The sequence below is a fragment of the Blautia sp. An81 genome (assembly GCF_002161285.1).
Lineage (GTDB): Bacteria > Bacillota > Clostridia > Lachnospirales > Lachnospiraceae > Blautia > Blautia ornithocaccae.
This window is the reverse complement of the sequence record NZ_NFHH01000006.1, coordinates 1-174,792: the sequence shown is the minus strand read 5'-3', so window position 1 is coordinate 174,792 and position 174,792 is coordinate 1. Positions and strand designations below refer to the sequence as shown.

Below are 174,792 nucleotides of genomic sequence, written 5' to 3'. Positions count from 1 at the left end.
TACTGCTGTCAGAAGGAGAGATAACCATACCACGGATGTATGAAAGAGTAAATATCAACTGTGCAGGAGTAAACTCTACACCCCATTAAGGGAGTGGAATTTAAAATTTCATTTTAGGTTGAGAGAAAAGAAAAGAGAAAATACTTGCTTAGTATAAAATGCCTATGCTATACTGATTTTACGAAGAACGAAGAAACAGGAGGGCTGTTGTGTAAGACCGGAGGTTTTATGCGGCAGTCCCTTTTCAGGTAACAGGAGAAATGAAATGTTAAAGATCAGAGAGTACGTTAAAGTAAAGGATTTGGAGGAAGCCTATCAGTTAAACCAGAAGCGGTCCGCCTGTGTCCTGGGAGGTATGGTGTGGCTGAAAATGGGCAGCCGGAACGTGGGAACTGCCATAGACCTGTCCGGTCTGGGACTGGATACCATTGAGGAAGATGAGGAGGGATTCCGTATCGGAGCAATGGTAAGCCTGCGGGACCTGGAGACACATAAAGGCCTGGCAGAATATACCCAAGGGGCTATGAAGGAAAGCCTGCGGCATATTGTAGGAGTTCAGTTCCGGAACTGCGCCACAGTGGGAGGAAGTATTTTCGGAAGATTTGGGTTTTCCGACGTTCTTACCATGTTTCTGGCTATGGACTCCTATGTGGAATTATATAAGGGAGGCATCATCCCTCTGGAAGAGTTTGCCCAGATGAAGAGAGACCGGGACATTCTGGTGCGGATCCTGGTAAAGAAAAGACCGGCGGCTATGTCCTATATAAGTCAGAGAAACAGCAGTACAGATTTTCCTGTACTGACCTGCGGGGTTTCTCTTTTTGAAGACGGAGAGGCGAGAGTGGCTTTGGGAGCCTGTCCCTATAAAGCGGTTATTGTAAAAGACGAAAAGGGAATCTTGAAGGACTTCCTGAAGAAAGAGCCTGGAGAACAGAAAGAAGCGGCAGAGGCCTTTGCCGCATACGCCAGAGAGCATGTGCGAACAGGAACGAATATGAGAGCTTCCGCTCAGTACAGAAGCCATCTGGTACAGGTACTGACCAAAAGAGCGCTGATCCAGGCAGGAGGTATGGAAAATGGAAATTAAGTTTTGGCTCAATGGAAAGAAAATCCAGGCAGAAATCCAGGCAGATACCCTTCTTCTGGACCTTCTGCGGGAAAAAGAATGTTACAGTGTTAAGAGAGGCTGTGAGACAGCCAACTGCGGCCTTTGTACAGTCCTCTTGGAGGAAAAGCCTATATTATCCTGCAGTACCCTGGCTGCAAGAGTAGAAGAGAAGCATGTAGTCACCTTAGAGGGGCTTCAGGAAAAGGCGGAAGAATTAGGCAGCTTTCTGGCAGGGGAAGGAGCAGAGCAGTGCGGATTCTGCAACCCTGGATTTATGATGAATATATTTGCTATGGAAAAAGAGCTTACAGACCCTACAGAGGAAGAAATTAATGAGTATCTGGCAGGAAATCTCTGCCGCTGCTCCGGATTCATGGGTCAGACCAGAAGTATCTTAAAATATCTGGAATATAAGAAAACCCAGAGAGAGGGGGAAGGACAATGAAATATGTAAATCAGCCTGTGGTGAAAAAGGATGCTATGGCTCTGGTTACAGGAAAGCCTGTATACACAGATGACATCGCCCCCAAGGACTGCCTTATCGTGAAGGTGCTGAGAAGCCCTTATGCTCATGCTCTTATTGAAGAGATCAAAACAGAGGCGGCCATGAAAGTTCCTGGAATTGAATGTATCCTTACTTATAAAGATGTGCCTCAGCAGCGTTTTACCCTGGCAGGCCAGACCTACCCGGAATTCAGCCCCTATGACCGTCTGATATTGGACCAGAGAGTGCGGTTTGTAGGAGACGGGGCAGCCATTGTAGCGGGAAAGACGGAAGCTGCCGTGGATAAAGCCCTGAAACTTATCAAAGTAAAATATAAGGTTCTTCCTGCAGTATTGGATTTTCATGAGGCAAAGGATAATGAGACGCTGATCCACCCGGAGGATAACTGGGAGGCCAAGATGCCTGTGGGAGCAGATAACAAACGGAATCTCTGCGCTCAGAAGGAAGAAAGTCTGGGAGATGTAGACGCTTTGCTGAAGGAATGTAAATATGTAGTAGACAGGACTTATCATACTAAGGCAAATCAGCAGACCATGATGGAGACTTTCCGGGCCTATACTTATCTGGACTATTTTGGAAGACTGAATGTGGTGGCCTCCACCCAGGTTCCCTTTCATGTCCGGAGAATTTTGGGACGGGCGCTGGGGATCGGAGCATCCAAAGTCCGGGTAATAAAGCCCAGGATCGGCGGAGGATTCGGGGCCAAGCAGACAGCGGTGTGTGAGATGTATCCTGCCATTGTGACTTTAAAGACAGGAAAACCGGCAAAGATCGTTTATTCCAGATATGAGTCTCAGATCTGTTCTTCTCCCCGTCATGAGATGGAGGTACGGGTCCGCCTGGGCGCTGATGAGAAAGGAATCCTGAAAGCCATAGATATCCATACCTTGTCTAATACAGGGGCCTATGGTGAGCATGGACCTACTACCGTAGGGCTTTCCGGACACAAGCCTCTGGGCCTTTACCGGAATACAGAAGCCTACCGGTTCAGCTATGAGGTGGTATATACTAATCAGATGTCTGCAGGAGCTTACCGGGGATATGGAGCCACCCAGGGAATCTTTGCAGTAGAATCTGCAGTAGACGAGCTGGCCCATGAGATGGGCATGGACCCGGTAGCTTTTCGGGAAAGGAACCTGTCAAAAGAAGGGGGACGGTTTATCGGCTACGACGGCAGCCCCTGGGTTACAAGCTGTACTCTGGATAAATGTCTGGCAAGAGCCAAAGAAATGATCGGCTGGGAGGAAAAATACCCCTGCCGTGACATGGGAAACGGCAAAGTCCGGGCAGTAGGATCAGCCATTGCCATGCAGGGATCTTCTATCGCCAAGGTGGATGTAGGAGGAGCTTCCATTAAACTGGGAGAGGATGGCTCCTACACACTGGGCCTGGGAGCTACTGATATGGGAACAGGCTGCGATACCATTTTGGCCCAGATGGCGGCAGACGTTCTGGAAACAGATTTTGACAATATTGTAGTATTTGGAGTGGATACAGATATTTCTCCTTATGACTCCGGCTCTTATGCCTCTGCCACTACTTATGTTACAGGAATGGCTGTGGCAGACGCCTGTGAACAGCTCAGGGAGAAAATTAAGGAACTGGGAGCCGCCATGCTGGAGACAGAGGCAGACCAGGTAGAATTTGACGGAAAATCTGTATATAAGCTGGACGGCCAGGGGGAAGTGTCTCTGGAATCTATTGCCGTAAAAGGAACCAGCGGAAACAACACAAACCTTCAGGCTTCGGCTACCCGTTCTTCCCAGATTTCACCGCCGCCTTTTATGGCAGGAATTGTGGAAATCGAGATTGACAAGGAAACCGGCACCCTGGAAATCCTGGACTATGCAGCAGTGGTGGACTGCGGTACGCCTATAAACCCCAATCTGGCAAGAGTCCAGACAGAGGGTGGTCTGGCCCAGGGAATCGGCATGGCCCTTTATGAAGATATTCAGTATAATGAGAAGGGGCAGATGCGGAATAATTCCTTTATGCAGTATAAGATTCCAACCCGCATGGACTTAAAGAATATCCGGGTAGAATTTATTCCCAGCTATGAAAAGAGCCATCCTTTCGGCGCTAAGTCTATTGGAGAGATGGTGATCAATACCCCTTGTCCGGCCCTGGCAAATGCCGTATATAACGCAGTAGGCGTCCGTATCCGGGAAATGCCTATTACACCGGAAAAGATTGCCATGGCACTGGCCCAAAAGGAAGAGAAAGAGGAGTAACATGAGCCAAGAGACAGCAAGAGAACTGATTGATTTTATAGAGAAAAGCCCTACCAGCTTCCATGCCGTGGCGGCTATGGAAGAGATGCTGGAAGGGGAAGGATTTACAAAGCTGGAAGAGAAAGAACGGTGGCAGCTTGTGCCGGGAGGAAAATACTATACCACCCGGAACGGCTCTGCCCTGATCGCATTTACAGTTCCCAGAAAAGAACTGACTGGATTTCGGATCATTGCCAGCCACAGTGATTCTCCCAGTTTTAAGATCAAAGAGAATCCGGAGATGCTGGTAGAGAACCAGTATGTGAAACTAAATACAGAGGGCTATGGAGGCATGATATGCGCACCCTGGCTGGACCGGCCCCTTTCTGTAGCCGGGCGGATCGCTGTAAAAGACCAGGGAAAGATTGTCACCAGACTGGTAAACATAGACAGGGATCTGGTGATGATCCCTAATCTGGCCATACATATGAACCGGGAAGCCAATAACGGCTATAAATATAATCCCCAGAAGGACCTTCTGCCTCTCTTCGGAGAAGCTTCCGCAAAGGGTAAATTCCAGAAGATCCTGGCAGAGGCTGCCGGGGTGAAGGAAGAAGAAATCCTGGGACACGATCTTTTCCTATATAACAGGCAGAAAGGGACGATCTGGGGAGCAGAAGAAGAGTTTGTTTCCATAGGAAGACTGGACGACCTCCAGTGTGCCTTTGCCTCTCTGAAGGGCTTCCTGGCAGGGGCAAAAGAAAACTACGGAGCGGTTCACTGTGTTATGGACAATGAAGAGGTGGGAAGCGGCACGAAACAGGGGGCAGCCTCAACCTTCCTCTATGATGTGCTGCTCCGGATACAGAAAGGTCTGGGAGGAGACTATGAGGACTACCTCCGGTGCGTAGCCGACAGCTTTATGATCTCTGCAGATAACGCTCACGCAGTCCACCCTAACTATACAGAGAAGGCGGACCCGGTGAACCGCCCTTATCTCAATAAAGGCATTGTGATCAAACACAGCGCAAATCAGAAATACTGTACCGATGGATTTTCCGCCGCTGTGTTTAAAGATATCTGCCGCCAGGCGGGAGTTCCTTTCCAGACTTTTACAAACCGGTCAGATATGCCAGGAGGCTCTACTCTGGGGAACATTTCCATGGCCCAGGTATCTGTGAATGCAGTGGATGTGGGGCTGCCTCAGCTTGCCATGCATTCCCCCTATGAGACTGCAGGGGTAAAGGACACAGATTACTTTATAAAGGCAGCCACTGTATTTTTTGAATAATTGTAAATTATCAGATGCGCTTTCTTCCGTGATAGGGAAGAAGGTGCATTTTTTCGCCTTTTACATGAAAGCCAAAGCCCAGATTGGCGCCGGAGTCTGTGGTGCAGCCGCAGTCTTCTTCTTCCAGAAGAACATATCCAGCCTCTTTCAGTGAAGAGTGGAAATACTCCAGGTCAAAATTTTTACAGTAAGCTTCCGGGTACTGACTGAGAAGCTGTTTCATGGATTTTGGAGCCCGCTCAAAATAGAAATAGGTGCCGATAAGATCAGCCCCTGGTGCCAGGTAAGGGATAAGTTCTTTATATAAGAAAGTATCATGATAAAAATTATGTTCGTTCACAGCAAAGAAATCCAGATGGATATCTATGGATCCAGGTTTCAAAGGAAAACAGGTGCTGCTGTCTGCCAGATACAGGATTTCCAGATCCGGCGTCTGCTTTTCAATCAGTCTTTTATACATAAGAAGAGTTTCCGGATATTTGTCAATGATAATATAACGGCTGTTTTTAGGGAGATATTCCAGATGATTGTGGATGAAAAACCAGGCGTTTATATAAGTCTCACAGATAACTTTTCCCTGGAGACCCGTTTCCTCCATATTTTTCAGCATGTGATTGTAGGAACGCTGAAACAGGCTGATCAGGTCCGGAGGAAGGTCTTTGTACAGTTCTCTGGTAAGGTCCGGGGTGTCCTGGAGATTCTGATTTTTATTGGGAGTCATCAGGATACCGTGGCGGATTTGGGCCTGATAGCCGCAGGAACAGGAGAGATTTCCTTTGGAAATACAGCGGTGGTTCATTTCCACATCTGTCATGGAAAGCTCTTTACCGCAGCAGGGGCAGCACAGCAGAGAGAGCATGGAAAGGGGGACCCCTGTTTTGGCTTCAGGAGAAGCAGCCGGAATTTCCAGTTCCTGTATTTTTTTCTCCAGTTTTTCTATAACCGTTTTTTTATGCTGGATTTCCTGAAGGCAGAGGTGGCGCTTATTAATGTACATCTCTTTCAGCTCCATAAGGTCCTGAGGGTCTGCAAAGCCGGAAACCCGTTTCAGAGACAGGAGAATATGGATTTCACGGAGAGAAAAATCCAGGTCTTTCAATTCCAGTATCCATTCCAGATCTTTACAGGTAGCTTCGTCAAAGACATACTGCCCTTTGGGCCTGGGGGGAACCAGAAGTCCATAATGTATATAATAGTAGAGATTGTCTATAGATATATGATAAAGTTCCGATACTTTGCCGATACGCATGGGACAGCCTTCCTCTCTTTTTCATTTCTGATATGGTACCATAAACACGGAGTATACTCAAGGTTTGAGAGAGAAAAGGGAAAAAAACAAGATTGACACAGACCAGACTTCATATTTTATAATGGCGCCATAGATGAGAAATTCAGGCCATGGAGCCAGGGAGGTTTAGATTATGAAAGTATTAAAAGCAGCCAGAGTGCGTACAGAGGAAGACAAGAAGAAACTTACCCAGACTGTGGGAGATATGATAGAAGATGTGAAGAAAAGAAAGGATGAGGCCCTCAGAGAGTACAGCCAGAGGTTTGACGGCAGCACCAGAAAATCTTTTCTGGTTACCCGGGAAGAAATCCAGGAAGCTTATGAACAGCTTACAGCCCAGGAGATCGAAGATCTGAAAAAAGCTGCAGAACATATCAGGGCCTTTGCTAATGCCCAGAGAGAGACCATAAAGCCTCTGGAAAATTTCAGCCCTGCTCCGGGGATCTTTCTGGGACACCGGATCCTGCCGGTGAAGTCCTGCTGCTGTTATGTTCCGGGAGGAAATTATCCCCTTTATTCTACAGCTCTTATGCTGGTGATCCCAGCGAAAGCAGCAGGAGTGGAACGGGTGACGGCCTGCTCTCCGGTTATGAAAGGAACGGATAAAATAAATCCTAAGACTCTGGCGGCTATGGATATTGCAGGTGCAGATGAAATCTACGCTGTGGGAGGAGCCCAGGCCATTGCTGCTTTTTCCTATGGAACAGAAGAAATTCCGGCGGTGGATATGATCGTAGGCCCTGGAAACCAGTATGTGACCGAGGCAAAAAGACAGTGCTACGGCCAGGTGGGAATTGATTTTGTGGCCGGTCCCAGTGAAGTGCTGGTTATTGCAGATGGCAGCGGCACACCTGAGATCGTGGCGGCGGACCTTCTGGCCCAGTCTGAACATGACCCTAATGCAAAAGGTATGCTGATCACCACAGACGAAAGGTTTGGCCAGGCGGTGATCCAGGCAGTGGAGAAAGAACTTTCCTGGCTGTCTACAGCATCGATTGCACAAAAATCCTGGGAGACCTACGGTGAAGTGGTTCTGACGGAGAATCTGGAAGAAGCAGTAGAAATCACTAACAGCTATGCTCCGGAACACCTGGAGCTAAATGTAAGAGAACCAGAGATCCTGAAAGAAAAGCTTTATAATTATGGCTCTTTGTTTATTGGAGAAAATACTGCAGAGGTCTTTGGAGATTATGCCTCCGGGACCAACCACACTCTTCCAACACTTAGAGCTGCAAGATACACAGGCGGTGTGTGGGTTGGAACTTTTCTGAAAACCTGCACCCACCAGAGCATGACACCGGAGGCAATGAGAGAGCTGGCGCCGCTGGTAGAGAGGATGGCAAAAGGAGAAGGATTAATGGGACATGCCCGGGCTGCAGAAGTGAGAAAAAACGGCAGCTTATCATAAAAATGGAAATGGACCTTGAAAAACCTGGTAAAGTATGTTAGTATATCTTAAAAGTGTAATAAATATTACAAAAATATTACAAAATACTGCTAGAACTTGTTAACAGATTTTACTAGGGAGAGGTATTTAGGACTATGAAGAAAAGATTAATATGCCTGTCACTGATTTTTGCTATGACAGCAACTCAGATTGTTCCTGTTGCAGCTGCCAGAAAGGATGAAGTACAGGCCCAGAAATCAGCAACTCAGAGTAAACTTTCCGATGCACAGGCAAGAGTAAACGAACTCCAGAGCCAGAAGAGCGCCCTGATGAACCAGATCAGCTCTACCCAGCAGGAATTGGTCAGCGTTATGACTCAGGTAAACATGCTGAATGAAAGCATCCAGGAAAAAGAGGCTGACATACAGGCGACACAGGCAGAGCTGGAAACAGCACAGGCAGAACGCGACAAGCAATATGAGGATATGAAAAAACGTATCCAGTACCTCTATGAGAACGGAAATACTTCTTGGGCACAGGCCCTTTTAGAGTCCAACAGCATCGCAGATATGTTGTCTAAGATGGAGACAAGCCAGAAAGTATATGACTATGATAGAGAAGCCCTTCAGAAGCTGAAAGATGCTGTACAGTCTGTACAGGATCTGGAGGAACAGCTGGAGACTGAGAAGGCAGAATTAGAAAGCAGCAAACAGGAACAGGAAGGCATTCAGCAGTCACTGGAATCCCAGATGTCCAGTCTGAAAGCATCTGCTTCTGATTATGATGCACAGATTGCTTCAGCTCAGGCTCAGGCACAGCAGTACCAGCAGCTCATTGAAGAGCAGAATGCTGAGCTCCAGCAGATTCAGGAAGAAGAGGAAGCAGCAGCAAAAGCTGCAGCTCAGGCTTCTGAACAGAAGAAAAATACAGAGAATACAGCCCAGACCTCTAATGGACAGAGCACACAGACAGAAGCTGCTGAAGATACAGAGGAAGAAACTTCTGAGACACAGCAGGAAACAGCAGCAGATACAGACAGCACACAGCAGGAAACATCTGCAGACAACACTCAGCAGGAGACAGCTGCAGATACAGAACAGAAGCAAGAAACAGACACGACAGTGGAAGATGCTACAGAGGAGGATTCTTCAGCAGATGGCGGTACAACTGCTGATAACGGAGCATCTGATAACAGTGCTGCCGATACAGAAGACTCTCAGACAACAGAGACTGTTGAAGAGGATACACAGGAAGAGGCTTCACAGCCTGCAGACACAACGCCTTCCGCTCCGGCAGAAGATAATTCTGCAGCACAGGAAGATCAGTCTCAGGCATCGGCTTCAGAGGATACAACTGAGGATGTATCTTATAACAGCAGTGTAGGAGAGGCTATTGTGGCATATGCCAAACAGTTTATCGGAAATCCATATGTATATGGAGGAAACAGTCTGACAAATGGTATTGACTGTTCTGGATTCACCCAGCAGATTTATGCACACTTTGGTTATTCTCTTCCGAGAACCAGCTACGATCAGGCTTATGTAGGTACTGAGGTATCTTGGTCAGAATCCAAAGCCGGTGATTTGATCGTTTATCCTGGACATGTGGCAATCCTCACAGGAGACGGCGGAATCGTACATGCATCCAACAGCGCTCCTTATCCAAAGGGCGGAATCAAATATACATCTAACGCTCTGTATACTTCTTACATTACGATCAGACGTATTGCAGAGTAAAAAAGTACAGAAAAACTCATAGAAGAATATAAAACGGAGAACCACAGATAAAACCTGATAAAAGGATGTTATCTGTGGTTTTCTGGTTGGAGAAATATTTTGGTAACATATTATAAAAATAGCATTTTTTATTACCTGAAAATTTCATTTTGTAACAGAAATTTAAAAAACACGACTTCAGGACTTGAAATACAGAAGAATATATGGTAGTATATACAGGAAGTGAAAAAAGTATTGCGGAATTATTACAAAAATATAACAAACAGATTTTTTATACATAATGGAGAGGTATTGAGTAATGAAAAAAAGATTATTATGTCTGGCTCTTGTTTTTACTATGGCAGCCACACAGGCGGTACCTGTAGCAGCTTCCAGCAGAAAGCAGGAAATTCAGGCACAGAAATCCGAAACTCAGAGTAAACTTTCAGCGGCTGAGAGTCAGGTAAGCAGCCTTGAAAGCAAAAAGAACGAATTAATGGGACAGATCAATTCCACACAGCAGGAACTGGTTACAATTATGACACAGATTGATATGCTGAAGGAAGAGATTACAGATAAAGAGGCTGACATCAAGGAGACTCAGGAAGACTTAAAAGAAGCTGAGGCAGACCGTGATGAACAGTACGAAAGCATGAAGAAGAGAATTCAGTATCTGTACGAGAACGGCGGAACAGATTCCTGGGCACAGATTCTTCTTGAATCTGAGAGTATTACCGATATGCTCTCCAAGATTGAGAATAACGGTAAGATGTATGATTATGACAGAGAAGCTCTGGAAAAGATGAAAGCCGTTGTTCAGCAGGTACAGGATCTTGAGAACCAGCTGATGACAGAGAAGGCAGAACTGGAAGACAGCAAGAAAGAGCAGGAAGACAAGCAGGATACTCTGGAAACAAAAATGGCAAACCTGAAAGCTTCTGCCAGCGATTACGAGAGCCAGATTGCTACAGTAAAGGCACAGGCTCAGGAATATAAGAACCTGATCGAACAGCAGAATGCAGAACTGCAGCAGATCCAGAAGGAAGAGGAAGCCGCAGCCAAGGCAGCAGAGGAAGCAAGAAAGCAGGCAGCAGCTCAGGCCGCACAGACCAGCAGTTCAAACAATAATTCCAGCAGCTCAGGAAATGCAAGCAGCGGATCTACTACAGGAGCAACTGGAAATACAGGAAATTCTTCTGTAAGCAGCAGCGGAGGAAGCACAGCTTCATCAGGAAGCTCTTCAGAGAGTTCATCAGAGAGCACAGATACAAGTTCTGACAGCAATGTTTCCTATGACAGTGCCACAGGAGCAGCAGTTGTTGCTTATGCAAGCCAGTTTATTGGAAATCCATATGTATATGGAGGAAACAGCCTGACAAACGGTATTGACTGTTCTGGATTTACACAGCAGGTATTTGCACACTTTGGTTATAGCCTGCCTCGTACCAGCGATGCACAGGCATACTCTGGTGTAGGTGTAAGCTGGGAGGATCATCAGGCCGGTGATATCATCGTATATTCCGGACATGTGGCAATCCTGACAGGAGACGGCGGAATTGTACATGCTTCCAATAGTGCTCCATATCCACAGGGCGGAATCAAATATACATCTAACGCTCTGTACAGATCCTATATAGCTATCAGAAGAATTGTTCAGTAGAAGATATATGAATATATAAAGAATCCTGGATTACCAGGATTCTTTTTTATTCTATAGGAAAGTCCTCCGGACTGTCCTATAGAATAAAAAGCCCTCCGGGCGGGATGCGAAATGTCCAGCACCTCAGGCTTGGGAATTCTTGAAATCCTCTGAAATTGGTACTATAATTATTTATATTGATAATTTTATAACAGAGAGAAAGATATATGAAGAAACAAGTTTTTTACAGAACCTTTTTCTATATACTGGGTTTGCTGATCCTGGCTATGGGATTGACTTTGAATACAAAAGCGGGACTGGGAGTTTCTCCTATTATTTCCGTATCTTACAGCATTTCTACAATTTTCCATATTAATTTTGGCAACATAACTATGATACTTTACTGCATTTTTGTTGTAGCAGAGATTATTCTCCACAGTGTCAAAGGAAGAAGACAGATGAAGCGAGGAGAGAAAGCTCTGGCCAATGCAGAAAGAATAGACAGAAAATTGATCTTATTTATGGACATTCTGCAGATTCCTCTCAGCCTTATTTTTACGAGATTTTTGAATATATTCGGCTCCATATTGCCGGAATTTTCCTCGAACGCCGAAAATAGCGGACAAATCGTCATCCGGTTTCTGGTGCTGCTCCTGGCCATTATCTTTACAGGTATTGGAGCTGCCCTGTCACTGGATATGAGGCTGGTTCCAAATCCCGGAGACGGTATTGTTCAGGCTATTGCAGATATAATACATAAGAATGTAGGATATACTAAAAATTGTTTTGATCTCTTTAATATTACAATTACGATTGTTCTGGGACTCAGCCTCCGGGGACAACTGATAGGCGTGGGAATTGGTACGGTTTTGGCAGTTATCGGAGTAGGCAGGATCATTGCTCTGTTCAATCATTTGGCTCAGGAAAAGATGGAAAGACTTTCAGGAATAGAGTATTGAGAGGGCCTTTAAGAAGCTTTGAGGCTATAATGGAGACTTGTACTTGAGCATGAAAGAAAAATGTGATATGTTGATGTCAGAGAGAGTATTTGCTTCAGGAGGTCCTATGAATTTAGAAGAAACTTTATACAGAATCCATCATGAAAAACTGTATTATTGTGACAATGAAGAGCTGATGAAAGAACAGGGAAAGTATCTGGATATGGTATTTGAATACAACCATCTTCCACCCAGCAAAGGAGAAGAAAAGAAAGCTCTTCTGAAAAAAATGTTCGGCAAAATTGGAGAAAGCAGCTATATTGAAACGCCTTTCTACGCCAACTGGGGAGGAAAGAATGTATATATGGGCGACCATGTATACGCCAATTTTAATCTGGTGCTGGTAGATGATGCAGTTATTGAAATCGGCGATCATGTGATGATTGGACCTAATGTGGTTCTCTGTACAGGCACCCATCCCGTATCCCCCAGACTTCGGGCAAAAGAGGCACAGTACAATAAGAGGGTTAAAGTGGGAAGCGGCGTCTGGATCGGGGCAAACACCATGGTCATGCCGGGAGTGACTATAGGAGAGAACAGCATTATCGGAGCCGGAAGCGTGGTGACAAAAGACATTCCCGCCAATGTGATTGCTTTTGGAAATCCCTGTAAAGTCTACCGGGAGATTACGGAAGAAGATGAAAAATATTATGATAAGGATAAGTTGATTGATATAGAGTAAGCAGAAAGGAGAAATGAGGTATGGGTATCTTTACAGTATTGTAATAGCAAGGTGTATCCTTTGTTATTACGCCTTGCTGATCATTTAAGAAGATGAAATGATTAGGAGGGTTATGAATGCCATATTTTTATTATCAGTCAAAAAAGATTTTTTATAAGGAAGCTGGAGGGGGAAAACCCCTTATTATGCTCCATGGAGATACTGCTTCCTCTCTTATGTTTGAGTTTATATTACCGCTGTATCAGGAAAACTATCGAGTTATCCTGCTGGATTTTTTGGGAAACGGGCAATCAGACAGAGTTGACAGGTTTCCGGAAAATCTCTGGACTGCTGAGGCTGAACAGGTAATCGCACTTATTGAATACTTAAAGATTGAGAAAGTAAATCTTTTGGGGACAAGCGGCGGAGCATGGGTTGCCGTAAATACGGCATTGAAGCGCCCCGACCTTATAGATAAGGTCATTGCCGATAGTTTTGATGGAAGAACTTTAAATGAAGATTTTACAGTGAATTTATTAAAAGAACGGGAAACTGCGAAACAAGATATCTATGCAAGGCAGTTTTATGAATGGTGTCAGGGCGAAGATTGGGAAAGGGTTGTAGACCTTAATACACAGGCACTGATAGAATGTGCAGTAAACAGAAGCCCTTTATTCTGTAAACCTTTAGAAACTTTACATATGCCTGTTCTCTTTATGGGAAGCTTAGAGGACGATATGTGCCGTAAAAATCTACCGGAAGAATACGCAGAAATGAGCCGGCAGGTACAGCAGGGGCGAGTACATATTTTTAAGACTGGAGGACACCCGTCAGTTATAACCAATGCAGAACTTTCAGCCAAAGTAATTACGGAATTCATTGGCATTTAAAGGAATTTCAGCAACTTCCTGGAAAAAAGGAGAGCCGGTTTAAACGGAGTACAGCCGTTTAGACCGGCTTTTGGCATATAAAAAGGATGGCGAAATTTTAGTTCGAAATTTTCAAAAAATTATTAGCACTCAAGTCTTGACACTGCTAACAACAGGTGTTATATTAACACTAGAACAAGAAAACCAGGCCTGCACAGCAGGCTATTTCATAAGACAATGGAGGGGATTTGTATGAATATCAGTAAATTCACGCAGAAATCGCTTCAGGCTGTTCAGGATTTGGAGAAGACAGCATATGAGTTTGGCAATCAGGAGGTTGAACAGGAGCATCTGCTCTATAATCTTCTGCATCAGGAGGACAGTCTGACATTAAAGCTTATTGAGAAAATGGAGATTCAGAAGGAACATTTTCTTACAAGAGTAGAACAGGCTCTGAATGCCAGGACAAAGGTTTCAGGAGGACAGCCCTATATCGGCCAGTATTTGAATAAAGCCCTGGTAAGTGCAGAGGATGAGGCAAAAGCTATGGGAGACGAATATGTCTCTGTAGAACATCTGGTTCTGGCTCTGTTGGATAATCCCAGTCCTTCTATGAAGAAACTGTGGCAGGAATACGGGATTACCAAGGAACGGTTTTTACAGGCTTTAAGTACAGTAAGAGGCAATCAGAGAGTGACTACAGATAACCCGGAGGTCACTTATGACACTTTGAATAAATACGGACAGGATCTGGTGGAAAAAGCCAGAGAGCAGAAGCTGGACCCGGTAATCGGACGGGACAGTGAGATCCGGAATGTGATCCGGATCCTTTCCAGAAAGACCAAGAACAACCCGGTGCTCATCGGTGAACCAGGAGTAGGTAAAACTGCAGCCGTTGAGGGTCTGGCTCAGAGGATTGTCCAGGGAGACGTGCCTGAGGGACTGAAAGATAAAAAAATCTTTGCTCTGGATATGGGGGCTCTGGTGGCAGGAGCCAAGTACAGAGGTGAGTTTGAGGAAAGGCTGAAAGCCGTTCTGGAAGAGGTTAAGAAAAGCGAAGGCCAGATTATCCTGTTTATTGATGAGCTCCACCTGATCGTAGGAGCCGGAAAGACTGACGGAGCCATGGATGCGGGAAATATGCTGAAGCCTATGCTGGCAAGAGGAGAGCTTCACTGTATCGGTGCGACTACTCTTGATGAATACCGGAAATATATTGAAAAAGATGCTGCTCTGGAGAGAAGGTTCCAGCCGGTTATGGTTGACGAACCTACAGTGGAGGATACTATTTCCATTCTCCGTGGTCTGAAAGAACGTTATGAGGTCTTCCATGGGGTAAAAATCACAGACAGCGCCCTGGTAGCTGCGGCTACTCTTTCTGACCGGTATATTTCCGACAGGTTCCTGCCGGATAAGGCTATTGACCTGGTAGATGAAGCCTGCGCCCTGATCAAGACAGAACTGGATTCCATGCCTGCAGAGCTGGATGAACTGCGTCGGAAGATCATGCAGATGGAGATCGAAGAGGCGGCTCTTAAGAAAGAAAATGACCGTCTCAGCCAGGACCGGCTGGTAGAGCTCCAGAAGGAAATGGCGGAACTGAAGGACCAGTTTAACAGTCAGAAAGCTCAGTGGGATAATGAGAAAACTACAGTAGAGCATCTTCAGAAACTGCGGGAGCAGATTGAAGATATGAATAACCGGATCCAGAAAGCCCAGAGAGACTATGACCTGAACGAGGCAGCAAGGCTTCAGTACGGAGAACTGCCCAAGCTGCAGAAACAGTTGGAAATAGAGGAAGAAAAAGCAAAGAACCAGGATCTGTCTCTGGTTCACGAAAGCGTGACGGAAGATGAGATTGCCAGGATCATTTCCCGGTGGACGGGAATTCCTGTGGCAAAACTTACTGAGGGAGAGCGTACCAAGATCCTTCATCTGGAAGATGAGCTTCACAAACGTGTAATCGGACAGGACGAGGGCGTTTCTAAGGTGACAGACGCCATTATCCGTTCTAAGGCAGGCATTAAGGATCCTACCAAGCCTATCGGTTCCTTCCTGTTCCTTGGCCCTACTGGCGTTGGTAAGACAGAGCTGGCTAAGACTTTGGCGGCTACTCTTTTTGATGATGAGCAGAATATGGTCCGCATCGACATGAGTGAATATATGGAGAAATATTCTGTGTCCAGACTGATCGGAGCGCCTCCGGGATATGTAGGATACGAAGAGGGAGGACAGCTTACAGAAGCAGTGAGAAGAAAACCTTACTCCGTAGTCCTTTTTGATGAGATCGAGAAGGCCCATCCTGACGTGTTTAATGTGCTTTTACAGGTGCTGGATGATGGACGTATCACAGATTCTCAGGGCAGGACTGTGGACTTTAAGAATACCATCCTTATTATGACCTCTAATATTGGCTCTACCTATCTGCTGGAGGGCATTGAGAAAAATGGTGAGATCAGACAGGAAGCCCGGGATATGGTGGAGAAGGACCTGCGGGCCCATTTCCGTCCGGAATTTTTGAACCGCCTAGATGAGATCATCATGTTTAAGCCTCTTACCAAAGAGAATATCGGCGGTATCGTAGACCTGCTCATGGCAGATCTTAATAAGAGACTGAGAGACCAGGAATTATCTATAGAATTGACAAATGCCGCAAAAGATTATATTATTGAAGGCGGATACGACCCTGTCTACGGCGCCCGCCCTCTGAAACGGTATGTACAGAAGTATGTGGAAACTCTTACTGCAAGACTGATCCTTTCCGGAGACGTAAGAGCAGATGACAGGATCATCATAGATCTGGAGAACGGCCAGCTTACGGCTCACAGGGAATCTGTTCAGGATACTCCTGAGAATTGATGCTTCAGGAGGCTGTTGGCTTTTGGAAGACTGAAACGGCTCCAGTGAATATCCGGGATTAAAGGAGGAAGACCATGATACCCAAGGATCCGGTAATGCTTTTAAGCTATGTAAATACCCAGCTTCGTGATTTCTATGCATCCTTTTCTTCTATGTGTGAGGACAAAGGACTGAATCCAGAAGAGATTAAGACAAAGCTGGCGGGGATTGACTACGAGTATGACAGAGCCAGAAATCAGTTTGTATAAGAGATACAGAAGAATACGGAAAAAATAAGGGCAGGCCTGAAACTGGTGCCGGAGCTTTCCGGAACAGGTTTTAGGCCTGTTTTGTGCGTCTGAGCTCATAGCTGAACAGTTTTTAAAAACACAGGATAATGTATTTTGGGTATTGCGCTATACTATATTTTGTATTAGAATAGGCCTTGGACCAATATATGAAGTATAACCAGGTCATTTCAGATAGATACAGCAAGGAGAAAAAAGATATGAAGATTATTAAGAGAAATGGTTCGGAAGAAGCATTTGACGTAAAGAAAATCGAAGCGGCAGTCAGGAAGGCAGACAGTTCATCAGAGACCAGAAGCCTGACAGACGCCCAGATTGAGGACATTGCAGAATTTGTGGAGTTCAAATGTAATAAGCTGAACCGGGCAGTGGCTGTGGAAGAAATCCAGGATATGGTTGAAAATCAGATTATGGCTACAGGGGCATTTGAGCTGGCCAGACAGTATGTGAGATACCGTTATAAACGTTCTCTGGTACGTAAGGCGAATACCACAGACAACCGGATCCTTTCACTGATCGAATGTAATAATGAGGAGGTCCGGCAGGAAAATTCCAATAAAAATCCTACAGTCAACAGTGTACAGAGGGATTATATGGCAGGAGAAGTCAGCAAGGACCTGACACAGCGAATGCTGCTGCCGGAAGATATTGTAGAGGCAGACCATCAGGGGATCATTCATTTCCACGATTCCGATTATTACGCCCAGCATATGCACAACTGCGACCTGGTCAATCTGGAAGACATGCTCCAGAACGGTACGGTGATCAGCGGCACTATGATCGAGAAGCCCCACAGCTTTTCAACAGCCTGCAACATTGCCACACAGATCATTGCTCAGGTAGCCAGCAACCAGTATGGAGGACAGAGTATTTCTCTCACACATCTGGCGCCTTTTGTCCAGGTATCCAGGGATAAGATCCGGACAGAAGTTCTTCAGGAAATGAAACTCATCGGCGTGGACTACTCAGATGATATTTTAAATCAGATCGTTGAGGGACGGCTGAAAAAGGAGATTACAAAGGGCGTTCAGACCATCGAATACCAGGTGATCACACTGATGACAACAAACGGCCAGGCCCCCTTCCTTACAGTATTCATGTATCTTAACGAAGCAAAGACAGAGGCCGAGAAAAAGGACCTGGCAATGATCATAGAGGAAACTCTGAAACAGAGATACAAAGGTGTAAAGAATGAGGCGGGAGTCTGGGTGACCCCGGCATTTCCGAAACTGATCTATGTTCTGGAAGAAGATAATCTCCAGGAAGGAGATCCTTACTACTATCTTACAGAGCTTGCTGCAAAATGTACGGCAAAACGTCTGGTGCCGGATTATATTTCCGAGAAGAAGATGAAAGAGCTTAAGGAAGGAAACTGCTTCCCGGTAATGGGCTGCAGAAGCGCCCTGAGTCCCTGGAAAGATGAGGAGGGCAACTATAAGTTCTATGGACGCTTTAATCAGGGAGTTGTCACCATTAACCTTGTGGACGTGGCTCTGTCTTCCGGCGGCGATGAAGATAAATTCTGGAAGATTTTTGACGAGAGACTGGACCTCTGCTACCGGGCTTTGATGTGCAGGCATAACCGTCTGAAAGGAACCTTATCAGATGCAGCGCCTATCCTTTGGCAGTATGGCGCCCTGGCCCGGCTGAAAAAAGGGGAGACCATTGATAAGCTGTTATACGGAGGTTACTCTACTATTTCTCTGGGGTATGCAGGGCTGTATGAATGTGTGAAATACATGACAGGAAAATCTCATACAGACCCGGAGGCAACACCTTTTGCCCTTCAGGTCATGAAGCATATGAATGAAGTCTGCGAGAAATGGAAAGAAGAGACCAATATTGGATTCAGCATTTACGGTTCTCCTATTGAGAGTACTACTTATAAATTTGCAAAATGTCTTCAGAAGAGATTCGGCATTGTTCCCGGAGTGACAGATAAGAACTATATTACCAACAGCTACCATGTACATGTCAGCGAGGAAATCGATGCCTTTTCAAAACTGAAATTTGAGGCTCAGTTCCAGGCTCTTTCCACAGGAGGCGCCATCAGCTATGTGGAGGTGCCGAATATGCAGGATAATATTCCGGCAGTGCTCCAGGTGATCCGTTTTATCTACGACAATATCATGTACGCAGAGTTAAATACAAAAAGCGATTACTGTCAGGAATGCGGTTATGACGGAGAAATCCAGATCGTGACCAATGAAGACGGAAAGCTGGAGTGGGAATGCCCCAACTGCGGCAATCGGAATCAGGATACCCTGAATGTGGCAAGACGTACCTGCGGTTATATTGGAACACAGTTCTGGAACCAGGGAAGGACCCAGGAAATCAGAGAAAGGGTGCTGCATTTATAATATGAATTACGGGGAAATAAAGAAATGTGACATTGCAAACGGAGAGGGAGTTCGGGTCTCCCTCTTCGTTTCCGGCTGCAGACATCACTGTCCGGGCTGCTTTAACCAGGCTACATGGGATTTTAGTTATGGAAAAGAATTTACAGAGGAAACAGAGAAACAGCTTCTGGAACTCCTCAGGCCGGATTATATTGATGGCCTTTCCCTCCTTGGAGGAGAGCCTTTTGAGCCGGAAAATCAAGAGGTCCTTACAGAACTTCTCAGAAAGGTGAAGAAACTTTATCCGGAGAAAACTGTCTGGTGTTACAGCGGATATCTTTTTGACAAAGAACTGCTGAATCCCAGCCGGGCAAGGTGCGGCTATACAGATGAAATGCTGTCCAGGATAGATGTGCTGGTAGACGGGCAGTTTGTAGAGACGCTGAAAGATATACGCCTTGTATTCAGAGGATCTTCAAACCAGAGGATCATCGATGTGAAGCAAAGTCTGGAAACAGGGGAAATCCGGCTGTGGACGCCGAAGATCAGGCGAGGAATTTCGCCGGAAACCGAAAAATAGGACACAGCGGCGCAAAAAGCCGCAGAAGCAGAGGTGGGCAGGAATGAAGAAAATTGCTGTGGTGGAGGACGACAGGGTATTGAGGAAAGCTCTGAAAAGCCTTCTGGAAGAAAATGGATATGGGACCTGCTGTTTAGAGGATTTTTCCAATGTTGAGGAAGAAATTTTAAGGGCCGGCCCGGATATGGTGCTGCTGGATATTCTCCTTCCAGGAACCAATGGACAGGAGATTTTGAGAAATCTGCGGCAGAAATCCCAGATTCCGGTGATCATGGTTACCAGCAGAGAGGGAGATATGGATCAGATCCTGGCCATGAGCTACGGAGCAGATGATTATATTACAAAGCCCTATAATCCTACCCTTCTTCTGCTGAAACTGGAGGCAGTATTCCGGAGGATCCAGCCTGAAACGCCTCAGGAGGAAGTGACCTGGGGAGGGATTACACTGAACCTCCTGCGCGGCACCATGACCCATGAAGGGGAAGAACGGGTGCTGTCCAAAAACGAATTTTCTATTTTTTATTACCTGGTAAAAAACCAGGGACGGATCGTGTCCAGAGACGAACTTATGGATTATCTCTGGGACTGCAACGATTTTGTAGACGATAATACCCTGACAGTAAATATCAACCGGCTCAGAAAAAAACTGGAAGAAGCAGGCATCCGGAATGCCATAGAAACCAGAAGAGGACAAGGGTACATCTTACTATGAAAGCCCAGTCTCAAAGCAGAGACCTGCGGTGCAAGGCACGAAGCAATCCGTGGGGCTTTCATAGATGGCACTTCAAAACTGAGCCCCATCAGCGGACAGGGGAGAGTGGAATGAAGAAAAGGGCATATTTGAAAGACAACTGGAGACTGGTCCTTCTGTGGCTGCTTACAGCGGGGCTGACAGAGCTGGTAATGTATTTTTTCCAGGTCCAGGCAGAGCTGATGATCCTGACACTGGGAATCTGGCTGCTGGGACTTGTGGGAACGCTTTCCTGGGATTATATGAGGAAGAACAGGTTCTACCGGGAGCTGGAAGAAAAGATGGGGAACCTGGAAGAAAAATACCTTATCCAGGAAATGATAAAGAAACCGGAATTTCTGGAGGGAAGGATTCTTTATAACACTGTGGAACAGATGGGAAAGGCCATGAGCGATCAGATTTTTGAACAGCAGAGGAGAAACAATGCCTTTAAACAGTATGTGGAGACCTGGATCCATGAAGTGAAGCTGCCCATTGCCAGTATGAGGCTTCTTCTCCACAAGGACAGAGGTGAGACCTCCAGGGTTATGAAAGAACAGGTTTCCAGGATAGACAGTTATGTGGAACAGGTTCTCTACTATCTCAGAAGCCAGGTTCCGGAAAAGGATTATGTGATCCGGGAATATTCTCTGAAGGCGGTAACAGACCAGGCCATTTCCAGAAACCGGGACAGTCTGATCCTGAACCATATCCGGATCATTCAGGAGACAGAAGATATTCCGGTGCTGACAGATGAAAAATGGCTGAGCTTTATTCTGGGCCAGCTTCTGAGCAACAGTGTGAAATACAAAAGAGAAGAGGAGGCCTGTATACGGATCCGCAGCAGCAGGACTTCCAGGGGAACTTTGCTGTCTGTGTGGGACAATGGTATGGGAATCCAAAAGGCAGATCTTCCCCGTATCTTCGAACATTCCTTTACCGGAGAAAATGGAAGAAGGGGACAGAGTTCTACGGGCATGGGACTGTATCTGTGCAAAAAACTCTGCCACAGACTGGGACACCGGATCTGGGCAGAATCTGAAAAAGGAGTTTATACGGAGATATTTATAGAATTTGGACAGGATAAACATACAGAGATGGCTTAGATCTGCAAATGCATATCAAGGCCATCTTTTTTCTGCTATAAGATTTTACCAACCTTACAGAGATGTAAGATTAAGTAATGAAAATCCATGGATGGGGGAAGAGCCTTTTTCTATAATAGAGACAGTACAGGACAGAATAAGAAAGGAGTCGTGGAATCCCTTCTATTCTGTGCAGAAAAGAAAAAAGGAGGAGAATCTGTGGAGAAATTATTGGAAATCCAGCATATGATGAAATATTACGGAAACAAATCCAGCCTTACCAAGGCAGTAGATGATATCAGCTTTTCAGTAGAAAAGGGAGAATTTACGGCAGTTATGGGGGCCAGCGGTTCGGGAAAGACTACTCTTCTGAATTGCATTTCCACCATAGACCGGGTAACAGGCGGTCATATCCTGGTGGAGGGAAAAGATGTGACAAAGCTGAGAGGAAGAGGCCTTTCCAGATTCCGTCGGGAGAAACTGGGCTTTATTTTCCAGGATTTTAACCTGCTGGACACGCTGAACGGTTTTGACAATATCGCTCTGGCCCTTCAGATACAGAATGAGAAGCCGGGCAGGATTCCCGGAAAGGTAGAAGAGATTGCCCGGAAACTGAATATCCAGGAGGTACTGAAAAAATATCCCTACCAGATGTCCGGCGGCCAGAAACAGCGGTGTGCCTGTGCAAGGGCCATTGTAACGAACCCGTCCCTGATCCTGGCGGATGAGCCTACAGGAGCCCTGGATTCTCAAAGCGCAGGAATGCTTCTGGATAATCTGCAGTTCCTGAATCAGGAGCTGGGGGCAACGATTCTTATGGTAACCCATGATCCTCTCTGTGCCAGCTACAGTGGACGGGTACTGTTTCTTAAAGATGGGAAACTTTTCCATGAACTGAGAAAGGGAGAATCCAGCCGGAAGGAATTTTTTGACCAGATCATTCATGTGATCGCATTACTGGGAGGTGACCTGAGCCGTGTTGTTTAGTCTGTCTATTAAAAACTTCAGAAAGAGTATTCGGGATTATTCGATTTATTTTTTTACTATGATCCTGGGAGTAGCGGTTTTCTACATTTTCAATGCCATCGAAACCCAGACAGCTATGATGGAAGTTTCCCAGACAAAGGCAGCTATTATCGATTCTATGAACGGGATCATGTCCGGGGTAAGTATTTTTGTCTCTCTGGTCCTGGGATACCTTATTGTCTATGCCAGCAGGTTTATGCTGAAAAAACGGAAAAGGGAATTCGGCATCTACCTTACTTTGGGAATGGGACGTATCAGGCTGGCTGCTATGCTGTGGCTGGAGACTATCTGGATGGGACTGATCTCCCTGGCTGTGGGTCTGCTGGCTGGAATGGGGATTTCCCAGCTGATGTCTCTGATCGTGTCCAATCTTTTTCAGGCAGATGTATCCAGATATGAATTTGTGATTTCCGGTCAGGCAGTGGGGAAAAGTATCTTGTATTTTCTCCTGATCTATCTGGTGGTGATGATTTTTAATACCCTTTCTGTAAGCCGGGCCAGGCTGGCAGAGTTTATCACTGCAGGAAGGAAAAAGGAGAAAAACTTTCTGAAAAAGCCCCTTCTCAGCGGACTGGTATTTTTACTGGCTGTAGTGATGCTGGGAACTGCCTACTATAATGTGACTGCAAATCAGCAGGCTATGACCACAGAAACAGATGTACTGACCCAGGTGCTCCTGGGGATCTTTGGAACTTTTCTGGTGTTCTGGTCATTGTCCGGTTTTCTTATGACAGCAGCAGGAAAATTCAGAAAGCTGTACTACCGGCGGCTGAATTCTTTTGTAGTGGGAGAGCTTTCCAATAAGCTGAACTCTACGGTAATGGCATGCAGCGTGATCTGCCTGCTGCTCTTTATGACTATTTGTCTTTTGTTTTCCGCCATTGCCAGAAAAGAATATAAGGATCAGGAAGCGGCAAAGCTGGCTCCGGTGTCCATTTCCATGTCTAAAGAAATGACAGATTCTAAATCTATCTTTGATATTATGGAAGTCCGTGGGATTTCTATGGAAGACTTTCAGGACCTGGTCAGCGTTTACACCTATCATCTGGATGAGGTGACTAACTATACTTTGATTGGTGAATCTTATGGTGAAGAGTATGACAATCAGAAGGCAGAGGTGATGAAAGTGGGGGATTATAATAGGGCGGCCAGAGTTTATCATATGCCAGAGTATGAACTGGAGGAAGATGAGTACCTGATCGTAGCAGATCAGGAAGGTGCTGTGTATATACGGAACAGAGGCCTTGCGGATGATCGGGAGATTACCATTAAAGGAAAAAGCTATCATGCAAAAGAAAATACCTGTCAGGACGGCTATCTTCAGATGTCTTACCAGCCTCAAAACTCTGGTATCCTTCTGGTGCCGGACTCTGTAAAACTGGGAGAAGAGGAACAGTATAAGAATTATGTTATGGGAGATTACCGGGATAAGAGCAAAGAATTTGCTCAGGAAATGGACAAGAATTTTGCACAGATACTGAATCCGGAACAGAGCACCTATGGGAAGATACAGGTAACTACCCAGTCTGCTATTTATGATGACAGCATCGGCACCAGCGCTATGTACATCTTTCTGGGCCTGTATCTGGGAATCTGCTTTCTGATCTCCGGCTCTGCAGTGCTGGCTCTGAAAATTCTTTCAGACAGTGCAGACAGCAGAGAGAAGTATCAGATACTGCAGCAGCTGGGCTGTGAAGAAAAAGAAATCCGAAGAGCTTTAAGACGGCAGAATGGCCTTTTATTTCTGCTGCCCCTTCTTCTGTCAGCAGTACATGCCATATTTGGTATACAGGTATGCCGGACAATGCTCTCTATCTATGGTTCCAAGGGCTCCGGGACTGCTCTGGCAGTGACCATGGCCCTTACAGGAGCCATCTATGGAGGATATTTCCTGTTATCCCATAAGTGTTCTGTAAAGATCGTAAAAGAATAAAAGAAAATCGGACTTAGTGTACTGTAGCATTCACTTTCAGCATAATGACGACAAATGAACTTTCCACTCTGCAAGGCGGAGGAATGAGGCGCAGCGGTGGATACGCTGATTGACGACAACGCCGCAGATGGAAGTTCAGGCAAGTCATTATGCGAAATGTGAGTGATACAGTACACTTAGTCTGTTACAAGGAAAGTCACGGTAGCAGGAGCCAGCGTTAGTGTTCCTGCTTCTACAGGAGATCCTTCAAGAGAAGGAAGCTGTGCGGTTCCTGTGAGCTCCAGAGGTTTTCCGTTGAGAAGAATCCTGGGAGAGCGGAGATATTCAGCGGACAGGGTGTAGACAGTACCTCTCCATGGCACTTCCAGGAGGGCAGCCTCTGAAGGGGAGTTATTGACGATCATATAGGCATACCCTTTTTTCCCGTCTTTTCTGGAATGGACATAGCAGTGGAACCCTTCTCGGATTTCCTGGCCCAAGTCATAGACTTTAGATCCCATCAGCCGGTTCCACAGCAGGGCAAGCCAGTAATTGGGCCGGGGCAGATGGGTTTCAAAGTCCAGATATCCATAATCGGAAGCCATAAAGGTGTTGTGGAAGATCACCCCGTCTGTAACTGTGCAGAAACGTCCAAGTTCATCGGCAGAGCGGATCACGTCCAGAAAAGTGGAGGCCCAGGTATTTCCTCCGCAGCCTGCATCGCCGGATTCTGTGACCCACATCTGGGCACCGGGACAATATTGATCCCGCAGCTTCTTGTAATAGCAGGCAGCTTCCCATGGAATCCCCAGGTATTCTTCTGAAAGGGCCTTGTCACCCGGCCAGTGTATGCCCAGGAAAGCCCCTCTTTCAGAAAAGCAGTTGTACATATGGTAGCTGTATACATCTGCCTGCTCTTTGCAGCCTTCCAGGAGATCTTCCGAGGGAATCACGGATAAGTTGTGATAGCCTACATAGGGGCTGAATTTTTCTCCGCTGGAACAGGGACCCACCGTAAGGATATCCGGATAATTTTCTTTAAGAAAACGGAAACAGAGATCCTGGTCCCGGCTGAAATCTTCCGGAGTATAGTTGGAAGGTGTCCCGCCCAGAATGGTAGTGTTTGGCTCATTCATAAATTCTACGGCGGAAATGGGAACACCATAGTCCCGGCTGTAGTCCAGGATAAGCTTTAGCTGTTCTGGGTTCCAGGTACCATCGGGATTCTGTACGCCGTCACAGTTAGCCGGAGAGATCAGCAGCTTTCCGTCTACATATTTTACAAAGTCCAGGAGCTGGTCCCACTGTTCCCGGGTGAGAATGCTGTGGAAGCCTTCCGGCACTTTTCCGCCGGTATGGCCGTCCAGATCATAATAGGTAGTGGTGGCCCAGGAGCCGCTGACCCGGATATATGCCGGCCCCAGGGCTTTGGCCAGTTCCAGAGCCCGCTGATCCTGAAGGTCTGCAGGGGGAAACATTTCCAGAAGAGAGCCCATTTGAGACAGGTCAGCAAGCTGGGGAACTTCTTCTTTGCCTTCTATCTGGGCAGGAGTATAAAGTTTCCAGAAAGTGCCTCCGGTCACTTCGGTCATTTCTATGTTGTAGGAGATCAGCCGGCTGTCCATTTCCCTTAGAAAAGACAGGCTGCCGGTATTTAAAGTTATCTTTGTCATAATTCAAAACCCTCCATATCTCTATGATTAATTATTATACGAAACTTTAATATTCACCTGTTCCCCCGCTTGTGGTATACTGATACAGTGCAGTCATTGAGCCTTTATGTACCAAAGGCTGCAATATCAGAAAAAGAGGAGTGAATATTATTATGAAATTTATATATCCTGCAGTGATCAGAAAAACAGAGGAAGGAAAATTCCAGGCATCCTTCCCGGATCTGGAGTGCTGCTACGCAACAGGTGATACTCTGGAAGAAGCAGTAGACAATGCCAATGAGGCAGCTTATGACTGGCTGTACCTGGAAATTTCAGAAGACGGGGATCTGCCTCCGGTATCAGATATTCATGATATAGAACTTCAGGAAGGAGAGCAAGTCCGGAACATCGCCGTAAATATTCGTTTTACGGAAGGCTGGGATGAGTAATGCTCAACTGTGAAGCTGCTGAATCTGTTTCTGGATCAGGGTTCCTGCGGCCTGAGAAAGTTGCTCAAGTTGTTCTATCCGGACATAATCCCGCTGATAGATCCTGGTGGCGGCAAGGGTGTCGGCATCACTGCCGTTTAGGATAGCCATAACTTTTATCCCCTCCTGTTTCAGCCGGTGAACCTCCAAAGCAGTATCTTCGATCCCCGGTTTTCCTGAATAATCCTGGCTGAGAACCCGCCCTTTTGAGGAATCTGGAGGAATCCGACGATCATCATTAGGGCTGGCATCTGTAAGGACAATAAGGAGCCTGTTTCCGGCTGGGGAGGACTCCATGAGATGTCCTGCACCCCGGAAAGCCAGTCCATCCCGGTTCCATCCGGCGGCGCAATAATCAAAGATTTCTTTGGAACAGTCTTTGTCCTCATAGCTTAGAAAACGTCGCATTACAGTAAAACCTTTCAGACTGAGAAAAGAATAGACCTGAAGGGGAATTCCACATTTTTGGAGGCTTTCGGTGATAATGTATCCCTGGAGAGCAATAATCTCCTGGCTTCCCAGACGGGATGCAGAGGCATCCAGCATCAGGTCCACAGAGAAATCGGGCTGTTCCTCGTCAGTAGTTTCCATAAATATACGGTCATCATCCAGCACCAGGGCCTTCCAGATTTCTCTTGGAAAGATCCTGCCGCTGCGGCTGGGTATTTTTAAGGGCTGAGGATAGACCAGCATAGCGTTTTTTATCTGCTGAGTCAGCTGGTGGATACTGTTTTGACAAAAGTCACGCCTACTTTGATAATAGGCTTCATTTTTCTTCCTTTGTGTCTCCGCATCCCGGAGAAATTTCTGCACAAGGGCATTTTTTTCCTCTACAGGTGCCGGCTTTCCCTCTGTGAAATAAAGGCGGCAGTTCTCATGGCTGTCAGTACAGAGAATATTTTCCAGCTGAAGAGAGTCTTCCCCTGAATACAAAGGAAGTCCAAAGCAGCTTTGGATATACTGATAATCAGCAGCAGTTTCCGAAGGTTTTTTGGGAAGAAGTTCCAATCCCTGGAGGGCAGTGATCCTGCCATCGGCACTGCCGGTCCGTCCCATATTCAGATCGTCGCTGCGGATCAGCCGGCGGGGCAGCCGCCGAAGAAAACGGTGGGAAAATCTTTCATGGACTCCGGTGAGAAATCCGGACAGATAGTGTTCCCGGCGGTAACGGAAGTATCGGTGGAAAATCTCCAGAGTCCGGTCATAAATTTCCTGAGCAGTGATGTCACCAGGGTATAAAAGGTCAGCAAAAAGCTGACGCTCCCAGGGATTTACAAGGCCAGGCTCTTTTCCCAGAACCTGGCGCCATTTAGCAGATTCCAAAGCATAGACCAGACTGTTCTGGGCCATCCACTGCTGCCGTGATTTCTGGTCATCTTGACGGAAAAAATCCCGGGCGTGTTCCAGCCGTAGCTCTTTCAGCACCGGGCGATACCGGGATTCCCTGAGAAAGGCGCAGTTTTCCAGGGCAATCCAAAGAAGGCCGTCGTAGGTCTCCTTAAAAAGCCCATCCTGTACGGAAGAATACAACCGGTTCATGATATCCTGGTCATACCATTTCCGCACATATCCGATAATAGAGTTCATATAAAAATCTGGTTCCCCATCAAGCCGGAAAGCCATGAAATCCGGCTGGAAATCATATTCTTCCGAAGCTGTCCATATGATGTTCATGGCCCGCCGCTGACAGGAGGTGTACATTCTTCTGTCTGCCATTTTCTTATCCTGCAAAAATACTTCCCGCAGTTGTCTTTCTGGAAATCCGGGAAGCGATCACATCTTGTATCAGAGATTGTTCATAGGCGTCAAAGGTCTTGTTGGTGATTCCCATATCCAGGGCTGCCAGAGGGGAAAGGCCCTTTTCCATGAGGCTTAAGGCATCCAGAAGTCCCCGTAAATCCAGGACCCGGCTGGTCAGTTCTCCGTTTTTGCACTTCTTTTCGATATCCTGGAACAGCCCGGCAAACTGCTGGATATAGGAGTTTTTCATAGAAGGGAATTCCCGTTTTAAAAGTTTTTCCAGATTGTCCTGGGAGATTTCCGGCATATGTATGACCATAAACCTGGAAGTCAGGGCTTCGTTAAGGTCTCTGGTACCGGCATATCCATAGTTCATTGTGGCGATAAAACGGGCTGCTTCATGAACTGAAATCCGGCTGTAGCCAGGGACATTTATCACCCGGCGGAAATCCAGAACAGAGTGTAGTACCGCAAGGGCCTCATTCCGGGCCATGTTAATCTCATCCAGGATGCAGAAGCCGCCCTGAGCGGCGCTTTCGTACACCGGTCCCGGGCGGAATACTACCTGCCCCTCCTGGAAGGTGTCCGTTCCGATCATATAGGAGGCGTCCATGTTAATATGAAAGGAGACATTCCAGCTTGGACGGCCAAAGACCTCTGCCAGATTTTCCGCCAGCATATTTTTTCCAGTAGCCTTAGCGCCGGCCAGAAGGAGATTTTTGCCGCAGAGCAAAGCCTGGGAAGCCTGTTCCCAGACTTCTTTTCCATAGTATACATATCGTGGAGCCCTCTGGCTGCATGCTTCAGCTTGGCCATATTTTTGCCGGAATTCCATGATCCCTTCGATAATCCCTTTATCAATGTGTTCTTCCCATAAAAAATCCAGCACTGTTTTTTACCTCATCTAAAAAATTTTGAAGGCCAGGTGCTAGGGACAAGACGATTTCCCACCTTTTGCCCCTGGTATCTCTCACAATATTATAGCACTCAAAGACAGGCACAACAAGTGTGGGTGAACGGGGGAGGAGCGTCTGTAACTGCAGGTCAAATGCAAAAAAGGTGTAAAATCTTTGACAGTTAAATAAGACTTTACACCTGTTATCCTTTTTGTGAACAAGAGAGATTATCTCATGATACACATAGAGGCTGTATCTTTAGTTTTTACATATAGGTTGGTTGATGAAGCAGGGTATCGGCGGTATGTGCATTTAAAATTTCATGTACACGTTCTACTTCATCAAAAATCATGGCATCCATATGTTTTAATTCCGAGATTTCTTTTTTAACATTTTCCATATCTGTTTTAAGAATGGAAACGTCTGTTTTGAGACCAGCAACGTCTGTTTTGAGACCGGCAACGTCTGCTTTAAGGGTAGCAACGTCTGCTTTCAGGCTGCCGATATCGCTCTGCATATCTGTCATCTTTGACAAGATTAAATCTAACTTTTGCCCATCTGTCATAAAATCCCCCCCTTATTATTTAGGTGTATGTATTGTAGCATGCAACCATGCCAGGTGTAAAGTCTTATTAAAATGTCAAAGTACATGAATATTTTTGAAAAGGAATCGAAATTTAGAAATGCTGTAAGCTTAAAAGATAAGTTTTTAGATATTTTCATATTCATCATATAAAAACAGGCAGAAAAATGCAAGAGCAAAATTATGGTTTTATATTTATATTTAAAGCAAGACCTGGGCTGCTGTCTGCCAGAATCAGAATGTCTGTGCAAAGAGATAAATGGATTCTTGCGTGACAGAGAATTTTTTGATAGTATTTTATTACATGGGCAATGTAAATGCCGAGGGCCTGAGTAATGGGCGTTTACTTTTTTGTAGAGAGGGCAGACAGATGAGCAGAATATTAGTGATCGAGGATGACCAGCTTTTAAATGGAGGACTTTGTTTTAACCTTCAGAATGGAGGATATGAGACCATACCGGTGTATGACCTGAAAAGCGCCTATCCGGTGGTAGAATCCCAGAAATTTGATCTTATGCTGCTGGATGTAAATCTTCCTGACGGCAATGGATTTGATTTTGCCAGAGAGATACAGGGATTTAACCGGAAGCCCCTGATCTTTATTACAGCTCACGAGCTGGACGAGGAAGTGATGGAAGGCTTTTCCCTGGGAGCAGACGATTATATTACGAAACCTTTTAATGTACAGATCGCTATGCAGAGAATCCAGGCAGTCCTGAGAAGGACTATGGGAAATAAGGAAGAGCACATTTACCGGTGCGGAAATCTTGTGATCGATTTCGAGACCAGAACTGTAACAAAATCAGGTGAAAAGCTGGCACTGACGCCTACAGAGTTTAAGCTTCTCTATGTATTTGTTAAAAATGAAAATATGGCGCTTACCAGAAATCTGCTTTTGGAAAAGCTGTGGGACAGTGAGGGAAACTTTGTAGACGAACATACCCTGACTATTAATATCAGCAGATTAAGGGCAAAGATCAAAGACGCCCAGTATAAATATATCAAGACACTGTACGGCATGGGCTATCAGTGGATAGGAGTGCAGAATGAATAGAAGAATAAGTGCAGATACTCTTATTATGACAGTAGCCATAGGGGCCTGTGTCCTGTTCCTGGCTGCCACAGCTTTTTTTGGAAAAAGAGACTTTTTCACATTTTTATGCTATGGCTTCGGCATCGTGATGATCCTGATGATCCTGGCGGTACATAGAGTTTTCCGCAAGGCATTTATCGGATTTTCCGATAAGGTATGCACTCAGGTAGAAGAGCTTACCAAAGGGAATTTTCAGGAGCCGGGACCAGAGGAAGATACCCTTACTTCCAAGATTGAAATGAAGATGGATAAGCTGTCAGATGTGATTCATTCTTCTTTAAGCACCCAGGAATTTCAAAAGCAGGAAATCCAGCAGATGGTATCTGATATTTCTCATCAGCTGAAAACTCCCATTGCTAATATCACCATGTACAGCTCCATGCTGGACTCTGGAAACTTTTCCAAGGAGCAGCGGAAACAGTTTGCTCAGGTTATTGAGAACCAGGTAAAAAAGCTGGAGTTTCTGGTAGATTCTCTTATGAAAATGTCCCGGCTGGAGACATCTCTGATTCATCTGGAGGTAAAGCCGGCCAGGATTTTTGACACTCTTTTCCAGGCTCTTTCTCAGGCAGGGGCCAAGGCAGAACAGAAAGAAATTGAACTGGAGTGCAGCTGCGATGAGGATCTGATGGTGCTTCATGATGCAAAATGGACCCAGGAGGCTTTGTTTAATATCCTGGATAATGCAGTAAAATATACCCCGGAAGGAGGCCGGATTTCTGTATCTACAGAGGCCTGGGAGATGTTTACAAAGATTGATATTTCCGATACGGGGATCGGTATCGCAAAAGAGCATTATGAAGACATTTTTAAGCGGTTTTACCGGGAAGGAAAAGTGCATCTGGAGGAGGGGGTAGGCATCGGCCTGTATCTCAGCCGGCAGATCATCACCCGGCAGGGAGGGTATATAAAAGTATCCTCAAAAGAAGGAGAAGGAACCACATTTTCCGTATTTCTTCCAAATGTCTTTGAAAAGAAAAAGAATTAAAAAGCGGCGTTTCCATACTGTCTGTTTTTTTTTCAGACAGTACAGGAAACGCCGCTTTTGTATTCCTGCGTAAGATTTATTTGTCTCTTTTCAGACGATCCATAAGCCCGGTCTTTGTAAAATGCCGGTAGCACAGCAGGGTGATCATACTGGGAACTGCCAGTACAAAGGCGCTCCACAGCAAAAGGGGAAACAGGGGAAAGACGTAAGAAACTGCCTCTTCCAGAGTCCGGACCAGAAAAATGTAGAACAGGTAGCTGATCAGGCTTCCGGTGATCCAGGAGATGATCAGGGGCATCCGGGAAATATACAGACATTCATAAAGAAGCATTTTTTTTATTTCCTTCCGGCTCATTCCCACAGCTTCAAAGAGAGCCAGCTCCCGGTTCTGGGTGATCATTTTATTCAGAGTAGCGTTTAAAAGGTTTAAAACGCTGAAAATGATCACGATGAGAGTTGCCCCTGCAAAAAGAAGGATAAAAAGATTATTTTGCCGTGTAAGCTCCCTTTGATAATCTTCAAAAGAACTCATACGGATCAAAGGACAGTCCTCCATAAAGTCTTTCAGATATTCTTCCAGATCCGGAGACAGGGTATGTCCTTCTGTGCGGATATAGACCTGATTGATGGTGTTCAGGCCAGGATACAGTTCTTCAAAAACAGGAGCAGGAACCAGAAAACTGGAGTTCAGCTCAATATTATCCTGTGAAAATTTCGGGTCTATTATGGCCCCCACAGGAAGGTCTTTTTCCTGATATCCTTCTCCGTCATAATAGCTGAGGGTAAGGCTGTTCCCTGGGGAAAAATCCGTTTCATAGTCATAAATGGGATTGAAAAGAATACTTCCTTCCCGAACCAGATCTTCATAGGTGATCTGGCTGTCTTTCAGATATGGCTGGATAAGAGCAAAGGTTTCCTTATCAAAGGCAATCATATTAGAAGATTCCGTACCGTATTTGGTAAGAATGTTTACGTATTCCTCATGGATGGGAAACACCCGGTCTACCTGGGGAAAATTTTCAAGGGACCTTAAAAAATCCTGGTTAAAAATATCCTGCTTCTGATATTCTACAAGCTCTGTGGCAGAGGAATCCAGATACTGAGAGTCATAGCTCAGAATATAATCTGCGTTCTGAAAGTAGCTGGATCTTGCCCGGGAATCTATATGATAATAGGACATATAGGTGGCCGTCAGAAGAAAAAATATGCCTCCTACGATCATGGACAGACGGGAGAGAAACATCCTCTGACGATTATTTTTCGCCCTCATATGGCCCAGCAGACGGCAGGAAAGTTTCCCAGTAACCGGACAGAAAGGATCCTCCTGATAATTTACCGCTTCCCAGGGAGTGATCCGTGAGGCCGTCCTGGCAGGCTTCTGTAAAAAGGCCATAATGAATACATAAGAGCAGATCAGAACGACCAGCCCTGTACCGATCATGTGAGGGGCACTCCAGTAACGGGCTGCGATACCTGCCAGGAGCAGACCGGGAAGGATGCCGCCCAGGCTTCCTGCCACGCATAAAAGAGAACTTTCCTGATTTACCATGCGCCGGATCTGACGGCTGGTCATGCCAAGAGTCTGCATCTGCCCGAAGGCACGTATCCGGGACATAATGGAAATACAAAATATACTGTAGATCACCAGCAGTCCGATGACCAGTACCAGAAGATCCAGAAGCATATAGATGAAAACCATGGAGGGACCGAGAGGGTTGGTATCGATACTGCAGTAATTAATAAAGAGGTTGCTTTTCGGGATTCCATATTTCAGAGCCAGATCTCTGATCAGAGAAGTATTTTTATCAAATCCTTTGGTAAGGAATTCTGGCTTTAGCCATATTTTCAGACTGAAATCTTTGCCAGTAAACATAGAACTGGACTGGGCAAAGGAATCGGAAACATAAAAACAAGGTGCGCTGGTTCCTGAGGCTGACTCTGTAATGCCGCATACCTGAAATACCTGGGTATTTCCATCTTTTTCCTGAAAAGTGAGACTGTCACCAAGGTCGGCCTGAAGCTTTTGGGCAAGATTACTGTCTATAAGGATATCCCGGGAATCCTGGGGGAAATTTCCTTTTAATATCTGATGAATGGAAGAAACGTTTCCTGCCAGCTGCTGGTACACTGGCCTTGCATAAGCGCCATTCAACCGTCCGAAATCACCGTATTTTTCCAGAACGGTTTTTTCAAAATGGGAATCCTGAGATAATGCCGCCGTATTTTCCTGACTGAGCATAGTGAAGGAAGCATGCTCCTGTTCCCGGAATTCGTCATATATAGCCAGATAATCCAGGGTGTTAAAACAGGGAAGGAAGGTCATAACAAAGGTACAGGTACAGATGGCAAATAAAATACAGAAGGTCCGGAATTTATCGGCTTTCAGAGTTTTGACTACCAGCTTCCAGGTGGGCTTTTGATTATTATTGGCAATTAAAGACATGGCTCTCCCCACTTTCTTCTTACGATATGACCGTCTTCAATATGAATGATCCGGTCCGCCATTTGTGCAATCTCATCATTATGGGTGATCATAACAATGGTCTGATGAAAACGCATACTGGAAGATTTCAAAAGTCCAACTACTTCCAGGCTGGTGCGGGAATCCAGATTTCCCGTAGGTTCATCGCACAGGAGGATAGAAGGCTTTACCGCCAGAGCTCTGGCAATAGCTACCCGCTGCTGCTGGCCTCCAGAGAGCTGAGTCACGTTTCTCTCCAGCTTATCCTGGATGCCCAGCCAGCAGGTGATTTCTTCAATAAATTCCCTGTCCGGCTGGTTTCCGTCGATTTCTATAGGAAAGACAATGTTTTCATATACATTCAGCATAGGGATCAGATTATAATTCTGAAATACAATTCCAATATTTCTCCTGCGGTAGATAGAAGCCTGTTCCGGAGAAAGCCTGGATAGATCCCTTCCTGCCACAAGGACCTGGCCGCTGTCCGGGCTGTCCAGTCCTCCCATCATATGAAGAAGGCTGGATTTTCCGCTTCCGCTGGCGCCCACAATGGCAGTGAAGGTTCCCTCCTCTATTGTCAAAGAAATATGGTCCAGAGCTTTTACCAGAGAAAAACCCTTTCCATAAGATTTACACAGATCGATTACTTCTATAATATTTCCCTTATTCATCAGAACCTCCTTTACAGCTGCAGTTTCCGGGAATAACTTTTACTGTATTTACTCTACCATAGAATCCTATCAGGAATGTCTCAGACTTTCAAATAAAATCTCTCGATTTTGTAACCTTTTTGGAGAAGTAACAGAACTGCAACATTATTTTTCCAAAATGAGAGGATAATGCAACATAGAAGGACTATGATCATTTATAGAAAAGAAAAAAGGAGAGAACTTTTATGAAAAATATTATGACAAAAACAGCAGCTCTTTTATCAGGAATCCTAATGTTTCTGGCCATAGTGAGCACAGGCCCGAATCTGGCTGAGGCAGTGCTGGACCTTTTCGGATACGTAATCTATTTAGCCGTATTTGCAGCGCCGGTGTGGTATTTCCATTCTCTTGTTAAGAAAGAAAAGAACGCAGACGAAACAGGGAATCTGTGATATACTGGATACAGACCTTTTTGAAAGACAGGGGAAAAAGAAAGGAGCTGCCCATGAGAATTGTAATTACAGACAGGGAGAAGACAGTTATAGAAGAGATTATCAGGGCACTGCAAAAAAGCGGATTGGAATATGAACTGGAAGGTACGGCACAAAATGGTCAGAAGGGGTACGAACTGATTGAAAGTACCCATCCAGATCTTATCATTATGGATGTGAGACTGGAAGGAATGGACGGACTGACCATGCTGAAAAAACTCCGGGATAAAGGGATTACTTCAAAAGTGCTCATGCTTACGAAAGATACGGATTTTAATACTGCCAGAGAGGCCATTGAGCTGGGGGCAGACAGCTATCTTCTGAAACCGCTGAAGACGGAGGAACTGCACAGAGAGCTTCTGAAGATCAGCGACAGGCTGGCGGAGGAGAAGGCCATTACCTCTGTATTTACAGTAGAAAATATTTTTCGGGGATGCCTGAATGGACAGCTCCATCCAGACAGCAGATTTCATGCAGTAACCAGAGAAATATACGGGTTTACGCTGGAAGAGCCGGCAGCTGTAGCTGCCATATGGCTGGGCGACAGATATGTAGAACTTTGCGAGATAGTCTGCCCTCTGCTGGAGAAAATGGGGAATGATTCGGGAGCCTCAGTCTGTGTGCTGCCGGTAGATGTATGGCATGTGGTAACTGCGGTGTTATATCGGTTTGAGGATGAACGGGAAAAAGTATATTCTTTTTTCCAGAGCCAGGTGATACCTGCTTTGTGTAAGAAAATAAAAGATGAAATCGTATGTTTCTGGGGAGATATGAAAGAGGGAGGACAGCTTCTTGAAAAGCTGCGTGAAATCCAGCAGGTGCGGGAATGGAATCTGCTTTATGACAGAGGAAAGCTTATTCCCATTAGTCAGATAGAAAAAAAGGAATCCATCCCCCTTAAATATCCTGTTGAACTGGAGCAGAGAGTAAAACGGGCAGTCCTTGCTTCTGACGGCGAGGATATTAAAAGGTGCTATTACCGAGTGTATGATCTGCTAAGAAGGCAGCCCCACAGCCCGGCAGATATGAAGGAATGTCTGATCCGTTTTAATATGGCGGTGATAAATGCATATAAAACACAAAATGAGATTGAATCAGAGTTGAAGATACAGGCATGTATACAGAATATTGCAGAAGCCATGAGCTGGGGCCAGATTCGGACTGCTATGGAAGAATTTCTGAACCTTGTGAGCTTTAAAGCTTTTACAGAAGAAGGCGATGAACAGTTCAGCCCTTTGATCCGAAGGGCAGTTCAGCTGGTAAGGAAATACTATGATCAGGGAGTGACACTGGAGGAAACAGCGGAAAGGCTGTTTGTATCTGAAGAATATCTAAGTTCCCAGTTTAAAAAAGAAACAGGAGCAGGATTTACAGAGACTGTAAGGCATTACCGGATTGAAAGAATCAAAGGTCTGCTTTTGAATACGAGGCTGAAGCTGAATCAGATCGCTGAGCTGACTGGCTATACAGATCCAAAATATATGAGCCGGGTGTTCAAAGAGGAAGTAGGCGTTCTGCCTTCGGAGTACAGAAAGTCTGTTTCTTAAAAATCTCTACCTATTCAAAAAATTTCATCCTTGTTATACTGGAAAATTGTGGTATGATACCCATAACCCCCAAAGGGCCCGGCGGGGCGGCAGGGTTATAGTATGATTACGAAAGAGGTGAGATGAATAATGGGCGAAATGAAACTTACGTTCAAAACTCCGGAAGAGATTTACGAATTTGTAAATACAGTATCCAAGTATGAATTTGATGTTGATGTCAGAAGAGGAAGAGTTGTTGTAGACGCAAAATCTTTGCTTGGTATTATGCATCTTGGACTCAACAGCGTACTTGACCTGAAAATCCATTCAGGAGACTGCGAAGAACTGCAGACAAAGCTTGTAAAATATGCGGCATAATTATATATGTTTTCCGTATTTTGAAAAATACGGATATATAGGGATTCCCAGTGCATTGTTTTGCACTGGGAATTTTGTATAAGTGAGAAACTGCGTGGCATCTGCAGCACAGGTTTTCTCTTTAGATTCATATTTGGGATTCCAAACGGTGGTTACCGGGCTGTTCGTATAAAAATCTCTTTATCTTTTCATCTTTACCAGATATTCACTGGTTCCTTCTTCCAGTATCCGTTCTTCTGTCCGGTGAAAACCGTGTTTTTCATAGAAACGGAGAGCACCGGAATTTTTCTCAAGAGCCCATAAGAAATTACATTGCTTTTCTTCTACTGCAAAGTTGATCAAAGAAGCGCCGATCCCCTGGTTTTGAAAGAAAGTATCTACATATAATTTTTGGATTTCTGGCCCGGAAAGTTGGACAAAACCCCGGATAAGTCCGTTGTCATAAACAAAGGTATTCTGTAATCTTTCTCTATCCTGGAGGTATTCATTGGCTACAGATACGACCTGAAGCTCCCCAAAAGAATAGTTTTCATCTTTAAAAATCGGAAAGAAATTTACACGATTGTTATAAACCAGGATTTCCGCAATTCTGGATACATCTTTTTCTTCTGCTTGGCGGATATACATATTTTGTCCTTTCTATTGCTGGATAGATAGTTTTTATTTGCATTTATATTTCAGAGTGAAACAGCCATAATATACTCTTCTTCCCGTTCGAGATAAATTTCAAACCCTGCTCTGCGGTACAGATTTACAGCCTGATTCGCTTTCTGAGCAGAAAGCGAAACTCTGGAATAGCCTTGGGTTTTCAGGAAAGACAACAGTTCCTGAAGCAGGGCAGTTCCCATTCCCATACCTCTGTATTCTTTATACAGAGCGATAGCAAGGGATGGAGTTTCGTCATCAATATGTCCATAGTCGTCCATGATCCGAACCCAGGCTGCGCCAACAACTTTTCCATCTACATCTGCCACAAAAGCAATGTCATGTCTGGAAGAGCCGAAATCTGCCGTATATACCTGCAGTTCAGGAGTCTGGAGAATAGACCGGGGGAAAGGCGGTTTTCCCAGGGGAACGAAAAGAGATTCATATAAAAAATCTTCCAGCAACGGATATTCTTGTTCTGTCATTTTTCGTATTTTATACTGCATATTTTTAAATCCTTTCTTACTTATTGTAATAAAATCTTGTCCATCTGCCTTTACATGGCTGTCCCTGAATCCTGGGCTGTTCGACAGCGCCTCATTTTTACCAAGGATCAGAAACTGACATACTCTCAATAAAAACCAGTTTTCCCGGAGTGCCGTTTTCTGGCGTCATATCTGAAATCAGGAGTTCTATTTCTTCCAGATTTTTTATTCCCCAGTATTCTTCCTGAAATATTTCCGGAGGGATCGTAAAGTATAAATGCCTGTGCTCCTTTTCTTCCAGAAAAACTTCCTGAGAGAGGAGGGGCTTCCAAATATTTTCTGATTTGCCCCACAATATGATTTTAGCAGAGCCTGCTTCTCCGGGATTTATTACACCGCCCAGTACATTTAAAGACGTACCGGGAGTGACTGTTTCTTTAGAGGGGATAACATCAATAAACTTTAAAGTTTTGTTAATCATTACTTTTCACCGCCGTTCCTGAACTGCAAATATAGAGAATAAATGTTTACTTTAAATCTTTCCATATAAAGAAAATCCACAGTAGTAATATACTAAAAGACAGGATTCCAAGCACTCTCTCTGCTAAACTTATATGAAAAAGAAATAGACATAGAACAGCGCAAAAAAGATAAATGCTGCATAGTATCAGGCACACAAAAGCGATTTTCTTTTTATATAAAATAAGAGAAACAAGTAATACTGTTCCTGTTAAAAATGAAAAAATAAAGAAGACCCTTTCCACAGGAAACAGGAATCGGAAACCATCCGGATTCAAGAAATAATATCCAGATTCCAAGATTATAAAAATAGAAAGGAGTATTCCTTTTATAGAAATATTTTTCATGGCAATTTCCCCTACATATTCATAGAAAGATCGATCCGAAAACCAAGGCTTTCTGCCAGAGCTTTCAGTTTTTTTAGGAAATTTTTCTGACATAGAAACATTACATAAGAATCACTGTCAATATCAAAGGCCGCCAGAACATAACCGGATTTTTCCCATTTTTTATCCAGGATTTCACACCACTGGGGTATAGAATCTTGCTGCTGAAACCAGCTTTCTTCAATTTCCAGGGAGTGTCTTTTCACAGTTTTTAAGTCAGAGACGGCGGAAAGAAAGCCGGATAATTCTTCGCACCAGTCACATTCACAGGCAAACTGATGATGGATCAGCAGATCGATACATCCCATCCACTGGAGGGAGGCTGGGGGATTTTTTAAAGACATTCCTCTGGCCTCATAATCTTCCAGATGACTTTGATAGTATTTTTCTGTATTTTTTATACATTTTCTGGCAGAGTCCAGGATCTCCGGGTTATTGGAACACACGATCCTTACAATTTCCAAAAGCGGGTGATGATAATGCGGTTCTTCGTGAGTATCCGGAACTTCCTTTTCCTGTCTGCTTTTAAAAAATCCCATACGATTTCCCTCCTGCCTGATTTTTATTTAGAAAATTTCTGACTTTTGGTCATTATTTTTCGGTGTCTGCCAGCTCCTTAATTATTCTTTTTCAAGGGCGTATTTATATTCCATTCGCTCTTCAGAGGATGACCTGTTTTTTCTGCCGGACCGGCACAGGACCCTGGACATTCCCAGCTTTTCCATAAGAGAATAAGAAGGGATATTTTCACTGTCACAGTATGCGATAAATTTCTTGATCCCCAAGTTTTGGGAAGCATAATCTATCAAAGATTGGGCAGCTTCAAAGGTATAACCATGTCCCCAATACCTTTTATTCAGGATCCATCCTAACTCCCCTTCGGTCCTATCCTCGTTCAGATAGAGACAGACAGAACCTATATGGGTACCCTCTGTGAGAATGGCAAATTCATAAAATTCAGGAAATTCTTTCTGCCATTCTGCCTCAGCTTTTATGAGAAATTCTGCAGTTTCTTCAATACTTTCTTCTGGAAGATCCAGCATAAATTTTGTGTTTTCCAGGTCGCCGCTGTAAGCAAATGCAGTATTTACATACTGAGGTCCCAGAGGAGAGAGAAGGAGCCGTTTCGTTCTTATTTCCATAGTTATACTCCATTTCAAATTTATTTTTTACTTCTCAAGTTTGGCTCTTTTGATCAGCAATAGAATAAAAAGTATAAACCATACAATCCAGGCCAAGCCATTGCCCAGGCCGGGCTTAAAGAAATCCAGGACCATACCCAATAGAAAAGGGAGAGCCATGACCATCATTCTTTTGCCATAACACTGACACAGGAGGTCTTCGTTTACCTTTTTCCGTTGATCTTCTGAGCGAATATTGTAACCAGTTAAATAGTCAGCAGCTTTTCCTTTTGATCTGTAAAAATAGAAGCCCATCAGGAACATGCATAGGGCCATGATCAGATCAAATACTATAATGAATATAAGAAACATAAGATATTCTCCGATTCTTTCTGCCTTTCCTCCGTTTGATCCACAAAGGCTAATTCCTGATTTTACTTTTAATCAGTCGTATCCTTTTTTGACAGATCATTTACAAAATCTGTCAAAGCTTTTCCCCTTAAAAATACTGCTGTGCACAATGCGATTAAAGCGATCACGATAAAGAAAATTTCCATAAAAACACCCCCATATATGAAGATTTATAAGCGGTGGCTGTTGTATAGGATGAGGAATTACCCTCTGTGGATATACATTCTTGACATTTCAGGTTCTCCGTCGCCCTGGACCATGCAGAAAAATTCCCAGCCGTATCTTTCGTAAAAAGAGGTATGGTCTGTGAGAAGATACAGGGTGTCGATGCCCCGTTGTTTCATATCCCTGCAAACATAGTCCAGAAGCTCTCCAGCTACGCCCTGACCCCGGTATTCTTCTTCTGTATAAACAGCACAGACGTTAGGAGATAAGTCTTTTCTGTTGTGAAAATCGTTTTCGATGACGCCCATTCCTCCTATGATTTCGGAATCTTTCAGGGCCAGATACCATTGGGGGACAGGGGAGATTTTCAGGAGAGATGCTTCCATGCTTTCCCTGTATGCTTCCAGGGGAACGCTCCACTTTTCATGGAACCAATGGGCGGCTTTTTCCAGTATTTCAGGCCGCTGAACAAGATTTATGATTTCAAATTTCATATAACATGTACCTCAACTTTATGTATCAATTTTCTATGGAAACAAGATAATGCTCTGCTTCTTCCCTGGATTTAAAAATGTGGACAGTCCGGTTTTTTTTATACTTTTCAAGAAGCTGGTATATGATGGGAAGCTGGTCTTTCGGAAAATCCAGGATCCACTGCTTGAATTCCTGGTCAAATTCTGTTTCTATCCAGGGAATATCCTCCCGCTTTGTACCGATACGGGCTTTGGCTCCGGCCAGACAGACCTCCAAAGGATAGTCCAGAAAGAATACAGTATCACAGTTTTTTAGGCTAAGCTCCATTGTGCTGAGATAATTTCCGTCAATGATCCACTTTGGAGTTTTGATGATTTCTTCCTGACGTGCAGTCAGTTCCTCACGGGAAATATTGGTCTTATCAGGTCTGTGCCAGATCATATCCAGGTAATATAAAGGAAGCCCTGTAGCATCTCTCAGCTTTCGTGAAAAGGTACTTTTTCCTGCACCAGGGCTGCCGATTACAATGACCTTCTGCATTGAATCTCCTCCAGTAGAAGGAGGCTGGATTTCTCTTTCAAGTACCATAACAAAGTTGGTAAGCAGGATGTTTTGCCGCTCTACCTGCTGCTCTCTCAGAACTTTGTATCCTCTCTTTTGAAAAAAAGGCCTGGCCGTAATGGAGGCGTGGGTCAGGATATTTCCCTGGACATGAGCTTCCAGCCTGCTGCAGAGAGCAGCGGCGATTCCCTCCCTCTGGTGCTCTTTGTGGACGTAGAGACGATCCAGATATCCGGTTTCATCAATGTCCCCAAAACCTGCGATCCTGCCATTTTCAACGGCTACTAAGGTATAGTGTTCCAGGAAGGACTGGTTCCAGGTAGCCAGGTCTACTTTTCCTGTTGCCCATGCATTTAACTGTTCGCTGGTATAGTCTTGTTTATTGACCTCATGAACTGTCTGGTAAAAAAGTGCTGCTATTTCAGAACAGTCAGCAGGTTCGTATTCTCTGATATACATTTTAGCTGCTCCTTCGATCATAGATCAATTCAACGATTCCGTTAGATGATCTTTTTACACTTTGTTAAGGTGATTTATATCTTACGGATTTCATAGCTACATTATACCATTTTTGAAAGAAGAGAGAAGTTCTTTTACATAAAATACACGAATTCATATCCAAAATGGTTAAAAAGGGGCTGTCGCATTAGTCATATGTCAGGAATATTTATACATTTTATGCGAATTTGACGAGCATAGCTTTGAGACCATAGGCTCAAAGCGGCACAGACTGAGCAATAAAATGTATAAATATTCTCGATTTTGATTAATGCGACAGCTCCTTTGAAAGGCTTAAAGATATATATTTTCTGTGGGAAGAGTTTCCTGGGCCTCTTTTTCTTTATACCGGAAATAGAGATAGGGAACCAGGGAAATGCCTGCCCAGATCAGTCTGGTGCCCAGATAGGTGAGAAATCCGATAAAGTCGTAGAAAAGAAGAACACCAGCCAGAACTGCCAGGATCGCTGCTGGGAGCAGCATATGTTTTTCTCTCAGTTTTGCCATGAGCTTTTGGATAGATGCTTTTTTCCATTGATAGATTCCATATAGGACACCGCCAATGGCCAGATAGTACAACAGGAAGGGCAGCGTGGAAGGAAGCTGGAAAAGGAACTCCTGCAGAAGCAGACAGAGAAAAAAGAGAAAGCCGGCTCCGCTGATAAGTTTTAAGGTCCTGAATTTTTTAAGGCTGTTTGTTTTGGTCATATTGATTTCCTCCTTAGATATGGATGATAAGTTGTTTTCTTTATGCTTTCATAATAGCGGAGAATTGTTTCAGCTATATCTCAGCAAAGAAAAAAGGATTACAATTTTGAGACAATACCAGAATATTTTTTCTTCTGTTGAAAAGAACCTCTTTCTCTGACTGCAAGTTGACATGGCTGAAACCGGTGTTTTATAATAAATATATTCTGAAAACTAGGGCAGCAATGGTGTTTTAAGGGTGGTTTTTTATGTTAGAGACAAAAGAAATAGGAAGAGAGCAGTGGGAGAAGATTTACGAATTTATACGGACCTGCGGAAGTGCCTGTGATTCGGATAGATTTGCGGTACAGATCCTGGACCATATTGGAGAATTCTGCGAATATGACTGTGGATCTGCCTATCTGCTGGATAGAAATGGAAAGATTTCCGGTCTCCATCTCAGGAATATTGAGGAGCGGTGGATAAAGGTTTATATGGCTTATTATGCCAACACTGACGGGCAGCGTTACAGTATGTTTGGAAAGCGAACATTAGCGAGATTCTTCATATTGCCAGGCCCACCACCTATAAACACATCGCTCATATCTATGAAAAGATGAATGTGTCTAGTCAGCGGGAATTACTGTCCCGGCTGCTGAACTCTTAAGTCATAACATATCTTTTAAAAAGTTACAAAATAAAAGGATCAGAGGGCCTTTCTGAATCTTGGAAAAGTCCCCTGATCTTTTCTGTTTTATCATTTCTGATATCTTTGTAAAATACGCAAAATTATTAATTTTAAATACTGAATCCTGATGATTTTAATGAAAAATTAGATTTGATAGACTATAAATACAAAATATTTCTGCGATTTAGATACTTTGAAAGAATACAAAAAGTAAGGAGGTGCAGAAAAATGGCAGAGACAGCAGAAAAAACTTACAAAGGTCTTGTGATACAGCTCCCGGAAAAATAGAAGAAAGTTCAGGCCATGGTATGCCAGCTTTATCAGGAAATGCGCTATAAAGCCTTGCAAACCGGTGAGATAAACTTTTTCGTAGAAAGAGATATCCAGGACCAGATGGAAAATATACAAAAAGAGGCCCGCAGGCAGGTGAAAATCCGCTGTATCATCCAGGAGATAACAGAGACAGAACAGATTCAGATCAGCCGGGAAGAGCTTGAATCAGAGGCAGAAGCTATGGCAGAACGGCAGCATACCACAGTAAGAGAAATCAAAAGCTTTTTCGGTGAGAATCTGGATATGCTGAGAGAGGATCTGCTGGTCAGAAAAACTATTCAGAGAATCTGCAAAAGCGCGGTTATTCTGTGAAAAATCGGCAGTTTTTGCATTTGAGACCTTATTATGTCAGAAGAAAAGAAAGTAAGTTCCTCAAGAGTCGTGAAAGGGCACAAATCTATTAATTATCTTCAGAAGCTGAAAGATGAAGGCACCCCTATTGTACAGATGTGCCAGGGGACGGCAAATCTGACCCTCAGCAGCAGATTGATATTGCTCCCTGGTGGATACAGACTGTAAGGCGGGCGGCCCCTTATATCCATCTTAACTTTTACATGCAGACCCCTACCTATGCGTTTAAGGAAAAAGCTTTGGAATATGGTTCTTATTATATGAACTGCGGCGCAGATTCTCTTCTGCCTATGGGAATCAGCAATGAGACCTTAGAGTATATGGCGGACAATTATCTTCCTGTATTCGGTCATGTAGGCGCATTATCCGGATGGCAGACCAACCGTCAGGGCGGTTATAAACGTATGGGAAGGACTGCGGAAGAGGCCATGAAGGTTTACCGGATGGCATATGAATATCAGGAATGCGGTATGATGGCAATGACCATTGAACTGACTCCTATTGAGGTGACTAATTCTATTGCGAAAAAGCTTCGTGTACCTGTGATTTCCATAGCCGCAGGAGGGGCCGCAGACGGCTGTGAGATGGTGGATTTTGATACCTTCGGCATGATGCCTTCTGCAGCTTCCCATGCAAAATCCTACGGAAATTTCTTCCAGTGGGCAACTCAGATTTACGGAGCCTGGGCTAATGATGTGCGGACCGGTGCTTATCCGGAAGACAAGCATGGCTATCATATGGATGAAGCGGAACTGGATAAATTCCTGAACATGCTGGAGCATGCATAAGGAGGGCCTATGGGAACTGTCTATCTGGCCAGTGATGAATCCAGCTTTGTTAATTCGGCCTCAATTGTAATCCACGGAGGCGTATGCCTGGGATAAAGATATACTGAAGATGTTTCGGAATGAAATAATGCAAGATAACATATAGTATCGTATCGCACCAGAGCGGCAGCTGTATTAAAAAGGATTTTTGATATTCCTTGAGATACGGCTGCCGCTTTTCATGAATTGCATATAGTATGTAAGACCTTCCGTTCAGGAAAAATAATAATCTTCTGCTGATGGAATCCCCTGGGTGGGATAGTCTTCCAGCACTTCTTTTACCAGATAAGGCTTATCTGAGATAAGTCCGTTTATTCCCATATCCAGATATTTTCTCATGTTTTCTTCCAGCTCCACCGTCCATACATAAACTGGCAGCCAGGCTTGGCGGCAGGCAGATATAAAGCTGTTGGAAACCATATTTTCTTCTATAACTACGAAGTCACAGTCCAGGGAAAGAAGATTTTCTACTGTAGTCTCTCCAAGATTTCCAAACATGCAGTAGCCGGTTTTCAGAGCGGGATTTTTCTGGCGTACAAGCTGTACCAGTTCGTAATCCAGAGACATAAGGATACAATCTTTTTGAAAATCATATTTTTCGATGAGGGCCAGTATCTGGTCCACCAGAGGCTCCTTTTCCCTTTCAGAAACAGCTTTTAATTCAATGAGCAGCCGGATCTTTCCCTGAGAAAGCTGGATCAACTCTTCCAGAGTAGGCACCTGGCCTTTCATTCCATACTGAGACAAAGGAATGGATTGAAGTTCTTTGAGGGTAAGTTCATTTATGCTGTCGGATTGTCCTGCCATACGGCTGAGGCTGTCATCATGAGCAGCTACAGGAACCAGGTCCTTTGTCAGCTGAATATCTACCTCTGCATAGTCTGCTCCGGATTCTATGGCACCTTCTACTGCTTTCAGGGTATTTTCTACTCCCAGGTCACTGCCTCTGTGGCCGATGGCCAGGGGCTGATGGACAGCCGGAGGTGTCTGAGCGTACTGATACATGGCAGAAAGTCCGGCAGCCAGGGCAAGGAGAACTACAGGAATCCAAAGGCTTTTAAGGCCGGGAATTTTCCTGAAAAGAGGTCGGAAATAATTTCGGAGGACAGCAAGCTTTTCGCACAGGAAGACTCTGGCTTTTCCTATATTCTGCGTGGGAAGACAGACGGCAGCTGGAGAGCAGAGAGCTTTTTCTTCCACAGAAGAAGTATAAACGCCTACAAGAACAGCCATAAATCCCAGAGAAAGAATACAGCGCAGAGCCCAAACCATTACACCTATAAAGGCGGTTTCCTGAGTCTTTCCAGAGAAGAAAAGCATACACAGAGTTTTCAGAGGATTCTTTTCTATAACTGCAGAAAAATCTGTGGGAAGGAGTCCCGGCTGATGAAAAAGCAGCCACCAGAAGACCATAAGGATGCTTAGAAGGAAAAGCCCTTTTATTCCTGTTCTTTTCCAGGTACGGATACTTTCTGCAGAGGCTTCTCGGAAGGTTTTTCCAGTCAGCACCATAGAGGGAAGAAGGAAAAGAAGCAGCAGAAAAACCAGAAAGATCAGGATATAGGCCAGATTCAGAACAAAATCTCCATACCACCTTTTCGACAGCTCTCCTGTAATAAAATTAGGGATTTCCAGATGGGGCATTACTGAGGGAATGAGATAGATATTCTGAAAAGGGAGGAGAAGGATCCCATAAATAAAAAGCCCCGGAATACTTTTGAAGTTTAAGGAAAACAGAGAGTATACAGAGGAGCTGACAGTATCCTTTAAGGAGAAGGACTTTCCTCTGTATCCCTGGTAAAGGCCAGTGAGGATCACAGAAAATTCAAAATAGGCCAGAAGGGCAGAAAGACAGAGGATCAGTACAATGGCAGCTATGCCGGGAAGGCTTAACAGAATACGGAGCATATTGTAATTATACAGGCTGGTGTCTCCTGTTATTTCCAGCATCATAACGATCAGTTCTTTTCCGGCGGGAACAAAGAAGAATACTGAAAGAATTTTAAAAACCAGCTCAAACAAAAATAACTGGGGCAGCAGAGTAAGAAAACTGGCAAAGATCTTTTTCCAGTGGGACAGGGATAATGTTTTATACATAGGGAACCTCCGGTGTAAATAGTAAGTATTGTTTTTGTGAGATTGCTTTTCCTGTGCAGCGGACAGGGAACAGATTAAAACAGCGGGAGAAGGTTTTCCAGGACCAGCAGACCTCCCAGGCTGTAGGCAAAGAGGGAGAAGGGTCTTCCCAGAAGGGTGAAAACCAGGTATTTCTTAAAGGACATAGAAGTCAGTCCAGCAATAAGACATAACAGGTCGTCGGGCATGCCTGGAAGAATCAGGGCCAGAAGAAAACTGATCACAGAACCGGTGACCATTCCCACATAATTCAGGAAGAATCCATTTACCGGACCAAATATTGCTACGCCGATGATACAGCTTACGCCACCGGGAACTACAGGGATCACTACCTGCACGGTCTGAAGGAAAAGGAAGCATAGAGGAGCCAGGGTTCCTGTCTTGCGGAGAAACTGCTCCATGGATTCCTGAGAGGAAAAGATGCCGCTTTGATAACCTGCCCAGAGGGTAAGGAGGAGAGCAGCAGTGCCGATTATCGTCAGTTTGTTTTCTTCTAATTTCTTTGTCAATGTCATGAGATACGCCTTCTTTCTGTTTCATTTCTGCGAGCACCGAACCAAGCGGGCATGCTTGCACCAGGTTTTTTGACTTCTGTCGCTGTTTTTCTATGGGGCTATAATCTGTTTTGACTGTGCAGAAAGGAGAATTGCTTCTTCCTGGTGGAGGGATTTCATTTTTCTTATAAAGAGCCACAGGCCGGGGCCAGCCAGGAGAAGGAAGCTTCCTCCGCTTGCTGCCAGACTGTGGAATATCTGGAAAAATCTTGGCAGAGTGGTGAGAAATGCCAGGGCCAGAAGGGCTGTGGATATATAAAATTTATAGAGATTCGCTTTGTTTTTCATTATGAGTACCTCCCATTTGCGATTGCTTTCTTTTGATGGTTTTATATTATCAGGGGAAGGTCTCACCATTATTTCAATTATCCAAAAGAATGTTGCAGTTTTGTGATATTTTCCTGATTTCCTTCGCCTTGCCACCTCAGAAGTTTCATGGTAGTATTAGGAAGAACAAAAAGGAGAGAAATCTATGAGTTCTTATGAAAGTTTTGCCAGGGTCTATGACCTTTTTATGGACAATATCCCCTATGAAGAATGGTGTGAGTATCTTGCCGGGCTTCTGGAAGACCAGGGAATCCGGGAGGGACTGGTCCTGGAGCTGGGATGCGGGACAGGAAACATGACTCGGCTTCTGGCAGAGAAGGGATATGACATGATCGGAGTGGACAACTCTGTGGATATGCTGGAAATTGCCATGGAGAAGAAGGAAGAGGAGGAACAGGATATCCTGTACCTTCTTCAGGATATGCGGGAGTTTGAGCTTTATGGCACTGTCCGGGCGGTGGTGTCTGTCTGCGACAGTATGAACTATATTATTGAAGAAGAGGATCTGCTGGAGGTGTTCCGGCTGGTGAATAACTATCTGGATCCGGGAGGAATTTTCATTTTTGATCTGAATACAGAATACAAGTATGAAAAGATTCTGGGAGACACTACTATAGCAGAGGACCGGGAGGATGCCAGTTTTATCTGGGATAATTATTACGATCCGGAAGAGAAGATCAACGAATATGATCTGGCTCTTTTTATCCCGGAGGAAAAAGATGGGGAAATTCTTTATCGGAAGTATGAAGAGACCCATTATCAGAAAGCCTATTCTCTGGAAAGGACGAAAGAACTGCTTTTAGAAGCAGGTATGGAGTACATTGCCGCCTATGATGCATTTACCAGAGAACCGGCACGTAAAGACAGCGAGAGGATTTATATACTTGCCAGAGAAAAAGGAAAGAATTCGCAGAAAGAGGAGATTTGAAAATATGGGAGATTATATTGTAAGGGCTACAGCGGCTAATCATCAGATCAGAGCTTTTGCGGCTACTACCAGAGACCTGGTAGAGCATGCAAGAGCAGCCCACAATACCAGCCCGGTAGCCACAGCGGCTCTGGGACGCCTGCTTACAGCGGGATCTATGATGGGCGTTATGATGAAAGGAGATAAGGACCTGCTGACACTGCAGATCAAGGCGGGAGGCCCTCTGGAAGGAATCACCGTTACTGCAGATTCCAAGGGAAATGTAAAAGGCTATGTGGGAAATCCCAATGTGGTCCTTCACGCCAACGCCCAGGGAAAGCTGGATGTGGCAGGAGCCGTAGGAGTAGGTTTTATGAATGTGATCAAAGATATGGGCATGAAGGAGCCTTATGTGGGACAGACAGTCCTCCAGACCAGTGAGATCGCAGAGGACCTTACTTATTACTTTGCTACCAGCGAGCAGGTACCTTCTTCTGTAGGCCTGGGAGTGCTGATGGAAAAAGATAATACAGTGAAGCAGGCCGGCGGTTTTATTATCCAGCTTATGCCTTTCACAGAGGAAGCAGTGATCAGCCGGCTGGAGGAAAATCTGAAAAAGGTGACTTCTGTTACCTCTCTTCTGGAAGAGGGACATACCCCCGAAAGCCTTCTGGAACTTTTGCTGGAGGGATTTGATATTGAATTTAATGACAGGATCCCAACGCAGTTCTACTGCAACTGCAGTAAGGAAAGAGTGGAGAGAGCCCTCATCAGTATCGGAAAGAAGGACATCCAGGAAATGATCGATGAGGGAAAAGAGATTGAGATGAACTGTCATTTCTGTAATAAGAATTATACATTTACCGTAGAAGAGCTGAAAAGGATCTTAAAGGAATGTAAAAGATAATAGAAAGAGGTTTGGCGGAAGATGAGAGATGGATTTATAAAGGCAGCAGCGGCAGCTATCGACGTCCGGGTGGCCGACTGTATTCACAACACGGATGAGATCATTAAGAAAGCAAAGGAACTTTCCAAAAAGGGAGCCAGGATCCTGGTATTTCCAGAGCTTTCCATTACCGGCTATACCTGTCAGGACCTGTTCTGGCAGGAGACTCTGCTGAACAGTGCCAGAGAACAGCTTTTAAGAGCCGCAGAAGAATTAAAGGATGTGCCTGGGCTGATTATTGTGGGACTTCCCTATGTGTATCATGGAAAACTCTATAATGTGGCGGCGGCCATAAACCAGGGAGAGATCCTGGGCCTGGTTCCAAAGGAGTATCTGCCTAATTACGGGGAGTTCTATGAGGCAAGACATTTTTCCTCTGGAAAAAATCTCTGGGGTTATACAGAACTGGGTGGAAAACAGGTGCCTGTTATGGAAAACCTGCTGTTTGCCTGCCGGGAAATGCCGGGACTTATTGTAGCAGCGGAAATCTGCGAGGATCTCTGGGCAGCGGCTCCTCCCAGCGTAGCTCATGCTATGGCCGGGGCAAATGTCATTGTAAATCTGTCTGCCAGCGATGAGACCGTAGGAAAAGCAGACTACAGAAGAGAGCTGGTAAAAAGCCAGTCTGCCAGACTGCTGTGCGCCTATATTTATGCCACTGCCGGATATGGAGAATCCACGCAGGATCTGGTATTTGGAGGACAGCACTTAATCTGTGAAAACGGTGCCGTATTAAAAGAAGCAGAAATGTTCCAGAACCAGTCTGTAGAGGCAGTTCTGGATGTGAACCGTCTTGTGGAGGAACGGAGAAGGATTTCCACCTGGCATGAGGAAAAAAGAGAGGGGTACCTTACTGTGGAATTCTCTCTTCCTGTAGAAGAAACAAAGCTGGAGCGGTTTATCGACCCTAATCCTTTTGTGCCAGATAGTCAGGGAGAACGGGAAAAGCGCTGCAACGAAATCCTGATGATTCAGGCTATGGGTCTGAAGAAAAGACTGGAGCATACCCACTGCAAAAGAGCAGTGCTGGGAATCTCCGGAGGACTGGATTCTACTCTGGCCCTGCTGGTCACAGCAAGAGCCTTTGACCTTCTGGGAATGGGAAGAGAACACATTACGGCTGTAACCATGCCCTGCTTCGGCACTACAGACAGGACTTATACCAATGCCTGTGAATTGACCAGAAGACTGGGGGCCACTCTTATAGAAGTAGATATCAAAAAAGCAGTGCTTCAGCATTTTTCCGATATCGGCCATGACGAAAATGTCCACGATGTGACTTATGAAAATTCTCAGGCCAGAGAGCGGACTCAGGTGATCATGGATATTGCCAATCAGCAGGGAGGCATGGTAGTGGGAACCGGAGACCTTTCGGAACTGGCCCTTGGCTGGGCTACCTATAATGGGGACCATATGTCTATGTATGGGGTAAATGTCTCTGTGCCAAAGACTCTGGTCCGCCATCTGGTGCGCTATTACGCAGATACCTGCGGAGAAGAAAAACTGTCCCAGATCCTTCTGGATATTCTGGACACCCCGGTAAGCCCGGAGCTTCTCCCGCCAAAGGATGGAGTAATCTCCCAGAAGACCGAGGACCTGGTAGGCCCTTATGAGCTTCATGACTTCTTCTTATATCAGATGCTCAGGTTCCATTTCAGACCGGGCAAGATATACCGTATGGCAAAGGCGGCCTTTGCAGGAGTCTATGAACCGGAAGTGATCATGAAATGGCTGAAGACTTTTTATTCCAGGTTTTTTGCCCAGCAGTTTAAGCGTTCCTGTCTTCCTGACGGACCAAAGGTAGGAAGTGTGGCAGTATCTCCAAGAGGAGACCTGCGGATGCCCAGCGATGCCTGTGTAAGAATCTGGATGGAGGAACTGGAGAACATTCAGGAATAAAAGAGAGGCGGCATTTATGAAAGCAGTAGTTTTTGAGGAAAAAGGGAAACTGGTTCTTACAGAGCGCCCCAAGCCATGCCTGGAAAAGGATACCGATGTGCTGGTGAAGGTGACTCTGACCACTATATGTTCCAGCGATATTCACATTAAGCATGGAGCAGTGCCAAGGGCTGTGCCGGGGACTATTCTGGGACATGAGTTTGTAGGCGTAGTGGAAGAGACCGGAAAAGCCGTAAAACAGGTAAAGCCCGGGGACAGAGTAGCGGTGAATGTGGAGACCTACTGCGGAAGCTGTTTTTACTGTGAGAGAGGCTTTGTAAATAACTGCAGCGACCCTCTGGGAGGCTGGGCTCTGGGATGCCGGATTGACGGAGGACAGGCGGAATATGTGCGGATTCCCTACGGGGATAACGGACTTACGAAGATTCCGGAGCATGTGTCTGATGAAGCCGCTCTTTTCACCGGAGATCTTCTGTCTACTGGTTACTGGTCGGCAAAAATCGGAGAAATCAGTAAAGGAGATACAGTGGCCGTTATCGGAGCAGGACCTACAGGGCTGTGTACCATGATGTGCGCCAGACTGTATGAGCCTGGAAAAATCATTGCTCTGGATACGGATGCGGATCGCCTGAAAACAGCCAGGGAAAATAACCTGGCGGATTTTTGCATAAATCCTGCAGCAATTTCTGAAAAGGAACTGGAAGAACAGATTCTGGAGTTGTCTCAGGGGAGAGGAGCAGACCGGGTTTTTGAGGTGGCAGGAGGAAAGGACACCTTCCAGACTGCATGGAAGATCGCCAGACCAAACGCAGTGGTAACTGTAGTGGCTATGTATGAGGAAGACCAGATACTGCCTCTGCCCTCTATGTATGGAAAGAATCTGATTTTTAAGACAGGAGGGGTAGACGGCTGCTATTGTGAACAGATCATGGAACTGATCGGGAAAGGTCAGCTGGATACCAGCCCTCTGATCACCCACCGGACTTCTCTGGAACATATTATGGAAGCCTATGAGATTTTTGAAAAGAAACAAGACGGCGTGATCAAATATGCAATAAAGGTATAAAGAAAGGAAGAAATCACATGGGTGTTAAACAGGATTATCTTATGCGTATGATCAATGACGTTGTCCGGGGACTTGCACTGGTCCTTACGGGACAGCGGGAGGTCCGCTATGAGCTGCCAAAGGAGCAGGAGCGGACAGAGGAAGAAAAGCTCTATGCCCGGATCCTGGAAATGGCAGACCGAGGCGAGATTAATGAAGCGGAAAATATTCTCCTGGGGGACCTTTCAGAGAATACGCCAGGGTACGGAATCATGGTGGCAGATTTTTACCAGCATCTGGACGAATTTGAAGATGATTTTCTGGAAGAGCATAATTATTCCAGGGAAGAAATCTTGGAAGGGTTGGAGAGTTTGGCAGAAGCGTATGGACTGACAGAACGCTAAAGGTGAATTTTTGGAGGGCAGATTATGGAATTAGGCACAACCTATATCTGTGCAGAGGATATAGAAAAATCCTTAAATTTTTATAGACAGCTTTTACAGCAGGAGCCCCTTTACCGCAATGATGACAGATGGATCAGCTTTGCCTGCGGGATTTCTCTTTATAACAGAAAATATGATGAAAAACTGATAAGAGAAGGCGGGGAGATCCATTTTAATCAGGCATATCTGAATGCGCTTAACAGAGAAGAGACTCAAAAGAAAAATAATATTCTCATTTTGAACTTTGAAGTAGAGAATCTGGAAGCAGAATATAAAAGATTGAAGGCTATCCATTGGGGAGATATCAGAAATTCTTTATGTAAATGTACATAGGCCCTACTATTATTTTAATATTATAGATCCAGATGGAAATGTTTTGGAAATAACAGGAAAGATGGACTAAAGAGAAATGCGTTCTCTGCGATATGGGTGGAACTAAAATTGGGAGGTAAAGGTAAAATGGAACAGTTAAGAGTAGGTATTTTAAGTACAGGAAATATTGCAGCTACTATGGCAAATACAGTGGCAAAAATGAAAGAGGCCAGGGTTTATGCGGTAGCTTCCAGAAGTCTGGAGAAAGCTGAGAACTTTGCCCAGCGGTTTCAGATTGAGAAAGCCTATGGTTCCTATGAGGAAATGGCGGCAGATGAAAATGTAGATTTGGTCTATGTGGCAAGCCCTATGTCTGAGCATTATGAGAATGTGAAAATGCTTATTGCCCACGGCAGAAATATATTATGTGAAAAAGCTTTTGCCATAAACCAGAAGCAGGCCAGAGAAATGACAGAGCTGGCCAGGGAAAAAGGAGTGCTGCTTGCCGAGGCTATGTGGGTACGGTACATGCCTATGTGGAATACCATCCGTCAGGTATTGGCTGAGGGAGCCATCGGTGAGCCTATGACACTTACTGCAAATCTCTGCTATCTGATTGGAGATGTGCCGAGGCTGCTGAAACCGGAACTGGGCGGCGGAGCTTTGCTGGACGTAGGAGTATACGCCATGAATTTCGCCTCGATGGTCTTTGGCAATCAGGTGGAAAAAATGGTCTCCACAGCTGTTATGACAGATACCGGTGTAGACGCTCAGAACAGCATTACTCTGATCTATCCGGGAGGGAAAATGGCGATTCTTAACAGTTCTATGCGGGTACTTTCTGACCGTCAGGGTATTATTTATGGTACAGAAGGCTTTGCCGTAGTGGAAAATATCAACAATTTCCAGACCCTTACAATCTATGACCGGAACCGTCAGGTGGCCGCCGAATATCATTGTCCGGAACAGATCACCGGATATGAGTATGAGGTTTTAGCCTGCAAGGAAGCCATAGAAAAAGGCCTTACCCAGTGTCCTCAGATGCCCCATAAGGAAATACTGGAGATCATGGGGCTGATGGACCAGGCCAGATCACAGTGGGGGATGAAGTTCCCCATGGAGTAAGAAAGGCGTGATGGAGTGAAAAGAACTTCTAAAAGACTGCTTGCCGGCATTGCCGGGATGCTGTTTTTGGTTATTCTGGGAACTGCTGCCGGGCTAACAGCAGGAAAAGAACCAAGAAAGGATTCCGGCGGCCCAGGAACTTACCGGTCACAGAAAGAAGGAAAAATTCTGGAAATAGACCGGGAAAAAGGAAAAATTACGGTTCAGAGTACGGAGGGCGGGAAAGAAATCCTGTTGGACTGTTCCAAAGAGTCTGTTATGGAAGACATTGCTTTAAATCCATACAACCCAGGAGACCAGGTTCGGTATTGTTTCTGGCCTTATGAAGAGTTCCAGGACAGAGTTAAGGTAGAGGAACTTATAAATCTGACTTTATTTGACAGTGTTGAAAAATAGTATTTGGGTCTTATGAAATCAACTATGGAAGGAATATTCAGTTATTTCTTCAAAACGATTATTCAGCACATAGTAAACTTTGTTTTCTTTCACAGAATATACAAAGGTAACTCTTGTGGCCCAGAGACCTTCCTGTTTTACGGAATTTAATATGCAAAAGGCGTCGGAAACAGAGAAAGTTTCTTTCTGTTTTTCAAGCTGCGCTTTTGCCTGTTCATATCGGTCATCACCGGAAACAATATAGGGCCGGGTACTTTCTGGATTTAAAACAGAATAGTTTGTCATGAGAGAGTATCTTCGCTGTTCAAGCCGGTATCCGATTCCAGGCTCTATAAGAAGCACCCGGCCATATCTGTCGGAAAGCATGGCCTGCATTGTGGTATCCGGCCCATAGACAATTTGCTGCTCCTGCACAATATGCAGAGCATCATCAAAAGAGAGAAATCCCCGGATATAATTTTCTGTAAGGTCAGCAATGGTATAAGAGCCTGCATCATATCTTCCCTGAGGATTTCCATGGACATAGAGCAAAGTCCCTGCATTGCCATTACGGTGAATCCCATGGAAGGAGTGATACTGGCTGTCCGGCATTTTGATTCCGATATAAAATCGATTCTCATCTTTAATCACTTTGTGGTCCCATACAGACAGGTCAATATCAAAATTAAATCCTGTGATTGTATCTTTTCCGTTATATACAAATCTTGTACACATAGTTACCCCTTTCTTAATCCTTTTAAATCTCCATTTTGTATGGATTTAATCCTTTCGGCGATTTTTTCTTCCGGCCAGTCCCACCATTTTATTTTCAGGAGTTCCTCTATGGCGTTCTCATCAAATCGTTTTCGTATAGGCTTTGCAGGGACTCCTCCTACAACGGTATAAGGGGGAACATCCCTGGTAACAACAGCCCGGCAGCCAATAACGGCGCCGTCTCCTATAGAAACTCCTGAAAGGATCACAGCCTCATAACCGATCCACACATCATTGCCGATTACGATATCCCCTTTGTGATCCCAGGCTTCAGTAACCTTGTCTTTTTCAAGTCCCCATTCTTCAAAGAACAGAGGAAAAGTATAGGTGGAAAGAGACGACATTTTGTGATTTCCACTGTTAAAAAGAAACTTTGCACCACAGGCAATGGAGCAGAATTTTCCAATAATGAGCCGGTCTCCATTGATGGGATAGTGATACAGAACATTGTTTTTCTGAAATTCTCTGGGGTCATTGACAAAATCATTATAGATAGTAAAATCTCCTATTTCGATATTGGGATCGGTGATCACATTTTTTAAATAAACAGTTTCTCCATCTCCAGTCCGGGGATAGACTTTATCTGCCGTAGCCATTCTGATACCCTCCTTAAGTAAAAGATTTCCCCGCAGTCAGTGATTTCTGAAGTCCTATATCGTTGGCTGCCTGGGGGAATGTTCTGAGAATATTTTACCTGGAGGACTTTCTTTTCTGCAATCTACAGAATAATACGGTACTGTTTTGTAGAAAAGGACCGCCGCATCTCTGGATTTCTTTGATACGGCAGTCCCTTTGTTATTTCTGATAAATAATTTTTCGTATAGCAGATATGGAAAGACAATAGCGGCAGGCAAGGTCCTCTGGGGAAATGCCCTGGTCATATTCGGCGCGAATCTTTCTATTGCGTTTATCCAGCTCTTTTCGATAACCAGATAATTCTCCCCAGGATTTTCGCTGCTCTTCTTTTGCCGGTACATAGATATAGCCGGCCTGAACGTAGTTCTGCAGTTCTTCGATCAATGCTTCGGGAAGAATTGTCTTTGCGTTTATATATTTCAAATGCAGGCCTCCTTCTTGATCATGCCAAGGAGCAAAGCCAGCAATCTTACATAAGCGGCTTCTCTGGCTACTCCACCCAAAGGCCGCTTAGAATACTGGCTTTGCGTGGAGATAAGCCTGGTTCTTCTTTTTTCTATTTCCGCACATAAATCTCACCACCTTGATGCTGGGCAAATACTTTTGACAGAGAGGGCAGTGCCTCTGTATAAAAGCAGTATAGCATTAAGAACTTAAGGGCTCAAGAAATATCGCCTGAAATTCAGCCTGGCTGTTATGGAAAATGTAGGTGGGACTGTATACTGGGGAGTATGAGAGAAAATGGGAGAGAAATGAACAGAGAAGCAGAAAAGGAGCTGTGAAAGCTCCCTTTCTATTCTGTGATTCTTGCCTTATCCAGCGCCTTGTTGATAGCATCCAGAAGCAGCATAGAGGTATATTTGTTTTCTTCTGAATAAGTGATGTTTTCCGTAGACTGGGACTGGCAGATCTGAGTGGAGAGGGCATCCAGGGCTGGCTCCATCAGAGGATACATGGCGGTGGTGGTCTCGCTGAGGTTTTTCAGAGAGATGGAATTAATGTGGTCTTCGTCCACAGTGACCTCTACGTCAAAGGTATTGTCGTTTAAGGTTATGGGACTTGTGTATACACCGGCATGATAAACTGCATCTGCGCTGGCCGGATCCGCCTCTTTGTTTTTTCCGAACATCATAAAGAGCAGAACAGCCAGTACAATGGCAAAGACCACGAAAATACCGGTATAGATAACTTCTTTCATATGTAGTACCACAATTTTTGTTTTTGAGCTCATGGCTGCACCTCCTGCATTTCTTTTTATAGCATATTATAGAAATGGGGAAAATATGACGGAAGTTTTGATTCTTCCAGCGGAGGGGATGGAGGGCAGAAATTCTGTACATTCCGTGTGATCTGTGCTACCATTTAATTACGGGAAATGGAAAAGCAGAGGTATCTGTAAAATTTTCAAAACAGTCTAATAGTATTTTTATATCACATCCGTCCAATTCGGACATATTTCTCAAATAATAAAACAATCAGGAAAACAAAGATTAATCTGGGCAGGACCATTTCTTTTGTGTATAATGATTTTACAGATACAGTTTCTGCAGGCCCGAAAGGAGGCCTTTTGAAGGAAACAAACTGTCAGGAACCATCAAAACCCCTGGGACAGGTAGAAGACGAGATCATGAAGACGGGAGCTCAGTTTTTCGGTGAAGAATTACTGAGGTGGCTGGGCGTAAAAGAACCTGTAGAAGGAATCGCCCCTACGGAGCTGGTACATCTGGAAACTAGGAAAATGTATCAGGATTTTAACTATGTAATGAAAAATGGCTGGTGGTATCATATTGAATTCGAAAGCGATCCCATTACAAAAGATGATCTGCGAAGGTTCCGGGAGTACGAAGCAGCTACCAGCAGAACCTATGGTGTAGAAGTGCTTACCTGTGTGATCTGTACAGCAAACGGGAAACACATACGCACTGAGCTTACTGAAGGGATTAATACTTATCGGGTTAAGCTGATACAAATGAAGAAGAAAGATGGGGATAAAATTCTCCGAAAAATACAAAAGAAGAAAAATCTGAAAAGAAAAGACCTCGTTCCAATGCTCCTAAGCCCTCTTATGGGAGGTAAATCTGAGATCAAAACCAGGATACTTGAGGGAATTAAAACCATAAATAGAGAGGATAAGCTGATCAGCAGAGAAGAAGCGAAAAAAATGGAAGCCATGCTCTATGCACTGGCTAACAAATTGCTTAGCAGAGCAGAACTGGAAAAAATAAAGGAGGAAGTCAAAATGACAATACTGGGACAAATGTTGAGAGAAGATTTTATGGAAGAGGGCAGGATAGAGGGAAGACAGGAAAACCAGGAACGATACAACCGTTTGATCTTGTGTCTGGATAAAGATGGAAAGACATCTTTAATGGTAAAGGCTGCGTCCGATCCCCAGCTGTTGGAAAAACTATTCCAGGAGTATGGAATCTAAGTACAGCAAATAGGAGCAAATCCATATTATGGATTTGCTGCACAGGGTTTCCGTACAATATTTATCGGCAGAAAAAGAGGAAGATTATGAAATATAAATTATTGGTTTTAGATATAGATGGTACTGTGACCAATTCACAGAAACAGGTAAGTGAGAAGACAAGGAAGGCGGTAATCCGCCTTCAGGAGCAGGGGGTGCCTGTGGCAATCGCTTCCGGCAGGCCCCCTCAGGGAGTCTCCTATGTGGCAGAGGCTCTGGGTTTTCAGACTTATGGAAGTTATATCCTGCCTTTTAACGGAGCAAGGATCCTGAACTTCAAAACAAAGGAGTGTGTTTTTGAGCGGACACTGCCTTTAAGCCTTCCGGCCAGACTGTGGAGAGATGCGCTGGAGAATCAAATCGGGATCATTACTTACCGTGGAGATGTGATCTACTCTGGAACGGAGCCGGATCAGTACATGGCCATTGAATCCAGGATCAACCAGATTCCTATTGAATACCGGAAGAACTTTGGCACTTTTATCGATTTCCCTGTCAATAAGTGTCTGCTTACCGGAGAACCCCAGGACTTGGAAGCTTTAGAGCCTATGATGGCCAGAAAGTATCAGCATGAAGCTCAGGTATTCCGCTCGGAGCCTTATTTCCTGGAGATTACTCCCAAGAATGTGGACAAGGCATATTCCCTCCGTCACCTTCTGGAGATTCTGGAAATTTCCAGGGAGGAGATGGTATGCTGCGGAGATGGGTTCAACGACGTGTCCATGATCCAGTTTGCTGGGCTGGGAGTAGCTATGGCCAACGCCCAGGAGAAAGTGAAGGATGTGGCGGACTATATTACTGTAAATGACAATGACCATGACGGTGTGGCAGAAGTTATTGAAAAATTTTTTCAGTAGCAGCCCATGAATAAATATTCTTAACAGTCTATTTACGAGGCTGCTTTTGGACAGAAGGGAAGAACAGAATGGCGTTACAGTTTATTTTCGGACCCTCTGGTTCGGGAAAATCCCATTATATTTACAACAGAATCATAGAGGAATCTTTGGAAAACCCCAAAAGACAGTATCTGATACTGGTGCCGGAGCAGTTTACCATGCAGACCCAGAAGGAATTGGTCATGCTCCATCCCAGGAAGGGGATCATGAATATTGACGTTCTGAGCTTTGAGCGTCTGGCCTTCCGGGTTCTGGAGGAGACAGGAGCTCTTTCACAGGAGCTTTTGGAAGAAACCGGAAAGAGTATGGTCCTTCGGAAGGTAGCCCAGGAGAAAAAGAAGGAGCTGAAGATACTGGGCTCTAAGATGAATAAACAGGGTTATGTCTCCCAGTTAAAATCTATGGTTTCAGAACTGCGGCAGTATGAGATACAGGTAGAGGACCTGGATAAACTTCTGGAGGATGTGGAGGATAAACCAGAGCTTTTTTACAAGCTGAAAGATATTCAGACTTTGTACAAAGGCTTTTTTGATTATCTGGAAGGAAAGTTTATTACCCAGGAGGAAGTCCTGGATGTTCTGGCCCAGCGGGCGGACCAGTCAGAAAAACTGAAGGACAGCACAGTGGTCCTGGATGGCTATACTGGATTTACTCCTATCCAGATTCAGGTAATGGAAAAGCTGCTGAAGCTTTGCAGGCAGGTATATATCCCCCTCACTATGGGAAGAGGAGAGGATCCCTATCGTCTGGGAAGCCCTTATGGACTTTTTTACCTTACCCGGCAGACGGTGAATAGATTATGTAAACTTGCAGAGGAGACGGGGACTTCCTGGAGTGAAATCTGGATTCCCCAAAAAGGTGAGAAGTATCAGGGGAGATTCCGGAATAATGAAGCCCTGGACTATCTGGAAAGAAATATTTTCCGAAAAAATTACCGGCCTTATGCAGGCAAAGAAAAAGCAGTTTTTATCCGGGAAGCTCTGAACCCCCAGGAAGAAATGGAGGAGACAGCCTGCCGGATCCGTCATATGGTCCGGAAGGAAGGCTATCGTTTCGGGGATTTTGCCCTGGTTACAGGAGATATGGAGGTTTATTCCCCGGCAGCCAGAAGAGCTTTTGAAAAATATGGGATTCCTTGTTTTGTAGATGAGAAACATTCTCTTTTCATGAATCCCTTTATTGAATATATCCGCAGCGCCGTGGATATGGTGGTGGAAAATTTTACCTATGAAAGTGTATTTCGGTTCTTACGCTGTGGTCTCACAGATATAACCGAAGAAGAAACAGACCGGCTGGAGAATTATGTCATCGCTATGGGAATCCGGGGACTTGACCGGTGGGACCAGGAGTGGGTGCGCTCTTATCGTGGAGAAGATCCGGAAGAATGTGTAAAACTGAACCCGGTAAGACAGCGTCTTGTGGATATGTGGCGGCCTTTTGCGGAAGGGCTGAAGAGTCCTCAGGGTACCATCAGGACCTGCTGCCAGGCTCTTTATGAATTTATCTGCAGGAATCAGATCGAGAAAAAGCTGAAGCTTTATGAAGAAGGATTTACCGCAGCCGGGGAAATGGCCATGGCCAAAGAATACAGTCAGATCTACCAGATCGTCATGGACCTTCTGGATAAGCTGGTGGAAGTGCTGGGAGATGAGCAGGTACGGCCAGGGGCCTTTAAGGAGATTCTGGAGGCAGGGCTTTCCGAAGCAAAGGTGGGCGTGATCCCTCCTGCCGCAGACCAGGTTCTGGTAGGAGATATGGAAAGGACCAGGCTGAAGGATATTAAGATTCTTTTTTTTGTGGGAGTCAATGAGGGGAAAATCCCCAAAGAAAAGTCTGGGAGCAAGATTCTCTCGGATTTAAACAGGGAGGAACTGGAAGGACCTCTTGAAAGACTGGGACTGGCTCTGGCGCCCACAGCCAGAGAGGAGCTTTATACCCAGAAGTTTTATCTCTATCTGAATCTTACAAAGCCCAGCGAAAGAGTATACCTTACTTATAGCCGGTTAAACGGCAATGGAGATGTGATTTCTCCTTCCTATCTGGTCAGCCAGACAGAAAAGCTGTTCCCCCAGGCAAGGCAGACCCAGGAAGTTCCTATGTATACAGAAAATATCCAGGGAGCTTTGGAGCAGGTGGCCAGGGAACTGGGAGGACGACAGGAGAAAAGCCCGGTTTTTCAGGAATTGTATGCATGGTTTCAGAAAGAGGAAAAATGGAAGCCCTGGGCAGACAGGCTGGTGGAGACTGCCTATTATGTCAATCCACAGGACGCCATTGGAAAGGCAGCGGCTCAGGTCCTTTACGGCAGAGAGCTGGAAAACAGCGCCACCCGGCTGGAACAGTTTGCCCGGTGCGCCTGCGCCCATTTTCTGACCTACGGCCTGGCTCTTAAGGAACGCGTCCGGTACCAGTTTACTATGGCAGATCTAGGAACCCTTCTTCACAATAGTCTGGACCTTTTTGCCAGAAAGCTTCGGGAAGAAGGGATTTCCTGGACTCAGCTGGAAGATGGGGAGAGAGACCGGCTGGCAGAGGCCTGTGTGGATCAGGTAGTAGCCCAGGCAGGAGAGACGGTGCTTCTTTCCTCTGCAAGAAACGCCTATACCGTAAAACGTGCGAAAAGAATGGTAAAGAGAACAGTGTGGGCCCTTCAGTTCCAGCTTCGTCAGGGACGGTTTTTTCCTGCCCTTACAGAATGGGCTTTCGGTCCCTGGGATAATATTTCCAGCCTGGATCTGGAGCTTTCTCCGGAGGAGATCCTCCATCTTACAGGAAGGATTGACCGGATCGACCTGTGCAGAGAAAATGGCAAAGTCTATGTGAAGGTCATTGATTATAAATCTGGAAATACCCAGTTAGATCCGGTAAAAATGTATTATGGCCTTCAGCTGCAGCTTGCCCTGTACTTAAGTGCGGCAGTGGAGCTGGAACAGAGGCGCTTTCCAAACGAAGAAATCATTCCCGCGGGAATTTTTTACTATAATATCAAGGATCCGGTGCTGAACCGGGAAGATGTAAAAGACCCGGAGCATCCGGATCGGGAAATCCTGAAGAAGCTGAAGATGGACGGTCTGGCAGCCCGGGAGCCGGAGATCCTGGAGCGGCTGGACAAAGACCTGGCTGCAGGAAAAAGTATAGAGTCTCTGGCAGTTCCGGTAAAATATACGGCAAAAGGCACCCTGGCCGGAAACTCCAGGGTGGCAGACCAGGAACAGTTCTCTATAATTATGAATTATGTAAACTATAAAGCTACAGAAATCGGTCAGGAAATCCTTCAGGGAAAGGTGGAGGTGAATCCTTTTGCCTATCAAAAGGAATGTGCCTGTGATTACTGTCCTTACCGGAATGTCTGCGGCTTTGATGAGAAAATCCCAGGATATTCCTATCGGAGGCTTGGAACCTGTAAGCCAGAGGAAATCTGGGAAAAGATGAAAGCAGCACTGAAAAATACAACCCACAGGGAGGAGGAATAGATATGGCAGTTTCATGGACAGAAGAACAGCAGCGGGTCATTGACACCAGAGACTGCAATATTCTGGTCAGCGCCGCTGCAGGAAGCGGAAAGACTGCGGTGCTGGTAGAGCGGATCCTTCAGCGGATCCTGGATAAGAACCGGCCTGTGGATATTGACCGGCTGCTGGTAGTGACTTTTACAAGAGCGGCAGCAGGAGAGATGAAAGAGCGGATTGCCAGAGCTATTGAGCAGAGACTGGAGGAGGACAGCGAAAACGAACACCTTTTAAGACAGAGCACTCTGGTCCATCATGCCCAGCTCACTACCATAGACAGCTTTTGTTCCTATGTGGTAAAGAATTATTTCCATCTGATTGACCTGGACCCTTCCTTCCGTATGGGAGATGAAGGGGAGATGCGGCTGATGAAAGCAGACGTGGCAGGAAAAATCCTGGAAGAAGCCTATGGAAGAGAGGATTATAGAGAATTTGCTTCTTTTGTAGAGGGCTTTTCTCAGGGAAAATCCGATGAGAATATTGAAGACCTGGTGCTGAAGCTCTATGAGTTTTCCATGAGTTATCCCTATCCGGAAGAATGGCTGGAGGATTGCCGCAGAGCCTATGATGTAAAGAGTCAGGAGGACCTGGAAAATTCCGCCTGGATGGAGGCAGTAAAAAGAGAAATCAGCAAGCAGATAGAAGAAGCAGGGGAGCTTCTTACTCAGGCATTGGAAGTGGCAGAAGAGGGAGACGGTCCCGGCTTTTATATCCCTCTCCTGGAAGAAGAAAAAAAATCTGTGGAGAAGCTTCTTTCTATGGAGAAGTTTTTTGACTGGAAAGAGGCTGCGGATCATCTGGAATTTAAGCGCCTTCCTCCGGGGAAAAAGGCGGAGAAGGAGCTGGTGGCTGAGGAAAAACAGGAGCTGGCCAAGAACCTTCGCAGCCAGGCAAAAGATCTATTAAATGATCTGAAGGCCAGGTACTTCCAGGAATCCCCAGAGGAAATGGTGGAACACCTTCAGGCAGCGGCCCAGCCCGTAGGAGTGCTGGTGGATCTGACACTGGCTTTTATGGAAGCTTACAAAAAGAAAAAGCAGGAGAAAAATATCCTGGATTTTTCAGACCTGGAACATTATGCTCTGGAAATCCTGGTAAATCACAGCCCGGAAAAGGATGAGCGGACTGGGGCAGCCAGGGAACTGGCAGACCAGTTTGCGGAAATCATGATCGACGAGTATCAGGACAGCAATCTGGTCCAGGAGAAGATTCTTACCTCTGTTTCCCGTGTGGAAGAAGGGGAATACAACATCTTTATGGTAGGAGATGTAAAGCAGAGTATTTATCGGTTCCGACTGGCCCGTCCGGACCTGTTTATGGAAAAATTCCACAGTTATCCGGTGATCCCGGGAGGAAAGACTTACCGCATCGACCTTCATAAAAATTTCCGCAGCCGGGGAACAGTGCTGGACAGTGTGAATTATATTTTCTACCAGATCATGGGAGAGGACCTGGGCGGGGTAGAGTACGATAAAGATGCAGCGCTTTATCCCCAGGGACAGTTTCCAGAGCTTCCAAAGGAAACAGAGCCTGCAGCGGAAGTCCTTCTTCTGGAGGAAGACGACCCGGTATGGCAGGAACAGGACAGTCCGGAAACTGCCCGGGAGCTGGAGGCAAGGATGATTGCCCTGCGTATCCGGGAACTGAGAGAGACAGGGCAGGTGACAGACAAAGAAACCGGAGAGTTAAGACCGGTGAAATATTCGGATATCACCATTCTTCTCAGAACCATGACCGGCTGGTCCGAGACTTTTAAAAAGATCCTGAATTCCTGCAATATTCCGGCCAGTGTTACCACAAAAACAGGATATTTCTCTGCCCCTGAGGTGGCGGCTGTGCTGGACTACCTGCAGATTTTGGACAATCCCTTTCAGGATATCCCTCTGGCAGGGGCTTTGAAAAACCAGCCTCAGGGATTTACCTTTGAAGAACTGACCCAGATACGGAATCTGGGAAACGCAGGAGAGAAGATTACCCTTTACGAGGCGCTGCTGGAGACAGAAAAGGTTCCCAATCCCCTCCAGGACAAGGTGAGAGGTTTTTTAAAAACCTACCGGAAACTGCGCCGGGAAGTACCTTATACTCCTATCCATCAGCTTATCTGGGATTTCTTTGACCAGACAGGCTTTCTTCTCTGGCAGCAGGCATTCCCTTCCGGAGAGCAGAGAAAGGCCAATCTTCTCATGCTCCTGGAAAAAGCCAGGGACTATGAGAGCACCAGCTACAGGGGGCTGTTCAACTTTGTCCGGTATATTGAAAATCTGAAAAAATATCAGGTGGATTTTGGGGAAGCCAACATTCTCTCAGAAAAAGAGGATACGGTGAAGATCATGAGCATCCACGGCAGCAAAGGTCTGGAATTCCCTGTGGTATTTGTGGCAGGTATGGGAAAACAGATGAATATGCAGGATGCCAGAGAGAGTATTGTGCTCCATCCTGACCTGGGGATTGGCGCGCCTTGCGTAGACGAAAAACTGCGGCTCCGGACCAGGACCATTCTCCAGAGAGCCATTCAGCAGGAGATTACCCTGGAAAGTCTGGGAGAGGAGCTGCGGATCCTATATGTAGCCCTTACAAGGGCAAAGGAAAAGCTGATTCTTACAGGGACGATTTCAAAGCTGGCAGAAAGGCTTTCCCAGCAGGAAATGCTGAAGCGGCGTGAACAGACCCGGCTGCCCTATGGAGTGCGGATGAGGGGAAAAAGTTATCTGGACTGGATTTTGTCAGCCCTGGCCAGACACAGAGCTATGAAGGAGCTGTACCAGTCTGTGAATCTTGGAGTATATCCCCTGAACCCACTTTATGAAGGCCCCGGAGATTTTAAGATCCGAAAAGTGTCACCTCTGGAGCTGGTAATGGGAGAATTGGATGCCAGAACCAGAGAGCTGGAAGAAAAGGAAGAATACCTGAACTGGGATACTGGAAAAGTCTACGACCCTGATACCAAGAAAGAACTGGAAGAAAGTTTTTCCTATGTGTATCCTTATAAAGACCTTGCCAGGATTCCGGCCAAGGTGACGGTATCTGAGGTAAAAAGGATTCAGACAGAAGAGGACGAGGAAAGTCTGAATCTCTATCCGGACAGCGGGAAAGATCAGGAAACGGTTTCTGGTGAAGAAGAACCAGAAGAGGGTTATGTTCCGGCATTTATGAGAACGGAGCAGGAGGAGCTGAAGGGTGCAGAAAGAGGAACTGCCTATCATGCAGTTCTGGAACAGCTGGATTATGAGAAAACTGGCAGTCTGGAAGAAGTGAGAGGACAGATACAGGAACTTTGCCGTATGGGAAAGATTTCCCAGGCAGTGCAAAGCTCCGTATGGCCCAAAGATATTTATGACCTTGCCGAAAGCAGCCTGGGACAGAGAATGAAAGCAGCAGCGGCAAAAGGGCTCTTAAAGAGAGAACAGCCCTTTGTCATAGGAGTGCCTGCTTCTTCAGTAAGCAGGGAGTATCAATCAGAAGAAGAAATCCTGGTCCAGGGAATTATCGACGCTTTCTTTGAGGAAGAAGACGGCCTGGTGCTGGTAGACTATAAGACAGACCGGATACCCTCAGGAAATCCCCAGGAGCTGACAGAAAAATACAGGATACAGCTTCTGTATTATCAGGAAGCCCTGGAGCGTATGACAGGGAAAAAAGTAAAAGAAAAATACATCTACTCCTTTTATCTGAAAAAGGAAATCCCGGTGTGAGAGTGCCGGGGTTTTTTACTTTTCTTCCATAAATCTTTAGAAATTCTTAATATAATATTGTTGACAAAATTATATTATATGACATATAGTATTAAATAAGAAATAGCAAAGGGGTGAGGAAATGATTTTCAATACAGGTGCAGCCCTTCTGGATGCCATCGTTCTGGCAGTTGTGTCCAGAGAGGAGGAGGGGACCTATGGTTATAAGATTACCCAGGATGTGCGCCGGGTACTGGAAGTTTCAGAATCCACCCTGTATCCGGTTCTGAGACGGCTTCAAAAGGACCAATGCCTGGAAACCTATGACCGGGAATTCGCAGGCAGGAACAGGAGATATTATAAAGTTACCGAAAAAGGTATGGTACAGATGAATCTATACAGGGAAGAATGGAAAAGCTACTCAACGAAAATCAGCAGATTGTTTGAGGGAGGGGAACTGAAATGAACAGAACAGAATTTTTAGAGCAGCTGGAACGGCTGCTGTGGGATATACCGGAGTCTGAGAGAAAGGAGGCTCTGGAATATTATCAGGATTACTTTGAAGACGCCGGAGCAGAGAATGAAGGAAAAGTGATCCAGGAGCTGGGAAGCCCCGGTAAGGTAGCGGCCATCATCCGGGCAGATCTGGAAAATGAAGGGATACAGTACGGAGAATATACAGAGACGGGATATACGGACGAGAGATTCCAGGAGAAAAAGGTGCCGGAACCTTCGGAAATGAAAGAAAACAGTGAGAGATCTGAAACCGGCCAGGAAGAAAATAACTGGGACGGCACCAGATACAGAGATCCCCAGGGGGAGAGAAGGCAGCACAGCTATGACGGCCCTTACAGCAGAGCCGGATACGGAAGAAATTACGGACAGAATCCAAGACGTTCCAGAAGCGGAGCCGGCTGGATCCTGCTGATCATTTTTGCTGTAGTGGCCCTCCCCTTTGTGTTTGGTTTCGGAATGGGGGCTCTGGGCCTGCTGATAGGAATCATCGGAGGGATCATCGGACTCCTGGCAGGTGGGATCGGCCTGACTGTAGGCGGCCTTATGTTTCTGATCCACAGCCTGGTGTTCCAGCTGGCTTCTCCCCCTACGGCAGTTGCCTGTGTGGGAGGGGCTCTTATGATGACGGCAGTTGGTATTCTGCTGCTTCTGGCTTTCATCTGGCTGGTCTTCCGGGCGTTTCCGGCTGTATTCCGCTGGGCGGTGGATATGATCCAGAGGGTCCTGCACAGAGGTATCCGGGGAGGTGAAAATTCATGAAAAAGTTTACAAAAATTGCTTTGATCACAGCTCTTGTTATGCTGATCACAGGAGGAGTCCTGACAGCAGGGGGAATCCTTTTCGGGGCTTCCCCAAAGGCATTTCTGGACGGCCTGGAAAGAAGCACAGAAAATAATCATGTTTTTAACCGCTGGTTTGGAGCTGACTGGCTGGAACGGCTGACGGACCTGGACGATCTGGAAGAGATGGGAGAGGAATGGGAAAATTACTGGCAGGAAAGAGGAGAATCCTGGACCAGAGACTGGTCTGATGAAACCGGTGTCCGCAATATGGACTGGTCCGAGGCCAGCCAGAGGGGCAGCATTGAGGCTTCAAGGGTGAAAAGTCTTTATGTGACAGCAGAAGCGGGAGAAATCCGGATACAGCCCTCTCCGGATGAAAAAATATGGGTTTCAGGTTCCGGACTGGATTCTAGTCTGTATGTGGCAGATTTTGACATTGATACAGGAGTCCTTACTGTATCCAGAAGCGATGGGCTTGTGGACAGCAGCAGGTCTTTACTGATCCAGATCCCTCAGGCTAAGGTATTTGAGGAGCTGTACCTGAACTCCAGCGCAGGAAGCCTGGAAGCAGAAGGAAAACTTGCGGCCGGGAGCTGTGATATAGATGTGGCGGCAGGTAATCTGGAGGTGGAACTTTTGGAGGCTGACGATTCCACACTGAGCTGCAATGCCGGACGTCTCCGGATAAAATATGTCGGCAGACTGGAGGACTACACGGCAGATGTCCGCGTGGACTCCGGCGCTCTGGATCTGGACGGAGAGAGCGTAGATGGCTTTCATGAAGGGACCTTTGGCGCCATATCTTCAGATAAGACTATGAATATAGAGAATAGTGCAGGAAATATCAGAATAGACTTTGAGAATCAATAGAAAGGGGTATGTGTCATGTCAGATAAGAGATTATATCGTTCTTCTGTAAATTATATGCTGGCGGGAGTCTGCGGAGGGATCGGGGAGTATTTTAACATAGATCCTACCCTGATCCGCCTTGCCTGGGTTATTGTGACCTGTATGAGTTTTGGCTCCGGGATCATCGCTTATATTATTGCAGCCATTGTTATTCCAAAATAGAAGAATATATGACAGAAAGCAGAAAAAGCTGAATAAAGGGAAAGAAAAGGGCCATACTCTAAGAAAAAGGAGTGTGGCTTTTGATGTCTAAGAAAAAAGAAGAAAAAATTGATTTAAACAAGATTCCTCAGGAGGAACAGTTGAAATATGAGATAGCAGAAGAACTGGGGGTTTTGGATAAAGTTCTGGAAAGGGGCTGGAAAAGTCTGTCCGCTAAGGAAACTGGACGGATTGGAGGACTTATGACCAAGAGAAGACGAGAGGAAAAGATGAAAGAAAAAGTGGATGAAAACAGTAATATTTCTTGACGCAAATCTCTGCTGGTGGTATTATACAAGTGTATAATTCCATAAACCTATTGAGTGCATCAGCGTTGACCGCACAACACTGGTGAAAAGGGAATCAGGTGAGAATCCTGAGCGATCCGGTCACTGTATTTGGGGAGCAATGTCAGCAAAATCCATTGTACGAAAGTATGAGAAGGAGAGGCAAAGCGGAGAACCATAAGTCAGGAAACCTGCTTAATAGCAGTAAGGTGAAAACTTCCGTGCAAAGTTTGAAATCCCTGTAGCCCTGGATGGGGCTATATGTTTCCGCTTTTCATGTGAAGGCGGAATTTTTTATGGAATAGTGCCGAAAGGTAAACGCCTGAATTTATAGAATTATGCATGATTAAATGGCAGACGGTTCTCCCGGTTTCTAAATGTTGTCCTGTATATCCAATCCGTTTTCCCGCAACAAACGGAACATACACATCCTCCGCAGGACAGAGAAATCGTGACAAAACCGGGAGAAACGCCGGAAACTTCATATTATTTCTTATTTATGAAAAGAAGAGGTCATTATCGCCCTCTTCTTTTTGTACAGAGGTCCTTAGTGTATTGAGGGCAGGATAAGGAAAAGAAAGAGACAGATAAAATGACGGAATATACAGAAAAGAGAAAAATCAGACCAGAAGAGCGGCTTGCCGCTTTTTTTCGGCAAAAGGGAGAGATAACAAGAAGGGAAAAACTGTCGATTGTCTGGCAGATGAGCGTTCCCGCCATCATGGCTCAGATAACCTCTATTTTAATGCAGTATATTGACCAGGCAATGGTGGGAAACCTTGGGGCCCAGGCGTCAGCATCTATTGGAGTTGTCTCCACAAGCACCTGGCTTCTTAGCGGACTGTGCAGCGGCGTGGCTACAGGTTTTTCTGTACAGGCTGCACACCAGATTGGAGCGGGCAGAGAGGCCAATGCCAGAAAAATCCTGAAACACGGACTTGCCGCAGCCCTTTGTTTTTCCCTTATCCTCATGGCAGTGGGAATAGCCATCAGCGGGAAACTTCCTGTATGGCTGGGAGCAGGAGAAGAGCTTTGGACAGATGCATCAGGCTATTTCTTTGTCTATGCATGTTCTCTTCCTGCAGTGCAGATAAACCGGCTGGCAGGCTCCATGCTTCAGTGCAGCGGAAATATGCGGACGCCCAGTATATTAAACGCCAGTATGTGTCTTCTGGACATTGTTTTCAATATGATCTTTATACGGCACTACGGTGTGCTGGGAGCAGCAATAGGAACAGCCCTTGCTCAGGCTGTAGTATGTATTTTTATGCTCCGGGCGGTTTGCTTCCGCTCCCCTGTGTTTCGATTCAGAGGAGAAAAGGGAGGAATGGATAAGAAGATTTTTACCACTGCTTTTCAGGTGGGAGCTCCGCTGGCCTTTGAACATGTGGCTGTCTGTGGGGCTATGATCGTTACTACCAGGATCATTGCACCCCTGGGAACTGTGGCTATTGCAGCAAACTCTTTTGCAGTAACAGCGGAGAGCCTCTGCTATATGCCAGGGTATGGGATTGCTGAGGCAGCTACTGCTCTGGTAGGACAGAGCCTGGGAGCCGGGAGGGAAAAGATTGCAAAAAGTTTTTCCAATCTTTCCGTGCTTCTGGGAGGCGGAATCATGGCAGTAACGGGATCTCTGATGTTTTTCATATGTCCTGGGATCTTTCATATGATGACACCGGATATTCAGGTGCGGCAGCTTGCCGCGGAAGTACTGCGGATACAGCTTTTTGCAGAGCCCCTTTATGGAGTGTCCATTGTGGCTGCAGGAGCTCTCCGGGGAGCAGGAGACTCCCTGGTCCCCAGTATCCTGAATCTGATCAGTATTTGGGGCGTGCGTATTACACTGGCTCTGCTGTTGGTGGAAAAATGGGGACTTCATGGAGTGTGGACTGCAATGTGTATTGAATTATGCGTAAGAGGTCTGCTGCTCTTATTCCGCCAGCAGACCAGCAAAGTAGGGTATAGAGAAACATCTGGGAAAGGAAAATCCTAAAGACTTTGAGGGCAGTATGGGTTTTTGTCCAGAAACTGCACTTCCAGGATCACAGGCTGGTGGTCCGTATATGCAAAATCTGTGTTTATCACAGAAACACGGGATATCTTCAGATTATCGGATACCAGGAACCCATCCAGCACATATGCCAGGGACTTCCCTGAAGAACCGTCGTAAGGCCGGTCCAGAAGCCGGCAGGTGGGCCAGGTATCATCGGCGGCTATGGAAAAGTGGGCCGGAAGAAAGTCTTTTTCCAGGAGACCAGGGGTCCAGTTCTTGCTTTTACGGAGAGGATATTTGTCCTCTCCTTTTATAATCTGATTGAAATCCCCGCCGGCGATGACATAATTGCCTTTTTCATATTCCCGGGAAAGGATCTGGGAGAGCAGCCGGCTCTGAGCCAGCTTTCCTTCTCCTTTATCATAGGCTTCCAGATGAAAATTCAGGAGTACCAGTTCCCGGCTGCTGCTTTTGACAGGTATTCTGGCTTCAAGAATACAGCGTTTCAGATTACAGGTCTTTACCGGCCAGGAGAAGGATTCGGGAAGAGCAAGACGCCGGGCAGAACGGACCTTTAAATCTGTAAAAGTACTGATGCCGCTGCTCATTTTTCCCAGAGGGGGAAGGGGGAAGGGGATAAAGTCACACTTATAGTTCCAGGCAAAGACGCCAGGAAGGCCCATACGTTTCTCAAAATAATCCTGCTGATCCATATGATAGGAACGGGAGGAATCCAGATCTACCTCCTGGAGAAAATATGCATCGGCTGTACAGGAGGTCAGGATTTTTCCAATTTCTTTCATATTTCGGAAAACCTGACTTTTACTTCTGGGGCGTACCATTTTTCCTCCGTCCATGAAGAAATCCATGGAACTGTCAAAACCTGCAAATCCGATATTCCAGGTAAGCAGCCGGAATGGATCTGCTGGGGAAAGGAGCCGGCGGCCTTTGGGCGGGGATAGGGACTCTGCCTTTTGGGGGCGATATTCACGCAGCGTATACCAGGAAAGAGCCCCCAGAGCCCCGGTCAGACAAGAAAGTATGAATTTTTCCCCGGTTTTCTGTAAAAGTTTTTTCGATTTCATGCTCATCCTCCTCATGGAATTATAGTAACATAGGAAAAGGAAAAAATCTCATTCTTTTGAAAATCTTTTGTTTATCTTCTGTTAAATTTCCGCAAAAATTCACAATTTCCCATCTTGACAAAATTTTTCAATATGTCTATGATAAATGAAATGAAAAGATGTAAGGATTTCGGAAGCAGGCAGTGCTGAGAAATCTGTGACATCGAAAGAAAAAGGTAATGAGAAAGAGGAGTACGCTCTGGGAACTTGCAGAGAGAACAATTCGTCGGCTGAAAGATTGTTTAAGGAAAAAGGGCGGAAGGTAGCTTTTGAACCGGAGAGCTGAAGGAGACCACCTGAGGATGGCGGGATTTGGTAGGTTTTCCCGGTTTGTCCCCGTTACAGGACCTTTGAGTGATAAAAAAAGGTGGTACCGCGGCTTTGTCGCCCTTTGTAACTATTTAATGAGATGGTTATGGAGGGTATTTTTTATGCAGATTCCCAAAAAAGTTTTTGGATATAAAATACCGGACATAACTAAGAGGAGGAGACTATGAGCAAAGAGCTTGCAAAAACTTATGACCCAAAAGGTCTGGAAGACCGCATCTATCAGAAATGGCTGGATAACAAATATTTCCACGCAGAAGTAAACAAAGACAAGAAACCCTTTACTATTGTGATGCCCCCGCCAAATGTAACTGGCCAGCTTCATATGGGACATGCCCTGGACGAGACCATGCAGGATATCCTGATCCGTTTTAAAAGGATGCAGGGTTATGAAGCCCTGTGGCAGCCGGGAACAGACCATGCGGCTATTGCCACAGAGGTAAAGGTTATTGAAAAGTTAAAAGAGCAGGGGATTGATAAAAACGAAATCGGAAGAGAAGAATTCCTGAAACATGCCTGGGCCTGGAAAGAAGAGTACGGCGGAAAGATCATCAATCAGTTAAAGAAATTAGGGGCTTCTGCTGACTGGGACAGAGAGCGTTTTACCATGGACGAAGGCTGCTCCAAGGCCGTTCAGGAAGTATTTATCAAGCTTTATGAGAAAGGCTATATCTATAAAGGCTCCAGGATCATCAACTGGTGTCCTGTATGCCAGACTTCTATTTCTGACGCAGAGGTAGAGCATGAGGATCAGGACGGATTTTTCTGGCACATCAATTACCCGGTAGTAGGAGAAGAAGGACAGTTTGTGGAAATCGCAACCACCCGTCCGGAAACGCTTCTGGGCGATACTGCAGTAGCTGTAAATCCAGACGATGAGAGATATAAACATCTCATCGGAAAAATGCTGAAGCTGCCTCTTACAGACAGAGAAATCCCTGTGATCGCTGATGAGTATGTAGATAAAGAGTTCGGAACCGGCTGTGTAAAGATCACCCCGGCCCATGACCCTAATGACTTTGAAGTAGGAAAACGTCACAATCTGGAAGAGATCAACATTATGAATGATGACGCCACCATTAATGAGCTGGGAGGCAAATATGCAGGCATGGGCCGGTATGAGGCCAGAAAAGCCATGGTGGAAGATCTGAAAGAACAGGGACTTCTGGTAAAGGTAGTTCCTCACTCACACAGTGTAGGAACCCATGACCGCTGCGGTACTACCGTAGAGCCTATGATCAAGCCTCAGTGGTTTGTACGGATGAAGGAAATGGCTCAGGCTGCCATTGATACTTTAAAAGAAGGAAATCTTACATTTGTACCGGAGAGATTTGACAAGACCTATCTTCACTGGCTGGAGAATATCAGAGACTGGTGTATCTCCCGTCAGCTCTGGTGGGGACACCGGATCCCGGCTTATTACTGTGACGAATGCGGTGAGACTATAGTTGCCAGGGAAATGCCGGAGAAATGCCCGAAATGCGGCTGTTCCCATTTCCACCAGGATGAGGATACTCTGGATACCTGGTTTTCCTCTGCCCTGTGGCCCTTCTCTACCCTGGGATGGCCGGATAAGACTCCGGAGATGGAGTACTTCTATCCAACAGACGTGCTGGTAACAGGATATGATATTATCTTCTTCTGGGTAATCCGTATGGTATTCTCCGGTCTGGAACAGACTGGAAAGACACCATTCCATCATGTGCTGATTCACGGATTAGTGAGGGATTCTCAGGGAAGAAAGATGAGCAAGTCTCTTGGAAATGGTATCGACCCTCTGGAGGTTATCGACAAGTATGGTGCAGACGCACTGAGACTTACTCTGATCACAGGAAATGCTCCTGGAAATGATATGCGTTTCTACTGGGAGAGAGTAGAAGCCAGCAGAAACTTTGCCAATAAGGTATGGAATGCTTCCAGATTTATTATGATGAACCTGGAAAAAGCAGAAGTTCCTGGAGAAATGGACCTTGCAGAACTTACAGGAGCAGATAAGTGGATTTTGTCCAAAGTCAATACTCTGGCAAAAGATGTGACAGAAAACATGGACAAATATGAACTGGGTATTGCTGTTCAGAAAGTATATGATTTCATCTGGGAAGAATTCTGCGACTGGTATATTGAGATGGTGAAGCCAAGGCTTTACAGCGATACAGACAGCACCAAAGGGGCAGCTCTCTGGACTTTGAAGACAGTTCTGGGCAATGCCCTGAAGCTGCTGCACCCCTATATGCCTTTTATTACAGAGGAAATTTACTGTACTCTTCATCCAGAGGAAGAATCCATTATGCTCTCTTCCTGGCCGGTATTTAAAGAAGAGTGGAATTTTGCCAATGAGGAGGAAGCTGTAGAAATCATTAAGGAGGCTGTAAGAAGCATCCGAAATGTACGCACAGGAATGAATGTTCCTCCAAGCAAAAAAGCGAAGGTATTTGTAACAGCCGAGGATGAGAAGATACGGAAAATCTTTGAAAACGGAGAAATCTTCTTTGCGCCTCTGGCTCATGCAAGCCAGGTAATCGTTCAGAAGGATAAGACAGGCATTGAGGATGATGCGGTATCTGCCGTTACAGCTAAGGCAGTAATCTACATGCCTTTTGCAGAACTGGTTGATGTGGAAAAAGAGATTGAGAGACTGAAAAAAGAAGAAGAGAAACTGACAAAAGAGCTGGCTCGTGTAAACGGCATGCTTGGTAATGAACGTTTCATCAGCAAGGCGCCTAAGGCAAAGGTTGACGAAGAGCGGGCCAAACTGGAACGCTATACCGCTATGATGGAACAGGTAAAAGAGAGATTAGCGCAGCTGCAGTAATGCGCAGGGGGGCTGCCACATAGAGGTTTAGGAGAGAGAGTATGAAAGAAATCAGGAAGGTATTATGCCTGAAATATCTGAATATGTTTTCTGTACCGCTGCAGTTCCTGGCGGTATTTGTGGGCTACTTCTTTATAGAAGCGATTTCCAGACATTCTATATGGGAAGCCATGGATTTTTTGACAGAGAGGCCTCTGGTCTTTCTGTATAACACATTTTTAATCTTTACAACGACCCTGATCGTATATCTTTTCAGAAGAAGAGTTTTCTGGAGAGTGATCCTTACCATCTTCTGGATGGGCCTTGGTATTATCAATGGCGTGCTTCTGACTACCAGAGTAACGCCCTTTACCGGGCCGGACCTGCATATGATCACAGATGCCTTTGAGATCGCGGACCGGTATCTGCCAGCTTTCTTTTTCTGGGTAGTGGTTGTCCTGGCAGTTCTGGCTGTGCTGGGTCTGGTCCTGTTGTTCATAAAAGGGCCAAAGTATAAAGGAAAGCTTCGATATAAAGTAAATATTCCCCTGATCATTGTGGGAGCTTTGGCCTTTGCAGGAACCACAAAGCTGGCTTTGGAAAAAAGGGTACTGTCCAACTATTTTGGAAATATTGCATTTGCTTATGAGGATTACGGTTATCCCTACTGTCTGGCTACAACGATTTTTAACACAGGAATCAGCTGCCCCAGAGATTATTCAGAGGAGGCTATGGCTGATATCACAGAGAGTACGGAGTCTCTGCCGGAGACAGGAGAAAGCAGACCGAATATCCTTTTTCTTCAGCTGGAGTCCTTTTTTGATCCTACCCTGGTAAATTACTTGAATGTTTCAGAGGATCCCATTCCGAACTTCCGGAAACTGATGGAGGAATATTCTTCCGGATATTATAAAGTGCCTTCTGTTGGAGCCGGTACGGCTAACACAGAGTTTGAATCAATCACAGGAATGAGTATGCATTACTTTGGACCTGGCGAGTATCCTTATAAGGGAATCCTGGAAACAGAGACCTGTGAAAGTGCAGCTTATGTACTTAAGGAACTAGGATACGGCACCCATGCCATCCATAATAACGAAGCGAACTTCTACGGAAGAAGACGTGTGTTTGCCAATCTGGGATTTGACACCTTTACTTCATCAGAATATATGTCAGAACAGGATGATACGAACCCTAACGACTGGATCCGTGACCGGAACCTGACGAAATACATTCTTCAGGCTATGGAATCCACAGAAGGACCGGATTATGTATACACTATTTCTGTACAGGGCCATGGAGACTATCCGGAAGAGCCGGTGCTGGAAGATCCAAAGATTACAGTATCCGGCAGCAGTACAGAGGCCCAGGATTATAAATGGGAATACTACTGCAACCAGATTTATGAGATGGACCAGTTCATCGGAGAATTAATCGATGCCCTTTCTCAAATTGATGAAGATGTAGTACTGGTTATGTATGGAGACCACCTGCCGACTATGGATCTTACAGTCACTGACGTGAAAAACCGTTATCTTTTCCAGACAGAATATGTAATCTGGGATAATATGGGACTGGAAAAGCAGGATAAGAATTTAGCTGCCTACCAGATGGCTGCAGAAGTTATGGACCGGGTAGGAATCCATGAAGGAAATGTTTTCCGTTTCCATCAGGCAAGAAAGAATACACAGGATTATCAGGTAGATCTGGAAATGCTCCAGTATGATATCCTCTACGGAGAGCACTATGTATATGACGGAGAGACTCCGTATGAAAAAACAGCTATGAAATTAGGTGTTGTGGATACCCAGTTTGAGGGCATTGAGGAAATTTCAGATGGCAGATACTATATACGGGGCGCTAATTTTACCCAGTCTTCTTATCTGGAAATAAACGGGGAACTTGTAGAAGCTACCTTTATTGACGAGAACACCCTGCTTGTGCTTACGGACCTTCTCCAGGATGGAGATGAAGTGGATATTGCTACCAGAAGCAACAGTTCTACCCACAGAGTCCTGACCAGAACAGAAAGCTATATTTATCACGAGCCTGAAGCAGGCAGCCAGGAGGCCGTTCTGACTCCGATTACAGATGAGGGAGAAGACAGTCAGGAACAGACAGCGGAAGAATCTCAAACAGATTCTCAGACAGAAGAGACCCAGGAAGAATAGAAAGCTTTTTTTCTCAGGCGACATAATTTGCTTGCATATTATCACCACTTCATTATAATGATAAGTGACCCCGGCAGCCCGCCAGGGCCAAACCATTATAACAGAAGTGGTGATTTTATTATGAAAGCCCAGTCTCAAAACAGAGACGGACGGGCTGCTTGCAGCCCAGGACGGCTATGTTTTCGAGACGCTAATCCATATGAGCAAGAAGGCCGGTAGGCCGGATTGCGAATATGGATAGGATTGCGGGAGCGCAGAGCGCGGAGCAATCCGTGGGCTTTCATAGCAGCGGAAAGTCTCAAAACAGAGACGGACGGGCTGCTTGCAGCCCAGTCGGGCTATGCTTTAGAGACGAGGGGTCTGCTTACCATTTCACAGAACAGGAGGGATACGGCTTGTTCACTTATGAAGAAGCGGTTCAATATATCGAAGATATACCAAAGTTTACAACAAAGAATAAACTGGAACATACCAGACAGTGCCTGGATCTTCTTGGAAGTCCCGATAAAGGGAAGAAGATCATACACGTAGCAGGGACCAATGGGAAAGGCAGTGTCTGTGCCTTTATTTCCACCATGCTGGAGGAAGGAGGCTATAAATGCGGACTCTTTACCTCTCCTCATCTTATGAAGATCAACGAGCGTTTTCAGATCAATGAGGTCATGGTTTCTGATGAAACCTTTCTGGAGGCTTTTTCCAGAGTAAAGGAAATGTCAGATTCTCTTGTAGGGAGAGGAGAATACCATCCCACATATTTTGAATTTCTTTTCCTTATGGGCATGTTGATTTTTCAAAAAGAAGAAGTAGACTATATTGTACTGGAGACAGGTCTGGGAGGAAGGCTGGATGCCACCAATTCCGTGAGAGAGCCTGTAGCCTGTGTGATCACATCGATCAGTCTGGATCATGTGGAATATCTGGGAAATACCATAGGACAGATAGCCGGGGAAAAAGCAGGAATCATAAAGCCAGGAGTTCCGGTGATCTTTGATGGAAATAATCCTGAGGCTGCTGAGGTAATAAGAGCCAGGGCAGAAAGCCTGGGATGCCCGTGGTATGCCATGAAGGAAGAGAATCAGAGAATGCTGGACTTTACCCCCGAAGGCATAGAGTTTGTATCTGATTCCAGAGTGTATGGAGAAACGGAACTGTTTATTCCTTTTATCGCCAGGTATCAGATGATGAATGCGGCTCTGGCTCTTGAGACGATGGGAGTTTTGAAAAATATCCATCATCTGGAAAAAGATACTCTGATACGAGGAATGAGGAATACCCGCTGGCAGGGAAGAATGGAGACCATACTTCCCGGAGTGATCGTAGATGGGGCTCACAATGAAGACGGAATCGCAAAATTTGTGGAGACTGTGGAATATTTTCAGAAAGACTATCCGATTACTTTACTGTTTTCCACAGTATCAGATAAAGATTTCCGGGATATGATCCATGAAATCTGCAGGGGTCTTCATTTCTCCAGTGTAGTGACTACAGAGATATGGGGAAGCAGAAAGCAGTCGGCAGCAGAACTTGCAGAGCTTTTTAAAGAAGAGGGATGCGAAGATGTTCATGCAGAGCCGGATCCGGGAAAAGCTTTCGACAGGGCATATGCTCAGAAGGGAAAAGGCCTGATGTTTGTGGCCGGTTCTCTTTATCTTGCAGGGGAGATAAAGGATTATGTAAGGAGGACGTTCCATGATTAATTTTGAAGAAGAACTGAAAAAATTTCAGCCATGTCTGGAAGTGGATGATGCAGAGGGCGCCATTTACAGGCAGGACCTGACAGATGTCATTGATATTCTGAAAGAAATGATAAAAGATAACAGCAGCACTTCAGATAAATAGGGGTGAAATTTATGAATTGTATGATATGCAACGCGCCGCTAAACGCCTCTGACCATTGCCCAAAGTGTGGATGCAAAGTGACAGCCCAGAAAAAAGCCTGGGCTCTGTCAGGCCTTTATTATAATCAGGGTTTGGAGAAGGCTCAGGTAAGGGACCTGTCAGGAGCCATTACCTGTCTGAAGCGAAGCCTGAAAATGAACAAACTGAATATACAGGCCAGGAATCTCCTCGGACTGGTATACTTTGAGACCGGAGAAGTGGTAGCGGCTCTCAGCCAGTGGGTAATCAGTAAGAATATGATGCCTCAGAATAATGTTGCAATAGGCTATATCGAGAAGCTTCAAAAAGACGGAAACCGGCTGGAAGAAATAAATAACAGCATAAAGAAATATAATCAGTGCCTGGAATACTGCAGAAGCGGCAATATAGATATGGCAAAACTGCAGCTGAAAAAAGTGCTGGCCAGCAATCCTAAGCTGATCAAAGGGTATCATCTCCTTTCTCTGATCTATATCCATGAGGAAGAGTATGAGAAAGCCAGAAGACAGCTGAAAGCAGCAGCTAAAATAGATAAAAGCAATACCACCACTCTCCGGTTTCTGAGAGAAGTGGAAGAACAGACAGGAAGAAGGACTAATCTGGAACCTAGGTTCGGCATGAGAGAAAAAGTGAGGGAAGGAAAAGACGGAAGTCTGATCTATAAATCGGGAAATGATGTTGTTATCCAGCCCCCAGAATTCCGGGAAAAGACCATTACCAATACATTGATAAACCTGATCCTTGGACTGGTTGTAGGAGCTGCCGCTCTCTGGTTTCTGGTAGTGCCTGCCATTACTCAGAATGTAAACGAGGCGGCTAATGAAAAGGTGGTGGACTACAGCAACCAGATGGCTACACAGGCAGCGGAGCTGGAGCGCCTTCAGGAGCAGATGAATGCCTCCCAGGAGTCTGTGGATACAGCCCAGAGCCAGATTGAAGCGGCGCAGCAGCAGACTACAGACTATGAAAACCTTTTAAAATCCTGGGATGAATATCAGCAGGGGAATTTTACCAACGCAGCCAATGCCATTGCAGAGGTAAATTCGGATAATCTTTCTGTAGAAGGGAAGAGCATCTATGACACTATCATGAACCAGGTGGGAGATACGCTGAAGCAGCAGTATCGGAATGAAGGAATCAACTATATAAATGCAGGGGACTATGACTCGGCCATCGAGAGTCTGCAGAAAGCTGTGAATATCGGAACCCAGGACAGAAGGTCCATGTATTACCTGGCCCAGGCGTATGCAGGGAAGGGCGATGTGGAAAATGCTGCTGCCTGGTATCAGAAGGTGGTGGACAACTATCCGGGAACCCAGAATGCTTTGGATGCCCAGGACTATATAGATGCACACAGCGATGAAATAAGTTCTGCAGACAGTGAAGATGATACCCAGAATGAGGGTGACAGCAGCAGTACTGCCGGAAATGAAGATGCCGTTCAAGGAACAACAGAAGAATAATCTGAAATAAACAGATGTATAAGAGAAACCTTGAGATAAAGGGGCTTTCCAAAGAAGGAAGGCTCCTTTTTCCGTACATAAGGAGACAGACTTTAAAATCGGAGGAGAGTATAGAAAGGGGAATGGGTTATGGAAGAATATATGAAAAAAAGAGGGACCATGCTTATTATTTATATTCCGCGAGAACTGGATCATCATTTTGCGGAACAGATAACCAGAGCCATAGATCAGGAGTTGGAAAGGGGAGCGGTCAGGCAGCTGGTTTTTGACTTTTCAAATACAGATTTTATGGACAGTTCGGGAATCGGAATGATCATGGGAAGAAAAAGACTTTTGAGCTACAGCGGAGGCACAGTCAGCGCCATTCATGTCAATGACAGGATACTGCGGATCATGCAGCTTTCAGGGATTTATAAACACATCGAGATCAGCCAGGAACCCGTATGGAATTACAGGAAAAGATAGGAGGAGAGGAACATGGAGAATAAAAATGAGATGATCTTAGAAGTGGAGAGCAGATCCTGTAATGAAGGGCTGGTGCGTATTGCAGTGGCGGCCTTCAGCACACAGCTGAATCCTACACTGGAAGAGGTAGCGGATATTAAGACTGCAGTTTCTGAAGCAATCACCAACTGTATCGTACATGCCTATGATACGTCCACGGAAAAAATCCGGGTGGAGTGCAGGAATAATAAGAGAGAGCTGACTGTGGTGGTGAAGGATACCGGGAAAGGGATAGAAGATATAGAAAAGGCTATGGAGCCCTTATATACTACCAGGCCGGAACAGGACCGGTCTGGAATGGGATTTGCCTTTATGGAGGCCTTTATGGATCAGGTAACGGTAGAGTCAGCTCCCGGAAAGGGGACTACGGTAACCATGAAAAAAGTTATAGGACGGCAGAATCCGGTTTTTGAATAGGAGGGCGTATGGACGATATCCTTGCCCTTATCGGGCGTGTGCACCAAGGTGATAAGGAAGCAAGAGATATACTGGTAGAGAAAAATATGGGACTGGTCCACAGCATTGCCAGGAGATTCCAGAACCGGGGCGTAGAGATGGAGGACCTGCTTCAGATTGGAAGTATCGGACTTCTGAAAGCCATTGATAAATTTGATCTTTCTTATGATGTGAAATTCTCTACTTATGCAGTGCCTATGATCACAGGGGAGATCAAACGTTATCTTCGGGATGACGGGATGGTGAAAGTCAGCCGTTCTCTGAAGGAAACTGCGGCCAGAGCCTACGGGGCCAGAGAAATTTTTCTGCAGAAAAACAACAGGGAACCGGACATGGAGGAACTGGCCAGGGAAGTGGGGATATCCAGAGAAGAACTGGTCATGGCCCTGGAGTCAGGAGCTCAGATTGAATCTCTTCAGAAAACCATTTATGAAAGTGACGGCAGCGATATTTCTCTGGAAGACAAACTGCCTCAGGAGAAAAGCCAGCAGGAGGAAATCCTGAACAAAATGTTTCTGGAAGAAATCCTGGGAAGCCTCAGCGCTAAAGAGAGGGAATTGATTTATATGCGTTTCTTTCAGGAAAAGACACAGGCCTATATTGGAGAAAAAATGGGACTGTCTCAGGTCCAGGTTTCCCGGATGGAGAAAAAAATACTCAGCCGTCTCAGAGAGAAACTCTAGACGGACAGGAATAATTCCTCCCTGAACAGAGATACTATTCGTAGTAAATCAGGGAGGTTTTCTATGAGCGAAATGCTGTATATTCAAACAGAAAAAAACGTGGAAGTCCACAGTCCCCAGATATGCCTGGGTGATGTAGCCAAGCTGGCCTGTAATGACCAGAAGGTATTGGACCGGAACAGGGTACGTCGGATTATGATTATACCGGGAAAGGCCCAGGGAAGATATGTGGTTTCTGCAGTAGATCTGGTAAGGGCCGTTGCCAGGGAAGAAAAGAATGTGGATGTGACTCACATCGGGGAGGCAAATATCATAGTTACCTATAAGGAATCGCCGTCGGGAGGCAGATGGAAAGACCATATGAAGACGGCTTTTGTATGTATACTATCTTTTTTTGGCGCTGCTTTTTCTATTATGACGTTTAATACGGATGTAGACATCCAGACCCTTTTCCCCCGGCTTTATTATCAGCTTACCGGAACCACTCCCCAGGGATGGACAATCCTGGAAGCGGCCTATTCTATTGGAATTGGCGTTGGGGTTATCTTTTTTTTCAATCACTTTGGCCATGGAAAGACTACAAAAGATCCTTCTCCCATAGAAGTGCAGATGCGAACCTATGAGGAGGATGTGGACAAAGCACTGATCGCAGAGAAAAACAGAGGAGGAAAGGAGAAAAAGACATGAGTCTGGGACTGCTGCTTACCGGGATCACAGGCCTCTGCGGCGGAGCTGTGGCTGCTGCAGCCCTGTCAGCTTTTATCATAGGACTGGGTATTATTCCCAGATATGCAGGCATTACTCATACAGGAAGGCATATTCTTTTGTATGAAGATTTTCTGATTCTGGGATGCATAGCAGGAAATCTTATTTCTGTATATAATCTTGCTATACGAATAGGCAATCCAGGAGCTGCTTTTGCAGGCCTTTTTTTCGGGATTTTTCTGGGCAGCTGGATCATTGCCCTGGGAGAAGTGGTAAATGCATTTGCCATTGCAGCCAGGCATCTGGGTCTGAAGGAAGGTGCCGGGCTTATTATCCTGTCTATAGCTTTCGGAAAAACTTTAGGCAGTCTGCTTCAGTTTTGTGTATAAAACAGCCCTCAGTCCGCATACTACCAGTATATCAGTACAAGGAGGGCAAAGGCCATGGAACTGTCGCAGGAAGAACAGGAAAAGAAAAAAGCAAAGCAATATGAGGAATATGTAAAAAAGAAAACCCCAGTTCACAATCTGGCAAAAAATATGGCGGCGGCCTTTATAAGCGGAGGTCTTATCTGTACATTGGGACAGGCCATTATGAACTTTTGTCAATGGCAGGGAATGGATAAAGAGACAGGAGGGGCCTGGACTTCTTTGATTCTGGTCTTCCTCAGTGTGCTTTTTACCGGCCTGAACATTTATCCAAAACTGGCTAAATGGGGCGGTGCCGGAACACTGGTGCCGATTACCGGTTTTGCCAATTCTGTGGCGGCGCCTGCAATTGAGTATCAGAAGGAAGGCCAGGTATTCGGTATCGGCTGTAAGATATTTACTATCGCCGGTCCGGTTATTCTTTACGGAATACTGGTATCTTCTTTTCTGGGACTGATTTATTATTTTCTTCATATGTGGGGGATTGTATAATGGGACATACCATAGGAACACAAAGTATAGAATTTGACACTAGTGTATATGTTCTGGGCGCCGGGTCAGTTGTGGGTAAAAAAGAAGGAGAGGGACCTCTGGGTAAATATTTTGATAAGGTTGGACCAGAGGATGGCCTCTTTGGGTGTGCATCCTGGGAAGAGGCAGAAAGTACCCTTCAGAAAGATGCTCTTACCATTGCTATGGAAAAATCCGGGATTGAAAAAGAGAAGCTGCGCCTGATCTACGCGGGAGACCTGCTGGCCCAGACTATAGCCTCATCATTCGGGATCATGGGATTTCACAGACCGGTATATGGTCTGTATGGTGCCTGTGCCACCATGGGAGAAGCTCTGTCTCTGGCATCTATGGCGGTAGCGGGAGGATATGGAGAATATGTAGGTGCAGTTACTTCCAGCCATTTTTGCAGTGCGGAAAAAGAGTTCCGTTTTCCCCTGGCCTACGGCAGCCAAAGGCCTCTTTCAGCCACCTGGACAGTAACAGGAAGTGGCGCCTGTATTCTGGGAACCAGAAAAAGCCGTGCCAGGATAACCGGCATCACTACTGGTAAAATTGTAGATTTCGGACTGAAAGATTCTTATAATATGGGTGCCTGTATGGCGCCTGCAGCATCCAGCACCATAGAGGCAAACCTCAGGGATTTTGGAAGAAAGCCGGAGGATTATGACAGGATTATTACAGGAGACCTGGGAGAAATCGGCCAGAAGATTCTTTTCGACCTGCTGAAAAAGCAGGGAATTGATATAGAAGGACAGCATATGGACTGCGGCATAGAAATTTTTGACAATGAAACCCAGGATACTCATGCCGGGGGAAGCGGATGCGGATGTTCCGCAGCTACATTTGCCTCTTATATCCTTCCGAAAGTAGAAAAGGGAGAATGGAAAAGAGTTCTTTTTATTCCTACAGGGGCTCTTCTGTCAAAAGTCAGCTATAATGAGGGAAAAAGTGTCCCGGGCATTGCCCAGGCTGTAGTAGTAGAACATTGTTAAAGGAGAAGAAAATGGAATATATTCAGGCATTCTGGGTAGGTGGACTTATCTGCGCCCTGGTCCAGATCCTTCTGGACAAGACCAAGCTGCTTCCGGGGAGAGTTATGGTGCTTCTGGTATGTACAGGGGCATTTCTGGGCAGCCTGGGAATTTACGACAGGCTTATTGATTTTGCCGGAGCGGGAGCCAGTGTACCGCTGCTGGGCTTTGGAAACACACTTTTTAATGGTGTGAAAAAAGCAGTACTGGAACACGGATTTCTGGGGATTTTTATGGGCGGTTTTACTGCCAGTGCGGTGGGAATTTCGGCGGCCCTTATTTTCGGATATCTGGCCAGCCTTATTTTTAAACCTAAGATGAAAAACTAAGCTATACTTTTTTTCAAAATGATAGTATAATAAAAAGCAGTATAAAGGTCAGTGATGAGAAGAGGGGCTGTCACATGAGCGGATAGAGCAGGGGTTCATGTGGCAACCCCTTATACACGGCTGGATTTTGAACTATATTTACGGGAGGAAACTGAAGATGCTCCATGCATTCTCACGTTCAGAAGAACTTTTGGGAAAAGAAGGATTAAGAATACTGGCAGAGGTCAAGATTGCTGTGTTTGGAATTGGCGGAGTAGGCTCTTATGTAGTAGAAGCTCTTGCAAGGGCGGGAGTAGGGAGCCTTACATTAGTGGACCATGATGTAGTGAGCTTGACGAACCTGAACAGACAGCTGGTTGCACTGCGTTCTACCATGGGGAGAAAGAAGGTCCAGGTGGCCAAAGAGCGGATAATGGATATTAATCGGGATGCGGTAGTGCATACATACGATACCTTTTTTGGGGCTGAGACTGCGGATCTTTTTGATTTTTCATCCTATGACTATATTGTGGATGCAGTGGACACCGTGTCTGCAAAGCTGCTGCTGATAGAAAAAGCGAAAGAGGCAGGAGTTCCGGTTATTTCCTGTATGGGAACAGGCAATAAACTGAATCCTTCCAGTTTTCAGATCGCGGATATTTCCAAGACCAGCGTGTGTCCTCTGGCGAAAGTAATGAGGGCAGAGCTGAAGAAGCGTAAAATTAAAAAAGTAAAGGTTCTTTTTTCAACAGAGCCATTGCCGAAAGAAAGAAAAAGACGCCAGGGACAGCAGGAAAAGGAGCAGGAAGCTCCTGCCGAGACAAGAGGCGGTACAGGAAGGCCGGTTCCGGCCAGTGTGTCCTTTGTTCCAGGAGTGGCAGGCCTTATGATTGCGGGAGAAGTCATAAAAGACCTGGTTTTTAAAAATGATAAAAGGGGATTATTATAGGAAAATGGATTATAATAAAATAGAAAATAAATTTTGCGCCTGTCTGGGCAGCGATAATGTATATAGAAATGAGCCTATGAGAAAACATACCACTTTTCGCATTGGAGGTCCTGCAGATTTCTATCTCTGCCCCCACAGCGCAAAAGAAATACAGAAGACAGTGGCAATCTGCCGGGAAGAGGAGCTGCAGTATTTTATCCTTGGAAATGGCAGCAACCTTCTGGTCAGTGATCAGGGATACAGAGGCGTAGTGATCCAGCTCTGGAAAAATGTCAGCGATATTCTTGTAGAAGGATGCCGGATACGGGCCAAGGCCGGAGCCAGTCTTGCCAAAATAGCCGGGGAAGCTCTGGAAGAAGGGCTCACCGGAATGGAATTTGCAGCAGGAATTCCCGGAACTCTGGGAGGGGCAGTAGTAATGAATGCAGGAGCCTATGGAGGAGAGATGAAAGATATTCTCCAGGAAGTTCTGGTCATGGATGAACAGGGAGAAATTTTTACTCTGAAAAAGGAAGAACTGCATTTAGGTTACCGAACCAGTATTATAAAAGAAAAGGGATATATTGTTCTGGCGGCTGCACTGGAACTGAAACCAGGAGACAGGAAAGAAATCAAAGAAAAGATGGATGAGCTGAAGCAGAGAAGGGTAGAGAAACAGCCGCTGGATATGCCCAGTGCCGGCAGCACCTTTAAGCGTCCTGAGGGATACTTTGCCGGAAAATTGATCATGGATGCAGGTCTCAGGGGCTTTTCTGTGGGAGGCGCCCAGATATCTGAGAAGCACTGTGGATTTGTGGTAAATACTGGTAAAGCCACAGCAAATGATGTGCTGACACTGATCCGGGAAGTACAGAAGCGTGTTCGGGATAAATTTGGAGTGGAGTTAGAAACAGAAGTGAAATTTCTGGGAGAATTTTAGGAGGGGCTATGCGGTTTGTAATTGTTACAGGAATGTCAGGGGCAGGCAAAAGTACGGCATTAAAAATGCTGGAGGATATGGAATACTTTTGTGTGGATAATCTCCCAGTGCCTCTGATTGAAAAATTTATCCAGCTTATCCGAGACGGTGGTCCTGGAGAAATCGAGAGGGTTGCCGTAGGAATTGATGTGAGGAGCGGCAAGTCACTGGATGAGCTGGAATCTGTATTGGAAAATATTAAGTATCCGGGAACAAAAGTGGAAATCCTTTTTCTGGATGCCGATGACAGGGCTCTGGTAAAACGCTATAAAGAGACAAGAAGAAGCCATCCTCTGGCTGGCAGCGGACGGGTGGACGAAGGTATCAGAAGAGAGAGGGAGCGGCTGAAAGATCTGAAGCAGTATGCAGATTATATCCTGGATACCAGTAAACTCCTTACAAGAGAACTGAAAGAAGAGCTGGAAAAGATTTTTGTAGACAACCGGAACTTTAAAAACCTTATGGTGACGGTACTGTCCTTTGGGTTTAAGTATGGAATCCCTCAGGATGCGGACCTTGTTTTTGATGTACGTTTTCTGCCAAATCCTTATTACATAGAACAGCTCCGGCCTCTGAGCGGGAATGATCAGCCTGTGCGGGATTATGTAATGGGGTTTGACCTTGCCCATGAGTTTTCCGATAAACTGGAGGACATGATACGCTTTCTCATACCTAATTATATTGCGGAGGGAAAGACTCAGCTTGTGATCGGGGTGGGATGTACTGGAGGAAAGCACCGTTCTGTGACGCTGGCAAATGAACTTTACCGCCGCCTGGAGAAGAGCGAAGAATATGGACTGCGTATAGAACATAGAGATATAGAAAAGGATGGGAAGTAATGTCTTTTTCCAGAGAGGTAAAAGAAGAGCTGCTGAAGAAAATAGACAGCGCCAGACACTGCAGGATAGCGGAATTGTCTGCAATCATAGCTTTTAGTGGGGAAATATATACAGACCCCCAGGGAGAAATAAATCTGAGAATATCCTCGGAAAATTCGGCTATTGTAAGAAAGTGCTTTACATTGCTGGAAAAAACGTTTAAAATAAATGGCGAAGTTTCTATTGATGAAAGAATAGTCAAAAAAAACAACCGGTTTACAATTGACGTGGGAAATCAGGACATTACGGTAAAGGTTCTCCAGGCTGTGAAATTATTCACTGCAGACAGGAGGCCGGCGGCTGTACAGGGCCTGGTCAGTCAAATGGTGATTCAGAAGAATTGCTGTAAGCGGGCATTCCTGCGGGGGGCTTTTTTGTGCTCCGGGTCTATCAGCGATCCTACAAAATTTTATCATTTTGAGATTGTCTGTACCAGCCAGGAAAAGGCACGGCAGCTGCAGGAGCTGATTCAGTCTTTTGAAATTGATGCCAAGATTGTGAAACGCAAAAAGTATGATGTTGTTTATGTGAAAGAAGGCGCACAAATCGTAGAACTTTTAGGCCTTATGGGAGCTGGTGTTTCTCTGATGAATCTGGAAAATGTCCGGATACTTAAGGGAATGCGGAACACGGTGAACAGAAAGGTGAACTGCGAAACGGCAAACATTAACAAGACTGTAAATGCTGCGGTAAAACAGATGGAGGATATTGCGTATATCCGAGATACGGTAGGTCTTCACAGACTGCCTGAAAATCTGGAGGAAACGGCGCTGCTGCGTTTGGAATACCCTCAGGCGTCCCTGAAGGAGCTGGGAGCTCTTTTCTCGGTTCCCATAGGTAAGTCGGGAGTGAATCACAGACTCAGAAAGATCAGCAGCATAGCAGAACAGCTTAGAGGATTCAAGGAGGAACAAGTATGATTAGGAAACCGATAACTATTGGAATTTCAAATGGACTAGAGGCAAGGCCGATTGCCATGCTCGTTCAGATTGCCAGCCAGTATTCCAGCAGTATTTATCTGGAAAATGAGGAGAAGAGGGTAAACGCGAAGAGTATTATGGGAATGATGAGCCTTGGACTTGATGCTGGAGAAAAGGTAACGGTATCCATTGAAGGCGCAGATGAAGAAGAGGCCATGAAAGGAATTGAGGAATACCTGAGCAAGAAGTCCCATAAATAATGGTGGAATGTCTTACTTGGACCAATCAGCCCTGATATAGAATAATGTGAAAAAATGCCCCGGCAGTCAGTCAGGAAGAGATGAAAATTCTTTCTGCTGCTGCCGGGGTTTTGCTATGTACTAGTTTTTTACAGGATACTGCTGCCGGAACCAGTAAGTATAGAAATCTTCAAATCCAAGGGAACGGTACAGGTTTTTGGCTGGTATATTGCCCTGCACTACCTGAAGATAGGCGGAAGAAGCCCCCTGCCTGGTGGCTGCGTTTAAAAGGGAAAGGCAGATGGAGCGGCCAATATGGGACCCTCGATATTTATCTGCCACATGTATTGCATAGAGTCCCACATAGTCCCGGTCCAATATGCCAAGTCCAGTGCCGATCATCTCTCCTTTATCATACACAGAAGCAGCGATAACATCCTTAGGAATGGCTGCATACATAGAAGGGACGATTTTTCTGTGAATCTGATTAACTGTTCCTTTCATGTTGAAAAGTGCCTCCAGCCACTGAGGAGTGATATGGGGGCTGAGGACTACCTCACAGGAGATGTGTCCGGGAAGAGGGCCGCCAAGCTCCATGGTCATGACTTCTGTAATATGGGCAATATGGTATCCTCTTTCTGTAAGTTTTTGATCAAAGGAACTGTTGATCAATGGAGTAATCTTATAAATGGCGGGAGTTCCCCACCTTTCGTAAACTTCCTCACAGTAATCCAGCTTATCCACCAAGGGGATAGAGGAGGGGCCGATTTGTTCAATACAGTTGGTCCGGTGGGTATAAAAATAAGAAAAACGAAGGATCCAGCCGTCATAAATCTGCATTTGGTGAGAAGGCCATGCATTCAGAGACAGGTCTTCAATGGTTTTAATCTTATTTTTCAAAACAGATTCCACCTTTCATTTGGGATTAATGCCCATTATATAAGATAAGGAAGGAAGAAGCAAGCCCTGCCTTGCATTCAGAAGGAAGTTGTAGTAGAATCGAGATAGTTCTGAAAAACAAATGACAGGAGGCAGACAAGGATGAAGACTGAAAATGCATGGAAAAAATATACGGATAAAAAAGAAATTTTTGACTTCTGCGGAGCCTATAAGGAGTTTATGAGCCGCTGTAAGACAGAGCGGGAATGTATTGCTGAAATGATAAATATGGCCCGGAAGGCAGGATACAGAGACTTGGATGAGATTACTGCTCAGGGAATAGAACTGAAGCCGGGAGACAAAGTGTATGCCAACAATATGGGAAAGACCCTTGCCATGTACATTGTAGGCCAGGAGCCTATGGAAAAGGGAATGCGGATTCTGGGAGCTCATGTAGATTCTCCGAGACTGGATCTGAAACAGAATCCATTATATGAAGATACAGAACTGGCGATGATGGATACCCATTATTACGGAGGCGTGAAGAAATACCAGTGGGTGACTCTGCCAATGGCCCTTCACGGCGTAGTAGTTAAGAAGGATGGCGAAGTGGTCCAGGTAGTGATCGGGGAAAAGGAAGATGACCCGGTAGTAGGAATTTCCGATCTTCTGATCCATCTTTCCGGTAAGCAGATGCAGAAAAATGCTGCAGAAGTAGTAGAAGGTGAAAATCTGGATGTCCTGGTGGGAAGCATTCCTCTGACCGATGAGGAAAAAGAACCGGTAAAAGCTCAGATACTGGAGCTTCTGAAAGAACAGTATGGAATCGAAGAGGAAGATTTCTTATCAGCAGAATTAGAAGTAGTTCCTGCAGGACCTGCAAAAGATTACGGCCTGGACAGAAGTATGATCATGGCATACGGACATGATGACCGTGTCTGCGCATATCCTTCTTTTATGGCTATGCTGGCCCAGGATAAGGTGGAATATACTTCCGTGTGTCTTCTGGTTGATAAAGAGGAAATTGGAAGCGTGGGCGCTACAGGAATGCAGTCACGTTTCTTTGAAAATACAACAGCAGAGGTTATGAACGCAGCAGGACAGTACAGCGAGCTGAGTCTGAGAAGAGCCCTGAAAAATTCTATGATGCTTTCCTCTGATGTCAGTGCGGCCTTTGACCCCAACTATCCGGAAGTAATGGAGAAAAAGAATTCAGCTTATCTGGGACATGGTATTACTTTCAATAAATATACAGGTTCCAGAGGTAAGAGCGGCTCCAACGATGCCAATCCAGAATACATAGCAAGACTCCGGAAAGTCATGGAAGAAAATCAGGTAGCTTTCCAGACTGCGGAACTGGGGAAAGTCGACCAGGGAGGCGGCGGGACCATCGCCTATATTCTGGCAAACTATAATATGGAAGTAATTGACTGCGGCGTAGCTGTTCTGAACATGCATTCTCCATGGGAAATTGCCAGCAAGGTAGACATCTATGAAGCTTACAAAGGCTACTGTGCTTTCCTGAAAGAAATGTAACCATCAAAATGCAGACTGAAAATTCACTCTATACATCTTGGCTGAAAAATGTTAAGATAAAACAAATTACAAAAAATAGCAGCCAGGCTGTAAGGTAAGGAGTACAGAAATGTCAAAATTTTTGAAAATAATTGTGAATCTAGTCGTTATTGCGGCTATTGCAGTAGCTGCTGCCCTGCTGGTACCGCCCTTTGCAGGCATTGATACAGTTATGAATGATAATACAGAAACTGATACAAACTTGCCTGTGGGCTCTGTAGCTTACGGCAGAACTATAAACTCTCAGGAACTTGAGGTTGGAGACCGTATCATTTACAGCGAAGGCTCCAGCGATTATGTCTATGAGATTACAGATATGGATGCCAGTGCAGGAGCTTACAGAGTCAGGGATCCATATAATGAAAATAGTGATGACCAGAGCGTTACGATTCAGAAATCAATCTCACGTGTGATAGTTGTAGTTCCATTTATTGGATATGGGGCTATAGCTCTGCAGAGTACAGAAGGTCTTATTGTAGTAGGATTGGGAATTGTCTTTCTTATTATTCTTTTCATTCTTTCTGAAATCTGGAGAAAAGATAGAGATGAAGAAGAGGATGAGGACGAAGAGGAAGATGAGTCTGAGGAAGACTCCCAGGAAGAGGAAGAATCCGACGAGGATGAAGAGAAAGTACTTTCACGGAGAGAGCGGAGAAGACTGAAGAAAGAAGAGAAGCGCCGCAGAAAGCTGGAGAAGAAAGGTTATCTGGAGGACGAAGAGGAAGAGGAAACAGCAGCTGAGCTGGAAGAAAACATTCCGGAAACTTTTGAGACAGAGACAGAAGAGAGCGGGGAAGGAGATTCTCAGATAGAAGAGCTTGATAAGGCAATGGAAGAGGCCATGTCCTCTGTAGCTATGGGAATTTCACAGATAAGTGAGCCTGAGCAGGTACCTGATGCGACCATTGTCATGCCGGATATCCAGGAAATAGAGCAGACAGAAGAAAGCCCTGAAGAAGTTTTTGCAAAAACCGTAGAAACAGAAGTTCCTGAAACTGAGCCAGAGACAGAACTTGAGGACGCTCAGGAAATGGATATGTCTGAGAATGAGGCTGAGGATGAGATAGAAGAGCCGGAATCTTCTGAAGATCCAGGCGATACAATCATGATTCCTGAGGTTGAGGAGGAAGAAAGGATGCTAAATCCGGAAGCTGTTCCAAATGCTCCTTCTGTAGAAGAACTCCTGGCAAAGGCAAGAGCTGCAGGAGATGCACCGGAAGTAAAAGAAGATAAAGATAATCAGGTGACACTGCTGGATTATTCAGACATCCTTTGATTTCATCCACTTATGTTTCGAACAATATATTATATATAGAAGAAAAGCATCTGAAAGAGAAATTCTCCTTTCCGGTGCTTTCTTTTATGTATAAGAAAAAATACAAAAAAAATACAAAACAGAAGAAAAAAAGCTTGCAATCTGGAAAAACTTCTATTATACTAACAAGTGCTGTGACATGATAGCTGTGAAGCGCGAGGTTGCTGCCTATGTGGCAGGTTTTCCGTGGAGCGAATGTCAAGTTAGGAAACTGACGACAAGTCACTGTATAACATCAAGAGACTTACCACGAATGAGTGGGAGTGTGTGCAGATTTGAGATGACACACACGGGAATGTGTACAGTCGCCGCTTGTCGTACTACAAAAAGTGCGAAAAGGAGGAGACTTTTTTTATGGCAAGTCAAGTAATGAGAATCACTTTAAAAGCTTACGACCATCAGTTAGTAGATGCGTCTGCAGGCAAAATCATCGAAACTGTTAAGAAGAATGGAGCAACTGTTAGCGGACCGGTTCCCCTTCCTACAAAGAAAGAGGTTGTAACAATCCTGCGTGCGGTTCACAAATACAAAGATTCCAGAGAACAGTTCGAGCAGAGAACTCATAAAAGACTGATCGATATCATCGCACCAACACAGAAAACAGTAGACGCTCTGGCAAGACTGGAGATGCCTGCAGGTGTGTACATTGATATCAAGATGAAACAGAAATAATTCTGTTTGATGAAGAGATTATCCTTACAAGGTTGATATAGAAATATATATCGACTGTTTGTCTAGGATGATTGCACAACACAGTGTAATCCGCTGTAGATTCACAGGAGGTAAAAAATGAAGAAAGCAATCTTAGCTACTAAAGTCGGAATGACTCAAATCTTCAACGAAGACGGAGTGTTAACTCCAGTAACTGTATTGCAGGCTGGTCCTTGTGTAGTAACACAGGTTAAGACCATGGACAATGACGGCTATGAAGCAGTACAGGTTGGCTTTGGCGACAAGAGAGAAAACCTTGTGAACAAGCCAATGAAAGGACACTTTGACAAAGCCGGAGTTTCCTGCAGAAGATATGTAAGAGAGTTAAAGCTGGAAGGCGAATACTCCTTGGGACAGGAAATCAAAGCTGACATCTTTGCTGCAGGCGACAAGATTGACGCTACTGCAATCAGCAAAGGTAAAGGATTCCAGGGTGCTATCAAGAGACATGGACAGTCCAGAGGACCTATGACTCACGGTTCTAAATACCATCGTCATGCAGGTTCTAACGGTGCTTGTTCTGATCCGTCCAAAGTATTCAAAGGAAAAGGAATGCCAGGACAGATGGGACATGTAAAAGTGACTGTACAGAACCTTGAGATCGTAAGAGTAGATGCTGAAAATAATCTGCTTCTGGTTAAAGGCGCTGTTCCAGGACCTAAGAAATCCTTAGTTACAATTAAAGAAACAGTGAAAGCCGGCAAATAAAGTTTTCGTTGGAAAGGAGGACCATACAAATGGCAAACGTATCTGTTTATAATATGGAAGGCAAAGAAGTTGGAACAATGGAATTAAACGATGCGGTGTTCGGTGTAGAAATCAACGACCACTTAGTACATTTAGCTGTTGTTCGCCAGCTTGCAAATAATCGTCAGGGTACACAGAAAGCAAAAACACGTTCTGAAGTATCTGGCGGCGGAAGAAAACCTTGGAGACAGAAAGGAACTGGTCATGCAAGACAGGGTTCAACAAGAGCTCCACAGTGGACAGGCGGCGGTGTAGTATTCGCACCAACACCAAGAGATTATTCTCAGAAAATGAATAAGAAAGAAAGAAGAGCTGCTCTGAAATCTGTTCTTACAAGCAGAGTACAGGAGAACAAGCTCATCGTTCTGGAAGATCTGAAGTTAGATGAAGTAAAGACAAAAGCAATGCAGAATGTTTTAAATAACCTGAACGTTTCTAAAGCAATGGTAGTACTGGCTGACAATGATCAGAACGTAGTATTATCTACAAGAAACATTCCGGATGTGATCACAGCATTACCAAGTACTATCAATGTATACGATGTACTGAAATACAATACTCTGATCCTGACAAAGGCTTCTGCAGCAGCAATTGAGGAGGTATACGCATAATGGCAAACGTACAGTATTATGATGTAATCCTGAAACCGATTGTAACAGAGAAGAGCATGGCAGCCATGGGCGAAAAGAAATATACTTTCTTAGTACACACAGAGGCTAACAAGACCATGATCAAAGAAGCTGTTGAAAAAATGTTCGAAGGAACAAAAGTAAAATCTGTCAACACCATGAACTTAGATGGCAAGACAAAGAGAAGAGGAATGACCTTCGGAAAAACAGCTAAGACAAAGAAAGCTATCGTAACTCTTACAGAGGATAGCAAAGATATTGAAATTTTTGAGGGATTATAATTCACGAACCTTAACGAGGCAGAGCCGAAGGCGACAGCCGAGTTTAGTTGAGTGAACATACCCCCTACAAACTACGATGACAACTACAGCAGTCAAGAAAAAATAATCCGATATTTGGCTGCGGCAAAGAAACGCCAGGATATGTTGCATACTGGCGGACATGAAAGGAGAGACAGTAATGGGAATTAAAACCTACAGCCCATATACACCTTCCAGAAGACACATGACAGGTTCTGATTTCAGCGAGATCACAACCTCAACTCCAGAGAAATCTCTGGTTGTGTCCTTAAAGAAAAATGCTGGACGTAATAATCAAGGTAAAATCACAGTAAGACACCGCGGAGGCGGAAACAGAACAAAATACAGAATCGTTGACTTCAAGAGAAGAAAAGACGATATCCCCGCAACAGTTAAGACTATCGAATACGATCCGAACAGAACAGCCAACATCGCTCTGATCGCATATGCAGACGGTGAGAAGGCTTACATCTTAGCTCCAGAAGGATTAAAGGTTGGCATGAAGATCATGAACGGCGAAAACGCTGAAGTAAGACCTGGAAACTGCCTGCCTCTGACAAATATCCCAGTTGGTACTATGGTACACAACATTGAACTGTATCCGGGCAAAGGCGGACAGCTGGTTCGTTCTGCTGGTAACGGAGCACAGTTAATGGCAAAAGAAGGAAAATATGCAACACTTCGTCTTCCATCAGGCGAAATGAGAATGGTTCCTTTAAACTGCCGCGCATCTATCGGCGTAGTAGGAAACGGCGAGCACAGCCTTATCAACATCGGTAAAGCAGGACGTAAACGTCACATGGGCATCAGACCTACCGTTCGTGGTTCTGTTATGAACCCCAACGATCATCCACATGGTGGTGGTGAAGGTAAGACCGGTATCGGACGCCCAGGTCCATGTACTCCATGGGGCAAACCGGCTCTTGGCTTGAAGACAAGAAAGAAAAACAAACAGTCTAACAAGTTAATTGTAAGAAGAAGAGATGGCAAAACATTAGCTAAATAATAGGAGGTAAGACAATGGCTCGTTCATTAAAAAAAGGACCGTTCGCAGATAAAAGCTTACTGAAAAAAGTAGACGCTATGAATGCTGCCGGCGATAAGACAGTTATTAAAACCTGGTCACGTCGTTCCACAATTTTCCCTTCCTTCGTTGGACATACAATCGCTGTTCATGACGGAAGAAAACATGTGCCGGTTTATATTACAGAAGATATGGTTGGCCACAAACTTGGTGAGTTTGTTGCTACAAGAACTTATAGAGGACACGGCAAAGACGAGAAAAAATCAGGTGTTCGTTAATATTTGAAAGGAGGCTTTTATCATGGCAAAAGGACATAGAAGTCAGATTAAAAGAGCAAGAAATGCTAATAAAGATACAAGACCCTCTGCAAAGTTATCCTACGCAAGAATGTCCGTACAGAAAGCTTGCTACGTACTGGATGTTATCCGTGGCAAAGACGTGCAGACTGCACTTGGTATCTTAACATACAATCCAAGATACGCTTCCAGCGTCATCAAAAAATTACTGGAATCAGCTATTGCAAATGCTGAGAACAACAATGGTATGAATCCGGAAAATCTTTACATTGCAGAATGCTACGCAAACAAAGCGCCTACAATGAAGAGAATCAAACCGAGAGCACAGGGCAGAGCTTACAGAATCTTAAAGAGAAACTGCCATATCACAGTTGTATTGGATGAAAGATAAGGAGGAATATCATGGGACAGAAGGTTAACCCACACGGACTCAGAGTCGGCGTTATCAAAGACTGGGATTCCAAATGGTATGCTGAAGGCGATTTCGCTGACAACTTAGTGGAAGATTATAATATCAGAACATTTCTGAAAAAGAAATTATACAGCGCAGGTATCTCCAGAATCGAGATCGAAAGAGCATCTGACAGAGTAAAAGTTATTGTTTACACTGCTAAACCAGGTGTTGTTATCGGTAAAGGCGGTTCAGAGATCGAGAAAGTAAAAGCTGAATTACAGAAATTTACAGATAAAAAATTAGTTGTTGACATCAAAGAAGTAAAGAGACCGGATAAAGACGCTCAGCTGGTAGCAGAGAACATTGCTCTTCAGCTTGAGAACCGTATTTCCTTCCGTCGTGCTATGAAGTCTGCAATGTCCAGAACAATGAAAGCCGGCGCAAAGGGAATCAAAACCTCCGTATCCGGACGTCTGGGCGGCGCTGATATGGCTCGTACAGAGTTCTACAGCGAGGGAACCATTCCCCTTCAGACTTTAAGAGCAGATATCGACTATGGTTTCGCTGAAGCAGACACCACTTACGGCAAAGTTGGCGTTAAGACATGGGTCTACAATGGCGAAGTACTTCCAACAAAAGGAACTAAGGAAGGGAGCGATAAATAATTATGTTAATGCCAAAAAGAGTAAAACGTCGTAAACAATTCCGTGGCTCCATGAGAGGAAAAGCGTTAAGAGGAAATAAGATCAACTACGGTGAATTCGGTCTGGTTGCAACAGAGCCTTGCTGGATCAGATCCAACCAGATTGAGGCTGCCCGTGTTGCCATGACTCGTTATATCAAACGTGGCGGTAAAGTATGGATTAAAATTTTCCCAGATAAACCAGTAACAGCAAAACCAGCAGAAACACGTATGGGTTCCGGAAAAGGTGCCTTAGAATACTGGGTAGCAGTTGTAAAGCCAGGCAGAGTAATGTTTGAGATCGCAGGCGTTCCTGAGGAAACAGCTCGTGAGGCTCTGCGTCTTGCCATGCACAAGTTGCCAGTTAAATGTAAAATCGTTTCTCGTGCAGACTTAGAAGGCGGTGATAACAGTGAAAATTAAAAATTATGTAGAAGATTTAAGAACAAAATCAGCTGCAGAATTACAGGAAGAATTAGTAGCTGCTAAGAAGGAACTCTTTAACTTGAGATTTCAGAATGCAACAAATCAGCTGGACAACACAAGCAGAATTAAAGAAGTTCGCAAGAACATCGCTAGAATCCAGACTCTGATTGCTCAGAAGGCAAATGCGTAAGGAAGAAATTCCTATTAGATAGAAAGGAGCAGCATAATCGTGGAAAGAAATCTGAGAAAAACACGTGTTGGTAAAGTTGTCAGCAACAAGATGGACAAAACTATTGTAGTTGCTATCGAAGACCACGTAAAACATCCTCTTTACAAAAAGATCGTAAAGAGAACCTATAAATTAAAAGCACATGACGAAGAGAATACCTGCAACATCGGTGATACCGTAAAGGTTATGGAAACAAGACCTCTGTCCAAAGACAAGAGATGGAGACTTGTAGAAGTTGTAGAAAGAGTGAAATAATTGGTCTTCCAGTTATTGGAATATAGTTTGGAAATTCGTGAAGGAGGAATCCCAGCATGATTCAACAGGAAAGTAGACTTAGAGTCGCTGACAACACTGGTGCAAAAGAAATCCTCTGCATCCGTGTTATGGGCGGTTCTACTAGAAGATATGCCAATATCGGCGATGTTATCGTTGCTACGGTCAAAGATGCAACACCAGGCGGTGTTGTGAAAAAAGGTGACGTTGTAAAGGCAGTTGTTGTTCGTACTGTTAAAGGCGTTCGCCGTAAAGACGGCTCTTACATCAAATTTGATGAAAATGCAGCCGTTATCATCAAAGATGACAAGACACCAAGAGGAACCCGTATTTTTGGACCAGTAGCCAGAGAGCTTCGTGAGAAACAGTTTATGAAGATTGTTTCCTTAGCTCCAGAAGTATTATAGGAGGTAAGCCTGATGTTTAAGATTAAAAAAGGCGATACTGTTAAAGTTATCGCCGGCAAAGATAAAGACAAAGAAGGAAAAGTAATCTCTGTTAATCCGAAAAAAGGCGCTGTTCTGGTTGAAGGCGTAAACATGGTCACAAAACACACAAAACCATCCATGAGCAATCAGCAGGGCGGTATCGTAAACAAAGAAGCTTGGATCGATGCCTCCAACGTAATGGTTATGCATGAAGGTAAAGTTACCAGAATCGGCTTTAAAGTTGAGGATGGCAAGAAAGTGCGTGTGGCTAAGACTACAGGCAAAGTGATCGATTAATTGAGAGAGGAGGCCAACAAATGAGCAGACTTAAAGATATGTATAAAAATGAGATCGTAGATGCTATGATCAAAAAGTTTGGTTATAAAAATATCATGGAAGTGCCGAAACTCGATAAGATCGTTGTAAACATGGGTGTAGGCGAAGCAAAGGACAACGCAAAAGTTCTGGATGCAGCTGTTGCTGATATGGAGCTGATCACAGGCCAGAAGGCTGTGACAACAAAAGCGAAAAACTCCATTGCTAACTTCAAGATCCGTGAGGGTATGCCAATTGGTTGTAAAGTAACATTAAGAGGCGAGAAAATGTATGAGTTTGCAGATCGTCTCATCAACCTGGCACTGCCTCGTGTACGTGACTTCCGTGGTGTAAATCCTAACGCATTTGACGGAAGAGGAAATTATGCCCTTGGAATCAAAGAGCAGCTGATTTTCCCTGAAGTGGAATATGATAAAGTCGATAAAGTAAGAGGTATGGATGTTATTTTCGTAACCACTGCTAAAACAGACGAAGAAGCTCGTGAATTATTGACATTATTCAACATGCCATTTGCAAAGTAATTATAGGAGGGAAAATTCATGGCTAAAACAGCAATGAAAGTAAAACAGCAGCGTAAACAGAAATTCTCCACAAGAGAGTACAGCCGCTGCCGTATCTGTGGACGTCCACATGCATATTTAAGAAAATACGGTATCTGCCGTATCTGCTTCCGTGAGCTGGCATACAAAGGCCAGATCCCAGGAGTAAAAAAAGCAAGCTGGTAGGCCGAAAGCAACTTAGTGAAAGCAAGCCGAAAGGCGCAGCTTGAACTTAGTGCGAGGCCCTTCCCGAACCTTAGCGAAGCCGAGCCGAAGGCGAGAGATGAGCTTAGTTGAGGGAAGACACCCCGATAACTTTTAGCGAAGGCTGAATTTAGTGAGAGTGGTGTGCCGAACCGTTGCCAACACCCCTATACAGATGCAAGCCATCTGACAGTATAGTAATTAACATGAAAAGTCTAAATTAGGAGGAAACTATCATGACAATGAGCGATCCAATCGCAGATATGCTTACAAGAATCCGTAACGCGAACACTGCAAAACATGACACAGTAGATGTTCCATCATCTAAGATGAAACTTGCTATCGCAGATATTCTTTTAAAAGAAGGTTATATCGCAAAATATGACGTTCTGGAAGAAGGAAACTTTAAAACAATCCGTATCACTTTAAAATACGGTGCAGATAAAAACGAAAAGATCATCACAGGTCTGAAGAGAATTTCTAAACCAGGTCTGCGTATCTACGCCGGCAGCCAGGAAATTCCAAGAGTATTAGGAGGACTGGGAATTGCCATCCTTTCCACCAACCAGGGTGTGATCACAGACAAAGAAGCTAGAAAGCTCCACGTAGGCGGCGAAGTTCTGGCATTTGTTTGGTAATTTATCGAGATACTGAAAACAGAAGGGAACCATAATAGGCCCTTCCGAAAATCTAAGTAAGGAGGAAATTGGTATGTCACGTATTGGAAGACTGCCTGTAGCTGTTCCAGCTGGAGTAGAAGTAAAAGTAGCTGAGAACAATGTAGTGACTGTAAAAGGTCCTAAGGGAACACTTGAAAGAGCGTTACCTGTTGAAATGTCAATCAAAGTTGAAGATGGTCATGTTGTTGTAACAAGACCAAATGATTTAAAGAAAATGAAATCTTTACACGGTTTAACAAGAACCCTGATCCAGAACATGGTAATCGGTGTCAGCCAGGGATATGAAAAAACTCTGGAAGTAAACGGTGTAGGTTACAGAGCAGCAAAACAGGGTAAGAAATTAGTCCTGAACTTAGGATACTCTCATCCCGTTGAAATGGAAGATCCAGAAGGTCTGGAGTCCAAGGTAGACGGAAATAAGATCATCGTATCCGGTATCGATAAAGAAAGAGTCGGCCAGTATGCTGCTGAAATCAGAGATAAGAGAAAACCTGAACCTTACAAAGGTAAAGGTATTAAATATGCTGATGAAGTTATCAGACGTAAAGTTGGTAAGACTGGTAAGAAATAATTAAGGAGAGTGTAAAAATGGTTAGTAAAGTATCAAGAGCGAAAGTTCGCGCAAAAAAGCATAGAAGAATACGTAATCATCTCAGCGGCACCGCTGCTACACCTCGTTTAGCAGTATTCCGCAGCAATAATCATATGTATGCTCAAATTATTGACGATACAGTTGGAAAAACTCTGGTTTCTGCTTCTACAACTCAGAAAGATGTAAAAGCTGAATTAGAAAAAACCAATAACGTTGACGCCGCAGCATATTTAGGTACAGTTATTGCTAAGAGAGCAATCGAAGCTGGAATCAAAGAAGTTGTCTTTGACAGAGGCGGTTTTATATATCACGGAAAAATCAAAGCTTTAGCAGACGCAGCAAGAGAAGCTGGGTTAGAATTCTAATAAGGGAGGAAAAGAACACATGAAACGTTCTATTATTGATGCTAGTCAGCTTGAATTAGAAGAAAAAGTAGTATCAATCAAGCGTGTAACAAAGGTTGTTAAAGGTGGTCGTAACTTCCGTTTTTCAGCTTTAGTTGTTGTTGGTGACGGCAACGGACATGTTGGCGCTGGTTTAGGTAAAGCAGCTGAAATTCCTGAAGCGATCCGCAAAGGAAAAGAAGATGCTATGAAAAAATTGATTACTGTAGCAAGAGATGAAAACGGAAGTATTACCCATGACTTCGTAGGAAAATTCGGAAGCGCTCAGATGCTGATGAAGAAAGCTCCTGAAGGTACTGGTGTTATTGCCGGAGGTCCAGCTCGTGCGGTAATTGAACTTGCAGGTATTAAGAATATCCGTACAAAATGTATGGGTTCCCGTAACAAACAGAACGTTGTTCTGGCTACCATCGCAGGTTTAAGCCAGTTAAAGACTCCGGAAGAAGTTGCAAAACTTCGTGGAAAATCTGTAGACGAGATTTTTGCATAAGGAGGATTGAAAAATGGCAGATAAATTAAAAATCACTCTGGTGAAATCTACAATCGGTGCTGTTCCGAAACATAAAAAAACAGTAGAAGCTTTAGGTTTAAGAAAACTGAACAAAACAGTGGAAATGCCGGATAACGCAGCAGTGCGCGGAATGATCCAGCAGGTTAGACACTTAGTGAAAGTAGAAGAAATCTAAGATCAGCAGAAAAAGGAGGTGCCAACATGGATTTATCAAATTTAAGACCAGCAGAAGGCTCCAGACAGAGCGATAACTTCAGAAGAGGCCGTGGCCATGGTTCAGGAAACGGTAAGACAGCAGGTAAAGGCCATAAAGGACAGAAGGCTCGTTCCGGAGCTAAAAGACCAGGTTTCGAAGGCGGTCAGATGCCTTTATACAGAAGACTTCCAAAGAGAGGCTTCAAATGCAGAAACTCTAAGGAGATCATTGCAGTAAACGTTGATATTTTAAACAGATTTGAGGATGGAGCAGAGGTTACTCCAGCAGCTTTACTGGCTTCCGGCGCTATCTCTAAATTAGGAGACGGTGTAAAACTTCTGGGCAACGGTGAGTTAACAAAGAAGCTGAATGTAAAAGTTAATGCTGTAAGCGAAAGCGCTAAGGCAAAGATTGAAGCCGCAGGTGGAACAGTAGAGGTGATCTAATGCTGCAGACTCTTAAAAATGCCTTTAAGATAAAGGATGTAAGACGTCGAATTTTTTATGTACTGCTGATGCTGGTGATCATCCGTATAGGTTCCCAGCTTCCCATTCCGGGAGTAGACAGCGATTACTTTAAAGAATGGTTTGAGAGCCAGTCCAGTGATGCATTCAATTTTTTTGATGCATTCACTGGCGGTTCCTTTACCGAAATGTCCATATTTGCATTAAATATCACGCCGTACATTACTTCTTCCATTATTATCCAGCTTTTGACTATTGCAATTCCACAGTTAGAGGAAATGCATCGCGATGGTGAAGAGGGAAGGAAGAAACTTACAGCAATTACCCGTTATGTTACGGTAGGTCTGGCTCTTTTCCAGTCTGTTGCTATGACTGTAGGCTTCGGAAACAGAGGGCTGATTCCGGATATGACAGTGGTAAAAGGTATTGTGGTAGTAGCTTGCCTGACCGCAGGCTCCAGTATGCTGATGTGGATTGGTGAGCGGATTACTGAGAACGGTGTGGGTAATGGTATATCTATTGTCCTGATGATTAATATCGTATCCAGGATCCCCAATGATCTGGTTAGCCTGTTTCAGACCTTTGTACAGGGAAAAACCATTGCCAGAGGCGCTTTAGCGGCTTTGATCATTGCAGCGATCATTCTTCTTGTGGTAGTCCTGGTATTGATCCTGAACGGCGGTATCCGCAGAATTCCGGTACAGTATTCTAAGAAGATGGTTGGAAGAAAAGTTATGGGCGGACAGTCCAGCTCTATTCCGTTGAAAGTAAATACTGCCGGTGTTATTCCCATTATCTTTGCCTCTTCGCTGATGTCTTTCCCTGTGATCATCGCAAGTTTTCTGGGTAAGACAGATGGAACAGGCATTGGAAGCCAGATTATGAGAGGTTTGACTTCCAGCAACTGGTTTAACCCCAGTCAGCCAATATATTCCCTGGGACTGGTACTGTATATTGTACTGGTAATCTTTTTTGCTTATTTCTATACGTCTATTACTTTCAATCCCATGGAAGTAGCAGACAATATGAAAAAGCAGGGTGGCTTTGTCCCGGGTATCCGTCCCGGAAAACCAACCCAGGAATATCTGGAGAAAATCCTGAGTTACATTATCTTCATAGGTGCTGCGGGACTTGTTATCGTAGCGGTGATTCCTTTCTTCTTTAACGGAGTTTTCGGTGCCAATGTTTCCTTTGGCGGAACATCTCTCATCATTGTTGTAGGTGTTGTATTGGAAACATTGAAACAGATTGAATCACGTATGCTGGTGCGTAACTACAGAGGCTTTTTAAGTGAATAAGAGGGTTTGAAAAGATAAAACCCTATAGGAAAGAGACCGTCGCAGGAATGGCAGATTTTCAGTAACTGTAAAATCTTCAGTTTCTGTGGCTGTCTCTAAAATATTATATGGCGAAAAATCTGTAATTGGTGTATTATGATGTCAGGGCGCCTGACTGGCGCCGGCTAAAGCGGAGCTTTGGGAGCGTACTGCAGCCAAAATCCGCCACATTGTAGCAGAAAGGGGAAAAGGTATGAAGATTATCATGTTAGGCGCACCTGGTGCGGGAAAAGGCACACAGGCAAAGAAAATTGCCCAGAAATATGGAATTCCCCATATTTCTACCGGAGATATTTTCCGGGCAAACATCAAAAATGGGACAGAATTAGGAAAGAAAGCAAAAACTTATATGGATCAGGGACTTCTGGTTCCCGATGAGCTGACGGTGGATCTGGTAATTGACAGAGTAAACCAGGAAGACTGTAAAAACGGATATATCCTGGACGGATTTCCAAGAACAATCCCCCAGGCAGAAAGCCTGGATGCAGCCCTTGCAAAGATGGGACAGAAAGTAGATTATGCTATCAACGTTGAAGTTCCTGATGAGAACATTATTAACCGTATGTCAGGCAGAAGAGCCTGTGTAGGCTGCGGAGCTACTTATCATATTAAGTATAATCCTCCAAAGACAGAGGATGTCTGCGATGCATGCGGCGAGAAGCTGATTTTAAGAGATGATGATAAGCCGGAAACTGTTCAGAAGCGCCTTGGCGTATATCATGACCAGACCCAGCCTCTTATCGATTACTACGGAAAAGCCGGAGTGCTCAAAGAAGTTGACGGTACTGTTGACATGGAGGACGTGTTCCAGGCTATCGTGGATATATTAGGAGCGTAATAAACATGTCAGTAACAATAAAAACTGCCAGAGAGATTGAACTTATGAGAGAGGCAGGCAGACTTCTGGAAAAAGTACATGATGAACTGGCCGATTTTGTAAAACCGGGAATCAGTACTCTGGATATTGACAGGTTCGGAGAAAAGCTTATCAGGAGCCTGGGCTGTACTCCCAATTTTTTAAACTACAATGGCTATCCGGCTTCTATCTGTGTGTCGGTAAACGATGAAGTGGTCCATGGTATTCCCAAAAAGAACAGGATCCTTCAGGAGGGAGATATCGTCAGTCTGGATGCGGGACTGATTTATAAAGGGTATCATTCAGATGCAGCCAGAACTCATGCTGTGGGGAAAATTTCCCCGGAGGCTCAGCAGCTGATCAATGTGACAAGGGAGAGCTTCTTTGAAGGAATCAAATATGCCAAAGCAGGAAACCATCTTCATGATATATCTGCTGCTATCGGCAATTACGCTGGGCAATTCGGATATGGAGTAGTACGGGACCTGGTAGGACACGGTATCGGCACCCATCTTCATGAAGATCCGCAGATTCCCAATTTTCCTCAGAAGAGAAGGGGAATTCGATTGATCCCCGGTATGACTTTGGCTATCGAACCTATGATCAATCAGGGAAGAGCCGATGTGGAATGGCTGGATGATGACTGGACAGTGGTAACCCAGGACGGTTCTCTGTCTGCCCATTATGAAAATACCATTCTGATCACAGAGGACGAGCCGGAAATCCTCACTCTTTCCAGATAGAAGGAGAAACTATGAGAGACTTTAAAACGGGGATGCTGGCTGTATCCAAGGCTGGACATGATAAAGGCAGATTATATGTGGTGATAAAAGCTGACCAGGAATATGTATATCTTGCAGACGGAAAGAACCGCAGTGTCTGCCAGCCTAAGAAAAAGAAACAGAAACACATTCAGATCAATTATCATATTCCCATGGTTCTTGCAAAGGCCCTGGAAACAGAACAGGAACTTAAAGATGAACAGATAAAAAAAGCCATTAAAGACTATAAAAATCAACAGGAGGTTTAAGTTTTATGTCAAAGGCAGATGTTATTGAAGTAGAAGGAACGGTAGTTGAAAAATTGCCAAACGCCATGTTTAAAGTAGAACTGGAAAATAAACATGTGATCCTGGCTCATATCAGCGGAAAGTTAAGGATGAACTTCATCCGTATCCTTCCGGGAGACAAGGTTACCATTGAAATGTCACCTTACGATCTGAGCAAGGGAAGGATCATCTGGAGAGATAAATAAATTGCAGACACCCTGTAAGAAGCAGTTTCAGTCCGCTTCACACAGGGTGTTTTCAATTCTTCTTTTAGCCCGAAAAGCTGCAAAGATTAAAATTTCATAAAAAAGTTCTTGCATTCTTGTCATAGAGGTGTTATTATATCAAATGTACTTTTATGCTCAGAAAGGAGGAAGAACAGTGAAGGTAAGATCATCTGTAAAACCAATTTGCGAAAAGTGCAAGGTTATCAAAAGAAAGGGAAGCATCAGAATTATCTGTGAAAACCCAAAACACAAACAGCGTCAGGGCTAATTTTTGAAGACTGGATAATGACAAAGATTAGTTACTGACGATTTGTTTGTGTTAATTTTAGTGCGGCTGCAGTATGAACCGCCAGGAGGCGTTGTTCATGCTGATCAAATATAGTAATATTAGTATGATACGCAAGGTATCATCTCCTGTGGCTGTCTGTACCGAGAGGACAGCGGAAGAATATTGCTTAATACCGGTATACGCCAATACCGGAAAGGCTGCGTAAAATTATAAAAGGAAGGCAGAACTTTCCTTTCAGCGGCTGGACGCATAGAACCCCGTCAATTTTATGTGTCTCAATTAGGAACAATATTAACAGAAAATGGAGGAAAAAATACATGGCTCGTATAGCTGGTGTAGACTTACCAAGAGAAAAACGTATTGAGATCGGTCTGACATATATCTACGGAATCGGAAGAGCAAGTGCAGACCGTATCCTGGAAAAAGCAGGCGTAAATCCTGACACTCGTGTCAGAGATATCACTGACGAAGAAGTTGGAAAGATCCGTGATGCGATTGAAGAGTTAGAGATCCCGGTAGAAGGTGATCTGAGAAGAGAGATCGCTCTGAATATCAAGAGACTTCAGGAGATTGGATGCTACAGAGGTATCCGTCATCGTAAAGGACTTCCTGTTCGTGGACAGAAGACTAAGACAAATGCAAGAACAAGAAAAGGTCCTAAGAGAACAGTTGCTAACAAGAAGAAATAATAAGCGGACTGTTTGATTTAGAAATTTACCAAGAGTTTGAATATTAGAGAAAGTAGGTTAGTTTAGAAATGGCTAAAGTTACAAAAAAAGTGACAAAAAAGCGTGTTAAGAAAAACGTTGAACGCGGACAGGCACATATCCAGTCTTCTTTCAATAACACAATCGTTACATTGACAGATGCTGAGGGAAATGCTTTATCTTGGGCAAGTGCCGGTGGTCTGGGATTTAAAGGTTCAAGGAAATCTACTCCATATGCAGCTCAGATGGCTGCAGAAACAGCTGCAAAAGCAGCAATTGTTCATGGTCTGAAGACTGTTGACGTTTTTGTAAAAGGACCTGGTTCAGGAAGAGAAGCAGCAATCCGTGCACTGGCAGCATGCGGCATCGAAGTTACAAGCATTAAAGACGTAACACCGGTTCCACACAATGGTTGCCGTCCACCAAAACGCAGAAGAGTCTAATTAGGAGGTCAAATAATCATGGCAGTAAATAGAGTACCAGTTCTGAAAAGATGCAGGTCCTTAGGTCTGGACCCGGTATATTTAGGAATAGATAAAAAATCTACCAGACAGTTAAAAAGATCAAACAGAAAAGTGTCTGAGTACGGACTTCAGTTAAAAGAAAAACAGAAAGCAAAATTCATCTATGGCGTTCTGGAAAAACCATTCCGCAACTACTATAAGAAAGCAGACCAGAAACCAGGACAGACAGGTGAAAACCTGATGGTTATGCTGGAAACACGTCTGGACAACGTGATCTTCCGTCTTGGATTAGCAAGAACAAGAAAAGAAGCAAGACAGATCGTTGACCACAAACACGTATTAGTAAACGGAAAACAGGTGAACATTCCTTCTTACCTGGTAAAGGCTGGAGATGTTATTGAAATCAAAGAGAAATGCAAAGGCTCTCAGAGATATAAAGATATTCTGGAAGTAACTGGCGGACGTCTTGTTCCGGCTTGGCTGGATGTTGACCAGGAAGCTCTGAAAGGTGAAGTGAAGGCGCTTCCTACAAGAGAAGAGATCGACGTACCTGTAAATGAAATGTTAATCGTCGAGTTGTACTCCAAATAATTAAGGATTATGCACGTAGCAAGGAGGGCTTTGCATGTTCGATTTTAATAAACCCAAAATTCAAATCACAGAGATGTCTGATGATAAGAGATATGGGAAATTTGTGGTAGAGCCGCTGGAAAGAGGATATGGCATTACACTGGGAAATTCTTTAAGAAGGATCATGCTTTCTTCTTTGCCGGGAGCTGCCGTAAGCCAGGTGAAAATTGATGGGGTTCTCCATGAATTCAGTTCTATTCCGGGAGTAAAGGAAGATGTGACGGAAATCGTCATGAACCTGAAGAATCTGGCAATTAAGAACTTAAGCGACAGCAATGAGCCGAAAACTGCTTATATTGAGTTTGAAGGCGAAGGTGTTGTTACCGGCGCTGATATCCAGGTTGACCAGGATCTTGAGATTCTGAATCCAGATCAGGTGATTGCAACCTTAAACGGCGGAGCAGACTGCAAATTTAATGCAGAGCTGACAATTACAAAAGGCCGTGGATATGTAAGTGCTGATAAAGGAAAAACAGACGACATGCCAATCGGCGTGATCGCAGTAGATGCGATCTACACTCCTGTAGAGCGTGTCAATATGTCCGTAGAAAATACCCGTGTAGGTCAGGTGACTGACTTTGATAAACTGACACTGGATATCTATACAAACGGAACACTGGATGCAGACGAGGCTGTAAGTCTTGCTGCGAAAGTGCTCAGCGAGCATTTAAGCCTCTTCGTCGATCTTTCTGAGAGCGCAAAGACTGCAGAAGTCATGATCGAGAAAGAAGACAATGAGAAAGAAAAAGTACTGGAGATGAACATTGATGAGCTGGAGCTTTCTGTTCGTTCCTATAACTGCTTAAAACGTGCTGGCATCAATACTGTTGAAGAGCTTTGCAACCGTACGCCGGAAGATATGATGAAGGTTCGTAATCTGGGCCGGAAGTCTCTGGAAGAAGTACTGGCGAAGCTGAAAGAATTAGGCTTACAGTTAAATCCAAGCGAAGAGTAAGCCATATAACATTATGGAAATAAAGCAATACGTCAGTAAGACCGATGAAAGCATGGCGTATTGTTCCACAAATGGAGGAAATCAAAAATGGCAAAGTATAGAAAATTAGGCAGAACATCTGATCAGAGAAAAGCATTACTCAGAAATCAGGTTACAAATCTGTTATACCATGGAAAAATTGTTACAACTGAGACAAGAGCCAAAGAAGTCCGCAAGATCGCTGAAGGCCTTATTGCTATGGCTGTTCGCGAAAAAGACAACTTTGAGACTGTTACAGTTACAGCAAAAGTTGCCCGCAAAGATGCTGAAGGCAAGAGAGTAAAAGAAGTTGTAGACGGCAAGAAAGTTACCGTATATGACGAAGTACAGAAAGAGATCAAGAAAGATGCTCCTTCCAGATTACATGCCAGAAGACAGATGCTGAAAGTCTTCTATCCTGTAACAGAAGTTCCTGCTGCAGCAGCTGGCAAAAAGAAAAACACAAAGAATGTAGACATGGTAGAGAAAATGTTTACAGAAATCGCTCCAAAATACGCTGACCGCAATGGTGGTTATACAAGAATCATCAAAATCGGTCCTCGTAAAGGCGATGCCGCAATGGAAGTTGTATTAGAGCTGGTATAAGCTTCTGTAATTTTCTGAGCGAGAAGAGCGGAAAGATATGGAAAAGAAGTTATCTCACTTAAAAGCGGGAGATAACTTCTTTTTTTTACCTTGTCTCATAATTGTAAAAGTAGTAAAATTAAGAATCAAAACTTCTGGAAAAGGTTAATAGTGACTGGAGGAAATTTATGGGCAAAAAAATGTTATTCATATTTAATCCCAGGTCAGGAAAGGGAAGTATCAAAACTCGTCTTATGGATATCCTGGATATTTTTGTAAAAGGAGGATATGAAGTTACGGTACATCCTACCCAGGCCTATATGGATGGATTTAAAATAGCAAGGAAAAAAGCGGGAGAATATGATATTGTAGTTGCCAGCGGTGGAGACGGCACATTAGATGAGATCGTTTCCGGTATGCTGCGGGTAGATTGCACTACGCCTGTAGGCTATATTCCTGCGGGCAGTACTAATGATTTTGCCAATAGTCTGCATATTTCCAAGAATATGCTCCAGGCAGCTACAGATATTGTGGAAGGAGTACCCCATGCTTTTGATGTGGGGAAATTTAATCAGGACTATTTTGTATATATTGCAGCTTTTGGCCTTTTCACGGACGTTTCTTATGAAACAAACCAGGATTTGAAAAATATCCTGGGCCATGCAGCATATATATTAGAAGGAACTCAGAGGATTTTTAATATTAAGTCTTATAAACTCCAGGTTATAAGTGAAGAAGTGAATCTGGAGGGGGAATTTATTTTCGGAATGGTGAGTAATTCCACTTCAGTGGGAGGATTTAAGAAACTCACAGGTCCAGATGTAATGCTGGATGACGGAGTATTTGAGGTTATGTTTATCCGAATGCCCAAAACACTTTTAGAGCTTAACGAGATTATTGCCTCTTTGGTAGGCGGAAATGATACAAAGATGATTGAGGCCTTTAAAACCTCTTCTCTGACCGTTATTGGGGAAGAGGAGATTCCCTGGACTCTTGACGGAGAGTACGGCGGGGAACATGACAGGGTAGAAATCCGGAATCTGAAGCATGCAGTGAAGATTATGCTGCCCGTAAATGACAAAGTACCGCTGATCAACAATGCAAATGAGACGGAGAATATAGAAGAGAAAGAGCAGGAAGAACAGAAGGAACAGGAAATAACCCCACAGTAAAAGAAACCTCTGAAGAAACACTGTCATATGATATAGAAATTGATAAATGATGGTGTATTATGAACTGGACTGCTTTTCTTAATGTAATCCTGTTGATTGCTGCACTGACCACAGATTCTTTTGTGGTCAGTTTTTCATATGGCGCTCAGAATGTGAAAATGTCCATGAAAATGATTTTGGTCATGAATCTTGTGATGAGTTTTCTTCTGGCTGGCGGAATCTGCACTGGGAGGGTTATGGAAGGTTTTTTTCCCAGGAACATTGCTATTGCTGCAGGTGCGCTGGTCCTTCTGGGAATGGGGGGATATAGAATATGGAAATTCTTACAGGGCAGGAGAAGCGGGGAGGAACAGGAGGTTCAGGAACTGGATTGTTTCCAGGGAATTCTACTGGCCCTTATTCTTTCCCTGGACGGATTGGCGGCAGGCATCGGCACAGGACTGGTACAGGCTGAAGAGGGGCTCCTGATTCCCGGCGTTTTTCTTGGAGGCATTCTTATGATGGAGGCCGGATGGAGAGCAGGAAATCATTTTCGACATGTTTTTCGGAAAGATATTTCCTGGATAAGCGGCATCTGTCTGTTGATCCTTGGAGCGGGAACTTTATGTAAACTGTAAAAAACACTTGCATTTTCAGGGTTTTTGCGGTATCTTAGTAACAGTTTTAAAAAATTGTAAAAGAGGAAGGAGCCGGAGTATGGGCGAATATACCAATGTAACCGAGATATTTGGAGAAGATGTATTTAATGATTTCGTGATGCAGCAGCGTCTCCCGAAGAAAGTCTATAAGGAATTAAAACAGACAATACTGGAGGGCAAGGAGCTGTCTCTGGAGATGGCAGACGTTATCGCCCATGAAATGAAAGAATGGGCCATTGAAAAAGGCGCTACTCACTATACCCATTGGTTTCAGCCTCTTACTGGCGTAACAGCAGAGAAACATGACGCCTTTATCACTGCACCTCAGCCAAATGGTAAGGTCCTTATGAGTTTTTCAGGAAAGGAACTGATAAAGGGAGAGCCAGATGCTTCTTCTTTTCCATCCGGAGGTCTGCGGGCTACTTTCGAGGCCAGAGGCTATACTGCCTGGGACTGCACTTCCCCGGCTTTTGTAAGACATGATGCGGCAGGAGCAACTCTCTGTATTCCTACAGCCTTTTGCTCCTACACAGGGGAGGCTCTGGACCAGAAGACCCCTCTTCTCCGCTCCATGCAGGCAGTAGGCACTCAGGCCCTTCGCTTGGTACGGCTTTTTGGCGATACCACTGCGAAAAGGGTGATTCCTTCTGTTGGGGCAGAACAGGAATATTTCCTGGTCAGCGAGAAGATGTTCAGCAGAAGAAAAGACCTGGTGTTTACAGGCAGGACTCTTTTTGGAGCCATGCCTCCTAAAGGGCAGGAGCTGGATGACCACTATCTGGGAACTATCCGCCAGAGAGTTTCTGCATATATGAAACATGTAAATGAGGAACTCTGGAAACTGGGAGTAACTTCCAAGACCCAGCATAACGAAGTGGCTCCTGCACAGCATGAACTGGCGCCGATCTATGCGGAAGCTAATGTAGAGGTAGACCACAACCAGATCATTATGCAGACATTGAAACGAGTAGCATCTCAGCATGGCATGAAGTGTCTTCTTCATGAGAAACCTTTTGCAGGGGTAAATGGTTCAGGAAAGCATAATAACTGGTCTCTGACCACAGACACAGGAGTCAATCTTTTAGATCCGGGAAATACTCCTCATGAAAATATCCAGTTCCTTCTTATTTTAAGCTGCGTCCTCAAAGCTGTTGACAGACATGCAGATCTTCTGAGAGAGTCAGCTTCTGATGTAGGAAATGATCATCGTCTGGGGGCAAATGAGGCGCCGCCGGCCATCGTTTCTGTATTTTTGGGAGATCAGCTTACAGATGTAATGAACCAGCTGATCACAACCGGTATGGCAGACCACAGTATTGAAAGTGAAAAGCTGGAAACCGGAGTAAAATCCATTCCAGAGTTTATGAGAGATACTACAGACAGGAACAGAACCTCACCATTTGCCTTTACAGGAAATAAATTTGAGTTCCGTATGGTGGGTTCCAGAGATTCTATCGCTCCGGCAAACGTGGTGCTGAATACCATTGTTGCAGAAGCCTTTAAAGAGGCCTGCGATGAGCTGGAAAAGGCAGAAGACTTCAGCCTGGCTGTTCATGATCTGATCAAGAAAAACTTTACGGAGCACCAGAGGATCGTATTCAACGGAAACGGATATTCTCAGGAGTGGGTGGAAGAAGCTGAAAGAAGAGGCCTTCCCAACCTGACCTGCATGGTAGAGGCAGTAGATGTAATGACTTCAGATAAAGCAGTGGAGCTTTTCGAAAAGTTCGGAGTATTTACAAAAGCAGAATTGGAGTCCAGACAGGAGATTAAATACGAGACTTATTCCAAGGCAATCAATATTGAGGCAAAGACCATGATTGATATTGCTGGAAAACAGATTATTCCGGCAGTGATCAAATATACGAAGAATCTGGCAGACGCCATTAACTCTATTGTTTCTGCCGGTGTGCTGGATGTAGATGTGCAGACTGAACTTTTGCAGACCACATCCCGCCTTCTGAAAGAGACCAGAGACGCCCTGGAAAACCTTAAGACTGTATCTGAAAAAGCCCATGGAATGTCAGACGGCAGAGATAAGGCATATTTCTATCGCCGTCAGGTGATCCCAGCCATGGACGCCCTGAGAAAACCAGTTGATGAACTGGAAATGATCGTTGACAAAGAAGTCTGGCCAATGCCGTCCTACGGAGATCTTTTATTCGAAGTATAGGAACTTCAGAAAGTCCGGGGCTGCTGCATGAAACAAGATATCTGTTCAATGCGGCAGCCTTGTTTCTGTTATGGGCAAAATCAGGAGAAAGGAAAAAGATGGACCATACATTAGATTTTTTAAGAGAGCAACAGGTAGACAGAGAACTGATCCAGGAGGTAGAAGCCTTCAGGAGCCGTTATCCTGTAGAGGAGGAAGAAAAGAACAGAGTATCCCAGCCGGATATGCCTTTTTATGGAAAAGAAGTATTGGAAATGGGAATTGCTGCAGTGCTTCAGGGGGAGAATATTCTTCTCACAGGAGCCAAGGCCACAGGGAAAAATATCCTGGCAGAAAATCTGGCATGGATTTTTGGGCGGCCTGTCTATAATGTTTCTTTTCATGTGAATACAAACAGCGGAGATCTGATCGGAACAGACACTTTTGCGGACAACCGGGTACAGCTTCGAAAAGGCAGCATATACCGCTGCGCCCAGTATGGAGGCTTCGGCATCCTGGATGAGATCAATATGGCTAAGAACGATGCGGTTTCCGTACTCCATGCTGCACTGGACTACAGAAGGTGTATTGATGTGCCTGGATATGACCGGATTGATATGCACGAAGCTGCCCGGTTTATTGCTACCATGAATTATGGATATGCAGGTACGAAAGAGCTGAACGAAGCTCTGGTTTCCCGCTTCCTGGTCATTGACATGCCTGCCCAGGATGAAGAGACGCTGGAATTTATCCTGAAAAGGAAATTTCCAAAGATCAGGGAAAATGCTCTGAAACAGTGGATCGGCCTTTTTATGGACCTGCAGCTGAAAGCATATAACAGTGAGATCACCACCAAGGCCCTGGATCTGCGAGGGGTTATCGGAGCGCTGAAGACAGTAGAAAAAGGATTGAAACCGGCTCTTGCAGTGAAAATGGGAGTAGTGAATAAATGCTTTGATATTTTTGAAAAAGAGATCGTACAGGATGTAGTGATGACCAGGATACCTGATTCCTGGACAGCCGGGGATGTATTTGAAGAATAGAGGAAATTATGGATGAATTTCAGCTGGAACTGGAAAACAGAATAAAGAATCTTATGTGGACAGTAAGCGGGGATTATGGCCTGGAATTTAAACCAGATCTTCAGACATTTACCCGTTCAAAATATATTGCCCTTTATGACGGCATTAAACAGGGAGCCTTTGCGAAATATTTTGACAGAGAAGCATATTCCCTGTACCTGGTGAAGAAAATCTATCTTCATGCCATGGAGGCTCCCCTTATGAGTCTTGCACAGCTTTGTATTGAATTTGCAGTTTCAGGGAAGATTATTAAAGAGCGGGAGGGAGTTGCTTCCATAAGAAAAAAGGCCTGTGAAGATGTTCTGGAGAAGGATTTTCACCGCCTCCAGGAAAACGGGGCAGGAAGACTGAAGATTTCCCTGTTCAGGGAGGTCCTCAGGGGCCATGAGCCGGCCCCTGCCAGACAGCGGAAATGGATGGATATGGCAGAAAGCCTGGATAAGGCGGAAAACACCATGGATATCATAAAAGTCACAGACCAGCTTTATAACGAAGTAGTAGATCCCTATTTTGAACGGCAGCACGGAAATCTGGAAAAGGTCCTGGCAGTGACCCTGGAAGAACTGGCGGAATTTTCCTGGCAGGACTATCTGGACGAAGAAGCTTTAAACGGAAGTCTGGAGACTTATCTGGATAAGGTCTCAGAGAATATGACAAATCTGGATCAGATGGAGACAGGAGAGGACCAGGAGGAGTCAGAACAGGTAGAAAACAAAAAGCGTGTTCTGGTAGTCGATGAGAAAGCTCTTCAGAAGGTATACTCCTATGTAGAAAGAAACTATGGGAAAACTTTTCTGAAAGAGTCTGAGGAGAAAAGGCTGAACTATCTTTTGTGCAGAGGGATCCACGGAGACTGCAGCCTGTATTTTACCAGGGGTATCCTGAAAGATCCGGTACTGAGAAATTATCAGTATGAGTATGCCAGAAAGCAGAAAGATAAAAACCTTTATGAATATTATGATAATCATCGTCTGGTAAAAAATAATATCCAGATACTGACAGACATGCTGAAGAAGACACTGGTCATGCGGGATGAGGCAGAGGAAACTCTTTCTGACCGAGGGGTCGTGATCCCTTCCAGACTCTGGAGGATAGGAAGGACAGAGGACGCGAAGGTTTTTAAAAGAGAGCTCCATGCAGAAAGTTCCAGTTTTGTGGTAGATGTTCTGATTGACGCCAGCGGTTCTCAGAGGAGCCGCCAGGGCCAGGTGGCTATCCAGGCATATATTCTAAGTGAGTCTTTAAGTAATGTAGGGATCCCTCATCGGGTAATGAGTTTTTGCACCTTCTGGGACTATACCATTCTGCACCAGTTCCGGGACTATGATTCGGACAGGAAAGAAAACGGAAACATTTTTGAATATATTACTTCATCTAATAACCGGGACGGCCTTGCAATTAAGGCAGCAGGTCAGGGGCTGACAGCCAGAGACGAGGAGCACAAGATATTGATCATTTTAAGCGACGGAAGACCTTATGACGTAATCCTGAACAGGCCAAATGCCAGAAATCCCCAGCCCTATCAAGGCAAATATGCAGTCCAGGACACTGGCTTTGAGGTGCGGAAACTGCGGAATCAGGGAGTCTGTGTTCTGGGAGTTTTTGCCGGGGAAGAAAAGGACCTGGCGGCAGAGAAGAAGATATTCGGAAAAGATTTTGCCTATATACGGAATATTTCCGGCTTTTCACCGGTAGTAGGTCGCTATCTGATGAAACAGCTGGAAAAAGATATTTGACGGAGCTGAAATATGAACGGAAAAGTAGAAATTATGGGAATTTCTCTGGACATTTGTTCAGTGGAAGAAATTATGGAGAGTATTAATGTCCACTGGAATCAGGAGGAATCCCTGTCCACCTATGGGGCACTTACCATGAAGCTTTTTGTGGAAGCTCAGAAAGATCCTGAGCTGAAGGCCTATATTGAAATGCTGGATAAAGCAGTGCCTGATGATACGGAGATACTGTGGGCAGCAGGACTCCATGACAGTGAAATGGAAGAGGAGATTACTCAGCACGGGTTTATTGGTACTCTCTTCTGGCTTCTTGCCCAATATAAGAATCGTATCTTTATTCTGGGAGAAGACCAGGAGGATGCGGAAGGAATGTTCCGGTACCTGAAAGAAAAATATCCGGAAATTGTTATTACTGGAAGAGACAGCCTGCTGACAGGAGAGACAGACCAGGTGGACAGAGTGATCAATGAGATTAATGCCCTCAGTCCTCAGGCTGTCCTAAGCTGTTCCAGAACTTATGAATTGGAGAAATTTGTGAGTAAAAACCGAAAAATTGTTAATACGAGAGTGTGGTTCAGCCTGGGAAACTGCCAGGAAATCTGGAAGGGACCGGGACTGAAGCCGGCCTGGCTGGGAAAAATCATGGAAAAAAATATTTTTAAAAAGATGGTTTCCAGTTATAAAGAAGAAAAGAAGGAAATATGAAGAAATTATTACAAATGAAAAAAATATGTAATAATTTTAGATTTTCTCTTTATTTTTTCAGGATTATGTATTAGTATATATAGTAGGGTTTTTTATATTATGGGATACAAATTAATAAAACTATATGATGAAAGAGGGAGACAAGATGATTTCAAACCAGATACTTCAAAATACTCTGGATGGGTTAAAAGAAATATCCAGAACAGATTTTTGTGTAACCGATATGGAAGGAAAGGTATTGGCCACTACCTATCCTGAAAGCGTATGCGGAGAAGAAGAGATTATGGCTTTTGCCAATTCTCCCGCAGACAGCCAGGTGGTAAGGAACAATCTGTATTTTAAAATATATGATGATCATCAGCTGGAATACATATTGGTGTTAGATGGTGATGCAGAGGATGCCTATACCCTGGGAAAACTTGTAACGTTCCAGATCCAGGGCCTGCTCACTGCTTACAAGGAGAGATTTAATAAAGACAATTTTATAAAGAATCTTCTTCTTGACAATCTTTTGCTGGTGGATATCCAAAACCGGGCCAAAAAGCTCCATATTGAATCTGATGCCCGCAGAGTTGTATATATTCTGGAGACCAATCAGGACAAAGACTATGGTTCCCTGGAAAATATTAAGAATCTTCTAGGAGGAAAATCAGGAGACTTTGTTACTGCTGTAGACGAGAAGAGCATTATTATCGTAAAGGAGCTGGCTCCCGCTGATGATTATGCACAGCTTGAAAAAGCGGCCTACACCATTTTGTCTACCCTGGGAGTAGAGCGAGACGGAAAGACCCACATTGCTTATGGAACCATTGTAAAGGAACTTAAGGAAGTTTCACGGTCTTATAAGGAGGCCAGAATGGCTCTGGACGTGGGCAAGATTTTCTTTGGAGAGAGAGAAGTTATTGCCTATAGTTCCCTGGGAATCGGACGTCTGATCTATCAGCTCCCTATTCCTCTGTGCAAAATGTTCATACGGGAAATCTTTGACGGAAAATCTCCCGATGACTTTGACGAGGAGACGCTGACTACCATTAACAAGTTCTTTGAGAACAGCCTGAATGTTTCAGAAACCTCCAGGCAGCTATATATACACAGGAACACACTGGTCTACAGGCTTGATAAGCTCCAGAAAAGCACAGGCCTGGATCTGAGGGTGTTTGAAGATGCGATTACTTTTAAGATCGCTCTGATGGTAGTGAAGTATATGAAATACATGGAAACGCTTGATTACTAAAGAGAGATTTTCTCTCAATAGGAAAACAGGAGGTTATTATGATTGATTTAGTGGACGTGAGCAAGTCATACAGCAAGGGCCAGCCGGCCATTGACCATATGAATCTTCACGTAGAGAAGGGTGAATTTGTGTTCGTAGTGGGAAACAGCGGTTCAGGGAAATCCACTCTGATCAAGCTTCTTTTAAAAGAATTGGATCCTACTAGCGGAACCATCACAGTAAACGGCCAGCAGCTGAATAAGCTGAGACGGAGAAAGGTAGCCAAATACCGCAGGGGAGTCGGTGTTGTGTTCCAGGATTTCCGTCTGCTGAAGGACAGAAATGTCTATGAAAACGTGGCCTTTGCCCAAAGGGTTATTGAGCGCCCTACCCGTATTATCCGGAAAAGAGTCCCTGAAGTACTGACTCTGGTAGGTCTGGCTGAAAAATACAAGTCAAAACCAGACCAGCTCTCAGGAGGCGAGCAGCAGAGAGTTGCTCTTGCCCGAGCTCTGGTAAACAGACCGAGTATTCTGCTGGCTGACGAGCCTACAGGTAATCTGGATCCTAAAAACTCCTTTGAGATCATGAAGCTTCTGGAGGAGATCAATGAAAGAGGCACCACTGTCCTTGTAGTTACTCACAACAGAGAAATCGTCAACGCTTTCAGAAAACGTGTGATCACCATGAAGAAAGGCGTGATTGTCAGCGACGAACAGGAAGGGGAATATCGGAATGCGAATTAGTACCATTGCATACATATTTAAACAGGGATTTAAAAATATCTGGCGTAACCTGCGGTTCTCTCTGGCATCTATTTCCACTATGGCAGCCTGTATCTTCCTCTTTGGACTGTTTCTGGCATTGGTCATGAACTTCAATCATATTGTCCATTCTGCTGAGGAAGGAATTGCCATACTGGTGTATTTTGATGAGGGCATCACCCAGGATCAGATTGATGATATCGGAAGAGAACTGGAAGACCGGCCAGAAGTAGCAGAGATAGACTATATATCTGCTGATGAGGCATGGGAAGCTTACAGCAAGGTATATCTTGGAGAGGATAATGCAGAACTGGCAGAAGGTTTTATGCAGGATAATCCCTTAGCAAACTCCTCCAGATATGATGTGTATCTGGATAATGTAGAGGGACAGGAAGAGCTGGTTTCTTTTGCAGAGAGTCTGGATGGAGTGAGAAAGGTAGAACAGTCCGAAGCAGCAGCAGATGTTCTTTCCACCTTTAACCGGCTGATCGGATATGTGTCTATTGCTATTGTAGTGATCCTTCTGGCAGTGGCCTTCTTCCTGATCAGAAACACTATTACCATGGGTATTTCTGTACGACAGGAAGAAATCGGTATCATGAAACTGATAGGGGCTACAGACTTCTTTGTAAGATCTCCTTTCGTAATAGAAGGAATCCTTCTGGGAGCTATTGGAGCTGCAATCCCTATCTGCATACTATACTTCTTATACGAAAGAATCATTACTTATGTAATTGAAAGATTTCAGAATCTGGGAAGCTTTCTTCAGTTCTTGCCTGTAGCTGATGTCTTCCAGTATCTGGTTCCCATCGGACTGGGACTTGGAATCGGCATCGGTTTTATAGGAAGTATTTTCTCAGTAAGAAAGCACCTCAGAGTGTGATCATAACCAAAGAGCAAGGTTAGCAAAGCTGGCAGGGCACACAGGATTGTGGGTCTTGCCAGTATTTATATCAGAGAAAAAAATCGGAGGACGGAAAATGGAACAGGGCAGGTTCAGAAAAGGCTTTATACTTGGCATTGTCTGCACGCTGATCATCGGAGGCGGCGGACTGAAGATTTACGACGTAGTTCAGTCTAATGAGAGGAACCAGGGAGCAGTGACAGACAGCTTTGTACAGAAGGCAAAGTATATCGAAGAGACAGTGAAGGAAAGCTATACCGGGGATATAGACGATGAGCAGATGGAAGAATATATGTATAAAGGGATGATGGCAAGCCTTGGGGACCCATATTCCGCTTATTATACCAGTGAGGAATATGAAGAGCTGACTACGGAAACCACAGGCTCCTATGAAGGAATCGGCGTGGTAATGCAGCAGGATGTAAACACTGGAGAAGTAAAGGTGGTCCGCTGTTATGAGGGAGCACCGGGAGAAAAAGCAGGACTTTTGCCGGAGGATGTGCTGGTAGAGGTTAATGGAGAGTCTGTTTCTGGTATGGAATTGTCGGAAGTAGTAGACAAAGTAAAAAGCTCTCAGGACCAGGTGGCCCATCTGACCATTGCCAGAGAAGGTGAGAGCGAATACCTGGAGATCGATGTGCATCTGGAAGAGGTAAATATTCCTGTAGTACAGTCCGAAATGCTGGAGGACAATATCGGCTATATTGCCCTTTATGAATTTACCGAGCAGACGGAACCTCAGTATATGGAAGCTTTTGAAGCACTGAAAGACCAGGGAATGGAACGACTGATCATAGATGTAAGGAATAATCCGGGAGGTCTGCTCACATCTGTATGTGATATCCTGGAAGATATCCTTCCTGAGGGCCTGATCGTGTATACAGAGGATAAGAATGGAGAAAGAGAGGAATATACCTGTGATGGAGAAAATGAGCTGGATATTCCTCTGGCAGTTTTGGTAAATGGCAACAGTGCCAGTGCTTCTGAGATTTTTGCAGGAGCAATTCAGGACTACAGTAAAGGAACGATTGTGGGAACCACTACTTTTGGCAAGGGAATTGTCCAGAGTCTCATTCCTTTTAATGATGGCAGCGCTATTAAAACTACAACAGCGAAATATTATACACCCAGTGGAAAATGTATCCACGGAACAGGAATCCAGCCGGATGTAGAGGTGGAACTGAGTGAAGGCCTTGAACAGGAGACTTCAATTTCCCATGAAGAAGACAATCAGCTTCAGAAGGCTATAGAAGTAGTCAAAGGCTCCGAAGCTGGATGAAACAGGAACCTTTCTTGACAGAGAAGTAAGGCTGTGCTACAGTTACTACTATCTGAAAGGACTGGAATGATGCTTATGAAGAAGATAAAAAAGGAAGAACTGTACTCCATACCAAATTGTATGGGGTACTTTCGCATTTTACTGATACCGGTATTCTGCTGGATTTATCTGAGGGCAGAAAGACCTGGAGATTATTATCTGGCAGCAGGCATAATCCTGCTGTCTTATATTACAGATTTCCTGGACGGGCAGGTGGCAAGACGATTTCACATGATCACAGAGTTTGGAAAGTTTCTGGACCCGGTTGCAGATAAACTGACCCATGGGGCTGTTGCCCTTTGTCTGGTCTTCCGATATGAAAAGATGATTTATCTGTTTCTTCTGATGCTCCTGAAGGAAGGCTTTATGACTGTTATGGGAATCATAAATCTTCGTCACGGAAGAAAACTGGACGGGGCAAAATGGTTCGGCAAGGTATGTACAGGCTCTCTCTTTGTCCTGCTTTTTCTGTTAGTCTGCTGGCCGGCAATCCCCGGTGTCTGGGCGGACCGTCTGATCAGTCTGGAAATTTTGATCATGGCTCTTACACTTATTCTGTATATACCGGAATTTTACAGGATGATCAGGTCCTGGGACAGAAAGTAATAGGTGAGATGATGATTCTAAGATATATATTTTATTTTTTGCTGGCATATCTTTCCGGAGGAATCATGTTTGGATACTGGATCCCAAAGATATTCTGCGGCCTGGATGTAAGAGAACTGAGCAAAGATGGAAATCCGGGTACAGCCAATGCCTTTACTTATGCAGGCCCTGCATGGGGGATGCTGGTCCTTATCTGTGATATCCTGAAAGGATTTCTGCCTGTCCATCTGGCGGCAGGAGAACTGGGAACGGAGCAGATGGGATTTGCTCTCATCATGGCCGGACCAGTGATAGGCCATGCATGTCCTATCCAGGGAGGAAGAGAGAAGGGCGGAAAAGGAATTGCCGTGACTTTTGGCGTTCTGGCAGGTTTGTATCCTTTTTTGGACAGTCTGGAGCTGCTGATTTTCTGGTATCTGCTGTTTTCATTGGTGATCATTGTCAACCCTCACAGCCTCAGGACGGGAGTGACCTATCTCTGTTGGCTGGTAAGCAGCATTCTATGCAAAATACACCCGTCTGTTGCAGCAGGAACATTTTTGATTTCTGCAGTAGTCCTGGATAAACATAAAGAAGAATTGAGACATACAGAAGACAGAAAAATAAGTTTTATATTCAGGAGAAATTAGGAAATGAAAGTATTGATCTTATCCTGCAAGACAGGAGGGGGACATGATGCCGCAGGAATGGCTCTGAAAGAAGAACTGGAAAGCAGAGGACACCAGGGGATCATGTTCGATTATCTGGTCCTGGCAGGGCAGAAAGTATCCAATGCAGTAGAGGATGTATATGTAAATACAGTTAAGAAAACGCCCCATGTATTCGGGGCTGTGTACAATATTGGCATGGCAGTGAGTCGGATTGCCAGAAAATCTCCCGTATATTATGTGAATTCCAGAATGGCAAAGTATCTTCAGCCATATCTGGAAGAGGAGGATTTTGATGCAGTTCTTATGCCCCATCTCTATCCGGCAGAGACTCTGACCTATATGAAAAGAAAGGGAATTAGGCTGCCCCTTACCCTGGCGGTTATGACGGACTACACCTGTATTCCTTTCTGGGAAGAGACGGAGTGTGATTATTATATCATTCCTCACGAAGAACTGACGGAAACATGCGTCAAAAGAGGGATGCCCAGGGAGAAACTTTTGCCTTTGGGAATCCCGGTAAGCCGCCGGTTCCGCCTGAAAGCAGATAAAAAGAAGGCCAGAGAGTATCTGGGATTTCCTTCAGAGAAAAAAATATATCTGCTCATGGGCGGCAGTATGGGAGCAGGTGACCTGGAGAAACTTACGGAAAGGCTTTGGAAAGAAGTAGGAGGCAGAGACTGCGTAGCTATTATCTGCGGAAGCAATAAAAAGATTTTCCAGAAGCTGAAAAAGAAATATGGCGGGGAGAAAAACTTCTTTATAATCGGGAAGACCAGGCAGATGGAACTATATATGAAAGCCTGCGATATTATCTATACTAAGCCGGGAGGACTGACCTCTACAGAGGCAGCAGTATCTGGGATTCCCATTGTCCATACAGCCCCCATACCTGGCTGTGAGACTGCCAATAGAAAGTTCTTTGAGAAGCATAAGATGTCTTTGTCCCCCAGGACTATAGACAGACAGGTGGCGGAAGGAATCCGGCTGCTGGAATCTCCAGAACGGGTACAGGCTATGGTAGAGGCCCAGAGAAACTGTATCTCTGGAAAAGCCGCGGCTAAAATTGTAGACTTCCTGGAGAAAAGTGTGTCTGCAGGAAAACATTGATATGGAAGGGGAAAAAGACTATAATAGAAAAAATGGATTCCCGGACGTATTGGGCGTGAAAGGCCATGCCAGAGCGTAAGGAACCTGGAAAGGATGAAGTGGTAATGATAGCAGATAAGATGAAAAGTTTTGTGAAAAACAGTTCCGCTATTCGCGCTATGTTTGAAGAAGGAAAGAAAATGGCGGAAAAATACGGTGCAGAGAATGTTTATGATTTCAGTCTTGGAAACCCTAATGTTCCTGCACCTGTAAAAGTGAAAGAAGCCATTATAGAAGAGCTGGAAAAAGAGGACCCGGTAATGCTCCACGGCTATATGAGCAACAGCGGTTATGAGGATGTGCGGCAGGCAGTTGCAGAATCTCTGAACCAGCGGTTCAGCACAGCCTTCCATGAAAATAATATTGTTATGACGGTGGGAGCAGCAGGAGGCTTAAATGTAATCCTGAAAGCTATCCTGAACCCAGGGGACCAGGTACTTGTGTTTGCTCCCTATTTTGGTGAATACAATTCCTATGTGGAAAATTATGACGGAGAGGTGACAGTGGTAAGCCCCAATACAGAGACTTTCCAGCCCAACCTGACAGAAATGGAAGAAAAGATTACCGAGAAGACAAAAGCGGTAATTGTCAATTCTCCCAATAATCCTACCGGAGTGGTATATTCAGAAGCAACGATTAAAGCTATGGCTGAAATCCTGGCTAAAAAAGAGCAGGAATTTGGCACAGATATTTATCTGATTTCTGACGAACCTTACCGGGAGCTGGCCTATGATGGCGTGGAGGTTCCCTATCTTACAAAATATTATAAGGACACGATTGTGGGATATTCCTTCAGCAAATCCCTGTCCCTTCCAGGAGAGCGCATCGGCTATCTGGTAATACCAGATGAAGCTGCTGATTCCTCCGATCTTCAAAGCGCTGCCAATGTGGCCACCAGGATTTTGGGATTTGTAAACGCTCCTTCTCTTATGCAGAGGGCAGTGGCTAAATGCCTGGATGCAAAGGCCGATGTTCCTTACTATGACAGGAACCGGAACGCTTTGTATCAGGGATTGAAAGAGCTGGGATTTTCCTGTATAAAGCCAGAGGGAGCTTTCTATCTTTTTGTAAAGTCTCCGGTAGAAGACGAGCAGGTATTCTGCCAGGCGGCAAAGAAGCACCATATACTCATCGTGCCAGGTTCATCTTTTGCCTGCCCGGGATATGTACGGATTGCCTACTGTGTGGCCTATGAGACCATACTTAATTCCATGCCGGGATTTGCCAAGCTGGCGGAAGAGTTTGGAGTGAAGAAATAATCGATGATAAAGCAGTCCGTGAGACCTTCACGGGCTGTTTTCTTATATGAAGAAGAATGAAAAAGAGAAATGCCCTGCAGGGGAGCTGCAGAGCATTTCGAGGGGAGTATAAATAATTAAATAAGGGGTTAGTCCATGTATAAATTATACTGTGCTTTATGGGCTTAAAATGCCTATAAATCAAGGCTTTTCTGCATTGTATAGTTTGTACTGGATCATGTTAGAATGTGGAATCTTGGGTAAAAGTTGGGTACAAATTGGGTAGGATCAATGGGAAATTGGAAGTTTTAGAAACAAGAAAACAGAAGCGGAGTCTCCTATGGAGATTCTGCCTTTTTCTTTTGCAGCAAATATGATTGTATAAAAAGAGAGTTTCAGTTATAATGAGAAAATAGTGGAAGGAGGAAGGCTGTCATGAGATATGCGTCACCGTATACACCAGGGGCAGGAGCCATGCCCCGTTACCTTGCAGGCCGTGAATCTATGCTGGAAGAAGCAGATAAAATATTAGAAGCAGTAGCAATGGGATATCCGCAAAAGCCTGTTATTTATTATGGACTGCGAGGGGTAGGAAAAACAGTTTTATTGAATGCTATTGAAGAAAAGGCAGAAGAATTGGACATTTTGTATGCTCACATCGAGATTGCAGAAAAAAGAAGCTTTATTGTTCAGATAGCAAATGCCTCTAAAAAAATTATTCACCGCATGAGTGTCATAGAATCCGTAAAAGATTTAGGACATAAGGCATTGGGAATACTCCAGGCATTTCAGGTGACTTATAATCCAGAAGAACAAACCTTTACAGCAGGGATTGCAGAACCCTCTATGTATGTATCTTCAGGGGTCCTGTCAGATGATCTGACAGAAATGTTTGTGGCAATGGGACGAATGGCAGCAAAGGCAAAAAGGGCAATCTGTTTTTTCGTAGATGAGATTCAATATATGAAGCCTAATGAAATGGAGGCTCTGATAAATGCGTTACACAGGGTAAACCAACTGCGATTACCCATTACGATATATGGTGCAGGCCTTCCCAAGATCTTGAAAATTTTGGGGGAGGTAAAATTTTATTCCGAGAGACTATTTCAATATATTGAGGTTGCAGAGCTATCTGACCATGCGGCAACGGACGCCATTGTTAAACCGGCAACGGAGCTGGGGGTTCAGTATGAAGAAGAAGCAGTAGAAGAAATAAAAGAATGGAGCAAGGGATATCCATTTTTTATTCAGGAACTATGTAATACAATTTGGGAAGAGACAGGGAGCGAGATTATTAAAAAATCCGATGTAGAGCGTGTGATACCAGTTTTTCTGGACAAATTGGATAAGGGATTCTTTAAAATACGATATGATCGCTGCACGAAAAAAGAGCATGATTTTTTGTTTGCTATGGTCAGATGTGGAAGTTTGCCATGTACGATTTCCAATGTGGCGAAGATTTTAGGAAAAAGGGTAAGCTCTATATCACCCACCAGAGCACAGCTTATCAGCAAGGGAATTATTTATTCTACTGGGCATGGTGAGATTGATTTTACTGTGCCACAGTTTGATAGGTACTTAAAAAGAATCAACCCTGATTTAATCATAGAGAGTATTGAAGCTGATGAGTAGAAATACCTGAAAATGTTTATAGAAAATCCGGCAAGAGGAATTTATCTCCTCAAGCCGGATTTTATAGGTCTGAGTCATCCCAATTTTTAGAATTGAAGATACATCTTCCACAGTTAATATGTCATCATAAGCTTCAAACATGGTTAGCGCCCCTTTCCCTGGAACTGCAAGGTTATGGGTGGAAGAGGCCGGAAAGCCATCTTGGGTAAAAGTTGGGTACAGGTAAGAGAATTTCACACATTAAAGTGCGAAGGTGAAAGAGGGCTAACCCTGAAAACCCCGATAGATCCAAAGAGAAATGCCCTGCAGGGGAGCTGCAGAGCATTTCGAGGGGAGTATAAATAATTAAATAAGGGGTTATAATGTAAAAAAAATTTTTTGAAGGGTAAATTCTTTTTACAACCCATATTATAATATAAAAGGAAAAAAAAAGCAATAATATTATTTTTTTCTTAAAAATTTCTGCAAGATTTATTTTTGCCTGTTCATAATAAAAAAACAATATTTTAACAATTTCCCGGAGAATATTTTCACACAATGTAGAAATACTAGGATTGTAACAAAAATGTTCAATCAGGAGGTAATGATAATGGCTAAGAATTATAGCAGCGAAAACAGCAAAAACAAATCAGGAGCATCCAACAGCAGAAATACATTTGTAGAAAACTGCTCAGATAGTTACGAAAGCAACAAAGAGAAAAATGCGCAGAATTCTGGAAAAGCCAAGAATAAAAACACATCAGCTAACAAAAATACTTTTAAATCCGAGTATTAATCGGCTGACATGAAAGCTGCTCCGGGGACCGAAAAGGTCTGCCGGAGCAGCTTTTTCTACATATAGTTTTCTTAAAAAGAGCATATGCGCCTTTGCTAAGAGAGGCAGCCTTTTTGCTGCATATACTAAAAGAAAAAGGAGTATTTTTTTCATGCAGAGTATAGACACTGTTTCTGCGGAAGAACTGGATTCTTATATCGGCAGACAGGATGCCGTCATCATAGATCTGCGGGAGAAAGAAGCTTATGAAAAAAGCCATCTGAAAACCGCTGTAAACATTCCTTATGAGGAGCTTGAGAAGTGCAGAAAAATACCCAGGCGGAAACTTCTGGTCTTATACTGCGAGAGAGGAAGCGCCAGCCTGTTTGCAGCCAGGGAGCTGATGAAGATGGGATTCAGGGTGAAATCCGTAGTGGGAGGAATCCGATGTTATCAAGGTTCAAACTTGTATTTTCCTGCTGGTCATAGTAGAATAAAGAATAAAATACCTGAAAATCTCTGAGAATCTCAGGGAAAAAGACTAAAGGAGAACAGAAGATATGAAATATATGTTTGCATCAGATATTCACGGCTCCGCATATTACTGCAATAAGATGCTGGAAGCATACCAGAAAGAAAAGGCAGACCGTCTGGTCCTGCTGGGAGATCTGCTGTACCATGGCCCCAGAAATGACCTTCCAAAGGACTATGCTCCCAAACAGGTGATCGCCATGCTCAATCAATGGAAGGAGCACCTTTATGTTGTCCGGGGAAACTGTGACGCAGAGGTGGACCAGATGGTTCTGCAATTTCCCATCATGGCAGATTACTGTATCCTGATGGACGGAGAGCGCACGATCTACTGCAGCCATGGACATGTTTACAATGAGGAGAATCTTCCTCCTATGAAAAACGGCGATATATTTATTCATGGACATACTCATGTGCTCCGGGCTGATAAGAAAGAAAACTATACAATCCTCAATCCGGGCTCTGTATCTATTCCAAAAGAAGGAAATATCCCTACCTATGCTGTCCTGGAGAATGGAATTTTCAGCATCCGTGGCTTTGAAGGAGAAATTGTGAAGGAGTTACAGCTTTAATGGATGAGAGATATGAGCTGATCGCGCCCTGCCACTTTGGTCTGGAAGCGGTTTTAAAAAGAGAAATTCAGAACCTGGGATATGAGATCAGCCAGGTAGAAGATGGAAAGGTGACCTTTCTGGGGGACGCCGGTGCAATAGCCAGAGCAAATATTTTTCTCAGGACTACAGAGAGGATTCTCCTGAAAGCAGGACAGATTAAGGCAGAAACCTTCGATGAGCTTTTTGAAAAAACCAAGGCCCTTCCCTGGGAAAAGTATATCCCAGTCAACGGAAAATTCTGGATAGCTAAGGCAAACTCTGTAAAGAGCAAGCTTTTCAGTCCCTCTGATATCCAGTCTATCATGAAAAAAGCCATAGTGGAACGTTTGAAACAGGTTTATCATGTAGAATGGTTTGCAGAGGATGGGCCAGAGTACCCTATCCGGGTGGCCTTTATGAAAGACCAGGCAACTATAGGTATAGATACCAGCGGCGTTTCTCTCCATAAGAGGGGATACCGCCGTCTCACCAGTAAGGCGCCTATTACAGAGACCCTGGCAGCAGCCCTTCTTATGCTTACGCCCTGGAATAAGGACAGGATTCTGGTGGATCCATTCTGCGGCAGCGGTACTTTTCCTATAGAAGCAGCCCTGATGGCCGCCAATATTGCTCCGGGAATGAACCGTACTTTTCTGGCTGAGGACTGGAAAAATCTGATTCCCAGAAAACACTGGTATTATGCCCATGACGAAGCGGAGAGTCTTGTAAACAGAAATATACAGACAGATATCCAGGGATATGACCTGGACAGCCAGATGATAAAAGCAGCCAGAGAAAATGCCAGAGTCGCAGGAGTGGAAGAGCTTATCCATTTTCAGGCCAGAGATGTGAAAGACCTGAGACACTCTAAAAAGTATGGATTTATTGTGACCAATCCTCCATATGGAGAACGGCTGGAGGAAAGAGAAAATCTGCCTGCCATTTATACCAGCCTGGGAAAAAGTTTTGCAGGTCTGGACTCCTGGTCTCTGTATGTGATAACAGCCTTTACAGATGCAGAAAAGTATATTGGCCGAAAAGCAGACAAAAACCGGAAAATCTACAATGGCATGATGAAGACATATTTTTACCAGTTTCCGGGACCAAAGCCGCCTAAAAGAAAAGTCCTGCAGGAAGGGAAGGAATAGAAGAACATGAGAAGAATGATATTTGCCACAGGCAATGAGAATAAAATGGTAGAAATCAGAGAAATCCTGGGAGAGCTTCCTCTGGAGATCCAGTCAATGAAAGAGGCGGGAGTATATGCGGATGTTGATGAAAACGGCAGCACTTTTGAGGAAAATGCCCTGATCAAGGCCCGGGCCATCTGTAAGCTGGCAGGAGAAATGGTGCTGGCCGATGATTCCGGCCTGGAGATTGATTATTTGAATAAGGAACCGGGCATCTATTCCGCAAGATATATGGGAGAAGATACTTCCTATAGAATTAAGAATCAGAACCTTATTGACCGTCTGGAAGGGGTGCCGGATGAAAAGCGTACTGCCCGCTTTGTCTGCGCCATTGCCGCAGTGTTTCCTGATGGAAGAGAATTTGTGGTAAGAGGCACTGTAGAGGGAAGGATCGGATACGAGGAAAAGGGAGAGAACGGTTTTGGATACGACCCTATTTTTTATCTCCCAGAGCGGGGAATGACCACTGCACAGCTTCCCCCGGAAGAAAAAAACAGCATCAGCCACAGAGGAAACGCTCTGAGAAAAATGAAGGAGATATTGGAGAAAGAAGAGATATTATAAGTAAAACGAGGGGCAAAGATATGAAAATATTAATAGTCAGCGATACCCACGGTCATGAAAGAAACTTGAAAAAAGTAATAGAAAAAGTGGGACAGACAGATCTCTTTATTCATTTGGGAGATATTGAGGGCCATGAAGATTATATAGAAGCATTGGCGGACTGTCCTGTTCATATGGTATCAGGAAATAATGATTTTTTCTCCGACCTTCCCCGGGAAGAAGAGTTTCAGCTGGGAAGATACCGTGTGCTGATCACCCATGGTCATTATTATGGAGTCTCTGTGGGAACAGACAGACTGAAAGAGGAGGCCCGTTCCAGAAATATAGATATCGTTATGTATGGACATACTCATCGCCCGGAGATTGATATTGACGACCATGTGACGGTCCTGAATCCGGGGAGCCTTTCCTATCCAAGGCAATGGGGAAGAAAACCCAGCTATATGCTTATGGAAATTGACCGGGAAGGAGAGGCCCATTATACGATTAACTACATAGAAAATTAGAAGAAGCCGGAGAAATACTGCCGCTGTGTCCCATCCCCGGAAACTAAAAAACAGAAGTGAAAAAAATATGAAAAAAATTATAAAAAAAGTGTTGACTTTTGTTTTTTCGTATGGTATATTTAACTTCGTCGTCAAGCGAAGGTGCTGACGGCAAGAAAAAAACACCACGGGGTGTGGCTCAGCTTGGCTAGAGCGCCTGGTTTGGGACCAGGAGGTCGCAGGTTCGAATCCTGTCACCCCGATTCATGCGGGTGTAGTTCAGTGGTAGAACACCAGCCTTCCAAGCTGGATATGTGGGTTCGATTCCCATCACCCGCTCTTGCATCAATATCTGATGCTGATGTGTTTGTAGCTCAGCTGGATAGAGCAACGGCCTTCTAAGCCGTGGGTCGGGGGTTCGAATCCCTCCAAGCACGCTTGCATATAAAATGCATCAATAAATATGGTGGGTATAGCGCAGTTGGTTAGCGCGCCAGATTGTGGCTCTGGAGGCCAAGGGTTCGAATCCCTTTATCCACCTTAGCCGTAAGGCGGTCTTGGGCTATCGCCAAGCGGTAAGGCACAGGACTTTGACTCCTGCACTCGCTGGTTCGAATCCAGCTAGCCCAGTTGACATTATGGAGCATTAGCTCAGTCGGTAGAGCACTTGACTTTTAATCAAGTTGTCCGGGGTTCGAATCCCCGATGCTTCACTTTGTAGGAGTGGCTTAAATCCATAAATGGATTTGAGCCTTTTTTCTTTCAATAATATATGTTATGCGGATATGGCGGAATTGGCAGACGCGCCAGATTTAGGTTCTGGTGTCTACGACGTGCAGGTTCAAGTCCTGTTATCCGCAGTTGAATTTTTATAGATACCGGAGAGGATGTTTATGAATCTGTCTCCGGTATCTGTCGTCCTTCATGATTAATAGAATAATGATCTTTATAGATAAGCTGGGAAATAGGAACAAATTCATATCCTTTGTCCTGAAGGGTAGTGATAACGGTATCTAAAGCGTTGGTGATGTATTTGGCGCCGTTATGACAGAGAATAATACTTCCGTTTCCCAGTTTTTCATTTTCCGTTATCCGTTGGATAATATCCTGGGCGCCGTAGTCTTTCCAGTCAAGAGAATCAATATCCCATTGTATGGGGTAGTATCCGTTTTCATTGGCACAGGAGATGACTTGGTCATTATAGTCGCCGTAAGGCGCCCGGAAAAGGAACATATCGTGGCCGGTGAGCTGTTTTACCTTGTTGTGGACGCTCATAAGTTCCTGGACCTGTTCGGCTTCTTCCAGCTGGCTCATATAGGGATGACTCTGGCTGTGATTGCCCAGGTCATGGCCTGCCTCATATATTTTTACTACTTCTTCGGGATAACTGTCCACCCATTGTCCAGTCATGAAAAAGGTTGCCTTTACATCGTGGGCGGCCAGGATATCCAGAATAGTCTGTGTGTATTCATTTCCCCAGCCTGAATCGAAACTGAGGGAAATCTGGGGTTTATCCGTTTCTACACAGTAGATGGGAAGTTTCCGGCTGCCGGAAGTGTTTGCTACAGAAATGAATCGTGGAATGTAGGTTGTTCCGCACAGGATAAGAAGAGCGGTAAAGCCCAGGATAAGGACTGTATTAAAGATTCGTTTTGACATTATAAGCTGCCTTTCAGAACAGACTTGATATGATTGTATGCTTACTGCTGCAGAAAAATAACACAGACGCCGACAAAAAATGCGGCGCCTGTGTTATTCACTGTAGAAATGGCTGTGCTCCTCTTCCAGTTCCTGAAATAATTGAGCAAAAGTCCAGAAGCAGTTCTGGGCTGTGAGAACGGCTTTTAAAGCCACCTGAGGAAACAATCCTTTTTTCATGGAATCCAGGAGCATGTCCAGCTTTTCCTCGGTAAAATTACACATGATGAGAACATCTTTGGTAACTTCAGGTGTGCTTTGGAAGGGCGGTATTTTCCTTGGGGGAAATCCTTTTACCTTTGCCAGATGTCCTACTGTCTGGAGAAGATGAGCCGCTGTAACGGGTACCAGATCGATGCCCATATGGCTCAGGGCTTTTTCCATGGATTTCCTTTTTTCTTCCTGTCCGTTGTCATAGTATAAAATCATTGGCTTGCGAACAATCATATGCGTCCCCCTCTGCTGTAATCTGTTAATTTAATCATATACTCAGTGCCGGTAAAATTCAACGGTTTTCAAAAAGATTTCTGGATAAACTGTAATTATTGACAATCCCCTCCCTGTTTCGTATACTTAGGGCTAAGTAAGCAGAGAGGGATGAAAAATTGGATAAGATTAATGTACATCTTTTAGGAAGACCATATGTAGAACTGAATGGAAAACGAGTAAACTTTCCTTATAAAAAAGCAGAGGGTTTTTTCTATTATCTCTGTGTGAAAAAAGACATCACAAGAGAAGAGATTATCTATGTCCTCTGGGGCGCGGATAACGAGAATGTAGGAAGAAAGAATCTGAGAGAAGCTGTATATCAGATAAAGAAGCTTTTGGGAAAGGAAATATTGGTTACGGAAGGACATACGGGCATATCCCTGAATCCTCTCAGTATGCCGGAAATTGACTGGGATAAGATAGGGGAAGACTATATTCCTGAAAGTGAAGAAGATGGTTTTCTGTCACATTTTCATATTAAAAACTGCTATGAATTTGAAGAATGGGTTTCATCCATGCGGGAACAGTATAATCAGCATATTATGAAATCCGTGAGAGAAAAGCTTTTCCAGGCAAACATACAAAAGGATATGGGACAGGTACAGAAATATGGAAATATGCTGATACGGCAGGATCCGTACAATGAGGAACTTTACCAGGAAATCATGGAGATTTACGCAGCTGGAGGAAACTATAATATGGCTATAAAGCTCTATTATGATCTGGAAAAGACTCTGTCAGAAGATTTGGGAGTGGAGCCTTCTGGCGAGATCACACAGTTGTTTCACCGTATTTTCAATGTTAAGGGGAATGTAGCACAGACAGGAGAGAGCTGGAATGTATCTTTTGTAGGAAGAACTCAGGAAATCTATCAGATCAGCCAGTGCATTACTGGCATTGGTCAGTCTGGAGCTCCAAGATGTGTGGCTATTGCAGGAGAGGAAGGAGTGGGAAAAACCGCTCTATTGAATAAAGCGGCCCAGATGGCTAAGGGGTATCAGAGGGTTATTCTCCACGCGGCCTGCTATTCTGAAGAAAAAGAGTTTTATCTTCGGCCATGGAATGATATTTTTTGGGAACTGGAGCAGTGTGTAGAGAGCGGGATTTTTGAAGCAGATTTGATTCAGGAGGAAAAGCAGCAGCTCCATCAGCTCATCAGAGGCACAGGAGGAGAAAAGCCAGGAGAAATCCGGCAGCCCTCTTTCCAGAGTATTGAGCGCGTTGCCATAGAAATGTGCAGGAAGCTTACCAAAAGCCACAGGCTGATGCTTTTCTTTGATGATGTCCAGTGGATGGACACCATGAGCTTTCAGCTTCTTAACAGACTCCTTCTTACTCTGGGGACAGAGAAAATCCTTTTTATATGTACTTATAATCAAAACAGTGATCAGGAAGTTATAGAAGCAATGGAAAAATTGATTCGCCAGGATCTTCTTACCACTTTTTCCATTGAGCCGTTTACAAAACAGGAGACAGAGGAGCTGCTCCACCGGCATCTTCCCCAGTTAGACGAAGAGAATGAAAAGAAAGAGCAGATTTACGAGATGACAGAAGGAAATGCTTTCTTTTTAATGGAGATGATCAATTACATTAAAGAGAAAGGATTTACCCTTGAAATATCGCCAAAAGCCAATAATGTGATCAAGGCCCGTCTGGCAGGGCTGCCAGAGGCTGAAAACCAGGTGCTCAGTTGTATGTCTGTATTTCCGGAAAAAATCACTATAGAGGAGCTGGAACTGCTGCTGCCGGATATGGACAGACTGACTCTTGTGCGGATACTGGAAAAGCTCCAGGAAAGACATCTGATAAAGGAAACGCTTGTAGGCTGGAATATATATTATGAATTTGTCCACAGAGTTTTCCGGGAATATATTTATGAGCATCAGAGTCAGGGAAAGAGAAGAGTCTGCCACCAGATACTGGCAAAGTATTATGAGGAACAGGGGAAAACAAAACCCAATTTTCCCACCCTTCCTATGACAATCTATCATTATGAGAGATGCCATGACCAGGCAAAGACTTATGAATATAAAATTGCCTATCTTAATGAATACTATACTCTGGTCAATGAGAACTTTCCTATTCTCCATTGGGAGATTGAAGAAGGGGAGGAAGAACCTGCATTGGCTGCAGGAGCCGCTCAGATGATGGACTTGGCTGATGAGGTGATCCGCCTTTCGGATACTTCCCCTAAAGTACAGGAAATGAAAATGCGAATGTACTATTTAAAGGGCCGGTATAATATTGCCCAGGGAGAATATGAGCTAGGGCTGGAGGGAATCCGGCAGAGCATAGAGCTGGCGGAAAAGCTTGGCAGTGTAAAAACACTTCTGAACTGTTATAAGCAGATGAGCTTTTACGGAATCCAGGTGGAAGCCCCAGAACTGGTGAAGGAATATCTGGATAAAGGATTTGCTCTTCTCCAGGAAGAGGAAAATGAGGAAAGGGGAGTATTTACCCGGCTTTTAGGTTGGTATTATCTGTATAAAAAAGACTACGAGAAAGCGGAGGAGAAGTTCCTGGAGGCAGTTGAGCTTTTCCAGAAGCCAGAGTCTCAGGAGGGATGTCTCCATATCAGTATTGCCGCCTGCTACGGATATCTGGGAGATTTATACAGAGAACAGGGGAAACTGGAAGAAGCAGCAGGCTATTATGAAACTGCGCTGAAAACAGGGACTGACAAAGTAATGGCTAACGGCCTGGGACAGTTCTATTCCGGCCTGGGACAGGTACGTCTGCTTCAGGGCAGATACGAAGAGGGAGAGAAGTACCTCAAAGAGGCCATAGAATGTCTGAAGCGCCATGGATATTACTGGGGAAGAGAAAAAGCCGAGGCCTGTATGGCCCTTCTGCTGTTGAAAATCGGAAGAAAGGAAGAGGCAAGAGAATATTTTAAAGAGAGCCGGAGAATTTCAGAGAAAATAAAAAATCCTTCTACAGAGTTGCTTCTGAGGGAAGTAGAGAGAGAATTAAAATAAGCCTTTCACAAAAAAGACTGTGTCTGTCTGTTGGAACAGCCGGTCTTTTCTTATGGCAGCGGACAGCGTACAAGGCTTGCTGACTTGTGTGTTTTTTTGACTTTTGCACGATAAAACTTTAAAAAGGTAATTTGGCAAAAATGCGCATAAGTGACATGCTAATAGAGTGTATTAATGTAAAAATAACAAAATAAATAAAATAAAAAGAGAAGATGTTATGCAATTTGACGCCTGTTGACGATTTTTAGACACCCTAAGATGTATAATTTTTTACATACTATAATATAACGAAAAGAGGGTGTGATATGAGTAACATAATGATTACGGGTAAAGACCTGACACTGGATCAGATTGCAGCCATCTGTCGGGACCATGCCAAAATAGAATTGGCAGAAGAAGCAAAAAGGCAGATTGTTGAATCTAGAAAAGTAGTAGATCAGCTGGTGGAAGAGGAAAAAGTAGTTTATGGAATCACCACCGGATTCGGAAAGTTCAGTGACGTGGTGATTTCCCAGGACCAGTGCAAGGCCCTCCAGAAAAATCTGATCATTACTCATGCGGTAGGCGCAGGAGATCCTTTTAGAGAGGATATTGCCAGAGGAATTATGCTTCTGAGAATCAATAATCTGGTAAAGGGATTTTCTGGTATCCGTCTTGAGACTGTACAGACCATGGTGGATATGCTGAATAAGGGAGTAACAGCCTTTATTCCTGAAAAAGGTTCTCTTGGAGCTTCCGGTGATCTGGCTCCGCTGTCCCATATGGTACTGCCTATGCTGGGACTGGGCATGGCCTACTATCAGGGAGAACTGCTTCCAGGCGCAGAAGCCATGAAACGTGCAGGAATTCCTACTATTGAACTGTCAGCAAAAGAAGGACTGGCGCTGAATAACGGTACTCAGGCCATGACTTCTGCTGGTGCTCTGGCCGTTTACGATGCTTTGAACCTGTTAAAGGTAGCAGATATTACAGATGCACTGTGCTTCGAAGCTCAGAATGGTGTAGTAGATGCTCTGGATCCAAGAGTTCATGAGGTACGTCCACATTCTGGACAGCTTGCTACAGCCAGAAACCTGCTGAGACTGCTGGAGGGAAGTAAAAATACTACCCGTCAGGGAGAAATCCGTGTACAGGATGCCTATTCTTTAAGATGTTCACCGCAGATTCACGGAGCCAGCAAGGATGCCATCAACTACGTGCTGGATAAGGTAAATATTGAGATTAACTCTGTGACTGACAACCCGATTATCTTCAAAGAAGATCAGGCCGGCATCTCCGGAGGAAACTTCCATGGACAGCCAATGGCATTAAGCTTTGACTTCCTGGGAATCGGTGTAGCAGAACTGGCAAACGTATCTGAGAGAAGAATTGAGCGTCTGGTAAATCCTGCTTACAGCAACCTTCCTGCATTCCTGACTCCACACGGCGGCGTATGCTCTGGATTTATGATTGTTCAGTATTCCGCAGCAGCTCTGGTATCAGAGAATAAAGTGCTGGCTCATCCGGCATCTGTAGACAGTATTCCATCTTCTGCAGGACAGGAAGACCATGTATCTATGGGAACCATTGCAGCCAGAAAAGCCGGAGAAATCGCCGGAAACGTAAGAAGAGTACTGGCTATGGAATTGATGGTTGCCTGCCAGGGAATCGATATGAGAGGAAATAAGGGCCTTGGAAAAGGAACCCAGGCAGCTTACGACCTGGTGCGCAGTAAAGTGGCTACTCTGGACGACGACAGAGAGCTGTACGGGGATATCAATTACTGCGAACAGATCATTGCAGATGGTTCATTAGTAAAAGCCGTAGAAGAAGCTATTGGCGGAGAAATTGAAACAAAATAAAGAAGGTGTGAAAACTGCCGCCTCTGTATTTTGAGAGGGACCCCTTTGACAGAGGCGGCTATGTAAAAAAGAGGGAGGTATTTCTATGTCAAATTTACTTAATCCTGTAATTGTGGCAGTTATACTGTTGTGTGTGCTCTGCCTGTTAAAGGTAAACGTATTGCTGTCCATGCTGATTTCCCTGTTTGTAGCAGGACTTATCGGAGGACTTCCGATTGTGGCAGACGAGGGTGTCAGCATTATGAATTCTATTACCACCGGTTTTTCCAGTAACGCAGAAACAGCTCTGGCTTACGTGCTCCTGGGAACTCTGGCATCCTGTATGGCCTATACGGGAATAACAGAAATTTTATCTAAAAAGATTGCAAAAATCGTAAAGGGAAATAAGTGGATATTGCTGGCAATCCTGCTGGTAATCGCCTGTGCATCTCAGAACATTGTACCGATCCATATCGCATACATTCCAATTCTGGTTCCGCCGCTTTTATCTATGATGAATAAGATGAAGCTGGACAGACGTGGTGTGGCATGTACTATCGCTTTCGGTCATAAGGCGCCGTATATCGCAATCCCTATGGGATTTGGTCTGATTTTCATGACTATCATCCGCGATAATATTAACGATAACGTAGATCCTTCCTGGGGATGGAATATCACCATAGGACAGATTACATCTGTAAACTGGATTCTTGCTGTATCTATGCTCATCGGTCTGGCTATCGCTGTGTTCGTTTCATACAGAAAACCAAGAGAATATAAAGATATTCCTCTGGAAGGCGTACATGAGCTGGAAGACCTGCATTTGAAACGTGAACACTGGGTAACTCTGATCGCGCTGGTAGTAGTTGTAGTCCTTCAGATCGTATTCAGTTCTCTGCCGGTAGCAGCCTTAGGCGGTCTGCTTGTAATGTTTATCTTCCGTGCTGTAAAACCGCAGGATATTGATGACCAGTTCCAGGGTGGCGTAAAATTGATGGGATTCATTGCATTCGTTATGCTGGTAGCAGGCGGATTTGCAACTGTACTTCAGAACACAGGAGCAGTAGATGCTCTGGTACAAAGCGCGATTTCCTTAATGGGCGGCAACAAGTGGATTGCAGCAACTATCATTACACTCATCGGACTGCTGGTTACTATGGGTATCGGAACTTCCTTTGGTACAGTTCCTGTCCTTGCAGTACTGTATGTGCCTCTGTGCTATCAGATGGGATTCTCTCCTGCAGCAACTATCGTTCTGATGTCTGCAGCAGCAGCTCTGGGCGATGCAGGATCACCTGCTTCTGATACAACCCTTGGACCAACATCTGGTTTGAATGCTGATGGACAGCATGACCATATCTGGGATACTTGTGTACCTACATTCCTGCACTTTAATATCCCGCTGATGATCGCAGCCATCATTGCAGCACAGATTCTGTAATAGAAGAATAGTTACATAATGAAACCTTTAATGAAAAGTCTGCCTCATAATGGGGCAGACTTTTCACTGTATGGAGAATTCTTTTTTCTGCTCTTGATGAAAAAAATAAAACTGTACGAAAATACTCTGGTAACATGCAGAGAAATGTGATAGACTGAGTATAGCTTTAGGAAAAAGCTGAAATACTGAATTTTATAGGAGGTACGAAACGATGCAGAAATATGTATGTGAACCATGTGGATATGTATATGATCCCGAAGTAGGTGATCCGGATAGCGGAATCGCACCAGGAACAGCTTTTGAAGATCTGCCAGAAGACTGGGTATGCCCAATCTGCGGCGTAGGCAAAGAAGACTTTGTTCCGGAAGACTGATCAGTTTCCCAGAGGAAAAACCCCGTTGTTTATGCAGCGGGGTTTTGTTTTATCCGTCTATAAGGACTCCCCCGGTCAGGGAGTGAAGATAATCAATATTATCATAACTTTTCACAATTTCCTGAAGCTTCAGGATAGGGCCCGAAAGGAACTTGTCTTTATGGTAGACAAAACTGAACTGCCGGTTCCATTCATGGCTGGAGCTGGTAAAGACATAGACCTTATGAGCTTTCAGGTCTTTCTCCAACAGCCGCAGAGAAATCACTGCCAGACAGCCATTGATCTTTACTGCATTAAGGATGCCGTCGGGGGTGGTCTCCTCAAAGGCTGTTCGGATATGAAGATGGTGACGATGGATAAAGGTTTCAAAAAGTTCTCTGGTACCGCTTCCGAATTCCCGCATAACAAAAGGCTGCTCGTTCAATTCTGTTACCTTAATCGCAGATTTTCCGGCAAAAGGGTGGTCTGCGCTGCAGACCAGGACCAGCATATCCTGGACCATGGGAATGGATACCAGATCCGGACTTTTAATCTGCCCTTCCACTATAGCCACATCCAGCTCCATATTCAGCAGCTTCTGCTCAATAATCCTGGTATTATTTACATAAGAATACAGCTCCAGATCGGGACAGGATTTTTTCAGATCCCGGATCATATAGGACAGGATACTGCTTCCCAGAGTAATGGTGCCTCCGATGCGGAGACGTTGTATCCGGCTTTCCTGGGCCATATTTTGTTCTATCAGATCAAATTGGGTTACTACAGGTCTGGCATAGCTGTACAGCCGTTTCCCGGCTTCTGTGATAAACAGTTTTTTTGAAAGCCGTTCAAAAAGCAGAGTCTGGTAATGCTCCTCAAGCTCTCGGATAGCCTGGCTGACAGAGGGCTGGGATATGTAGAGTTTTTCTGCCGCAGAACTCATTTTTCCGGTGTCCGCTACGGTAATGAAGATTTTCAGATGGCGTATGGTCATAAAAGTTCCTCTGTATCATTATAAGATTTACCTATGAGTTATATAAAATTATATTTCTTTTCTTATACTATTGCAAGTGCTATAATAAGGGCAAGTGAAAAGTTATCTATAAGACAGAACAGAAGAAAAGAGGAGAATAAGCATGAAGGTTCTTATTATCGGCGGTGTGGCGGCAGGTACTAAGGTAGCTGCAAAGCTGAAGAGAGAAAACAGAGGGGCAGAAGTTTTGCTCCTTACGAAGAGTGAAGATATTTCTTATGCCGGCTGCGGGCTTCCCTATTACGTGGGAGATGTGATCCATGAGAGAAGCCAGCTCATTGTAAACACGCCTCAGTCTTTTGCTAAACTTACCGGCGCTGAGGTGAAGACTGGCATAGAAGTTACAGCTTTGAACAGAGAAGAAAAGAAGGTAACGGCCAGAGATGTTAAAACAGGAGAAACAGCAGAGTATTCTTATGACAAGCTGGTCATTGCAACAGGGGCTTCTCCCATTGCGCCGCCTATTGAAGGGATGGGGCTGAAGAATATTTTCTTTATGCGTACGCCTCAGGATGCAGAAGATCTGAGAAAAGCTGTGGAAGCCGGCGGGATCAAGCGGGCAGTCATTGCCGGCGGCGGATTTATCGGCCTGGAAGTTGCAGAAAATCTTATGAACAGAGGCGTCCGTACTACAGTGATCGACATGGCTCCTCATATCATGCCTGGATTTGATCCGGAAATGGCTGGATATGTAGAGGATTATCTGGCAGATAATGGAATTATGGTCATGACTAATACAAGACTGGAGGGAGTAGAAGGCACGGAATGCGTAGAGAAGGTTAAGACTTCACGGAGGGCCATTAAGGCAGACGCCCTTATCATGTCTCTGGGAATCCGCGCCAATACAGCTTTCCTGGAAGGAACAGGACTGGAGCTGGCTCCGAACCGCACGATTCTGGTGGACGAGCATCTCAGGACAAATGATCCGGATATCTATGCTCTTGGAGACTGTGCAATGATCACGAACCGCATGACCGGAAAGAGAGCCTGGTCTCCTATGGGCTCTTCTGCTAACATTGAAGGAAGGATCGCTGCCCAGAATCTTGCAGGAGCAGATCTGACTTATCCGGGAGTACTGGGAACCGGCGTGGTAAAATTGCCTGGACTGAATGCAGGCCGTAGCGGTCTTAATGAAGAAACAGCCAGGGCAGAAGGCCATGATGTGATAACAGTGACTACAGTGGTTGATGATAAGGCCCACTATTATCCAGGTGCCGGCAATTTTATTGTGAAGATGATTGCCGACAGGACTACAGGAGAATTCTTGGGTATCCAGGTCCTGGGAAAAGGTGCTGTAGATAAAATGGTAGATATTGCAGTGACAGCTATTAGTCTGAAGGCAACAGTATATCAGCTGAGAGACTTGGATTTCGCCTATGCTCCTCCTTTTTCTACAGCCATTCATCCCTTTGGTCATACCATTAACGTGCTGCTCAACAAGATGGAAGGCAAGCTGGATACCTTTACTCCTGCAGAATTCCAGGAAGGAAAGGCTGCAGGATATACCATTTTGGATGCGGGTATGGCTCCTGCCATTGAGGGAGCAGAGTTTATCAATCCTGCAGAGGTAGAAGGAGATCTTCCAGGACATGATAAAGAGGAAAAGCTTCTTCTGGTATGCACCAAAGGAAAACGGGCTTATCTCCTTCAGAACCGGCTGAAATATTACGGATATACTAATACCAAAGTGCTGGAAGGCGGAACTGCTTTTAACGGCACAGAGCTGTCTACAGAAGAATAAAAAAGAATATAGGAGGAAATTTTTATGGCAACACTTACCGTAAGCAAAGAGGATGAAAAGAGAGTGAAAGCCCTGGGCTTTCTCAGCAATAAAGGAACAGACAATTTTTCCGGAAGGATTATCACAAAAAACGGAAAGATTACTGCTGACCAGCAGATTGCTATTGGCGAGGCTGCAAAAAAGTTCGGCAATGGAAATGTTACATATACAACCCGTCTTACTGTAGAAGTCCAGGGGATTCCCTATGAGAAGATTGATGAATTCCGGGCATTTATCCAGGAGGCAGGACTGGATACAGGAGGAACAGGTTCTAAAGTACGTCCGGTAGTATCCTGCAAGGGTACTACCTGCCAGTATGGACTCATTGATACCTTTGGCCTTTCCGAGGAAATCCATGAGAAGTTTTATGTGGGATACCGTGGAGTAAAGCTGCCTCATAAATTCAAAATTGCTGTAGGCGGATGTCCAAACAATTGTGTAAAGCCAAACCTCAACGACCTGGGAATTATTGGACAGATGGTTCCAAATTATGATGAAGACCTTTGCAACGGCTGCAAGAAGTGCGGTGTGGTTAAAGCCTGTCCAGTAGGAGCTGCTGCAGTTGTAGACGGTTTGATGGAGATTGATAAGGAAAAATGTATTAACTGCGGACGGTGCATTGGAAGCTGCCATTTTGATGCTATTGAAGATGGGGTAAACGGCTATAAGGTTTATATTGGAGGAAGATGGGGAAAGAAAATTTCCATGGGCAAGACCCTGAATAAAATCTTTACATCCAAAGAGGAAGTCCTCAAACTGGTAGAAAAAGCCATCCTTCTTTACAGAGAACAGGGAAAGACCGGAGAACGTTTTGCAGAGACGGTAGACAGACTGGGGTTTGAAAGTGTAGAAGCCCAGCTCCTCTCAGATGATATCCTGGACAGAAAGCAGGAAATCCTGGAAGCGAAGCTTCATGAAGCAGGAGGAGCTACCTGCTGATAAAGGACAGAAAAACTTGTCCGTAGGCAGAGGAAAAGAATGGTTCTCCCGTTGACAAATGAAATACAGATTGCTATGATAAAGCAAAGAGAAAGAAGAGGGTATCTTGAAGAAAAGAGGCCCTCTTTTCCTTTGGAAAATTCAGAAATCGGGAGGTAGGTATATGAAATTCACAAAGATGCACGGTATCGGTAACGACTATGTTTATGTAAACTGCTTTACAGAGAAGATAGACAATCCCTCAGAAGTTTCCAGGAAGGTCAGTGACCGCCATTTTGGTATTGGCTCTGACGGCCTGATTCTCATAAAGCCTTCTGAAAAGGCAGATTTTGAGATGGAAATGTACAATGCAGACGGAAGCCAGGGAGCTATGTGCGGCAATGGCATCCGCTGTGTGGCAAAGTATGTCTATGATTATGGCCTTACGGATAAGACCAGTATCTCTGTGGACACAAAAAGCGGCATAAAATATCTGGATCTGACTGTAAAAGAGGGAAAGGTGAAAGAAGTCCGTGTAAATATGGGCTCTCCCATACTGGAAACAGGAAAGATTCCTATGATTTATTCCAAGAGTCCGGTAATCAGCCAGCCTTTGAATGTGGCTCAGGAGATTTATGAGGTGACCGCAGTTTCTATGGGAAATCCTCATGCAGTGGTCTATATGGAAGATGTAAAAAATCTGAAGATTGAAGAAGTGGGACCTTTTTTTGAAAAGAACAAAGCTTTTCCAGAAAGTGTAAATACAGAATTTGTCCGGGTAATTGACAGGAATACTGTAGAAATGCGTGTCTGGGAGAGAGGCAGCGGAGAGACCCTGGCCTGTGGTACAGGGGCATGTGCCGTTACAGTGGCCAGTGTGCTAAACAGCTATACAGATGATGAAGTGACGGTGCACCTTTTAGGAGGAGATCTGAAAATATTCTGGGACAGAAAGGAAAATCTGGTGTATATGACCGGCCCTGCAGAGGTAGTCTTTGACGGGGAGATTACACTGTAGGAGACGATGGGAAACAAAAGATGGCATTTATGAAAAAGAAGACGAGTATTGAAGACAAAAGGTTTTATCGGGATGTTCTGCGGCTGGTCATGCCTATGGCAGTCCAGAATCTCATTAATGTAGGGGTGACCTCTACAGATGTAATTATGCTGGGAAGGGTAAGCGAGACGGCTCTCTCAGGCGTGTCCCTTGCAAATCAGGTGTATTTTATCCTAAGCCTGCTGTATTTCGGACTGACATCGGGAGCTTGTGTTCTCACTGCCCAGTACTGGGGAAAAAAGGATACCAGGACAATTGAAAAGGTTATGGGGATGTCTTTTCGTATTTCCATTGGAGCGGGCATTGTTTTTGGAGCTGCAGCAATCTTTATTCCTCAGTATCTGATGCTGATTTTTACTTCAGACCAGGCAGTTATTGCAGAAGGAGTAGCTTATCTGAGGATTGCAGGATTCTCCTATGTTTTGTCAGCCTTTACGAATGTATATCTGAATATCATCAGAAGCATTGAGCGGGTGATCATTGCCACAGTGGTCTATGGAGTTTCTCTCTGCGCCAATATTATACTGAACTCCATTTTTATCTTTGGTCTTCTGGGAGCGCCGGCAATGGGGTCTGCAGGAGCTGCTCTGGGAACCTTGCTTTCCAGAGCAATTGAAGTTATCATAGTAGTGTACTATGCTCAGAAAAAGAACGACGTGGTGAAGATTCATATAAAGGATCTTTTTGTAAAAGACAAGGCTCTGGGAAGAGACTTTTTTACCTATGCTTTTCCCGTACTTTTAAATGAGCTGGCATGGGGTGCAGGAATGGCAGCTATTTCTGCTATTGTAGGCCATCTGGGAAGTGCTGCGGTAGCAGCTCATTCTGTGGCTCAGGTGTGCCGGCAGCTTTCTATGGTCATCGGCTTTGGTATCTCCAGCGCTACGGCTATTATGATCGGCAAAGCCATTGGAGAGAAGAAAGAAGAACTGGCAAGGGAATATGGCAGCCGCTTTGTAAAGCTGTCCATTGTCTGCGGTATAGGAGGAGCTGTGGTAATATTAGCCATTTCTCCGCTGCTGCCCATGTTTTTGAAATTGACCCCTCTGGCCAAGAGCTATCTTACGGCTATGATGCTTATCATGTCCTATTATGTGATCGGGCAGTCTCTGAACAGCACTATCGTAGTAGGGGTGCTCCGGGCAGGGGGAGATACCAGATTCGGACTTTTCCTGGACGTAGGGGTTATGTGGCTCTGCTCCATATTAGGAGCGGCAGTGGGGGCCTTTGTCATAGGAATCCCTATGCCATGGGTTTATATCCTTCTGTGCAGTGACGAGGTGATTAAGGTGCCTTTCTCACTGCAGAGATATAAGAGTTACCGCTGGCTGCGGAACGTAACCAGATAAAATGTCACAAAAGATTGGAGATGTTCACTGGATGAAATTAAATGAGACACCGATTGAAAAAGACTTCCGGGTGGCAAATGTTCGGGAAAGTGAAAAAATCCTCCGCCGGCTGGAGGCTCTGGGTATCCTGGAAGGGACCAGAGTGCGGGTGCTGAATCGGAAGAGAAATGGAGCAACGATTATTAAAGTCCGGGGCAGCCGCTGGGCTCTTGGAAATGACATTGCCCAGGGAATAGAAGTGGAGGAACTTACAGATGAAGAGTGAGATACGTGTAGGATTTGCGGGAAATCCCAACTGCGGCAAGACCACACTCTTTAACGCCTATACAGGTGCAAATTTGAAAGTGGCAAACTGGCCGGGAGTTACAGTAGAAAAAAAAGAGGGAGAGACTGAATACAAAGGCAGGAAAATGCGTCTTATTGACCTTCCCGGAATTTACAGTCTGACTTCCTATTCCATGGAGGAAAAAGTCTCCAGAAAGGTAATCCTGGGAGATGAGGTGGATATTATTGTAGACGTGGTGGATGCCTCGGCTCTGGAGCGAAACCTGTATCTGACGCTCCAGCTTCTGGAACTGGGAAAACCTGTGGTAGTTGCCCTGAATATGATGGACATTGTGGAAGAGCGGGGAATGGAGATTGACCTTCATCGTCTTCCGGAGCTGTTGGGAAATATTCCTGTAGTGCCGGTATCTGCCAGAAAGCGTACCGGTCTGGACGTGCTTCTCCATGCAGTAGAGCACCATTATGAAGAACAGACAGCAGATCCTGTAGTGGAATATTCTCGGGAAATTGAGGAGAAAATCCAGGAAATCAGCAATCGGATACAGAAGCAGTATCCGGAAAGCAAAAATCTTCGGTGGCACAGCATCAAAATCCTGGAAAATGATGAGCAGATCATAGAAGAGCAGCCTGTGGACATTTCTGATATTGCAGATAAGAACTATGAAAAGCAGATTATCAATGAAAAATACAACTATATTGAGGAAATCATAGAGGAGTGTGTGTTCTATAAAGGAAACCGTCAGTCTATGACAGAAAAGGCAGACAGGATTCTGACCCACCCTGTGGCAGGAGTTCCCGTGTTTTTATGTATTATGGCCCTGGTATTTTTCCTGACCTTTACAGTAGGAGATGCCGTTAAGGGAGTCTTTGAGCTGGGCCTTGACTGGGCTTTTGAGGCAGCCAGAACGGCTCTTACAGCCCTGGGCGCTTCTGGCTGGGTCTGTTCACTGGTGGTAGACGGGATTATGTCCGGTGTAGGCGGCATCCTGACCTTCCTTCCAAATATCTTTATCCTGTTTCTGGCCCTGGCTTTTCTGGAGGACAGCGGCTATATGGCAAGAGTGGCTTATGTCATGGATGGGATCATGGGAAAAGTGGGGCTGTCCGGCAAAGCTTTTCTGCCTATGGTACTGGGCTTTGGCTGTACGGTACCGGCAGTAATGGCCACCAGAACTCTGGAAAATGAGGAGGACAGAAAGAAGACCATCCTTCTTACACCTTTCATGTCCTGTTCTGCACGTCTGCCTATTTATGTGCTGTTTGCAGATGTATTTTTTGGAAAATACGCCATGGTGGCGGCATTCTCCCTTTATGCTTTGGGAATGATCGTGGCGATCCTTCTGGCTCTCATCATCGGGAAAGTATGGAAAACAGATAAAAAAATACCTCTTCTTATTGAGCTGCCGGATTACAAGGTGCCAAATCCCAGGACTATCCGGATTTATGTGTGGGAGAAGGTAAAGGATTATCTCACAAAAGCAGGAACTACAATCTTCGTAGCTTCGATTGTGATCTGGTTTATCCTGAACTATAATTTTCAGGGAATGACCAGCGATGTGACTACAAGTTTCGGCGCTATGATCGGAAAAGTCCTGGCTCCGGTACTGATACCTGCAGGGCTGGGAACCTGGCAGATCGTAGTGGCGCTGATTTCCGGACTTTCCGCAAAAGAAGTGGTGATTTCCAGCTTTTCCGTTCTTTACGGAGTCAATAATATCAGTTCTCCTGAGGGAATGACCACTCTTTCCCAGGCTCTGGGAGCAATTGGGTTTGGCCCCCTGAACGCTTATGCGCTGATGGTATTCTGCCTGCTGTATACCCCTTGTGTGGCTACATTGGCTACAGTCAGGAAGGAGACCCATTCTACTTCCTGGACATTGAAAATGGTGGTCTTCCAGCTCCTGCTGGCTTATGCTGCGGCAGTGCTGGTGTTCCAGGTGGGAAGCCTTCTGGGGCTGTAAAAGAATTTTTATAGAAGGAGAAATAAATGGATATTCTTCTTGCAGCGGTAAATGCAAAATATATTCATACAAACCTGGCAGTCTACAGCCTGAAGGCTTACTGCCAGGAGTTCTCTCAGAGGATTTCTCTGAGGGAATATACGATTAATCAGGAAAAAGACCAGATATTGAAGGATATATATCACAGGGCCCCCAGGGTTCTGTGTTTTTCCTGTTATATCTGGAATATTTCTTATGTGAAAGAACTTATCAGAGATATTCATAAGATTCTGCCGGACACGGTTATCTGGACAGGTGGACCAGAAGTATCCTATGATGCAGAGAACTTTCTCAGGGAAATGCCGGAGGTCTTTGGCGTTATGCTGGGAGAGGGAGAAGAAACTTTCCGGAATCTGGTAAAATATTATGTAAACTCTGGGCTGGAAGATGGCCCTGCTCTTTCTACTGTTCCGGGAATCTGTTTCCGGGACAAGGAGAGCCTGGTAAATACCGGATTTCCGGAAGTTCTGGACATGGACCGGCTGATATTTCCCTATGAAGACCTGTCTTTATTTGCTCATAAGATCCTGTACTATGAGAGCAGCAGAGGCTGTCCTTTTTCCTGCAGCTACTGTCTGTCTTCTGTGGACAAAAAACTTCGGTTTAAAAGTCTGGAACTGGTAAAAAAGGAACTGGAGATTTTTCTGGAGCGTAAAGTGCCTCAGGTAAAATTTGTAGACAGGACCTTTAACTGCCGGGAGAGCCATGCCCTGGAAATATGGCAGTATATTAAGGAACACGACAATGGAGTGACGAATTTTCACTTTGAGATTGGCGCCGACCTTCTCACTCAAAAGGAAATAGAGCTGATCAGGACCATGCGTCCCGGACTGATACAGCTGGAAATCGGAGTTCAGTCTACCAACGAAAAGACCCTTCGGGAAATCCGCAGGTACGCTCCCTTTGAAAAGATCGCGGCCAATGTACTGGCAGTGAATGAAGGAGGGAATATCCATCAGCATCTGGACTTGATCGCAGGACTTCCCTGGGAGGACTATGAGAGTTTCCGGAAATCTTTCAATGAGGTCTATGCCCTTTCTCCAAACCAGCTTCAGCTGGGATTTTTAAAAGTCCTGAAGGGCTCTTATATGCATGAAAAGGCCCAAGACTACGGCTGTCTCTATAAAGACAGGGAACCCTATGAAGTTCTCGGAACCCGGTGGCTTTCCTATCAGGATATTATCCGCCTGAAAAGCGTAGAAGAGATGACGGAAATCTATTACAACAGCGGGCAGTTTTCTCATACCATACAGGCCGCAGTACAAGAATTCCCGGAGCCATTTTCCTTCTATGAAGCACTTGGGAAATTTTATGAGGAAAAAGGATATGACACTTTGTCCCATTCCAGGATCCGCAGATATGAAATTCTTCTGGAATTTTTGGAAACGGCAGGGAGTTCCTGCCTGGAGTTTTACCGGCAGCTGATGGTCTATGACCTTTACGCCAGGGAAAATATGAAGACCAGACCTTCCTGGGCGCCGGAGAGAAAGGCTTATAAAGACAAGATTCAGGCTTTTTATGAGAGAGAAAAAGAAGGGCCTCGATATCTTTCCGGATACCGAGAGTATTCTTCCAGACAGATGGAAAAAATGACCCACCTGGAAATTTTTTCCTGGAATGTAGCAGAAGGAAAGAAGGAAGAGGGAATTTATCCGGTGCTTTTTGATTATCAGAAGAGAAGCCCCCTGACCTGGGATGCGGCGGCTTTTCTGGTGGAACTGTAAGGAACAGAGAAAGAGGTGGATCATGGCTTCAAAAAGGACAAAAGAGATTCTTGCCAGGCTGGATGAGGTTTATACCAGAGAATATAAATGTTATTTAAATTATGAGACCCCGGAACAGCTTCTGGTAGCCACTATGCTCAGCGCCCAGTGTACCGATGCCAGGGTGAATGTGGTGACCAAGGACCTGTTTCAGAAATATCCGGATATGGAGGCTTTCGCCAGGGCAGACCTGGAAGAGCTGGAACAGGATATCAAGCCTACGGGATTCTATCATAACAAGGCGAAGAATATTATTGGATGTGCCAGGAAAATCTGCCTGGAGTTTGACGGGAAAGTGCCGGAAAGTCTGGAAGACCTGGTAAGCCTTCCCGGAGTGGGGAGAAAAACTGCCAATGTGATCAGGGGAAATATTTTCCATGAGCCCAGTATAGTGGTAGATACCCATGTTAAAAGGATTTCCAGGCGGCTGGGATTTACAAAAGAAACAGATCCGGAGAAGATAGAGATGGAGCTGATGAAGGTGCTGCCAAAGGACCACTGGATCCTCTACAATATCCAGATCATTACTTTTGGGCGCCAGATCTGCTTTGCCAGGTCCCCGAAATGCCAGGAATGTTTCCTGACAGAATATTGTACAGAGTATAAAGAAAAGCAAAAGAAAAGCAGGAAAAAATCATGAGAGAATATGTATCTCTGGACCTGGAGACTACAGGTCTGGAACCGAAAAAGGACAGGATCATTGAAATCGGAGCAGTGAAGATCCGAGATGGTCAGATACAGGAGACCTATGCTACTTTGGTGGACCCGCAGACGAAAATCCCGGAGAGGATCACAGAGCTTACCGGTATCAGCAGCCGGATGGTGGAGGGAAAACCCTTTGGACAGGAGGCAGTGAAAGGCCTTCTGGATTTCTGCGGGGAACTTCCTCTTCTGGGCCATAATATTATGTTTGATTATAGCTTCGTAAAGCATAGTGCAGTGAATATGGGCATGGATTTTGAGAAAAAGGGTATGGATACTCTGAAGCTTGCCAGAAATCTTCTGCCGGACCTGGAGAGCAAAAGTCTTCAGAACCTGAGACAGTATTACCACCTTCCTCAGGAAGAAGCTCACAGGGCCTTAGAGGACGCTCTGACTACTTTCCGCCTTTATGAAAGGCTCAGGGAAGAGTTTGAAGAGAAAAATCCCCAGCTTTTCTGCCATCAGGAACTGATCTGCAAAGTGAAGCGCCAGGGCCCTATTACTCCGGCCCAAAAACGTTACTTGCAGGATTTAGTAAAATATCATAGAATAAACCTTGACACAGAGCCGGAGAGTCTGACTAAAAACGAAGCCTCCCGGCTGATCGATACAATTCTGGGAACTTATGGAAAGATTGTGAGGTAAGAGAATATGAGAAATAGAAAGGATTCTAAAAAGCAGCGGATTTTTGCAGCTGTGCTGGCCGTGATCATCGTGCTGGCTATGGTGGTGCCCATGGCGGCATATGCGTTGTAGGAATAACAACAGGTAAGACCAGGGGGCGGGCCCCTGGAGACGGAGGTTTGGAAGATGAAAATTGGGAAATTACCGGAACCTATGCTGATACGTTCCGTTTTGAAAGAGGTAGAGCACAGAAGAGATGAGGTGCTGGTAGGCCCTGCAGTGGGTCAGGACTGCGCCGTAGTGGAACTGGGAGAGGGAGAGGTTTTTGTACTTTCTACAGACCCTATTACCGGAACTACGAAGGACATTGGACGGCACAGCGTCCATATTACAGCCAATGATCTGGCTGCTTCCGGAGCAGACCCTCTGGGAGTTATGCTGACGATCCTTCTCACTCCGGATACCAGGGAAGAGGAACTTAAAGAGATGATGCGGGGAGTAGAAGGGGCCTGTAAAGAGCTGAACATGGAAGTCATGGGCGGACACACAGAGATTACCCATGTGGTAAAGCAGCCGCTGATTTCGCTTACTGGCGTGGGAAAGATGAAAAAGAACAGAGTGCTGACTACAGCTGCTGTAAGACCTGGCCAGGATATTGTGATCACTAAGTGGATTGGCCTGGAAGGTACATCTGTAGCAGCAAAAGAAAAGGAAACAGAGCTTCTGGAAAAATTCGCCCCTTCTTTTGTAGAGACTGCCAAGAATTTTGACCAGTATCTTTCTGTGCTTCCTGAGGCCAGGATTGCAAGAGAGTGGAGCATTTCTGCTATGCATGATATTACTGAGGGAGGAGTTTTCGGGGCTCTCTGGGAAATGGGAAGCGGTTCCGGCGTAGGCCTGGACATTGACCTGAAAAAAATTCCCATCCGTCAGGAAACCGTAGAGGTATGCGAGACTCTGGGCCTGAACCCTTATATCCTCATGTCCAGCGGTTCTATGATGATCGCTGCAGATGACGGGTACGGCCTGGCAGAGAAACTGAAGCAGGCAGGAATCCCTGCCTCCGTAGTTGGGAAAGCTACTGAAGGAAATGACAGGATACTGAGAAATGGTGAAGACACCAGATACCTGGATAAGCCTCAGAGCGATGAACTCTACAAAATCTATCAGTAACAGAGGAAGAAAAAATGGCAAAGTTGAATATTGTACTGTATGAGCCGGAAATTCCTGCCAACACAGGAAATATCGGCAGGACCTGTGTGGCTACAGGAACCAGACTTCATCTTATAGAGCCTTTAGGATTCAGGCTGAATGAGAAGGCTATTAAAAGAGCAGGGATGGACTACTGGAAAGACCTGGATGTGACCACTTATCTGAACTACCAGGATTTCCTGGAAAAAAATCCCGGGGCAAAGATTTATATGGCTACGACCAAAGCCCCTCAGATTTACACAGAGGTTCATTACGAAGAGGACTGCTATATTATGTTCGGAAAGGAAAGCGCCGGGATTCCCGAGGAAATCCTTTTGGAGAACCAGGAGACTGCTATCCGGATTCCCATGATAGGGGATATCCGTTCGCTGAATCTCAGCAACTCTGTGGCCATTGTCCTTTATGAGGCTCTGCGGCAGAATCGTTTCGACCATATGCAGCTGGAAGGACATTTGACAAAATATCAGTGGAAATAAAGGAGCTGCTGCATTAATCAAAATCGAGAATATTTATACATTTTCTTGCTCAGTCTGCGCCGCTTTGAGCCTATGGTCTCAAAGCAGTGCTCGACGAATTCGCATAAAATGTATAAATATTTCTGACATATGATTAATGCAGCAGCTCCTTTTGACTTTCGGAAAAGGAAGAAGGATGATATGGTTTCCCGGGCTCAGATTTCTTTTTCCTGACTTTTAGCCAGGGTAAAAATAAATTCCGTGCCAACCCCTTCTGTGCTGATCACGTTGATATTCTGCTGGTGGGCATTGATGATTTCCTTTACAATAGAAAGGCCCAGGCCTGTGCCCTTCCGGTCCTTTCCTCTGGAAGAATCAATCTTATAAAATCTGTCCCAGATTTTGGACAGATTTGCCTTGGCAATACCGCATCCCATATCTTTTACAGAGACGAAGACAGTTTCGTGTTTCAGGGAAGATTCAATTTTAATTACAGAATCTTCGGGACTGAACTTAATGGCGTTGTCAATAAGGTTATAAAGCACCTGCTGGATCTGGACCATGTCTGCGTGGACAAAAAGAGTCTGTCCTGTAAGGAGCAGTTCAATGGAAATCCGCCGGTCCCTGCAGGTTCCTTCGAAGGTGGCAGCGGTGGTTTTGATCACATTGTTGATATCAAAATCCGAATAGTCCAGGTGCCTGCCCTTCTGGTCCAGATTATTCAGGGTCAGAAGACTTTCTGTCAGCTTATAAAGCCGGTCTGTTTCAAAGACTACGATTTTCAGATATTTTTCCTGGAGCTCAGGGGGAATAGTCCCGTCCAGGATAGCTTCCGTGTACCCTTTAATAGAGGTAAGGGGAGAGCGGAAATCATGAGACACGTTGGCAATAAACTTTTTCTGATAGTTCCCTGTCATGTCCAGTTCATCTGACATATAGTTCAGAGTCAGAGCCAGATAACCCAGCTCATCTTCCTTATCCAAGGGGATATTATATTTCAGATTTCCTGAGGCGAAAGCGTCTGCTCCCTGAATGATTTTTTTCAGAGGCCGGTAGATCATAAAAGAAAAAACCGGGATAATGGCTGCCAGGATTGCCAGGAAAACGAAAAAGACTATATAAATGATATTTAAAATATCATCTCGCTGCTCGTATATTACAGACATGGGCAGGTGGATGGCCACATACCCATTTACGCTCATATTCAAGGTTACAGGAACCATAACGCTTAACTGCTCCTGGGAAAATTCGTTGAAAAAATTTCCCACCTGATAATAAGAGCCGCTGGCAGTTCCCGGATCAAAGTCCTCGATCACAGGATAATCCTCTGTGTACAGTTCTTCATCTGTGTTCATGAGGATTTCTCCCTGAGGACTGATCAGCCAGATAGAGCAGTCCTGGTAGGAGGCTACGGTACAGAGATTCTGGTAGGTGTCTTCCGGCGAAATCGTTTCTCTGTAATACTTGGTGGCCCGGTTGGAGGCAATGTCTGTGGCCTCCCGGTACAGCTGGTTGCTGTATACGGATTCCACATGCCGCTCTGCCATGGAGCTGCCTGCCAGGGCCACCGTGAAAAAGCCGATAAAACCCAGTATAAAAAATGCCAGGACAAATTTTATATACAGGTATTTTTTCATTTGTTTTTAACCTCAAATTTATAGCCGATTCCCCAGACGGTGGCAATAGACCAGGCCGGGTGGTCTTTTATCTTTTCCCTGAGACGTTTGATGTGTACGTCTACAGTTCTGGTATCTCCGATGTATTCATAGCCCCAGATATGGTCCAGAAGCTGCTCTCTGGTAAACACCTGATTGGGAGAGGAAGCAAGGAAATAAAGAAGCTCCAGTTCCTTTGGAGGCATGTCGATCTGGTTTCCGTAATAGATTACCGAGTAATTGGTCAGGTTAATGGCCAGATCCGGATATTCCACATATTTTCCCGCAGGCTGAGTGGCGGGGGCCACAGTAGGCTGATATCTGCGAAGAACCGCTTTTACTCTGGCCACCAGCTCTTTGGAGTCAAAGGGCTTGATCATATAGTCGTCTGCGCCAAGCTCCAAGCCCAGGACCTTGTCAAAAATCTCTCCCTTGGCGGAGAGCATGATAATAGGTACATTGGATTTATGACGGATTTCCCGGCACACCTGATAGCCGTCCATTCCTGGCAGCATCAGATCCAGCAGGATCAGATTGGGAGCAAAAGAGGCGAAAGCCTTCAGGGCCTCTTCTCCGTCATTTACAATTTTGGTGTCGTAACATTCCTTGGTAAGATACAGAGAGATCAGCTCTGCAATATTGTTGTCGTCATCTACAATGAGTATTTTCTGTTTTACAGCCATATTTATCCCCCTTACTTTTTAAATTCTACAATAGTTACCCCGGCGTCTCCTTCTCCAAATTCCGCCAGATGGAAATTATCTACGTATTTCAGACGTTTCAGATAATTATGAACGCCTTTCCGCAAAGCGCCGGTGCCTTTGCCGTGTACGATACGGACACTGCTTAAATGAGCCAGATAAGCGTCGTCCAGATACTTATCCAGTTCTGCTACGGCTTCGTCTACAGTTTTTCCAAGAAGATTAATCTCTGTTCTCACAGAAGCGGATTTACTCATACGGATTTTTCCGGCTCCTGTTTTCTGAAGAGATGGTCCGGTGATCACTGGCTCGTCAATAAGCTCCAGATCGGAAAGAGCTACTTTGGAGCGGAGAATACCCATCTGTACATAGACCATACCCTTGGCGTCTGGTTTGGAACTGATCGTGCCTTTTACATTCAGGCTTAATACCCGAACGCTGTCTCCCAGGGAAATATCCTTGGGCGTAAGAGAAGATTTCTTTTTCTCCGGAGTTTTCAGAGCGATTTTCTTTCCCGTATCATTGACGCGTTTCCGGAGCTTTTCCCTTTGAGCCTCCAGTTCTTTGGCACTGAGGGTCTCTTTGCCGGCTTTGTTGAAAATCTTCATGGTCTGGTCTGCATATTCCTTAGCCTCCCGCAGAATCCGGTGGGCTTCTTCATTAGCATTTCTCAGGATTTTTTCCTTCTGCTGATCCAGCCGGTCTTCTTTGGCCTCCAGCCGAGCCTTCAGTTCCTTAATCTCTTCTTTGTATTTTGCGATTTCCTCCTGTTCTGATTCAATGGTTTTCCGGCTTTCTTCCAGAGAAGTGAGCACATCCTCAAAAGATTCATCCTCCTGACTGATCTGCTCTTTAGCCTTTTCAATAATATAATCCGGCAGACCCAGTTTACTGGAAATCGCAAAAGCGTTGCTCTTTCCGGGAACGCCGATAAGGAGGCGGTAGGTAGGCCGGAGGGTTTCTACATCAAATTCACAGGAGGCATTCTCTACTCCCTGAGTGGAGAGTGCATAAACTTTCAGTTCGCTGTAGTGTGTGGTTGCCATTGTACGGATTCCCTGCCTGTGGAGATGGGAAAGTATGGCAATGGCCAGAGCCGCGCCTTCCGTAGGGTCGGTTCCGGCTCCCAGTTCGTCGAAGAGGACCAGGGAATCCCGGTCTGCCTTTTCCAGAAAACGGACCACATTGGTCATGTGAGAGGAAAAGGTACTGAGAGACTGTTCAATGCTCTGCTCGTCTCCAATGTCAGCATAAACCTCTTTAAACACGCTGAGACGGGAGTTGTCAAAAGCGGGAATATGAAGTCCTGACTGTCCCATAAGAGTGAGGAGTCCTACTGTTTTCAGTGACACCGTCTTTCCGCCGGTGTTGGGGCCGGTAACGATGAGAAGGTCGAAGGTTTCTCCCAGACGGATGTCAATAGGGACTACCTGATGCTTTTCGATCAATGGATGCCGGGCTTTCTTTAAATCGATAATGCCCTCAGTGTTAAACCTGGGTTCTGTGGCGTTCTGAGACTTGGCCAGAAGAGCCCGGGCGAAGATAAAGTCAAGCTGGGCCAGAATTTTCAGATCGTCCTGGATCAGTTCCAGACTTTCGGCGGCAGCCTGGCTGAGATTGGAGAGAATGATTTCAATCTCTGCCTGTTCTTTGGCCTCCAGTTCCCGCAGATCATTATTCAGTTTTACTACAGCCATAGGCTCTACGAATACTGTTGAGCCAGTGGAGGACTGGTCATGTATCATTCCGGGGACCTGACCTCTGTATTCTGATTTTACAGGAATACAGTATCGTCCATTACGCATGGTAATCACTCCGTCCTGAAGATAGGTCCTGGCACTTCCGCTGATGTAGGAAGACAGCTGGCTGTGTATTTTTTCATTGATGTTTTTCATATTCCGGCGTACCTGACGGAGTCCCGGACTGGCGTCATCTGCAATTTCTTCCGGAGTCAGGATACAGCGGCGGATTTCTGAAGACAGGGGAGTAAGAGGTTCCAGAACCTGAAACATTCCGTCCAGGGAATCGGTATTCTCATCCTCTGTGTCTTTCCGGGAATAGGCTTTTGCCCGTCCGGCATTTTCCAGAAGTCCTGCAATATCCAGAAGCTCTCCGGTTCCAAGAGAAGCACCTACTTCCAACCTTTTCAGAGAACCACGGATATCCTTCACTCCGCCGAAGGAAAGGGAGCCTTTCTGATAGACCCGGGAAAGTGCGTCAGCCGTTTCCTGCTGCATAAGCTCAATCTCTGCCAGTTCCGCAGAGGGCATAAGGCGCCGGCACATGTCCTTTCCAAGGCTGGAAGTGGCAAAACTCTCCAGCTGCTCTGTGATTTTATAATATTCTAAAGTCTTTAATGCTTTTTCATTCATATTGTCCACCTTGTCAGATTCCATTTTTTCCTGGGGCAAAGGCCTCAGGGGACACTTGTATGTCTTCTCTATTCTACATGAAATGCCTGAGAATGAAAAGGTTTTGGGCTTCTTTTTTTCTTTTAGAAAGATGTTTATTTGTATATTCTTCATAAAAAGTTCATAAATTTTCAGTATAATAGACAAAAATATGCCGTTGAGCATTTGTGAATCTGACAGACGGAGAGCAAAGGATATGGGCGAAGATAGAAGAGAAGAGATACAGGCGTATGAAGAATCCCGGGAGACCCCAGAAAAGAAAGGGGAACAGGAAAGAGTTCCGGAACCGGGAAAGGAGAGTCAGGTCCAGGAGAATACCCGGGAAGCTGCAGAAGAGACTCAGAAACAGGAGAACTTTCTGGAAGCGGCGGAGGCGGAAGATGACGGAAGCTCTTATGAATTTATGAAAGAGACAATTAAAGCAAAACCTCTGGATAAAAAGAAAATAGCCAGACAGGCAGGAAAGCTGGTGGGTTCCGGCGCAGTATTTGGGTTGGCGGCAGCCCTGGTTTTCGGTGCCCTGGCGCCGGCATTCCTGGAAGAGGCAAGGGCGAGAAAAAGCGCCCAGGAGGTACAGTTTCAGAACAGTACGGAAGAGACTGAGGAAGAACAGGAAGATACTCAGGAAGAAGAACAGGAGGATACCCAGGAACAGACAACAATCATCCAGGAAATGACCCCAGAGGATTATCAGACTTTATATGCGGATATTTTTTCAACTGCTCAGGAAGCGGAAAAGGCTATAGTAACGGTTACCAGCAGCCAGAATACCCAGGACTGGTTCCAGACGCCTTATGAGAGTTCGATTTCCGGGCTTTTGGTGGCAGAAAGCGGAGAAGAATATTATATCCTTACAGAGTATCGGATCGTGGAAAAGGTAGACCGGATCCATGTTACTTTTTGTGATGGAAAGATGATTGAAGCCCGGTTCCAGAAAGCAGATACCAATACTGGCTTTGCTATTTTAAAGGTTCCGAAGTCAGAAGTGCCTGCAGAGACCCAGCAGGCAGTAGCTATTGCACCCTTGGGCGAGTCCTATAATGTAAGACAGGGAGAACCTGTGCTTGCAATTGGCTGTCCTATGGGGTATAGTGATTCTGTTGGCTACGGAATCGTAACTTCTACTTCAAATACAGTATCTAAGATAGATGCAGAATATGGTCTTATTACTACCGATATTACCGGCAGCAGCCAGGGAAGCGGCGTGATTGTAAATTTGGATGGGGAGATTATCGGCATTATTGCCCAGTCTTTTGCTAATGAAGATACCCAGAATCTCATCACAGGTCTGTCTATTTCTGACAGCAGAGAATTGATCCAGACCCTTTCAGGCAATCAGGATATTATCTATATGGGCATTACCGGAGAGAATATCACCTCAGAGATTTCCGAAAAGAAGGGAATCCCGGTGGGAGTTTTTGTGGAAAAAGTAGAGGTGGATTCTCCTGCTATGCAGGTGGGGATCCAGAACGGCGATGTGATTACGGAAGTCAATGGAGAAAAAGTGGAGACTGTCAAAGGATACCAGCAGCAGCTGAAAGCCTGCAAAAACGGAGATACCATAAAAGTCAAGGCCATGCGCCAGGGAACGGAAGGTTATGTGGAAGTATCCTTTGAGGTTACGCTAAAGGCAAAATAGAAAGGGCATTGAAAGATGAAATTTATTAACGAACTCCGGGAAGGGGAAAAGATTTCAGGTATATATTTATGCAAACACAAACAGGCGGCAGTAACTAAAAACGGGAAGCCTTATGAAAATCTGATTCTTCAGGATAAAACAGGGACTATTGACGGAAAAATCTGGGAGCCGAATTCTCTGGGAATCGATGAATTCGAGCCTCTGGATTACATAGACGTGGTAGGAGATGTGACCAGTTTTCAGGGGAGCCTGCAGGTGAGTATCAAACGGGCCAGAAAAGCAGGAGAAGGAGAATATGAGCCTGGAAATTATCTTCCTGTAAGCGACAAGAATGTGGATACTATGTATCAGGAACTGCTGGGTTTTGCAGCCCAGGTGAAAAATCCTTATCTTCACAGACTGCTGGTCAGCTTCTTCCAGGAAGACGAAGAATTTGTCCGGGCGTTTAAAGGGAATTCTGCAGCAAAGACGGTCCATCACGGATTTATCGGCGGCCTTTTAGAGCATACCCTGAGTGTAGTGAAGCTCTGCCAGTATTACTGCAGGACTTACCCTATACTGAATCAGGACCTGCTGATCACAACGGCCATGCTCCATGACATTGGAAAAACAAAGGAGCTGAGTCCTTTTCCAAAAAACGATTATACCGATGACGGCCAGCTTCTGGGCCATATTATGATGGGAGCAGAAATGATCCATGACAAGGCCAGAGAAATTCCGGGATTTCCGGAGAAACTGGAAAGTGAAGTGAAACACTGCATCCTGGCCCATCACGGTGAACTGGAATATGGTTCTCCGAAAAAACCGGCGCTGGCAGAGGCTGTGGCCCTGAACCTGGCGGACAATACAGACGCCAAGATGGAAACTCTCACAGAGATATTCAACGGAGCAGGAGAGCAGAAAGACTGGCTGGGATATAACCGCTTCTTTGAATCCAATCTTCGGAAGAGCAGTTTATAAGAGAGAAAAAGCAGAAGCTGACTGGTATAAAAAAGAATGCCGGCAGTTTTTGCTTTTTTTATGAAAAGCACCTCCATGTACAAGACGGCGTCTGGCTCTTGCACACTGAATGCTGCAGAACCAAAGCCCAGTCAGGAGAGGAACAGAAAAACAGAGGGAGATTCTATGGAATTTAAGAAAAATGATATTTTGACGATAGATATTGAAGATATGGGACATGATGGAGAAGGTATCGGAAAAGCGGAGGGCTATACCCTTTTTGTAAAGGACACAGTTATCGGTGACCGGGCAGAAGTGAAAATCATGAAAGCTAAAAAAAATTATGGATATGCCCGGCTGCTCCAGGTCCTCAAACCTTCTCAGGACCGAAGGGAACCAAGATGTTCTATTGCAAGGGCTTGTGGAGGCTGCCAGCTGCAATTCCTTTCTTATGAAAAACAGCTGGAATTTAAGAAGAACAAAGTTCTGGGAAACCTCCAGCGGATCGGGGGATTTACCAATATACAGGCGGACAGAGTCATTGGGATGGAGGAACCCTGGCACTACCGAAATAAAGCCCAGTTCCCTGTAGGACGCAGTAAAGAAGGGAAGATTATTACTGGATTTTATGCGGGAAGAACCCACAGCATTGTGGCCAACCAGGACTGCCTTCTGGGCGTGGAAGTAAATCAGGAAATCCTGAACAGGATTCTGAACTATATGGAAACCTGTCATGTGGAGCCTTACGATGAAAAGACTGGAACAGGACTGGTCCGCCACATCCTTCTCAGATATGGATTTAAAACCGGAGAAATTATGGTCTGCCTGATCATCAATGGAGACAGGATTCCTGACCAGGACAAGTTTGTGGAGGCTTTAAAGTATATTTCAGGTATGACCAGCATCTCCCTGAATGTGAATACAAAGAGGAATAATGTAATCCTGGGAGAGAAGATAATCCCTCTTTGGGGAAAAGAGTATATCACAGATTATATTGGAGAAATCCAATACCAGATTTCTCCCTTGTCTTTCTACCAGGTAAACCCTATACAGACAGAAAAACTTTACGGAACCGCCCTGGAATATGCCGGCCTTACAGGAAAAGAGACAGTCTGGGACCTTTACTGCGGAATCGGGACGATCTCTCTGTTTCTGGCCCAGAAGGCAAAACAGGTTTATGGGGTGGAAATCGTTCCCCCGGCAATCGAGGACGCCAAAAGAAATGCTAAGCTCAATGAGATTTCCAATGCAGAATTTTTCGTGGGAAAAGCGGAGGAGGTCCTTCCTGAGAAATACGAGAAAGAGGGAATCCGTGCAGACGTTATCGTAGTAGATCCCCCAAGAAAAGGCTGCGATGGAGCAGTGCTCCAGACTATGCTGAAAATGCAGCCGGAAAAAATTGTGTATGTAAGCTGCGACTCTGCAACACTGGCAAGGGATTTGAAAGTGCTGTGTGAGAAGGAATATCAGGTGGAGAAAGTGGCGGTGTGCGATATGTTTCCTCAGGGGGTTCATGTAGAAAGTGTATGCCTTTTAAATCGAAGGAATGAATAGATGAGCTGCAGAGCAATGGGGAAATGCGGCCAGATGATAATGTAAGAGGAGAAATAGAACGAATGCATAAACATTTTGAAATCAGTTATTTGCCACTTGCCATTTCGCTTCTCGCATTAGAACAGGCAGAACTACCGTCTTTTCTTGGCTCAACCTTGCGAGGGGCGATTGGGCAGTCCCTGCTCCAAGTGGATAAGGAGGCCAGTGCTTTTTTATATCGGAATGGTGAATCGCTGGATACTGATAGAAACCAGGTGGTTGTAAAGCCGTATATGATTATTCCGCCGGAGATTTGTGCGCCACGGAATATGATCAGACGGGGAGAGAAAATCAACTTTGAGTTTTGGCTATTTGGAAATGCATCAAAATATGCCCCTTCTTTAATCTTAGCGCTAGAACATATTCAAGAATTTGGTCTGGGAGCGTACAGATATCCATTCTGTCTCTCAGAAGTTGTAAATAGCCATACACAGAGACTTATCTGGCGTAATGGGAGTGTCAGTAAATTGGACATGAGCGCAACCTTTATCCAAGGTTTTGAGTTGACAAAGGTTACAGGTGTGATAATAAAGATATGTACGCCTCTAAGAATCCGGCGTGGAGGGCAGATGGTAAAAAGCTTACCATTTATGACTCTGATACGGAATATTATAAATCGGATTACGATGATAGCAGAAAGATATGGAGGCTGGGTAGACAGATCAGAAGCAGAGAAACTGCAGGCACTTGCGGCGGAAGTATGTACCATAAGAGAAGAGCTTAGAATAGAACCAATGGTGCGTTATTCCAATCGTACAAATAGGAAAATGGATTTTAGTGGCCTAATGGGGGAGCTGGAATATAGAGGAGACCTGACACCTTTTGTACCATGGCTGTATGCAGCACAAAGACTGCATATTGGAAGAAATACAACATTTGGAATGGGAAAAATAAGAGTATATTTCATATGAGACAGTTGGAAGAAACGATTGTTTTGATGTGCCTGTTGGATATGTTGTGGAAGTATGGCGGTTTATTCTCGTAGAAATGTATGCAGGGGCGTGAGGCAGAGATTATAGAGGCCAGAGAAAAATATTTAGACAATGAGAAGTGGCATATCATAGAAACTCAGTATATTGGCAATGTTCAATAAGAAAAAGATGAAACAGATGACAAATGCGAATCTTAAGCGAACATGGATTTGCCAGGAGATTCGCACCAAAATGGATAGTACCGTGAAGGGCTGAAAAGGCTTAGACAGAGCCATACAGCTTGCATTGCGAAGAGAACATTGGTATAATTGTATAAAAATCAGTGTCGAATCAGATGATGATTTGTACAAAATTGGTGTCGTTCCCTACGCGGGAACGTGGATTGAAACAATATTATTGCCCTGCTTCTGGTCTCCAAGCACCGTCGTTCCCTACGCGGGAACGTGGATTGAAACGTCACAAATGCTGTCACAAGCCCGTACCGATTGCTGTCGTTCCCTACGCGGGAACGTGGATTGAAACTCTCTGGCATACAGAACGCCATGAACTCTGCCAGTCGTTCCCTACGCGGGAACGTGGATTGAAACTGTTAATGACCTTGGAACAAAAGCAAAGACAGCGTGTCGTTCCCTACGCGGGAACGTGGATTGAAACCTCCCCAGTAATCTATATATTGAATGAACTCCTTGGTCGTTCCCTACGCGGGAACGTGGATTGAAACCAATGATACTTGTGGCGATCACCCAGATAGCACGTCGTTCCCTACGCGGGAACGTGGATTGAAACCTGCGTGTCCGAAGAAGCTTCCGGAGGGCAAGAAAGTCGTTCCCTACGCGGGAACGTGGATTGAAACACAAGACAAGTCTGAAAGGCGTAGACGATTATCGTCGTTCCCTACGCGGGAACGTGGATTGAAACCTGCTCCTCCAGGACTTCCGTCACCGTTTCCTCCAGTCGTTCCCTACGCGGGAACGTGGATTGAAACTCAAAAAATAGAAAATGATTTTTTGAAGAAGACCGTCGTTCCCTACGCGGGAACGTGGATTGAAACTGGGTTGGGCTATGCAGCTCAGATAGCCGGTGGAGTCGTTCCCTACGCGGGAACGTGGATTGAAACCAGATACCTTGAAGCGCCTATATATCTGACAGATCAGTCGTTCCCTACGCGGGAACGTGGATTGAAACCATGACAGCTACATGGATATCGGCAACTATGAGGAGGTCGTTCCCTACGCGGGAACGTGGATTAAAACAGTATATTCTTTGCTGTTTGGCTACCGCCGATATGCCATTTCCCTGTTGAAAATGTAGATTGTAGCTAGTTAATGTTGGAATATCTAAGTCTCACGGAAGAATGTGCATGGAATTGTATGATTATAAAATGATTTTGCACAAGATTTTCTGAACTCTGTCAAAAGAATATTGAGTGATAAATGTTTAAGGATACGGTTAGAAATAAATGAAATAGGCTTGAACATTATTTTTTATCGGAGTATAAAATTGTAATATAGAAAAGAGGAAGAAATCATGGAATTTTTTGCACATATTGACAGGGAACGTATACAGTCAATAAAGGAACACTCATATGGAACCGCAGACAAAGCAGGAAATTTTGCTAGTAGTTTCAGAAAGGCGGACTGGGGCTATTTCTGTGGTATGATTCATGACATAGGAAAATACTCTCTTCCATTTCAGGAAAAAATCAAGAATAACAGCAACAAGAAAGTAGACCATTCTACTGCAGGAGCAAAGGTATGTTTTGAAAAAGGCGGGATGTATAGTTTTATGGGTTACTGCATTGCCGGACATCATTCAGGACTGCCGGATTACGGGAATTCTTCAGACACAGGAAATGCGCCTACATTAGAAGGGAGAAAGAAAAAACAGATTGAGGATTACAGTGCTTATAAAAATGAAATTCAAATTCCTGAGATAAAAACCATTCCATTTGACCCAAGGAAAACGCCAGATCCAGATTTCTCACTAAGTGTGTTTATCCGAATGATATATTCGTGCCTTGTAGATGCAGACTTTCTGGATACGGAAAATTTTATGAAGAATGGGGGAACACAGAGAGAAGCAGGGGAAAATCCAGAGGCGCTTCTTAAGAAACTGAAAGATCATGTTGCTGGATGGCTGCTGAACAAGGATATAGATACTGTAAATGGAAGAAGAACAGAGATATTAAGAAATTGTTTCGAATATGGACAAATGGAAAGGGGAATATTTCAACTTACTGTGCCTACTGGCGGGGGAAAAACCATTGCATCATTGGCATTTGCTCTTCAGCATGCGGTAAAGAATCATATGGACCGTGTTATTTATGTGATTCCGTATACAAGTATTATTGAACAGAACGCAGAAGTGTTCCGAGAGATACTGGGAGATCAGAATGTCCTGGAAAATCATTATAATGTTGATTATGAAAGCTCGGAAGAACTGAAGCCTATGCAGCTTGCAGCGGAGAATTGGGACAAACCGGTAGTGGTGACTACCAATGTGCAGTTCTTCGAGTCCTTGTTTGCAAATAAGTCTTCTAAATGCAGAAAACTGCATAATATAGCCAACAGTGTTATCATATTTGATGAAGCTCAGATGCTCCCTACAGACTATTTGAAACCCTGTATTGCGATGATGGAAGAACTGGTCACTAATTTTCGTTCCAGTATTGTACTTTGTACAGCAACACAACCGGCGTTGACTCCTCTTTTTAGGAGAAAAATGCCGATTATAGAGCTTTGTCCGAGAGTAGAGGAACAGTTTCAGTTTTTTGAGAGAGTAACCTTCAAAAATATTGGAACAGTTTCGGAAGAAGAACTTATTGAGAAACTAGAACAGGAATATCAGGCACTCTGTATTGTAAACACGAAGAAACGAGCCCAGAAGATTTATCAGACAATGAAAGGAGAGGGAGTCTTTCATTTGTCTACTACAATGTATCCAAAACACAGACGGAGAGTTTTGGAAAAGGTTAGAACATTGCTGGGAAATGGAGACAAATGCATTCTGATTTCCACAAGCCTTGTAGAAGCCGGAGTTGATCTGGATTTTCATTCTGTATATAGACAGTTGTCAGGAGTCGATTCCATGATCCAAGCGGCAGGCAGATGCAACAGGGAAGGAAAGCGAGATGTAAAAGAAAGCTTTGCATATATTTTTCAGTTTGAAGAAAAAGAAAATGTACCCGGACAGCAGCTTCAGATTGATGTATCAAAGATGCTGGCCTCAGAGGGTGTGGATATCTCATCTTTGTGCGGGATAGAAAGATATTTTGAAGTGCTTTATCATTTCCGGGGTGAAAGTCTGGATAAAAAGAAGATCCTTGAGGAATTTAAGAACAAACGATATAATTTTACAACAGCGGCACAAAATTTTAAACTGATCGAAGAAAATACATCCACTGTCTTTATCAGCATAGAAGAAGAGGCGGAAGAACTTCTTCGGCAGATGAAATATCAGGGCTATACAAAGGCGGGAATGCGCAAAGCTGGACAGTACTGTGTTCAATTATACGAGAACGATATCGAGAAGCTTCAAGGGGCAGGAATGCTCAGACCGGTTTCAGAGGATATGGAAGACTTCTTTGAACTTGTAAATAAGAGACAATATACGGAAGAGATGGGATTGGATCTCAATGTTGAGGTGGGAATAGCAGTATTGATGTGAAGAAAAAGCAACAGCAGTGTAAAAGAATAAATGTTCTTCTACACCGCTGTTGTTTTTGATTTACTAAAAATATTATTGTTTCAATCCTCAGGATAACCTGACGAAGTTAGTATATCAAAAAAGCGAAATGATTTGTAGATAGATAATTATATTTCAATAAAAGTTTAAGTAACAAAATAATAAACATATTGCACTTATAAGTAAGAAGTGATATAGTACATTATATATAGATATTGCTGATTTTGATACGAAATATTCGATAAATACGATAAAAATCACGACAATGTGGTATAAAAATAATTAGAAAATTTTTTGGGAATGCAAGGAAATATGAGGTAAGGATGAGTAGGGAGGTAATATATGGTTCTATATCACGGCAGCAAACAGATCGTAGAATATCCCGAAATAAGAAAAGCGAAATTTAACAAGGACTTTTATTTCGGTTTTTACTGCACCAGATATGAAGAGCAGGCAAAGAGATGGGCGGCCCGTTACGGTGAAAATGGGTATCTGAATAAATATGAGTATGTGCCAGACAATAACCTCAGGTATAAAGTGTTTGATAAAATGACAGAAGAGTGGCTGGATTTTATTGTTGCATGCCGCAGCGGAAAATCTCACACATACGATATAGTAGAAGGCCCCATGGCAGATGATACGATTTATAATTATGTCCAGAACTATATGGATGGGAAAATTTCAAGGGCTGCCTTCTGGGAATTGGCGAAGTTTAAGTATCCGACGCATCAGATTAGTTTTCACACGATTTCTGCCCTTGATACATTGAAATATATTGGAAGCGAGGTTGTATATGGGAACAAGAAATAACAATGGACTTTTCTTTACCTGTAGTCTGATCGAATATATTGGTCGCAGCATAAAGAGGACACGATGTGAAGTTGCAGATTTTTTGGGAAAAGACAGGATCAAAAGAATTTATGAATATGCAGATGTCTTTCATTGTGAGCCGATTGAAAAGATTGCAGATGAATTTATTGAAGAATCTCAAATGACGGAAGGAAATTTTGATAATGTGAAAGACTGTCGATATACTGTTCCGGGATATTGGGATATCGGGGAGGTATATGAACGGCTGATTGAAGATTCCTATGATGATGAGAACATTGTAGATGGTATATGGGAAGTATACCATTCCTGGATTGACGGAAAAATTTCGGATTATAATACTGATTTCTACTATCAGCCGAGAGATTATATAGCGGAATGTTATAAAGCGGGAGAAATTTTATAGATGAAAAGAAGGGAGGCGAACTGGAGATGGGAATGGGTGTAAAGGTAAGAGTGTGGGGAAATTATGCACTTTTTTCCCGCCCGGAAATGAAAGTCGAAAGGTGTTCCTATGATGTGATGACTCCATCGGCAGCAAGAGGGATTCTGGAGGCCGTTTACTGGCATCCGGGGATGCGATGGGTGATCGACAAGATTCATGTGGTCAATCCTGTTCAGTTTACCAGCGTGCGTCGGAATGAAGTGAAAAGTAAAATATCTGCCGGAAATGTGCTCCAGGTCTATAACGGAGCAAAGAAGCCGTTATACATAAGTACAAAATCAGAAATTGTTCAGCGGGCCTCTCTCTTGCTGCGGGATGTGGAATATGTGATTGAAGCACACTTTGAGATGACAGAACGGGCAAATGAAACAGACAATCCAGGTAAATTTAAGGACATTATCATGCGGAGATTAAAAAGGGGAGAATGCTTCCATATGCCCTATTTTGGCTGCAGGGAGTTTCCAGCTAATTTTTGTTTATGGGAAGAGGGAGAAATTCGGACAGCGTATGATGATGTAGAAGAAAAAGACCTGGGATTTATGCTTTTTGACATGGACTATTCGGATAGAAATAATATCCGGCCAATGTTTTTTCGTGCAGTTATGAAGCGGGGTGTATTGGATTTGAGAGACTGTGAGGTGATACGATGATCTTGCAGGCGTTAGTAAATCATTATGAAAATCTTGCAGAACGGGGAAAGGTAGACCAGGAAGGCTGGAGTAAAGCGAAAGTCTCCTATGCAATCAACCTTTCAAAAGACGGAAAAATCTTAGGAATCTTTTCTCTAAAGCAGGAGGAAGAACGAGGAAAGAAGAGAGTGTGGGTTCCACGACAGATAAAGGTACCGGAGATGGTAACCCGGTCATCGGGAGTCTCAGCTAATTTTTTGTGTGATAATTCAAAATATATGTTGGGTATTGATGAGAATGGTACAAATCAGAGAGCTCTTGAATGTTTTGAGGCGGCCAAGAAAAGACATTTGTGGATGCTTCGTGAAACAGAAGGGGACATGGCACAGGCAGTCAAAAATTTTTTTGAAACATGGAATCCAGAGAAAGCGGAGGAATGTGATGAAATCAGGGAAAAGTGGGAAGAAATCACAGACGGTGGCAATCTGGTCTTCTGTAGGGGGGTAAAATATGCTCAGGATGATCCATGTATACAGGAAACATGGGAGGAGGCAAGAAATGAGTCATCAGAAGATGAGCAGGCAGGTATCTGCCTTGTAACAGGAAAAGAGGCACCGATTTCCAGAATACATAAAACGATCAGGGGGGTTCCGGGAGCACAATCTAGTGGTGCAGCTCTGGTCTCATTTAATGCGCCTGCTTTTGAATCTTACGGGAAGGAGCAGAGCTACAATGCTCCGGTAGGAAAACATGCCGAGTTTGCCTATACTACAGCATTGAATTATCTGTTAGATCAGAGAAAATATACATTTCAGCTTGGAGATTCCATGATCATATTCTGGGCAGAGAATGCAGAGGAAGCGTATCAGACAGCATTTTTTGACTCAGTTGACCCGAAACCTGACAATCAAGAAGAAATAAGAGGAATCTTTGAAAATTTGAAAATGAACAGGGCAGTTCAAATTGGCAATGTCACATTAAATCCGGAACAGCAATTTTATATTCTGGCTCTCGCTCCCAATGCGGCGAGACTTTCTGTGCGATTCTTTTATCAGAATTCTTTCGGAAACATACTTAAGAACCTTTCTGAACACTACGAAAGAATGTCGGTTGTAAGACCTTCCTGGGAAGACAAAGAATATATGGGAATCAGAGATATGCTTTTTGAGACAGTGAATCAGAACTCGAAAGACAAATCCCCTGTTCCCAATATGGCAGCATTTGTTCTCAAGGCAATTCTGTCGGGAGTCAGATATCCAGCAAGCCTTTATACAGATATTTTAATCAGGATACGGGCAGAACAGGGAAAAGTCACTTGGGGAAAAGCCGGAATCATCAAGGCATATTTGATACGAAATATGAATTGGAAAGAGGGAGGAAAATATATGGGACTGAATGAGGAGAGTAGGGAAACATCATATGTGCTTGGAAGGCTGTTTTCTGTATTAGAGTCAATTCAGATGGATGCAAATCCGGGGATCAAGGCAACAATCCGGGACCGTTATTTTAATTCGGCCTGTGCCACGCCTGCGTCAATTTTTCCGGTGTTGATAAAGTTGAAAAATAGCCATATGAAAAAATTGGAACGTGAGAAAGGCGGAGCAAAGGTATATTATGAGAAGCTGTTGACGGAACTTATGGGGAAATTAAATGAATATCCAAAACGTCTGTCACTGGAGGAACAGGGGAAATTCATTCTCGGATATTATCACCAGGTACAGAGAAAGTACGAAAAAAAGGAGGAAAAATAGATGAGTGAAGTGATTAAAAACAGATATGAATTTGTTGTGCTGTTTGACGTGGAAAACGGAAATCCCAATGGAGATCCTGATGCTGGCAACATGCCGAGAATTGACCCGGAAAGCGGACTTGGCCTTGTAACAGACGTATGTCTGAAACGTAAGATTAGGAATTATGTGGAAACAGTGAAGGAAGATTCAGAAGGATTTCAAATTTATATAAAGGAAGATGTTCCTCTGAACAGAAGCGACAGAGAGGCATGCAAAAGCCTCGGAATACAGGAGACGGAAGATAAAAAGGTAACAGAGGCACTGAAAAAACTAAAGAAAAGTGATCCTGATGCAGATGTGAAATTAAGGGATTATATGTGCAGGAACTTCTATGATATCCGCACATTTGGTGCAGTTATGACTACATTTGTGAAGGCATCTTTAAACTGCGGACAGGTCAGAGGACCGGTGCAGATTGGATTTGCAAGGAGTATTGACCCAGTTATCAGCCAGGAAGTAACGATTACAAGAGTGGCGATCACTACTGAAAAAGATGCGGAGAATAAGAGTACGGAAATGGGGAGAAAGAGTATTGTTCCCTATGGGCTATACCGAGCAGAAGGATATGTATCAGCAAATCTGGCACGAAAAGTAACGGGCTTTTCAGAAGAAGATCTGGACTTGCTGTGGGAGGCCATCATCAATATGTTTGAAAATGATCATTCTGCTGCAAGGGGAAAAATGGCAGTCCGCGAGCTTATTGTGTTTAAACATAGCAAAGAGCTGGGAGACTGTCCAGCATACAAATTATTTGACGCAGTGGAAGTTAAGAAGAATGAAGATGTGGAATATCCGAGAAAGTATCAGGACTATATAATTGAAATACATGAAGAGAGGATACCGGAATCTGTTGAAGTAAAAAGGATGGTATGATGGAATATTCGGAAGATGATTACCTGATGATTTCAGGAATTCAGCATTTTAAATTTTGCCGGAGACAGTGGGCCTTAATCCATATTGAGCAGCAATGGGCGGAAAATGTCCACACCGTCACAGGAGAACTGATGCACAAAAAAGTGCACGATCCTTCTTTGAGGGAAAAAAGGAAGGACGTTATCATTGCCAGGGCTCTTCCGGTTTCCTCTAGGGAGTTAGGGATCAGCGGGGAATGTGATCTGGTTGAATTTCATAAATGCGAGGACGGGATTAAACTGCATGGACATCGGGGCCTCTATTCGATTTATCCGGTAGAATATAAGAAAGGAAAACCTAAACTGTCAGAGGAAGATAAGCTTCAGCTGGCAGCACAATCTATGTGTTTAGAGGAAATGTTTTCCACAGAGGTACCGGAAGGCGCAATTTTTTACGGCGAGACCAGAAGGCGGGAGAGCGTAGAAATTACAGAGGAGCTCCGTGAGGAAGTGAAGAATATGTTCTGTGAGATGCATGAGTATTATTCGAGAAAGTATACGCCACGGGTAAAATATAGTAAATCCTGCAACGCCTGTTCTCTGAAGGATATCTGCCTCCCAAAACTTGGCAAGGCAGTTTCCGTAAAAAAATATATTGATCAGATGCTGAAGGAGGAAGAAGAATGAGAAAACTGTTAAATACATTGTATGTTACTTCTGAAAACAGCTATCTGTCTTTAGATGGAGAAAATGTGGTTGTACTGGAAGAGCAGAAAGAATTAGGAAGGATACCCCTGCATAATCTGGAAGGGATTGTTTCCTTTGGATATCGAGGGACGAGTCCTGCTTTAATGGGGGCATGTGCGGAAAGAAATATTTCTTTGTGTTACCTTACCCCTCAGGGGAAATTTTTAGCTCGGATTTCAGGAAGAGTGAAGGGAAATGTGATTTTAAGAGAACGGCAGTATGCCAGCAAAAATGATGATGAAGTTAGCCTGGAGATTGCAAAAAATTGTATTCTTGGGAAGGTATATAATGCCAGATGGGTTTTAGAAAGAGCGGTGCGGGACCATGGGTTTCAGATTGATGTAGACCGGGTGAAAAATGCTTCTGTCTTTTTAAAAGAGAGTTTGATGCGAATCCAGAATGCTGAGTCTAAAGAACAACTCAGAGGATATGAGGGAGAGGCTGCGAGTATCTATTTTGGAGTGTTTGATGAGCTTATCCTTCAGCAGAAGAGGGACTTTGTGTTCAGAGGGCGGAATAAACGTCCGCCCCTTGACAACGTGAATGCATTGCTGTCTTTTGTATATACGCTGCTTACAAATAATATTACATCAGCGTTGGAAAGTGTGGGGCTGGATCCTTATGCAGGATATCTCCATACGCTTCGCCCGGGCAGGGCGTCTCTGTCTTTAGATATGATAGAAGAGCTGCGGCCAATTCTCGCTGATAGGTTTGTTTTGACACTGATCAATAAAAAGATTGTCACGGGCAAGAACTTTTCTGTAAAAGAAAATGGCGCTGTACTGATGGACGATGAATTGCGGAAAAAAGTATTAACAGAATGGCAGAATAAGAAAAAAGAAATTATTACCCATCCTTATCTGAAAGAAAAAGTAGAGTGGGGAATGGTCCCATATATACAGGCTATGCTCCTTGCCAGATATTTAAGAGGCGACCTGGATGGCTATCCGGTGTTTCTGTGGAAGTGAGGTGGAAGAATGCTTGTATTGATTACATATGACGTGAATACAGAGACCTCTGCAGGAAAGAAGAGACTGCGCAAAGTGGCAAAACAATGTACTAATTATGGGAGAAGAGTACAGAACTCTGTATTCGAATGTGTTTTGGATAATGCTCAGTGTGTTGCTCTGAAAGCAATGCTGGCAGACATTATTGATGAGAGTGTGGATAGTTTGAGATTCTATTATTTAGGGAATAAGTATCAGACAAAGGTAGAACATATGGGTGTTGACGCTAAATTGAAATTTTAAATTCCAGTGAAGAGGTAAATTCCATCACACTTTATTTTTTACAGATTTTGCAGGAAATTTTTAAGCGGAATCTCCTGTTTTCTGCTATAATTAGCTAAACT

Annotated in this window: 178 protein-coding genes, 7 tRNA genes, 1 pseudogene, 1 CRISPR repeat array, 1 riboswitch and 1 other annotated feature; of the genes and pseudogenes, 155 read left to right on the top strand and 31 right to left on the bottom strand. The window is 44.7% G+C overall.

The genetic code is table 11. The features are described from left to right. Positions 1 to 265 precede the first annotated feature (265 nt). Genes B5G33_RS07790 through B5G33_RS07775 form a run of 4 tightly spaced genes read left to right on the top strand, consistent with a single transcriptional unit; the run spans position 266 to position 5,114 of the window. Positions 266 to 1,087, top strand: coding sequence for an FAD binding domain-containing protein (locus B5G33_RS07790; RefSeq protein WP_087274468.1), 822 nt, complete (start codon positions 266 to 268; stop codon positions 1,085 to 1,087). Then, positions 1,077 to 1,553, top strand: a complete 477-nt coding sequence (locus tag B5G33_RS07785; protein WP_087417223.1) for a (2Fe-2S)-binding protein — start codon at positions 1,077 to 1,079, stop codon at positions 1,551 to 1,553. Before B5G33_RS07790 ends, B5G33_RS07785 begins: the two co-directional genes overlap by 11 nt. Beyond that, a complete protein-coding gene (locus B5G33_RS07780) occupies positions 1,550 to 3,844 on the top strand; it encodes a xanthine dehydrogenase family protein molybdopterin-binding subunit (protein WP_087417222.1) in 2,295 nt (764 codons plus the stop codon). The genes B5G33_RS07785 and B5G33_RS07780 overlap by 4 nt, the downstream gene beginning before the upstream one ends. Position 3,845: 1 nt before the next feature. After that, positions 3,846 to 5,114: a M18 family aminopeptidase gene (locus B5G33_RS07775; protein ID WP_087274474.1), complete on the top strand. Its 1,269-nt coding sequence runs from the start codon at positions 3,846 to 3,848 to the stop codon at positions 5,112 to 5,114. Between the two features lie 10 nt (positions 5,115 to 5,124). On the opposite strand, the gene B5G33_RS07770 is transcribed toward B5G33_RS07775, so the two are convergent. After that, on the bottom strand, positions 5,125 to 6,363 hold the full coding sequence (locus B5G33_RS07770; RefSeq protein WP_087274476.1) for a MerR family transcriptional regulator: 1,239 nt from the start codon (positions 6,361 to 6,363) through the stop codon (positions 5,125 to 5,127). Positions 6,364 to 6,535: 172 nt separating this feature from the next. On the opposite strand from B5G33_RS07770, the gene hisD reads away from it, so the two are divergent. The 15 genes from hisD (at position 6,536) to B5G33_RS07700 (ending at position 24,510) form a co-directional block, all read left to right on the top strand. Next, positions 6,536 to 7,810 (top strand): histidinol dehydrogenase, encoded by a 1,275-nt coding sequence (gene hisD, locus B5G33_RS07765; protein ID WP_087274478.1) that lies wholly within the window; start codon positions 6,536 to 6,538, stop codon positions 7,808 to 7,810. 134 nt (positions 7,811 to 7,944) lie between these two features. Next, the gene (locus B5G33_RS07760) at positions 7,945 to 9,525 is read left to right on the top strand and encodes a C40 family peptidase (RefSeq protein ID WP_087274480.1); all 1,581 of its coding nucleotides are present in this window, start codon (positions 7,945 to 7,947) and stop codon (positions 9,523 to 9,525) included. A 298-nt stretch (positions 9,526 to 9,823) separates the two neighbouring features. Then, the gene (locus B5G33_RS07755; protein WP_087274482.1) at positions 9,824 to 11,164 is read left to right on the top strand and encodes a C40 family peptidase; all 1,341 of its coding nucleotides are present in this window, start codon (positions 9,824 to 9,826) and stop codon (positions 11,162 to 11,164) included. Between the two features lie 206 nt (positions 11,165 to 11,370). Continuing rightward, positions 11,371 to 12,102, top strand: coding sequence for a YczE/YyaS/YitT family protein (locus tag B5G33_RS07750; RefSeq protein WP_087417221.1), 732 nt, complete (start codon positions 11,371 to 11,373; stop codon positions 12,100 to 12,102). A 106-nt stretch (positions 12,103 to 12,208) separates the two neighbouring features. Further along, a complete protein-coding gene (locus B5G33_RS07745) occupies positions 12,209 to 12,823 on the top strand; it encodes a sugar O-acetyltransferase (RefSeq protein ID WP_087274573.1) in 615 nt (204 codons plus the stop codon). A 116-nt stretch (positions 12,824 to 12,939) separates the two neighbouring features. Continuing rightward, the gene (locus tag B5G33_RS07740; protein WP_087417220.1) at positions 12,940 to 13,692 is read left to right on the top strand and encodes an alpha/beta fold hydrolase; all 753 of its coding nucleotides are present in this window, start codon (positions 12,940 to 12,942) and stop codon (positions 13,690 to 13,692) included. Positions 13,693 to 13,923: 231 nt separating this feature from the next. Further along, positions 13,924 to 16,530 carry an ATP-dependent chaperone ClpB gene (clpB, locus tag B5G33_RS07735; protein ID WP_087417219.1) on the top strand — a complete coding sequence of 869 codons (2,607 nt, stop codon included), beginning with the start codon at positions 13,924 to 13,926 and terminating at the stop codon, positions 16,528 to 16,530. A gap of 74 nt (positions 16,531 to 16,604) precedes the next feature. After that, entirely contained in the window at positions 16,605 to 16,778 is a 174-nt protein-coding gene (locus B5G33_RS07730) for a DUF4250 domain-containing protein (protein WP_087274491.1), read from the top strand. 239 nt (positions 16,779 to 17,017) lie between these two features. Next, positions 17,018 to 19,177 (top strand): anaerobic ribonucleoside-triphosphate reductase, encoded by a 2,160-nt coding sequence (gene nrdD, locus B5G33_RS07725; protein WP_087274493.1) that lies wholly within the window; start codon positions 17,018 to 17,020, stop codon positions 19,175 to 19,177. A gap of 1 nt (position 19,178) precedes the next feature. Next, complete coding sequence (gene nrdG / locus B5G33_RS07720) at positions 19,179 to 19,736, top strand: anaerobic ribonucleoside-triphosphate reductase activating protein (RefSeq protein WP_087417218.1); 558 nt, start codon at positions 19,179 to 19,181, stop codon at positions 19,734 to 19,736. Between the two features lie 43 nt (positions 19,737 to 19,779). Further along, on the top strand, positions 19,780 to 20,448 hold the full coding sequence (locus tag B5G33_RS07715) for a response regulator transcription factor (protein ID WP_087274497.1): 669 nt from the start codon (positions 19,780 to 19,782) through the stop codon (positions 20,446 to 20,448). Between the two features lie 110 nt (positions 20,449 to 20,558). Next, positions 20,559 to 21,572, top strand: a complete 1,014-nt coding sequence (locus B5G33_RS07710) for a sensor histidine kinase (protein ID WP_087417217.1) — start codon at positions 20,559 to 20,561, stop codon at positions 21,570 to 21,572. Further along, positions 21,541 to 21,801, top strand: a complete 261-nt coding sequence (locus B5G33_RS21620; protein WP_204247347.1) for a hypothetical protein — start codon at positions 21,541 to 21,543, stop codon at positions 21,799 to 21,801. The genes B5G33_RS07710 and B5G33_RS21620 overlap by 32 nt, the downstream gene beginning before the upstream one ends. Further along, positions 21,771 to 22,538, top strand: a complete 768-nt coding sequence (locus B5G33_RS07705) for an ABC transporter ATP-binding protein (RefSeq protein ID WP_087274575.1) — start codon at positions 21,771 to 21,773, stop codon at positions 22,536 to 22,538. The genes B5G33_RS21620 and B5G33_RS07705 overlap by 31 nt, the downstream gene beginning before the upstream one ends. Beyond that, entirely contained in the window at positions 22,528 to 24,510 is a 1,983-nt protein-coding gene (locus B5G33_RS07700; protein ID WP_087417216.1) for an ABC transporter permease, read from the top strand. The genes B5G33_RS07705 and B5G33_RS07700 overlap by 11 nt, the downstream gene beginning before the upstream one ends. A gap of 176 nt (positions 24,511 to 24,686) precedes the next feature. On the opposite strand, the gene B5G33_RS07695 is transcribed toward B5G33_RS07700, so the two are convergent. Continuing rightward, positions 24,687 to 26,162: a beta-glucuronidase gene (locus tag B5G33_RS07695; protein ID WP_087417215.1), complete on the bottom strand. Its 1,476-nt coding sequence runs from the start codon at positions 26,160 to 26,162 to the stop codon at positions 24,687 to 24,689. Positions 26,163 to 26,314: 152 nt separating this feature from the next. Between B5G33_RS07695 and B5G33_RS07690 the strand changes: the two genes are divergently transcribed. Beyond that, a complete protein-coding gene (locus tag B5G33_RS07690; RefSeq protein ID WP_087274506.1) occupies positions 26,315 to 26,590 on the top strand; it encodes a type II toxin-antitoxin system HicB family antitoxin in 276 nt (91 codons plus the stop codon). Between the two features lie 3 nt (positions 26,591 to 26,593). On the opposite strand, the gene B5G33_RS07685 is transcribed toward B5G33_RS07690, so the two are convergent. From B5G33_RS07685 to B5G33_RS07675, 3 genes are all read right to left on the bottom strand, one after another. After that, positions 26,594 to 28,345, bottom strand: a complete 1,752-nt coding sequence (locus B5G33_RS07685; protein WP_143276504.1) for a hypothetical protein — start codon at positions 28,343 to 28,345, stop codon at positions 26,594 to 26,596. Positions 28,346 to 28,349: 4 nt separating this feature from the next. Beyond that, positions 28,350 to 29,204, bottom strand: a complete 855-nt coding sequence (locus tag B5G33_RS07680; protein ID WP_087417234.1) for an AAA family ATPase — start codon at positions 29,202 to 29,204, stop codon at positions 28,350 to 28,352. 326 nt (positions 29,205 to 29,530) lie between these two features. Next, positions 29,531 to 29,830 (bottom strand): hypothetical protein, encoded by a 300-nt coding sequence (locus B5G33_RS07675; protein ID WP_087417213.1) that lies wholly within the window; start codon positions 29,828 to 29,830, stop codon positions 29,531 to 29,533. Positions 29,831 to 30,218: 388 nt separating this feature from the next. On the opposite strand from B5G33_RS07675, the gene B5G33_RS07670 reads away from it, so the two are divergent. Together B5G33_RS07670 and B5G33_RS07665 are read left to right on the top strand one after the other, a co-directional pair. Continuing rightward, complete coding sequence (locus B5G33_RS07670) at positions 30,219 to 30,902, top strand: response regulator transcription factor (protein WP_087417233.1); 684 nt, start codon at positions 30,219 to 30,221, stop codon at positions 30,900 to 30,902. Beyond that, positions 30,895 to 31,929 carry a sensor histidine kinase gene (locus tag B5G33_RS07665; RefSeq protein ID WP_087417212.1) on the top strand — a complete coding sequence of 345 codons (1,035 nt, stop codon included), beginning with the start codon at positions 30,895 to 30,897 and terminating at the stop codon, positions 31,927 to 31,929. Before B5G33_RS07670 ends, B5G33_RS07665 begins: the two co-directional genes overlap by 8 nt. 76 nt (positions 31,930 to 32,005) lie before the next feature. On the opposite strand, the gene B5G33_RS07660 is transcribed toward B5G33_RS07665, so the two are convergent. After that, the gene (locus B5G33_RS07660) at positions 32,006 to 34,372 is read right to left on the bottom strand and encodes an ABC transporter permease (RefSeq protein WP_087417211.1); all 2,367 of its coding nucleotides are present in this window, start codon (positions 34,370 to 34,372) and stop codon (positions 32,006 to 32,008) included. Then, positions 34,363 to 35,061, bottom strand: coding sequence for an ABC transporter ATP-binding protein (locus B5G33_RS07655; RefSeq protein WP_087274517.1), 699 nt, complete (start codon positions 35,059 to 35,061; stop codon positions 34,363 to 34,365). The genes B5G33_RS07660 and B5G33_RS07655 overlap by 10 nt, the downstream gene beginning before the upstream one ends. Positions 35,062 to 35,285: 224 nt before the next feature. On the opposite strand from B5G33_RS07655, the gene B5G33_RS07650 reads away from it, so the two are divergent. The 3 genes from B5G33_RS07650 to B5G33_RS07640 all read left to right on the top strand — a co-directional run bounded on the left by B5G33_RS07650 (position 35,286) and on the right by B5G33_RS07640 (position 37,435). Next, positions 35,286 to 35,492 (top strand): hypothetical protein, encoded by a 207-nt coding sequence (locus B5G33_RS07650; protein WP_087274519.1) that lies wholly within the window; start codon positions 35,286 to 35,288, stop codon positions 35,490 to 35,492. Positions 35,493 to 35,545: 53 nt separating this feature from the next. Next, positions 35,546 to 37,078: a response regulator transcription factor gene (locus tag B5G33_RS07645; RefSeq protein WP_087274581.1), complete on the top strand. Its 1,533-nt coding sequence runs from the start codon at positions 35,546 to 35,548 to the stop codon at positions 37,076 to 37,078. 129 nt (positions 37,079 to 37,207) lie between these two features. Continuing rightward, on the top strand, positions 37,208 to 37,435 hold the full coding sequence (locus tag B5G33_RS07640) for an HPr family phosphocarrier protein (RefSeq protein ID WP_087274522.1): 228 nt from the start codon (positions 37,208 to 37,210) through the stop codon (positions 37,433 to 37,435). A 180-nt stretch (positions 37,436 to 37,615) separates the two neighbouring features. Here the strand turns inward: B5G33_RS07640 and B5G33_RS07635 are convergent, their stop codons facing one another. The 9 genes and pseudogenes from B5G33_RS07635 to B5G33_RS07585 all read right to left on the bottom strand — a co-directional run bounded on the left by B5G33_RS07635 (position 37,616) and on the right by B5G33_RS07585 (position 43,408). Continuing rightward, on the bottom strand, positions 37,616 to 38,062 hold the full coding sequence (locus B5G33_RS07635) for a GNAT family N-acetyltransferase (protein ID WP_087274524.1): 447 nt from the start codon (positions 38,060 to 38,062) through the stop codon (positions 37,616 to 37,618). A 50-nt stretch (positions 38,063 to 38,112) separates the two neighbouring features. After that, the gene (locus tag B5G33_RS07630; protein ID WP_087417232.1) at positions 38,113 to 38,586 is read right to left on the bottom strand and encodes a GNAT family N-acetyltransferase; all 474 of its coding nucleotides are present in this window, start codon (positions 38,584 to 38,586) and stop codon (positions 38,113 to 38,115) included. 97 nt (positions 38,587 to 38,683) lie between these two features. Further along, positions 38,684 to 39,046, bottom strand: coding sequence for a hypothetical protein (locus B5G33_RS07625; RefSeq protein WP_087417210.1), 363 nt, complete (start codon positions 39,044 to 39,046; stop codon positions 38,684 to 38,686). 396 nt (positions 39,047 to 39,442) lie between these two features. Further along, the gene (locus tag B5G33_RS07615; protein WP_087274530.1) at positions 39,443 to 40,009 is read right to left on the bottom strand and encodes a DUF6630 family protein; all 567 of its coding nucleotides are present in this window, start codon (positions 40,007 to 40,009) and stop codon (positions 39,443 to 39,445) included. 81 nt (positions 40,010 to 40,090) lie between these two features. Then, positions 40,091 to 40,612 carry a GNAT family N-acetyltransferase gene (locus B5G33_RS07610; RefSeq protein ID WP_087417209.1) on the bottom strand — a complete coding sequence of 174 codons (522 nt, stop codon included), beginning with the start codon at positions 40,610 to 40,612 and terminating at the stop codon, positions 40,091 to 40,093. Between the two features lie 27 nt (positions 40,613 to 40,639). Further along, a complete protein-coding gene (locus B5G33_RS22575) occupies positions 40,640 to 40,927 on the bottom strand; it encodes a DUF3784 domain-containing protein (protein ID WP_334293387.1) in 288 nt (95 codons plus the stop codon). Positions 40,928 to 41,205: 278 nt separating this feature from the next. Continuing rightward, positions 41,206 to 41,661 carry a GNAT family N-acetyltransferase gene (locus B5G33_RS07600; RefSeq protein WP_087417208.1) on the bottom strand — a complete coding sequence of 152 codons (456 nt, stop codon included), beginning with the start codon at positions 41,659 to 41,661 and terminating at the stop codon, positions 41,206 to 41,208. Between the two features lie 565 nt (positions 41,662 to 42,226). Continuing rightward, a pseudogene (locus B5G33_RS22570) lies at positions 42,227 to 42,661 on the bottom strand (GNAT family N-acetyltransferase); the annotation flags it as partial. A 333-nt stretch (positions 42,662 to 42,994) separates the two neighbouring features. Then, a complete protein-coding gene (locus B5G33_RS07585; protein ID WP_087417207.1) occupies positions 42,995 to 43,408 on the bottom strand; it encodes a hypothetical protein in 414 nt (137 codons plus the stop codon). Between the two features lie 529 nt (positions 43,409 to 43,937). On the opposite strand from B5G33_RS07585, the gene B5G33_RS22730 reads away from it, so the two are divergent. The 3 genes from B5G33_RS22730 (at position 43,938) to B5G33_RS07570 (ending at position 45,547) form a co-directional block, all read left to right on the top strand. After that, positions 43,938 to 44,054, top strand: coding sequence for a LuxR C-terminal-related transcriptional regulator (locus B5G33_RS22730; RefSeq protein WP_140403176.1), 117 nt, complete (start codon positions 43,938 to 43,940; stop codon positions 44,052 to 44,054). Between the two features lie 324 nt (positions 44,055 to 44,378). Next, on the top strand, positions 44,379 to 44,720 hold the full coding sequence (locus tag B5G33_RS07575; protein WP_087274541.1) for a hypothetical protein: 342 nt from the start codon (positions 44,379 to 44,381) through the stop codon (positions 44,718 to 44,720). A gap of 137 nt (positions 44,721 to 44,857) precedes the next feature. Further along, the gene (locus B5G33_RS07570; protein ID WP_087417206.1) at positions 44,858 to 45,547 is read left to right on the top strand and encodes a 3-methyl-2-oxobutanoate hydroxymethyltransferase; all 690 of its coding nucleotides are present in this window, start codon (positions 44,858 to 44,860) and stop codon (positions 45,545 to 45,547) included. A 252-nt stretch (positions 45,548 to 45,799) separates the two neighbouring features. On the opposite strand, the gene B5G33_RS07565 is transcribed toward B5G33_RS07570, so the two are convergent. From B5G33_RS07565 to B5G33_RS07555, 3 genes are all read right to left on the bottom strand, one after another. Further along, complete coding sequence (locus tag B5G33_RS07565) at positions 45,800 to 47,683, bottom strand: glycerophosphodiester phosphodiesterase family protein (protein WP_087417205.1); 1,884 nt, start codon at positions 47,681 to 47,683, stop codon at positions 45,800 to 45,802. A gap of 74 nt (positions 47,684 to 47,757) precedes the next feature. Continuing rightward, complete coding sequence (locus B5G33_RS07560) at positions 47,758 to 48,237, bottom strand: TVP38/TMEM64 family protein (RefSeq protein ID WP_087417204.1); 480 nt, start codon at positions 48,235 to 48,237, stop codon at positions 47,758 to 47,760. A 90-nt stretch (positions 48,238 to 48,327) separates the two neighbouring features. Then, the gene (locus B5G33_RS07555) at positions 48,328 to 48,564 is read right to left on the bottom strand and encodes a hypothetical protein (protein ID WP_087417203.1); all 237 of its coding nucleotides are present in this window, start codon (positions 48,562 to 48,564) and stop codon (positions 48,328 to 48,330) included. Between the two features lie 184 nt (positions 48,565 to 48,748). Between B5G33_RS07555 and B5G33_RS07550 the strand changes: the two genes are divergently transcribed. The 8 genes from B5G33_RS07550 to B5G33_RS07515 all read left to right on the top strand — a co-directional run bounded on the left by B5G33_RS07550 (position 48,749) and on the right by B5G33_RS07515 (position 55,676). Then, positions 48,749 to 49,531: a class I SAM-dependent DNA methyltransferase gene (locus tag B5G33_RS07550; protein ID WP_087274553.1), complete on the top strand. Its 783-nt coding sequence runs from the start codon at positions 48,749 to 48,751 to the stop codon at positions 49,529 to 49,531. Positions 49,532 to 49,535: 4 nt separating this feature from the next. Beyond that, a complete protein-coding gene (hslO, locus tag B5G33_RS07545; RefSeq protein ID WP_087274555.1) occupies positions 49,536 to 50,417 on the top strand; it encodes an Hsp33 family molecular chaperone HslO in 882 nt (293 codons plus the stop codon). Positions 50,418 to 50,438: 21 nt separating this feature from the next. Further along, a complete protein-coding gene (locus B5G33_RS07540; protein ID WP_087417202.1) occupies positions 50,439 to 52,355 on the top strand; it encodes an NAD(+) synthase in 1,917 nt (638 codons plus the stop codon). Between the two features lie 16 nt (positions 52,356 to 52,371). Further along, complete coding sequence (locus B5G33_RS07535) at positions 52,372 to 53,421, top strand: alcohol dehydrogenase (protein WP_087417201.1); 1,050 nt, start codon at positions 52,372 to 52,374, stop codon at positions 53,419 to 53,421. Between the two features lie 17 nt (positions 53,422 to 53,438). Next, entirely contained in the window at positions 53,439 to 53,804 is a 366-nt protein-coding gene (locus B5G33_RS07530) for a DUF6483 family protein (RefSeq protein ID WP_087274563.1), read from the top strand. Positions 53,805 to 53,828: 24 nt separating this feature from the next. Next, positions 53,829 to 54,176, top strand: coding sequence for a hypothetical protein (locus B5G33_RS07525; protein ID WP_204247345.1), 348 nt, complete (start codon positions 53,829 to 53,831; stop codon positions 54,174 to 54,176). Between the two features lie 126 nt (positions 54,177 to 54,302). Beyond that, on the top strand, positions 54,303 to 55,280 hold the full coding sequence (locus B5G33_RS07520) for a Gfo/Idh/MocA family protein (RefSeq protein ID WP_087417200.1): 978 nt from the start codon (positions 54,303 to 54,305) through the stop codon (positions 55,278 to 55,280). Positions 55,281 to 55,295: 15 nt separating this feature from the next. After that, positions 55,296 to 55,676, top strand: a complete 381-nt coding sequence (locus B5G33_RS07515; RefSeq protein ID WP_087417199.1) for a hypothetical protein — start codon at positions 55,296 to 55,298, stop codon at positions 55,674 to 55,676. An 18-nt stretch (positions 55,677 to 55,694) separates the two neighbouring features. Here B5G33_RS07515 and B5G33_RS07510 read toward each other — a convergent pair whose 3' ends face one another. The 4 genes from B5G33_RS07510 to B5G33_RS07495 all read right to left on the bottom strand — a co-directional run bounded on the left by B5G33_RS07510 (position 55,695) and on the right by B5G33_RS07495 (position 58,296). Beyond that, entirely contained in the window at positions 55,695 to 56,390 is a 696-nt protein-coding gene (locus B5G33_RS07510) for a conjugal transfer protein (RefSeq protein ID WP_087417198.1), read from the bottom strand. Between the two features lie 2 nt (positions 56,391 to 56,392). After that, positions 56,393 to 57,025 (bottom strand): CatB-related O-acetyltransferase, encoded by a 633-nt coding sequence (locus B5G33_RS07505; RefSeq protein ID WP_087417197.1) that lies wholly within the window; start codon positions 57,023 to 57,025, stop codon positions 56,393 to 56,395. A 199-nt stretch (positions 57,026 to 57,224) separates the two neighbouring features. Then, positions 57,225 to 57,488 (bottom strand): CD3324 family protein, encoded by a 264-nt coding sequence (locus tag B5G33_RS07500; protein WP_087417196.1) that lies wholly within the window; start codon positions 57,486 to 57,488, stop codon positions 57,225 to 57,227. 370 nt (positions 57,489 to 57,858) lie between these two features. Further along, a complete protein-coding gene (locus B5G33_RS07495; RefSeq protein WP_087417195.1) occupies positions 57,859 to 58,296 on the bottom strand; it encodes a hypothetical protein in 438 nt (145 codons plus the stop codon). 336 nt (positions 58,297 to 58,632) lie between these two features. Here B5G33_RS07495 and B5G33_RS07490 point away from each other — a divergent pair, with 336 nt between their 5' ends. The 10 genes from B5G33_RS07490 (at position 58,633) to B5G33_RS07445 (ending at position 72,299) form a co-directional block, all read left to right on the top strand. Beyond that, a complete protein-coding gene (locus B5G33_RS07490; protein ID WP_143276503.1) occupies positions 58,633 to 59,496 on the top strand; it encodes a hypothetical protein in 864 nt (287 codons plus the stop codon). An 86-nt stretch (positions 59,497 to 59,582) separates the two neighbouring features. After that, positions 59,583 to 60,392, top strand: coding sequence for a Cof-type HAD-IIB family hydrolase (locus B5G33_RS07485; protein ID WP_087271557.1), 810 nt, complete (start codon positions 59,583 to 59,585; stop codon positions 60,390 to 60,392). Between the two features lie 68 nt (positions 60,393 to 60,460). Next, positions 60,461 to 63,904 carry a helicase-exonuclease AddAB subunit AddB gene (gene addB / locus B5G33_RS07480; protein WP_087417193.1) on the top strand — a complete coding sequence of 1,148 codons (3,444 nt, stop codon included), beginning with the start codon at positions 60,461 to 60,463 and terminating at the stop codon, positions 63,902 to 63,904. A gap of 2 nt (positions 63,905 to 63,906) precedes the next feature. After that, a complete protein-coding gene (gene addA, locus B5G33_RS07475; protein ID WP_087417192.1) occupies positions 63,907 to 67,632 on the top strand; it encodes a helicase-exonuclease AddAB subunit AddA in 3,726 nt (1,241 codons plus the stop codon). 121 nt (positions 67,633 to 67,753) lie between these two features. Next, positions 67,754 to 68,077, top strand: coding sequence for a PadR family transcriptional regulator (locus tag B5G33_RS07470; RefSeq protein ID WP_087417191.1), 324 nt, complete (start codon positions 67,754 to 67,756; stop codon positions 68,075 to 68,077). Then, on the top strand, positions 68,074 to 68,886 hold the full coding sequence (locus tag B5G33_RS07465) for a DUF1700 domain-containing protein (RefSeq protein ID WP_087417190.1): 813 nt from the start codon (positions 68,074 to 68,076) through the stop codon (positions 68,884 to 68,886). The genes B5G33_RS07470 and B5G33_RS07465 overlap by 4 nt, the downstream gene beginning before the upstream one ends. Beyond that, positions 68,883 to 69,779: a DUF4097 family beta strand repeat-containing protein gene (locus B5G33_RS07460; RefSeq protein ID WP_087417189.1), complete on the top strand. Its 897-nt coding sequence runs from the start codon at positions 68,883 to 68,885 to the stop codon at positions 69,777 to 69,779. The genes B5G33_RS07465 and B5G33_RS07460 overlap by 4 nt, the downstream gene beginning before the upstream one ends. A 15-nt stretch (positions 69,780 to 69,794) precedes the next feature. Further along, the gene (locus tag B5G33_RS07455) at positions 69,795 to 69,980 is read left to right on the top strand and encodes a PspC domain-containing protein (RefSeq protein WP_087271575.1); all 186 of its coding nucleotides are present in this window, start codon (positions 69,795 to 69,797) and stop codon (positions 69,978 to 69,980) included. 83 nt (positions 69,981 to 70,063) lie between these two features. After that, positions 70,064 to 70,288 (top strand): small, acid-soluble spore protein, alpha/beta type, encoded by a 225-nt coding sequence (locus tag B5G33_RS07450; RefSeq protein ID WP_087271579.1) that lies wholly within the window; start codon positions 70,064 to 70,066, stop codon positions 70,286 to 70,288. Between the two features lie 35 nt (positions 70,289 to 70,323). Beyond that, positions 70,324 to 70,519: riboswitch (cobalamin riboswitch) on the top strand. A 379-nt stretch (positions 70,520 to 70,898) separates the two neighbouring features. After that, complete coding sequence (locus B5G33_RS07445; protein WP_087271582.1) at positions 70,899 to 72,299, top strand: MATE family efflux transporter; 1,401 nt, start codon at positions 70,899 to 70,901, stop codon at positions 72,297 to 72,299. Here B5G33_RS07445 and B5G33_RS07440 read toward each other — a convergent pair. Then, positions 72,296 to 73,384, bottom strand: a complete 1,089-nt coding sequence (locus B5G33_RS07440; RefSeq protein WP_087417188.1) for an endonuclease/exonuclease/phosphatase family protein — start codon at positions 73,382 to 73,384, stop codon at positions 72,296 to 72,298. The genes B5G33_RS07445 and B5G33_RS07440 overlap by 4 nt on opposite strands. Before the next feature lie 209 nt (positions 73,385 to 73,593). After that, positions 73,594 to 73,818: a binding site (T-box leader), on the top strand. 98 nt (positions 73,819 to 73,916) lie between these two features. Between B5G33_RS07440 and B5G33_RS07430 the strand changes: the two genes are divergently transcribed. From B5G33_RS07430 to B5G33_RS07350, 18 genes are all read left to right on the top strand, one after another. Further along, positions 73,917 to 76,562 (top strand): valine--tRNA ligase, encoded by a 2,646-nt coding sequence (locus B5G33_RS07430; RefSeq protein ID WP_087417186.1) that lies wholly within the window; start codon positions 73,917 to 73,919, stop codon positions 76,560 to 76,562. A 41-nt stretch (positions 76,563 to 76,603) separates the two neighbouring features. Further along, the gene (locus B5G33_RS07425; RefSeq protein WP_087271591.1) at positions 76,604 to 78,709 is read left to right on the top strand and encodes an LTA synthase family protein; all 2,106 of its coding nucleotides are present in this window, start codon (positions 76,604 to 76,606) and stop codon (positions 78,707 to 78,709) included. A 395-nt stretch (positions 78,710 to 79,104) separates the two neighbouring features. After that, the gene (locus tag B5G33_RS07420; protein ID WP_087417185.1) at positions 79,105 to 80,406 is read left to right on the top strand and encodes a bifunctional folylpolyglutamate synthase/dihydrofolate synthase; all 1,302 of its coding nucleotides are present in this window, start codon (positions 79,105 to 79,107) and stop codon (positions 80,404 to 80,406) included. Continuing rightward, positions 80,399 to 80,548, top strand: coding sequence for a hypothetical protein (locus B5G33_RS21615; RefSeq protein ID WP_164496691.1), 150 nt, complete (start codon positions 80,399 to 80,401; stop codon positions 80,546 to 80,548). The genes B5G33_RS07420 and B5G33_RS21615 overlap by 8 nt, the downstream gene beginning before the upstream one ends. A gap of 11 nt (positions 80,549 to 80,559) precedes the next feature. Then, positions 80,560 to 82,050 (top strand): tetratricopeptide repeat protein, encoded by a 1,491-nt coding sequence (locus tag B5G33_RS07415; protein ID WP_087417184.1) that lies wholly within the window; start codon positions 80,560 to 80,562, stop codon positions 82,048 to 82,050. 129 nt (positions 82,051 to 82,179) lie between these two features. Beyond that, complete coding sequence (locus B5G33_RS07410; RefSeq protein ID WP_087417183.1) at positions 82,180 to 82,515, top strand: STAS domain-containing protein; 336 nt, start codon at positions 82,180 to 82,182, stop codon at positions 82,513 to 82,515. A 12-nt stretch (positions 82,516 to 82,527) separates the two neighbouring features. After that, on the top strand, positions 82,528 to 82,971 hold the full coding sequence (gene spoIIAB, locus B5G33_RS07405) for an anti-sigma F factor (protein ID WP_087417182.1): 444 nt from the start codon (positions 82,528 to 82,530) through the stop codon (positions 82,969 to 82,971). Positions 82,972 to 82,979: 8 nt separating this feature from the next. Next, positions 82,980 to 83,693, top strand: a complete 714-nt coding sequence (locus B5G33_RS07400) for a SigB/SigF/SigG family RNA polymerase sigma factor (protein WP_087271607.1) — start codon at positions 82,980 to 82,982, stop codon at positions 83,691 to 83,693. A gap of 63 nt (positions 83,694 to 83,756) precedes the next feature. Continuing rightward, on the top strand, positions 83,757 to 84,380 hold the full coding sequence (locus B5G33_RS07395; protein WP_087271611.1) for a stage V sporulation protein AA: 624 nt from the start codon (positions 83,757 to 83,759) through the stop codon (positions 84,378 to 84,380). Beyond that, complete coding sequence (locus B5G33_RS07390) at positions 84,377 to 84,787, top strand: stage V sporulation protein AB (protein WP_087271614.1); 411 nt, start codon at positions 84,377 to 84,379, stop codon at positions 84,785 to 84,787. The genes B5G33_RS07395 and B5G33_RS07390 overlap by 4 nt, the downstream gene beginning before the upstream one ends. Positions 84,788 to 84,841: 54 nt before the next feature. Continuing rightward, entirely contained in the window at positions 84,842 to 85,318 is a 477-nt protein-coding gene (locus B5G33_RS07385; RefSeq protein ID WP_191385689.1) for a SpoVA/SpoVAEb family sporulation membrane protein, read from the top strand. Beyond that, positions 85,318 to 86,331, top strand: coding sequence for a stage V sporulation protein AD (locus tag B5G33_RS07380; RefSeq protein WP_087271617.1), 1,014 nt, complete (start codon positions 85,318 to 85,320; stop codon positions 86,329 to 86,331). Before B5G33_RS07385 ends, B5G33_RS07380 begins: the two co-directional genes overlap by 1 nt. An 11-nt stretch (positions 86,332 to 86,342) precedes the next feature. Further along, entirely contained in the window at positions 86,343 to 86,699 is a 357-nt protein-coding gene (gene spoVAE, locus B5G33_RS07375; protein WP_087271621.1) for a stage V sporulation protein AE, read from the top strand. A 157-nt stretch (positions 86,700 to 86,856) separates the two neighbouring features. Beyond that, positions 86,857 to 87,627 carry a tRNA threonylcarbamoyladenosine dehydratase gene (locus tag B5G33_RS07370; RefSeq protein WP_087417181.1) on the top strand — a complete coding sequence of 257 codons (771 nt, stop codon included), beginning with the start codon at positions 86,857 to 86,859 and terminating at the stop codon, positions 87,625 to 87,627. 4 nt (positions 87,628 to 87,631) lie between these two features. Further along, a complete protein-coding gene (gene murB / locus B5G33_RS07365; RefSeq protein WP_087417229.1) occupies positions 87,632 to 88,546 on the top strand; it encodes a UDP-N-acetylmuramate dehydrogenase in 915 nt (304 codons plus the stop codon). A gap of 8 nt (positions 88,547 to 88,554) precedes the next feature. Then, positions 88,555 to 89,424 (top strand): RNase adapter RapZ, encoded by an 870-nt coding sequence (gene rapZ / locus B5G33_RS07360; RefSeq protein WP_087417180.1) that lies wholly within the window; start codon positions 88,555 to 88,557, stop codon positions 89,422 to 89,424. Further along, positions 89,424 to 90,383, top strand: coding sequence for a DNA-binding protein WhiA (gene whiA / locus B5G33_RS07355; RefSeq protein WP_087417179.1), 960 nt, complete (start codon positions 89,424 to 89,426; stop codon positions 90,381 to 90,383). Before rapZ ends, whiA begins: the two co-directional genes overlap by 1 nt. Next, the gene (locus tag B5G33_RS07350; RefSeq protein WP_087271633.1) at positions 90,380 to 90,643 is read left to right on the top strand and encodes an HPr family phosphocarrier protein; all 264 of its coding nucleotides are present in this window, start codon (positions 90,380 to 90,382) and stop codon (positions 90,641 to 90,643) included. The genes whiA and B5G33_RS07350 overlap by 4 nt, the downstream gene beginning before the upstream one ends. Before the next feature lie 120 nt (positions 90,644 to 90,763). Here the strand turns inward: B5G33_RS07350 and B5G33_RS07345 are convergent, their stop codons facing one another. After that, positions 90,764 to 91,522 (bottom strand): GNAT family N-acetyltransferase, encoded by a 759-nt coding sequence (locus tag B5G33_RS07345; RefSeq protein ID WP_087271636.1) that lies wholly within the window; start codon positions 91,520 to 91,522, stop codon positions 90,764 to 90,766. A gap of 141 nt (positions 91,523 to 91,663) precedes the next feature. Here B5G33_RS07345 and B5G33_RS07340 point away from each other — a divergent pair, with 141 nt between their 5' ends. The 63 genes from B5G33_RS07340 to B5G33_RS07030 all read left to right on the top strand — a co-directional run bounded on the left by B5G33_RS07340 (position 91,664) and on the right by B5G33_RS07030 (position 133,501). Next, positions 91,664 to 93,037, top strand: coding sequence for an aminopeptidase (locus tag B5G33_RS07340; protein WP_087271639.1), 1,374 nt, complete (start codon positions 91,664 to 91,666; stop codon positions 93,035 to 93,037). Between the two features lie 109 nt (positions 93,038 to 93,146). Then, the gene (locus tag B5G33_RS21335) at positions 93,147 to 94,352 is read left to right on the top strand and encodes a hypothetical protein (protein ID WP_158229585.1); all 1,206 of its coding nucleotides are present in this window, start codon (positions 93,147 to 93,149) and stop codon (positions 94,350 to 94,352) included. Between the two features lie 393 nt (positions 94,353 to 94,745). Further along, the gene (gene rpsJ, locus B5G33_RS07325; RefSeq protein ID WP_003022820.1) at positions 94,746 to 95,063 is read left to right on the top strand and encodes a 30S ribosomal protein S10; all 318 of its coding nucleotides are present in this window, start codon (positions 94,746 to 94,748) and stop codon (positions 95,061 to 95,063) included. 117 nt (positions 95,064 to 95,180) lie between these two features. Continuing rightward, positions 95,181 to 95,810 carry a 50S ribosomal protein L3 gene (rplC, locus tag B5G33_RS07320; RefSeq protein WP_087271648.1) on the top strand — a complete coding sequence of 210 codons (630 nt, stop codon included), beginning with the start codon at positions 95,181 to 95,183 and terminating at the stop codon, positions 95,808 to 95,810. Positions 95,811 to 95,839: 29 nt separating this feature from the next. Then, on the top strand, positions 95,840 to 96,460 hold the full coding sequence (gene rplD, locus B5G33_RS07315) for a 50S ribosomal protein L4 (protein WP_087271651.1): 621 nt from the start codon (positions 95,840 to 95,842) through the stop codon (positions 96,458 to 96,460). Further along, entirely contained in the window at positions 96,460 to 96,759 is a 300-nt protein-coding gene (gene rplW / locus B5G33_RS07310; protein ID WP_087271654.1) for a 50S ribosomal protein L23, read from the top strand. The genes rplD and rplW overlap by 1 nt, the downstream gene beginning before the upstream one ends. 178 nt (positions 96,760 to 96,937) lie before the next feature. Further along, positions 96,938 to 97,783, top strand: coding sequence for a 50S ribosomal protein L2 (rplB, locus tag B5G33_RS07305; protein ID WP_087271657.1), 846 nt, complete (start codon positions 96,938 to 96,940; stop codon positions 97,781 to 97,783). 14 nt (positions 97,784 to 97,797) lie between these two features. Then, the gene (gene rpsS, locus B5G33_RS07300) at positions 97,798 to 98,079 is read left to right on the top strand and encodes a 30S ribosomal protein S19 (RefSeq protein ID WP_087271660.1); all 282 of its coding nucleotides are present in this window, start codon (positions 97,798 to 97,800) and stop codon (positions 98,077 to 98,079) included. A 22-nt stretch (positions 98,080 to 98,101) separates the two neighbouring features. Continuing rightward, complete coding sequence (rplV, locus tag B5G33_RS07295; RefSeq protein WP_087271663.1) at positions 98,102 to 98,488, top strand: 50S ribosomal protein L22; 387 nt, start codon at positions 98,102 to 98,104, stop codon at positions 98,486 to 98,488. A gap of 11 nt (positions 98,489 to 98,499) precedes the next feature. After that, positions 98,500 to 99,156 carry a 30S ribosomal protein S3 gene (gene rpsC, locus B5G33_RS07290; RefSeq protein WP_087271666.1) on the top strand — a complete coding sequence of 219 codons (657 nt, stop codon included), beginning with the start codon at positions 98,500 to 98,502 and terminating at the stop codon, positions 99,154 to 99,156. A 2-nt stretch (positions 99,157 to 99,158) separates the two neighbouring features. Next, a complete protein-coding gene (rplP, locus tag B5G33_RS07285; protein ID WP_087271669.1) occupies positions 99,159 to 99,596 on the top strand; it encodes a 50S ribosomal protein L16 in 438 nt (145 codons plus the stop codon). Beyond that, positions 99,586 to 99,789, top strand: coding sequence for a 50S ribosomal protein L29 (gene rpmC, locus B5G33_RS07280; RefSeq protein WP_087271671.1), 204 nt, complete (start codon positions 99,586 to 99,588; stop codon positions 99,787 to 99,789). The genes rplP and rpmC overlap by 11 nt, the downstream gene beginning before the upstream one ends. 39 nt (positions 99,790 to 99,828) lie before the next feature. Next, positions 99,829 to 100,083, top strand: coding sequence for a 30S ribosomal protein S17 (gene rpsQ / locus B5G33_RS07275; RefSeq protein ID WP_087271674.1), 255 nt, complete (start codon positions 99,829 to 99,831; stop codon positions 100,081 to 100,083). Between the two features lie 56 nt (positions 100,084 to 100,139). Continuing rightward, complete coding sequence (gene rplN, locus B5G33_RS07270; protein ID WP_087271677.1) at positions 100,140 to 100,508, top strand: 50S ribosomal protein L14; 369 nt, start codon at positions 100,140 to 100,142, stop codon at positions 100,506 to 100,508. Positions 100,509 to 100,520: 12 nt separating this feature from the next. Continuing rightward, entirely contained in the window at positions 100,521 to 100,826 is a 306-nt protein-coding gene (rplX, locus tag B5G33_RS07265) for a 50S ribosomal protein L24 (protein WP_087271680.1), read from the top strand. Positions 100,827 to 100,846: 20 nt separating this feature from the next. Further along, positions 100,847 to 101,386 (top strand): 50S ribosomal protein L5, encoded by a 540-nt coding sequence (rplE, locus tag B5G33_RS07260; RefSeq protein WP_087271683.1) that lies wholly within the window; start codon positions 100,847 to 100,849, stop codon positions 101,384 to 101,386. 18 nt (positions 101,387 to 101,404) lie between these two features. Continuing rightward, positions 101,405 to 101,590: a type Z 30S ribosomal protein S14 gene (locus tag B5G33_RS07255; protein WP_087271693.1), complete on the top strand. Its 186-nt coding sequence runs from the start codon at positions 101,405 to 101,407 to the stop codon at positions 101,588 to 101,590. Between the two features lie 254 nt (positions 101,591 to 101,844). Next, entirely contained in the window at positions 101,845 to 102,246 is a 402-nt protein-coding gene (rpsH, locus tag B5G33_RS07250; RefSeq protein ID WP_087271696.1) for a 30S ribosomal protein S8, read from the top strand. Between the two features lie 73 nt (positions 102,247 to 102,319). After that, positions 102,320 to 102,859 (top strand): 50S ribosomal protein L6, encoded by a 540-nt coding sequence (gene rplF, locus B5G33_RS07245; RefSeq protein ID WP_087271699.1) that lies wholly within the window; start codon positions 102,320 to 102,322, stop codon positions 102,857 to 102,859. A 17-nt stretch (positions 102,860 to 102,876) separates the two neighbouring features. After that, positions 102,877 to 103,245, top strand: coding sequence for a 50S ribosomal protein L18 (gene rplR / locus B5G33_RS07240; protein ID WP_087271702.1), 369 nt, complete (start codon positions 102,877 to 102,879; stop codon positions 103,243 to 103,245). Between the two features lie 19 nt (positions 103,246 to 103,264). Next, positions 103,265 to 103,774, top strand: a complete 510-nt coding sequence (gene rpsE / locus B5G33_RS07235; protein WP_087271705.1) for a 30S ribosomal protein S5 — start codon at positions 103,265 to 103,267, stop codon at positions 103,772 to 103,774. 13 nt (positions 103,775 to 103,787) lie between these two features. Then, entirely contained in the window at positions 103,788 to 103,970 is a 183-nt protein-coding gene (gene rpmD / locus B5G33_RS07230) for a 50S ribosomal protein L30 (RefSeq protein ID WP_087271709.1), read from the top strand. Positions 103,971 to 103,996: 26 nt separating this feature from the next. After that, a complete protein-coding gene (gene rplO / locus B5G33_RS07225; protein WP_087271712.1) occupies positions 103,997 to 104,437 on the top strand; it encodes a 50S ribosomal protein L15 in 441 nt (146 codons plus the stop codon). After that, the gene (gene secY, locus B5G33_RS07220; RefSeq protein WP_087271716.1) at positions 104,437 to 105,753 is read left to right on the top strand and encodes a preprotein translocase subunit SecY; all 1,317 of its coding nucleotides are present in this window, start codon (positions 104,437 to 104,439) and stop codon (positions 105,751 to 105,753) included. Before rplO ends, secY begins: the two co-directional genes overlap by 1 nt. 232 nt (positions 105,754 to 105,985) lie before the next feature. Next, entirely contained in the window at positions 105,986 to 106,630 is a 645-nt protein-coding gene (locus B5G33_RS07215; RefSeq protein WP_087271720.1) for an adenylate kinase, read from the top strand. Between the two features lie 5 nt (positions 106,631 to 106,635). Beyond that, the gene (map, locus tag B5G33_RS07210; RefSeq protein WP_087271723.1) at positions 106,636 to 107,391 is read left to right on the top strand and encodes a type I methionyl aminopeptidase; all 756 of its coding nucleotides are present in this window, start codon (positions 106,636 to 106,638) and stop codon (positions 107,389 to 107,391) included. A gap of 11 nt (positions 107,392 to 107,402) precedes the next feature. After that, a complete protein-coding gene (locus B5G33_RS07205; protein WP_087271725.1) occupies positions 107,403 to 107,678 on the top strand; it encodes a KOW domain-containing RNA-binding protein in 276 nt (91 codons plus the stop codon). Between the two features lie 5 nt (positions 107,679 to 107,683). After that, entirely contained in the window at positions 107,684 to 107,902 is a 219-nt protein-coding gene (gene infA / locus B5G33_RS07200) for a translation initiation factor IF-1 (protein ID WP_087271728.1), read from the top strand. A 175-nt stretch (positions 107,903 to 108,077) separates the two neighbouring features. Then, positions 108,078 to 108,191, top strand: coding sequence for a 50S ribosomal protein L36 (gene rpmJ, locus B5G33_RS07195; RefSeq protein WP_003022746.1), 114 nt, complete (start codon positions 108,078 to 108,080; stop codon positions 108,189 to 108,191). A 97-nt stretch (positions 108,192 to 108,288) separates the two neighbouring features. Further along, positions 108,289 to 108,417 carry a hypothetical protein gene (locus B5G33_RS22215; RefSeq protein ID WP_275532790.1) on the top strand — a complete coding sequence of 43 codons (129 nt, stop codon included), beginning with the start codon at positions 108,289 to 108,291 and terminating at the stop codon, positions 108,415 to 108,417. A 112-nt stretch (positions 108,418 to 108,529) separates the two neighbouring features. Then, positions 108,530 to 108,901: a 30S ribosomal protein S13 gene (gene rpsM, locus B5G33_RS07190; RefSeq protein WP_087271731.1), complete on the top strand. Its 372-nt coding sequence runs from the start codon at positions 108,530 to 108,532 to the stop codon at positions 108,899 to 108,901. Positions 108,902 to 108,969: 68 nt separating this feature from the next. Continuing rightward, on the top strand, positions 108,970 to 109,362 hold the full coding sequence (rpsK, locus tag B5G33_RS07185) for a 30S ribosomal protein S11 (protein ID WP_087271734.1): 393 nt from the start codon (positions 108,970 to 108,972) through the stop codon (positions 109,360 to 109,362). An 18-nt stretch (positions 109,363 to 109,380) separates the two neighbouring features. Next, a complete protein-coding gene (gene rpsD, locus B5G33_RS07180; RefSeq protein WP_087417178.1) occupies positions 109,381 to 109,974 on the top strand; it encodes a 30S ribosomal protein S4 in 594 nt (197 codons plus the stop codon). A gap of 34 nt (positions 109,975 to 110,008) precedes the next feature. Beyond that, entirely contained in the window at positions 110,009 to 110,968 is a 960-nt protein-coding gene (locus B5G33_RS07175) for a DNA-directed RNA polymerase subunit alpha (protein ID WP_087271740.1), read from the top strand. Between the two features lie 87 nt (positions 110,969 to 111,055). Continuing rightward, on the top strand, positions 111,056 to 111,592 hold the full coding sequence (rplQ, locus tag B5G33_RS07170; RefSeq protein ID WP_087271743.1) for a 50S ribosomal protein L17: 537 nt from the start codon (positions 111,056 to 111,058) through the stop codon (positions 111,590 to 111,592). A 167-nt stretch (positions 111,593 to 111,759) separates the two neighbouring features. After that, positions 111,760 to 112,743 carry a diacylglycerol/lipid kinase family protein gene (locus B5G33_RS07165; protein WP_087417177.1) on the top strand — a complete coding sequence of 328 codons (984 nt, stop codon included), beginning with the start codon at positions 111,760 to 111,762 and terminating at the stop codon, positions 112,741 to 112,743. Between the two features lie 59 nt (positions 112,744 to 112,802). Continuing rightward, a complete protein-coding gene (locus B5G33_RS07160; RefSeq protein ID WP_087417176.1) occupies positions 112,803 to 113,360 on the top strand; it encodes a manganese efflux pump MntP in 558 nt (185 codons plus the stop codon). A gap of 79 nt (positions 113,361 to 113,439) precedes the next feature. Further along, positions 113,440 to 115,554 carry a glutamine synthetase III family protein gene (locus tag B5G33_RS07155; protein WP_087271753.1) on the top strand — a complete coding sequence of 705 codons (2,115 nt, stop codon included), beginning with the start codon at positions 113,440 to 113,442 and terminating at the stop codon, positions 115,552 to 115,554. 98 nt (positions 115,555 to 115,652) lie between these two features. Continuing rightward, complete coding sequence (locus B5G33_RS07150) at positions 115,653 to 116,576, top strand: AAA family ATPase (RefSeq protein ID WP_087417175.1); 924 nt, start codon at positions 115,653 to 115,655, stop codon at positions 116,574 to 116,576. An 8-nt stretch (positions 116,577 to 116,584) separates the two neighbouring features. Continuing rightward, positions 116,585 to 118,351, top strand: coding sequence for a cobaltochelatase CobT-related protein (locus tag B5G33_RS07145; RefSeq protein ID WP_087417174.1), 1,767 nt, complete (start codon positions 116,585 to 116,587; stop codon positions 118,349 to 118,351). Between the two features lie 12 nt (positions 118,352 to 118,363). Beyond that, positions 118,364 to 119,053 (top strand): WecB/TagA/CpsF family glycosyltransferase, encoded by a 690-nt coding sequence (locus B5G33_RS07140; RefSeq protein ID WP_087271761.1) that lies wholly within the window; start codon positions 118,364 to 118,366, stop codon positions 119,051 to 119,053. A gap of 145 nt (positions 119,054 to 119,198) precedes the next feature. Further along, positions 119,199 to 120,287, top strand: a complete 1,089-nt coding sequence (locus B5G33_RS07135; RefSeq protein ID WP_087271764.1) for a PucR family transcriptional regulator — start codon at positions 119,199 to 119,201, stop codon at positions 120,285 to 120,287. A 38-nt stretch (positions 120,288 to 120,325) separates the two neighbouring features. Further along, complete coding sequence (gene ftsE, locus B5G33_RS07130) at positions 120,326 to 121,012, top strand: cell division ATP-binding protein FtsE (protein WP_087271767.1); 687 nt, start codon at positions 120,326 to 120,328, stop codon at positions 121,010 to 121,012. Continuing rightward, positions 121,002 to 121,913 (top strand): permease-like cell division protein FtsX, encoded by a 912-nt coding sequence (gene ftsX / locus B5G33_RS07125; RefSeq protein ID WP_087271770.1) that lies wholly within the window; start codon positions 121,002 to 121,004, stop codon positions 121,911 to 121,913. Before ftsE ends, ftsX begins: the two co-directional genes overlap by 11 nt. Positions 121,914 to 122,010: 97 nt before the next feature. Continuing rightward, positions 122,011 to 123,213, top strand: a complete 1,203-nt coding sequence (locus B5G33_RS07120) for a S41 family peptidase (protein ID WP_087271773.1) — start codon at positions 122,011 to 122,013, stop codon at positions 123,211 to 123,213. Between the two features lie 75 nt (positions 123,214 to 123,288). Then, complete coding sequence (locus B5G33_RS07115) at positions 123,289 to 123,858, top strand: CDP-alcohol phosphatidyltransferase family protein (RefSeq protein ID WP_087271944.1); 570 nt, start codon at positions 123,289 to 123,291, stop codon at positions 123,856 to 123,858. A 38-nt stretch (positions 123,859 to 123,896) separates the two neighbouring features. After that, positions 123,897 to 124,487 (top strand): glycerol-3-phosphate acyltransferase, encoded by a 591-nt coding sequence (locus tag B5G33_RS07110; protein WP_242974577.1) that lies wholly within the window; start codon positions 123,897 to 123,899, stop codon positions 124,485 to 124,487. Between the two features lie 3 nt (positions 124,488 to 124,490). Beyond that, positions 124,491 to 125,615: an MGDG synthase family glycosyltransferase gene (locus B5G33_RS07105; RefSeq protein WP_087417172.1), complete on the top strand. Its 1,125-nt coding sequence runs from the start codon at positions 124,491 to 124,493 to the stop codon at positions 125,613 to 125,615. Between the two features lie 104 nt (positions 125,616 to 125,719). Further along, the gene (locus tag B5G33_RS07100) at positions 125,720 to 126,913 is read left to right on the top strand and encodes a pyridoxal phosphate-dependent aminotransferase (protein ID WP_087417228.1); all 1,194 of its coding nucleotides are present in this window, start codon (positions 125,720 to 125,722) and stop codon (positions 126,911 to 126,913) included. A gap of 414 nt (positions 126,914 to 127,327) precedes the next feature. Beyond that, positions 127,328 to 128,524: an ATP-binding protein gene (locus tag B5G33_RS07095; RefSeq protein ID WP_087417171.1), complete on the top strand. Its 1,197-nt coding sequence runs from the start codon at positions 127,328 to 127,330 to the stop codon at positions 128,522 to 128,524. A 589-nt stretch (positions 128,525 to 129,113) separates the two neighbouring features. After that, complete coding sequence (locus B5G33_RS07090; RefSeq protein WP_087271787.1) at positions 129,114 to 129,299, top strand: hypothetical protein; 186 nt, start codon at positions 129,114 to 129,116, stop codon at positions 129,297 to 129,299. 151 nt (positions 129,300 to 129,450) lie between these two features. After that, positions 129,451 to 129,801, top strand: a complete 351-nt coding sequence (locus B5G33_RS07085; protein ID WP_087271950.1) for a rhodanese-like domain-containing protein — start codon at positions 129,451 to 129,453, stop codon at positions 129,799 to 129,801. A 37-nt stretch (positions 129,802 to 129,838) separates the two neighbouring features. Continuing rightward, positions 129,839 to 130,381, top strand: a complete 543-nt coding sequence (gene yfcE / locus B5G33_RS07080; protein ID WP_087271790.1) for a phosphodiesterase — start codon at positions 129,839 to 129,841, stop codon at positions 130,379 to 130,381. Beyond that, a complete protein-coding gene (locus tag B5G33_RS07075) occupies positions 130,381 to 131,550 on the top strand; it encodes a THUMP domain-containing class I SAM-dependent RNA methyltransferase (RefSeq protein ID WP_087271794.1) in 1,170 nt (389 codons plus the stop codon). Before yfcE ends, B5G33_RS07075 begins: the two co-directional genes overlap by 1 nt. 6 nt (positions 131,551 to 131,556) lie before the next feature. Next, positions 131,557 to 132,156, top strand: coding sequence for an XTP/dITP diphosphatase (locus B5G33_RS07070; RefSeq protein WP_087417170.1), 600 nt, complete (start codon positions 131,557 to 131,559; stop codon positions 132,154 to 132,156). A gap of 20 nt (positions 132,157 to 132,176) precedes the next feature. Beyond that, entirely contained in the window at positions 132,177 to 132,662 is a 486-nt protein-coding gene (locus B5G33_RS07065; protein WP_087271800.1) for a metallophosphoesterase family protein, read from the top strand. A 167-nt stretch (positions 132,663 to 132,829) separates the two neighbouring features. Then, positions 132,830 to 132,904, top strand: a tRNA-Pro gene (locus B5G33_RS07060). 5 nt (positions 132,905 to 132,909) lie between these two features. Continuing rightward, positions 132,910 to 132,980, top strand: a tRNA-Gly gene (locus B5G33_RS07055). 24 nt (positions 132,981 to 133,004) lie between these two features. After that, positions 133,005 to 133,078 (top strand) — tRNA-Arg (locus tag B5G33_RS07050). Between the two features lie 29 nt (positions 133,079 to 133,107). Beyond that, positions 133,108 to 133,181 (top strand) — tRNA-His (locus B5G33_RS07045). Positions 133,182 to 133,199: 18 nt separating this feature from the next. Beyond that, a tRNA-Gln gene (locus B5G33_RS07040) sits at positions 133,200 to 133,271 on the top strand. A gap of 10 nt (positions 133,272 to 133,281) precedes the next feature. Next, positions 133,282 to 133,354: transfer RNA gene (locus B5G33_RS07035), tRNA-Lys, on the top strand. A 66-nt stretch (positions 133,355 to 133,420) separates the two neighbouring features. Further along, positions 133,421 to 133,501: transfer RNA gene (locus tag B5G33_RS07030), tRNA-Leu, on the top strand. A 31-nt stretch (positions 133,502 to 133,532) separates the two neighbouring features. On the opposite strand, the gene B5G33_RS07025 is transcribed toward B5G33_RS07030, so the two are convergent. Continuing rightward, a complete protein-coding gene (locus B5G33_RS07025; protein ID WP_087417169.1) occupies positions 133,533 to 134,300 on the bottom strand; it encodes a polysaccharide deacetylase family protein in 768 nt (255 codons plus the stop codon). Between the two features lie 93 nt (positions 134,301 to 134,393). After that, complete coding sequence (locus B5G33_RS07020) at positions 134,394 to 134,786, bottom strand: DUF3783 domain-containing protein (protein ID WP_087271806.1); 393 nt, start codon at positions 134,784 to 134,786, stop codon at positions 134,394 to 134,396. Positions 134,787 to 134,944: 158 nt separating this feature from the next. On the opposite strand from B5G33_RS07020, the gene B5G33_RS07015 reads away from it, so the two are divergent. The 4 genes from B5G33_RS07015 to rd all read left to right on the top strand — a co-directional run bounded on the left by B5G33_RS07015 (position 134,945) and on the right by rd (position 141,440). Then, on the top strand, positions 134,945 to 137,806 hold the full coding sequence (locus B5G33_RS07015) for an AAA family ATPase (protein WP_087417168.1): 2,862 nt from the start codon (positions 134,945 to 134,947) through the stop codon (positions 137,804 to 137,806). Between the two features lie 305 nt (positions 137,807 to 138,111). Next, positions 138,112 to 139,647, top strand: coding sequence for a histidine ammonia-lyase (gene hutH / locus B5G33_RS07010; protein WP_087271812.1), 1,536 nt, complete (start codon positions 138,112 to 138,114; stop codon positions 139,645 to 139,647). A gap of 85 nt (positions 139,648 to 139,732) precedes the next feature. Beyond that, positions 139,733 to 141,067 (top strand): Na+/H+ antiporter family protein, encoded by a 1,335-nt coding sequence (locus tag B5G33_RS07005; RefSeq protein ID WP_087417167.1) that lies wholly within the window; start codon positions 139,733 to 139,735, stop codon positions 141,065 to 141,067. A 211-nt stretch (positions 141,068 to 141,278) separates the two neighbouring features. Continuing rightward, entirely contained in the window at positions 141,279 to 141,440 is a 162-nt protein-coding gene (gene rd, locus B5G33_RS07000; RefSeq protein ID WP_087271818.1) for a rubredoxin, read from the top strand. 49 nt (positions 141,441 to 141,489) lie between these two features. On the opposite strand, the gene B5G33_RS06995 is transcribed toward rd, so the two are convergent. Further along, positions 141,490 to 142,413: a LysR family transcriptional regulator gene (locus tag B5G33_RS06995; RefSeq protein ID WP_087417166.1), complete on the bottom strand. Its 924-nt coding sequence runs from the start codon at positions 142,411 to 142,413 to the stop codon at positions 141,490 to 141,492. Positions 142,414 to 142,555: 142 nt separating this feature from the next. On the opposite strand from B5G33_RS06995, the gene B5G33_RS06990 reads away from it, so the two are divergent. From B5G33_RS06990 to B5G33_RS06940, 11 genes are all read left to right on the top strand, one after another. Beyond that, positions 142,556 to 144,193, top strand: coding sequence for an FAD-dependent oxidoreductase (locus B5G33_RS06990; protein ID WP_087417165.1), 1,638 nt, complete (start codon positions 142,556 to 142,558; stop codon positions 144,191 to 144,193). A gap of 24 nt (positions 144,194 to 144,217) precedes the next feature. Then, positions 144,218 to 145,171: a 4Fe-4S binding protein gene (locus B5G33_RS06985; protein WP_087271827.1), complete on the top strand. Its 954-nt coding sequence runs from the start codon at positions 144,218 to 144,220 to the stop codon at positions 145,169 to 145,171. A gap of 163 nt (positions 145,172 to 145,334) precedes the next feature. After that, on the top strand, positions 145,335 to 146,168 hold the full coding sequence (dapF, locus tag B5G33_RS06980) for a diaminopimelate epimerase (protein ID WP_087271830.1): 834 nt from the start codon (positions 145,335 to 145,337) through the stop codon (positions 146,166 to 146,168). A gap of 20 nt (positions 146,169 to 146,188) precedes the next feature. After that, positions 146,189 to 147,556, top strand: a complete 1,368-nt coding sequence (locus B5G33_RS06975; RefSeq protein WP_334293386.1) for an MATE family efflux transporter — start codon at positions 146,189 to 146,191, stop codon at positions 147,554 to 147,556. Between the two features lie 31 nt (positions 147,557 to 147,587). Next, a complete protein-coding gene (locus tag B5G33_RS06970; RefSeq protein ID WP_087271834.1) occupies positions 147,588 to 147,821 on the top strand; it encodes a FeoA family protein in 234 nt (77 codons plus the stop codon). Continuing rightward, positions 147,811 to 149,802, top strand: a complete 1,992-nt coding sequence (gene feoB / locus B5G33_RS06965; protein WP_087417164.1) for a ferrous iron transport protein B — start codon at positions 147,811 to 147,813, stop codon at positions 149,800 to 149,802. The genes B5G33_RS06970 and feoB overlap by 11 nt, the downstream gene beginning before the upstream one ends. 26 nt (positions 149,803 to 149,828) lie before the next feature. Continuing rightward, positions 149,829 to 151,565: a B12-binding domain-containing radical SAM protein gene (locus B5G33_RS06960; protein WP_087417163.1), complete on the top strand. Its 1,737-nt coding sequence runs from the start codon at positions 149,829 to 149,831 to the stop codon at positions 151,563 to 151,565. Between the two features lie 22 nt (positions 151,566 to 151,587). Beyond that, positions 151,588 to 152,244, top strand: coding sequence for an endonuclease III (nth, locus tag B5G33_RS06955; RefSeq protein ID WP_087271844.1), 657 nt, complete (start codon positions 151,588 to 151,590; stop codon positions 152,242 to 152,244). After that, complete coding sequence (locus tag B5G33_RS06950; RefSeq protein WP_087417162.1) at positions 152,241 to 152,951, top strand: 3'-5' exonuclease; 711 nt, start codon at positions 152,241 to 152,243, stop codon at positions 152,949 to 152,951. The genes nth and B5G33_RS06950 overlap by 4 nt, the downstream gene beginning before the upstream one ends. Before the next feature lie 165 nt (positions 152,952 to 153,116). Continuing rightward, the gene (locus B5G33_RS06945; protein WP_087417161.1) at positions 153,117 to 154,103 is read left to right on the top strand and encodes an AIR synthase family protein; all 987 of its coding nucleotides are present in this window, start codon (positions 153,117 to 153,119) and stop codon (positions 154,101 to 154,103) included. Between the two features lie 14 nt (positions 154,104 to 154,117). Then, positions 154,118 to 154,618, top strand: a complete 501-nt coding sequence (locus B5G33_RS06940) for a tRNA (cytidine(34)-2'-O)-methyltransferase (RefSeq protein ID WP_087271854.1) — start codon at positions 154,118 to 154,120, stop codon at positions 154,616 to 154,618. A gap of 194 nt (positions 154,619 to 154,812) precedes the next feature. On the opposite strand, the gene B5G33_RS06935 is transcribed toward B5G33_RS06940, so the two are convergent. The 3 genes from B5G33_RS06935 to B5G33_RS06925 are packed head-to-tail and all read right to left on the bottom strand — an operon-like array spanning position 154,813 to position 159,325. Continuing rightward, the gene (locus tag B5G33_RS06935) at positions 154,813 to 156,234 is read right to left on the bottom strand and encodes a sensor histidine kinase (protein WP_087271857.1); all 1,422 of its coding nucleotides are present in this window, start codon (positions 156,232 to 156,234) and stop codon (positions 154,813 to 154,815) included. Continuing rightward, positions 156,231 to 156,935 (bottom strand): response regulator transcription factor, encoded by a 705-nt coding sequence (locus B5G33_RS06930; protein WP_087271861.1) that lies wholly within the window; start codon positions 156,933 to 156,935, stop codon positions 156,231 to 156,233. The genes B5G33_RS06935 and B5G33_RS06930 overlap by 4 nt, the downstream gene beginning before the upstream one ends. An 11-nt stretch (positions 156,936 to 156,946) precedes the next feature. After that, positions 156,947 to 159,325: an endonuclease MutS2 gene (locus B5G33_RS06925; protein WP_087417226.1), complete on the bottom strand. Its 2,379-nt coding sequence runs from the start codon at positions 159,323 to 159,325 to the stop codon at positions 156,947 to 156,949. 235 nt (positions 159,326 to 159,560) lie between these two features. On the opposite strand from B5G33_RS06925, the gene B5G33_RS06920 reads away from it, so the two are divergent. From B5G33_RS06920 to cas2, 13 genes are all read left to right on the top strand, one after another. Then, complete coding sequence (locus B5G33_RS06920) at positions 159,561 to 161,003, top strand: S1C family serine protease (protein ID WP_242974575.1); 1,443 nt, start codon at positions 159,561 to 159,563, stop codon at positions 161,001 to 161,003. Between the two features lie 15 nt (positions 161,004 to 161,018). Next, positions 161,019 to 161,963 carry a 3'-5' exoribonuclease YhaM family protein gene (locus B5G33_RS06915; RefSeq protein WP_087417160.1) on the top strand — a complete coding sequence of 315 codons (945 nt, stop codon included), beginning with the start codon at positions 161,019 to 161,021 and terminating at the stop codon, positions 161,961 to 161,963. A 165-nt stretch (positions 161,964 to 162,128) separates the two neighbouring features. Beyond that, a complete protein-coding gene (gene rlmD, locus B5G33_RS06910) occupies positions 162,129 to 163,496 on the top strand; it encodes a 23S rRNA (uracil(1939)-C(5))-methyltransferase RlmD (protein WP_087417224.1) in 1,368 nt (455 codons plus the stop codon). 62 nt (positions 163,497 to 163,558) lie between these two features. Further along, positions 163,559 to 164,446: a CRISPR system precrRNA processing endoribonuclease RAMP protein Cas6 gene (gene cas6, locus B5G33_RS06905; protein WP_087417159.1), complete on the top strand. Its 888-nt coding sequence runs from the start codon at positions 163,559 to 163,561 to the stop codon at positions 164,444 to 164,446. 378 nt (positions 164,447 to 164,824) lie between these two features. Further along, a CRISPR array of direct repeats spans positions 164,825 to 165,720; the repeat unit is 32 nt; unit sequence GTCGTTCCCTACGCGGGAACGTGGATTGAAAC. Between the two features lie 274 nt (positions 165,721 to 165,994). Beyond that, positions 165,995 to 168,133 carry a CRISPR-associated helicase/endonuclease Cas3 gene (locus B5G33_RS06900; RefSeq protein ID WP_087417158.1) on the top strand — a complete coding sequence of 713 codons (2,139 nt, stop codon included), beginning with the start codon at positions 165,995 to 165,997 and terminating at the stop codon, positions 168,131 to 168,133. A 360-nt stretch (positions 168,134 to 168,493) separates the two neighbouring features. Further along, complete coding sequence (locus B5G33_RS06895; protein WP_087417157.1) at positions 168,494 to 168,961, top strand: DUF3990 domain-containing protein; 468 nt, start codon at positions 168,494 to 168,496, stop codon at positions 168,959 to 168,961. Continuing rightward, positions 168,945 to 169,385: a hypothetical protein gene (locus B5G33_RS06890; protein WP_087271875.1), complete on the top strand. Its 441-nt coding sequence runs from the start codon at positions 168,945 to 168,947 to the stop codon at positions 169,383 to 169,385. Before B5G33_RS06895 ends, B5G33_RS06890 begins: the two co-directional genes overlap by 17 nt. A gap of 26 nt (positions 169,386 to 169,411) precedes the next feature. Beyond that, positions 169,412 to 170,074 (top strand): type I-C CRISPR-associated protein Cas5c, encoded by a 663-nt coding sequence (gene cas5c, locus B5G33_RS06885; RefSeq protein WP_087271878.1) that lies wholly within the window; start codon positions 169,412 to 169,414, stop codon positions 170,072 to 170,074. Further along, positions 170,071 to 171,804, top strand: coding sequence for a type I-C CRISPR-associated protein Cas8c/Csd1 (cas8c, locus tag B5G33_RS06880; protein WP_087417156.1), 1,734 nt, complete (start codon positions 170,071 to 170,073; stop codon positions 171,802 to 171,804). Before cas5c ends, cas8c begins: the two co-directional genes overlap by 4 nt. After that, positions 171,805 to 172,716, top strand: coding sequence for a type I-C CRISPR-associated protein Cas7/Csd2 (cas7c, locus tag B5G33_RS06875; protein WP_087417155.1), 912 nt, complete (start codon positions 171,805 to 171,807; stop codon positions 172,714 to 172,716). Further along, positions 172,716 to 173,381, top strand: coding sequence for a CRISPR-associated protein Cas4 (gene cas4 / locus B5G33_RS06870; protein ID WP_087271887.1), 666 nt, complete (start codon positions 172,716 to 172,718; stop codon positions 173,379 to 173,381). Before cas7c ends, cas4 begins: the two co-directional genes overlap by 1 nt. Beyond that, positions 173,378 to 174,409, top strand: a complete 1,032-nt coding sequence (cas1c, locus tag B5G33_RS06865) for a type I-C CRISPR-associated endonuclease Cas1c (protein ID WP_087271890.1) — start codon at positions 173,378 to 173,380, stop codon at positions 174,407 to 174,409. Before cas4 ends, cas1c begins: the two co-directional genes overlap by 4 nt. A gap of 9 nt (positions 174,410 to 174,418) precedes the next feature. Next, positions 174,419 to 174,691, top strand: a complete 273-nt coding sequence (gene cas2, locus B5G33_RS06860) for a CRISPR-associated endonuclease Cas2 (RefSeq protein ID WP_087417154.1) — start codon at positions 174,419 to 174,421, stop codon at positions 174,689 to 174,691. Positions 174,692 to 174,792: the final 101 nt, after the last annotated feature.

Excerpts from the sequence above, each read along its gene's own strand:
- B5G33_RS07790 (WP_087274468.1), top strand. The coding sequence starts at position 266 with ATGTTAAAGATCAGAGAGTACGTTAAAGTAAAGGATTTGGAGGAAGCC.
- B5G33_RS07785 (WP_087417223.1), top strand. The coding sequence starts at position 1,077 with ATGGAAATTAAGTTTTGGCTCAATGGAAAGAAAATCCAGGCAGAAATC.
- B5G33_RS07780 (WP_087417222.1), top strand. The coding sequence starts at position 1,550 with ATGAAATATGTAAATCAGCCTGTGGTGAAAAAGGATGCTATGGCTCTG.
- B5G33_RS07775 (WP_087274474.1), top strand. The coding sequence starts at position 3,846 with ATGAGCCAAGAGACAGCAAGAGAACTGATTGATTTTATAGAGAAAAGC.
- B5G33_RS07770 (WP_087274476.1), bottom strand. The coding sequence starts at position 6,363 with ATGCGTATCGGCAAAGTATCGGAACTTTATCATATATCTATAGACAAT.
- hisD (WP_087274478.1), top strand. The coding sequence starts at position 6,536 with ATGAAAGTATTAAAAGCAGCCAGAGTGCGTACAGAGGAAGACAAGAAG.
- B5G33_RS07760 (WP_087274480.1), top strand. The coding sequence starts at position 7,945 with ATGAAGAAAAGATTAATATGCCTGTCACTGATTTTTGCTATGACAGCA.
- B5G33_RS07755 (WP_087274482.1), top strand. The coding sequence starts at position 9,824 with ATGAAAAAAAGATTATTATGTCTGGCTCTTGTTTTTACTATGGCAGCC.
- B5G33_RS07750 (WP_087417221.1), top strand. The coding sequence starts at position 11,371 with ATGAAGAAACAAGTTTTTTACAGAACCTTTTTCTATATACTGGGTTTG.
- B5G33_RS07745 (WP_087274573.1), top strand. The coding sequence starts at position 12,209 with ATGAATTTAGAAGAAACTTTATACAGAATCCATCATGAAAAACTGTAT.
- B5G33_RS07740 (WP_087417220.1), top strand. The coding sequence starts at position 12,940 with ATGCCATATTTTTATTATCAGTCAAAAAAGATTTTTTATAAGGAAGCT.
- clpB (WP_087417219.1), top strand. The coding sequence starts at position 13,924 with ATGAATATCAGTAAATTCACGCAGAAATCGCTTCAGGCTGTTCAGGAT.
- B5G33_RS07730 (WP_087274491.1), top strand. The coding sequence starts at position 16,605 with ATGATACCCAAGGATCCGGTAATGCTTTTAAGCTATGTAAATACCCAG.
- nrdD (WP_087274493.1), top strand. The coding sequence starts at position 17,018 with ATGAAGATTATTAAGAGAAATGGTTCGGAAGAAGCATTTGACGTAAAG.
- nrdG (WP_087417218.1), top strand. The coding sequence starts at position 19,179 with ATGAATTACGGGGAAATAAAGAAATGTGACATTGCAAACGGAGAGGGA.
- B5G33_RS07715 (WP_087274497.1), top strand. The coding sequence starts at position 19,780 with ATGAAGAAAATTGCTGTGGTGGAGGACGACAGGGTATTGAGGAAAGCT.
- B5G33_RS07710 (WP_087417217.1), top strand. The coding sequence starts at position 20,559 with ATGAAGAAAAGGGCATATTTGAAAGACAACTGGAGACTGGTCCTTCTG.
- B5G33_RS07695 (WP_087417215.1), bottom strand. The coding sequence starts at position 26,162 with ATGACAAAGATAACTTTAAATACCGGCAGCCTGTCTTTTCTAAGGGAA.
- B5G33_RS07690 (WP_087274506.1), top strand. The coding sequence starts at position 26,315 with ATGAAATTTATATATCCTGCAGTGATCAGAAAAACAGAGGAAGGAAAA.
- B5G33_RS07685 (WP_143276504.1), bottom strand. The coding sequence starts at position 28,345 with ATGGCAGACAGAAGAATGTACACCTCCTGTCAGCGGCGGGCCATGAAC.
- B5G33_RS07680 (WP_087417234.1), bottom strand. The coding sequence starts at position 29,204 with ATGGAATTCCGGCAAAAATATGGCCAAGCTGAAGCATGCAGCCAGAGG.
- B5G33_RS07675 (WP_087417213.1), bottom strand. The coding sequence starts at position 29,830 with ATGACAGATGGGCAAAAGTTAGATTTAATCTTGTCAAAGATGACAGAT.
- B5G33_RS07670 (WP_087417233.1), top strand. The coding sequence starts at position 30,219 with ATGAGCAGAATATTAGTGATCGAGGATGACCAGCTTTTAAATGGAGGA.
- B5G33_RS07665 (WP_087417212.1), top strand. The coding sequence starts at position 30,895 with ATGAATAGAAGAATAAGTGCAGATACTCTTATTATGACAGTAGCCATA.
- B5G33_RS07660 (WP_087417211.1), bottom strand. The coding sequence starts at position 34,372 with ATGTCTTTAATTGCCAATAATAATCAAAAGCCCACCTGGAAGCTGGTA.
- B5G33_RS07655 (WP_087274517.1), bottom strand. The coding sequence starts at position 35,061 with ATGAATAAGGGAAATATTATAGAAGTAATCGATCTGTGTAAATCTTAT.
- B5G33_RS07650 (WP_087274519.1), top strand. The coding sequence starts at position 35,286 with ATGAAAAATATTATGACAAAAACAGCAGCTCTTTTATCAGGAATCCTA.
- B5G33_RS07645 (WP_087274581.1), top strand. The coding sequence starts at position 35,546 with ATGAGAATTGTAATTACAGACAGGGAGAAGACAGTTATAGAAGAGATT.
- B5G33_RS07640 (WP_087274522.1), top strand. The coding sequence starts at position 37,208 with ATGGGCGAAATGAAACTTACGTTCAAAACTCCGGAAGAGATTTACGAA.
- B5G33_RS07635 (WP_087274524.1), bottom strand. The coding sequence starts at position 38,062 with ATGTATATCCGCCAAGCAGAAGAAAAAGATGTATCCAGAATTGCGGAA.
- B5G33_RS07630 (WP_087417232.1), bottom strand. The coding sequence starts at position 38,586 with ATGCAGTATAAAATACGAAAAATGACAGAACAAGAATATCCGTTGCTG.
- B5G33_RS07625 (WP_087417210.1), bottom strand. The coding sequence starts at position 39,046 with ATGATTAACAAAACTTTAAAGTTTATTGATGTTATCCCCTCTAAAGAA.
- B5G33_RS07615 (WP_087274530.1), bottom strand. The coding sequence starts at position 40,009 with ATGGGATTTTTTAAAAGCAGACAGGAAAAGGAAGTTCCGGATACTCAC.
- B5G33_RS07610 (WP_087417209.1), bottom strand. The coding sequence starts at position 40,612 with ATGGAAATAAGAACGAAACGGCTCCTTCTCTCTCCTCTGGGACCTCAG.
- B5G33_RS22575 (WP_334293387.1), bottom strand. The coding sequence starts at position 40,927 with ATGGCCCTATGCATGTTCCTGATGGGCTTCTATTTTTACAGATCAAAA.
- B5G33_RS07600 (WP_087417208.1), bottom strand. The coding sequence starts at position 41,661 with ATGAAATTTGAAATCATAAATCTTGTTCAGCGGCCTGAAATACTGGAA.
- B5G33_RS07585 (WP_087417207.1), bottom strand. The coding sequence starts at position 43,408 with ATGACCAAAACAAACAGCCTTAAAAAATTCAGGACCTTAAAACTTATC.
- B5G33_RS07575 (WP_087274541.1), top strand. The coding sequence starts at position 44,379 with ATGGTATGCCAGCTTTATCAGGAAATGCGCTATAAAGCCTTGCAAACC.
- B5G33_RS07565 (WP_087417205.1), bottom strand. The coding sequence starts at position 47,683 with ATGTATAAAACATTATCCCTGTCCCACTGGAAAAAGATCTTTGCCAGT.
- B5G33_RS07560 (WP_087417204.1), bottom strand. The coding sequence starts at position 48,237 with ATGACATTGACAAAGAAATTAGAAGAAAACAAACTGACGATAATCGGC.
- B5G33_RS07555 (WP_087417203.1), bottom strand. The coding sequence starts at position 48,564 with ATGAAAAACAAAGCGAATCTCTATAAATTTTATATATCCACAGCCCTT.
- B5G33_RS07550 (WP_087274553.1), top strand. The coding sequence starts at position 48,749 with ATGAGTTCTTATGAAAGTTTTGCCAGGGTCTATGACCTTTTTATGGAC.
- hslO (WP_087274555.1), top strand. The coding sequence starts at position 49,536 with ATGGGAGATTATATTGTAAGGGCTACAGCGGCTAATCATCAGATCAGA.
- B5G33_RS07540 (WP_087417202.1), top strand. The coding sequence starts at position 50,439 with ATGAGAGATGGATTTATAAAGGCAGCAGCGGCAGCTATCGACGTCCGG.
- B5G33_RS07535 (WP_087417201.1), top strand. The coding sequence starts at position 52,372 with ATGAAAGCAGTAGTTTTTGAGGAAAAAGGGAAACTGGTTCTTACAGAG.
- B5G33_RS07530 (WP_087274563.1), top strand. The coding sequence starts at position 53,439 with ATGGGTGTTAAACAGGATTATCTTATGCGTATGATCAATGACGTTGTC.
- B5G33_RS07525 (WP_204247345.1), top strand. The coding sequence starts at position 53,829 with ATGGAATTAGGCACAACCTATATCTGTGCAGAGGATATAGAAAAATCC.
- B5G33_RS07520 (WP_087417200.1), top strand. The coding sequence starts at position 54,303 with ATGGAACAGTTAAGAGTAGGTATTTTAAGTACAGGAAATATTGCAGCT.
- B5G33_RS07510 (WP_087417198.1), bottom strand. The coding sequence starts at position 56,390 with ATGTGTACAAGATTTGTATATAACGGAAAAGATACAATCACAGGATTT.
- B5G33_RS07505 (WP_087417197.1), bottom strand. The coding sequence starts at position 57,025 with ATGGCTACGGCAGATAAAGTCTATCCCCGGACTGGAGATGGAGAAACT.
- B5G33_RS07495 (WP_087417195.1), bottom strand. The coding sequence starts at position 58,296 with ATGAGCTCAAAAACAAAAATTGTGGTACTACATATGAAAGAAGTTATC.
- B5G33_RS07485 (WP_087271557.1), top strand. The coding sequence starts at position 59,583 with ATGAAATATAAATTATTGGTTTTAGATATAGATGGTACTGTGACCAAT.
- addB (WP_087417193.1), top strand. The coding sequence starts at position 60,461 with ATGGCGTTACAGTTTATTTTCGGACCCTCTGGTTCGGGAAAATCCCAT.
- addA (WP_087417192.1), top strand. The coding sequence starts at position 63,907 with ATGGCAGTTTCATGGACAGAAGAACAGCAGCGGGTCATTGACACCAGA.
- B5G33_RS07470 (WP_087417191.1), top strand. The coding sequence starts at position 67,754 with ATGATTTTCAATACAGGTGCAGCCCTTCTGGATGCCATCGTTCTGGCA.
- B5G33_RS07465 (WP_087417190.1), top strand. The coding sequence starts at position 68,074 with ATGAACAGAACAGAATTTTTAGAGCAGCTGGAACGGCTGCTGTGGGAT.
- B5G33_RS07460 (WP_087417189.1), top strand. The coding sequence starts at position 68,883 with ATGAAAAAGTTTACAAAAATTGCTTTGATCACAGCTCTTGTTATGCTG.
- B5G33_RS07455 (WP_087271575.1), top strand. The coding sequence starts at position 69,795 with ATGTCAGATAAGAGATTATATCGTTCTTCTGTAAATTATATGCTGGCG.
- B5G33_RS07450 (WP_087271579.1), top strand. The coding sequence starts at position 70,064 with ATGTCTAAGAAAAAAGAAGAAAAAATTGATTTAAACAAGATTCCTCAG.
- B5G33_RS07445 (WP_087271582.1), top strand. The coding sequence starts at position 70,899 with ATGACGGAATATACAGAAAAGAGAAAAATCAGACCAGAAGAGCGGCTT.
- B5G33_RS07440 (WP_087417188.1), bottom strand. The coding sequence starts at position 73,384 with ATGAAATCGAAAAAACTTTTACAGAAAACCGGGGAAAAATTCATACTT.
- B5G33_RS07430 (WP_087417186.1), top strand. The coding sequence starts at position 73,917 with ATGAGCAAAGAGCTTGCAAAAACTTATGACCCAAAAGGTCTGGAAGAC.
- B5G33_RS07425 (WP_087271591.1), top strand. The coding sequence starts at position 76,604 with ATGAAAGAAATCAGGAAGGTATTATGCCTGAAATATCTGAATATGTTT.
- B5G33_RS21615 (WP_164496691.1), top strand. The coding sequence starts at position 80,399 with ATGATTAATTTTGAAGAAGAACTGAAAAAATTTCAGCCATGTCTGGAA.
- B5G33_RS07415 (WP_087417184.1), top strand. The coding sequence starts at position 80,560 with ATGAATTGTATGATATGCAACGCGCCGCTAAACGCCTCTGACCATTGC.
- B5G33_RS07410 (WP_087417183.1), top strand. The coding sequence starts at position 82,180 with ATGGAAGAATATATGAAAAAAAGAGGGACCATGCTTATTATTTATATT.
- spoIIAB (WP_087417182.1), top strand. The coding sequence starts at position 82,528 with ATGGAGAATAAAAATGAGATGATCTTAGAAGTGGAGAGCAGATCCTGT.
- B5G33_RS07400 (WP_087271607.1), top strand. The coding sequence starts at position 82,980 with ATGGACGATATCCTTGCCCTTATCGGGCGTGTGCACCAAGGTGATAAG.
- B5G33_RS07395 (WP_087271611.1), top strand. The coding sequence starts at position 83,757 with ATGAGCGAAATGCTGTATATTCAAACAGAAAAAAACGTGGAAGTCCAC.
- B5G33_RS07390 (WP_087271614.1), top strand. The coding sequence starts at position 84,377 with ATGAGTCTGGGACTGCTGCTTACCGGGATCACAGGCCTCTGCGGCGGA.
- B5G33_RS07385 (WP_191385689.1), top strand. The coding sequence starts at position 84,842 with ATGGAACTGTCGCAGGAAGAACAGGAAAAGAAAAAAGCAAAGCAATAT.
- B5G33_RS07380 (WP_087271617.1), top strand. The coding sequence starts at position 85,318 with ATGGGACATACCATAGGAACACAAAGTATAGAATTTGACACTAGTGTA.
- spoVAE (WP_087271621.1), top strand. The coding sequence starts at position 86,343 with ATGGAATATATTCAGGCATTCTGGGTAGGTGGACTTATCTGCGCCCTG.
- B5G33_RS07370 (WP_087417181.1), top strand. The coding sequence starts at position 86,857 with ATGCTCCATGCATTCTCACGTTCAGAAGAACTTTTGGGAAAAGAAGGA.
- murB (WP_087417229.1), top strand. The coding sequence starts at position 87,632 with ATGGATTATAATAAAATAGAAAATAAATTTTGCGCCTGTCTGGGCAGC.
- rapZ (WP_087417180.1), top strand. The coding sequence starts at position 88,555 with ATGCGGTTTGTAATTGTTACAGGAATGTCAGGGGCAGGCAAAAGTACG.
- whiA (WP_087417179.1), top strand. The coding sequence starts at position 89,424 with ATGTCTTTTTCCAGAGAGGTAAAAGAAGAGCTGCTGAAGAAAATAGAC.
- B5G33_RS07350 (WP_087271633.1), top strand. The coding sequence starts at position 90,380 with ATGATTAGGAAACCGATAACTATTGGAATTTCAAATGGACTAGAGGCA.
- B5G33_RS07340 (WP_087271639.1), top strand. The coding sequence starts at position 91,664 with ATGAAGACTGAAAATGCATGGAAAAAATATACGGATAAAAAAGAAATT.
- B5G33_RS21335 (WP_158229585.1), top strand. The coding sequence starts at position 93,147 with ATGTCAAAATTTTTGAAAATAATTGTGAATCTAGTCGTTATTGCGGCT.
- rpsJ (WP_003022820.1), top strand. The coding sequence starts at position 94,746 with ATGGCAAGTCAAGTAATGAGAATCACTTTAAAAGCTTACGACCATCAG.
- rplC (WP_087271648.1), top strand. The coding sequence starts at position 95,181 with ATGAAGAAAGCAATCTTAGCTACTAAAGTCGGAATGACTCAAATCTTC.
- rplD (WP_087271651.1), top strand. The coding sequence starts at position 95,840 with ATGGCAAACGTATCTGTTTATAATATGGAAGGCAAAGAAGTTGGAACA.
- rplW (WP_087271654.1), top strand. The coding sequence starts at position 96,460 with ATGGCAAACGTACAGTATTATGATGTAATCCTGAAACCGATTGTAACA.
- rplB (WP_087271657.1), top strand. The coding sequence starts at position 96,938 with ATGGGAATTAAAACCTACAGCCCATATACACCTTCCAGAAGACACATG.
- rpsS (WP_087271660.1), top strand. The coding sequence starts at position 97,798 with ATGGCTCGTTCATTAAAAAAAGGACCGTTCGCAGATAAAAGCTTACTG.
- rplV (WP_087271663.1), top strand. The coding sequence starts at position 98,102 with ATGGCAAAAGGACATAGAAGTCAGATTAAAAGAGCAAGAAATGCTAAT.
- rpsC (WP_087271666.1), top strand. The coding sequence starts at position 98,500 with ATGGGACAGAAGGTTAACCCACACGGACTCAGAGTCGGCGTTATCAAA.
- rplP (WP_087271669.1), top strand. The coding sequence starts at position 99,159 with ATGTTAATGCCAAAAAGAGTAAAACGTCGTAAACAATTCCGTGGCTCC.
- rplN (WP_087271677.1), top strand. The coding sequence starts at position 100,140 with ATGATTCAACAGGAAAGTAGACTTAGAGTCGCTGACAACACTGGTGCA.
- rplX (WP_087271680.1), top strand. The coding sequence starts at position 100,521 with ATGTTTAAGATTAAAAAAGGCGATACTGTTAAAGTTATCGCCGGCAAA.
- rplE (WP_087271683.1), top strand. The coding sequence starts at position 100,847 with ATGAGCAGACTTAAAGATATGTATAAAAATGAGATCGTAGATGCTATG.
- B5G33_RS07255 (WP_087271693.1), top strand. The coding sequence starts at position 101,405 with ATGGCTAAAACAGCAATGAAAGTAAAACAGCAGCGTAAACAGAAATTC.
- rpsH (WP_087271696.1), top strand. The coding sequence starts at position 101,845 with ATGACAATGAGCGATCCAATCGCAGATATGCTTACAAGAATCCGTAAC.
- rplF (WP_087271699.1), top strand. The coding sequence starts at position 102,320 with ATGTCACGTATTGGAAGACTGCCTGTAGCTGTTCCAGCTGGAGTAGAA.
- rplR (WP_087271702.1), top strand. The coding sequence starts at position 102,877 with ATGGTTAGTAAAGTATCAAGAGCGAAAGTTCGCGCAAAAAAGCATAGA.
- rpsE (WP_087271705.1), top strand. The coding sequence starts at position 103,265 with ATGAAACGTTCTATTATTGATGCTAGTCAGCTTGAATTAGAAGAAAAA.
- rpmD (WP_087271709.1), top strand. The coding sequence starts at position 103,788 with ATGGCAGATAAATTAAAAATCACTCTGGTGAAATCTACAATCGGTGCT.
- rplO (WP_087271712.1), top strand. The coding sequence starts at position 103,997 with ATGGATTTATCAAATTTAAGACCAGCAGAAGGCTCCAGACAGAGCGAT.
- secY (WP_087271716.1), top strand. The coding sequence starts at position 104,437 with ATGCTGCAGACTCTTAAAAATGCCTTTAAGATAAAGGATGTAAGACGT.
- B5G33_RS07215 (WP_087271720.1), top strand. The coding sequence starts at position 105,986 with ATGAAGATTATCATGTTAGGCGCACCTGGTGCGGGAAAAGGCACACAG.
- map (WP_087271723.1), top strand. The coding sequence starts at position 106,636 with ATGTCAGTAACAATAAAAACTGCCAGAGAGATTGAACTTATGAGAGAG.
- B5G33_RS07205 (WP_087271725.1), top strand. The coding sequence starts at position 107,403 with ATGAGAGACTTTAAAACGGGGATGCTGGCTGTATCCAAGGCTGGACAT.
- infA (WP_087271728.1), top strand. The coding sequence starts at position 107,684 with ATGTCAAAGGCAGATGTTATTGAAGTAGAAGGAACGGTAGTTGAAAAA.
- B5G33_RS22215 (WP_275532790.1), top strand. The coding sequence starts at position 108,289 with ATGCTGATCAAATATAGTAATATTAGTATGATACGCAAGGTATCATCT.
- rpsM (WP_087271731.1), top strand. The coding sequence starts at position 108,530 with ATGGCTCGTATAGCTGGTGTAGACTTACCAAGAGAAAAACGTATTGAG.
- rpsK (WP_087271734.1), top strand. The coding sequence starts at position 108,970 with ATGGCTAAAGTTACAAAAAAAGTGACAAAAAAGCGTGTTAAGAAAAAC.
- rpsD (WP_087417178.1), top strand. The coding sequence starts at position 109,381 with ATGGCAGTAAATAGAGTACCAGTTCTGAAAAGATGCAGGTCCTTAGGT.
- B5G33_RS07175 (WP_087271740.1), top strand. The coding sequence starts at position 110,009 with ATGTTCGATTTTAATAAACCCAAAATTCAAATCACAGAGATGTCTGAT.
- rplQ (WP_087271743.1), top strand. The coding sequence starts at position 111,056 with ATGGCAAAGTATAGAAAATTAGGCAGAACATCTGATCAGAGAAAAGCA.
- B5G33_RS07165 (WP_087417177.1), top strand. The coding sequence starts at position 111,760 with ATGGGCAAAAAAATGTTATTCATATTTAATCCCAGGTCAGGAAAGGGA.
- B5G33_RS07160 (WP_087417176.1), top strand. The coding sequence starts at position 112,803 with ATGAACTGGACTGCTTTTCTTAATGTAATCCTGTTGATTGCTGCACTG.
- B5G33_RS07155 (WP_087271753.1), top strand. The coding sequence starts at position 113,440 with ATGGGCGAATATACCAATGTAACCGAGATATTTGGAGAAGATGTATTT.
- B5G33_RS07150 (WP_087417175.1), top strand. The coding sequence starts at position 115,653 with ATGGACCATACATTAGATTTTTTAAGAGAGCAACAGGTAGACAGAGAA.
- B5G33_RS07145 (WP_087417174.1), top strand. The coding sequence starts at position 116,585 with ATGGATGAATTTCAGCTGGAACTGGAAAACAGAATAAAGAATCTTATG.
- B5G33_RS07140 (WP_087271761.1), top strand. The coding sequence starts at position 118,364 with ATGAACGGAAAAGTAGAAATTATGGGAATTTCTCTGGACATTTGTTCA.
- B5G33_RS07135 (WP_087271764.1), top strand. The coding sequence starts at position 119,199 with ATGATTTCAAACCAGATACTTCAAAATACTCTGGATGGGTTAAAAGAA.
- ftsE (WP_087271767.1), top strand. The coding sequence starts at position 120,326 with ATGATTGATTTAGTGGACGTGAGCAAGTCATACAGCAAGGGCCAGCCG.
- ftsX (WP_087271770.1), top strand. The coding sequence starts at position 121,002 with ATGCGAATTAGTACCATTGCATACATATTTAAACAGGGATTTAAAAAT.
- B5G33_RS07120 (WP_087271773.1), top strand. The coding sequence starts at position 122,011 with ATGGAACAGGGCAGGTTCAGAAAAGGCTTTATACTTGGCATTGTCTGC.
- B5G33_RS07115 (WP_087271944.1), top strand. The coding sequence starts at position 123,289 with ATGAAGAAGATAAAAAAGGAAGAACTGTACTCCATACCAAATTGTATG.
- B5G33_RS07105 (WP_087417172.1), top strand. The coding sequence starts at position 124,491 with ATGAAAGTATTGATCTTATCCTGCAAGACAGGAGGGGGACATGATGCC.
- B5G33_RS07100 (WP_087417228.1), top strand. The coding sequence starts at position 125,720 with ATGATAGCAGATAAGATGAAAAGTTTTGTGAAAAACAGTTCCGCTATT.
- B5G33_RS07095 (WP_087417171.1), top strand. The coding sequence starts at position 127,328 with ATGAGATATGCGTCACCGTATACACCAGGGGCAGGAGCCATGCCCCGT.
- B5G33_RS07090 (WP_087271787.1), top strand. The coding sequence starts at position 129,114 with ATGGCTAAGAATTATAGCAGCGAAAACAGCAAAAACAAATCAGGAGCA.
- B5G33_RS07085 (WP_087271950.1), top strand. The coding sequence starts at position 129,451 with ATGCAGAGTATAGACACTGTTTCTGCGGAAGAACTGGATTCTTATATC.
- yfcE (WP_087271790.1), top strand. The coding sequence starts at position 129,839 with ATGAAATATATGTTTGCATCAGATATTCACGGCTCCGCATATTACTGC.
- B5G33_RS07075 (WP_087271794.1), top strand. The coding sequence starts at position 130,381 with ATGGATGAGAGATATGAGCTGATCGCGCCCTGCCACTTTGGTCTGGAA.
- B5G33_RS07070 (WP_087417170.1), top strand. The coding sequence starts at position 131,557 with ATGAGAAGAATGATATTTGCCACAGGCAATGAGAATAAAATGGTAGAA.
- B5G33_RS07065 (WP_087271800.1), top strand. The coding sequence starts at position 132,177 with ATGAAAATATTAATAGTCAGCGATACCCACGGTCATGAAAGAAACTTG.
- B5G33_RS07025 (WP_087417169.1), bottom strand. The coding sequence starts at position 134,300 with ATGTCAAAACGAATCTTTAATACAGTCCTTATCCTGGGCTTTACCGCT.
- B5G33_RS07020 (WP_087271806.1), bottom strand. The coding sequence starts at position 134,786 with ATGATTGTTCGCAAGCCAATGATTTTATACTATGACAACGGACAGGAA.
- hutH (WP_087271812.1), top strand. The coding sequence starts at position 138,112 with ATGAGTAACATAATGATTACGGGTAAAGACCTGACACTGGATCAGATT.
- B5G33_RS07005 (WP_087417167.1), top strand. The coding sequence starts at position 139,733 with ATGTCAAATTTACTTAATCCTGTAATTGTGGCAGTTATACTGTTGTGT.
- rd (WP_087271818.1), top strand. The coding sequence starts at position 141,279 with ATGCAGAAATATGTATGTGAACCATGTGGATATGTATATGATCCCGAA.
- B5G33_RS06995 (WP_087417166.1), bottom strand. The coding sequence starts at position 142,413 with ATGACCATACGCCATCTGAAAATCTTCATTACCGTAGCGGACACCGGA.
- B5G33_RS06990 (WP_087417165.1), top strand. The coding sequence starts at position 142,556 with ATGAAGGTTCTTATTATCGGCGGTGTGGCGGCAGGTACTAAGGTAGCT.
- B5G33_RS06985 (WP_087271827.1), top strand. The coding sequence starts at position 144,218 with ATGGCAACACTTACCGTAAGCAAAGAGGATGAAAAGAGAGTGAAAGCC.
- dapF (WP_087271830.1), top strand. The coding sequence starts at position 145,335 with ATGAAATTCACAAAGATGCACGGTATCGGTAACGACTATGTTTATGTA.
- B5G33_RS06975 (WP_334293386.1), top strand. The coding sequence starts at position 146,189 with ATGGCATTTATGAAAAAGAAGACGAGTATTGAAGACAAAAGGTTTTAT.
- B5G33_RS06970 (WP_087271834.1), top strand. The coding sequence starts at position 147,588 with ATGAAATTAAATGAGACACCGATTGAAAAAGACTTCCGGGTGGCAAAT.
- feoB (WP_087417164.1), top strand. The coding sequence starts at position 147,811 with ATGAAGAGTGAGATACGTGTAGGATTTGCGGGAAATCCCAACTGCGGC.
- B5G33_RS06960 (WP_087417163.1), top strand. The coding sequence starts at position 149,829 with ATGGATATTCTTCTTGCAGCGGTAAATGCAAAATATATTCATACAAAC.
- nth (WP_087271844.1), top strand. The coding sequence starts at position 151,588 with ATGGCTTCAAAAAGGACAAAAGAGATTCTTGCCAGGCTGGATGAGGTT.
- B5G33_RS06950 (WP_087417162.1), top strand. The coding sequence starts at position 152,241 with ATGAGAGAATATGTATCTCTGGACCTGGAGACTACAGGTCTGGAACCG.
- B5G33_RS06945 (WP_087417161.1), top strand. The coding sequence starts at position 153,117 with ATGAAAATTGGGAAATTACCGGAACCTATGCTGATACGTTCCGTTTTG.
- B5G33_RS06940 (WP_087271854.1), top strand. The coding sequence starts at position 154,118 with ATGGCAAAGTTGAATATTGTACTGTATGAGCCGGAAATTCCTGCCAAC.
- B5G33_RS06935 (WP_087271857.1), bottom strand. The coding sequence starts at position 156,234 with ATGAAAAAATACCTGTATATAAAATTTGTCCTGGCATTTTTTATACTG.
- B5G33_RS06930 (WP_087271861.1), bottom strand. The coding sequence starts at position 156,935 with ATGGCTGTAAAACAGAAAATACTCATTGTAGATGACGACAACAATATT.
- B5G33_RS06925 (WP_087417226.1), bottom strand. The coding sequence starts at position 159,325 with ATGAATGAAAAAGCATTAAAGACTTTAGAATATTATAAAATCACAGAG.
- B5G33_RS06920 (WP_242974575.1), top strand. The coding sequence starts at position 159,561 with ATGGGCGAAGATAGAAGAGAAGAGATACAGGCGTATGAAGAATCCCGG.
- B5G33_RS06915 (WP_087417160.1), top strand. The coding sequence starts at position 161,019 with ATGAAATTTATTAACGAACTCCGGGAAGGGGAAAAGATTTCAGGTATA.
- rlmD (WP_087417224.1), top strand. The coding sequence starts at position 162,129 with ATGGAATTTAAGAAAAATGATATTTTGACGATAGATATTGAAGATATG.
- cas6 (WP_087417159.1), top strand. The coding sequence starts at position 163,559 with ATGCATAAACATTTTGAAATCAGTTATTTGCCACTTGCCATTTCGCTT.
- B5G33_RS06900 (WP_087417158.1), top strand. The coding sequence starts at position 165,995 with ATGGAATTTTTTGCACATATTGACAGGGAACGTATACAGTCAATAAAG.
- B5G33_RS06895 (WP_087417157.1), top strand. The coding sequence starts at position 168,494 with ATGGTTCTATATCACGGCAGCAAACAGATCGTAGAATATCCCGAAATA.
- B5G33_RS06890 (WP_087271875.1), top strand. The coding sequence starts at position 168,945 with ATGGGAACAAGAAATAACAATGGACTTTTCTTTACCTGTAGTCTGATC.
- cas5c (WP_087271878.1), top strand. The coding sequence starts at position 169,412 with ATGGGAATGGGTGTAAAGGTAAGAGTGTGGGGAAATTATGCACTTTTT.
- cas8c (WP_087417156.1), top strand. The coding sequence starts at position 170,071 with ATGATCTTGCAGGCGTTAGTAAATCATTATGAAAATCTTGCAGAACGG.
- cas7c (WP_087417155.1), top strand. The coding sequence starts at position 171,805 with ATGAGTGAAGTGATTAAAAACAGATATGAATTTGTTGTGCTGTTTGAC.
- cas4 (WP_087271887.1), top strand. The coding sequence starts at position 172,716 with ATGGAATATTCGGAAGATGATTACCTGATGATTTCAGGAATTCAGCAT.
- cas1c (WP_087271890.1), top strand. The coding sequence starts at position 173,378 with ATGAGAAAACTGTTAAATACATTGTATGTTACTTCTGAAAACAGCTAT.
- cas2 (WP_087417154.1), top strand. The coding sequence starts at position 174,419 with ATGCTTGTATTGATTACATATGACGTGAATACAGAGACCTCTGCAGGA.